General features: G+C 60.5%; 221 protein-coding genes, 2 tRNA genes, 1 pseudogene and 1 riboswitch (2 of these 225 running past the window's edge). Of the genes and pseudogenes, 88 read left to right on the forward strand and 136 right to left on the reverse strand.

From position 1 onward, the window contains the following. Window positions 1-825 carry the 5' end (the start) of a sensor histidine kinase gene (locus K3177_RS05790; RefSeq protein WP_221597537.1) on the reverse strand. It extends 1,521 nt beyond the left edge of the window, so only the first 825 of its 2,346 coding nucleotides appear in the window; the start codon lies at window positions 823-825; the stop codon falls past the left edge of the window. Window positions 826-908: 83 nt separating this feature from the next. Further along, window positions 909-2,315 carry an adenosylhomocysteinase gene (gene ahcY, locus K3177_RS05795; RefSeq protein ID WP_196846323.1) on the reverse strand — a complete coding sequence of 469 codons (1,407 nt, stop codon included), beginning with the start codon at window positions 2,313-2,315 and terminating at the stop codon, window positions 909-911. A gap of 203 nt (window positions 2,316-2,518) precedes the next feature. On the opposite strand from ahcY, the gene K3177_RS05800 reads away from it, so the two are divergent. Further along, the gene (locus K3177_RS05800; RefSeq protein WP_103023304.1) at window positions 2,519-2,998 is read left to right on the forward strand and encodes a peroxiredoxin; all 480 of its coding nucleotides are present in this window, start codon (window positions 2,519-2,521) and stop codon (window positions 2,996-2,998) included. A gap of 182 nt (window positions 2,999-3,180) precedes the next feature. On the opposite strand, the gene K3177_RS05805 is transcribed toward K3177_RS05800, so the two are convergent. Beyond that, on the reverse strand, window positions 3,181-3,519 hold the full coding sequence (locus tag K3177_RS05805; protein WP_221597538.1) for a hypothetical protein: 339 nt from the start codon (window positions 3,517-3,519) through the stop codon (window positions 3,181-3,183). A 135-nt stretch (window positions 3,520-3,654) separates the two neighbouring features. Here K3177_RS05805 and K3177_RS05810 point away from each other — a divergent pair, with 135 nt between their 5' ends. Continuing rightward, complete coding sequence (locus K3177_RS05810) at window positions 3,655-4,437, forward strand: class I SAM-dependent methyltransferase (protein WP_221597539.1); 783 nt, start codon at window positions 3,655-3,657, stop codon at window positions 4,435-4,437. A 77-nt stretch (window positions 4,438-4,514) separates the two neighbouring features. On the opposite strand, the gene folE is transcribed toward K3177_RS05810, so the two are convergent. Genes folE through K3177_RS05825 form a run of 3 tightly spaced genes read right to left on the reverse strand, consistent with a single transcriptional unit; the run spans window position 4,515 to window position 7,171 of the window. Further along, entirely contained in the window at window positions 4,515-5,126 is a 612-nt protein-coding gene (gene folE, locus K3177_RS05815) for a GTP cyclohydrolase I FolE (protein ID WP_103023301.1), read from the reverse strand. After that, window positions 5,123-6,664 (reverse strand): phospholipase D-like domain-containing protein, encoded by a 1,542-nt coding sequence (locus K3177_RS05820; RefSeq protein WP_345725359.1) that lies wholly within the window; start codon window positions 6,662-6,664, stop codon window positions 5,123-5,125. Before K3177_RS05820 ends, folE begins: the two co-directional genes overlap by 4 nt. A 15-nt stretch (window positions 6,665-6,679) precedes the next feature. Beyond that, window positions 6,680-7,171: a hemerythrin domain-containing protein gene (locus K3177_RS05825; protein ID WP_103023299.1), complete on the reverse strand. Its 492-nt coding sequence runs from the start codon at window positions 7,169-7,171 to the stop codon at window positions 6,680-6,682. 91 nt (window positions 7,172-7,262) lie between these two features. Here K3177_RS05825 and K3177_RS05830 point away from each other — a divergent pair, with 91 nt between their 5' ends. Continuing rightward, window positions 7,263-7,658, forward strand: a complete 396-nt coding sequence (locus tag K3177_RS05830) for a metallopeptidase family protein (RefSeq protein ID WP_221597540.1) — start codon at window positions 7,263-7,265, stop codon at window positions 7,656-7,658. A 48-nt stretch (window positions 7,659-7,706) separates the two neighbouring features. Here K3177_RS05830 and K3177_RS05835 read toward each other — a convergent pair. Continuing rightward, window positions 7,707-7,783: transfer RNA gene (locus tag K3177_RS05835), tRNA-Arg, on the reverse strand. Window positions 7,784-7,833: 50 nt separating this feature from the next. Beyond that, on the reverse strand, window positions 7,834-8,298 hold the full coding sequence (locus tag K3177_RS05840; RefSeq protein ID WP_345725360.1) for a (deoxy)nucleoside triphosphate pyrophosphohydrolase: 465 nt from the start codon (window positions 8,296-8,298) through the stop codon (window positions 7,834-7,836). Between the two features lie 42 nt (window positions 8,299-8,340). Here K3177_RS05840 and K3177_RS05845 point away from each other — a divergent pair, with 42 nt between their 5' ends. Both K3177_RS05845 and K3177_RS05850 read left to right on the forward strand, forming a co-directional pair. Beyond that, window positions 8,341-8,520 (forward strand): Flp family type IVb pilin, encoded by a 180-nt coding sequence (locus K3177_RS05845; RefSeq protein ID WP_103023297.1) that lies wholly within the window; start codon window positions 8,341-8,343, stop codon window positions 8,518-8,520. Between the two features lie 121 nt (window positions 8,521-8,641). Next, window positions 8,642-8,812: a Flp family type IVb pilin gene (locus K3177_RS05850; RefSeq protein ID WP_221597541.1), complete on the forward strand. Its 171-nt coding sequence runs from the start codon at window positions 8,642-8,644 to the stop codon at window positions 8,810-8,812. An 82-nt stretch (window positions 8,813-8,894) separates the two neighbouring features. Here K3177_RS05850 and K3177_RS05855 read toward each other — a convergent pair whose 3' ends face one another. The 5 genes from K3177_RS05855 to K3177_RS15440 form a co-directional block, all read right to left on the reverse strand. Continuing rightward, window positions 8,895-10,373, reverse strand: coding sequence for a M48 family metalloprotease (locus K3177_RS05855; RefSeq protein WP_221597542.1), 1,479 nt, complete (start codon window positions 10,371-10,373; stop codon window positions 8,895-8,897). Between the two features lie 122 nt (window positions 10,374-10,495). Then, the gene (locus K3177_RS05860) at window positions 10,496-11,440 is read right to left on the reverse strand and encodes an acetyl-CoA carboxylase carboxyltransferase subunit alpha (RefSeq protein ID WP_221597543.1); all 945 of its coding nucleotides are present in this window, start codon (window positions 11,438-11,440) and stop codon (window positions 10,496-10,498) included. A 9-nt stretch (window positions 11,441-11,449) separates the two neighbouring features. After that, complete coding sequence (locus K3177_RS05865) at window positions 11,450-12,328, reverse strand: tyrosine recombinase (protein ID WP_221597544.1); 879 nt, start codon at window positions 12,326-12,328, stop codon at window positions 11,450-11,452. A 1-nt stretch (window position 12,329) separates the two neighbouring features. Beyond that, window positions 12,330-14,177: a hypothetical protein gene (locus tag K3177_RS05870; RefSeq protein ID WP_247714313.1), complete on the reverse strand. Its 1,848-nt coding sequence runs from the start codon at window positions 14,175-14,177 to the stop codon at window positions 12,330-12,332. Continuing rightward, on the reverse strand, window positions 14,174-14,308 hold the full coding sequence (locus tag K3177_RS15440) for a hypothetical protein (protein ID WP_255407925.1): 135 nt from the start codon (window positions 14,306-14,308) through the stop codon (window positions 14,174-14,176). Before K3177_RS15440 ends, K3177_RS05870 begins: the two co-directional genes overlap by 4 nt. Window positions 14,309-14,383: 75 nt before the next feature. On the opposite strand from K3177_RS15440, the gene K3177_RS05875 reads away from it, so the two are divergent. The 3 genes from K3177_RS05875 (at window position 14,384) to K3177_RS05885 (ending at window position 17,585) form a co-directional block, all read left to right on the forward strand. Next, complete coding sequence (locus tag K3177_RS05875) at window positions 14,384-14,950, forward strand: shikimate kinase (protein ID WP_103023292.1); 567 nt, start codon at window positions 14,384-14,386, stop codon at window positions 14,948-14,950. Continuing rightward, complete coding sequence (gene aroB, locus K3177_RS05880) at window positions 14,941-16,050, forward strand: 3-dehydroquinate synthase (RefSeq protein ID WP_221597545.1); 1,110 nt, start codon at window positions 14,941-14,943, stop codon at window positions 16,048-16,050. Before K3177_RS05875 ends, aroB begins: the two co-directional genes overlap by 10 nt. 119 nt (window positions 16,051-16,169) lie before the next feature. After that, complete coding sequence (locus tag K3177_RS05885) at window positions 16,170-17,585, forward strand: peptide MFS transporter (protein ID WP_221597546.1); 1,416 nt, start codon at window positions 16,170-16,172, stop codon at window positions 17,583-17,585. A gap of 33 nt (window positions 17,586-17,618) precedes the next feature. Here the strand turns inward: K3177_RS05885 and K3177_RS05890 are convergent, their stop codons facing one another. From K3177_RS05890 to K3177_RS05935, 10 genes are all read right to left on the reverse strand, one after another. Beyond that, a complete protein-coding gene (locus tag K3177_RS05890) occupies window positions 17,619-17,876 on the reverse strand; it encodes a hypothetical protein (RefSeq protein ID WP_103023289.1) in 258 nt (85 codons plus the stop codon). Between the two features lie 179 nt (window positions 17,877-18,055). After that, a complete protein-coding gene (locus K3177_RS05895) occupies window positions 18,056-20,122 on the reverse strand; it encodes an acetyl-CoA carboxylase biotin carboxylase subunit (protein ID WP_221597547.1) in 2,067 nt (688 codons plus the stop codon). 1 nt (window position 20,123) lies between these two features. After that, window positions 20,124-20,543: a lysozyme inhibitor LprI family protein gene (locus tag K3177_RS05900; RefSeq protein ID WP_221597548.1), complete on the reverse strand. Its 420-nt coding sequence runs from the start codon at window positions 20,541-20,543 to the stop codon at window positions 20,124-20,126. Then, window positions 20,540-21,550 (reverse strand): biotin synthase BioB, encoded by a 1,011-nt coding sequence (gene bioB / locus K3177_RS05905; protein ID WP_221597549.1) that lies wholly within the window; start codon window positions 21,548-21,550, stop codon window positions 20,540-20,542. Before bioB ends, K3177_RS05900 begins: the two co-directional genes overlap by 4 nt. Window positions 21,551-21,895: 345 nt before the next feature. Beyond that, a complete protein-coding gene (gene scpA / locus K3177_RS05910) occupies window positions 21,896-24,052 on the reverse strand; it encodes a methylmalonyl-CoA mutase (RefSeq protein WP_221597550.1) in 2,157 nt (718 codons plus the stop codon). Between the two features lie 51 nt (window positions 24,053-24,103). After that, window positions 24,104-24,889 (reverse strand): enoyl-CoA hydratase-related protein, encoded by a 786-nt coding sequence (locus tag K3177_RS05915; RefSeq protein ID WP_221597551.1) that lies wholly within the window; start codon window positions 24,887-24,889, stop codon window positions 24,104-24,106. A gap of 85 nt (window positions 24,890-24,974) precedes the next feature. After that, entirely contained in the window at window positions 24,975-25,586 is a 612-nt protein-coding gene (locus K3177_RS05920; protein ID WP_221597552.1) for a glutathione S-transferase family protein, read from the reverse strand. Window positions 25,587-25,610: 24 nt separating this feature from the next. Beyond that, entirely contained in the window at window positions 25,611-26,060 is a 450-nt protein-coding gene (gene mce / locus K3177_RS05925) for a methylmalonyl-CoA epimerase (protein ID WP_221597553.1), read from the reverse strand. A 162-nt stretch (window positions 26,061-26,222) separates the two neighbouring features. Continuing rightward, a complete protein-coding gene (locus tag K3177_RS05930; protein WP_221597554.1) occupies window positions 26,223-27,755 on the reverse strand; it encodes an acyl-CoA carboxylase subunit beta in 1,533 nt (510 codons plus the stop codon). Between the two features lie 55 nt (window positions 27,756-27,810). Further along, the gene (locus K3177_RS05935; RefSeq protein ID WP_221597555.1) at window positions 27,811-28,548 is read right to left on the reverse strand and encodes a TlyA family RNA methyltransferase; all 738 of its coding nucleotides are present in this window, start codon (window positions 28,546-28,548) and stop codon (window positions 27,811-27,813) included. A gap of 34 nt (window positions 28,549-28,582) precedes the next feature. On the opposite strand from K3177_RS05935, the gene K3177_RS05940 reads away from it, so the two are divergent. Both K3177_RS05940 and K3177_RS05945 read left to right on the forward strand, forming a co-directional pair. Next, on the forward strand, window positions 28,583-29,131 hold the full coding sequence (locus K3177_RS05940) for a hypothetical protein (protein WP_221597556.1): 549 nt from the start codon (window positions 28,583-28,585) through the stop codon (window positions 29,129-29,131). A 440-nt stretch (window positions 29,132-29,571) separates the two neighbouring features. Continuing rightward, entirely contained in the window at window positions 29,572-30,654 is a 1,083-nt protein-coding gene (locus K3177_RS05945) for a branched-chain amino acid aminotransferase (RefSeq protein WP_221597557.1), read from the forward strand. Here K3177_RS05945 and K3177_RS05950 read toward each other — a convergent pair whose 3' ends face one another. The 4 genes from K3177_RS05950 to K3177_RS05965 form a co-directional block, all read right to left on the reverse strand. Next, the gene (locus tag K3177_RS05950; RefSeq protein WP_103023277.1) at window positions 30,655-31,542 is read right to left on the reverse strand and encodes a DMT family transporter; all 888 of its coding nucleotides are present in this window, start codon (window positions 31,540-31,542) and stop codon (window positions 30,655-30,657) included. A gap of 2 nt (window positions 31,543-31,544) precedes the next feature. Then, complete coding sequence (locus tag K3177_RS05955; RefSeq protein ID WP_221598086.1) at window positions 31,545-33,614, reverse strand: NAD(+) synthase; 2,070 nt, start codon at window positions 33,612-33,614, stop codon at window positions 31,545-31,547. 277 nt (window positions 33,615-33,891) lie between these two features. After that, window positions 33,892-34,908 (reverse strand): sensor histidine kinase, encoded by a 1,017-nt coding sequence (locus tag K3177_RS05960; protein WP_221597558.1) that lies wholly within the window; start codon window positions 34,906-34,908, stop codon window positions 33,892-33,894. A 138-nt stretch (window positions 34,909-35,046) separates the two neighbouring features. Beyond that, window positions 35,047-36,048, reverse strand: a complete 1,002-nt coding sequence (locus K3177_RS05965) for a DNA topoisomerase IB (RefSeq protein WP_221597559.1) — start codon at window positions 36,046-36,048, stop codon at window positions 35,047-35,049. A gap of 92 nt (window positions 36,049-36,140) precedes the next feature. On the opposite strand from K3177_RS05965, the gene yghU reads away from it, so the two are divergent. The 3 genes from yghU to K3177_RS05980 all read left to right on the forward strand — a co-directional run bounded on the left by yghU (window position 36,141) and on the right by K3177_RS05980 (window position 38,803). Then, window positions 36,141-36,992: a glutathione-dependent disulfide-bond oxidoreductase gene (gene yghU, locus K3177_RS05970; protein ID WP_221597560.1), complete on the forward strand. Its 852-nt coding sequence runs from the start codon at window positions 36,141-36,143 to the stop codon at window positions 36,990-36,992. A gap of 163 nt (window positions 36,993-37,155) precedes the next feature. Beyond that, a tRNA-Gln gene (locus tag K3177_RS05975) sits at window positions 37,156-37,230 on the forward strand. A gap of 67 nt (window positions 37,231-37,297) precedes the next feature. After that, window positions 37,298-38,803 carry an acetyl-CoA acetyltransferase gene (locus K3177_RS05980; protein ID WP_221597561.1) on the forward strand — a complete coding sequence of 502 codons (1,506 nt, stop codon included), beginning with the start codon at window positions 37,298-37,300 and terminating at the stop codon, window positions 38,801-38,803. Here K3177_RS05980 and moaC read toward each other — a convergent pair whose 3' ends face one another. From moaC to K3177_RS05995, 3 genes are all read right to left on the reverse strand, one after another. Further along, a complete protein-coding gene (gene moaC, locus K3177_RS05985) occupies window positions 38,804-39,280 on the reverse strand; it encodes a cyclic pyranopterin monophosphate synthase MoaC (protein WP_221597562.1) in 477 nt (158 codons plus the stop codon). Window positions 39,281-39,366: 86 nt separating this feature from the next. Beyond that, window positions 39,367-39,798: a MerC domain-containing protein gene (locus K3177_RS05990; protein WP_221597563.1), complete on the reverse strand. Its 432-nt coding sequence runs from the start codon at window positions 39,796-39,798 to the stop codon at window positions 39,367-39,369. Between the two features lie 57 nt (window positions 39,799-39,855). Next, window positions 39,856-42,051: a TonB-dependent receptor gene (locus K3177_RS05995; RefSeq protein WP_221597564.1), complete on the reverse strand. Its 2,196-nt coding sequence runs from the start codon at window positions 42,049-42,051 to the stop codon at window positions 39,856-39,858. Between the two features lie 652 nt (window positions 42,052-42,703). Here K3177_RS05995 and K3177_RS06000 point away from each other — a divergent pair. Next, window positions 42,704-44,014, forward strand: coding sequence for a UDP-glucose dehydrogenase family protein (locus K3177_RS06000; protein WP_221597565.1), 1,311 nt, complete (start codon window positions 42,704-42,706; stop codon window positions 44,012-44,014). A gap of 7 nt (window positions 44,015-44,021) precedes the next feature. Here K3177_RS06000 and K3177_RS06005 read toward each other — a convergent pair whose 3' ends face one another. From K3177_RS06005 to K3177_RS06020, 4 genes are all read right to left on the reverse strand, one after another. Further along, window positions 44,022-47,444: an error-prone DNA polymerase gene (locus K3177_RS06005; RefSeq protein WP_221597566.1), complete on the reverse strand. Its 3,423-nt coding sequence runs from the start codon at window positions 47,442-47,444 to the stop codon at window positions 44,022-44,024. Beyond that, window positions 47,444-48,991 carry a DUF6504 family protein gene (locus tag K3177_RS06010; protein ID WP_221597567.1) on the reverse strand — a complete coding sequence of 516 codons (1,548 nt, stop codon included), beginning with the start codon at window positions 48,989-48,991 and terminating at the stop codon, window positions 47,444-47,446. The genes K3177_RS06005 and K3177_RS06010 overlap by 1 nt, the downstream gene beginning before the upstream one ends. After that, window positions 48,912-49,625: an ImuA family protein gene (locus tag K3177_RS06015; RefSeq protein WP_221597568.1), complete on the reverse strand. Its 714-nt coding sequence runs from the start codon at window positions 49,623-49,625 to the stop codon at window positions 48,912-48,914. Before K3177_RS06015 ends, K3177_RS06010 begins: the two co-directional genes overlap by 80 nt. Window positions 49,626-49,967: 342 nt before the next feature. After that, window positions 49,968-50,996 (reverse strand): mannose-1-phosphate guanylyltransferase, encoded by a 1,029-nt coding sequence (locus tag K3177_RS06020; RefSeq protein WP_221597569.1) that lies wholly within the window; start codon window positions 50,994-50,996, stop codon window positions 49,968-49,970. 287 nt (window positions 50,997-51,283) lie between these two features. Here K3177_RS06020 and K3177_RS06025 point away from each other — a divergent pair, with 287 nt between their 5' ends. Then, window positions 51,284-52,504, forward strand: a complete 1,221-nt coding sequence (locus K3177_RS06025) for an NADP-dependent isocitrate dehydrogenase (RefSeq protein ID WP_221597570.1) — start codon at window positions 51,284-51,286, stop codon at window positions 52,502-52,504. A gap of 60 nt (window positions 52,505-52,564) precedes the next feature. On the opposite strand, the gene K3177_RS06030 is transcribed toward K3177_RS06025, so the two are convergent. Then, entirely contained in the window at window positions 52,565-53,815 is a 1,251-nt protein-coding gene (locus tag K3177_RS06030) for an FAD-dependent oxidoreductase (RefSeq protein WP_345725361.1), read from the reverse strand. Window positions 53,816-53,982: 167 nt separating this feature from the next. On the opposite strand from K3177_RS06030, the gene K3177_RS06035 reads away from it, so the two are divergent. From K3177_RS06035 to K3177_RS06045, 3 genes are all read left to right on the forward strand, one after another. Further along, complete coding sequence (locus K3177_RS06035) at window positions 53,983-55,638, forward strand: carbon-nitrogen hydrolase family protein (RefSeq protein WP_196846356.1); 1,656 nt, start codon at window positions 53,983-53,985, stop codon at window positions 55,636-55,638. A gap of 149 nt (window positions 55,639-55,787) precedes the next feature. Next, window positions 55,788-57,548 carry a cation:proton antiporter domain-containing protein gene (locus K3177_RS06040; protein ID WP_234003109.1) on the forward strand — a complete coding sequence of 587 codons (1,761 nt, stop codon included), beginning with the start codon at window positions 55,788-55,790 and terminating at the stop codon, window positions 57,546-57,548. 3 nt (window positions 57,549-57,551) lie between these two features. Beyond that, window positions 57,552-58,055 (forward strand): YkgJ family cysteine cluster protein, encoded by a 504-nt coding sequence (locus tag K3177_RS06045; protein WP_221597571.1) that lies wholly within the window; start codon window positions 57,552-57,554, stop codon window positions 58,053-58,055. Here the strand turns inward: K3177_RS06045 and alaS are convergent. From alaS to smpB, 7 genes are all read right to left on the reverse strand, one after another. Then, window positions 58,052-60,715, reverse strand: coding sequence for an alanine--tRNA ligase (gene alaS / locus K3177_RS06050; RefSeq protein WP_221597572.1), 2,664 nt, complete (start codon window positions 60,713-60,715; stop codon window positions 58,052-58,054). The genes K3177_RS06045 and alaS overlap by 4 nt on opposite strands. 237 nt (window positions 60,716-60,952) lie before the next feature. Beyond that, complete coding sequence (locus tag K3177_RS06055) at window positions 60,953-61,975, reverse strand: NAD-dependent epimerase/dehydratase family protein (protein WP_221597573.1); 1,023 nt, start codon at window positions 61,973-61,975, stop codon at window positions 60,953-60,955. Window positions 61,976-62,158: 183 nt separating this feature from the next. Next, window positions 62,159-62,785, reverse strand: coding sequence for a glutathione S-transferase family protein (locus K3177_RS15525; RefSeq protein WP_221597574.1), 627 nt, complete (start codon window positions 62,783-62,785; stop codon window positions 62,159-62,161). Between the two features lie 195 nt (window positions 62,786-62,980). Then, complete coding sequence (gene recA, locus K3177_RS06065; protein ID WP_103023260.1) at window positions 62,981-64,045, reverse strand: recombinase RecA; 1,065 nt, start codon at window positions 64,043-64,045, stop codon at window positions 62,981-62,983. Between the two features lie 140 nt (window positions 64,046-64,185). Then, a complete protein-coding gene (locus tag K3177_RS06070) occupies window positions 64,186-66,660 on the reverse strand; it encodes a hybrid sensor histidine kinase/response regulator (protein ID WP_221597575.1) in 2,475 nt (824 codons plus the stop codon). Then, window positions 66,657-67,265: a DUF2062 domain-containing protein gene (locus tag K3177_RS06075; RefSeq protein WP_221597576.1), complete on the reverse strand. Its 609-nt coding sequence runs from the start codon at window positions 67,263-67,265 to the stop codon at window positions 66,657-66,659. Before K3177_RS06075 ends, K3177_RS06070 begins: the two co-directional genes overlap by 4 nt. Window positions 67,266-67,394: 129 nt before the next feature. Then, complete coding sequence (smpB, locus tag K3177_RS06080; RefSeq protein ID WP_103023257.1) at window positions 67,395-67,877, reverse strand: SsrA-binding protein SmpB; 483 nt, start codon at window positions 67,875-67,877, stop codon at window positions 67,395-67,397. A 95-nt stretch (window positions 67,878-67,972) separates the two neighbouring features. Here smpB and K3177_RS06085 point away from each other — a divergent pair, with 95 nt between their 5' ends. Next, window positions 67,973-69,046, forward strand: a complete 1,074-nt coding sequence (locus tag K3177_RS06085; RefSeq protein WP_221597577.1) for a succinylglutamate desuccinylase/aspartoacylase family protein — start codon at window positions 67,973-67,975, stop codon at window positions 69,044-69,046. Here K3177_RS06085 and dapA read toward each other — a convergent pair. Beyond that, the gene (gene dapA / locus K3177_RS06090; protein ID WP_221597578.1) at window positions 69,043-69,924 is read right to left on the reverse strand and encodes a 4-hydroxy-tetrahydrodipicolinate synthase; all 882 of its coding nucleotides are present in this window, start codon (window positions 69,922-69,924) and stop codon (window positions 69,043-69,045) included. The genes K3177_RS06085 and dapA overlap by 4 nt on opposite strands. 104 nt (window positions 69,925-70,028) lie before the next feature. Here dapA and K3177_RS06095 point away from each other — a divergent pair, with 104 nt between their 5' ends. The 3 genes from K3177_RS06095 to K3177_RS06105 are packed head-to-tail and all read left to right on the forward strand — an operon-like array spanning window position 70,029 to window position 72,939. Beyond that, window positions 70,029-71,963 carry a lytic transglycosylase domain-containing protein gene (locus tag K3177_RS06095; RefSeq protein ID WP_103023456.1) on the forward strand — a complete coding sequence of 645 codons (1,935 nt, stop codon included), beginning with the start codon at window positions 70,029-70,031 and terminating at the stop codon, window positions 71,961-71,963. Between the two features lie 21 nt (window positions 71,964-71,984). Next, the gene (locus K3177_RS06100; RefSeq protein WP_221597579.1) at window positions 71,985-72,464 is read left to right on the forward strand and encodes a GreA/GreB family elongation factor; all 480 of its coding nucleotides are present in this window, start codon (window positions 71,985-71,987) and stop codon (window positions 72,462-72,464) included. Then, window positions 72,457-72,939, forward strand: coding sequence for an invasion associated locus B family protein (locus K3177_RS06105; protein ID WP_196846367.1), 483 nt, complete (start codon window positions 72,457-72,459; stop codon window positions 72,937-72,939). Before K3177_RS06100 ends, K3177_RS06105 begins: the two co-directional genes overlap by 8 nt. Window positions 72,940-72,996: 57 nt before the next feature. On the opposite strand, the gene K3177_RS06110 is transcribed toward K3177_RS06105, so the two are convergent. Next, window positions 72,997-73,662, reverse strand: coding sequence for an outer membrane protein (locus K3177_RS06110; protein ID WP_221597580.1), 666 nt, complete (start codon window positions 73,660-73,662; stop codon window positions 72,997-72,999). A 288-nt stretch (window positions 73,663-73,950) separates the two neighbouring features. On the opposite strand from K3177_RS06110, the gene rlmN reads away from it, so the two are divergent. The 11 genes from rlmN (at window position 73,951) to K3177_RS06165 (ending at window position 84,050) form a co-directional block, all read left to right on the forward strand. Further along, window positions 73,951-75,204 (forward strand): dual-specificity RNA methyltransferase RlmN, encoded by a 1,254-nt coding sequence (gene rlmN, locus K3177_RS06115; protein ID WP_221597581.1) that lies wholly within the window; start codon window positions 73,951-73,953, stop codon window positions 75,202-75,204. A 35-nt stretch (window positions 75,205-75,239) separates the two neighbouring features. Further along, window positions 75,240-75,863, forward strand: coding sequence for a class I SAM-dependent methyltransferase (locus tag K3177_RS06120; protein ID WP_247714314.1), 624 nt, complete (start codon window positions 75,240-75,242; stop codon window positions 75,861-75,863). A 198-nt stretch (window positions 75,864-76,061) separates the two neighbouring features. Beyond that, window positions 76,062-76,703: an MOSC domain-containing protein gene (locus K3177_RS06125; RefSeq protein ID WP_221597582.1), complete on the forward strand. Its 642-nt coding sequence runs from the start codon at window positions 76,062-76,064 to the stop codon at window positions 76,701-76,703. A 137-nt stretch (window positions 76,704-76,840) separates the two neighbouring features. Continuing rightward, window positions 76,841-77,284 (forward strand): glycine zipper 2TM domain-containing protein, encoded by a 444-nt coding sequence (locus K3177_RS06130; protein ID WP_103023250.1) that lies wholly within the window; start codon window positions 76,841-76,843, stop codon window positions 77,282-77,284. Window positions 77,285-77,387: 103 nt separating this feature from the next. After that, window positions 77,388-78,158, forward strand: a complete 771-nt coding sequence (locus tag K3177_RS06135; protein WP_221597583.1) for an SDR family oxidoreductase — start codon at window positions 77,388-77,390, stop codon at window positions 78,156-78,158. Next, entirely contained in the window at window positions 78,155-78,820 is a 666-nt protein-coding gene (locus K3177_RS06140) for a cytochrome b/b6 domain-containing protein (protein WP_221597584.1), read from the forward strand. Before K3177_RS06135 ends, K3177_RS06140 begins: the two co-directional genes overlap by 4 nt. Continuing rightward, window positions 78,817-79,557 (forward strand): molybdopterin-dependent oxidoreductase, encoded by a 741-nt coding sequence (locus K3177_RS06145; RefSeq protein ID WP_221597585.1) that lies wholly within the window; start codon window positions 78,817-78,819, stop codon window positions 79,555-79,557. The genes K3177_RS06140 and K3177_RS06145 overlap by 4 nt, the downstream gene beginning before the upstream one ends. A gap of 110 nt (window positions 79,558-79,667) precedes the next feature. Next, the gene (locus K3177_RS06150; RefSeq protein ID WP_221597586.1) at window positions 79,668-80,963 is read left to right on the forward strand and encodes an SAM-dependent methyltransferase; all 1,296 of its coding nucleotides are present in this window, start codon (window positions 79,668-79,670) and stop codon (window positions 80,961-80,963) included. A 68-nt stretch (window positions 80,964-81,031) separates the two neighbouring features. Beyond that, the gene (locus tag K3177_RS06155) at window positions 81,032-81,295 is read left to right on the forward strand and encodes a DksA/TraR family C4-type zinc finger protein (RefSeq protein WP_103023245.1); all 264 of its coding nucleotides are present in this window, start codon (window positions 81,032-81,034) and stop codon (window positions 81,293-81,295) included. Window positions 81,296-81,414: 119 nt separating this feature from the next. Next, window positions 81,415-82,629: an argininosuccinate synthase gene (locus K3177_RS06160; RefSeq protein ID WP_221597587.1), complete on the forward strand. Its 1,215-nt coding sequence runs from the start codon at window positions 81,415-81,417 to the stop codon at window positions 82,627-82,629. An 899-nt stretch (window positions 82,630-83,528) separates the two neighbouring features. Then, window positions 83,529-84,050, forward strand: coding sequence for a septal ring lytic transglycosylase RlpA family protein (locus tag K3177_RS06165; protein ID WP_221597588.1), 522 nt, complete (start codon window positions 83,529-83,531; stop codon window positions 84,048-84,050). A 22-nt stretch (window positions 84,051-84,072) separates the two neighbouring features. Here the strand turns inward: K3177_RS06165 and K3177_RS15530 are convergent, their stop codons facing one another. Beyond that, window positions 84,073-84,675 (reverse strand): helix-turn-helix domain-containing protein, encoded by a 603-nt coding sequence (locus K3177_RS15530; RefSeq protein ID WP_196846376.1) that lies wholly within the window; start codon window positions 84,673-84,675, stop codon window positions 84,073-84,075. A gap of 163 nt (window positions 84,676-84,838) precedes the next feature. Here K3177_RS15530 and K3177_RS06175 point away from each other — a divergent pair, with 163 nt between their 5' ends. Continuing rightward, on the forward strand, window positions 84,839-85,537 hold the full coding sequence (locus tag K3177_RS06175; RefSeq protein ID WP_221597589.1) for a helix-turn-helix transcriptional regulator: 699 nt from the start codon (window positions 84,839-84,841) through the stop codon (window positions 85,535-85,537). 246 nt (window positions 85,538-85,783) lie between these two features. On the opposite strand, the gene K3177_RS06180 is transcribed toward K3177_RS06175, so the two are convergent. Continuing rightward, the gene (locus tag K3177_RS06180; protein ID WP_221597590.1) at window positions 85,784-87,127 is read right to left on the reverse strand and encodes a hypothetical protein; all 1,344 of its coding nucleotides are present in this window, start codon (window positions 87,125-87,127) and stop codon (window positions 85,784-85,786) included. Between the two features lie 500 nt (window positions 87,128-87,627). Between K3177_RS06180 and K3177_RS06185 the strand changes: the two genes are divergently transcribed. Further along, window positions 87,628-88,896 carry an AAA family ATPase gene (locus tag K3177_RS06185; protein ID WP_221597591.1) on the forward strand — a complete coding sequence of 423 codons (1,269 nt, stop codon included), beginning with the start codon at window positions 87,628-87,630 and terminating at the stop codon, window positions 88,894-88,896. Between the two features lie 6 nt (window positions 88,897-88,902). Then, window positions 88,903-89,739, forward strand: coding sequence for a DUF4435 domain-containing protein (locus K3177_RS06190; protein ID WP_221597592.1), 837 nt, complete (start codon window positions 88,903-88,905; stop codon window positions 89,737-89,739). Between the two features lie 312 nt (window positions 89,740-90,051). On the opposite strand, the gene K3177_RS06195 is transcribed toward K3177_RS06190, so the two are convergent. Continuing rightward, window positions 90,052-90,351 (reverse strand): TM2 domain-containing protein, encoded by a 300-nt coding sequence (locus K3177_RS06195; RefSeq protein ID WP_221597593.1) that lies wholly within the window; start codon window positions 90,349-90,351, stop codon window positions 90,052-90,054. A gap of 177 nt (window positions 90,352-90,528) precedes the next feature. After that, entirely contained in the window at window positions 90,529-91,173 is a 645-nt protein-coding gene (locus tag K3177_RS06200; RefSeq protein ID WP_221597594.1) for a response regulator transcription factor, read from the reverse strand. 176 nt (window positions 91,174-91,349) lie between these two features. Between K3177_RS06200 and K3177_RS06205 the strand changes: the two genes are divergently transcribed. Continuing rightward, entirely contained in the window at window positions 91,350-92,054 is a 705-nt protein-coding gene (locus tag K3177_RS06205) for a helix-turn-helix transcriptional regulator (RefSeq protein ID WP_221597595.1), read from the forward strand. 27 nt (window positions 92,055-92,081) lie between these two features. Here K3177_RS06205 and uvrA read toward each other — a convergent pair whose 3' ends face one another. Beyond that, on the reverse strand, window positions 92,082-95,009 hold the full coding sequence (gene uvrA / locus K3177_RS06210; protein ID WP_221597596.1) for an excinuclease ABC subunit UvrA: 2,928 nt from the start codon (window positions 95,007-95,009) through the stop codon (window positions 92,082-92,084). 504 nt (window positions 95,010-95,513) lie between these two features. Between uvrA and K3177_RS06215 the strand changes: the two genes are divergently transcribed. From K3177_RS06215 to K3177_RS06245, 7 genes are all read left to right on the forward strand, one after another. Next, a complete protein-coding gene (locus tag K3177_RS06215) occupies window positions 95,514-97,697 on the forward strand; it encodes a YadA family autotransporter adhesin (RefSeq protein WP_221597597.1) in 2,184 nt (727 codons plus the stop codon). 223 nt (window positions 97,698-97,920) lie between these two features. After that, complete coding sequence (locus K3177_RS06220; RefSeq protein ID WP_196846384.1) at window positions 97,921-99,969, forward strand: M13 family metallopeptidase; 2,049 nt, start codon at window positions 97,921-97,923, stop codon at window positions 99,967-99,969. A gap of 92 nt (window positions 99,970-100,061) precedes the next feature. Next, entirely contained in the window at window positions 100,062-101,240 is a 1,179-nt protein-coding gene (locus K3177_RS06225) for a GGDEF domain-containing protein (RefSeq protein ID WP_221597598.1), read from the forward strand. A gap of 170 nt (window positions 101,241-101,410) precedes the next feature. Continuing rightward, window positions 101,411-102,334, forward strand: coding sequence for a lysozyme (locus K3177_RS06230; protein ID WP_247714315.1), 924 nt, complete (start codon window positions 101,411-101,413; stop codon window positions 102,332-102,334). A gap of 50 nt (window positions 102,335-102,384) precedes the next feature. Continuing rightward, the gene (thpR, locus tag K3177_RS06235; RefSeq protein ID WP_221597599.1) at window positions 102,385-102,930 is read left to right on the forward strand and encodes an RNA 2',3'-cyclic phosphodiesterase; all 546 of its coding nucleotides are present in this window, start codon (window positions 102,385-102,387) and stop codon (window positions 102,928-102,930) included. Further along, complete coding sequence (locus K3177_RS06240) at window positions 102,927-103,556, forward strand: hypothetical protein (protein WP_221597600.1); 630 nt, start codon at window positions 102,927-102,929, stop codon at window positions 103,554-103,556. The genes thpR and K3177_RS06240 overlap by 4 nt, the downstream gene beginning before the upstream one ends. A 212-nt stretch (window positions 103,557-103,768) precedes the next feature. Next, a complete protein-coding gene (locus K3177_RS06245) occupies window positions 103,769-105,928 on the forward strand; it encodes a M3 family metallopeptidase (protein ID WP_420493669.1) in 2,160 nt (719 codons plus the stop codon). Here the strand turns inward: K3177_RS06245 and K3177_RS06250 are convergent, their stop codons facing one another. Genes K3177_RS06250 through K3177_RS06265 form a run of 4 tightly spaced genes read right to left on the reverse strand, consistent with a single transcriptional unit; the run spans window position 105,929 to window position 110,332 of the window. Continuing rightward, a complete protein-coding gene (locus K3177_RS06250; RefSeq protein WP_345725365.1) occupies window positions 105,929-106,657 on the reverse strand; it encodes an ABC transporter ATP-binding protein in 729 nt (242 codons plus the stop codon). It abuts the gene before it with no gap. Further along, complete coding sequence (locus K3177_RS06255) at window positions 106,654-107,607, reverse strand: FecCD family ABC transporter permease (protein ID WP_221597602.1); 954 nt, start codon at window positions 107,605-107,607, stop codon at window positions 106,654-106,656. Before K3177_RS06255 ends, K3177_RS06250 begins: the two co-directional genes overlap by 4 nt. Continuing rightward, complete coding sequence (locus tag K3177_RS06260) at window positions 107,604-108,419, reverse strand: helical backbone metal receptor (RefSeq protein WP_345725366.1); 816 nt, start codon at window positions 108,417-108,419, stop codon at window positions 107,604-107,606. The genes K3177_RS06255 and K3177_RS06260 overlap by 4 nt, the downstream gene beginning before the upstream one ends. Continuing rightward, window positions 108,416-110,332 (reverse strand): TonB-dependent receptor plug domain-containing protein, encoded by a 1,917-nt coding sequence (locus K3177_RS06265; protein WP_345725367.1) that lies wholly within the window; start codon window positions 110,330-110,332, stop codon window positions 108,416-108,418. The genes K3177_RS06260 and K3177_RS06265 overlap by 4 nt, the downstream gene beginning before the upstream one ends. 91 nt (window positions 110,333-110,423) lie before the next feature. After that, a riboswitch (cobalamin riboswitch) is annotated at window positions 110,424-110,609 on the reverse strand. Between the two features lie 157 nt (window positions 110,610-110,766). Between K3177_RS06265 and K3177_RS06270 the strand changes: the two genes are divergently transcribed. The 10 genes from K3177_RS06270 (at window position 110,767) to K3177_RS06315 (ending at window position 124,678) form a co-directional block, all read left to right on the forward strand. Beyond that, window positions 110,767-111,846, forward strand: a complete 1,080-nt coding sequence (locus tag K3177_RS06270) for a cell wall hydrolase (RefSeq protein WP_247714316.1) — start codon at window positions 110,767-110,769, stop codon at window positions 111,844-111,846. Window positions 111,847-111,968: 122 nt separating this feature from the next. Then, window positions 111,969-112,322, forward strand: coding sequence for a hypothetical protein (locus K3177_RS06275; protein ID WP_221597605.1), 354 nt, complete (start codon window positions 111,969-111,971; stop codon window positions 112,320-112,322). Window positions 112,323-112,412: 90 nt separating this feature from the next. Further along, the gene (locus K3177_RS06280) at window positions 112,413-114,356 is read left to right on the forward strand and encodes a putative bifunctional diguanylate cyclase/phosphodiesterase (RefSeq protein WP_247714317.1); all 1,944 of its coding nucleotides are present in this window, start codon (window positions 112,413-112,415) and stop codon (window positions 114,354-114,356) included. A 266-nt stretch (window positions 114,357-114,622) separates the two neighbouring features. Then, window positions 114,623-115,585, forward strand: coding sequence for a malate dehydrogenase (gene mdh, locus K3177_RS06285; RefSeq protein ID WP_221597607.1), 963 nt, complete (start codon window positions 114,623-114,625; stop codon window positions 115,583-115,585). A 32-nt stretch (window positions 115,586-115,617) separates the two neighbouring features. Next, window positions 115,618-116,508: a succinate--CoA ligase subunit alpha gene (sucD, locus tag K3177_RS06290; RefSeq protein ID WP_103023228.1), complete on the forward strand. Its 891-nt coding sequence runs from the start codon at window positions 115,618-115,620 to the stop codon at window positions 116,506-116,508. Between the two features lie 97 nt (window positions 116,509-116,605). Further along, window positions 116,606-119,437, forward strand: a complete 2,832-nt coding sequence (locus tag K3177_RS06295; RefSeq protein ID WP_221597608.1) for a 2-oxoglutarate dehydrogenase E1 component — start codon at window positions 116,606-116,608, stop codon at window positions 119,435-119,437. Between the two features lie 17 nt (window positions 119,438-119,454). Then, a complete protein-coding gene (gene odhB, locus K3177_RS06300) occupies window positions 119,455-120,696 on the forward strand; it encodes a 2-oxoglutarate dehydrogenase complex dihydrolipoyllysine-residue succinyltransferase (RefSeq protein ID WP_221597609.1) in 1,242 nt (413 codons plus the stop codon). Between the two features lie 202 nt (window positions 120,697-120,898). Next, a complete protein-coding gene (gene lpdA, locus K3177_RS06305) occupies window positions 120,899-122,308 on the forward strand; it encodes a dihydrolipoyl dehydrogenase (RefSeq protein WP_221597610.1) in 1,410 nt (469 codons plus the stop codon). A 44-nt stretch (window positions 122,309-122,352) separates the two neighbouring features. After that, window positions 122,353-123,135, forward strand: a complete 783-nt coding sequence (locus K3177_RS06310) for a hypothetical protein (RefSeq protein ID WP_221597611.1) — start codon at window positions 122,353-122,355, stop codon at window positions 123,133-123,135. A gap of 67 nt (window positions 123,136-123,202) precedes the next feature. Next, on the forward strand, window positions 123,203-124,678 hold the full coding sequence (locus K3177_RS06315; RefSeq protein WP_221597612.1) for a DUF4403 family protein: 1,476 nt from the start codon (window positions 123,203-123,205) through the stop codon (window positions 124,676-124,678). Between the two features lie 7 nt (window positions 124,679-124,685). Here K3177_RS06315 and K3177_RS06320 read toward each other — a convergent pair whose 3' ends face one another. After that, complete coding sequence (locus tag K3177_RS06320; protein WP_221597613.1) at window positions 124,686-126,368, reverse strand: dipeptidyl-peptidase 3 family protein; 1,683 nt, start codon at window positions 126,366-126,368, stop codon at window positions 124,686-124,688. A 127-nt stretch (window positions 126,369-126,495) separates the two neighbouring features. Between K3177_RS06320 and K3177_RS06325 the strand changes: the two genes are divergently transcribed. From K3177_RS06325 to K3177_RS06335, 3 genes are read left to right on the forward strand one after another with little or no spacing between them, the layout of a single operon-like run. Then, window positions 126,496-127,830 carry an amidase family protein gene (locus K3177_RS06325; protein WP_221597614.1) on the forward strand — a complete coding sequence of 445 codons (1,335 nt, stop codon included), beginning with the start codon at window positions 126,496-126,498 and terminating at the stop codon, window positions 127,828-127,830. A 14-nt stretch (window positions 127,831-127,844) separates the two neighbouring features. After that, window positions 127,845-128,546, forward strand: coding sequence for a PepSY domain-containing protein (locus tag K3177_RS06330; RefSeq protein ID WP_221597615.1), 702 nt, complete (start codon window positions 127,845-127,847; stop codon window positions 128,544-128,546). Beyond that, a complete protein-coding gene (locus tag K3177_RS06335) occupies window positions 128,543-129,163 on the forward strand; it encodes a trimeric intracellular cation channel family protein (protein WP_221597616.1) in 621 nt (206 codons plus the stop codon). The genes K3177_RS06330 and K3177_RS06335 overlap by 4 nt, the downstream gene beginning before the upstream one ends. A 26-nt stretch (window positions 129,164-129,189) precedes the next feature. On the opposite strand, the gene K3177_RS06340 is transcribed toward K3177_RS06335, so the two are convergent. From K3177_RS06340 to K3177_RS06530, 39 genes are all read right to left on the reverse strand, one after another. Then, complete coding sequence (locus K3177_RS06340; protein ID WP_247714318.1) at window positions 129,190-129,906, reverse strand: hypothetical protein; 717 nt, start codon at window positions 129,904-129,906, stop codon at window positions 129,190-129,192. Window positions 129,907-130,018: 112 nt separating this feature from the next. Then, a complete protein-coding gene (locus tag K3177_RS06345; protein WP_221597617.1) occupies window positions 130,019-130,606 on the reverse strand; it encodes a hypothetical protein in 588 nt (195 codons plus the stop codon). A 132-nt stretch (window positions 130,607-130,738) separates the two neighbouring features. Continuing rightward, a complete protein-coding gene (locus tag K3177_RS06350) occupies window positions 130,739-132,103 on the reverse strand; it encodes a serine hydrolase domain-containing protein (protein WP_221597618.1) in 1,365 nt (454 codons plus the stop codon). Between the two features lie 94 nt (window positions 132,104-132,197). Beyond that, window positions 132,198-132,617: a 50S ribosomal protein L17 gene (gene rplQ / locus K3177_RS06355; RefSeq protein WP_103023216.1), complete on the reverse strand. Its 420-nt coding sequence runs from the start codon at window positions 132,615-132,617 to the stop codon at window positions 132,198-132,200. Window positions 132,618-132,707: 90 nt separating this feature from the next. Then, window positions 132,708-133,763, reverse strand: coding sequence for a DNA-directed RNA polymerase subunit alpha (locus tag K3177_RS06360; RefSeq protein ID WP_103023215.1), 1,056 nt, complete (start codon window positions 133,761-133,763; stop codon window positions 132,708-132,710). Between the two features lie 107 nt (window positions 133,764-133,870). Beyond that, window positions 133,871-134,260 (reverse strand): 30S ribosomal protein S11, encoded by a 390-nt coding sequence (rpsK, locus tag K3177_RS06365; protein ID WP_006831904.1) that lies wholly within the window; start codon window positions 134,258-134,260, stop codon window positions 133,871-133,873. A gap of 55 nt (window positions 134,261-134,315) precedes the next feature. Beyond that, a complete protein-coding gene (gene rpsM / locus K3177_RS06370; RefSeq protein ID WP_103023214.1) occupies window positions 134,316-134,684 on the reverse strand; it encodes a 30S ribosomal protein S13 in 369 nt (122 codons plus the stop codon). Window positions 134,685-134,964: 280 nt separating this feature from the next. Beyond that, window positions 134,965-136,329: an NADP-specific glutamate dehydrogenase gene (gene gdhA / locus K3177_RS06375; RefSeq protein ID WP_221597619.1), complete on the reverse strand. Its 1,365-nt coding sequence runs from the start codon at window positions 136,327-136,329 to the stop codon at window positions 134,965-134,967. Between the two features lie 269 nt (window positions 136,330-136,598). Then, complete coding sequence (locus K3177_RS06380; RefSeq protein WP_103023212.1) at window positions 136,599-137,246, reverse strand: adenylate kinase; 648 nt, start codon at window positions 137,244-137,246, stop codon at window positions 136,599-136,601. A gap of 31 nt (window positions 137,247-137,277) precedes the next feature. Then, window positions 137,278-138,642 carry a preprotein translocase subunit SecY gene (gene secY / locus K3177_RS06385; RefSeq protein ID WP_103023211.1) on the reverse strand — a complete coding sequence of 455 codons (1,365 nt, stop codon included), beginning with the start codon at window positions 138,640-138,642 and terminating at the stop codon, window positions 137,278-137,280. 106 nt (window positions 138,643-138,748) lie between these two features. Next, a complete protein-coding gene (gene rplO / locus K3177_RS06390) occupies window positions 138,749-139,273 on the reverse strand; it encodes a 50S ribosomal protein L15 (protein WP_103023210.1) in 525 nt (174 codons plus the stop codon). A 94-nt stretch (window positions 139,274-139,367) separates the two neighbouring features. After that, window positions 139,368-139,556, reverse strand: a complete 189-nt coding sequence (gene rpmD, locus K3177_RS06395; protein WP_103023209.1) for a 50S ribosomal protein L30 — start codon at window positions 139,554-139,556, stop codon at window positions 139,368-139,370. 5 nt (window positions 139,557-139,561) lie between these two features. After that, on the reverse strand, window positions 139,562-140,329 hold the full coding sequence (gene rpsE, locus K3177_RS06400; protein WP_375247061.1) for a 30S ribosomal protein S5: 768 nt from the start codon (window positions 140,327-140,329) through the stop codon (window positions 139,562-139,564). A gap of 2 nt (window positions 140,330-140,331) precedes the next feature. Next, window positions 140,332-140,676 carry a 50S ribosomal protein L18 gene (rplR, locus tag K3177_RS06405; RefSeq protein ID WP_103023207.1) on the reverse strand — a complete coding sequence of 115 codons (345 nt, stop codon included), beginning with the start codon at window positions 140,674-140,676 and terminating at the stop codon, window positions 140,332-140,334. A gap of 1 nt (window position 140,677) precedes the next feature. Beyond that, entirely contained in the window at window positions 140,678-141,211 is a 534-nt protein-coding gene (rplF, locus tag K3177_RS06410) for a 50S ribosomal protein L6 (RefSeq protein WP_103023206.1), read from the reverse strand. Further along, window positions 141,211-141,606, reverse strand: a complete 396-nt coding sequence (gene rpsH, locus K3177_RS06415; RefSeq protein ID WP_103023205.1) for a 30S ribosomal protein S8 — start codon at window positions 141,604-141,606, stop codon at window positions 141,211-141,213. Before rpsH ends, rplF begins: the two co-directional genes overlap by 1 nt. An 11-nt stretch (window positions 141,607-141,617) precedes the next feature. Beyond that, window positions 141,618-141,923 carry a 30S ribosomal protein S14 gene (gene rpsN, locus K3177_RS06420; protein ID WP_103023204.1) on the reverse strand — a complete coding sequence of 102 codons (306 nt, stop codon included), beginning with the start codon at window positions 141,921-141,923 and terminating at the stop codon, window positions 141,618-141,620. A 26-nt stretch (window positions 141,924-141,949) separates the two neighbouring features. Beyond that, a complete protein-coding gene (gene rplE, locus K3177_RS06425; protein ID WP_103023203.1) occupies window positions 141,950-142,528 on the reverse strand; it encodes a 50S ribosomal protein L5 in 579 nt (192 codons plus the stop codon). Next, complete coding sequence (rplX, locus tag K3177_RS06430; protein WP_103023202.1) at window positions 142,521-142,841, reverse strand: 50S ribosomal protein L24; 321 nt, start codon at window positions 142,839-142,841, stop codon at window positions 142,521-142,523. Before rplX ends, rplE begins: the two co-directional genes overlap by 8 nt. Then, window positions 142,841-143,209 carry a 50S ribosomal protein L14 gene (rplN, locus tag K3177_RS06435; protein WP_067464754.1) on the reverse strand — a complete coding sequence of 123 codons (369 nt, stop codon included), beginning with the start codon at window positions 143,207-143,209 and terminating at the stop codon, window positions 142,841-142,843. The genes rplX and rplN overlap by 1 nt, the downstream gene beginning before the upstream one ends. A 65-nt stretch (window positions 143,210-143,274) precedes the next feature. After that, window positions 143,275-143,565, reverse strand: a complete 291-nt coding sequence (gene rpsQ, locus K3177_RS06440) for a 30S ribosomal protein S17 (RefSeq protein WP_067690112.1) — start codon at window positions 143,563-143,565, stop codon at window positions 143,275-143,277. Window positions 143,566-143,575: 10 nt separating this feature from the next. Next, entirely contained in the window at window positions 143,576-143,785 is a 210-nt protein-coding gene (gene rpmC, locus K3177_RS06445; protein WP_067464826.1) for a 50S ribosomal protein L29, read from the reverse strand. Further along, window positions 143,785-144,219 carry a 50S ribosomal protein L16 gene (gene rplP, locus K3177_RS06450; protein WP_103023201.1) on the reverse strand — a complete coding sequence of 145 codons (435 nt, stop codon included), beginning with the start codon at window positions 144,217-144,219 and terminating at the stop codon, window positions 143,785-143,787. Before rplP ends, rpmC begins: the two co-directional genes overlap by 1 nt. A 21-nt stretch (window positions 144,220-144,240) precedes the next feature. After that, window positions 144,241-144,936 carry a 30S ribosomal protein S3 gene (gene rpsC, locus K3177_RS06455; RefSeq protein WP_103023200.1) on the reverse strand — a complete coding sequence of 232 codons (696 nt, stop codon included), beginning with the start codon at window positions 144,934-144,936 and terminating at the stop codon, window positions 144,241-144,243. A 1-nt stretch (window position 144,937) separates the two neighbouring features. Continuing rightward, complete coding sequence (gene rplV, locus K3177_RS06460; protein ID WP_103023199.1) at window positions 144,938-145,315, reverse strand: 50S ribosomal protein L22; 378 nt, start codon at window positions 145,313-145,315, stop codon at window positions 144,938-144,940. Continuing rightward, window positions 145,315-145,590, reverse strand: coding sequence for a 30S ribosomal protein S19 (rpsS, locus tag K3177_RS06465; protein ID WP_067464762.1), 276 nt, complete (start codon window positions 145,588-145,590; stop codon window positions 145,315-145,317). Before rpsS ends, rplV begins: the two co-directional genes overlap by 1 nt. Window positions 145,591-145,596: 6 nt before the next feature. Next, window positions 145,597-146,433 (reverse strand): 50S ribosomal protein L2, encoded by an 837-nt coding sequence (rplB, locus tag K3177_RS06470; RefSeq protein WP_196846409.1) that lies wholly within the window; start codon window positions 146,431-146,433, stop codon window positions 145,597-145,599. Window positions 146,434-146,446: 13 nt separating this feature from the next. Next, window positions 146,447-146,755: a 50S ribosomal protein L23 gene (locus K3177_RS06475; protein ID WP_103023197.1), complete on the reverse strand. Its 309-nt coding sequence runs from the start codon at window positions 146,753-146,755 to the stop codon at window positions 146,447-146,449. After that, the gene (gene rplD / locus K3177_RS06480; protein WP_103023196.1) at window positions 146,748-147,371 is read right to left on the reverse strand and encodes a 50S ribosomal protein L4; all 624 of its coding nucleotides are present in this window, start codon (window positions 147,369-147,371) and stop codon (window positions 146,748-146,750) included. Before rplD ends, K3177_RS06475 begins: the two co-directional genes overlap by 8 nt. Window positions 147,372-147,374: 3 nt before the next feature. Continuing rightward, window positions 147,375-148,241, reverse strand: a complete 867-nt coding sequence (rplC, locus tag K3177_RS06485; RefSeq protein ID WP_103023195.1) for a 50S ribosomal protein L3 — start codon at window positions 148,239-148,241, stop codon at window positions 147,375-147,377. 266 nt (window positions 148,242-148,507) lie between these two features. Next, a complete protein-coding gene (gene rpsJ / locus K3177_RS06490; RefSeq protein ID WP_006831877.1) occupies window positions 148,508-148,819 on the reverse strand; it encodes a 30S ribosomal protein S10 in 312 nt (103 codons plus the stop codon). A 312-nt stretch (window positions 148,820-149,131) separates the two neighbouring features. Further along, window positions 149,132-150,307 carry an elongation factor Tu gene (tuf, locus tag K3177_RS06495; protein WP_103023194.1) on the reverse strand — a complete coding sequence of 392 codons (1,176 nt, stop codon included), beginning with the start codon at window positions 150,305-150,307 and terminating at the stop codon, window positions 149,132-149,134. A 92-nt stretch (window positions 150,308-150,399) separates the two neighbouring features. Beyond that, complete coding sequence (gene fusA / locus K3177_RS06500) at window positions 150,400-152,493, reverse strand: elongation factor G (RefSeq protein ID WP_103023193.1); 2,094 nt, start codon at window positions 152,491-152,493, stop codon at window positions 150,400-150,402. A 118-nt stretch (window positions 152,494-152,611) separates the two neighbouring features. Next, window positions 152,612-153,082 carry a 30S ribosomal protein S7 gene (gene rpsG, locus K3177_RS06505; RefSeq protein ID WP_103023192.1) on the reverse strand — a complete coding sequence of 157 codons (471 nt, stop codon included), beginning with the start codon at window positions 153,080-153,082 and terminating at the stop codon, window positions 152,612-152,614. Window positions 153,083-153,214: 132 nt separating this feature from the next. Then, window positions 153,215-153,586: a 30S ribosomal protein S12 gene (gene rpsL / locus K3177_RS06510; protein WP_006831873.1), complete on the reverse strand. Its 372-nt coding sequence runs from the start codon at window positions 153,584-153,586 to the stop codon at window positions 153,215-153,217. 329 nt (window positions 153,587-153,915) lie between these two features. Beyond that, the gene (locus tag K3177_RS06515) at window positions 153,916-154,341 is read right to left on the reverse strand and encodes a hypothetical protein (protein WP_221597620.1); all 426 of its coding nucleotides are present in this window, start codon (window positions 154,339-154,341) and stop codon (window positions 153,916-153,918) included. A gap of 88 nt (window positions 154,342-154,429) precedes the next feature. Continuing rightward, entirely contained in the window at window positions 154,430-154,705 is a 276-nt protein-coding gene (locus K3177_RS06520; RefSeq protein ID WP_221597621.1) for a cold-shock protein, read from the reverse strand. Window positions 154,706-155,191: 486 nt separating this feature from the next. After that, window positions 155,192-155,563, reverse strand: a complete 372-nt coding sequence (locus K3177_RS06525; protein ID WP_221597622.1) for a hypothetical protein — start codon at window positions 155,561-155,563, stop codon at window positions 155,192-155,194. 209 nt (window positions 155,564-155,772) lie between these two features. Then, window positions 155,773-156,552, reverse strand: a complete 780-nt coding sequence (locus K3177_RS06530; protein ID WP_221597623.1) for an alpha/beta fold hydrolase — start codon at window positions 156,550-156,552, stop codon at window positions 155,773-155,775. A gap of 194 nt (window positions 156,553-156,746) precedes the next feature. Between K3177_RS06530 and K3177_RS06535 the strand changes: the two genes are divergently transcribed. The 4 genes from K3177_RS06535 to K3177_RS06550 all read left to right on the forward strand — a co-directional run bounded on the left by K3177_RS06535 (window position 156,747) and on the right by K3177_RS06550 (window position 158,492). Continuing rightward, window positions 156,747-156,908, forward strand: a complete 162-nt coding sequence (locus K3177_RS06535; RefSeq protein WP_221597624.1) for a hypothetical protein — start codon at window positions 156,747-156,749, stop codon at window positions 156,906-156,908. A 128-nt stretch (window positions 156,909-157,036) separates the two neighbouring features. After that, entirely contained in the window at window positions 157,037-157,309 is a 273-nt protein-coding gene (locus tag K3177_RS06540) for a hypothetical protein (RefSeq protein WP_221597625.1), read from the forward strand. A 59-nt stretch (window positions 157,310-157,368) separates the two neighbouring features. Further along, complete coding sequence (locus tag K3177_RS06545) at window positions 157,369-158,226, forward strand: hypothetical protein (RefSeq protein ID WP_221597626.1); 858 nt, start codon at window positions 157,369-157,371, stop codon at window positions 158,224-158,226. Beyond that, a complete protein-coding gene (locus tag K3177_RS06550) occupies window positions 158,223-158,492 on the forward strand; it encodes a hypothetical protein (protein ID WP_103023184.1) in 270 nt (89 codons plus the stop codon). The genes K3177_RS06545 and K3177_RS06550 overlap by 4 nt, the downstream gene beginning before the upstream one ends. Before the next feature lie 134 nt (window positions 158,493-158,626). On the opposite strand, the gene K3177_RS06555 is transcribed toward K3177_RS06550, so the two are convergent. Continuing rightward, window positions 158,627-158,812: a DUF1289 domain-containing protein gene (locus K3177_RS06555; RefSeq protein ID WP_196846424.1), complete on the reverse strand. Its 186-nt coding sequence runs from the start codon at window positions 158,810-158,812 to the stop codon at window positions 158,627-158,629. A 182-nt stretch (window positions 158,813-158,994) separates the two neighbouring features. Between K3177_RS06555 and K3177_RS06560 the strand changes: the two genes are divergently transcribed. The 4 genes from K3177_RS06560 (at window position 158,995) to K3177_RS06575 (ending at window position 162,579) form a co-directional block, all read left to right on the forward strand. Then, complete coding sequence (locus K3177_RS06560; protein WP_196846425.1) at window positions 158,995-159,261, forward strand: hypothetical protein; 267 nt, start codon at window positions 158,995-158,997, stop codon at window positions 159,259-159,261. A gap of 263 nt (window positions 159,262-159,524) precedes the next feature. Beyond that, window positions 159,525-160,904 carry a glycosyltransferase family 2 protein gene (locus K3177_RS06565; protein WP_221597627.1) on the forward strand — a complete coding sequence of 460 codons (1,380 nt, stop codon included), beginning with the start codon at window positions 159,525-159,527 and terminating at the stop codon, window positions 160,902-160,904. Then, complete coding sequence (locus K3177_RS06570; protein ID WP_221597628.1) at window positions 160,895-161,827, forward strand: hypothetical protein; 933 nt, start codon at window positions 160,895-160,897, stop codon at window positions 161,825-161,827. Before K3177_RS06565 ends, K3177_RS06570 begins: the two co-directional genes overlap by 10 nt. 110 nt (window positions 161,828-161,937) lie before the next feature. Then, complete coding sequence (locus K3177_RS06575; RefSeq protein ID WP_247714319.1) at window positions 161,938-162,579, forward strand: GNAT family N-acetyltransferase; 642 nt, start codon at window positions 161,938-161,940, stop codon at window positions 162,577-162,579. A 12-nt stretch (window positions 162,580-162,591) separates the two neighbouring features. On the opposite strand, the gene K3177_RS06580 is transcribed toward K3177_RS06575, so the two are convergent. The 5 genes and pseudogenes from K3177_RS06580 to K3177_RS06595 all read right to left on the reverse strand — a co-directional run bounded on the left by K3177_RS06580 (window position 162,592) and on the right by K3177_RS06595 (window position 166,494). Continuing rightward, entirely contained in the window at window positions 162,592-163,065 is a 474-nt protein-coding gene (locus K3177_RS06580; protein ID WP_345725383.1) for a pilus assembly protein, read from the reverse strand. Continuing rightward, window positions 163,066-163,227 (reverse strand): annotated as a pseudogene (locus K3177_RS15535) (TadE/TadG family type IV pilus assembly protein); the annotation flags it as partial. Then, the gene (locus tag K3177_RS06585; RefSeq protein WP_221597630.1) at window positions 163,220-163,843 is read right to left on the reverse strand and encodes a TadE/TadG family type IV pilus assembly protein; all 624 of its coding nucleotides are present in this window, start codon (window positions 163,841-163,843) and stop codon (window positions 163,220-163,222) included. The gene K3177_RS06585 and the pseudogene K3177_RS15535, both read right to left, overlap by 8 nt. Then, window positions 163,840-165,468: a TadE/TadG family type IV pilus assembly protein gene (locus tag K3177_RS06590; protein WP_221597631.1), complete on the reverse strand. Its 1,629-nt coding sequence runs from the start codon at window positions 165,466-165,468 to the stop codon at window positions 163,840-163,842. The genes K3177_RS06585 and K3177_RS06590 overlap by 4 nt, the downstream gene beginning before the upstream one ends. Window positions 165,469-165,696: 228 nt before the next feature. Next, window positions 165,697-166,494: a LysR family transcriptional regulator gene (locus K3177_RS06595; RefSeq protein ID WP_103023177.1), complete on the reverse strand. Its 798-nt coding sequence runs from the start codon at window positions 166,492-166,494 to the stop codon at window positions 165,697-165,699. Between the two features lie 132 nt (window positions 166,495-166,626). Between K3177_RS06595 and K3177_RS06600 the strand changes: the two genes are divergently transcribed. Further along, complete coding sequence (locus K3177_RS06600; protein WP_221597632.1) at window positions 166,627-168,792, forward strand: RNA degradosome polyphosphate kinase; 2,166 nt, start codon at window positions 166,627-166,629, stop codon at window positions 168,790-168,792. After that, window positions 168,789-170,315, forward strand: a complete 1,527-nt coding sequence (locus tag K3177_RS06605) for a Ppx/GppA family phosphatase (protein ID WP_221597633.1) — start codon at window positions 168,789-168,791, stop codon at window positions 170,313-170,315. Before K3177_RS06600 ends, K3177_RS06605 begins: the two co-directional genes overlap by 4 nt. Before the next feature lie 3 nt (window positions 170,316-170,318). On the opposite strand, the gene apaG is transcribed toward K3177_RS06605, so the two are convergent. Next, window positions 170,319-170,717, reverse strand: a complete 399-nt coding sequence (gene apaG, locus K3177_RS06610; RefSeq protein WP_103023442.1) for a Co2+/Mg2+ efflux protein ApaG — start codon at window positions 170,715-170,717, stop codon at window positions 170,319-170,321. Window positions 170,718-171,218: 501 nt separating this feature from the next. Here apaG and K3177_RS06615 point away from each other — a divergent pair. Next, entirely contained in the window at window positions 171,219-171,632 is a 414-nt protein-coding gene (locus tag K3177_RS06615; RefSeq protein WP_221597634.1) for a DUF6628 family protein, read from the forward strand. Here the strand turns inward: K3177_RS06615 and K3177_RS06620 are convergent. Both K3177_RS06620 and K3177_RS06625 read right to left on the reverse strand, forming a co-directional pair. Beyond that, window positions 171,629-172,834 carry a trans-sulfuration enzyme family protein gene (locus K3177_RS06620; RefSeq protein WP_221597635.1) on the reverse strand — a complete coding sequence of 402 codons (1,206 nt, stop codon included), beginning with the start codon at window positions 172,832-172,834 and terminating at the stop codon, window positions 171,629-171,631. The genes K3177_RS06615 and K3177_RS06620 overlap by 4 nt on opposite strands. 41 nt (window positions 172,835-172,875) lie before the next feature. Next, on the reverse strand, window positions 172,876-173,400 hold the full coding sequence (locus tag K3177_RS06625; RefSeq protein WP_221597636.1) for a TetR/AcrR family transcriptional regulator: 525 nt from the start codon (window positions 173,398-173,400) through the stop codon (window positions 172,876-172,878). 87 nt (window positions 173,401-173,487) lie between these two features. Between K3177_RS06625 and K3177_RS06630 the strand changes: the two genes are divergently transcribed. After that, window positions 173,488-173,874, forward strand: a complete 387-nt coding sequence (locus K3177_RS06630; protein ID WP_221597637.1) for a hypothetical protein — start codon at window positions 173,488-173,490, stop codon at window positions 173,872-173,874. 43 nt (window positions 173,875-173,917) lie between these two features. Beyond that, window positions 173,918-175,189 (forward strand): phospholipid carrier-dependent glycosyltransferase, encoded by a 1,272-nt coding sequence (locus tag K3177_RS06635; protein WP_221597638.1) that lies wholly within the window; start codon window positions 173,918-173,920, stop codon window positions 175,187-175,189. A 22-nt stretch (window positions 175,190-175,211) separates the two neighbouring features. Here K3177_RS06635 and K3177_RS06640 read toward each other — a convergent pair whose 3' ends face one another. From K3177_RS06640 to K3177_RS06670, 7 genes are all read right to left on the reverse strand, one after another. Then, on the reverse strand, window positions 175,212-176,348 hold the full coding sequence (locus tag K3177_RS06640) for a glycosyltransferase family 2 protein (protein ID WP_221597639.1): 1,137 nt from the start codon (window positions 176,346-176,348) through the stop codon (window positions 175,212-175,214). A 32-nt stretch (window positions 176,349-176,380) separates the two neighbouring features. Then, window positions 176,381-177,448 (reverse strand): 3-isopropylmalate dehydrogenase, encoded by a 1,068-nt coding sequence (leuB, locus tag K3177_RS06645; protein ID WP_221597640.1) that lies wholly within the window; start codon window positions 177,446-177,448, stop codon window positions 176,381-176,383. Then, window positions 177,445-178,044: a DNA repair protein RecO gene (gene recO / locus K3177_RS06650; RefSeq protein WP_221597641.1), complete on the reverse strand. Its 600-nt coding sequence runs from the start codon at window positions 178,042-178,044 to the stop codon at window positions 177,445-177,447. The genes leuB and recO overlap by 4 nt, the downstream gene beginning before the upstream one ends. Before the next feature lie 26 nt (window positions 178,045-178,070). Further along, a complete protein-coding gene (locus tag K3177_RS06655; protein WP_221597642.1) occupies window positions 178,071-178,319 on the reverse strand; it encodes a hypothetical protein in 249 nt (82 codons plus the stop codon). Between the two features lie 60 nt (window positions 178,320-178,379). Then, window positions 178,380-178,628 carry an accessory factor UbiK family protein gene (locus K3177_RS06660; protein WP_103023165.1) on the reverse strand — a complete coding sequence of 83 codons (249 nt, stop codon included), beginning with the start codon at window positions 178,626-178,628 and terminating at the stop codon, window positions 178,380-178,382. Window positions 178,629-178,659: 31 nt separating this feature from the next. Then, a complete protein-coding gene (locus tag K3177_RS06665) occupies window positions 178,660-179,214 on the reverse strand; it encodes a TspO/MBR family protein (RefSeq protein WP_196846438.1) in 555 nt (184 codons plus the stop codon). 109 nt (window positions 179,215-179,323) lie between these two features. Beyond that, window positions 179,324-180,343 carry an NAD-dependent epimerase/dehydratase family protein gene (locus K3177_RS06670; RefSeq protein WP_221597643.1) on the reverse strand — a complete coding sequence of 340 codons (1,020 nt, stop codon included), beginning with the start codon at window positions 180,341-180,343 and terminating at the stop codon, window positions 179,324-179,326. Between the two features lie 67 nt (window positions 180,344-180,410). On the opposite strand from K3177_RS06670, the gene K3177_RS06675 reads away from it, so the two are divergent. Then, complete coding sequence (locus K3177_RS06675) at window positions 180,411-181,508, forward strand: NAD(P)/FAD-dependent oxidoreductase (protein ID WP_221597644.1); 1,098 nt, start codon at window positions 180,411-180,413, stop codon at window positions 181,506-181,508. On the opposite strand, the gene gorA is transcribed toward K3177_RS06675, so the two are convergent. From gorA to pgi, 7 genes are all read right to left on the reverse strand, one after another. Continuing rightward, window positions 181,505-182,857, reverse strand: a complete 1,353-nt coding sequence (gene gorA, locus K3177_RS06680) for a glutathione-disulfide reductase (RefSeq protein WP_196846441.1) — start codon at window positions 182,855-182,857, stop codon at window positions 181,505-181,507. The two genes, K3177_RS06675 and gorA, sit on opposite strands and share 4 nt — an antisense overlap. A gap of 82 nt (window positions 182,858-182,939) precedes the next feature. Further along, on the reverse strand, window positions 182,940-183,626 hold the full coding sequence (locus K3177_RS06685; protein WP_221597645.1) for a CDP-alcohol phosphatidyltransferase family protein: 687 nt from the start codon (window positions 183,624-183,626) through the stop codon (window positions 182,940-182,942). A gap of 75 nt (window positions 183,627-183,701) precedes the next feature. Beyond that, on the reverse strand, window positions 183,702-185,066 hold the full coding sequence (locus K3177_RS06690) for a DEAD/DEAH box helicase (RefSeq protein WP_103023160.1): 1,365 nt from the start codon (window positions 185,064-185,066) through the stop codon (window positions 183,702-183,704). Window positions 185,067-185,297: 231 nt separating this feature from the next. After that, complete coding sequence (locus tag K3177_RS06695; RefSeq protein WP_103023159.1) at window positions 185,298-185,702, reverse strand: GtrA family protein; 405 nt, start codon at window positions 185,700-185,702, stop codon at window positions 185,298-185,300. Window positions 185,703-185,718: 16 nt separating this feature from the next. Next, a complete protein-coding gene (locus tag K3177_RS06700; RefSeq protein ID WP_103023158.1) occupies window positions 185,719-186,402 on the reverse strand; it encodes a hypothetical protein in 684 nt (227 codons plus the stop codon). A 55-nt stretch (window positions 186,403-186,457) separates the two neighbouring features. Further along, a complete protein-coding gene (locus K3177_RS06705; protein ID WP_221597646.1) occupies window positions 186,458-187,330 on the reverse strand; it encodes an SGNH/GDSL hydrolase family protein in 873 nt (290 codons plus the stop codon). Continuing rightward, window positions 187,327-188,880 carry a glucose-6-phosphate isomerase gene (gene pgi, locus K3177_RS06710; RefSeq protein WP_221597647.1) on the reverse strand — a complete coding sequence of 518 codons (1,554 nt, stop codon included), beginning with the start codon at window positions 188,878-188,880 and terminating at the stop codon, window positions 187,327-187,329. The genes K3177_RS06705 and pgi overlap by 4 nt, the downstream gene beginning before the upstream one ends. A 69-nt stretch (window positions 188,881-188,949) precedes the next feature. Here pgi and lepB point away from each other — a divergent pair, with 69 nt between their 5' ends. Genes lepB through era form a run of 3 tightly spaced genes read left to right on the forward strand, consistent with a single transcriptional unit; the run spans window position 188,950 to window position 191,413 of the window. Further along, a complete protein-coding gene (lepB, locus tag K3177_RS06715; RefSeq protein WP_221597648.1) occupies window positions 188,950-189,846 on the forward strand; it encodes a signal peptidase I in 897 nt (298 codons plus the stop codon). Continuing rightward, on the forward strand, window positions 189,843-190,514 hold the full coding sequence (rnc, locus tag K3177_RS06720) for a ribonuclease III (RefSeq protein WP_221597649.1): 672 nt from the start codon (window positions 189,843-189,845) through the stop codon (window positions 190,512-190,514). Before lepB ends, rnc begins: the two co-directional genes overlap by 4 nt. After that, window positions 190,511-191,413, forward strand: a complete 903-nt coding sequence (gene era / locus K3177_RS06725) for a GTPase Era (RefSeq protein WP_221597650.1) — start codon at window positions 190,511-190,513, stop codon at window positions 191,411-191,413. The genes rnc and era overlap by 4 nt, the downstream gene beginning before the upstream one ends. A gap of 22 nt (window positions 191,414-191,435) precedes the next feature. Here the strand turns inward: era and K3177_RS06730 are convergent, their stop codons facing one another. From K3177_RS06730 to plsY, 5 genes are all read right to left on the reverse strand, one after another. Next, the gene (locus K3177_RS06730) at window positions 191,436-192,887 is read right to left on the reverse strand and encodes an MFS transporter (RefSeq protein WP_221597651.1); all 1,452 of its coding nucleotides are present in this window, start codon (window positions 192,885-192,887) and stop codon (window positions 191,436-191,438) included. A 23-nt stretch (window positions 192,888-192,910) separates the two neighbouring features. Next, window positions 192,911-193,093 carry a hypothetical protein gene (locus K3177_RS06735; RefSeq protein WP_103023151.1) on the reverse strand — a complete coding sequence of 61 codons (183 nt, stop codon included), beginning with the start codon at window positions 193,091-193,093 and terminating at the stop codon, window positions 192,911-192,913. Beyond that, a complete protein-coding gene (gene topA, locus K3177_RS06740; protein ID WP_221597652.1) occupies window positions 193,093-195,672 on the reverse strand; it encodes a type I DNA topoisomerase in 2,580 nt (859 codons plus the stop codon). Before topA ends, K3177_RS06735 begins: the two co-directional genes overlap by 1 nt. A gap of 120 nt (window positions 195,673-195,792) precedes the next feature. After that, window positions 195,793-196,899, reverse strand: coding sequence for a DNA-processing protein DprA (gene dprA, locus K3177_RS06745; protein ID WP_221597653.1), 1,107 nt, complete (start codon window positions 196,897-196,899; stop codon window positions 195,793-195,795). After that, complete coding sequence (gene plsY / locus K3177_RS06750; protein ID WP_221597654.1) at window positions 196,896-197,483, reverse strand: glycerol-3-phosphate 1-O-acyltransferase PlsY; 588 nt, start codon at window positions 197,481-197,483, stop codon at window positions 196,896-196,898. The genes dprA and plsY overlap by 4 nt, the downstream gene beginning before the upstream one ends. A 133-nt stretch (window positions 197,484-197,616) precedes the next feature. Between plsY and murI the strand changes: the two genes are divergently transcribed. The 8 genes from murI (at window position 197,617) to K3177_RS06790 (ending at window position 204,080) form a co-directional block, all read left to right on the forward strand. Further along, window positions 197,617-198,411: a glutamate racemase gene (gene murI / locus K3177_RS06755; RefSeq protein WP_221597655.1), complete on the forward strand. Its 795-nt coding sequence runs from the start codon at window positions 197,617-197,619 to the stop codon at window positions 198,409-198,411. 143 nt (window positions 198,412-198,554) lie between these two features. Beyond that, a complete protein-coding gene (gene hemA, locus K3177_RS06760; RefSeq protein WP_103023146.1) occupies window positions 198,555-199,775 on the forward strand; it encodes a 5-aminolevulinate synthase in 1,221 nt (406 codons plus the stop codon). 6 nt (window positions 199,776-199,781) lie between these two features. Further along, window positions 199,782-200,060 (forward strand): YdeI/OmpD-associated family protein, encoded by a 279-nt coding sequence (locus tag K3177_RS06765; RefSeq protein ID WP_221597656.1) that lies wholly within the window; start codon window positions 199,782-199,784, stop codon window positions 200,058-200,060. A 56-nt stretch (window positions 200,061-200,116) separates the two neighbouring features. Continuing rightward, window positions 200,117-200,974 carry a TauD/TfdA dioxygenase family protein gene (locus K3177_RS06770; RefSeq protein WP_221597657.1) on the forward strand — a complete coding sequence of 286 codons (858 nt, stop codon included), beginning with the start codon at window positions 200,117-200,119 and terminating at the stop codon, window positions 200,972-200,974. A gap of 37 nt (window positions 200,975-201,011) precedes the next feature. Further along, a complete protein-coding gene (locus tag K3177_RS06775; protein ID WP_221597658.1) occupies window positions 201,012-202,202 on the forward strand; it encodes a cell wall hydrolase in 1,191 nt (396 codons plus the stop codon). Window positions 202,203-202,264: 62 nt separating this feature from the next. After that, complete coding sequence (locus K3177_RS06780; protein ID WP_221597659.1) at window positions 202,265-202,957, forward strand: nitroreductase; 693 nt, start codon at window positions 202,265-202,267, stop codon at window positions 202,955-202,957. Continuing rightward, the gene (locus K3177_RS06785) at window positions 202,954-203,727 is read left to right on the forward strand and encodes a hypothetical protein (RefSeq protein ID WP_221597660.1); all 774 of its coding nucleotides are present in this window, start codon (window positions 202,954-202,956) and stop codon (window positions 203,725-203,727) included. The genes K3177_RS06780 and K3177_RS06785 overlap by 4 nt, the downstream gene beginning before the upstream one ends. Before the next feature lie 62 nt (window positions 203,728-203,789). Next, window positions 203,790-204,080, forward strand: a complete 291-nt coding sequence (locus K3177_RS06790) for a hypothetical protein (RefSeq protein WP_221597661.1) — start codon at window positions 203,790-203,792, stop codon at window positions 204,078-204,080. Window positions 204,081-204,118: 38 nt separating this feature from the next. On the opposite strand, the gene K3177_RS06795 is transcribed toward K3177_RS06790, so the two are convergent. Continuing rightward, window positions 204,119-205,321 carry a type III PLP-dependent enzyme gene (locus K3177_RS06795; RefSeq protein WP_103023140.1) on the reverse strand — a complete coding sequence of 401 codons (1,203 nt, stop codon included), beginning with the start codon at window positions 205,319-205,321 and terminating at the stop codon, window positions 204,119-204,121. A gap of 258 nt (window positions 205,322-205,579) precedes the next feature. Here K3177_RS06795 and K3177_RS06800 point away from each other — a divergent pair, with 258 nt between their 5' ends. Further along, window positions 205,580-207,304, forward strand: coding sequence for a GGDEF domain-containing protein (locus tag K3177_RS06800; RefSeq protein ID WP_221597662.1), 1,725 nt, complete (start codon window positions 205,580-205,582; stop codon window positions 207,302-207,304). On the opposite strand, the gene K3177_RS06805 is transcribed toward K3177_RS06800, so the two are convergent. Genes K3177_RS06805 through K3177_RS06820 form a run of 4 tightly spaced genes read right to left on the reverse strand, consistent with a single transcriptional unit; the run spans window position 207,274 to window position 210,981 of the window. Further along, complete coding sequence (locus tag K3177_RS06805; RefSeq protein WP_221597663.1) at window positions 207,274-208,452, reverse strand: carboxynorspermidine decarboxylase; 1,179 nt, start codon at window positions 208,450-208,452, stop codon at window positions 207,274-207,276. The two genes, K3177_RS06800 and K3177_RS06805, sit on opposite strands and share 31 nt — an antisense overlap. Beyond that, entirely contained in the window at window positions 208,452-209,414 is a 963-nt protein-coding gene (locus K3177_RS06810; protein WP_221597664.1) for a peptidyl-alpha-hydroxyglycine alpha-amidating lyase family protein, read from the reverse strand. Before K3177_RS06810 ends, K3177_RS06805 begins: the two co-directional genes overlap by 1 nt. Further along, window positions 209,411-209,767, reverse strand: a complete 357-nt coding sequence (locus tag K3177_RS06815) for a DMT family protein (RefSeq protein WP_173829973.1) — start codon at window positions 209,765-209,767, stop codon at window positions 209,411-209,413. Before K3177_RS06815 ends, K3177_RS06810 begins: the two co-directional genes overlap by 4 nt. Window positions 209,768-209,769: 2 nt before the next feature. After that, window positions 209,770-210,981: a saccharopine dehydrogenase family protein gene (locus K3177_RS06820; protein ID WP_196846460.1), complete on the reverse strand. Its 1,212-nt coding sequence runs from the start codon at window positions 210,979-210,981 to the stop codon at window positions 209,770-209,772. A 233-nt stretch (window positions 210,982-211,214) separates the two neighbouring features. Here K3177_RS06820 and K3177_RS06825 point away from each other — a divergent pair, with 233 nt between their 5' ends. The 3 genes from K3177_RS06825 (at window position 211,215) to K3177_RS06835 (ending at window position 213,137) form a co-directional block, all read left to right on the forward strand. Further along, on the forward strand, window positions 211,215-212,168 hold the full coding sequence (locus K3177_RS06825; RefSeq protein WP_221597665.1) for a threonine ammonia-lyase: 954 nt from the start codon (window positions 211,215-211,217) through the stop codon (window positions 212,166-212,168). Window positions 212,169-212,235: 67 nt separating this feature from the next. Further along, window positions 212,236-212,688: an MAPEG family protein gene (locus K3177_RS06830; protein ID WP_196846462.1), complete on the forward strand. Its 453-nt coding sequence runs from the start codon at window positions 212,236-212,238 to the stop codon at window positions 212,686-212,688. 14 nt (window positions 212,689-212,702) lie between these two features. Continuing rightward, window positions 212,703-213,137 carry an MAPEG family protein gene (locus K3177_RS06835; protein WP_103023438.1) on the forward strand — a complete coding sequence of 145 codons (435 nt, stop codon included), beginning with the start codon at window positions 212,703-212,705 and terminating at the stop codon, window positions 213,135-213,137. A 15-nt stretch (window positions 213,138-213,152) separates the two neighbouring features. On the opposite strand, the gene trxB is transcribed toward K3177_RS06835, so the two are convergent. The 10 genes from trxB to K3177_RS06885 form a co-directional block, all read right to left on the reverse strand. Next, on the reverse strand, window positions 213,153-214,139 hold the full coding sequence (trxB, locus tag K3177_RS06840; protein ID WP_196846463.1) for a thioredoxin-disulfide reductase: 987 nt from the start codon (window positions 214,137-214,139) through the stop codon (window positions 213,153-213,155). A 61-nt stretch (window positions 214,140-214,200) separates the two neighbouring features. After that, complete coding sequence (locus tag K3177_RS06845; RefSeq protein ID WP_221597666.1) at window positions 214,201-214,980, reverse strand: tyrosine-protein phosphatase; 780 nt, start codon at window positions 214,978-214,980, stop codon at window positions 214,201-214,203. 51 nt (window positions 214,981-215,031) lie between these two features. Continuing rightward, a complete protein-coding gene (locus K3177_RS06850) occupies window positions 215,032-216,423 on the reverse strand; it encodes an alpha,alpha-trehalose-phosphate synthase (UDP-forming) (protein WP_221598094.1) in 1,392 nt (463 codons plus the stop codon). Next, window positions 216,420-218,204, reverse strand: a complete 1,785-nt coding sequence (locus K3177_RS06855; RefSeq protein WP_221597667.1) for a glycoside hydrolase family 15 protein — start codon at window positions 218,202-218,204, stop codon at window positions 216,420-216,422. The genes K3177_RS06850 and K3177_RS06855 overlap by 4 nt, the downstream gene beginning before the upstream one ends. Next, window positions 218,204-218,947, reverse strand: coding sequence for a trehalose-phosphatase (otsB, locus tag K3177_RS06860; protein WP_221597668.1), 744 nt, complete (start codon window positions 218,945-218,947; stop codon window positions 218,204-218,206). The genes K3177_RS06855 and otsB overlap by 1 nt, the downstream gene beginning before the upstream one ends. 46 nt (window positions 218,948-218,993) lie before the next feature. Further along, complete coding sequence (locus K3177_RS06865) at window positions 218,994-219,653, reverse strand: retropepsin-like aspartic protease family protein (RefSeq protein ID WP_103023130.1); 660 nt, start codon at window positions 219,651-219,653, stop codon at window positions 218,994-218,996. 52 nt (window positions 219,654-219,705) lie between these two features. Then, entirely contained in the window at window positions 219,706-220,704 is a 999-nt protein-coding gene (gene egtD, locus K3177_RS06870) for an L-histidine N(alpha)-methyltransferase (protein WP_221597669.1), read from the reverse strand. Continuing rightward, on the reverse strand, window positions 220,704-221,957 hold the full coding sequence (egtB, locus tag K3177_RS06875) for an ergothioneine biosynthesis protein EgtB (RefSeq protein ID WP_221597670.1): 1,254 nt from the start codon (window positions 221,955-221,957) through the stop codon (window positions 220,704-220,706). The genes egtD and egtB overlap by 1 nt, the downstream gene beginning before the upstream one ends. Window positions 221,958-222,153: 196 nt before the next feature. Beyond that, a complete protein-coding gene (locus tag K3177_RS06880) occupies window positions 222,154-223,527 on the reverse strand; it encodes a class II 3-deoxy-7-phosphoheptulonate synthase (protein WP_221597671.1) in 1,374 nt (457 codons plus the stop codon). A 123-nt stretch (window positions 223,528-223,650) separates the two neighbouring features. Beyond that, on the reverse strand, window positions 223,651-226,590 hold the full coding sequence (locus K3177_RS06885) for a M16 family metallopeptidase (RefSeq protein ID WP_221597672.1): 2,940 nt from the start codon (window positions 226,588-226,590) through the stop codon (window positions 223,651-223,653). A 101-nt stretch (window positions 226,591-226,691) separates the two neighbouring features. On the opposite strand from K3177_RS06885, the gene K3177_RS06890 reads away from it, so the two are divergent. Next, a complete protein-coding gene (locus K3177_RS06890) occupies window positions 226,692-227,273 on the forward strand; it encodes a NifU family protein (protein ID WP_103023126.1) in 582 nt (193 codons plus the stop codon). A 26-nt stretch (window positions 227,274-227,299) separates the two neighbouring features. Continuing rightward, window positions 227,300-227,424: the 5' portion of a malonic semialdehyde reductase gene (locus K3177_RS06895; protein ID WP_221597673.1), read on the forward strand. Its footprint extends 484 nt past the window's final position; 125 of the gene's 609 nt are visible here — the first part of the coding sequence; it begins with the start codon at window positions 227,300-227,302; its stop codon lies off the right edge, out of view.

The raw sequence follows: 227,424 nt of genomic DNA on the forward strand, positions 1-227,424 counted from the left end.
GCCTTCGCCGACGAGTGGAAGATCGGTGACGCGCATCGTGCGACGCGCCCTGTCGATCGTGGCGCTCACGATTCGTTCGATCGGTTGCCGCCGATCGGCTGCCTGCTGCGCGACTTGCGCTGCGGTACGCCCGTTGACCGTTTCAACGAGATCGATCTGGTCGGCGACGACCTGATCGGCGCTTTCCGCACCGACTGCAGCGACATAGGCCTTATTGACGAGCCGTAGATGCATGTCCGCACCGCGGAACCACATCGGCATGGGCGCGGCTTCGATCAGACCCACGAGTGCGCCGAAATCTTCGCGGGCACGCGCCGCTTCCTCGCGCAGCTGGGTCAGCTCGGCTTCGCTCTCGCTGAAATCGAATACCCAGATCAGGGCCGCGCCCCCGGGTGACACTGCCGAATCGGCCAGGGTGCCCTGCATTGCGAGCGACTTGCCCGACCCCGGCGATACGGTGATGGCCATCCGAAACGGCCGGGCCGTTTTCTGGGTACGGCGAACATAGCGGGTGAGTTCTTCGACCTGGTCTTCGCTCAACCCGCGGCCGTCGGCGCCTGCCAGTTCGCTGAGGTAGTCGGGCACCTTTTCGAGACCGATCCAGCGAGCCAGCCGGTCCGGCGCCTCGATCCGTCCATCGGCCCGCACCAGCATCGGGATGGCGGGGCCTTCCTCGATCATGCGGGAAAGGCGCTGCGCCGCCTTGCGGCTGGCAACGGATTTCTGTTCGCGCCCGGTCGCGCGCAACATCACCCAGACGGCGCCTGCGGTCCATAAGGCCAGCAGGAGGCCGATAATGGCCAACAGTGCGGGAGAAGTATCCATCACCCGCCAGCTATGCGGACGCGCGCGGGAGTGCAATGCCCCCGCGCGCGTTCATGCGACGGTATTTCCGCCAGTTGCGACAATCAGTAGCGGTAATGTTCCGGCTTGAACGGCCCTTCGACAGGGACGCCGATGTAATCCGCCTGCTTCTGGCTGAGCTGAGTAAGCTTCACACCGAGCTTGTCGAGGTGGAGCGCGGCGACCTTTTCGTCGAGATGCTTGGGCAGCACGTAGACGTCGTTCTTGTAGTCTTCGCCCTTGGTCCACAATTCGATCTGGGCCAGCGTCTGATTGGTGAAGCTGAAGCTCATCACGAAGCTCGGGTGGCCAGTCGCGCAAGCGAGGTTCACGAGGCGACCCTTGCCAAGGACGATGATTTCCTTGCCGTCGGGGAACTTCACGAGATCGGTGCCCGGCTTGAGTTCGTTCCACTCGTAATTGTCGAGCGCCGAAATCTGGATCTCGCTATCGAAGTGGCCGATGTTGCACACGATTGCCATGTTCTTCATCGCCTTCATGTGTTCGGCAGTGATCACATGCTCGTTGCCTGTCGCCGTGCAGAAGATGTCGGCGACCTTCACCGCTTCTTCCATCGTGACGACTTCGAAACCGTCCATCGCGGCCTGCAGTGCACAGATCGGATCGATTTCGGTAACGAGGACGCGCGCACCGCCATTGCGGAGGGACTGGGCCGAGCCCTTGCCGACATCGCCGAAGCCAGCAACGCAGGCAACCTTGCCTGAAAGCATGACGTCGGTGGCGCGGCGGATCGCATCAACCAGCGATTCGCGGCAGCCATAAAGGTTGTCGAACTTCGACTTGGTGACGCTGTCGTTCACATTGATGGCCGGGAATGGCAGTTTGCCTTGTTTGGCAAGGTGATAGAGACGGTGAACGCCCGTAGTCGTTTCTTCCGAAACGCCGACGATGTTCTTGACCGAATTGGTCAGGTAGCCAGGCTTGGCGGCAACGAAGGCTTTGAGCGCGCGCTGGAATTCGATTTCTTCGGCGTTCTGCGGCTCGGGAAGTTCCTCGCCTGCCTCGATGCGGGCACCCCACAGCGCGAACATTGTCGCATCGCCGCCATCGTCGAGGATGATGTTGGCAGTCTGATCCTGGTCTTCATCGGTGGACCAATCGAAGATCTTGCCGACATAGTCCCAGTAATCCGCCAGGCTTTCACCCTTGATCGCGAAAACCGGAATGTCCTGTGCGGCAATTGCCGCGGCAGCGTGATCCTGCGTCGAATAGATGTTGCAGGTCGCCCAGCGCACATCTGCGCCCAGCGCCACGAGCGTTTCGATCAGGACGGCCGTCTGGATGGTCATGTGCAGCGAGCCGGTGATGCGCGCGCCCTTGAGCGGCTTTTGCGCATATTCTTCGCGCAGGGCCATGAGGCCCGGCATTTCGGTTTCGGCAATGGCGATTTCGGCGCGGCCATATTCGGCCAGTGCAATGTCCTTGACGACGTAATCGGTAAAATCAGTCACGAAAAAATCCTCGGCTTTGGAATTGGCGACCGCAAAGAAAATCCCGGTCGTTCTATTGGCCCCGCCCCTAGCCACTTGCCGCCGCGAGGGCAATGCTGCGCCCCCCGTCGCAGCGCAGTCCCGATTTACTATACGGCAGAACTTGCGCCGCACGGGCCACGGTCCTACCTCGCGCCAAGGATGGGACAGACGGAGTTTCCAACATGACGATTTCAGTGGGCGACAAACTGCCCGATGTAACCTTGGTCAAAGCGACCGAGAACGGCCCTGAACAGGTCAATGCGGCTGAGTATTTCAAGGGCAAGAAAGTCGCCCTCTTCTCGGTCCCCGGAGCATTCACGCCAACTTGCTCGGCGCGCCATCTGCCGGGCTATGTCGAAAAGGCCGACGAGCTGAAGTCGAAGGGCGTCGATGAAATCGTTGCGACAGCGGTTAACGATGCCTTCGTCATGGGCGCATGGAACAATGCTTCCGGTTCGAACGACATCACCATGCTGGCCGACGGCAATGGCGATTTCGCCGAAGCGGTCGGACTGACCATGGACGGTTCCGGCTTCGGCCTGGGCAAACGCGGGCAGCGCTATTCGATGGTCGTCGACGACGGCGTCGTGACGCAGCTCAATGTCGAACAACCCGGCGACTTCTCGGTTTCGAGCGCCGAACATATGCTCGGCCAACTCTAGGTCCATCGACGGCATCCGGTTTACACCGACCGGGGCTGTTTTAAAAACTCGTGGAAGGGCGGGACCGGTGGTCTCGCCCTTTTGCGTATTGGCGCCCCCGCCGACCTCCGTATCAGTCGCAACGCCGCGGAAATGTCGGGTTTCCAGCGAATACCGACCATTGCTCCGCGATAGACGACCGGCTAGACCAGCCCCTCTTCCGCGCGGCGGATCAGCTCTTCATTTGTCACCTTTCGCCAATCCGGTTTCGGGCGGGCCATGTGCCCCGTGCCTGGCGGCGTGAGCACATGGTCCCAGGCAAAGGCGAACCCAGCGCCATCAGCACGATCGCGGAGCCGATAGGCAGAAACCCGTGTCATTCCGACGCGCTGTGCCGCAATGCCGACCGAACCAGCGACATATAGCTGCACCAGGAATTCGCATTGGCGCGAAACGCTCCAGCCGTCGGTGCGCGTCCTTGGCATGGCGGGATGGAAGAATGGCGGTCGACGGCGCGCTTTATGGGCAGGTCGTTTGGACATCTTCCAGTCTGGAGCAGATATCGATCCTATAGGAAAGTCGTTTGAAGCAAGGAAGCAACATCGGCGCTGCCACCTGCTGGCTTCATTAATTTCAGGAGAGCTTTTACAAGTCGCAGCGGAAGAACCGGAGAGGTCATGAGCCAGGCAAGACTATCAGATGGCAGTGCGGGCGATGTCGACTACGGAAGGATCGGGGGGACTTACAGTCACTACCGTCGGCCCGAACCCGCAATTGCATTGCAGATACGCCGTGCCCTTGGCGATGCGCAGACGGTATTGAATGTCGGCGCAGGCGCCGGTTCCTACGAGCCGACGGATTGCGATGTAACGGCAGTAGAACCGTCGGCAGCCATGAGGGCCCAGAGGCCGTCCCATCTGGCAGTTGCCATCGACGCGGTGGCAGAGAGCCTCCCGTTTGAAGACGACAGCTTCGATGCGTCAATGGCGTCCGTGACAGTGCATCAATGGTCCAATCTGGAGAAAGGTCTTGCGGAAATGCGCCGGGTCACTCGGGGTCCGGTCGTCCTTTTGGTGTGCGATCCTGCAATGATGATGGATTACTGGCTAAGCGACTACATCCCACAGGTCCGCGAGATCGAAGCACGCCGTTTCCCTCCGCTAGAGCGCATCGAGGCGGCTCTTGGCGGGACCGTTACGGTAGAGCCAGTACCTATCCCGCTGGAATGCGCCGACGGGTTCAACGAAGCTTATTACGGCCGACCGGAAGCTTTCCTAGAAGAAGGTGCCCGGCTCGCATGTTCGAGTTGGAGCCTCGTGCCACAATCCCTCGTCCAGCAGTTCGTCGACAGGTTGTCGCAAGATCTGGCGAATGGTCAGTGGGATAAGCAATACGGACACTGGCGAAGCCGACCCTTTTATGAGGGTCCCTTGCGTCTGGTCATCGCAGAAGCCGAATAGATCACCGGCGTCGACAGGATCTCCATGCGATCGGCAAGTTTAAAGACGCTTAGCGGTAAGGGGCTGCCTGCCAATCGCTACCCATACCCCATGAGCTTGAGCACTTCTTCGCGGCTGCGGTGGTCGTCGAGAAAGGTACCCATCATGCGGCTGGTCACCATTCCCACGCCTGGGGTACGGACCCCGCGAGCGGTCATGCAACTGTGCTGCGCGTCGATGACCACGGCGACGCCCTGAGGCTGAAGATTATCCCAGATGCAGTCCGCGACTTCGGCCGTGAGCCGTTCCTGCACCTGAAGCCGGCGCGCGAAACCGTGAAGGACACGCGCAAGCTTCGAAATGCCGACCACCCGATCGTTGGGCAGATACGCAATGGCGGCCTTGCCGATGATCGGGGCCATGTGATGTTCGCAGTGCGACTGAAACGGAATATCCTTGAGCAGGACGATTTCGTTGTAACCGCCCACTTCCTCGAACACGCGGCCTAGGTGCTGCGCCGGGTCTTCTTCGTAGCCGACGCAGTATTCTTTCCATGCCCTCGCCACACGCTTGGGTGTATCGAGCAGGCCTTCGCGAGAGGGATCGTCTCCGGTCCACTCGATAAGAGTGCGGATGGCATCCTGGACATGCTGGGGCACCGGCGGCTTTGCGCGCGGATCGTCCTCGTCGGGTCCAACTAGGCTACTCACTTTCCCCTGTACCTCCTGACCTTGTCGCGAAACCGCGAAAGCCTGCTCCCCTTGCGGAAAAGACCGCCCTTTGCAAATGGCTCGAACATGTCGTCGGGGTCCTCAGGATCGAGCAAGGCGCTGCGGGCCAGCGTTTCTTCGACATCGTTGAGGTCGGGCGGGCGATAACGCTCCAGAGTGCGCCCCTTGTTGCCTTGGGAATCCTCGATCAGGCCAATCATCGATCCGTGCCGGCTTAGCAGTTCGGGCATGTCGGCTTCTTCCAGACCGCAGTGCTCGGCCAAGAGAGAATAGCGCAGGGCGGCAATATTATCGGCGGCATGTTCGTTGCCGGGACGGGTTGAATCGATGAATACATCGCATTCGCTATCGAGCCCCATCGAGCGATTGTTGAGATTGGCCGATCCGATCCGCAGGATCTGGTCGTCGATGACCATCAGTTTTGCATGAACATAAATTGGCGTTTCGCCGCTAAAGGGTGACCAGAGCGAGAAACGGCCCTTGGTGTCAGCCTCCTCGATCGATCTGACAAGCTCGGCACGGGCATGGTCCATGGCCTGCTGTTCCAGCCAGCCATCGGCATGACGCGGATGGACGATCACGATTTCTGGCGGATCGTCTTCCTGCAGCCGCTCGATGATCGCTTCGGCGATCACGCGTGAAGCGAAATACTGGCTTTCGGCGTAGATGAACCGTTTGGCGCCCGCGATATGCTTGAGATAGAGCTGCGCGATCTCGTCGACCTTGTCCCAATCGCGATAGGCGGCGCGGGTTCGGGCGATGCCGATTTCCACATCTTCGAACTGCGCGGTCAGGGCATTTGGCCAGGGATTGCCCGGTCCATCCTCGACGTCCGGCAACTGATTGCCCCCGGCGCATATCCAGCGGTCACCGCCGAGATCGGCCAAAGCCTTGGCAACGTCGCCCTCCATCATCATGCTGACATCGTGCCACGGGCCGTAATCGGTTCCGCGAGGAGTCTTGCGCCGCGGATCGTGTTCCTTGTGGTCGCGCGTGTCCCAGCGCTTGTCGGTCATGTCGATACCGCCGCACACGGCGACCTTGTTGTCCAGAACCGCGATCTTCTGGTGATGGGTGCAGCCGATCGGATGCGCCGTATCGAACTTGAAGCTGATTTGCCGGTGGCGAACCCAGCGAGCGAGATCCCACCACATCGAGGCCCGACCGATCGTGGACAAGGCGCCGACGCTCCACTTCAGAAGCCGTATGTCGAGCTGTTTACGGTGCCGCGCGAGCCAGGCAATGAAACTGCCGAGCCTTGAAGGATAACCGCGCTTCCAGGTGCGCTGCCACCACCGGCGCCCGCGTTCGAGATGAATGCGGGTATCGAAATCCCATCCGATGAGAAGGATGCGACGGCGCGAGCCAAGCATGGCTTCCTGCATGAAAGCGAAATAATCCGCCGCATCGATGATGACGCTGGCGCGAGATGCCTTAGCGTAGCGCCAGACGCCCGGTTCGACCGAAGGATCGAGCCGCGAGATACGGCTCGGATCCGGCTCTTCGTTTTTGCTCACTACCCCCCGATCCCCCTATTCCTTGGCGTCTTCCTTCTTCTCAGGAGTCACCTCGGCTTCCGCCTTCTCTTCTTTCTTACGACGCTCGAAGACCCGTTCCATGTGCTCCATATCCTTATCGTCGAGATATTTCGCAAAATCCGGGAAATGATCTTCTTCCTCTTCATCGATGTGATGGCGATAGTCATGATCGAACGTTTTGAATTTCGTCAGCCAGCCGCCCGACGACATGTCGGTGGCTGCGAGATCGTTCAGCGCTTCCTCTATTTCGTGATGTTCGGCAACCGAGTGACGGGTTTCGTCCGTTGTCGGCGGCTTTCTGAGCATCGTCGAATACAAGGCTTGCTCTTCGGCGGCGGCATGAGATTTGAGTTCCTTGGTCAGCTCCTCGAACAGCGTTTCACGATCATCGCTGTCGCCGCTGGTCTCGAGCAGCTTGTCGAGAAGTTCCCTATGCTTGTCGTGATCCTGCTTCAGTCGTTCGAAAATTTCGGTGGCGGTAGCCATGAAATCAATCTCCTTCGAAACCTGAACAGGTTACACGCATTGCGGTTCCTGCCTTGAACCGATCCTGCGGCGCAATCATATCCATGTCACCATGCATGACCGACCGGCCCCTTCGAGAGAGCAGATGCAGATCATGGCGGAGGCGGCCTTTGCCGGCCTTCCCGCAGAGTTCCGCAGTCAACTGAGCGACGTCGTTCTCGAGGTCGAGGACTTTGCGACGCCCGAACAGCTTGAGTCCGTGAATCTCGACGATCGCTGGCAATTGTCCGGACTGTACCAAGGAGAGCCCCTGCCCGACCGATCGATCTGGGAAAGCGGAAGGATGCCGCCGCGCATCTGGCTCTTTCGCGAACCGTTGATCGCGGAATGGCGTGCAACGGGGGTGAGGATGGAAGACCTCGTTCGCCACGTAGTCGTGCACGAGGCGGGCCACCATTTCGGCTACAGCGACGAAGACATGCACCGGCTCGAAGACCAGGCCGACTAGCCGGGAATCGAAAAGCCCGCCTCGGCAAAGAGGCGGGCTTTTGGAAATTGGCGCGCCCGAAAGGATTCGAACCTCTGACCCCCAGATTCGTAGTCTGGTGCTCTATCCAGCTGAGCTACGGGCGCGCTTGGAGGGCGCCACATAGGCAGGCTCCAGAGTCTTGGCAATCCCTAAATCACCCTTTTTCGAACAACCTTCGAGATAGTTCGATATCGAGTGGGGGTTTTGGCAGCAAATCGATCGCGTGCGGCCTGAACCAGGCAATTTCGCCGCCTTCGAGGGCCCCGACCGGACTGCCGTCCCAAGCCGAACTGTAAAGCATTATGACAATCGGCTTCGCGCTCCCAGTTTCATTCTCTTCGGCGAATGCGACAGGCTGAACGGCGTGCGGCGCAAGCGACAGTCCTAGCTCTTCCTGTATTTCCCTGACGAGAGCCTCACGCGGGCGTTCACCAGGTTCCACCTTGCCGCCAGGAAACTCCCACAGGCCGCCATGATGTTTATGGAGAGGCCGACGATGCATGAGCCAGCGCCCTCTATCGTCCTGCAGCGCCAATGCGGCCACGCAGATCCATGTCGGGATTTTTTCCAAAGTCGGTGCTGCCCTCAACCCTTTTTTAACCTGACTAAAAGTAGTCACGAGCGGTCAGCTTGGACAAGTGACGGATGGGGGCATCTGGTAATGGTCGAATTCCTTAAAGATCTGGGACGCGACACGCGGGGTGCCACTGCAGTCGAATATGGGCTGATCCTCGCTCTCATCTTCCTCGCCATGGTCGGGGCAGTGCAGACTTTCGGGCAAGAAGTCATCGGAATGTGGAACTTGATCAGTGACACCATTCTCGCTTCGACTGGGGTTTGACGAGAGCAAAAAGATGCTCGTGCAGTTAGGATTTTTTCAACCACTGCCGTGCAAGAAGCAAGTTGCTCGCACCATGACATTGGAACGAGCCGGGTACGAAGACTGAACCAGGAGACGACACATGAAGTTTTTCCGCAAGCTGCGCCGCAATGAAGAAGGCGCAACCGCAATCGAATACGGCCTGATCGCTGCACTTATCGCAGTTGCTGCAATCACTGCCATGAGCAGCCTCGGCACGAACCTTAGCTCGACCTTCAATAAGGTTTCGACCTCGATGAGCGGTTCTGTGTAAGCAAATAGCTCATTTACCTTGAAAGCGGGCGGCCGGCTTCGGTCCGTCGCCCCTTTTATCTACGCGACTATGAAACTGGTATTCAACGCCCGCGAACCACGAGCTTGACCTTCTGCCCTGCGCTGATTCCTTCGTTTGAAGTCAGCCCGTTGAGAACACGGAACCGTTCTACCCGATTGTCGCTATAGGCCATCCGGCTAGCCAGCGAATTGATCGTATCTCCGCTGCCGACGGTTACCACGTCGATCACACGCGGGATCACATTGGCTGCTGCCTGCGCATCGATACGCCGCATTGATCCGAACATTTCGTTGAAGCTTGAAGTCCCGCCAGCCGGGGTGATGGCGAGGAAATGATAAGCCCGATCATTGGCAAATTGATAGGCGAACACCGTCACATCGACCTGTCCATTCCCTGAATTCACACGCGCGCTGCCGTAAGCCGCGGGAAGACCGTTGACGGTCGTTTTCTGAATCGACTGCGGTCGGATCTGTTGCTGCTGGCTGAGACGCGAAAAAACGCTTGTAACATAACTGTCGAGGTTGCCGCTGTACGGCGCCATCGTAAATTGCGCTTGCCCACTCTGACCATTGATCGTGACGGCGTCGGAGCCGTTCACCATAAGAAAGCCCTGTGGCGCAGTAAATGCGAGCCGCAGTTCGGGATGGATGAACTGGCGCCCTTCGACCACACCCTGCGACGGATCATCACCATAGGTAATGCCATCGATGCGCGTGAGGAAGGTATCGCGATTGGTGACCCCACCTGCCGCGCCAGAAGCCTGCGCTGTCGCAAGAGCACTCTGCACCCGGCTCGCCGGGTCCGGGTGGGTCGATGCCCATTCTGGGATGCTCGCGTTCCCGCGACCCTGGAACCTGGCGTCGAGCGCGTTCTGAAGCGCCAAGCTCTGCAGAACGCTGGCCATGGCACGTGGATCGTAGCCCGCCTGATTGAGATAGCGGATGCCGAGCCCGTCAGCCTCCAACTCCTGCGAGCGGGAGAACTTCAGCGTCAGCAATTGCGAGCCCTGGAGAATCCCCTGCGAGATCTGTTGTCCGACGCCGCTGTTACCGAGCAGGATACCCGAAAGGATTGCACCTGCCGCACCGAGTAGAGAATTCTGCTGGGCGGCCGCCTGGCGGCGCTGCGAGTGGCGGGCGGCCACATGGCCGACTTCATGCCCGAGAACACCGGCAAGTTCGGCTTCGTTGTTCATGAGAGCAACCAGTTGCCGGGTGGTATAAATATAACCGCCCGGAATGGCGAAGGCATTGTTCACCGGGCTGTTCAGCAGAGACACCGTGAACGATTCGCGCGCATTCCCCAAGCCGGAATGGACCGCGATGTTTTTTCCGACCTGTTCGACATATTGCGCTTGGCTGCCGGTCATTGCACCGCCGAATTCAGCGAGCAGTTGCGGATGTGCTTCGGCGCCCATTTGCGCTTCGCTCTGCGTGATGGGCGTCGATGCACTGGGAATGTTTCCGGCACCAACACAACCCGACAAGGCGAGTGCGAGAGCGCTGACGGATGACGCCGCGATAAATTTTTTGCGTAACATGAAGAATTCTCCCCGATTTACACGAACGCGCGGGACGGCATGATCCGCCCGCGCGCTGTTGTTCGTTGACGGTAGGAGAACCGGAACGGGCGGAATTTTGTTCCCGCCGCTCGGACTGCAAATCAGCCAGCTATTGCCAGGAAACGGTCTTCGCGCTGACGCTTGAGCTCATGCGGCGCGTAACCGCTCAACATGTCCAGTTCTTCAGCGATCGCGGCACCCAGAGATGTGGCAGCGACTACGGGATCGCGGTGCGCACCGCCCACCGGTTCGGGGACGATGCGGTCAATCACGCCGAGACCTTTTAGATCCTGAGCGGTGACCTTCATCGCTTCTGCCGCGTCGGGCGCCTTTTCTGCAGTACGCCAGAGAATCGATGCGCAGCCTTCGGGTGAGATCACCGAGTATACGGCATGTTCCATCATCAGGACACGTTCGGCGCTGGCCAGCGCGACAGCGCCGCCCGAACCGCCTTCGCCGACGATTGCCGCCACCATGGGGCCCGGCAAGGCGAGACACGCCTCCGTCGAGCGGGCAATAGCTTCCGCCTGCCCGCGTTCTTCCGCCTCGACCCCAGGAAACGCGCCCGACGTATCGACGAGCGTAACCACTGGCAGTCCGAAACGACCGGCCATTTCCATGAGGCGTATCGCCTTGCGATAGCCTTCCGGTTTACCCATCCCGAAATTGTGACGGATGCGGCTGGCCGTATCGTTGCCCTTTTCATGGCCGATCAGGATGATCTTGCGTCCATTGAGCTTGGCGAAGCCGCCGAGAATGGCTTCGTCGTCACCATAATTACGATCGCCCCCGAGCGGCACGAAATCCTCGAAAGCCTGTTCGACGTAATCACGGAAATGAGGGCGTGAGGGATGCCTGGCGACCTGCGTCTTTTGCCAGGGGCTGAGCGATTCGTACGTGCTCGCCAACAGATCGGCGCTCTTCTGCTCCAGACGGTGGAGCTCGGTAGAGATATCGACATCGTCGCCATCGGCTGCGCTGCGCAGTTCTGCGATGCGCTGTTCCAGTTCGGCGACGGGTTTCTCGAATTCGAGGTAGGAAATCATGGCCGTGCGCTAGTCCGAACGACGCCCGCGTGCAAGCGGGTGCCTTTCGTTGACAAGCCTGACGAGCCGCGCAGCATCGACATGCGTATAGATTTGGGTGGTCGAAATATCGGAGTGGCCCAGCAATGTCTGCAGTGCGCGAAGGTCCGCCCCGCCCTCAAGCAAATGCGTTGCAAAGGCATGGCGCAAGACGTGAGGACTCAGCTTTTCGGGGGGCAGATCGGCACGAACGGCCAAATCCTTCAGGATCTGGAACAGGCGCACTCGAGAAAGGTGGCCGGTGCGCGAGGGAAACAGCCATCTCGAACTGGAATCGCGCAAGGCAAGCCAGCGCTTGAGGGCCTTGTCCGCGCGGTGGCTGACGGGCACCATCCGCGCCTGCCCACCCTTGCCGATCACGGTAAGAAAAGGGGCATCGCGCGGTACCGCGGATACGGGTAGCGACACGAGCTCGGTAGCCCGCAAGCCCGATCCGTACAACATTTCCAGCAATGTCAGCAGACGCACGGCGGTGGGACTATCTGCCTTCGCAGCTTCTTCTGCCGCCGTGAAAAGCGATTCGACCTCTTCGTGAGACAGTATCTTCGGCAGAGGACGGCGGGTCGCGGGTCGCGGCAACGCATGGGTCGGATCGTCATCTCGCAACCCCTCATCCACCAGAAAGCCGAAAAACTGTCGCAAGGCCGAAACCTTCCGCGCCAGTGTCGAGGGGGCAAGGTCGGACCAGCCTGCTCCGAGTTTGGCGAGCTGGGCAGAACTCGCCGTGTCCAGGTTCGAACCGATCAGTTCCTCGGCCTGCTCCAGGTCACGGCCATAAGCGAGAATCGTATTGCGCGCCGCGCCCCGTTCGGCAGCAAGCATGGCGAGGAAATCGGGAATCGCGCTCACATCAGGCGCGCGCCACGGCCTCCGCGGCGATCATCCTGGCTTCGGCGCCCAGTCCCACGCGCCGCAAGGCGGATACGATGTGATAGAGATGGCGGGCCGTCATGCGATCCCAGCTTGCACCCTGCATTCCGAGGCCCGCAAGCATGGCGACAAGAGCGCGATTGTTCACTGCGGCAGCCTGATCAATCATGCGGGTCCAGCGACTTTCTGCCGTTATATTCACACCGAGGCGCCCATCATACTGATCCAGCGAGCCCTCGCCGATTTTATCCAACCCGGCCAGCCCGGCGACCAGCATGCGCGATTTGCGCTGCCCCGACGAGCTATCATCATCGATAAAGCTGTCGATATCGCCGCTGCTTACACCAGTGGAACTGTTGGGCGCAGCAAGGGCAAGCAATGCCCAAGCCTGACTTCCGCCATCGACTTCGCCGGACCAGCGAACCGCATCTCTGTCGAGCCCGGCAGCGAGCATGGACGCGATGAGCCCGCCGGCGTCTTCGCTGAAAACGCTGCTCGGAGGGATACGCGCGGCAGCGTAGGCGGTCAGAACCATGCGACCGTAAGAATAATCGCCACCACTTGACCATATGTCCCTGATCGCACCGATGCGCTGCACCGGGCTGGTGCCGACGTAGGCTTCGCGCAGGCTCGACGCGGTCTGCGCCGCGGGGCCCGCCACGCCGTCCTGCGCGTAAAGCTGGCTATACAGATCGACCATCGCTGCAGAAGATAGAATTCCGCTCGTTCCGGCAACGTCGGCAACGGCTGCGCGCTGTGCAGGCGTGAGTGCCGGGGTGATGGCGGCAATGCTCAGAAGCTGGGGACTGGCCCGGTCGAGCAAGTTATCCGGGATCGTCTCGCCAAGCGTATTTGCCATGGTGAACCGCCAAGGCGTCAGGGAATTGATGTCGTCCCATTCGATGGTAACGGCGCGACGACCGCGCCCAGCCGCACCTGCAAAGCGCTGCGCGAAAAGTACATCGATGCGATCGTCCTGAGTGCGATTCAGCAGGCGGCGAAGATCGTTCTGTGCCCGCGTTGTTTCGCCTGCATAGGCATTGCAGATCCCCGCAAGCATCTGCCATTCGGTATCGTCACGATTTGTCTGGACGAGTTGAACCGCGGGGCAGGCACCCACGACATCGGCACTTCCGATATACGCTTCCACCGCCGCATTGGTGAGTGCCGGCGAATAATTGCCTGTGTCGATATCCTGCACCAAAGCGCGAGCGACCACATATTCGCCCATCGCGTTAAGCACCTTGACCCGCAGAGTCGCGAATTCGACCGGATCCATCCCCTCGGGCGCAGCAAGTCTGCTGGCCAGCGCCCGCCGAAGCAGGATATGGCCCCAGCGCGAAACCATGGGCTGCGTAGTTCCGGCAAGCACCGCCCGGACCAGACCCGCCGGCTGCTTTTCGAGCGAGGCCGAAGGAAGACCGCCCTCGCCCGCACTCAGAACGCCTACACGCTCCATAGAGCGACGGGCCGCGGGCGGAATATCGAACTTGGGCTTGAGGCCGAGGAATTCGTCGAGCTCATCGGTCGACATGTCTTCAAGTTCCTGCAGCGTTGGCAGATCCGACAAGTCCAGATTCGCGCCCGATGGCGCCGCTTCCACTGGCAGGGGCTGGACGATCTCTCCAGATTGGGTTGCCGTCGGCTGCGGGGTACTGCCCTGGGTCGGTGCCGGTGCACGGCTCGGCTGCGGTGCCGGGGCAGGACTTGGGCTCGGCGCAGGATCATCGAAACCAGGCGGCAGCAAATCAACCGGCGCTTCCTGGGCCCAGACCATTGCAGACGTCAGCGCGAGCGCTGCGCCGCCAATCAACCATGCCGATTTCATCGTGCCGCCTCCGGCACATCGATCGTCTGTTCGATGGGGTGTAACGGTTCCTCGCCGCCGTCGATCAACGCTGCGATCAGCAACGCCACGAACAGCACAGCCAATACGCCGCCAACCTTCCTGCCGCTCATAGCCAAGTTTTTCGCGTCCCGCTCCAAGTGCTGATACCTTGCCCGCGCCCTAGCCCAGTTCTAGGCACGGCGGCAATGACCCATGCGATCAGCCTCACCCCTGCCGAGATCGGCGGCATTGCCCGGCGGATAGACCGGCCGGTCGTGCTAGTCGGCCTTATGGGTGTGGGCAAATCTACGGTCGGACGCCGACTCGCTGCCATTCTCGGCACAGATTTCATAGATGTCGACGAAGAGATAGAACGCGCCGCCAATCGCACCATCAGCGAGATTTTCGAAACACATGGGGAAGCCTATTTCCGCGATGGCGAGCGGCGCGTGATTGCACGGCTCATGGGCGAAGCCCACGGCGTAATCGCAACGGGTGGCGGCGCATTCGTCGATCCCGAAACGCGGGGAATAATTCTGGGGCAGGCTATTGCGGTGTGGCTGGATTGCGATGTCGACACGCTGGTCGAGCGAACCTCGCGGCGCAACGACCGCCCTCTGCTGCGGACGGGCGACCCTCGCGAGATACTCGCCAAATTGAAGGATCAGCGCAGCGCGGCCTATGCCGAAGCGCCGATCCATGTGCTGACCAATAACGGACCCCACGCCGAAACGGCGGAGCGCATTCTGGAGGCAATCGACGCATGGCTATAATCCCCGTCGAACTGGCAGGCCGGGAATATGAGGTTCGGGTGGGCCATGGCCTGCTTCAAAGCATCGCGACCGAAGCAGAGCCGTTTCTTCGCAAGCGCCACGTCTGCATTGTGGCTGATATCAATGCTCGTGCGAACTGGGGCGATGCGGTCTCGCGCTCGCTGGAGTTGGCAGGAATCGAACCGCGCTGGTTTGATGTCGCCCCCGGCGAAGCCTCGAAAAGCTGGGACAGCCTTGCCCGTCTTACAGACTGGCTCCTGGCGCAAAATGTCGAGCGCGGAGATCACGTCTTTGCACTGGGCGGCGGGGTCGTCGGTGACCTGACGGGCTTTGCGTGCGCCATTCTCAAACGCGGCTGCGGCTTCGTCCAGCTTCCGACCACACTGTTATCGCAGGTCGATAGTTCGGTTGGAGGGAAAACGGCGATCAATACACCTGCAGGAAAAAATCTGGTCGGAGCCTTTCACCAGCCATCCCTGGTGCTTGCCGACCTCGATACCCTCTCCACCCTCCCCCAGCGCGAGATGCGCGCCGGATATGCCGAAGTTCTCAAATACGGCGTCCTTGGCGATCGCGGTTTTTTCGATTGGCTGGAGGAGCATGGCGATGCGGTCTTGGGAATGGAGCAAGCGCCATTAGAGCACGCCGTGGCGAGAAGTGTTTCGGCCAAGGCGCGTATCGTTGCCGAGGATGAGCAGGAGACGAGCGGCGCACGAGCCCTGCTCAATCTGGGCCACACCTTCGGCCATGCCCTGGAAGCCGAGACGGGATTTTCCGACAAGCTTCTCCATGGAGAGGCGGTGGCGCTGGGCATGGTGCTGGCGGCGCGATATTCTGCGCGGTGCGGTCTGATGCGCAACCAGGACGCCGAACGCGTCACACATGCAGTCGATGCGGCGGGCCTGCCCGCGGAAATATCCGCGCTAGAACTGGCATGCAGCGGCGGCGATCTTGCCGATCACATGCAGCATGACAAGAAGATGGATGCAGGCATCCTGCCCTTCATCCTTTTGCGCGGCATCGGGTCTGCATTTCTTGATCGCGAGGTCCAACTGGAGGACGTGGCAGCCTTTCTCGACGAGCAGCTTCAAGCTCACTGAGCAGGCGCAATGCTGCGTGTCGAACGCGCAGCAATTTTCTACGAACGACTTTCAAAATCGCGCGACACAATTGGGGTGCGCCGCTATCCCGGCGGCCTCTTGCAGGTGAGGATGCGCGCATGACCGTCGCCGAAGCGACTCCCGAACTCCGACTGTACGACCCCGAGGATCGCAGTTTCCTCGGACATCCCAAAGGTCTTGGCTACCTCGCCTTCACAGAAGCGTGGGAGCGGTTTTCCTATTACGGCATGCAAACGCTGCTCGTGCTCTACATGGTCAATTTCCTTCTCAAACCGGGAGAGGTCGGCAGCGTTGCCGGGATCGAGCAGCTTCGCGCGCTGTATGGCGGAATCGACGGCCAACCCTTCGCCAGCGCCATCTTTGGCACATATGCCGCGAGCGTCTATCTCACGCCCATTTTCGGCGGCTGGATCGCCGATAGAATACTGGGAAAGAGGCGTACCGTGCTGCTTGGTGCGATCATCATGGCGCTGGGCCATTTCCTGATGGCATTCAACGTGACGTTCCTGCTGGCTTTGCTTTGCCTGATCGTTGGTTCGGGGCTGTTCAAGGGCAATATCGCAAGCCAGGTCGGCAGCCTTTACTCACCGGGCGACCTCAGGCGGGCCGATGCATTCCAGATCTTCTATCTCGGCATCAACGCCGGTGTGATCGCCTCCCCCTTCATCGTTGGAACACTGGGTGAAAAAGTTGGCTGGCACTGGGGGTTCGGCGCGGCGGGCATTGGCATGCTGATCGGCCTCGCAATCTATCTCGCGGGTCAGAAATATCTGCTCAAGGAGCATTTTGATGTTCCCGGCAAGGCTGCAGCGAAAACGGATAAGAAACCGCGCGAACCGATGACGCGGCAAGACTGGCTGGCGACATCAGCTCTTATTCTTCTCATCCCCGTCCTCGCGCTCGCCATCGTGCCGAATAATCAGATCTTCAATGCCTATCTGGTATGGGGGGATCAGCAGTTTGCCCTTTACTGGGGCGGCGAGAAGCTTCCTACCAGCTGGCTGGTGTCACTCGACGCGATCGTATCGGTCAGTTTCCTTGCCATCGTCGCGGGGTTCTATCGCTGGTGGAAAACCAAGTGGACGGAGCCGGACGAACTGACGAAGATCATCATCGGATCGTTATTCTCCATTGGCGGGATGGCCTGCCTCTATCTTGCCGCCGCCACCACACCGCCGGGCGAGAAGATCGGCCTTTTCTGGCCGGTCATGTTTCACATCGTGAACGCCATCGGCTTTGCGCACATGTTGCCGGTCAGCCTTGCACTGTTCGCCCGCCTTGCACCAAAGCAGATCAATGCGACCGTAATCGGCCTGTATTACCTGTCCTTCTTCGCCGGAAATTCCATTGTCGGTTACGTCGGGGGCTGGTTCGAGACGATGCCGATCACGCAGTTCTGGCTGATGCACATGGGCTTTGCCGCGACAGCGGGCGCTGTCTTCCTCCTGTTCAAGCTACTGCTCGCACCGCGCCTGATGCGCGACGCCGAACCGGAGAACGTCGCGCTCTCGTGACGCGAGCGCGGAGTTTTCGCAGGAGGAGCTTGGCTAGCCCGCCCGAGGCTCGAGCCGCATGATCCTGCCCGAAGCGATCGGCTGGTAATCAGCCATCATCGAATCGTGCTCGGCCAGCAATCGTTCGATTTCGCTACGCCGTTGAAGGATGGTGTGAGCAATGCCCGGAGCGAGGCTTTCACCATCGCCTATTTTCCCGAGAATCCCGGCTAGATCGCTCACCGTCGCTTCTTCGGGAGTCTTGAAATACTGCCCCTTGCGATCGAAAAACCCTGTGCCCCGCTGTGCCATTTGATGCTCCTGTAATTGCGTTCAGAAGCGACTCGAAGGAACATAGTATCGGTCAGTTGGGCGATTGCTGGAAGGCCGTTAACCTAAAAATCCATGCCGCTCGTAAAATGAGCAAGATCGATGCTTTGATAAGGGCGATCTGACCCGCGAAAGGCTTGAAGCCCTTCGCGGGCTAAGACCTATTCCAGTTCGAGTATGACTTCATCCACGGCGAGGCTATCACCTTCTTCGGCATTGATCTTGCCGATTGTAGCCTGCTTTTCAGCCCGCAGGATGTTCTCCATTTTCATCGCTTCCACTGTCGCAAGCGGCTGGCCGGGTTGGACTTCATCCCCCTCGCCAACATGCAGCTTCACCAGCAGGCCCGGCATGGGGCAGATCAACATCTTGGAAAGGTCCGGCGGAGTCTTCTCGATCATATGCGATGCGAGATGGGCGATACGTGTTTGCAGGATCCGCAAATGATGCGTGGCCCCGCGAGTTGTCACGGCATAACCGGTACGCGTCGGCTTCAACTGAAATGTGTAGCTTTGGATCGGCTCGGCATCTTCGCCCGCGCCGTTTTCAAACAGCGCCACATCCACCATTCGCTCGCCCGGCGTATACTGCATCTCGATCGTGACTTGCTCTCCATCGACCGTCAGCGCGTTTTCCTCCAGCCGTACGTCGTGACTCGTCGAACCCTCTTCGCGCTCGCCGATACGAATGGTCCAGTCACCCGGAGCATAGAGATCGTCCGACAACTGCCCTTCGATGCGCCGTGCCCGGTCGGCATCCGCCGTAGCGATCACCCCGCCCACGGCTGCGAGTACGCTCGTCAGACGATCATCGGCCGGAGCGCCTTCGAAACCATCGGGATATTCTTCCGCGATGAAGCCGGTGGTCAATTCGCCCGACCGGAAACGCGGATGCTGCATGATCGCGCTGAGGAAATCGACATTGTGGCCCAAGCCTTCGATCCTGAACGCATCTAGAGCGGCAATCTGGAGATCGGCAGCGTCGTCGCGCGTTTCGCCCCAGGTAACCAGCTTTGCAATCATGGGGTCGTAGAACATCGAAACCTCACCGCCTTCGAACACCCCATCGTCCACTCGAACGCCGTCGACGCCGCGGCGCCCGTTTTCCGAGCCATCGTCAGCCCAGGGCTCTACCGGTGGGTGATAGCGCACGAGGCGGCCGGTGGATGGCAGGAAGCCGCGGTACGGATCTTCTGCATAGACCCGGTTCTCTATCGCCCAACCGTCGATCTTCACGTCACCCTGCGTCAGTTCGAGCTTTTCGCCCGCGGCAACACGGATCATCTGCTCGACCAGGTCGACGCCCGTGATCGCCTCGGTAACGGGATGTTCCACCTGAAGGCGAGTGTTCATTTCGAGGAAGTAGAAGCTTTCGCCCGACTTGTCCGCGCCCGAAACAATGAGTTCTACCGTACCCGCACTGTAATAACCAACGGCCTTGGACAGCGCGACGCACTGTTCGCCCATGGCCTTGCGCATCTTCGGCGTGACGAAGGGCGACGGGGCTTCTTCGACCACCTTCTGATGGCGGCGCTGGATCGAACATTCCCGTTCGTTGAGGTAGATCACATTGCCGTGCTGATCGCCGAGGATCTGGATTTCGATGTGACGCGGGTCTTCGATAAATTTCTCGATGAAGACGCGGTCGTCGCCGAAGCTGTTCAGTCCTTCGCGCTGTGTCGCTTCGAAGCCATCCTTCACATCCTGATCGTTCCACGCGAGGCGCATGCCCTTGCCGCCGCCGCCAGCGCTGGCCTTCATCATTACCGGATAGCCGATCCGGTTCGCCCATTCGAGCGCCTCTGCCGTATCGGCAATGGCGCCGCCTGAACCGGGCACGGTGTTGACCCCCGCCTCTTGAGCGATTTTCTTGCTTTCGATTTTGTCGCCCATCGCGGCAATGGCTTCGGCAGGCGGGCCGATGAATGCGATGTTTTCTTTCGCCAAGGCTTCCACGAAACTCGCTCGTTCCGACAGGAAGCCATAACCCGGATGTACGGCCTCTGCGCCAGTCTGCTTACAGGCGGCGATGATCTTGTCCGCGACGAGATAGCTTTCGGAGGCTTGCGCGGGACCAATGTGCACCGCTTCATCCGCCATTTTCACGAAAGGTGAACGCGCATCTGCATCAGAATAAACGGCCACGGTTGCGATACCCATCCGGCGCGCGGTCTTGATGACCCGGCAAGCGATTTCACCGCGATTGGCGATTAGAATTTTCTTGAACACGCTAAGTCTCCGGTAAAGTCTTGGGCTCGCCCGAAACCTGATTGACGAGAAGTTCGCGCAGCTCAGCAGTGCGATTCTCTGTCAGTTCAGCCAGGCAGTTATTAATCAGGAGCGGTTGCATCGAGCCACCGCGCGCATCGAAGCTCACCAAACGGCAATGGGCATCGCGGTAGGTCAACCATGCTCGCTGGGCGGCGAGCAGGCTTTCTGCGTAGCCCGATTGCCCATCACCTCTGTCCAATTTCGCATCGGCGTTTTTCGCCCAGCCGCGTACCTTCTTCCACACAGCATTCAGTTCAGCGTCGGCACGGTCGAAATCCTGCTTGGCGCACGCATTCATCTCCCCTTGTGTAGTGGGGTCCGTACACTCCGCCACCGCGTCAGGCGCTTGAGCCAGCAAGAAAAGAGCGGCGAAGATCACTCAGCCGGTTCCATGACGGGGCGCGTCCGCATCGGCTCTTCCTGCAAAAGCGGGGTCAGACCAAGCTTGGCGAAGAGGGCGCCGTCGCTGTCGTCGCCGGCATTGGGCGCGGTCAGCAATTTGTCGCCGGTAAAAATAGAGTTCGCGCCCGCGAGGAAGCAAAGGGCTTGGGTGGCATCCGACATGGACTCGCGACCGGCGCTAAGACGTACCATGCTCATCGGCATACAGATGCGTGCCACGGCAACGGTGCGGACGAATTCGATATCGTCGATCTTGGCGAGTGGCGTGTCAGCCAGCATGTCACCCAGCACCGTACCCTTGACCGGCACCAGCGCATTGACCGGCACGCTTTCGGGATGGCGTTCGAGCGTAGCGAGCGTGTGGACGAAGCCGACGCGATCCTCGCGCGTTTCGCCCATGCCGACGATCCCACCGCTGCACACGTTGATCCCCGCATCGCGCACGTTCTGCAGGGTATCGAGACGGTCCTCATACTTGCGACTGGATATCACACGCTCGTAGTATTCCGGGCCCGTGTCGACATTATGATTGTAGTAGTCGAGGCCCGCTTCCTTGAGCATCTCCGCCTGTTTTGGCGTGAGCATACCGAGCGTCATGCAGGTTTCGAGACCCATATCGCGCACACCCTTCACGATCTCGACGATGGCAGGCATGTCGCGGTCCTTGGGATTGCGCCAGGCCGCACCCATGCAGAAGCGCTGGCTGCCCGCATCCTTCGCCTGCGCTGCCGATTGCAGCACGGCGCGCACGTCCATCAGCTTGGTCGCCTCGACCCCACTATCGGCCTTCACCGACTGGGAGCAATAGCCGCAGTCCTCCGGGCATCCGCCGGTCTTGATGGAGAGCAGCGTGCAGAGCTGAACTTGTTCGGGTGGGTGGTTCTCGCGGTGAACCGAAGCTGCGCGGAACAGCAGCTCGGTGAAAGGAAGGTCGAACAGGCCAGCGATTTCCTCGCGGGTCCAGTCGGTGCGGATTTGGGTCATACTTTGAGCTTCACTATCACGTTAATGGCAAAGGTTGTCGAAATCAGAAAGGATACAAACACAACGCCAATTGTCGGCCATTCCAAGTTCGGTCCAAGCGTCCTGTAGCTAATTGCAGGTAGGAAGAAGATGGCGTAGAAATGAATGATCGCGAGGATCATGACGGCGATAGAGCCGAGCGAGAGCTTGAGCGTTAGTCTCAGCCCAGCCCACAGTCTGCCACCGTCCCTCGTCATCGCGAGAAACCGCCCGCAGAGTCGAAGACGGCCCGGAGGGCCACCCCGCAATCCATAGACCAGCGCCCCAGATTGCTTCGCGTTACTCGCATTGACGAATTGAGGGTTATCACTCCGCCGCCTCGTCCAGATCCTCGCCCGCAGGCGGCATGTTGTGCCCCAGCAGGCGCAGCACATCCGCCGCGCATTCGACCACGTTGCTGCCAGGGCCGTAGATACCCTGCACTCCAGCATCGCGGAGGAATTCGTAATCTTTTTGCGGGATAACGCCGCCGGCGATCACCTTGATGTCGGCGCGGCCAGCTTCCTTCAGCAGGTCGATCAGTTCGGGAATGAGTGTCTTATGGCCTGCCGCAAGGCTGCTGGCGCCGATCGCATCGACTTCGTTTTCCAGTGCAAGATCCATTGCTTCCGCAGGCGTCTGGAATAGCGGGCCCGATACCACTTCGAAGCCCATGTCGGCAAAGGCGCTGGCAATGACGTTAGCACCGCGATCGTGACCATCCTGGCCCATCTTGGCAACCATCAGCTTTGGCGCACGGCCGAGGCGCCGTTCGACCGCCTTCACGCCTTCGACAACCTGCGCATAACGATCATCTTCAGCATAGGCCGCAGAATATACCCCGCGCACAGGCTTGGGCATGGTGTCATAGCGCCCATAGGCGTCTTCCATCGCAGCGGATATTTCGCCGAGCGTCGCATCGTGGCGGGCCGCTTCAACCGCCAGGCCAAGCAGATTGCCCTGTCGCTGCGCCGCCCCTCTGGCGAGCGCATCGAGCGCGGCCTTACACGCGAATTCATCCCGATCCGCGCGTACTTTCTCCAGCCGCGCAATCTGGCTGCGACGCACGGCATGGTTGTCGACATCGAGCGTATCGATCTCGTCTTCCTTGTCACGGCGGTATTTGTTTACACCGACGATGACGGTCTCGCCCCGGTCGACGGAGGCCTGCTTGGCCGCAGCCGCTTCCTCAATCTGCGCCTTTGGCTTACCGCTGGCGACATATTCGGTCATCCCACCCGCCGCTTCGACTTCCGTGAGCAACGTGCGCGCCTGCTCGAGCAGGGCGGCCGTGAGGCTTTCGACATAGTAGCTACCGCCCAGCGGATCCGCGACATTGGTAATGCCGCTTTCTTCCTGGATCACCAGCTGCGTGTTACGCGCGATACGGGCACTGAAATCAGTCGGCAGCGCAATCGCCTCGTCGAGCGCGTTCGTGTGCAGCGACTGCGTGCCGCCCAGAACCGCGGCCATCGCCTCGATCGTGGTGCGGATGACGTTGTTGTAAGGATCCTGCTCCTGCAAGCTTACGCCACTGGTCTGGCAGTGCGTGCGCAGCATTTTCGATTTTTCGGACTTCGCCCCCAACCCTTCCATTACTTCATGCCAAAGCGCGCGGCCGGCACGCATCTTGGCGACTTCCATGAAGAAGTTCATGCCGATGCCCCAGAAGAAGGACAGGCGTGGTGCGAAGGCGTCGATATCCAGCCCCGCTTCCATCGCACGCTTGGCGTATTCCTTGCCGTCAGCGATGGTGAAGGCGAGTTCCTGCACCGCCGTCGCGCCAGCCTCGTGCATGTGATAGCCCGAGATCGAAATGCTGTTGAATTTCGGCATATTGGCGGATGTATATGCGATGATATCCGAGACGATCCGCATGCTCGGTTCGGGCGGGTAGATGTAGGTGTTGCGGACCATGAACTCCTTGAGAATGTCGTTCTGGATGGTCCCCGAAAGCTTTTCCTGGCTGACGCCCTGACGCTCTGCCGCGACAATGTAGAACGCAAGAACCGGGATCACTGCGCCGTTCATCGTCATCGACACGCTCATCGTGTCGAGCGGGATCTGGTCGAACAGGATTTCCATGTCACGAACGGTGTCGATCGCGACGCCAGCCTTGCCGACATCGCCGACCACGCGGGGGTGATCGCTGTCGTACCCGCGATGCGTCGCGAGGTCGAAAGCAACGCTCAGCCCCTTCTGCCCCGCGGCAAGATTGCGGCGATAGAAGGCGTTCGATTCCTCCGCGGTGGAGAAGCCCGCATACTGCCGGATTGTCCAAGGACGCCCGGTGTACATCGAGGCGTAGGGGCCGCGCGTGAACGGCGCGATACCGGGCACCCCGGGGTCGAGATCGGCGGTGTCCTCACTTGTGTAAAGCGGCTTAACGGCGATGCCTTCGGGCGTATGCCAGGTCAGATCGCGCCCCTTTACTTCCTTGTCGGCGAGGGGCTTCCAGTCTTCATAAGTCGGCTTGTCGGTCATGCGGGGTCCCTAAACACAATCGTATGCACAGGGGAAGGACCGGCGGGCGAATTACTCGCCCTTGAATGCCGGTTTGCGCTTTTCCAGGAAGGCCATACCGCCCTCCATCGCATCCTTGCTGGCGCCCGCCAGACGTTGGCCTTCGGCTTCGGCCAGAAGGACTTCCGTGATGCTGCCATCGAGTGCGGTCGCAATATTACGCTTCATCGTTGCATAGGCAAGCGTGGGACCATTGGCGAGCTTCATGGCGAGCGCCCTCGCCTCTTCCATTAGAGCATCGTCTTCGCATGCCTTGTAGATCAGGCCCCAATCCTCTGCTTGATCAGCACCGATCTTTTCGCCCAGCATCATCATGCGGGTGGCACGTGCACGACCTATTGCGCGCGCAAGAAGCCAAGTCGATCCGCCATCCGGCACAAGGCCGATGTTGACGAAGGCCTGAAGGAAATAGGCACTTTTCCCGGCAAGTACGAAATCGCCAGCCAACGCGAGGCTGCATCCTACGCCGGCCGCAGGACCATTTACCGCACATATAACCGGAACCGGCGCGCGCAGGACCATGTTGATTGCCGGGTTGTAATGGTTCTGCAAAGCCCGGTGACTTCCGCCCTTGCTGTTCAAGGCACTACGCTCCCCCCGCGCTGCGAGGTCGGCACCAGAGCAAAAACCCTTGCCTGCCCCGGTGATCAGCACAGCACGGCTGTCGCCCAAGTCGTAGAGAGCCTCGCTAAGTTCGTCCGCCATCTGCGGTGCCATCGCATTCAGCCGATCAGGCCGATTTAGCGTGATGGTGGTAAGCGGCCCGTCCTTTTCGACGATGATGGTTTCGTAGGTCACGCGTCTCTCCCGAACGTTGCGTTTAGCAACCGGTCTTGGCTGCGAACGATATGGCGCGCAAGCCCTTTGCCGCGCCGTGCGGAACTCAGGCTGAAGCGCTTGGCCGGGCGGAGACGCGTTCGTGCCATCGGAGAAGATTTGCACATTCGCTCGGCATTTCGAGACCGATGAATTTTGCGAAATCGACAGTCGTCAGCAAGAGAATGTCGGCAGCAGAGAAAGCACTCCCAGCCAGATATTCGCGTCCCTCGAGCGATCCATCGAAAAAGCGCATACCTTCCGCAACCCGTGGTCGGTTGGACTCTCCCCATTCGGCGTTTCGGCCAGGAATCGTCGCGGTGAAAGGGTGCGTGTGAACCCAAACCGCAGCAATGGCTGGCATAAGGATCATCTCAACGCGGCGATTCCACATTTCTATTTCGGCAATTTCACGTGCCGTGGTTCCAAATAGCGGCGGATCGGGCTGTTCTGCTTCTAGGTACCGCATGATCGCTACGCTTTCGGCGATCACTGTTCCGTCGTCGAGCTCCAGAATTGGCGTTTGGCCTCTGGGGTTCTTGGCCACGTATTCTGGCGCTTTCTGTTCGCGCTTGGGGATCGACACTTCCTTCGATGAAAGATCAATACCCTTTTCGGCGGCGAAGATGCGCACGCGGCGCGGATTTGGCGCGGGATTCGGGCTGTCGTAGAAAAGCATGGTAATCCTCTCTCTACACGCCGGTCAGTTCGACCAGTGCGTGTCGTCCTTGGGCGCTTCCATGATTTCGGTCAGCTGACCCATCATGTCTTTGGGATGCAGAAAGAAGATTGGCGAGCCATGCGCACCTATGCGCGTAGGCCCGAGAATACGCTTGCCCAGCCCTTCGAACCAGCTGCGCGCTTCGTCGATGTCCTCGACTTCGTAGCACAGGTGATGCTGCCCGCCTGCCGGGTTCTTCGCGAGAAAACCATGGATGGGCGAGTCTTCGCCAAGCGGCTCGATCAATTCGATCTGCGTTCCGAAAGTCCCATTCTCGCCCGGTGTGTCGACGAAGCAGACCTTTACACCCTGCTCCTCCATCTCGAACGGATCGCGTATTCTTCCCGCACCCATGACATCACGATAATAGGAGATCGATTCCTCAATCGATGGCGTTGCGACGCCAATGTGGTTGAGACGGCCAAGTTTCATGAGAATACCATTCCATGTGTGGGGCAGAATATTTCGTGAAGTAACGCACCGAAGTCGTAAGTGACATTCGCCAAGAAGGCGAACGCTCCTGCGATCAGAAGTATCAGGAAAATTCGGCCCAAAGGCGAAGACAGCTGAGTCCAGATATCGCTCATGAGGCCCTCAAAGCGGGATGTTATCGTGCTTCTTCCACGGGTTCTCGAGTTGCTTTGTCCGTAACTTGCGCAGACCCAGTGCGATGCGCCGCCTTGTCGAGTGCGGGTAGATGACTTCGTCGATATAACCGCGGCTAGCAGCCACGAAAGGATTGGCGAAGCGGGCTTCGTATTCCTGGGTCTTGTCGGCAATCTTTTGCGGATCGTCACGGTCCTGTCGGAAAATGATTTCCACCGCACCCTTTGCGCCCATCACCGCGATTTCGGCCGTCGGCCATGCGTAGTTCAAATCTCCGCGCAGGTGCTTCGATGCCATCACGTCGTATGCGCCGCCATAAGCCTTGCGCGTGATCACGGTTATCTTGGGCACTGTCGCTTCGGCATAGGCGAACAACAACTTCGCCCCATGCTTGATGATGCCGTTGTGCTCCTGGCTGGTCCCGGGAAGAAAACCGGGCACATCGACGAAAGTCAGTATGGGGATTTCGAAAGCGTCGCAAAAACGAACGAAACGCGCAGCCTTCTTGGACGAATTGATGTCGAGCACGCCCGCCAGTACCATCGGCTGGTTCGCCACCACGCCCACCGTGCGTCCTTCCACCCGGCCGAAACCGCAGATGATATTGCCTGCATGGGCGGGCTGAATCTCGAAGAAATCGCCTTCGTCCAGCGTCTTTCTGATGACTTCGTGCATGTCATACGGCTGATTAGCGTTATCCGGGATCAGCGTATCGAGACTTTGCTCTTCGCGATCCCAGGCATCGCTGGTCGGCCGCTCAGGCACGTCCTCGCGGTTTGACAGCGGAAGGTAATCGAAGAAATTACGCGTTGCGAGCAGGGTCTCGATGTCGTTTTCGAAGCTGTTATCGGCGACAGAGGTCTTGGTCGTATGCGTTTTCGCGCCGCCAAGTTCCTCCTGCGTGACCACCTCGTTTGTCACCGTCTTCACCACATCCGGTCCGGTGACGAACATATAGCTGCTGTCTTCGACCATGAAGATGAAGTCAGTCATGGCGGGGCTGTAAACCGCACCGCCCGCGCACGGCCCCATGATGAGGCTGATTTGCGGTACCACGCCGCTTGCCAACACGTTGCGTTGGAACACCTCGGCGTAACCGCCGAGCGAAGCGACGCCTTCCTGAATGCGCGCCCCACCGGAATCGTTGAGACCGATAACAGGGGCGCCCACCTTCATCGCGGTGTCCATGACCTTGCAGATCTTTTCCGCATGGCGCTTGGAAAGAGAGCCACCAAAGACTGTGAAATCCTGGGAAAAAACATAGACGAGCCGGCCATTGATCGTGCCTGACCCGGTAACCACACCGTCGCCCGGGATCTTTTGATCCTGCATGCCGAAATCGACACAGTCATGCTCTACATAGGTATCGAGTTCTTCGAAGCTTCCCTCATCGAGCAGGATTTCGAGCCGCTCGCGCGCGGTCAGTTTGCCTTTGGCATGTTGCGCATCGATACGCTTTTGCCCCCCGCCCATATGTGCGGCGTCGCGGCGGCGTTCCATTTCGGCAATATTGGCGGACATGCTCTCTCCGTGAAATACGATTGCACGAGCGCCTAGGGCGAAGCATGCCTCAAGGTCAATTGCGAGAGGCGCTAATCAGGAACTCCACATTGCCTTCCGGGCCAGTGATGGGGCTTTCGACGATTCCCTGCACATGGAAATCAAGCCCTTCGACCCATTCGCGCACCTCCTCGCAAACGCGCAGATGGAGCGCAGGATCGCTGACCACGCCCTTCTTGCCGACTTCCTCACGCCCAACTTCGAATTGCGGTTTGATCAGCGCTACCAAACGGCAAGCCCGTTCGGCGAGTGCCAGCGGCCGTTCGAGCACCTTTGAAAGCCCTATGAAACTGGCGTCGCATACTACCCAGGTAGCCGGGCGATCGATCATCGCCGGCGTCAGAACGCGCGCGCTCGTCTGTTCCAGCACCGTTACGCGGGCATCCTGCCGCAGTTTCCAGGCGAGTTGGTTTGTGCCGCTATCGATAGCGAACACATGATCTGCGCCGCCCTGTAACAGCACATCGGTAAACCCGCCCGTTGAACTCCCGATATCCATGGCAGTGACCCCTGCAGGATCCAGGCCGAAGTGGTCGATCGCATGGGCGAGCTTGATCCCGCCTCTGCTGACCCACGGGTGATCCCGTCCGCGCACATCCAGGGGTGCATCTTCGGAAAGTTGCTGACCGGGCTTCGCCAGTTTCTGTTCTCCGGAGAAAACCAGACCGGCCATTACCAAGGCTTGGGCCCGCGTACGGCTCTCCACGAGCCCGCGGTCTACCAGCATCTGATCAAGGCGCATCTTTTTCGGCATTGGAAACATGGCGCTTAGCGAGCATTGTTGCTGCATGAAACCGATCTATGCCCATTTAGGTGGCGCGCTGGCGCTCACTTTCACCATCGCCGCCTGCGTTCCGGCACCCGATTCCACCCCGGCACCTGCGCCTGCACCCACGCCAGTGCAAACTACGCCCCCCGCACCTCCGCCTCCGGCGCCGCCGGTCGAGAACTGGATCGACCAGCCCCGTACTCCGGGGGACTGGAGTTATCGCGGCGATACGAATGGCGGGATGGCCTTATACGGCGAAAATGCGTCCGAAACTCGGTTTTCCATTCGCTGCGATCGGTCCGCAAATCAGATCATTCTGACCCGCGCTGGTCAGGTGCAGGGCCAGTCGGGGATGACCATTCGTACCGAAACAACGGATCGGACGCTGGCTGTCCGGCCGGGGGATGGCGGCCAGCCGACCACCGTGGCCACCGTCTCCGCGCGCGATCCGTTGCTCGACGCAATGGCGATCACCAGGGGGCGATTCGCTGTGGAAGTCCCCGGCTTATCCACAATCTACCTACCGCCATGGGCGGAAGTATCGCACGTGATCGAGGAATGCCGCTGAGGGGATTCGCTTCGCGATTATCGACGGCCGTGGATCGGAAGAGGAGCTGGAGGAAGGCTCGATGAATGTTCTGAGCCAGAAACGACAATTCTGACGTGGGAAAACTTTTTTTCAAGGGTTGTTTTAGGCCCGCGAAAGACTCAAATATATCCTCAAGATCAGCGGCGAAACGCGGTCTTGTTCCCCGGCAACGGGGTACTTTGGCTCTAAACAGCGCGAAAGGAGGTGATCCGATGTCTCATGGTTCAGCAGAGAGGTCGGCAAGTTTCCGCACGGAGCACTATCGGTAAGCAGATACCTTTAGAGGCTACGTGAGCGGCACTTCCCGCCGCTGACCATGCGAAGGGCAGTTCCACCTACGGGCGTGGAGCTGCCCTTCTCATTTTGATCCCGCAACCCGATCGCTTGCGAAATTTCGCAGCGCACATTACCCGCGGGCCATGGATTTCAAGCATCTTCCTCACTCCGCCCCAGTGCCCGGCGAAACGCGTCAGCAGGCATTGCAGGATCCCGGCTTCGGCAAACTGTTCACTGATCATATGGTCGTGATCGATTTCGATGCTGACAAAGGTGGATGGCACACGGCGACGCTCGGCCCGCGCGAACCGATCAGCCTCGATCCCGCAGCGGCGGTCCTGCATTATGCGCAGGAGATCTTCGAAGGCATGAAGGCTTACAAGCGAGAGGATGGCTCGCTTGCCCTTTTCCGACCGGAGCAAAATGGGCGCCGGTTCAATGAAAGTGCCCGGCGGATGGCGATGCCGGAATTGCCGGAAGAACTGTTTCTCGAATCGATCAGCCAGCTTGTCGCCAAAGATCGTGACTGGGTGCCCGGTGATCCCGATGGTTCGCTTTACCTTCGTCCGTTCATGTTCGCATCCGAGGCATTTCTCGGCGTGCGACCGGCGCGACAGTATAAATATGTCCTCATCGCTTCACCGGTCGGACCTTACTTCAAAGGCGGCGCCAAGCCGGTCAAAATCTGGGTGAGCCGCAATTACACCCGTGCGGCACCGGGCGGCACGGGCGCTGCGAAGACCGGCGGAAACTATGCCGCGTCCCTGGTTCCGCAAGCCGAAGGTATCGAAAATGGCTGCGATCAGGTGGTATTCCTCGACGCTGTCGAGAAGAAATGGATCGAGGAACTGGGTGGCATGAACCTGTTCTTCGTCTTCGACGACGGCAGTGTCATTACGCCGCCGCTAACTGGCACCATTCTGCCCGGCATCACGCGCGACAGCCTGATACAGCTCCTGCGCGAAGAAGGGCTTCAGGTTCGCGAAGAACCATACAGCATCGACCAATGGCGCGCAGATGCTACTGAGGGCCGCCTACTGGAAACCATGGCCTGCGGTACTGCCGCAGTCGTAACCCCGGTCGGCACTGTTCTGGGTCCGGATGGCGAATTCACTATAGGCAGCGGCGGCACGGGTCAGATGACCCACAAGATCCGTGAAAAACTGGTCGGCATCCAGAAAGGGACCGTGCCGGACACGTACGGCTGGACGCACAAACTCGATTGATCAGAACCTTGGCCTGACCAGAAAGCGCCGGGTGAATGTTTCGCTCGGCCGCAATACGATAATCGCCACACCTGCGAGTGCGATTGCCCCGCCTGTGATCAAACGCCCGCCAATGGCATCGCCCGTCAGCCAGGCGCCGAAAAGTATCGTCAGGATCGGCGTAAACAGCGTCAAAGGCACGACGAGATTGGCGTCGTGTTCCTGCAGCAGGCGATAATATGCGGTGTGTCCACATACCGATACGATGATGGCAGCGAAGAACAGGCAGGCAGCAAGTTTCCAAGGGGCTTGGGAAAGCGCCGCGATCTGATTGCTTTCCATCGCCACTGTAAAAGGAATCAACACTGCCACCGATGCGACAGCGGCCCACGCCTGCAGCCGGATTGAAGGCAGATCGAGCCGCTTCACGAAGACAGACCCCAATGCACCGATGACTGCGGAAATGAACACGAGCAGCAGGCCTGTGCTGGTTTCCATCTGATTGTCTCCCGCCATCGCGAACAGGACGCCGCCGAATGCCAGCCCGATACCGAGCCCACGACGCCACCGAATACGTTCGCCAAGAAATATGATGGCAAACAGGACCGTCATCGGCGCACCGGTCAAGCTTACCACACCCGCTGCAGACGGGCTGGCAGTGGCAAGACCCATGAACAGCAGCGCAAAGGACCCTCCACTGATAGCCAGACCGACCAGCAAGACGCGCCACAGTTTGTCGGGCAGCGGCCGCAGCAACGGGATGAGCACGACTGCAATAATGATCGATCGTAGCAGGGCATAGAATAGTGGCGGCGTGCCGAGGTCTGCGATCGCGACCTTGCTGACGACGACGTTGAGCGCCCAGACCACATTGCACAGCATCATTATGACCAAGGCTCGTACCGGCATGATCAGCCATCGTCCCTTGGAAGTGCAGCGTCCAATTCGGCCAGCCAAATGTCGGCAACGGCATCGCTGGGTGCCCGCCAATCACCTCGTGGGCTCAGTGAACCGCCCGCGGAAACCTTTGGCCCGTTCGGCAAGGCGCTTCGCTTAAACTGACTGAAACCGAAAAAGCGTTTCAGAAAATTTCGCAGCCATTTTGTAATGATGGCCAGTTCGTACTCGTTTTTCGCATCTTCGGGAAAACCTATGGGCCAAAGACCTTGCTCCGCGTCTTTCCAGGCATGCCACGCAAGAAAGGCAACGTGGCTGGGCTTCTGGCCCCAGCGAATGATGTGATGAAGGAAGAAGTCGTTAAGCTCGTAAGGCCCGATGATCGATTGCGTGCTTTGGATTTCGCCGTCTTCTCCTGCAGGAACGAGCTCCGGACTGATTTCGGTATCGAGGATATCGCCGAGCACCTGTTCGACCCCGTCGTCGAACTGCTTCGTTCGGGTCGTCCAGCCGATCAGGTACTGGATAAGGGTCTTGGGAACGCCCGAATTAACACCGTAATGGCTCATGTGATCGCCGACGCCATAGGTGCACCATCCCAGTGCAAGTTCACTCAAATCGCCGGTCCCGATCACCCAGCCGCCATGCTGACCGGCCAGGCGGAAGAGATAATCCGTTCGCAACCCCGCTTGCACGTTCTCGAAAGTCGTGTCGTAGACCGGGTGCCCGTCGGCAAACGCATGGCCGATGTTCTCGAGCATGGTCGTGGCGGTAGGACGGATGTCGATTTCCTCGGCCGCGATGCCGAACGCTTCCATGAGCCGCCAGGCGTTGGCCTTCGTACCATAAGAGGTAGCAAAGCCTGGCAGAGTATATCCGCGAATGTCTGTCCGTGGACGGCCAAGTCGGTCCATCGCCTTGGCTGCCACGATCAGGGCATGCGTGCTATCAAGCCCCCCCGAAATCCCGATCACGAGGCATTTGGGATCTGTGGCATCGATGCGGCGCATCAGCGCATCGACCTGAATGTTGAATGCCTCGTAACAATCTTCGTCCAGCTTGTCCGCACGATTGGGGACGAACGGAAAGCGCCGGATGGGGCGCTGAAGCCCTTTATCCCCTCCCCGCGGACGATGCTTGAAGGCAATACGTCGATACCAGTCCTCGGGCCGACCTGCGGCCTCGGCGGCATCGTTGAATGTCTGCATCCGCATGCGTTCGGACAGGATGCGCTGAGTATCCACATCCGTGATGCAGAGTTCGGGATCGAGATCGAAGCGAACACTTTCGACCAGCAGGTCACCGAGTTCGTAGATCATCCCCTGCCCGTCCCATGCGAGATCGGTCGTGCTTTCTCCGTGTCCGCTGGCCGAATAGGCGTAAGCGCACACCAGGCGGCTTGAACTGGCACGGCTCAGCAGATGGCGCTCGTCCGACTTGCCTATGGTTATGTTCGATGCGCTCGGATTGAGCAGAATAGTCGCGCCGGCGAGCGCCGCCATGATCCCGGGCGGGTTGGGCGCCCAGAAATCCTCGCAGATTTCGATACCAAAGATAAACCCCGGCAGATCGCTCGCGCCGAATGTAAGGTCGGTGCCGAACGGCACCTCATGATCACCGCACCGGATGGTCAGACCGATGCATTCGCGACCATGGGCGAACCACCGTTTTTCATAATATTCGCGATAATTCGGCAGGTAGCTCTTCGGCACCACGCCCAGCAGTTCACCGTGCCCAACCACAAGCGCACAGTTGTAGATACGCCCATTGCGGCGCAGCGGAGCGCCGAACACCAACACGGGCGACAAGGTTCGCGACGCATCTATGATCGCTTCAACCTGCGCTTCGACCGCGTCGAGAAGCGCCGACTGCAAGTGAAGGTCATCGAGAGCGTAAGACGATAGCGAAAGTTCGGGATAGAGGAGCAGATCGACGTTCTGCGCATCCGCCATGCGCGCCTGCTCCACGATACCCTGAGCATTATTCTCGACATCCGCCGTGCGCACCTTGGGCGTGCTGGTGGCAATTCTGACAAACCCATGCGTATGCAGGTCGAAGAAGGGGGGCGTTTCGGTACCGCTCATTGACGCGGGGCCTTTCTCGTCGGGATTATCGGAAGCCGGCTCAAGCCAGTCGGCGGGCTTGCAAATACCCAGTTCAGCGAGGCGTTTCTGGACCGACGCGCGGGCAATTTTACCCTTGGCCTCCCAGCCGTAGACGGTTCGACTGGGCCAAGGCGCTGGTTGCCCGTAACGCATACCGAATTCGTCCGCACTAAGCGGGGGGTGATGCGCCTCGCGCCACTGCCGAATTTTGCTACCGGCTAGATGCATGGCCGGTGCGGTATCCTTTTAGGCTACCCTACGCAACCTCGGTTTCAAGAACCTTTCGCATTTCACTGCGATAGCCATTGAGAACCGGCCCACCATGGTGGGTTGCGCTTGCTTGAGCGGCGAATGCCGTCAGGAGCTGGCTTCCCAGACCCCCACCTGGGTGGGATATCGCGGCATCACCGACACCATCGTCTTCGATCGTGAACCGCCACCCCCCGTCCCGCACATGGAAGAACACCGCTATCGTACCGCTTCGGTCGTTCGGGAAAGCATATTTGCAGGCATTCGAGACGGCTTCGTTCAAATAGAGACCTATGGCGACCGCCTCCTCCCGTAACAAAGTGGCTGCGTCGATTTCGCGGAACAGCTTGACCGCAGGTGGCAGACTGGACGCTTCGATCCGGTTGAGCAGATAGTCGAGATATGGCTTCATATCGACGCTGGGATCGTCCGATTGCTCGAGCGCCAGAGCGGAATAAGCGTCCGCAAAGGTTCGTACACGGCCCACTGCGTCATCGAGCGGCGCATGCAATTCCTGATGGGGAATGCGCCGTTTCTGCAATTCCAGCATGCTGGCAACCAACGCAAAATTGTTTTTTGTTCGGTGCTCGAGGTCTGCAAGGAGGGTCAAGCGGCGATCCGCCCGCAGACGAATTTCAGTCAGCGTGGCGTGCGCCGCCCTGCGGAACGCTTCGGCAAAAATCAGAACGACCAGCGCACTTGCTGCGTTCAGGAAGACACGAGCGGGATCGGTGGGGTCCGAGAAAAAAAACGAGGATTGCACCGGGAGGACGAAGAACCAGGCCCACGCAAACGTTACGCAAAAAGCAGCCAGTCCGGCGCGCCAGTGGCCATAGAGCGTCGATAGCAGCACTGTCGGATATATCAGAGCAAAGGGCCCCGAAGATGGCGCCCACATGTCGAACAATGTCCGAAGCCCGATCATCGCTGCACCGCACAGTGTACCGAACACGATCTGAGCCGTAATCTTGCCCTTACGGGTAAGAAACTGTCGGCTGACATCGAAATTTGCAAGGCGATGCATGGTGACAAGCTTCCGGCAGGCATGGCTGTCCGCAATACACCCCTGCGTATATGCGAACCGTCGACAGTTCCACACCATCGATGGCAGAGTACTAGCCCAACATACCGAAATTACGAAATGATTTCGAGATTTTCAGGCCTACGCGGCGAGCAGGGTGCTCGCACTGGGACTGTTCTGCAGAAGGTCGATCAGGCCGCGTTCTTCGCGTGTTAACCATTGTGTCGCGCGTGGCAGGCGAAGCTCGTCGCGCCATTCGATCTGATTTTCGAGAACTTCGAACACTGCCGGGTGAATATAACTTTTTCTTGTGACCGCGGGTGTATTGCCCAGATGGTCGGCGACGCATTCGAGCAGTTGCTTCATCGGCAGCTTGCCATCGCCCTCATAAACGCAGGTTAGCGCCCTGACGCTTGCGTGCCAGGTGCGAAAGTTCTTGGCCGTGAAATCCTGCCCCATGGTTTCGCGCAGATAGTCGTTTACGTCACTCGATCCGACCGTGTGCTGGTCGCCATCGTCATCGACATATTTGAACAGATGTTGGCCTGGCAGATCCTGCATTTTGCGCACCATTCGTGCCAGGCTGCCATCGGACAGGGTAACCTCCTGCAGCTTGCCGCCCTTCCCCTTGTAGCGAAGCCGCAAGGTCTTCCCGGTCAGTTCGGCGTGGCGATTACGCAGGGTGGTGGCACCGAAACTCTTGTTGGCCTTTGCATACCCTTCGTTCCCAACCCTGATCGCACCAAGGTCGAGCAATCTCACGACGCTCGCGATGGCGCGCTCTCTGGTGAGGTTATGCCCGCGCAGATCGCTTTCTACACGCTTTCGGACGAGAGGAAGCAGGCTGCCGAAGGTAACGCAGCTATCGAATTTTTCGCCTTCTCGCGCGGCGCGGAAATCCGGGTGATACCGATATTGTTTGCGGCCTTTGGCATCTATGCCGGTCGCGAGGATATGACCATTCGGCGCGGGGCAGAACCAGGCGTCGACATAAGCCGGCGGAAGGGCGATAGCATTGAGCCTGCGCTTTTCCTCTGTGTCGCCGATAAGCTTACCTTTGGGATCGTAATAGGCCCATCCCTTCCCCGCACCCTTGCGGGTGATTCCAGGCAGGTCGTCGTCGACATAGATGAGCTTCGTCATGGCGAAGGGAAGAACAGTGGGACGGGTAGTCCGGTTCCCCACCTTGCGGTGAACCGAAGGCTGGCTTAGCCATCGCATCACAGGAGAACACAATGGCTGATCCCACCTATACCCCGCCCGAAGTCTGGGCACCCGACACCGAGAATGGCGGGCGCTTCGCCAGCATCAATCGACCGACGGCGGGTGCCCGGGAAGACAAGGAACTTCCCGTCGGCGAACATGATTTCCAACTTTACTCGCTGGCGACGCCCAACGGCGTGAAAGCTGGCATCATGCTCGAGGAATTGTTGGAAGCGGGTCATTCCGGTGCGGAATACGACGCCTGGACGATAAGCATTTCGGATGGTGATCAGTTCGGATCAGGTTTTGTCGACCTCAACCCCAACTCCAAGATCCCCACGTTGCTTGATCGCAGCGGACCGGAACCGATCCGAGTTTTTGAGAGCGGCGCAATCCTGCTTCATCTCGCTGAGAAATTCGGCGCCTTCCTTCCGGCTGACACCACCCGTGCAGAAGTGCTGAGCTGGCTGTTCTGGCAGGTCGGCAGCGCCCCGTTCATCGGTGGCGGTTTCGGCCACTTCTACGCCTACGCACCCGAAAAGTTCGAATATCCGATCAACCGCTACGCTATGGAAACGAAACGCCTGTTCGATGTTGCCAACAAGCGGCTGTCCCAAAGCGAATATCTTGGCGGCAAGAACTACACGATCGCCGACATTTCAAGCTGGCCGTGGTTGTCCCCCTTCGTCACTGGCGGCATTTACGGCGAAGCGCGCAAATTCCTCTCGATCCATGAGTACACCCATGTCGAGCGGTGGGTAAAGCAGATCGCCGAAAGACCAGCCGTGCGCCGTGGGCGCATCGTCAACAAGACCTGGGGTGAAGAAAACGAACAGCTGAGCGAACGGCATTCGTCCAGCGATTTCGACGGCAAGAATATCTAGGCAGCGGCAAGCGTCGCCGCCTGAGGGCGCAAATGTCCTCTCCTCCAAGTAATCAAGGAGAGGGCATTTGCCCGATATCCAGCCGCGGCTCTGGCACCCTCATCATTTCCACATCCCACCCCTTCCCTTCCGCGCACGACACGCTATAGGGGCGCGCACCTGCTGGGGTGTAGCCAAGTGGTAAGGCATCGGTTTTTGGTACCGACATTCGCAGGTTCGATCCCTGCCACCCCAGCCAGCTCTCCCACCTTCCAGTTGCAGCCACCAGATTGCTTGCTAGGCATGGCAGCAGGTGGAGCGCTTTTATGACCGGACAGGACCCCGAAACTACGCCCGTAATTATCGGTGTTGGCCAGATCAATGATCGGCCCGAGACGCCGGCCGATGGTCTCGATCCAGTGGGTCTAATGACGCGCGCCCTGCGCCGCGCAGATGCAGATGCGGGCGGCGGCGTTTTGGTCGATTGCGATTCCCTTTCCGTGGTTGCCCAACTCGCTTGGCCTCAGCTCAATCCGGTCGACGCGAAGGTTGCGAAGGAACTCGGGATCGACCCGGCTCACCGGATGCAGACCGCACTGCCCAATGGCGACAGCCCCATCCTGCTCCTGCACGAGGCCGCAAATCGTATTGGTCGCGGAGAAGCGAAAATCTGTGCGATTGCTGGCGGAGAAGCGTTGCGAACAGCCGGCCATCTCGCCGCTTTGAAGAAGCCGGAGGGGGGCGAAAAACCCAACGCGCTTCGCGATGCGAGCCATCGGGTCCGGCATGGTTATCCGCAGAGCTACGGCCTTGTCGTACCCACGGATGTCTATCCGCTTTACGAAAACGCCGGGCGGGCGTCCTATTGCCAGAGCCTGGCAGAAGGGCAGGCAGAAACCGGTGCGATTTGGGCCGTTATGAGCGAGGTGGCTGCGGCGAGTGATGGGGCATGGATACGCAAGCCGGTAAAGGCTGAGGCTGTCGTTGAGCCCAGCGAGAATAATCGGCCCATCGCCTTTCCCTATACGAAGCTCCAGGTGGCCAATTCCTCGGTCAATCAGGGCGCAGCTTTTATTGTAACGTCTCTAGCGGAAGCGCGAAGGCGCGGCATTCCGGATGAGCGGCTCGTCCATATCGGCTATGGTGCGGCTGCACACGAAAGCGGTAACTTCCTTGCTCGCGACCGCTATGACTACTCACCCAGCCTGGCGACCTCGATCGAACGGGCGATGGCGTTGAACGAGATCGGCACGAACGACCTTGCTCATGTAGAACTTTACAGCTGCTTCCCCTGTGTTCCGAAGATGGCACGCAGGGTGCTGGATTGGCCGATCGAAAAACCAGTTACGGTGTTTGGCGGCCTGACGTTCGGTGGAGGACCGATTGGGAACTATATGAGCCATGCTGTGGTCGCCATGGCTGAAAAGCTACGCGGGACCGACGGTCGAGGTTTACTGTTCGCCAATGGTGGATATGCCACCCACAATCACACCATCATGCTGTCGGGCGAGCCGACGGGCGCCCTATTCCCGCAAGATTTCGATTATCAGACCGAAGCCGACGACAGACGCGGCGAAGTTCCGCCCATCGACGAAGATTATGCGGGCCCCGCCGTTATAGAGACTTACACGGTGAACTATGACCGCGCCGGCTCTCCAAAATCCGGCGTGATCGTGGCACTCACGCCGAATGGATCACGTACCTTGGCCAAGGTTCCTGCCGATGACGGCGAAACCATCGCGTTTCTCACCGATGGTCGATGCGAACCGGTAGGAGCGAGCGGCAATATCGAACGTCGTCGCGATGGTCTTGCACTCTGGCAGCGCAGTTGATCACGCGCGTTGCCAATCGCCGGACCTGCCGCCTTCTTTCGCAGTCACGCGGATTCCACCGATCGTCATATCCTTGTCGACCGCTTTCAGCATGTCGAACAATGTGAGGCACGCGACGGATACCGCCGTTAGCGCTTCCATTTCGGCACCGGTCCGTCCCTCTGTTCGCACCGTTGCCGCGACTGCGAAACCCGGCAATGTGTCGTCGGCAGTAATTGTAATATCGACCTGCGAAAGCGGTATCTGATGACACAGGGGGATGAGGTCGGCCGTTCGTTTGGCTGCCATGACACCTGCCAATTCGGCCGTGCCGATGACGTTTCCCTTGGGAACCTTGCTTTCTTTCAGCAAATCGAGCGTAAGCAACTGGCACGTCACAATCCCGGTTGCTGACGCCTTGCGGGCTGTAACCGGCTTGTCGCCAACATCGACCATTCGTGCGCGCCCATGTTTATCGATATGCGACAGATCGGCCATTCGTTCGCTTTCAGTAAGTGAATTATCGGAGGGCTTGCAGCAGCTAATTGCGTCCCTGTCGAGGCCTGCCTACATTGACTGCGAGCTTACTGGCGTAACTCCCCTTCGTGGCACGAACGCCTTCCACGCCAATTGAGGATATGCGCTGCCGCCAGCAGCGCGGCGCCGATACTCGTCACGAACGGTTCAAGGGGAGATCCCTCGATGAGAAGGGCGCTGGCCATAATGGCAAGTCCTGCCATCCCAAGAAGAAACGGCCCTTTTCTACCTTCGCAAAGAGCATGACGCCACAGGGCAAAGACCGACAGAGGCAATGCCGCAAGCAGTATCCAGAGATGCACGCTTTCCGGCCAGGACAACCAGTCCGAAAGCGCGGGCAGCCACGCGATGATAAGTGGCAAGGCGAGACAATGAATCAGGCAGAGCGCGGATCCGGCAATCGCTATTCCATCGAGCAGATTGCGATGTGGAGAATTGCTGAATTGCATCCGGTCTCTTCTTTTGAGGAATGTCTGCATGGAAAGGAAAGCCGACGCCCGTGATCTGGGCGTCGGCGTGCGCGGTTTCGCGCGGATTTACAGGCTCAAACGAGCGGTCAGTTTGAAATTCCGGCCGGGCAGAGGCACGAATTCCTTCGTGAAACTCGTATGGCGCCGACCTTCGACATCGAAGATATTGTCCACTTGCGCGAGGATGGTCAGGTTGTCCGCCCCCTCGAATGGATGCCACGCGACAGAGGCATTTACGAAGGTATACCCATCCGTCGGCGCTTCGTGTTCCGACACGCGGTCCTGCTTATCGAACCATTCGACCTCTGCGCGGACATCGACGTGTTCGAACTGACCTTCGAGCGCACCGGAAAGGCTCAGGGGCGGAATGCGGGGGACCGGAGAACCATCGGCCAGAGTGGCCCTGACATAGTCGCCGCGAACATCCGCAAGCAGCTTGAAGTCATTGGTTTCGAAAACGGGCATGCTCGCCTCGGCTTCTATGCCGAACTGATCCGCATTCTGCTGCAGAAACTGAAACACCTCCAGCCCGTCTTCTTCCGCACCCGTATCGGAAAGAAAAATGAAGTCGTTGAACCAGTTCCTGTAGACGCTCGCACTCAGAAGAGCTGGGCCAAGGTTACCGCGGACGTAGCCTTCCACGCCCCACGAGCGTTCAGTTCCTAGAGTAGGACTGCCAATTTCGAACTGTTGCGTTGCGACGTGTGGACCCTCGGCGAACAGTTCCTGCGCGGAAGGCGCACGTTCTGCCCGCGAGAGATTGACCCCTGCTCGCAGATCGCCCGCCGCGCCATCCGTAAGGGTATAGGATGCGCCGATTGCTCCGGAAAACGTATCGAAATCGCGGGATACACCGATCGAATCCGAAGCATCCACACCGGTGTGCTCATAGCGAGCACCGAGTTCCACTTCGAACCTGTCGAAATCGAGCTCCTGCACCGTGAACAAGGCAAAACTATCGGTCGTGTTGCTGGGCACGAAAGCTTCTTCGCCGATGGCGGAGAAATTGGTATGCGAGTATTGACCGCCGAGCGAACCCTGAAGATTTCCACGGCGCGATTGAACAAGCTCCACGCGGCCTTCGACGCCCTCGACATCGAACACGGTTCCTACCTCGTCTCCTTCAAACTCGGTGTGGGTATAATCGCTGTATCCCCACCGGGTCCGCAGTTCGTTGAAGAAGCCGTCGCCAAGATCCAGCACGCCTTTCAGATCGGCGCGGTACCGCTTCATGCCGATTGAAACGGGCCCTTCCTCGCCGTGCGCGTGATCATCATCCTCTTCTTCGTGATCGTGATCGTGATCATGATCACCTTCATGCACGTGTCCGACGCCTGGCAGGCCCGGTATGCCGTAATTCGTGTCATAGTAATCGAAAGATACGCCAAGGCTGCTGTTGCCCGAGAAATAGGCAAGCCCTGTTCCCAGAGTGTAGGTTTCCGTCCAGCTATTCGGCAAAGTTCCGCGTGCGTTCGCCCCCTCCCGTAGTTCCTCCGCCTCATCGAGATGACCTTCGGCCTCCTCTTCCGCAGCAGATTCCAGGAGTTGGGCGCGAAGGCGATCGGTTGCTACATATCCGGGAATCTCGAGATTATCGGTGTTGCGATACGATCCATCCACATGGAATGCGAGATTGTCGCCAACAGGCACGTCGACCGAAAGGCCGCCTTCGCGCCGGTTGCTGACAGTATCGAAGCCGGCCATTGCGTCGACATGTACGGGCTCATCCGGGACGCGTGGCGGAATTCGCTTTGTGATGACGTTTACAGCGCCGCCGATCGCTTGGCTTCCATATAGCAGCACTGCAGGCCCGCGAAGTACCTCGATGCGTTCGGCGATCAAGGGCTCCACGGTAACGGCGTGGTCATCAGATGTACTCGAAGCGTCGATGGCACCGATGCCGTCCGTCAGAACTCGGACGCGCTCACCGCCGAAACCTCTTAGTACGGGACGCGAAACACCAGGCGCAAAACCGCTCGCCGAAACACCTGGAAGCTTGGCCAGAACCTCACCTAATTGCCCGTTCTGGTTGCGCTGAAGCTCCATTCCATCGACGACGGAGGTGCCTGCCAGAACATCGAGGCGATCAAGCCCCGGTGCTGTAACTACGATCACGTTATGAAAATCGTCTCCACCCCTTTCGGTGGACGTCCTCGTCGCGGCTTCCGGCTCCTGCTGATCGGAAGATGAGGCTTCTTGAGCGACAGCCGCATAGGGGATGAGAGCGGCGGCTGCGGCGCAGGTCAGTAAAGTAAAACGCATTCAAATAACTCCGGTAAAGTTGGGGACCGACGAACGACGCGGCTGCAGCCAAAAGCAGGCGCGCGGTGCGAATAGCCGGTTATTTTACATGGAGTTACTGAGGTGGGGCACGCCCCAACCATCCGACAGGCGGCGTAGGTAAACGAAACTCGCCAATCGGCAGCCAGCGCGACCAATGCTCTTTCGTTTCCACTGCAGAGAACAGTATTGCAGGGGGCAGTAGATAGGTGCCCGACTGTCCCGTCTCCCGGCAAATCGCGCAGCTATCCTGGGCGGCGTATCGGCTGTCGTCGTCCCGTTCTTTCTGTATCGGCGCGACAATGGCACTTTGCATGCGCGCGGTGACTTCGACGGCTTCGTGGAAATGGGTTTGGACGATGAAACTCTGCGCTAATACGAAAAGCGCGAGCAACGCACACCAAAGGTGAGATGGCGAGCGGGGTCCACCGCGCGCTAAGCCTCGACCTTTAGCGTGACAATATATCATGCCGCGCTCTTAGCTGATCCGATTGCTTATGCAAAGGGCTTGTGAGCAAAGGAGTCTCGGCCTGTGATAAGGCTGTTGTGCTGTATATGTAAGCAGGGCATTGCGCGGGAAATTGGTCAGGATCTTGAAGGGCCGGCAGGTTACAGCTTCGAGCAAGGTGAGAATATGAAGATTGCAATGGTGGGCTCGGGTTATGTGGGCCTGGTTTCAGGAGCATGTTTTGCCGATTTCGGTCACGACGTGGTTTGCATCGACAAGGACCAGTCGAAGATCGATCGTCTGAATGACGGTGTCATGCCGATTTATGAGCCGGGTCTCGCCGATCTGGTAACGTCGAACGCGAAGGCCGGGCGCCTGACATTCACTGCAAGTCTGGCCGAAGGGATCAAGGGCGCCAACGCCATCTTCATCGCTGTCGGCACTCCTAGCCGGCGCGGCGATGGTCATGCGGACCTTTCCTTCGTTTACGCCGTGGCCGAGGAGATTGGCGAGCATCTGGCTGGCGACGCCGTGGTCGTGACCAAATCCACCGTACCCGTCGGCACTGGGGACGAGGTTGAGCGGATTCTCAAGAACAGCGGGACACCGCACCGCATCGCGGTAGTTTCCAATCCTGAGTTCCTGCGCGAGGGTGCGGCAATTGGCGATTTCAAACGCCCCGACCGTATTGTGATTGGTGCAGAAGACAATTTCGGGCGCGAAATCATGAGTGAAGTCTACCGCCCCTTGTTCCTCAATGAATCGCCGATCCTTTTCACGGGGCGCCGCACGAGCGAACTCATCAAATATGCGGCGAATGCATTCCTTGCCACCAAGATCACTTTCATCAACGAAATGGCCGATCTGTGCGAGAAAGTTGGCGCGAATGTGCAGGACGTGAGCCGTGGCATTGGAATGGATAATCGCATCGGTTCGAAATTCCTTCACGCTGGCCCCGGCTATGGCGGATCATGTTTCCCGAAAGATACGCTCGCGCTGCTCAAGACGGCGGAGGATTACGACAGCCCCACCCGGATCGTTGAGTCGGTGGTCAAGGCGAACGAGAGCCGCAAGCGCGCGATGGGCCGCAAGGTGCTCGACGCGATTGGCGGGTTGAACGACGCGCGTGGGAAAAAGGTCGCTCTCCTGGGCCTGACCTTCAAACCGAACACCGATGACATGCGGGATTCGCCAGCGATCGCGGTTGCGCAGACCCTCACCGACGCGGGCGTGCATGTGGCAGCATATGACCCGGAAGGCATGGAACAGGCCAAACCGCTGATGCCAGAGGTGGAAATGGTCACAGACCCGTATGCCGCTATTGCAGACGCCGATGCCATCGCAATCGTTACCGAATGGGATGCATTCCGCGCGCTCGATCTGAAGCGCGTCATGGATTTGGCGAAATCGCCGGTCATGGTCGACTTACGCAACATCTACAGGCCGGCTGATATGCGCGACATGGGATTTGCCTACACCAGCATCGGCCGCGGTTGATCACCGGCTAGTGAAAATCGCGGCTGTTGGGCAGGATGCGGACGTTGCGGGGATGCGACGGCCGCGGCGCACGCAACGCTCCTCTTGCTTGGTGAGATGCACTATCGGCATTCCCCGGACCGGGTGATATCTCGACCTTGCGCTTTGCCGCGCTCATGGTTCGCAAGGGCCGATTAACTTCGTCGGCTCGCGACATCTGGGGTGCGATCAGGTCATCACTCAATTCGGTTAATCGCCAGGTCGCATCGTCTATATGCGATACAATGACGTGGAGCACCTCGTCGTCCATCTCTACCCTGCCGGTAACCTCCATCAGTCGCGCACTCATTATGACCTTGCGATATCGCTCCATCACATCCGGCCACACCACGAGGTTCACAACCCCCGTCTCATCCTCCAAGGTGATGAAACACACCCCTTTGGCGCTGCCGGGGCGTTGGCGGATCAGCACGACACCGGCCACCTTCACCCGGCTACGGAAATTTTTCCGACGCAGATCGGCGTTTGCGGTAACCCCGCGATCATGCATCCCGTTGCGTAAAAATTGCATGGGATGCGCTTTCAGGCTCAATCGGGCGGTCTGGTAATCGGCTACGACATGTTCGGATAATGGCATCAGCGGCAACATATGATGCGCGATTTCCGCCCCTTCGTCGCGAACAGCGGTCGCAGTGAACAAAGGCAGATCGTCTACCGATTTGAGTGCGCGCGCATCCCACAACGCCTGTCGCCGATCGAGCCCCATGGAGCGAAACGCGTCCGCGGCAGCAAGCCTTTCGATAACGCCGGGCGAAAGCTTCGTACGCTCCCGCAGTTCGACAACACTATCGTACGGACCTCCTGCATCGCGTGCCGCAACCAGCCGCGCGGCCGATACCTCCGTCAGTCCGTCGATCTGGCGAAACCCCAACCGCATGGGTGGTTGAGATTTATCTTCCCACTGCTCGAGTGTGTTGTCCCAGTGGCTTTCGTTGACATCAACCGCATGTACTTCCACGCCATGCTCTTGCGCATCGCGTACGATTTGCGCAGGGGCATAAAAACCCATCGGCTGTGAATTGAGCAATGCACAGGCAAACGCAGCCGGATAATGGCATTTCATCCAGCTTGAAATGTAGACGAGATGGGCAAAACTGGCCGCATGGCTTTCCGGAAACCCATATTCTCCAAAACCGCGTATCTGGTTGAAGCAGCGCTCTGAAAAGTCCGGGTCATAGCCACGAGCGATCATCCGACCGACCATCTTGTCCTGTAATTCATCGACCATGCCGCGGCTGCGGAAGGTCGCCATCGCCTTGCGAAGCTGATTTGCCTCGGTGCTGGAAAATTTTGCGGCATCAAGCGCGATTTTCATCGCTTGCTCTTGGAAAATCGGCACGCCCAAAGTGCGATCGAGAATCGATGAGAGTTCATTCGGCGGGCCATGAAGGGGGGATGGCTTTGGGATGACCACGGCTTCGTCCTTCCGCCGCCGTTTGAGATAGGGATGTACCATATCCCCCTGGATCGGGCCGGGACGTACGATCGCCACCTGAATGACGAGATCGTAAAACTGGCGCGGCTTCAAGCGCGGCAACATGTTCATCTGCGCGCGGCTTTCCACCTGGAAGACGCCCAGGCTGTCCCCCTTCACCAGCATGTCGTAAACACGGGCATCTTCGCGCGGGACGGTCGCCAGCGTCAGATCACGATCATGATGATCGCGCAGCAGGTCGAAACCCTTTTGCAGACAGGTCAGCATCCCCAGCGCCAGAACGTCGATCTTCAGAATGCCCAGGGCGTCTATATCGTCTTTGTCCCATTCGATGAAACTGCGATCCGGCATGGCACCATTGCCGATTGGCACGGTTTCGACCAGCGGGCCCTGGGTGAGGATGAAACCGCCTACGTGCTGCGAAAGATGGCGCGGCATGCCAATCATCTGCTCAGTCAGCTTCAGAACACGGCGCAAGTGGGGATCACGCATATCAAGCCCGGCTTCTTGCGCATGCTTTTCTGCAATTTCTCGCCCATAGCTGCCCCAGACGGTCCGCGCGAGCACGCTCGTGGTATCTTCGGACAGTCCCATAACCTTACCGACTTCGCGAATGGCCATACGCGGACGGTAATGAATTACTGTTGCGCACAGCCCGGCGCGGTGACGACCGTAGCGATCATAAATATGCTGAATGACCTCCTCGCGCCGTTCGTGTTCGAAATCGACGTCTATGTCCGGTGGCTCCTTGCGCTCTTCGGAGATGAAGCGGTCGAACAGCAATTCGTGCTCGTCCGGGTCGACAGCCGTAATGCCAAGACAGTAGCAGACGGCGGAGTTTGCCGCGCTGCCGCGTCCCTGGCACAGGATCGGCGGATCCCGGGTCCGCGCAAAATCGACGATGTCCCTGATGGTCAGGAAGTAGCGTGCGATGCCGAGCCTACGGATCAAATTGAGCTCATAATCGATCAGGCGTGTTACCTTGGCCGGAACACCACGAGGGTAACGGGCCTGTGCGCCCTGCCGGGCCAGTTCGGCAAGATACGCATCCGGCGAACGGCCCTTGGGGATCGGCTCGTCCGGGTATTCATAACACAGTTCCTCAAGGTCGAATGTACTCGCATCGGCCACGTCACGTGCCGCGGCAATGGCATGGGGCCATTCGGCAAACAGGTGGACCATTTCTTCCGGCGGTTTGAGGTGACGTTCCGCATTTGCCTCAAGCAAAAGGCCCGCACCATCGATCGTCGTCTTTTCGCGGATGCAGGTCATCACATCCTGCAAGGGCCGCCGGTCGCGGGCGTGATAGTGCACGTCATTGGTGGCAAGGATGGTAAGGCCGGTGCTTCGCGCCAGCGTATCGAGCTGGTTGATACGCGCAATGTCGTCGCCAGAGTAGAGATAGGCGGCGGCAAGATGCCGGAGTGTCGGCAGCTGTACGGCAAGCTTGCGCAATTCAGCCATAAACCGCTCGTCGAGAACGTCCGGGGGGATAAGGATCAGCTGTATGCCTTCTGCGTGGTCGGCCAGCATTGCGAGATCGATATGCGTCTCGCCCTTGTCCTGCCATTTCCCTTCCAGAGTCTGCATCTTGCCCCTGGACAGCAGCGAGGTAAGCCGTCCGTAGGCGGCGCGGTCGGTCGGATAGGCGAGAAAATGCCAGCCCTCAACAGTCACGATCCGGCATCCGATAACCGGACGCATCCGGGCCGTCTTGGCTTCGGTATGGATGCGCACCACCCCCGCCAGCGTATTGCGATCGGCGATGCCGATGGCATCGTACCCTTGCGCGAATGCGGTCAGGACCAGATCCACCGCATCGGACGCGCCGCGTAGAAATGAGAAGCAGCTGGTGATCCCCAGCTCGACGAATTGCGCACGGGGGTTGCCGACGAATTCCTTGTCGGAAAAGCGAGCAAGCGTTCGGCGGTCAGGGGTGAGCGGCTGATCGGGCATCAGGCGAAAAATCCATGCAGATACCAGTCGGGCGGCCCACCTCGCCCGTCACCGATCAGGCCATTGCGATAGATCCAGTAACGGCGCCCGGCCTCGTCCTCGATCCGGTAATAATCACGCAATCGCGCATTCGCCCGCTGTCTCCACCACTCGGGTGCTATCCGCTCCGGCCCTTCCGCCTTTACAATAACGTGCAGCCCGCCGCGCCAGCGAAAGCGCCGGGGCAGACCTTCGGGAGTGGCATAGATGACACTGATCGGCTCGGCACGGGCCAGCAGCTTGAGCGGGCGCTGGTTGAAACCGAGATCATATTGCATTGCGGCGCTCGTTTCGCCGGGCGCTGCCACCCGCTGTGAGCGTTCAGGCCAATGGCTGCTACGCGGAACAAATTGTGCTACCCTGTCCCTGCCCAAGCGCGTAACCAGCCTGTCGATCAGAACCGGTAGCGCCGTGCCGCTGGTATCGGGCTTGTCGAGCGTATCCTGTGCGCCATCCAGCGGCTCGGTCCATATTGCAGTCAATCTGATCTGATCGATGCCGAACCCGGCTTCAACGTCGTCCAGCCGCTGTGCGAACAGACGAATGATATGATCGGGATCGCGTGACGGCGAAGCCAGCTCGAGCGTTCGGTACATATCTTCGCCATCCACCCGCCACAGACGCAGCGATAGTCTGCGCACGCCATGTTTGGCCTGTTCCAGGATACGCATGAGGTCATGCGTAATATCGCCCACGATATGCTGCAGCGGCTCAAGGTGAAGGATCGGCTCGGCAAGTCGGCGCTCTGCCCCGAATGGTGGGTGCTCGATAAGCGGGACGAGCGGCTCATGCTTACGCCCCAGCACCTGATCGAGCCTGACCAGGGGATTGGCTTCGGCGGAACGACGATTGCGGAAGCGCCGGACGAGACTTTCACGCGGAACTTCCATCAAGTCGCCAACGGTTTTCAGCCCGAGCCGGGCCAGCAACAGTCTGGTTTCCGAATTGAACCGCAGGGCAGCAACAGGCAGAGGCGCAAGCGCTTCAGGCAGATCGTCCGGCATGGTGATGGCCGAACGATTCTCGGCATAGTGGGAAAGCGCCCAGGCGGCTCCGCTATTGGGCGCACAGGCGATACGGCATTGATAACCTTGCCTCAGAAAAAACGTTTCAATCCTCGTCAGCATCGGACCGTCGCCACCAAACAGATGTGCACTGCCCGAACTATCGAGCAATATGCCATCGTAACCGTCCACCATGCTCCAGGGGCCCCAGCGCTGCGTTGCAAGCGCCAGCTTTCCCAACGTGCGCTGGTTGCCTTCGTGATCGAATGGAATGGCCACCAGTTCGGGTGCCAGCATTCGCGCATCGGCCAGGCGCATGCCGGACTGCGCACCAGCAGCCATGGCCATCCGGCTGACGGCATCGATGACGGGACCATGCGCCGTGTCGCTCACCAGCACGATGGGCTGTCGCAGATCGTCTTCCTCACCCTGTTGCGCGGTAATCCGGCTCCACCGGTCGATCGCGAAGGTCGGGAACCACAACGAGACTATGATCCGGTTCATGCGAGCCCACGCCATGTTCGAGCCAAAACTGCCCGGGCCTCAGGCCGCGTCCGCGAAACAATTCGGCGCGCACGCGCGGCACGCCGGGTGCCATACTGTTCCAGCGGTGCAATGCCGAAGGCGCAGCGGTAACCCGCCAGCGCAATCGGGCAGCCGAAAGATTCGCAAAGCCTTCCCGGCGCAACAGGTAAAGCATCACGCCATTGCGTTCCGCCGTCAGCACGAGCCGACGGATAGCCGTGAAATCGAGCACCTTGGGATCGCCCACGATCTCGCCGATGACGAAGGACAGCTCGCCGCATCTTACGCCTTCTTCCATTGCCCATAAGGCATCGGCCGCACCGCCTGCCTCGACATGAATGAAGCCGCTGCGCAACAGTGGCGGCAGGCCATGAAGAAACGGGCGCCCCGAAGATCGGGTGCTGCGAGCATCCTGAACCCACAGCCACCGCCAGCCTTCGCCGCCGGCAGCACAATGTTTCTGAGCGAAAGCAAGTGCCAGCGCGTCACCGGCGACATCGTCCATGCTGCCGAAGATTTCCCACATGGAATGCGGAAGCTGCAGATCAGGGGACCATTCGTCTGCGCCATTCCCCAGGGCAACGGGAAGTTCCGAAGCACGCAGAGCGTCCACTCTCCCAGCCAGAGGAGTGTTTTGAGGCGGTGAGATATTCTGAGCATGTGACATCAAGTGGATACGAATCGGCCTAACCAATGTTCCACTTATGTTCTCACCGATCCATCATTCGATCAAGAGCGATATTCCAGATGTGCGCTGTCGATTGCCTTGGCCCGACATCCCGAACAAGACGCCAACCACAGAGCTTATAAGCAGGATCTATCGATCATAAGGCATGGACCGTCGAGAAAAGACGGACCCAAGTGCCTCACCCAATTATACGCTCGTTATAAGTGGGATAGTCGGCGATCTTCAAAAAGATTCACGGGAAAAAATCCGCTCAATCGCAAGGGGGCATTACTGATTTTTTGCACCCGCCAGATTGCCCACTTTTTGCGCCCCAGCATCGCTCGTCACCAGTATTTCGCCGTTCGAAACGACAATAGTGACATTCTCCAGCCCAACGACCGATACGCGCGGGCCGTCGCTTTCAACCATCACATTGCGGCAATCGATCAATTCCGCCGAACTCGGCGCGACATTCCCATTGTCATCGCTGGCGCATGCTTCACGCAGCGCAACCCAGTTGCCGATGTCCGACCACCCCATATCAACCGGCACCACCGCGGCCCTGTCGGTATTCTCCATCACTGCATAGTCGATGCTTTCGCCGCTGACCTTGGAAAACGCCCCCGCATCCGGATGAAAGTGACCGCCTTCGTCGCGGCCACTGAGAACCGCCTGCTCGACCAAGGCGGCAATTTGCGGTCGATGCGACGCCAGTTCTTCGATAAATTTCCCTGCGACGAACGCGAACAAACCCCCATTCCAGCGGTAATCGCCTTGCGCGAGAAAAGACCTAGCTGTCGCGAGGTCCGGCTTTTCCACGAACCGTTCTACACGGTAGGAACGATCACCAAGCCGTGCGCCGCATTTGATATATCCAAATCCGGTTTCCGGCTTCCTCGCCTCGATACCGAAAGCGACGAGCCAGCCATCGCTCGCCAGCGACGCTGCGCTCGTGGCCGCATCGGTAAACGCCTGTAAATCGGCAATGTGATGATCGCTCGGGCAAACGAGCATTATGGCGTCTTTCGGCAGCCGATATGCCGCCAGCGCGATCGCTGCTGCAGTATTCTTCGCTTCCGGTTCGACGATGATTGCAGTGCCGGGGGCGGACTGCGCTTCGACATGTTCGACATGTTCTACACCTGTAACCACGATCGGGCGGGCAAACACCTCGGGATCGGCACAGCGATGAAGTGTCGCTTCGAAAAGCGTTCTCTCGCCAACAAGCGGCAGGAAGGGTTTCGGCATCGCCTTCCGGCTTCGCGGCCAGAGCCGAGTGCCGCTTCCGCCACATAGAATTACCGGAACAATAGTCATGCGTCGCCTAGTTAGATCTGATCATTCAGGTGATTGGAAGTGCCCGCAAACCCTATGCTGCGATGGTTACTATCGAGTTTAGAAACCGTCAGGGCAAGGCTCTGAGCATGCAGACAACGTCCAGCCAAAGCATTTTTATCGCCTGGTCCCACGCCAGATGGGTTGCACATGGAGCAAGCCCGGCCTTCTCCGCGCTAGCAACCGAAGTCTATCCTGCCCCCTCCCTTGCCCTCTCCCCGCGCTCTGCTATGGCGCGCGCAACCTCAATTCGAACGAACAGGATACCCATGGCCAAGATCAAGGTTGCGAACCCGATCGTCGAGCTCGACGGCGACGAAATGACGAAAATCATCTGGCAGTGGATCCGCGAACGGCTGATCCTGCCCTACCTCGACGTCGATCTGAAATATTACGATCTCTCCATCGAAAAGCGTGACGAGACGGAAGACCAGATCACGGTCGACGCCGCCCACGCCATCAAGGAACACGGCGTGGGCGTGAAATGCGCCACCATCACACCGGACGAGGCACGCGTCGAAGAATTCAGCCTCAAGAAAATGTGGGTCAGCCCGAACGGCACGATCCGCAACATTCTGGGCGGCGTGGTCTTCCGTGAACCCATCGTGATCGACAATGTTCCGCGCCTGGTGCCGGGCTGGACCGACCCGATCGTTGTCGGCCGTCACGCATTCGGCGACCAGTATCGCGCCAAGGATACGCTGATCCCCGGCGCCGGCAAACTGCGCCTGGTTTTCGAAGGCGAAAATGGCGAGAACATCGACCTCGACGTTTACGAATTCCAGAGTTCGGGCGTCGCCATGGCGATGTACAACCTCGACGACAGCATCCGCGACTTCGCGCGGGCCTGCATGAACTATGGACTTGATCGCAAATGGCCGGTGTACCTGTCGACCAAGAACACGATCCTCAAGAAATACGACGGCCGCTTCAAGGACCTGTTCCAGGAAGTGTTCGACAATGAATTCAAGGACAAGTTCGCTGAAGCGAAGATCACGTACGAGCACCGCCTGATCGACGACATGGTCGCATCGGCACTCAAGTGGAGCGGCAAGTTCGTCTGGGCCTGCAAGAACTACGACGGCGACGTGCAGTCGGACGTGGTCGCGCAGGGCTTCGGTTCGCTCGGCCTGATGACGTCGGTCCTGATGACGCCCGATGGCAAGACGGTGGAAGCGGAAGCTGCCCACGGCACCGTTACCCGTCACTATCGCCAGCACGAGCAGGGCAAGGCTACATCGACCAACCCGATCGCCAGCATCTTCGCCTGGACGCGCGGCCTTATCTATCGCGGTCGTTTCGACAATACGCCGGACGTCGTGAAGTTCGCGGAAACGCTGGAACGTGTCTGCATCAAGACTGTCGAAAGCGGCAAGATGACCAAGGATCTTGCGCTTCTTATCGGTCCGGACCAGAGCTGGATGACCACCGAACAGTTCTTCGAAGCGATTGTCGAGAACCTTGAGAAGGAAATGGCGAATTGGGGCTAAGTCCCCACCGCAACTGAGTATTTGAAGAGCCCTCGTCCTTCGGGACGGGGGTTTTTCGTATCAGCCTGCATGTTCCGCCGCGTATGGCGCTGTCAGGCGTTCACGCCGGAAACCATACCCGATGAGACGCGCAGGCAGACGTCGCAAGCGGCTGAACCGATCGGCAAGCCTTAGCGGCAAGGGCGCTTCGCGGGGCTTGCCGTCCTGACTTTTCAGGATTGGTTCGATTACCACCTCGTGCGCCAGTTTCTGCACGCCCTGAACGACGCGTACTGGCAGTTCGCGCCTCGCCTGGACCTTGCTCAGAAGGTGATCGATATCGCGATCCGCGGCTAGCGGTGCGGCCAGGACATTGGCCGCGCAGACGGCGTCTTGAATGGCCAGATTGATACCCACGCCGCCGACCGGGCTCATTGCGTGCGCCGCATCGCCAATTGCCAGCAACCCCGGCAGATACCACTTTTCCAGCCGATCGAGCGACACGCTGAGCAATTTGACCTGGTCCCAGTCCGACAGTGCGCGTTCCAGATCGGGCAGATCCGGCGCCGCGGCGGCGACCAGCGCGCGCACGCCCGCAATCGGCTGTGTCATCATGCGCGCCGCTTGCCCCTTGGCGATGACGAAGGCGCATTGCCAGTAATCGCCGCGTTCGAACAGAACGAGCATGTGTCCGCCCTTTATCTGTCCGCGTAGTCGGCTGCCGGAAACGCTCTTGGGCACCTTGAACCACAGGACATCGATCGGCGCGCCAAGATCATGCAGGGGCAGGAGACCCTTGCGACGAACCAGAGAGGATCGGCCGTCTGCCATGACGACAAGCCTTCGAGCATGAAATTCCTCGCCAGCTGCGGTAACGACACCGGTGACACGCCCGCCTTCCTGCGCAAGCTGGGTAACCTCCTCGCACATCGCGAGATGAAAGCCGGGAAAAGCTCGTGCTTTATCACGCAGGAAGTCGAGCAGGTCCCATTGCGGCATCATGGCGATGAAAGGAGCCGGCGTGCGTAGATGGGAGAAGTCGGCCAGACTGTAGGTCCGGTCTTCCCAAGTGAACTCGGCACTATCGACCCGGTTGTGCGGGAGACGCAAGAATTCATCCAGCCAGCCGAGCTGATCGAGGATCTCCATTGTTGCAGGATGTACCGTATCGCCCCTGAAATCGCGGAAGAAATCGGCATGCTTCTCCAGCACCAGAACGTCGACACCAGCCCGGGCCAGCAGGAGGCCCGCCATCATCCCCGCCGGCCCTCCCCCGACAACGACCACGTCATGTTTCACCATTCCGCCTGTCTCTCTTTCACAATCGCCCACGATCCGCATCCTTCCCGGACCCTAGGGCGGCCAGCGATGCTCGTGCGAGGACTGTTGCCGTAGCGCGCTGCGCGCCGTATCGCCAACCACGAAATCGGCACGAAACCGCGCTTCGCGAAACGCGTTCACACTGAACGTTGATGCCAGAAATCTGACACGGGGATACAATGGCCAAGCAGCCTACCAAAAAGCGCAGTGTGAAACGCAAGGGTCCGGAGAAATTCGGACAGAAGCGGCTCGATATCCGCAATGCCAAGATCAAGGACATTCCCGGCATCGCCAATCTGGTGCGCCGCGTTTACGAGGACATGCCTGCCTACACGCATGGCGAGATCCGCGGGCAGATCAACAATTTCCGCGAAGGGTGCTTCGTCGCCCTGCTTGATGATGAGGTCGTCGGCTATTGCGCGACGATGCAGCTGGCCGAGGCACTCGCCTTTCAGGACCACGACTGGGACGAGATCACCGGCAACGGTTACGGCAGCCGCCACGATCCGACCGGCGACTGGCTCTACGGGTATGAAATGTGCGTCGACCCCAAGGTGCGCGGCGTGCGTATTGGGCGGCGTCTTTATGAAGAGCGCCGGGCGCTGGCCGAAGATAAGGACCTGACAGGCATCGTCTTTGCCGGACGCATGCCCAATTATCGCCGCTTCCGCCGCCGCGTGGAAGGCCCGCAGGACTATCTCGACAAGGTGGTCGAGAAGAAGCTGCACGATCCCGTCCTGCGCTTTCAGATGGCAAACGGCTTCGAGCCCGAGCGCATCCTCGAAGGATATCTGCCCGAGGACAAGGCCTCGCAGAGCAATGCCGTGATGATGGTCTGGCGCAACCCTTACGTCGAACGGGATCAGCCGGTGAAGAAGCGCCTGCCCCGCGGCGTGGAAGCCGTGCGCGTGGCCACCTGCCAGCTCCAGGCGCGGCAGGTCGCTGACTATGATGAATTCATGCGCCACGTCCGATATTTCGTCGATGTGGCAAGCGATTACGAAGCCGACTTCATCGTCTTTCCCGAACTCTTCACGCTGATGCTGCTGAGTTTCGAGGAGAAGGAACTCTCGCCAGTCGAAGCGATCGAGCGCTTGTCGGAATATACGCCTCGGCTGCGTACGGACATTTCGGAAATGGCCATGCGCTACAACATCAATATCATCGCCGGATCGCATCCCACGCGCATGGACGATGGCGATATTCATAACGTCGCCTATGTCTGCCTGCGAGATGGTGCGGTGCATGCCCAGGAGAAGATCCATCCGACACCCAACGAACGGTACTGGTGGAACATCAAGGGCGGCGACAAGGTCGAGGTGATCCAGACCGATTGCGGTCCGATCGGCGTGCAGATCTGTTACGATAGCGAGTTTCCCGAACTCAGCCGCCGCCTCGCCGACGAAGGTGCGCGCATCATATTCGTGCCCTTCTGCACGGACAGCCGGCAGGGATATCTGCGGGTACGCTATTGCGGCCAGGCGCGCGCGATCGAAAACCAGTGCTTCGTGGTGCTCAGCGGGAATGTCGGAAATCTACCCAACGTAGGGAACATGGACATTCAGTATGCGCAAAGCTGTATCCTGACGCCGTGCGATTTCCCCTTCGCACGCGATGGTATCGCAGCCGAAGCGACCGAGAATGTCGAGACCCTGACCATCAGCGACATCAACCTTGCCGATCTGCAATGGGCGCGCGCCGAAGGGACGGTCCGCAATCTGGCCGACCGGCGTTTCGACCTCTACCGCATCGAATGGGACGAGGATGGCAAGCACCCGGGCAAGCCGCGTCCGCGCCGCGAACCGCTCGGTCCGTCCACCATCGGCGGAGGTTAGCCCGCGCGCCATTGCGGGGCTGACAGGTGGCTTGCGCATAGCTAAGCCCGTTACGGACGTCGCCTGACCCGGCAGGCGCCATCTCTATGTGATGCCAGCACAATCTCGCTAGTGCATTGCGTTCAACACGAAGGAAACATTCGCGCCTTATGAATGCCGAGACCGCGATCCCTCCGATGATGTCGGATGCACTGGTGATTTTGGGTGCCGTGGGGATCGTGATCCCGCTGTTTGCCCGGTTCAAGATCACGCCCATCATCGGCTTCATTCTGGTCGGCGTCGTGGTGGGGCCGTTCGGTCTGGGCCGGGCGACATCCGAATATGAATGGCTCACCTGGTTCACGATTACCGATCCGGAACGGCTCGAGCCGTTTGCCGAGCTCGGCATCGTGCTGCTGCTGTTCGCAATAGGGCTGGAGCTTTCGTACAAACGCCTGTGGCAATTGCGGCGATTGGTCTTCGGCCTTGGATCACTCGAATTGCTGGTCGGCGGATCGCTGATCGCGATTTTCCTGTCCATTCTGGGACAGTACTGGACCGGGGCCCTGGCGCTTGGCCTGGCTCTGGCCATGTCCTCGACCGCCGTAGTTCTGCCGATTTCAGGCACACGAACACCGGTTGGCAGAGCGGCGCTGTCAATGTTGCTGTTCGAAGGCATTGCGCTGGTTCCCATTATCTTCCTTCTTGGCACCCTCGCTCCTCATGCCGCGGCGGACGGATTCGAGGGGATGGTCGACACGCTGTGGAAGGGCGCGGTCGTCATCGTGCTGATGCTCGCAGCAGGACCCTTCGTTCTGCCGCGCCTCTTCGCTCAGGCAGCCCGTACCAAAAGCCCCGAGATATTTCTCGCCGCAAGCCTTCTGGTAGTGATCGGGGCGAGCCTCGCCACCTCGATGGTCGGCCTCTCGATGATCGTGGGCGCGCTCCTGGCGGGGCTGATGATCGCGGAAACGGATTATTCCCCGGAAGTAGCCAATATCCTCGAACCGTTTCGCGGCTTCGCACTGGGGATATTTCTGCTGACGGTGGGCATGACGATCAATGTCTACAGTATCTTCGAGAACATCGGCGCAATCGCCATCGCGGTCGTCTGCCTGCTTACGCTCAAGGCACTTATTACCACGACACTGCTGTATCTGATGGGCGCACGCCGCAGTACGGCAGTTGAGACGGGCATTCTCATGGCCAGCCCGTCCGAAGACACGCTGATCATCATTTCCGCTGCATCGGCGGCTTTGTTGATCCAGCCCGGTACGGCGCAGTTCTGGCAGATCGTCACGGCGATCGGCCTGACAGTGACGCCCTTGCTTGCGCATATCGGCAGGATCATCGGGCGGCGTATCGAGCCGATACCCGAACTGCCTGCAGAAGATATGGACAAGCCGCGCGTCATCATCGTCGGCGCGGGCCGTGTCGGCCAGCTGATCGCGCGGATGCTGGAAGCGCATGACAAGCCCTACATCGCAATCGACTCGAACGCCGACCTCATTGCCAACGCCAAGCGCGAGGGCATCCGCGCGGCTTTCGGAGATGCGTCTCGTGCCGACGCGCTCGACAAGCTCGGGATCGAGAATGCCCTCGCTCTGGTGCTCACCATGGACGAGCCGGTTCTGGCACAGCGCTTGGTGGCTAAACTGCGCAAGACATACCCTGACCTGCTGATCGTGGCCCGCGCTCGCGACAGTTCGCACGCTGCCGAACTCTATCGCGCAGGAGCCAGTCATGCCGTGCCGGAAACGCTGGAGAGTTCGCTCCAGCTTTCCGAGGCCGTGCTCATCGATATCGGGGTCGCGATGGGGCCGGTGATTGCATCCATTCATGAAAAGCGCGACGAATTCCGCGAACAGATCGAGCTTGAAGGGGCGTTGACCTACAAGCCCAAGCTACGCACCAGTACATCGGAACGCTGACCCATGCCTGCAGTGCTGGAAACGCGCTCGGACTGCGGTCGCTGTGCAGCGCTATGCTGCATCGCCTACCCTTCCGAAGACATGCCCGGATTCTCCGCCATCAAATCTGCTGGCGAACCATGCCCCAAGCTTGGCGGGAACGGTCTCTGCACCATTTACGAGCATCGGGCCGAGAAAGGTTTTGCAGGCTGTATCCGGTTCGAATGCTTTGGTGCGGGCCAGCACGTCGTCCAGTACCTGTTTGCCGGTAACGACTGGCGCAATGATCAGGCGCTGCTCGGCCCCATGGTCGACGCATTTCTCGCCATGCGGCCGCTCGCAGACCTGAACTTCCTTGCACAGCGGGCGCATGAGATGACAGACAAGGCTGAACTGCGCGACAAAGCCACTGTCTTGGCGGAGCGTCTGCAAAACGTTGCCCAGTCTCGATCGAGCCTGAATGATACGGCCGAAGTAGCGGCGATCGAGCGCGAACTACGCGCTCTATACCAGCATTTCGACCGTTAGGCTGAGACTTTGGCTAGTGCTTGGCGCACGGCGTCGAGTGCTGCATCGGCTTTCGAGCCATCCGGACCGCCACCTTGGGCCATGTCGGCGCGGCCACCGCCGCCCTTGCCACCCAGAGCCTCAACCCCAGCGCGCACCAGATCGACAGCGCTGAGGCGGTCGGTGAGGTCGTCCGTGACCGCCACCGCGAAGGCGCCCTTGCCATCGTTGACCGCGCAAATCGCCGCCACACCCGAACCCATTCGGTTCTTGGCCTGGTCGAGCAATGGGCGAAGCTCCTTCGGATCGAGGCCTGCAATGACCTGACCGGAGAACGTTACACCGCCAATGTCCTCATCGGCTGCTGCGACGTCTGCAGCACCGCCACCGCCAAGCGCCAGCGCGCGTTTCGCCTCGGCCAGATCCTTTTCCAGCCTTTTACGCTCTTCGATAAGTGCCATGACGCGTGTGCGGGCGTCGTCTGGCGACGTTTTCAACGCGCTTGCGATCGCGCGAACCGCTTCGTCGCGCGCTACCAGCCATTGGCGTGCAGCCTCGCCGGTCAGCGCTTCTATGCGACGCACGCCAGAGCTGACCGCACTTTCCGATACAACCTTGAAGATGCCGATATCGCCGGTCGCCTTCACATGCGTACCTCCGCATAGCTCCACGGAGTAATTGCGCCCTTCCCCGCCCTTGCGGCCCATGGAAAGTACGCGCACCTCGTCGCCATACTTTTCGCCGAACAGCGCAAGCGCCCCGGCCGCAACCGCATCGTCAGGCGTCATCAGACGTGTACCGACCTGTTCGTTGGCGCGAATTTCCTCATTCACCTCGGCTTCCACCGCAGCGATGTCTTCCTCGCTCAGTGGCTTGGGATGGGAAAAATCGAACCGGAACCGATCATCGGATACGAGCGAGCCCTTCTGTGTCACATGTCCACCAAGCCGGTTACGCAGCGCAGCGTGCAACAGATGGGTCGCCGAATGGTTCGCGCGGATACGATCGCGACGATCGCCATCCACCTCGAGATGGACGGCATCGCCGATCTTGACCGTTCCCTTGGTGATGGTGCCGGCGTGCGAGTGCAGACGACCGAGAGGTTTGTTCGTCGTCTCGACCGAAAATTCCAGGCCCTCGGGTGTCCAGATACGACCGGCATCGCCGGTCTGACCGCCGCTTTCGCCATAGAACGGAGTCTGATTGGTCAGGATGACGACTTCGTCACCTTCCCCAGCCGATTGTACCTCGGCGCCATCCTTGACGATGGCGACGACGGCGGCTTCCCCGGTCGTAGAGCTGTAACCGGTGAACTCTGTCGAGCCCTCACGTTCGGCAATATCGAACCAGACCTCTTCGTTCGCGGCCTGACCCGATCCTTTCCATGCTGCGCGTGCAGCAGCTTTCTGCTGCGCCATCGCGGCGTCGAAACCGTCCTTATTGACGCCTATACCGCGGCTGCGCAGCGCATCTTCGGTAAGATCATAGGGAAATCCGTAGGTGTCGTAGAGCTTGAACGCGGTTTCACCGTCGAGAGTGCCGCCTTCACCCATGTCTTCCGTTGCTTCATCCAGCAACTTGAGACCCTTGTCGAGCGTGCGGCGGAATTGCGTTTCTTCGCGCTCGAGGACCTCCTGAATCAGCGGCTGGCCGCGGACGAGTTCGGGATAGGCCTGGCCCATTTCCGTCACCAATGCAGGCACCAGTCGGTGCATCAACGGTTCGCTCGCCCCGAGAAGGTGGGCGTGACGCATGGCGCGGCGCATTATTCGGCGCAGGACGTAACCGCGCCCTTCGTTGGATGGCAGTACACCGTCGGCCATTAGGAAGCTTGTCGAACGCAAGTGATCGGCGATGACGCGGTGGCTGGCGGTCCGGTCCCCCTCGGCCTTTAGGCCTGTCAGGCTCTCGCTCGCAGCGATCAGGTTCCTGAATGTGTCTGTGTCGTAATTGTCATGCACGCCCTGCATCACGGCTGCGACACGTTCGATCCCCATGCCGGTGTCGATGCTGGGCTTTGGCAGGTCGGCGACGATCTCGTCGTTTTCCTGCGTGTACTGCATGAAAACGAGGTTCCAGATTTCCACGAACCGGTCGCCGTCTTCCTCGGGCGATCCCGGAGGGCCGCCCCAGATGTGATCGCCATGATCGTAAAATATCTCCGAGCACGGACCGCATGGTCCATCGGAACCCATGGCCCAGAAATTATCTTTGGTTGGAATGTGGATGATCTTTTCGTCCGCAAATCCGGTCCGTTTCTTCCACAGATCGAACGCTTCATCGTCGGTATGGTAAACGGTGACCAGAAGGCGTTCGGGGTCGAGGCCCCATTCTTTGGTGAGAAGGGTCCAGGCGTGATCGATCGCCTGTTCCTTGAAATAGTCCCCGAAACTGAAGTTTCCGAGCATCTCGAAGAAGGTATGATGGCGCGCCGTGTAGCCGACATTGTCGAGATCGTTGTGCTTGCCGCCTGCTCTAACGCATTTCTGGGCGCTGGTTGCGCGTTGCGCCGGCGGCGTTTCCAGACCGGTGAAGGCATTCTTGAACGGGACCATGCCCGCATTGACGAACATGAGCGTCGGATCGCTGAACGGGACAAGCGGGGCGCTGGCGACTTCCGCATGTTCGTGGGAGGCGAAATAGTCGAGAAAGCTGCGGCGGATGTCGTTGGTCGAAGTCATGGCGAGGCAAGTAAGCAATCGCGTGGCATGCGACAAGCGTGAAAGCCCAGCCAGACTGTGCGGTACTGGCGATCAGCAGTGGATGAGATGGGTGTGCACCGGCGGACGGTGTCGGATAGACCGGGGCCGGACGCTCGAAAGTCGCTATGTTCGCGGTGTATAGCTATGAAATAGAATGGCACCGTTCACCGCGAAGCGTGCAACCTTGCGGGGCGGCATATGCCCATGGCGGTGAATTCACGTTCGATAATAGTCACGATACCAGGTAACAAAGCGCGACACGCCTTCGCGAATATCGGTTTGGGGGACATACCCGGTAAGCGACTGCAACAATTCTGCATCCGCCCAGGTGGCAGGAACGTCGCCGGGCTGCATCGGCATGAGATTACGCTCCGCCTTTATCCCCAGCGCCTCCTCAATAGCCCCGATCATGTCGCCGAGTTGCACCGGTTGCGAATTGCCGATGTTGACTATCCGCCATGGCGCCACAGGGGAAAGACTGTCGTTTGCATCGACGTCCTGCGGGCGGTCTACCCGGATTGGGGGTGCATCGATAAGGCGACGAACAGCCTCGACCAGATCCTCAACATAGGTGAAGTCGCGCATCATCTCGCCATTATTGTAGACGTCGATCGCCTCGCCATTCAGCATTGCCTTGGTGAATTTGAACAAGGCCATGTCGGGCCGGCCCCACGGACCATAAACCGTGAAAAAACGAAACATCGTCACCGGCAAATCGTAGAGATGCGCATAACTGTGCGCCATCGCCTCGGTCGCTTTCTTGGTCGCGGCGTAGAAGGACATCTGGTGGTCCGCCTTCATCGTTTCGCGATACGGCATCTCCGTATTGGCGCCATAAGCGGAAGACGTTGACGCGAGCAGCATGTGCTGTGGCGGGTTCCACCGCGCGGCTTCGAGCAGTTCGAACGTCCCCACGAGATTGCTTTCAAGATAGCTGCGCGGGTTGTCGATCGAATAGCGAACGCCAGCCTGCGCCGCGAGATGGACCACGATATCCGGCGCGTGTCGTGCGAAGAGATCGGCGAGCAGTCCCGGCGTCTCGATCGGCTCATTCACCACGGAAAAGCTCTGGTGCTGAAGCAAACCTTGCTGCCGGCGTCGCTTCAGCTCGGGATCATAGTAATCGGAAAGCGAGTCTATACCGATGACACGGAAGCCATCCTTGAGGAGGCGGAGACAGGTGAAATAACCGATGAATCCGGCAGCCCCGGTCACCAATGCCGTACGTGTCTCAGTCATCGATCATTCCCGCAGCAATCTGATTATCCGGCTGCCTTATAGGGCTAAAGTGTTGCTGAAGAACCTGCCCAAACTCCCTGTCCGGGCTCATTCGGATTACCGTCATGGCGAATGCAACACCTTTCGTGACACTGGCAGAGCAAACGCGTTTGCTGGAAGGCAGGACGGACCGCGCCGTAACGCTCACCACATGAAGTATGCGCCGCCCCGTTCCCGGGCGCGCTGCCACGCCGGACGGGCATGGATAGCCTCGACGAAGCGGGCCAGCTTGGGCGCCTTGTCACCATATCCCTGCATGATCGCGATTTCGGCAGGAAAGCTCATCATTACATCGGCCGCCGTCCAGTCATTGCCGACGAAATGGAGATCGTCTGAAATGTTATCCTCCGCAAACTGGACATGCGCGGCAAGCTGCTCGTCGATGCGGGGGGCCAGGGCAGCCGCCGCGTCACCGAGCCGCCCGGTGTACAATTTGAGCATGACGGGCACGAAGAAGCTACTTTCGCCAAACTGCATCCATTCGAGATAGCGGACATGGTTTTCCGTATCAGCTTCCGGCAGCCAACTGCCTCCACCGTGACGCTCGCAAAGATACTGGATGATCGCACCACTTTCAGCCACTTGCAGACCATTATCTTCGATCAGCGGCGACTTGCCCAAGGGGTGGACCTGCTTGAGTTCGGGCGGGGCGAGGTTGGTTTCGGCATCGCGCTGATACGGCACGATGTCGTAATCCGTGTTAAGTTCCTCCAGCAACCACAAGATGCGCTGAGAACGGCTGTTGTTGAGATGGTGGATGGTGACTGTCACGCGGCTCTCCTGTCGTGCGATTCGCACCTACACTAGGTCCGGATCGAAGCGGATACCAATCCCATACGGAAAAGCCGGTGTGGCCATGAAGCGGCGCACACCGGCTTTCCGTTTTTTCGGGAACGCCGGGGGACAGTCCGGCTAGCGCGCTGATCCGGGGGATGCTGGATCGGCGTGTTCCCGCTTGAAGAGAATTCAGTCCTCGTCCGCGTCCGGGCCGGTCATCATCTCTTCGGCGACCTCGTCGGTTCGGCCACGAATTGCGGCTTCCAACTTGGTACACATCTCTGGATTTTCCTTCAGGAAGGTCTTGGCGTTCTCACGCCCCTGACCGATCCGGACACTGTCATAGCTGAACCAGCTGCCCGACTTTTCGACCACGCCTGCCTTTACGCCGAGATCGAGAATTTCGCCGATCTTGGAAATGCCTTCGCCATACATGATGTCGAATTCGACCTGCTTGAACGGCGGCGCCACCTTGTTCTTGACCACTTTCACGCGGGTCGCATTGCCGATGATATCGTCGCGATCCTTGATCTGGCCGGTGCGGCGGATGTCCAGGCGAACCGACGCATAGAATTTGAGCGCATTGCCGCCAGTGGTGGTTTCCGGATTGCCGTACATCACGCCGATCTTCATGCGCAGCTGGTTGATGAAGATCACCATGCACTTGGAGCGGTTGATCGAACCGGTCAGTTTCCGCAGCGACTGGCTCATCAGACGGGCCTGAAGGCCAACGTGGCTATCGCCCATCTCGCCTTCGATTTCGGCGCGCGGAACGAGCGCTGCGACGGAGTCGACGACCAGCACGTCGATCGCATTGGACCGAACCAGCGTGTCGGTGATCTCCAGCGCCTGCTCGCCCGTATCCGGCTGCGACACGATCAATTCGTCAATGTCCACGCCAAGCTTCTTGGCATAGACCGGATCGAGCGCATGTTCCGCATCGACGAAGGCAGCGGTGCCGCCCGCCTTCTGGGCTTCTGCGATTACGTGAAGCGCCAGCGTGGTCTTGCCCGAACTTTCCGGGCCATACACTTCGATTACGCGCCCCTTGGGCAGACCGCCCACGCCAAGGGCGATGTCCAGACCGAGCGATCCGGTGGAGATGGCCTCCACATTCATCGCTTCCTTCTGGCCCAGCTTCATCGCCGAACCCTTGCCGAATGCGCGGTCGATCTGCGCAAGCGCGGCATCCAATGCCTTCTGACGGTCTGCGTCCACTTTCTTGTCCTCTACGAGCTTCAGACTTGCCGCCATGACATTACCTCCTGCGCTTGGCCAGAGCCGGTATTGACTCTTCAACTGACGCGTGATGTATCGGCTTTGTTCCAAAAGAACAAGTGGAGAACGAAAGTTTTTTCCGTTGTCTTTCAATCGGCAGCGTAACGCTGCCTAGGCTACTTGCGCTGGGCGCTCAGCACTTCTGCCACTTTCGCGTTGATCTGCTGTACGCTGAAAGGTTTGGGTATGAAGTACATGTTCTCAATGTCGATTTCATTGCGCAGCTGTTCTTCCGCATAGCCCGACATGAACAGGATGGGCACGTGAGCGCGAACGTTTCGAATCGCGCGCGCCATGGCAGGGCCATCCATTGCCGGCATGACGACATCCGAAACGATCAGGTCGAATTGCGTATCGCCATTGGCCACGATACCCAGCCCCTCTTCGCCATCGGAAGCGGTGGTCACCGTATAGCCTGCGCGCACCAGCGCCCGTTCGGCGACGGCGCGCACCATGTCCTCATCCTCGACCAGCAGCAGCTTGCCGCCTGCAGACCATTCGGATGCCTTCTGCTCTTCCGGTTCGTCGGCGCGCATGATGGCGGGCAGTTCGCCCTTGTGGACCGGGAGGTAAACGGTGAAGCGGGCACCGATCGGGGTGCCATCTGGGCCCTGCACATTATCGGCGAAAATGAAGCCATTCGACTGCTTGACGATACCGTACACAGTGGAAAGCCCGAGCCCGGTCCCCTTCCCCTGCTCCTTGGTCGTGAAGAAAGGCTCGAATATCTTGTTGAGATGCTCGTCCGGGATCCCGCCGCCGGTGTCCTGGACGATCATGACCGTGTAATCGTCGGCCGGCATGATATCGATGCCCATCTTGCGCACGTCGCGGGCGGAAACCCGGCGTGTGGCCAGAGTCAGGCGGCCCTTCCAGTCCTGCTTGCCCCGCTTCGACGCATAGGCTTGCATCGCATCGCGGGCATTTACAGCCAGGTTGATGATAACCTGCTCCAACTGCTGGGGATCGGCGCGAACCGAACCGAGCTCTCGATCGTGGCGAACCGAGAACTCAATCTTCTCGCCCATTAGCCGCTTCAGAAGCTGGCTCACTTCACTGACCACGTCGGGCAATTGCAGAACTACGGGGCGCAGCGTCTGCTGGCGGCTGAAGGCGAGCAACTGCCGGGTGAGGCTGGCCGCCCGGTTCGAATTGGCCTTGATCTGCTGGATGTCGTCGTAATCGCTGTCGCCCGGCGTATGACGCAGCAGCATGAGATCGCAGTAACCGATAATGGCCGTCAGCACATTGTTGAAATCGTGTGCAACGCCGCCTGCAAGCTGGCCGACCGCCTGCATCTTGGTCGCCTGGGCCACCTGACGCCGCAACCGCTTTTCTTCCGAAGAGTCCGAAATGGATAGAAGCACCGCCGCATCGCCCAGCCCGCGCACCCCGGCCAGACCGATCGAGACCGGTTCGTCCTTGTTGTTGCCAAGCCGCACAGCCATGTCGCCGCTGGCCGTCGCCCCTTTTGCAAAGCGGCGGACGGTGTCAGCCATCGCAGCCTTGTCCTCGCGCACGACCAGATCGGATGGAAACTGCGGCAGGCCGGACGTCTCGCGTTCGACCGCACGCAGGAATGCCTTGTTAGCAAACAGAAAGCGTCCGTCGCGGTCGGTAAGCGCAAGGCCCAGAGGCAGCGCCGACAGAAGTGCTTCGAGTTGCGGTATCGCCGCCTTGCCCGTGCTTTCCCAGCCGCCGCCTATGCCCACGGTACTGTCCAGCAACAGCATGATGGACGGCGTTTCATCCGCATCGCTCATTTTCGAAGCGTTCGCGATGTCCAGCGGCACATGGATCAGCGTCTGGGGCGAACCCTGCTGCCCTTCCCTGGCGAAGAAAATCCGGTCGCGGTCGTCGGATCGGAGCAATTGCACGAACTCCAGCCCGCCGACTGCATTTTCGCGACTGCCGGTGGCCCGTTCTGCCAGACCCGGCGTGGTCGTCTGCACAATGCCGTCGGGTGCCACCAGCGCAACCTCCACGCCTGCGCGCGACAATACTTCGCCCAATGGACCGGCCAACCGTTCGGACAGGCCATCGTAACTGCGCTGCGTACGAATTTCGTCGAAGCGCCAGACCAGATAGGCCTCGCCCCGCCCACTGCGCTCGATACGCAGGCGATATTCCATGTCGCCGCTGGACAGCCGGACAACAGGAACCTCGGCCCGTCCGTCTCTCCACGCACTCCGCGCCGCCTCCGATGCAGCTTCGCGCGACGCCGGATCCATTGCCAGTTCGTACGGAGCGGAAATTCCGTCGAACCATCCTTCATATGTGGAATTGGCGCACACCAGCCGGTTGGCGCGATCGACAATCGCAATGGCGCGGTGCCGGGTTTCGATTGCTGCACTGGTGACGGACCAGTCGGGTTGCAGCATCTGCGTCTCGGCAGGGTCGGTCTTGAGACGAGCGGCCAGCAGCAGCATCAGCAAGATCGCAATCAGCGCGCCGCCATACGCCAGCGCCACCACCGATTGCTGGCCGACCAGCCACACCAATCCGATGGAAATGATGCAGGCCGCCACGACTCCCAACATCAGTGGAGCAGGTGGAAGGCGGGTTATCGGATTGTCGTCCTGCACTTTCATGCCTCGCCATCTTTGCTCTGGCGTTCTTCAAGGCGACGCTCCATTGCGCGCAGACGGCGCTTGCGCTTGCGGGCCACGATGATGCGCCACCCGATGCTCGCCAGCACATAGCCGATCGACGCGCCGACGATGGCGAGGACGACGAAGCCGAAAATGGTCACCAGAACCGTCACGCCCACCCCTTCGAACAGATTGACGAACCACGACCAGCGGCCGCTGGTCATCTCGTCCTGAGCAGCGCCGCCCGTCGCCGCCAGATCCACCTTGAGAATGAACACACCCAGCTTGTTCGCCACCACGGCCCAGAAGGGAAAGGTCAGCGGATTGGTGATGAAAGTGACCAGCGCCGACAACGGCACGTTCGCACGTGCGGGCAAGGACATGAAAGCGGCAAGGAATATCTGCCCCACCGGAATGATGAAGCCGGCAAAAATGCCGAGCGCCACGCCGCGCGGGACGCTGCGGCGCGTGAAGCGCCAGAGTTCCGGCGTCAGAAAGCGGTGAGCAATGGGCTGCAAATACTTGTTTTCAGCCATCTGTTCGCGCGTCGGCATATGCCGGCGGATCCAGTCCGTCAGAAAGGTCTTCGATCTGCGCTTGCTCATTGACACAGCGCCGCCATGCGCTGCCTCGAAGGCGAGTTCAAGGGGGTGCGCGAAGCGGACTGCGACGAATGCGGCATGGCTGGCGATGTGGTTACCGCGGGCGCATTTTTTAAGGGCCGAATGGCTCGGTCAGCCCCGCTCGCGCATGAGGCGGGCCTTGTCGCGCTGCCAGTCGCGATCCTTGATCGTGGCGCGCTTGTCATGCGCCTGCTTGCCCTTCGCCAGCGCAAGCTCGACCTTTGCCCGACCGGTCGCGTTGAAATAGATCGATAGCGGAACAAGCGTCATGCCCTTGCGCTCGACCGCACCGAAAAGCTTCTGTATCTCGCGCTCGTGCAGCAGCAGTTTGCGTGGGCGGCGCGGTTCGTGGTTCAGCCGGTTGCCATGCGAATATTCGGGAATATTGGCATTGACCAGCCAGACCTGCCCATCGCGCACTTCGGCATAGCTTTCCTTGATACTGGCCTCGCCCGCCCGCAGCGCCTTCACCTCGGTGCCCTGCAACGCAAGACCCGCCTCGAAGGTATCTTCGACATGATAGTCGAACCGCACACGCCGATTATCGGCGACTGTCTTCTGCTTATCGAAAGTGGCGGGTTTGGGACGAGCCATAAGGCGGGCGCATGTAGGCGAGCGTGAGCCGCTTGGAAAGGGCCAGACCACGCTTTTCGCTTGCCAAGGTGCTGGCCGTTGTGACGATTAGGCAGATGAACGCCGAAACTTCCGCAGAACCTTTCATCATTCACGAAAGCCGGATCGCGCCGGGGACGCAGGCGACCATTGCCATTCCCGTCAGTCAGCAGGTGACGGGCCTGAACTCCGCGCTTTCCCTTCGCGTGATGCACGGTGCGCGGCGCGGGCCCTGCGTCTTCGTCAGCGCTGCCATTCACGGTGACGAGATCATCGGCACAGCCGTGATCCAGCGATTGCTCGAACGCCTGTCGCCCGAAATGCTGGCAGGGACGATCATTTTTGCGCCTGCCGTCAACATTTACGGTTTTGCCGCGCACAGCCGTTATCTGCCCGACCGGCGCGATCTCAATCGAAGCTTCCCCGGCGCGGAGCATGGCAGTCTGGCCGCTCAACTGGCTCACTGCTTCCTCACTCATGTCATCGATCGCTGTTCGCTGGGCATCGATATCCATTCGGCGGCGGTCCATCGCTACAACTTGCCGCAGATACGCATTGCCTCTGGCAGTCCCTATCTGTCGGAACTCGCCATGGCATTCGGCGCGCCCATTATCATAGAAAGTCCCCTGCGGCCCGGTTCGATGCGCGCCCTTGCCCACGAACGCGAGACGCCGATGCTCCTGCTGGAAGCAGGCGAAGCGCTTCGCTTCGACCGTTTCGCGCTCAATGTCGGCGTGGCGGGCGTTCTGCGGGTGCTTGCCCATATCGGGATGATCGATGCGGAAGACGGCCTGAAAGATGTCCACGTACCGCTGCGTTCCAACCGTTCAAGCTGGGTCCGCGCCCCGCGCGGCGGGGTCAGTCGCCGCATCCACAAATCGGGCGACGCCGTGCGCAAGGGCGAACCGCTGGCATTCGTCGGCGGCCTCTTCGGAGAGGACCCGATCAAGCTTGTCAGCCCATCGGACGGCGTAATCATCGGACATGCGACGCTTCCGATCGTCAATCAGGGCGATGCGCTATTCCATATCGCTGAAGTCGATGCGCTCAATCACGCGGGCGAGCATTCCGACAGTATCGTCGAAGCACTGGCGGTCAGCGATCCGCCCTTCCCCGCCGCGCCATTGCTCGACGAAGACGAAGTGCTCTAGATCAGGCCTGCAATCTCGAGCGCCTCGTCCACCGCCTTGCGGCTCGCCTCGCTGGCATTGCACAGCGGCAGGCGGACATCGGGCGAAAACCAGTCGTGTACCCGGCTGAGCGCATATTTCGCCGGTGCCGGGCTGGCATCGGAGAACATCGCATAGTGCAAGGGGAACAGCCGGTCGTTGAGCTCCCGCGCCTTGACCAGCTCGTTCGCTGCGATGGCATCGTGGAATTCCGCGCACAGCGCCGGGGCGACATTGGCGGTTACCGAAATACATCCGGATCCGCCTGCGGCCGAATGCGGCAGCCACAATTCGTCATTGCCGGATAGCTGACAGAACTCGCGCCCGATCCCCATCCGGTGATCTGCGACGCGGGAAAGGTCGCCGCTCGCATCCTTGATGGCCACGATCCGATCTGGGTATTTGCGCACCAGTTCGACGACCGTTTCGTCCTCGATATCCGTCACCGTCCGCCCCGGGACATTGTAGAGAACGATCGGCAGGTCGCTGTTTTCTGCAAGAAAGCTGAAATGGGCGATAAGGCCCGCCTGGCTCGGCCGGTTGTAATAGGGCGCGACGCACAGCCCTGCCGCGGCCCCCGCCTTCTTCGAAAACTGCATGTGCAGCAGCGCATTGCGCGTGTCGTTGGAACCGCAGCCGGCAATGACCGGGACGCGCCCGGCCGCCTGTTCGATGCAGACTTCGATCACCCGGTGATGCTCTGCATTCGACAGGGTCGATGCCTCGCCGGTCGTGCCGCAGGGCACCAATCCCTTGCTCCCGTTATCGATCTGCCAGTCGACGAGCTTGCGAAAAGCGGCTTCGTCGAACGATCCGTCGCGAAAAGGAGTCGCCAGAGCCGGAATCGAGCCTGAAAACATTTACGTGAGTCCTGCGTTAGAGATATGAAACAAGGCAGTTTTTGGCGGCACGCGCCATAATTCATTCAGCGCCTGATAAGGAGGGGCCGGGCACTATGTCCAGCATGGGCAGTAAAACAGTTTTCACTCTCGCACTTGTGCTCGGCACTTCGCTGGCATTCCCTTCAATCTCTCAGGCACAGGACAATGCGCGCACCAGCCTTGTCGCGCAGCAGCCGGGCAGCCTCGATCAGGCGGTCGGCCAGTGGGAATATCTGACAAGTCAGGAAAACCTGCCCTTCTCTTCCTACGCGGGCTTCATCAACAGCTATCCCGATTTCCCCAAGCAGGACCTGCTCCAGCGGCGGGCGGAAGCTGCGCTCGATCGCGATGCGCCGTCTCCGCAGACGCTCGTCTCCTTCTTCGACCGGCACCCGCCCCTCACCAATAGCGGCAAGGCGCGTTACGCCCTGGCGCTGGCTTCGCTGGATCGTCCCGAAGCGCTGGAGGTGGCACGCGAAGCCTGGCGTGGCGGCACGATGAGCGGCCCGGCAGAACTGTACATGCAGGGCCTGTTCGGCGCGCGTTTTGCGCCCGAAGATCAGGACGCGCGGATGGATGCGCTCCTGTGGCAGGGCAATTACGAAGCCGCCTCGCGCCACATCGTGCGGGTATCGCCGGCCTATCGTCCGACCGCGCAGGCACGGCTCGCCATGCTTCAGGGCAGCACGCCGTCGCAGGCAGGCGTTCCGGTTCCCCCCAACGCGATGACCGACGCCGGTTACGTTTACAATCTTGCCCGCTACTATCGCAATTCGGGCCAGCCCTACGAAGCAGTCAACCTGCTCTCGACCCGCGCATCCTTTGCGGCGCCTGCCTTCGATGGCACGCAATTCGTCAGCGAAGCCCTGGCCGTGGCCAAGAGCGCGGGTTCCGCGCAGGCTGTCAGCATCGCGTCGAAAATCGACGATGTCTTCGCCCCCGGCACGGACATTTCGGACGGCTCCTTCACTCTGCGCGACAAATATACCGATCTCATGTGGCTCGGCGGTACGAAGGCATTGTGGTCGATGGGTGACGGCGCCCAGGCCGCGCCGCTGTTCTATCGCTACGGTACTGCGGCCAAGACGCCGCTGACCCGTTCGAAAGGGTTCTATTGGGCCGGCCGTGCCGCGTCCCGCGCCGGTGATCGTGCCGGTGCCCAGCGTTACTGGGAAATGGCCGCCGAATATCCGGACTGGTATTACGGACAGCTCGCCCTCAGCGAGCTTGGCCGTCCCATGCCCACATTCGCGAATGTCCCCGCTGCCAGTTCGGCCGAACGCGCTGCTTTCGAAGCCGATCCGCTGACCGGTGCGCTGCGGGCGATTTCCCGCAATCGGCGCGACTGGCGGACCGAACGTGCCTTCTTCGAAGCCATTGCCCAAAAGGCGGACACGCCTGGCGAAATGGCTCTCGTCGGTCAACTGGCTGAACAGACCGGTATGGACGAAATGGCCGTCGTCGCAGGCCTCGTGGCGGGCGAACACGGCTTCAAGGGCTTCGAACGCCTCGGCTACCCGACCGTGCAGACCCATTCGGGCGCAAACTGGACGATGGTTCATGCCATCGCCCGGCAGGAAAGCGAATTTGACCGCAACCGTGTGAGCCATGCCGGTGCGCGCGGGATGATGCAGCTGATGCCCGGAACCGCACGCGAAGAAGCAGGCAAGATCGGGGTCAGCTACATGTCGGCGGACCTTACCGCCAACCCGAGCTACAATATCCGTCTCGGCGATGCGCACTTCGCCCGCCTGATGGACCGTTACGGCGGCGCTTATCCCCTGGCCATCGCAGCGTATAATGCAGGCCCGGGGCGAGTGAACCAGTGGCTCGCGGCCAATGGCGATCCGCGCAATGGTTCGGTCGACTGGGTTACCTGGATCGAACAGATCCCGTCCAATTTCGAAACGCGCTATTACGTCATGCGCGTGATCGGAAACGCGGTCAGCTATGCCAACATGCATCCGGACAAATCGTCCAGCTATGAACGCGATATCGGGAATTACCTGCGCCGCTGATTTGCGCTAGGGCGCAAGCCCATGCAGCCCAAATCCAATCCCGTCACGCCCGCTGGCTATGCCGCGATGAAGGCCCGTTACGACCATCTTCTTGGCACCGAACGGCCTGAAATCGTCGAAATAGTCAGCTGGGCGGCGGGCAATGGCGACCGCAGCGAAAACGGCGATTATCTCTATGGCCGCAAGCGCATGCGCGAAATCGATCGCGAACTGTCGCACCTTGCACGCCGGATGAAGACCGCGCGGGTCATCGACCCCGTCGAACAGCCCGACAAGTCACGGGCTTTTTTCGGGGCCACCGTCACTCTGGCGGACGAGGATGATAACGAACGGCTCGTCACCCTTGTCGGTGACGATGAACAGGACGCCAGCTCCGGGCGCATCGGCTGGTCGTCTCCCCTCGCCCGGGCATTGAAAGGCGCGTCGGTCGGCGATCTGCGCAACGTCAATCTGCCCGGCGGCGCGAAGGAATGGGAAATCGTTGCGATCGCATATGCGTAAACTGATCGCGGTCGCCGCGCTCACCTTGGCTGCGCCTCTCGCAGCGAAGGACAGCCTCGGCGTGTTTTCCGACTGGGGGGCATTTCGCGATCCCTCGCTACCGCGGTGTTATGCCATCGCGATGCCGGAAGACAGCCGCGCGCGCCGCGATTTCGAACCCTTCGCCACCATCGGAACCTGGCCGCGCCAGAACATCCGCGGGCAGGTTCACTTCCGCCTCTCGCGCCAGCTCGCGCAGCGGCCCCGCATTACGCTTTCCATAGGCGCCAAGAGCTTCCAGCTGACCGGCGGCGGCGGCGATGCCTGGGCTGAAGACCGCACGATGGATGCCGCCATCGTTGCCGCGATGCGTTCGGCCAGCCGCATGACTGTCCGCGCTACCGGCACCAACGGCCGTCGCTTCTCCGACAGCTATTCCCTGTCCGGCGCGGCCACCGCGATGGATGCAGCAACGCTTTCCTGTTCGCGACGCTGACAAAAAAAGGGCCGGAGAGCACCAAGCTCCCCGGCCCCTTCTTAATGGCGCAATGGCTTAGAAGCGCATGCCGACGCCTGCCATGACCTGGTGGCGGTCAAGGTCGACATCGAAGTTGCGGCTGGTGCTGCCGTCGGCGAATTCGATGTTCGCGTCGCTGTAGTTCGAATAACGATATTCGAGGTTCACGTAGGTGTTCGGGTTGACGGCATATTCAACACCTGCACCTGCGCGCCAGCCGTCCAGCTTGAAGTCGCGATCGGTTTCGACCGTGCCATAGTCGCTGAGGATGTTCAGCTTGGCATTGGTGTAACCGCCCTTTGCGTACAGCAGGGCATCGGGTGCGATCCTGGCACCGACGCGCGCGCCGATGTAGAGATCGCGGCCAGCATCCACTTCACCCAGCCCAAAGCCTTCGAAATCGCCGTCGTCGAAGTTGGTGCTCGCCGTGGAGTCGGTGTATTCACCTTCCACACCGACGACCGCGCCGCCAAGGTCCACGTCGTAACCGAGGACCACGCCATAGGCGAGACCGTCGATCGACTGGTCGTTGTTGTTCGGCTCGTTGTCGATGTCGACGCTGCTACCGGCCTGTACGGCGTCGTAACCCGCGGTCACACCTGCACGAAAGCCGGTGAACTGGCCATCGGTGCTCTGCGCCATGGCTGGGGCCGACATGCCGGCGATGGTTCCTGCGACGAGAAGAGCTGTTGTCTTGTTCATTATATACTCCGTTTTTTAACCCGCGATTTTTGCATCGCGTGGACTAGGAAAACGGTGGTTCCGCTGGCGAGTTTCATTAACGTAACACAACAAGAATATGTTGCATTAGGGACACATTATTACGGACCGGGCGTATACCTCCCGGGATGAAACGCAGAAATTTGCGCACCGTTCTCCCGCTGCAGAGTGAAACCGTTCACCTGTCGGAACCCTGTTCGGTGTCCGTAATTTTCGCGCAATTCTTCAATGTGGCCAAATCGCCCTCCACGCCTTATATGGGGCGCTCCCATGACCCAGACGACACTGATGAGCATCCCCGGGCAGATCGACCCGGTTCCCGTCGCGCGTGACATCACGCCGCGCGAAGACGGCCGCGTGGACCTGATCGGTCTGCCCAAGGACCGTATCCGCGAACTTTTCGACGAAGCGGGCCTCGACGCCAAGCAGGCGAAACTGCGTGCCAAGCAGGTCTTCCACTGGCTCTACCATCGCGGCGTGACCGATTTCGAAGCGATGACCGATATCGCCAAGACCATGCGCCCGTGGCTTGCCGAACGCTTCTTCATTGGCCGGCCGGACGTGGTCGAAGCCCAGCATTCGACCGACGGCACGCGCAAGTGGCTGCTCAGGACCTCGGACGGCCATGAATTCGAAATGGTCTTCATCCCCGATGCCGACCGCGGCACGCTTTGCGTATCGAGCCAGGTGGGTTGCACTCTGAACTGCCGTTTCTGCCACACCGGGACGATGCGCCTCGTGCGTAATCTCACTCCGGGTGAAATCGTCGGTCAGGTCATGCTGGCACGCGACGCACTGGGCGAATGGCCCAAGGGTTCGATGGCGGGTCTCGAAGTGGAGGAAGACAGCGCCCAATACACCTCCGATGGCCGGCTGCTGACCAACATCGTGATGATGGGAATGGGTGAACCGCTATATAATTTCGACAATGTCAAAGGTGCCCTCAAGCTCGTCATGGATGGCGAAGGGCTGGCCCTGTCGAAACGGCGCATCACGCTCTCGACCAGCGGTGTCGTTCCGGCAATGGAACGCTGCGGGGAAGAGATCGGCGTGAACCTGGCGGTTTCGCTCCACGCGGTGACCAAGGAAATCCGTGACGAGATCGTGCCGCTCAACAAGAAATACGGCATCGACGAATTGCTCGAAGCCTGCGCCGCCTATCCGGGCGCATCGAACGCGCGACGCATTACCTTCGAGTATGTCATGCTCAAGGACAAGAACGACACCGACGAGCATGCGCACGAACTCGTTCGCCTGCTGAAGCATTACAAACTGCCGGCGAAGGTGAACCTCATCCCCTTCAATCCCTGGCCCGGCGCGCCCTACGAATGTTCGACGCCCGACCGGGTGAAGCGCTTCTCCGAAATCGTGTTCGAACACGGCATCAGCGCACCCGTTCGCACCCCACGCGGGCGCGACATCGACGCGGCCTGCGGCCAGCTCAAGACCGCCGCAGAAAAGAAAAGCCGCGCCCAGCGCGATCGCGAAGCGGCCGAAGCATTGGAATCAGCCGCGACGGCCTGAGATCAACTTGCTGGCCACTGCCGCGGGAGTGCGGTTTGGTCGTACTGAAGTTGGAGGTTGGGATTACCGCTGATCCGGCCACACTCGCGTTTTACCGTGCCAACGCACCGCAATACACGCGCGACTTCGCTCAGAAGCCGAGCCGACATCTGGACGCATTCCTCGATCGCCTGAAAGCTGGCGCAAAGGTTCTGGAACTCGGCTGCGGGGCCGGATGCGACGCTGCGCGGATGATGGAGCGCGGGTTCGATGTCGATGCGACAGACGGCACCCCTGAAATGGTCGCAAAGGCGAACGAGCACTATGACGTTGGTGCGCGGGTGATGCGTTTCGACGAGCTTATGGCAGATGACGATTATGACGCGGTATGGGCCAATGCTTGCCTGCTTCATGTCGCACGGTCCGATCTACCGACCCTGCTAACAGCAATCCGCCGGGCGCTGCGTCCCTGTGGGTGGCACTTCGCAAGTTACAAACTCGGGAATGGCGAAGGTCGCGATCTGCTCGGACGATTACATAACTTCCCCGACCCGCAATGGCTCGAAGACAGCTATTGCAACGCCGGCTTCGCCATAGAGGGTGTGGACATCTTCCCCGGACAAGGCGCAGACGGCACACCGCGCGACTGGATGGCCTTGACGACCCGGCGCCCGTCCTGATCCTCTATGGATCTACGCGCTTTCCTACACCCCTCTCCTGTGCTGAAACGGGCGGATGGCACTCCCGGACCCTCAGGAAAACTGCGCGTTCCCGGGCCTTTCGCAAGCTGACATTTTTGTGCCCTGGACAGTGGTCCATGTGGTCCATGTCTATTACCGTGCGGGTCTCGAACCATCGGGACGGATGAGGGATTGCGCATGACGATTGTGGTCGAAGCCTTGTGCACGGGCCTGCCCCGGCCCTTCAACGGCGCAGAACTGAGCGCGATCGACAAGCGGCCTGCGCAGGGTCCGGTCATGATCCGCAGCTTCGGGCTCGAAGGGGACATGGTTGCCGACACCAGGCATCATGGCGGCCCCGATATGGCCGTGCATCACTATCCTCTCGACCACTATTACGCATGGGCTGAATGGCTCGGCGGTCACGATCTGCTGTCAGGTCCCTCCGCCTTCGGGGAGAACATCGAGGCTACGGGCCTCGTCGAAACCGACGTGCGCATCGGTGACCGTTTTCGTCTTGGCGAAGCCCTGCTGGAGGTCAGCCAACCCCGAAAACCATGCTGGAAGATCGAACATCGCTTCGGCCGGAAAGGCATGGTTGCGCATATTGTAAAGACGCACATCAGCGGCTGGTATTACCGCGTCATCGAAGAAGGCATCGCGCAGGCAGGCGATCGTCTGACGAAGGTCGATGAAGGCAAGACGGACTGGACCGTGGCACGCCTTTTCGCGGCGCTTTACGATCCAGCCTGCAAGCCAGCGCCAGACCAGCTCGAGGAGATTTGCATGCTCGAAAAGCTGAGCGAAGAGGTACGCCTTTCCTTGTCCCGAAAGCTCTGAAAACTAGCGGCTGGTCCTGTGTTTTGGCTCGGCTCATCGCGTTTTTGGCAGGACAACAGATCGTTCATCGGACGTTGTGGAGCCTCTGGCGATTTCGAGCGTCATCCACACACAAATCACGAATGAGGAGATTTCAGATGAACAGGATCGCCCTTGGTATCGCCGCAGGTTCGCTGGCAGCAATCGCCGCTCCAGCCGCCGCTGTCGAAATTGCACCCGCCCCTTTCACTTCGGCAAGCGCCTTGGTTGAAACGTCTGCCCCGACCACGACCGTGGCGGCCCTGCACGACCGTGACCGTCGTTATCGTGGCGGCCGTGGCCGGGTCTATGACGATCGCGGCCGTTACTACGAACCCCGCCGCATCAGCCGCCGTGACCGCATGTGGCGCGGCAATGACGGTCGCTATTATTGCAAGCGCGATAACGGCACTACCGGCCTCGTTATCGGTGCAGGCGTCGGCGCCCTTGCCGGCCACGAAATTGCCGGCCGCGGTGATCGTACCCTCGGCGCGATCCTCGGTGGTGTCGTCGGCGGCGTTGTCGGTCGCGAAATCGACAGGGGCAGCCTGAGCTGCCGCTAATCGTTGGATGTGATCGGGAAACCGGTCTCGCGGCGCGCCGCTACCGAACCATCGGTGGCGGCGCGCCTTTTCTTTGCCGGGCGTGCCGCTATGGTCGGCGGCGATGAGTGATGCCAGACCAGCAGTTCTCGTAACGGGAGGCGCGAAACGTATCGGCGCGGCGATCGCACGCGCATTCGGCCATGCTGGATGGCATGTGGTGATCCATTACGGAACCTCGCGGGAAGACGCCGCAGCGTTGGCGGACAGTCTCTTCTCGGCCGAAACGGTGCAGTGCGATCTCGAAGATGACGCGGCCACTGCGCAGATGATAACCGATCTGAGCGCCCGCCTGTCCGATTGGGCGGCACTGGTCAATTGCGCTGCCATTTTCGAAGCCGACGATGTAACCTTTCTCGATCCTGGCACGAATGCACGCACGATGCAGATCAATGCCCGCACACCCGCCCTCATGGCGCAGGCCTATCTGCGCTCGGCACGTGCAGTCGCCGGACGCCGCGTGATCCAGATTACCGATCAGAAGATCGCCAATCCCAACCCGGATTTCTTCAGCTACACGATGAGCAAGCACGCGCTGGCATCGACGGTCCCGATGCTGGCCATGGGCGCCGCCAGACCGGACGACCGGGTTTATGCCCTCGCCCCCGGCGCGATTCTTGCCAGTCACGATCAGCGCGAAGAGGAAACCGAAATCTCCCACCGCATGAACCTGCTGAAGCGCAAGACGGGCCAGGACGAGGTGGCGCAGGCCGCCCTTTTCCTCGCGCAAGGCCATCTCGCCAGCGGACAGACGCTATATTGCGACAGCGGGCAGCACCTGCTCTCTCAGCCACGCGACGTAATCTACCTCGCCCGAGAGGAACGGCACGCATGAAAAGACACGCCCTCAGCACGCGGCTCTGGCATTGGCTCAATCTGCTGTGTGTGGTCGTCCTGTTCATGTCGGGACTGACGATCTCGAACGCGCATCGTCGGCTGTACTGGGGCGACTGGGGCTTCGAAGCCAGTCAGGCATGGCTTATGGTGCCGCGCTTTCCCGACTGGATGACGATACCGGGGTATTACAGCCTGGCCGTTGCGCGGGACTGGCACATTCTGATGGCATGGCCTTTCGCATTGGGGCTGCTGTTCATGTGGATCGCGATGATGGTCAATCGCCATTTCAAACGCGATATCGTGACGAGACGCAGGGAATGGCGACCTTCCGCAATCTGGCGCGATGTCGTCGAACATCTCAAGCTCAATTTCGATCATCACGAAGGGAAGTACAATTTCCTCCAGAAACTCGCCTATGGCCTCGTGCTGGGTGTGTTTCTGCCGATGATGATCTTCACCGGCATCTCCATCAGCCCCGGTATGGAGCCGACCTTTGGATGGCTGGTAGACCTTCTGGGTGGACGACAGTCGGCCCGCAGCCTGCACTTCATCTTCGCTTTCGCGATCGCCGGGTTTTTTATCGTGCACGTTCTGCTGGTCATTCTCTCCGGACCCATCGGCCAGATGCGAGACATGATTACGGGAGGGCGCACGGCATGAAGCGTCGCAATTTCCTCGTCGCTGCGGGCGCGGCTCTGGTCGCCGGTTGTAACCGGATAGCCGAAACGAATGCGGGCAAGGCGGTTCTGGACGCCGCCGACAGTTGGCACAAGAATGCCCAGCGCCTGCTGACGAGCCGCGATGCTCTCGCTCCGGAATATCCGGCCAGCGCCATCTCGCCCTTCTTTCGCGGCAATGGCTCGACAGATCCGCAAAACGGCGACTATCCCCGTCATGTCGAGGAAGGCTTTGCCAACTGGCGCCTCGAAGTGACCGGGCTGGTCGCAAATCCGCTCAGCCTGAGCCTTGAGAACATCCGCAAGCTTCCCCAGCGCACCCAGATCACCCGCCACGATTGCGTGGAGGGCTGGAGCGCGATCGGCCAGTGGACCGGGCCGCAACTTTCTGTGCTGCTCGACGCTGCCGAATTGCGCGACGATGCCAGGTTCGTGATCTTTCGCTGCGCCGATAATCTGAACGGCGGCGATTATTACGAAAGCGTCGATTTGATCGATGCCTACCACCCGCAAACCATCATTGCTCATTCGCTGAACGGTCAGGCCCTTCCGGTGCGCAACGGAGCCCCGCTCAGGATGAGGATCGAACGGCAGCTCGGTTACAAGCACGCGAAATATCTCACGGGGATCGAAGCCGTCGCCAGTCTCGATGATGTGGGCCTCGGCAAAGGCGGTTACTGGGAAGACCACGCCGGATACCAGTGGTATGCAGGCATCTGATCGACCTTGGCATTGCTGCCCCTTCCTGCTCCGCGATCCCGCTTCGATTGACTTGCCCTCCCCCGGTGCCCCACAGACGCCTTTAATTCAGACAAGGGAGATCGCCTCAGATGTGGCTGCTCGATAAATTTTTGAAAGCCGCGATCAAGCAGGGCCGGATGGTCGTAACCGATTACGATGGCGCGACCTATGAGTACGGTTCCGCTTCAAAAGGCGAGCCCCCCCTGCACATCCGCCTGACCGACAAGAAAGCAGCCAATCACATCGCCCGCTACCCGCAGGTCGGCGCGGGCGAAGCTTTCATGTGGGGATGGCTTCATGTCGAAGAGCCGCACGATATTCGCGACCTCGTCCTCTTCGTGACCAAGAATGCCAAAGGTGATGGCGAACGGGCGCTGAAACCGCAGGGACCGCTGCGCAAGGCTGCCCAGAAACTGCTCGCGACAGTCGACAGCCTCAATCCGCGCGACAAGGCGCGCAAGAACGCCGAACACACGTACAATCTCACTCGTGAGCTTTACGAGCGCTTCCTCGACGAGGACCGTCAGTACACCATGGCCTATTACCGTGGCGATCCGGCCACGACCTCGCTCGAGAAGGCACAGCTCGACAAGAAGGCGCATCTAGCCGCCAAGATGTACGTGCAGCCGGGCCAGCGAATTCTCGATATCGGGTGCGGCTGGGGTGGGTTCGCGCTCTACCTCGCACGCCATTACGATGTGGAAGTCACCGGCGTCGCTCTCGCGCCAGACCAGATCGCTTTCTGCCAGGAGCGGGCTGAGGAAGCTGGCCTGGCCGACCGTGTGCGTTTCGAATTGATGGATTATCGTGACGTTACCGGAAGCTTCGACCGGATCAGTTCGGTCGGCCTTCTCGAACATGTCGGCACGCCGCATTACCCGCAGTTCTTCGAACACACCGCACGTCTGCTGGCGCCCAAGGGCGTCATGATGAGCCACTGCTGTGGCCGCGCAGGCCCTCCCGGATTTACCGACAAATGGACGCGCAAGTACATCTTCCCCGGCGGTTACATTCCGGCCCTCTCCGAACTCGTGAGCCAGAGCGAGAAATTCGGCTGGGAGGTAACGGACGTCGAAGCGATGCGCTTCCATTACAGTCACACTCTGGAAGAATGGTACAACCGCACCGTCCTTCACGAAAAAGAGATCGTCGAACTGTACGACGAACGCTTCTATCGCATGTGGTTATTCTATTTGGCTGGGGCAGAGCAGAGCTTTCGGCACGGCAATATGGTCAATTGGCAAATCCAGTATGTGAAGGATCGCGAAGCCATTCCGATGACCCGCGAATATCTGGAAGCGGAAAGCGCACGGCTCCGGGCCGCCGACGAGGGCAATGTGCCACAATGGCATCTCGATCCGGCTTTGCGCGAAGCTGCCGAGTAATACGCCTGCCTCCCCTGATTTGATTATCTCGTTTTCTTTCCTACCTTTGTAAGAGAAGGAGAGCTTTCATGGCAGGCGGTTGGGCGCGCGATGGCGCCGTACAGGACCAGATCGACGACACCGTGTCCGACGCGGTGAGCGCAGCACGTGCACGTCTGCCGGTAGGCGAAAGCGAGCGGTGGTGCGTTGAATGTGGGGAGGAGATTCCCGAGAAACGCCGCGAAGCCCTACCCGGCGTCAAGCGGTGCGTTGCCTGCCAGTCTGGCCGTGATGCGAACGCGCGCAGTTCGGGCATCAACCGCCGGGGAAGCAAGGACAGTCAATTGCGCTGATGCTGGCGCACGCCCATGAAGCGTGTGAGCATTTCAGCTTTAGACGGGCAAAGCGTGAAACGATTGCCTAGCGCCCCCTCCCCCTGCTAGCGGCGCGCGCGTAACAGCAAGGTGCCCCCATGTCCGATATCAAACGCGTCGTCCTCGCCTACTCCGGTGGTCTGGATACTTCCGTCATCGCCAAATGGCTCGAGGTAGAGCGCGGACTGGAAGTGGTCACCTTTACTGCAGACCTTGGTCAGGGTGAGGAAATCGAGCCTGCGCGTGAAAAAGCACGCGCGATGGGTATTCCGGACCAGCATATTTTCATCGAAGATCTGCGTGAAGAGTTCGTGCGTGATTTCGTCTTTCCGATGATGCGGGCAAATGCCCGCTACGAAGGCGACTATCTGCTCGGTACGAGCATCGCCCGCCCGCTCATCTCGAAGCGCCTCGTTGAAATTGCTCATGAAACCGGCGCGGACGCAATCGCCCACGGGGCGACCGGCAAGGGCAACGACCAGGTCCGGTTCGAACTCTCGGCCTACGCGCTTGATCCTGACATCAAGGTCATCGCTCCTTGGCGCGAATGGGACCTCACGAGCCGGACCGCGCTGATCGCATGGGCGGAAGCGCACCAGATCGCCGTGCCCAAGGACAAGCGCGGTGAAAGCCCATTTTCGACCGACGCGAACCTTCTTCATACCTCGTCTGAAGGCAAAGTGCTCGAGGATCCGTGGGAGGAAACCCCGGATTATGTCTACTCGCGCACCGACCATCCGGAAGATGCGCCCGATACGCCCGAATACATCACTATAGACTTTGAAAAAGGCGATGGCACCGCCTTGAACGGCGAGGCGATGAGCCCTGCAACGCTGCTCGCAGCGCTCAACGATCTGGGCCGCAAACATGGCATCGGCCGCCTCGATCTGGTTGAGAACCGTTTTGTCGGGATGAAGAGCCGGGGAATGTACGAAACGCCCGGCGGAGAGATCTATGCCCGGGCCCACCGCGGCATCGAGCAGATCACGCTCGACCGGGGCGCCGCACATCTCAAGGACGAGCTGATGCCGCGCTATGCCGAACTGGTCTACAATGGCCTCTGGTTCAGCCCTGAGCGTGAAATGCTGCAGGCCGCAGTGGACCTCAGTCAGGAAAAGGTATCGGGCACCGTTCGCCTGAAGCTCTACAAGGGCAATGCGATGGTCGTCGGGCGCAAATCGGCCAACTCGCTTTATTCCGAAGCCCATGTGACCTTCGAAGATGACGCGGGCGCGTATGACCAGAAAGACGCCGAAGGCTTCATCAAGCTCAATGCTCTGCGTCTTCGCCTTCTCGCAAAACGCGATCGGTAATTACGCTAACAAGAGCTCAAGGCAGTGTAATATTACGCCGCCACACCCTCTGACATTATGATTTTGCGATAAAGCGATTGGTTATCCACCTTCCTCCACAAGCAAATCTGGGGAAAGTGGATAACTCGCGCCTTGCGCGCTGGACGAATCGCTACATCGGGAGCAGCTTCAGGTCATCGGAACGGCACGGACATTCGACGAAATTGAGAGCCTAACGGCTTGAAATTACGGAGAATATCCAAACCGGAAAGACATGGAAGAAGCTGTCCATGTGTTTCCAGAGACTGACGTGCTGAAGACTTCGGTCTGACGCAAGTGGGTCGATGACGGAGCGCAGAAAACTTCTTTTATGGATCGGGCCAACCGGTCGTCTGCTGATGAAGCATCTGAAGAAAAGGTCTTCGGACCGGATCCATGATGCTGATGAAAGCGAATGACCATTATGGGAAGCGCGATCTCGGTGCCGCCCATCGCTGGCCAGCCTGGGACAGAAGCGAGGGTCTTCGGATCTGGCGCACTCGACCGGGTAGGCCGCCGGACGGAACCGGATGCCGGTGCGAGCGCCGGTGACAGAACCGGACGAACATCTTCGGATGCTCAGAAGGGAAAACATCGGATGCCAAGTTCTCGTCTTCGGACATGACCACGCATCGGTGAGAGTGGGGTCGGCAGCAATGCCGGCCCCACTTGCTTTGCCGCGACCGGACAACGGAGCGGGAATCATAGAACCAGCTTTGGTATCCCGCGCCCCAATCAGCCACGAAATACGGTAGGAAAGCGCGTCGTCGTTCCCGATCTACGATGAACTGTGGCACGAATGGGGCAGTTGGCTGCCGTGTTAAGGACTCCTGCGAAAGGCTCCCGTATAGACGCCGGAACCGAACGGGAGGTCCAGAATTATGGCCAATCGCGCGCTTCGCAGCATAGTACTTCTTGCAGCCCTTGCGCTGCCCGCAACCGCGGCTCAGCCGCGTGAGAACGCCAACACCGCGACCGCGAGTGCCGCGTTCGACGCCAATCTGGTCGCGCGCACGGCGCTTCCGACTGCGCCGGCACCGGCGGCCAATGCCATCGACCTGTCGCATATCGATCCACCCGTCGATGCATCGCCTGTCGCTACGTCGATCGGGGGTGGGGTTGCTTCCTATTACGGCCGACGCTTCCATGGCCGGCCCACCGCCAGTGGCGAAAAGTTCGACATGAACGCGATGACGGCAGCGCATCGGACGCTTCCATTCGGCAGCCTGGTCGAAGTAACGAACCCGCGTAACGGGAAAACGGTGACGGTCCGCATCAACGACCGGGGGCCCTTCCATGGTGGCAGGGTCATCGATGTGAGCCGCGCTGCGGCGACGGAACTCGGGCTGATCGGCCCGGGAAGCGGAACCGTGGAACTCGCCGTTCTGGATTCAGCGGCGTAACAGCCCTTCCCCGCCCGGCGGATCAGCTGGGCGTCGACAATTCCGATTCAACCACAAGCCGGACCAGCCCCGCCATATTCCGCGCGTCGAGTTTGGCGAGGATATTGCCGCGGTGCACCTCGATGGTGCGCGGGCTGATGCCGAGCGGTTCGGCCATTTCCTTGGTCGACAGCCCCTGCGAGATGCCTTCCGCGATTTCGCGTTCGCGATCGGTGAGGACCGCGAGCATGCGCCGGGCGCGAGCGGCGACCTGCGCGGCTTCCGAGCGGAGCGGAATACGTTTTTCGAGCGCTTCGAAGCTGCGCCAGAATTCGATCCCGTCGGTGGGCCACTGGACATAGCCGACGCAGGGGCCGTTGGTGAGTTCTAGGACGCGGCTCATCTGCGGGGTCCGGCCGTAGGCCACCAGGGGAAAACTTTCGAGTTCACGGTCGAGCACATCGGCCGCGGCTTCGACCTGATCGCCATCGTCGCCGACGAAGACCCAGGCATCCTTGGGACGCTGCGTACCAAGCTCTTCCATGCGGTCGAGGGGGATTACGTAACCCTTGCGGGAGAGATTGTGAGCGAGCTGATTGCGACAAGAAAAGTCGCGGTCCACCACGATGAATTGTCTGTCTTGCACGTTTTCGACCCTGTTTTTTATGCCACCATGAACTTTCCGTTCATAATGATTAACTACGTGTAACTGATTAGGTGCCAAGATTGCGAGACATTGTGCAGTATGACATGATATTGGATGTCATTCGAATCAATGTCATCCGCTTGACGGACATAGGGGTCTGCGCGTGATCGAGCTGCTCAAACGGATCAAAGCGTGCGCCGACCGGGATTCGCTGCTCGACATGCTCGGGGCCCATTTCCGCGAACAGGGGTTCGAGGGGTTCGGGTACATGGTGCCGTCGACGGAGGAGCCGGGCGCCATGGTTTTCGAATTGCGCGGCCTGCCGGAGGCGTGGCGGAACATCTATCGCGACGAGGGGCTGAGCAAGTCCGACCCCTTCCCCCAGTATGTGGCGCGGCACCGGCACCCGATCCAGCTGAGCGACGTGTGGAAGAGCGGGACGCTGACGCCGGCGGAACGCGAGTTCGTGGGCCGCGCGCGCGCGGGCGGAATTACCGACGGCTTCCTGATCCCCACATTCGGATCGCACCAGCAGATGGGCATTTTCGCGCTGGGTCAGGTGACAAGCCCCGAAGTGCTGCAGCGCGCCGATATCGACGAATTGCAGGCGATCATGCAGGCGGCGCATACGCAGCTGGACCGGATCAACCAGCAGGGCGTGTTTCCCAGGCTGGCACCGCGCGAGGTGGAGATCCTGCACTGGATCGCGCACGGCAAGACCAATTCGGAGATCGCATCGATCCTCAACATCGGCCTGCCCACCGTATCGACCTATATCCAGCGGCTGTTCGCCAAGCTGGAGGTGAACGACCGCTCCGCCGCGGCGGTCAAGGGCGTGAAGTTCGGCATCATCTCGGTCTGAGCGAACCAGCGCACCGGCCCTGCCTGCCTGCTTACGCGATCATGAGGGGGAGTGGGAGGAGCCGGCCGCGGGGTTCGTGAGGGAGGGGAGGGATCATCTCGCCCCGCAGCCGGGTCCATCACCCACCCAATGCCCCGCCCGCCAGCGCTATCCCGCCCCTGCGACGAAACGTGCTGCGGTTGCGAGATGCGGAAGGGGTTCATCTGCGGGCAAGGCCGGAGCCGCCGCAAGCCCCTCGCCAGCGCCCTACCTCGGGCCTGATCCCCCGCCCGTGTGCTTCTCGTCCTGATCCTCGATAGGTGCCCAGTCGCCGAACTCGTTCTTCGCATAGGCGACGAAGTCCACGCCGTAGCGCCACCAGTCCTCGTCCCCCGCCTCGAAGGCGGCAATCTGGCATTCCTCGATCTGCGCAGGATCGCCGCCCAGCTCGTCCGGCTCGGGCGCATCGAGGGGGCGCTGGTCCTCCATCTCGTTGAGCAGCCGCGCGACGGGCGGGTAATGCGGGCAGGCGCGGCAGGAGGGCCAGCGCGGCTCGCCGCAACACGGCCCCTCCCCCTTCGCGCTCAGCACGGGTTCGAAGCCGTCCTTGCCCATGCGGTAATGCGGCCTGCCGCCATCGGTGCCATTGCGCGCGGCGATGCAGTCGCAGGGCGGTTCGTCGGGATGGCGTTCCTCGCGGGGTGGCGCGGCATCCTCCGCTGCAGACATGGACCGGGTGTTACACTGTCCAGGCGATAAAATTTCCGGGGTGCCGGGGGTGTGGTTTGCGCCATGCCCTGCGACCGGCTCGGGGCGAGCGGAGGGTTCAGGACCGGCGGCGGTGGGCTTGGCCCCCTCGCCCACATCAACGTCGATCGGCTCGCCTGCGCGCATACGGTGCAGCAGGCCGTCGAAGTCCTCCGCCAGCGCCTCTATCCGCGCGTCGGTGCGCATGCGGTCGAGGCGGCCGAGATGGGCGAGCAGCAGCCGGTCGCTGACGCGCCGCCGCGTGCCGACGATCTCGCCGTGATACCAGACCTCCTCCTCCACCCCGGACATGGCGTAATCGGCCAGCAGCGCCTCTGCCTGCCCGCGCGCGATCACCATGGCCGCATCCCAGGCGCGCCCGAAGGGGGCGCTGGAGCGGCGCGCGCGATAGACGCTCTGGTGCGAAATTTTCACCCGCCGCGCGGCGGAGCGCACGCTGCCGCTGACCGCCAGCGCTTCGAGAAAGGCGATGCGCAGGTCGAGCGTGAACTGCGTCTGCGGGGCGCGCGTCTCGTCGCCGGGCAGATCCTCGACCAGCGCGGGGAAACCGGCAGGCGAACGAAATGCGGCGGGCGCGGGACCGGGCGACGTCGCGGCGGCAGGGGTCAGGTCGGCAGGGGCAGGCGCGGGTTCTGCGCAGGGTTCGGGCGGAGCGCCCTGCCCTTCCCCCCGCCGGCGCAGCGCCGCGCCGATGCGGGCGCGCGGTTCGGCGGGGTCTTCCGGTGTGGGAGCGGCTGGCGGTTTGGCGGCTTTGGCACGCGTTTCGGCGCGCCTGGCGGTCTCGGCCTCCGCCAGTTCGGCGGCGGAGATGAAACGACCCTGACGGGCGGGCATGAAGGACATGGGTTCACCTTGCGAAAGTGGAAGGGAACCGGTCCAGCTATAGAGATAATCGCGTGTAGGACAGCGCCTTTTGCGCGCGCGGCGGCGCGCCTAGCTGCCGGAGCGACGGTGGCGGATAATCCACTCGCCCAGAAGCCACGCGCTGACGAACGCCGTCACGACGAGAAGGGGTATAAAGACTTGGGTGGGCATGCGACCGCTCCACTACGCTAGGCGGGAGCAATGCCGAAGCTTCTCTCAGTCACCGAAAGGCCCGTGATCGGTCCGGCGATGGAGGCTGTATAGCAGGTTTTGGCGTTGTGGCCATTAATGCGTGACTAGGGGATGTAGCGGGGGGTGATGCGGTGAATTTGTTCAAACAAAGATGAATATGTTCGATCACACCATCGCCATTAGTTCGATGCTCGACGCACACGTTCTTCGCGGACGGAACCGTTAGCGAGCAAGAATTTTCTTGCTCTTTTGCACTTTATAAACTCCTATCCGCGATCGGAGGGTTCATGGCAGAAACTGGTAATTCAATACGGGTAAAAGGGCCGAAGGTGGACCCAATCCATCTTCATTCTTTTGAAATTCAAGGGCTTTTTGGTTACTTGGATCACGGAATAAAATTCCCAAGAATTGACCCCGAAAATCGCCGACCCGAACTTTGTATCTTAGAAGGCCAGAATGGCACCGGTAAGACCACGATTATGCAAATAATCGCTTCGGCCCTTACGGATTTGACTTTCGACAAGCTTCGAGAGGTTCCTTTCAATTATGTGGCAATTAATTTTAGTGACGGCGACACCCTTGGAATTGAACATCGAGAAGATCCAAACTTTCCCCTGCAAGTAACTTTTGGCGAACACAGTGTTTCGCTGTATAAAAGTCGTGATAATCCTAACTATGATCGACAGCAGCGATTGGCAATTGATGAGTTCCGCCAATTTGCGATGCCAAAGTTGGAAACAATTAATTTTGAGCTTCTTACCATCGAGAGGACACTCGACTTATTGCGGCAGCGAGAAGAGCCAAAGTTGCAATACGGACAAGCCTTTCGAACACGTAAAGAACGCAAACCCTTGGCTTTTAGAGTAAAGGAATTTCTGAAAGACGCTCAAGTTGACTACCGAAGGTTTTTTCAAACAAGCCAATTCGATCTATTTCCGCACATTTTTAACCGATTTGCCAATCCTCAAACGGAAGTCACGATTTCCGAGATCCGTTCGCGGACGGAAAGGCTCCTAGAAGAGAATGAAAAGGTCGAGCGTTTTGGATTACAAACTGATCTTCACGAGATACGTGCACTACAATCAGTTCTGAATGATACTCGGCTTGAGGAAGACACTCATGCGTTTTCGCTTGTGGAAAGCTACGTTGAAATCCACGAGAATAGGCAGCGAAGCCGAGAGCTCATTCTAAGCCGCATAAATCAATTCGAACGACTAATGGATGATTTCTTGGTCGGCAAAATCGTTAGAGTGTCGACAGATTACGGTCTGGAAATCAGATCCGAGACCGGCATTCTCTCAGAGTATGACCTTTCGTCGGGTGAATATCATTTTCTTTATATGATGGTTTCAGCATTACTTTGCCAAAGAGAAGGCACCGTCTTAGCTATCGATGAACCCGAATTGTCGCTCCATGTGAGCTGGCAGCGCCGCCTAGTCGCTGCCTTATCTCATTGCGCTAGCGGTGCGTCACCTATGTTCTTTTTTAGTACCCACTCAACTGCCATCTCTGCTGAACACTCTTATGCTGTTCAGACTTTGTCGCCGATTGAGTAACTTTCGATGTCTAAATATACAGTCGCAGAATTCTTTTATCGTTTTCGTACGCAAGAACCAGATGTAAATGTTCTAATCGTCGAAGGTCCTGGAGACACGAAGTTTTGGTCCTTGCTCGCACCGTCGGAGGTTAGAAACAATTCCACCATAATGGCTGTAGATGCGGTTGAGGTGACAGGTCCAAACAACAATGGAAGTAAAGAGCGGGCCCTAGAGTTAGCCAGACTCTTGGTCGGAACAGACCTTTCGGATCGAGTAAAAATTTTCGTCGACGCCGACAATGATCACATTCTAGCGACTGAGCATTTTCAACATGTTCTGATCACAGATTACCGGGATATCGAGGGTTACGTTACCACGGCCGCTGATTTGCAGATTATCGTACAAGCGTCCGGTTGCTCAGACGAAAAGTTAGATGAAGTGATAAATGCTGCGCTATCATTTGGTAAAATCGTGGGATTATTTCGAGCGGCAAATGATGATTCCGGCGCTGGTCTGAGAATTACTAAGACTATCGAGAGAAATCCGCGACGGTACTTCCAATACAAGGATAACGCGCCATTTTTTGATCGAGACAGATTATTGGCATCACTGCTGGGAGGCGGTGCTGGTCAGGGAAGAGTCGATGCTTTCCGTGCGAAACTTCAACAATTAGAAGAGCACCACGTTGCTACTGATCCTCGTCTTTGCGTGCGCGGAAAAGATATTGGTATCATTACGGCCGCCCTTATTCGTGGCGATCGTGCTTCCGTGGACAGTTCGCTGAGGACCTGCCTTTTGTGCAACTGCACAACAAAGTTGGAAGAGGCCAATTTGAGAGAAGCTTATCAACACGTAGTATAATCTCGCACTACGCACGACCTCGCTAAATAGGGCGTCGCTTGTGCGCTTCCTTTTACCGTTTCAGCTTTGGCTTGAGGTTTTGCCCGGTAGTCGCGAGCACCTCGGGCGCGCCCTGCGCGAAACCCTCCCCGCCCCCACGCCGCAGATGCACGCTGACGGGCGTGTGCGAACGGGGGAAGCGGGACTGTATTAGAGAAGCGCTCCACATTCGGGCGACGAAGCTACGATTATATCAAGTAATCTTTGCTGCAGTCGCCCCATCTCGGTACCCTAACGGCCCGAGACTGATCACCTACATGGCAACGGAATGCCTCAGCGCGAAAACTTGTCCGCTAGAGACATGTTCTCATTTCTCGCCAAGCCGGGGATAAGAAATAGGTCAACAATGATCCAAATTCCCAAGGGAATCCATGCTATGAATAGCGTGGCCCAGCCCAGCAGCCATAGAACAAGCTGAACAGCGCCGGTGCCAGTGCGCCCCAGATAGAAACGGTGCGCTCCAAACCCACCAAGAAAAATGCAGAGTAGATAGGCTACGCCAGTCGACTTGCGGTTCGCATCGTACATCATGTGTGCGCGTGCGTTCGCCAAGGTATCGCTATCAGTTGTCATAGTCCCCCCAAATTCTACTCGTCAGAATGACGTTGGAAGTTCTTCTAAAAGAAGCAGAATTATGAAGATCTTGTGAAGAGGCTTATGGGAAGGTTGTGCCTATCGCAGAGGGTGCGTTGGACCAGAGGTCGATAATTCAATTGGCAGGCGGCATATATATGCCTCGCGCCTGCCCCATCACCCCTCCACGCCCGCAAGCCGCGCATACCGCAGGTCTTCCGCGTCGAGTTCCGGCAGCTTCTCCGCCAGTAACCGCACCGCCTCCACCGCGTTGCGCACGTCCAGCTTCGTGAAGATGTTCGCCCGGTAGGTTTCCACCGTGCGCGGGCTGAGTCCGAGATCGCGCGCGATCTCCTTGCCCGTGCAGCCGTTGAAGATGCCGGCCAACACCTCCTGTTCGCGCGGAGTCAGCACCTCCACCAGCGCGCGGCTGCGGGCGTAGGCCTGGTTGCGGCGAAAGATCTCCTCCGCCTTGTCCGCGCCGAGCGCCAGCGTGCGGCACAGCCGGTCGTGCGCGCAGGGCCAGTCGAGATAGCCGACGGCGCCGTAGCTGTGCAGCGCCTCCACCACCCGTTCGATCGACGGGGCGCTGCTGTAGGGGATCAGCGGAAAGCGCATGCCGCCGCGTTCCAGCCATGCGTGCAGTTCGCCAAGCCGGTCCCCTTCGTCATGCACGAAGATCTGGCAGCGGGCGGGCCATAGCTCTGCAATCTCGCGCGGGTCGGCAGCCGAATGTGACAGGCCCAGCCCGGCGAGCGCGCAGGCGAGATCGCGCTGGCGGGTGAAATCGGGGTCGACGATGATGAACTTGGGCTGCGCCACGATGCTGTCCGGTCCTTGCCGGAGGGGTGTGTTCCGGGGGGCCGCATGTGCGGAACAGGGAACGAACGCGCCAGTCACGTGATTGAGGGACATGGGATTGAAGGAACGCTGCAGTAAGCAGCGCAGCATGACTGTCGGTTCGCGAAACGAAATATCACCAAGGAGGTGGTTGCGTAATGCCCGGCAGTGAAATCTTTCGTCAGATCGACGAGGCCGCAACGCGCGACGAGGTGCTGGATGTGCTGGCCGAATTCTATCGCGCGCGGGGCTTCCGATCGTTCTGCTTCGTCATTCCCATGGTCACCAAGCCCGACCAGTTCCGCCTGTACGAGCGCGGCATGCCGCCCGAGTGGATGCGGCGCTATCTGGAGCGCGATTTCGACCTGATCGACCCTGTGTCCACCGCGGCGACGACCCGCAACGAGGTGGGTACGCTGGGCGAATTGCTGAAGCAGCTGACGGTGAACGACGTGGGGCGCCTGTTCGTGGAAGAAGCGACGCGGATGGGCCTGACCGACGGGCTGGCGATCCCGACATCGGGCCTGCGCCATGCGCGCGGGTTCTTCGGCGTGGACAATGTGGCGGCGGAGGACCTGGCGAAGGTCGACCGGTCGCTGATGTGCGCGGTGGCGCAGCACGCCCATCTGCGGATCGACCGGATCGAGGAGGAACACGGCGCCGGGATCGACGGGCTGTCCCCGCGCGAGGCGGAAATCCTCAACTGGGTGGCGGCGGGCAAGTCCAACCCGGAAACCGCGATGATCCTGGGCATCAGCGAGGCGACCGTGGGCACGCATCTGAAGCGCCTGTTCACCAAGCTGGGCGTGCACGACCGGGTTTCGGCCGTGCTGGCCGGGTTCAAGCTGGGGATGCTGCGCTGAAGCGGCAGCGGCGGGGCGCGAGGGCCCCTATGCCGCCGCTTCCTTCTGCCGTTCGAGCATGGGCGCGAGATAGGCGCCGGTGAAGGAGCCTTCGACCCGGGCGACGTCCTCGGGCGTGCCCTGCGCAACGACCTCCCCGCCCCGCACGCCGCCGCCGGGGCCGAGATCGAGGATGTGGTCGGCGGTCTTGATGACATCGAGATTGTGTTCGATCACCACGACCGAATTGCCCTGATCGACCAGCCGGTGCAGCACTTCGAGCAGCTTGCGCACGTCTTCGAAATGGAGGCCGGTGGTCGGCTCGTCGAGGATGTAGAGCGTCTGCCCGGTGCTGCGCTTGGCGAGTTCCTTGGCAAGTTTGACGCGCTGCGCCTCGCCCCCGGACAGCGTGGTCGCCTGCTGGCCGACCTTGACGTAGCCGAGGCCGACCTCGTTCAGCATCGCCATCTTGTCGCGGATGGGGGGGACGGCCTTGAAGAAGGTTTCCGCATCCTCGATCGTCATGTCGAGCACGTCGGCGATGGAGTGGCCCTTGAACTTCACCTCCAGCGTTTCGCGGTTGTAGCGCTTGCCGCCGCATTCCTCGCAGGTGACGTAGACGTCGGGGAGGAAGTGCATCTCGATCTTGATGAGGCCGTCGCCCTGGCATGCCTCGCAGCGGCCGCCCTTGACGTTGAAGCTGAAGCGGCCGGGCTTGTAGCCGCGAGCCTGGCTTTCGGGGAGGCCCGCGAACCAGTCGCGGATCTGGGTGAAGGCGCCGGTGTAGGTGGCGGGGTTGGAACGCGGGGTGCGGCCGATGGGCGACTGGTCGATCTCGATCACCTTGTCGCAATAATCGAGGCCGGTGACCTTGTCGTGCGCACCGGCGACCACGCGCGCGCCGTTGAGATGGCGCGCGGCAGACGCATAGAGCGTGTCGATGGTGAAGGACGACTTGCCCGAACCCGACACGCCGGTGACGCAGGTGAAGGTGCCGAGCGGCAGCGACGCGGTGACGTTGTTGAGGTTGTTCGCCCGCGCGCCGTGGACGGTGAGCTTGTGCCCGTTGCCCTTGCGCCGCTTGGCCGGGACGGCAATCTCGCGCCGGCCGGTGAGATAGGCGGCGGTGAGCGATTTCTTCGACTTGAGCACCTGTTTCAGCGTGCCTTCGGCCACCACCTCGCCCCCGTGGACGCCGGCGCCGGGGCCGAGATCGACCACGTAATCGGCGGCGCGGATCGCGTCCTCGTCATGTTCCACCACGATGACTGTGTTGCCGAGATCGCGCAGGCGCTTCAGCGTTTCCAGCAGCCGGTCGTTGTCGCGCTGGTGGAGGCCGATGGAGGGCTCGTCCAGCACGTAGAGCACGCCCGACAGGCCCGAGCCGATCTGCGATGCGAGGCGGATGCGCTGGCTTTCCCCGCCGCTCAACGTCCCGCTGGTCCGGTCGAGGTTGAGATAGTCGAGCCCGACATTGTCGAGGAAGCCCAGCCGCTCGTTGATTTCCTTGAGGATGGCATGCGCGATCTGCGCCTGCGTTTCGGAAAGCTGGCCAGGCAGCGCGAGGAACCAGCCCTTGGCATCGGCCACGCTCATCTTGGTGGGGGTGGCGATATCGGTCGGGCCGTCGGGGCCCGGGACCTTCACCGCCAGCGCCTTTTCATTGAGGCGCTTGCCGCCGCAGGTCTCGCACGGCTGCGCGGTCTGGAACTTGGCCAGCTCCTCGCGCATCCAGGCGCTTTCGGTCTGCAGCATGCGGCGATTGAGATTGCCGATCACGCCTTCGAAGGGCTTCTTGACCGTGTAGCTCTTGCGCCCGTCCTTGAAGGTGAGCGGGATGGCGCGGCCCTTGGTACCGTAAAGGATGATGTCGCGGATTTCCTTGTCGAACTCCTCCCACGGGGTGGTGAGATCGAATTCGAATTCCTTCGCGAGGCTGGCCAGCACCTGCATGTAATAGGGTGACGGCGGATTGCTCTTGGCCCAAGGCACGACCGCGCCCTTCTTGAGGCTGAGCGCTTCATTGGGCACGACCAGTTGCGGGTCGAACAGCTGCTTTTCGCCGATCCCGTCGCAGGTCGGACAGGCCCCCTGCGGCGCGTTGAACGAGAACAGGCGCGGTTCGACCTCCTCGATGGTGAAGCCGGATACCGGGCAGGAGAAGCGTTCGGAAAAGACGATGCGGTTGGCAGGCAGGCCCGCCCCCTTCATCGCCCCGCCCGCTTCGCCTTCATCCTCGCGCCCCGGCACGACACCATCGGCGAGATCGACATAGGCGAGGCCATCGGCAAGCTTGAGCGCCTGTTCGAAACTGTCGGCGAGCCGCGTCTCGATCCCTTCTTTCACGGCGAGGCGATCGACGACCACTTCGATGTCGTGCTTGAACTTCTTGTCGAGCGCGGGCGCTTCCTCGATCCCGTACATCTCGCCGTCGATCCGCACGCGGGTGAAGCCGGCCTTCTGCCATTCAGCCAGTTCCTTGCGGTATTCACCCTTGCGACCGCGCACGACGGGCGCGAGCAGGTAAAGCCGCGTGCCATCGGGCAGCGCCATCACGCGATCCACCATGTTGGACACGGTCTGCGCCTCGATCGGCAGGCCGGTCGTGGGCGAATAGGGCACACCGACGCGCGCCCACAGCAGACGCATGTAATCGTAGATCTCGGTCACGGTCGCCACGGTGGAGCGCGGGTTGCGGCTGGTGGTCTTCTGTTCGATCGAGATGGCTGGCGACAGCCCGTCGATATGTTCGACATCGGGCTTCTGCATCATTTCGAGGAACTGACGCGCATAGGCGGACAGGCTTTCGACATAGCGGCGCTGCCCTTCGGCATAGATCGTGTCGAAGGCCAGGCTCGACTTGCCCGACCCGGAAAGCCCGGTGATGACGATCAGGCTGTCGCGAGGCAGATCGATATCGACGCCCTTGAGATTGTGTTCACGCGCGCCGCGGACCGAGATTTTGGTGAGTGCCATGAAAAGGAGAGTGTTCCCGTTGTGTTCGAAATTACGTGGTATCCGTGAGGACGCGTTATCGCAACCTTTCCACGTTTGCCTGCCACATGGGAACGAACGATCGAAAACGCCAGTGGGCCCCTTCGACCCGAAAAACCATTGCCGCGACAAAGATTTGGCGCGGAGGCCGATAGAGACCCCCGTATTAGCCCCTAGTCCGGCGCATCGAGCAAAAAGTTCATTAACTGGTAATCATAAAGATAACCAATCGGTTAACCCGATCTGCGAACGCGTTCGATAAGGGATTGGTAAGGATACTTCCTAGGGTATCGGCGATTCGGTCCGAAGACCAAATTAAGATTATCAAACAGATGTTTACGCCCGTTCCTAAATGGGAGAACATCAATGGTTAGAAGCAAAATCGTTAACATGGCGACTGCAACTTCCTTAGCCGCCTTATCTTTCGTAGTCCCCCAAACACCGGTTTACGCGCAGACACAGCCTGTTGTGGATGTTTGTACGGGCTTGAGCCTGAACGAATCCGATCTGACAGCTCTGTTGGGAGAGGTGAACACCGGTATCGTTACGCCATTACAAACGAACTTGAATGGATTGTTAGGTCCACTGAGCACTTTGCTGCTGCCGGGTTTGCCAAGTCCCCTCAACATAAACGTTGGTGACATCGTCGGCAACGCCGTTGCCGGCAACCCGATCAGCGTCGATGTGCTGAACAGCAACAACACGATCGTCGGTCCGGGAGAATGCAATGTCACGGTCGATGGCCTTACCCTCAACAATCCCGCCGGTATCGGCATCGGCGGCAACCAGATCACCGGCCTTGGCGAAGGTGAGGTTGCCAGTGCGGGAACAGCGGATTCGATAGCATTCGGCAACGGTGCCACCACTGGCCTGACGGCGACCGGCGCGATTGCGCTGGGGACCGACGCCGAAGTGACTGCCGTCAATGGCATGGCTCTTGGTACCGGCTCGACCGTGAGCGCCACCAATTCGGTTGCCTTGGGTACAGGGTCGCTGGCGGATCGCATCAACAGCGTTTCCGTCGGCGCCTTGGGTGCGGAACGGCAGATCACAAACGTTCTGGATGGTACGGCCGACACCGATGCTGCCACCGTAGGCCAGGTCAATGCATCGATCGCCGCCGCAGTGGGCGACACGGTCACATACGATAGCGCTGCCCATACAGCGATTACACTCGATGGGGTCGGAGGAACCACCATAACCGGCCTGGCTGCCGGCACATTGGATGCGACATCCACCGATGCCGTAAACGGGTCGCAGCTTTTCGCAACGAACCAGAACGTCACGGCAAATGCCGATGATATCGATGCGATCGACACGCGCGTAACTGCAAACGAGGGCGACATTGCTGCCCTGCAGGATACGTCCGTGATGTACACCGACGCCACCCAGACCGAGATTGCACTGGGCGGTACCGGCGGAACGACCATTTCCAACGTGGCCGGGGGCGAGTTGAGCGGGACGTCCACAGAGGCGGTGAACGGTTCGCAATTGTTCGCCACCAATCAGGCCGTCGATGCACTGGACGGGAGGGTGACGCAGAACGAAACCGACATCGCCCAGAACCGGACCGACATCAACAACCTGCAGACGAGTGTCGGACAGATCCAAGTGACGGTGGACGGCTTCGACGACCGCATCACGCAGAACGAAACCGACATCGTCAATCTCGACAATCGCGTAACGACGAACGAAGGCGACATCGCCAATCTCGATGGTCGGGTTACCGTCAACGAGGGCGACATTGCCAATCTCGATGGCCGGGTTACCGTCAACGAGGGTGACATCGCCAATCTGGACACACGCGTTACTGTCAATGAAGGGGATATCGACAATCTCGACGACCGGGTCACGGTGAACGAGGGCGATATCGTCACTCTCGATACGCGAGTGACCGTCAATGAAACGGATATCGACCAGATCCAGGCGGACCTTGCCAATGTTCCGGTTGGCTATGTGGCGACGGCCGATACATCGACCCGCAGCAGCACGCCGACGAATACGGTTGCCTTCTTCGGTGCCGATGACGGTCCGGTGCAGGTCACCAATGTCGCCGCTGGGACGCTGTCCGCGACGTCGACCGATGCCGTGAACGGTTCGCAGCTCTTTGCCACGAACCAGAACGTTCAGCAGAACACGGACGATATCCAGACCATCAACAACAATCTGGCAGGCAGCACGATCGTGGCGGTTCAGTACTCGAACCCCGACAATCCGACGGCCAGCAACGGCGGGACCATCACCAACGATGTCACGCTGATCGGCAGGGATGCGTCTGCCCCGGTGGCGCTGCATAATGTCGCCGATGCGACTGCGGCAACCGATGCCGTCAATCTGCGCCAGATGGAGGCCGGACTTACCGGCGTGCTGACGGACTCCATGAACTACACCGACATGCGAGTGGCACAGATCGGCTTCGATCTGGCTGAACTGCGCGACGATGCTTTCTCCGGCACGGCTTCGGCCATGGCGATGGCTTCGATCCCGCAGGCCCTGGAACCCGGCAGGATGATGGTCGGCGGCGGTGTCGGCTACTATCGCGGCGAGGCTTCGTTCGGCTTTGGCCTGTCGTCTGCCTTCGCCGACGGCAAGGCCGTCCTGAAAGTCAGCGGCACCATGGGTGCCAATGGCAAGGGCGGTGTGGCTGCGGGAGCCGGTTTCTCCTTCTAAACTGTTCTCCCAGACGGGCTCTGCCCGTCAACCAAGAAGGCCGCGGGACAGTGTTCCGCGGCCTTCACCTGTGCCGAGACGTGCCCTTTGCCGAGGCGACCGGATCGCGAGGGCACGGGCGTGTCTTTCGCCGATGCGCGTCGGCCGCTTGCCGATTAGCCCGATGCCGGCAAAGCCACCGATCCTATATAAAGGCGTATTCGATCAACGGGGACTCAAAGCCATGTATCGCAAACTCCAAACTCTGTCCGCAGCCTCGGCACTGGCGATCGGCCTTGCCCTCGCCGCTCCTGCCTTTGCCGACGAAACCGCGTCCGACGAGAACACCATCGTCGTGACCGGCCAGGCCAAGATCGGCGATTACGGCATCGATCTGACAGCGCGCGATCTGACGGCCGACCCCGGCGACGATTTCGAACGCTATGCGTCCGGCGCGTGGATGGACCGAACGGAAATTCCCGCTGACCGCCCCTCTGTCGGATCGTTCTACAATCTGCGCGAAGATGTAACCGAAGAAGTGAACGGCCTCGTCACGGACGCACCGGCAGGTTCGCAATATGGCGCGCTCTATACCAGTTTCATGGATGAAAAGGCGATCGAAAAGGCAGGCATCGCCCCGCTGAAGCGCGAGCTGGCGCAGGTGGATGCGATTTCGAACAAGGCAGAATTCGCCCGTTACATGGGCTCGACCTATGGCAAGTTCGGCGGTTCGCTGTTCGGGGCGGGTCCCTATGCCGATCCCGACGATCCGACCATGAACACGCTGTGGCTGTCCTCCGGCGGGCTCGGCCTGCCGGAGAAAGAGTATTATTTCGACGAGAAGTTCGCGCCGCAGCGCGGGGCCTATCTCGATTACCTCGAGCGCACGTTCCGGAATATCGGCCAGCCCGACCCGCGCGAGGCGGCCAGCCGCGTGATGACGTTCGAGACCTATGTTGCCGAGCTCAACTGGGATGCGGAACAGAAGCGCCAGATCGAGAAGATCAACAATCCCATGTCGGGAACGCAGCTGGCCAGTTATGCACCCGGGGTGGACTGGAATGCATTCTTCCAGGGCAACAACATCCCGCCGCAGGATCGCATCATCGTAACCGATAACACGGCGGTGAAAGCCATTGCGGCGCTGTATGCCAGTACCGATCTGGACACCCTCAAGCTGTGGGAAAAAGCGCATATCGCCGATCAGGCATCGCCGTTCCTCAACAAGAAAATGGTCGACAGCCGATTCCAGTTCACGAGCGCGCTGAACGGGACGAGCGAACAGCGTGCCCGCTGGAAGCGCGCGGTGGACACCATCGACGGTTCGCTGGGCGAGCAGGTGGGCAAGGCTTACGTCGCCGAATATTTCCCCAAGATCGCCAAGACGCGCATGGACGAACTGGTCGCCAATCTGAAGCTGGCCATGGGCGATCGCATTCGCGGCAACGAATGGATGAGCCCCGACACCAAGCAGGCCGCGCTGGACAAGCTGGAGCGGATGGACGTGATGGTCGGCTATCCGGAGAAATTCCGCGACTATTCGCAGCTGCCGATGTCGCCTGACGATCTGTATGGAAACATGGTCGCCGCGACGAAATTCAATGCCGATTACGCGATGAGCGATCTTGGCAAACCGGTCGATCGCAAGAAGTGGGGCATGAACCCGCAGACCGTGAACGCCTATAATGGCGGGCTGGAAAACAAGATGGTGTTCCCCGCGGGGATCCTGCAGCCGCCGTTCTTCGATGCCTATGCCGACCCGGCCGTCAATTATGGCGCGATCGGGGTGGTGATCGGCCACGAAATCAGCCACGGTTTCGACGATCAGGGCCGCAAGATCGATGCCAGCGGGGCGATCAAGGACTGGTGGACCGCGGGCGATGCCAAGCGGTTCGAAGCGGAGGCCAAGAAGTTCGGCGACCAATACGCCAAGTTCGAAGTGGTCCCCGGCAGTTTCATCAATCCCGACCTGACGATGGGCGAAAACATCGCCGACCTTGCCGGCGTGCTGGTGGCCTACGATGCCTACAAGAAGGCTTTGAACGGCCAGGAAGCACCCGTGATCGACGGACTGACCGGCGATCAGCGCTTCTTCCTCGCCTATGCGCAGGTGTGGCGGGCCAAGGCGCGTGAGGATTCGCTGCGCAACCAGGTAGCGACCGACCCGCACAGCCCGTCGCGCTATCGCACCATCGCTCCGCTGCGTAACGTGGACGCCTGGTACGAAGCGTTCAACATCACGCCGGATGACGAGATGTATATCGCGCCGGAAGATCGCGCGCGCATCTGGTGATCCGGGATAAAGTGAATTTTGCGAGCAGGAACGTTAACGATTGGACGGTATTTTCCCAAGACCCGGCGTGAGAGGGTGTAGGGAAACAGCCATTGCGAAACGATCTGGACACTGACGGCAGAGGTGCCGGCGCCTTTACGCGCATCCCGATCGATTCCTACGAAGTCGATCGGGAAGCGGTTATCGCAATGCTCGATCGCGAGCGGCGTTCGCTTTCGTCCAGCCTGATCGGCCTGAGCATGCTGGCGCTGGGTGTCGCCGTGCTGCCCAACCCGGCCGCCATGGCGCTGTTGCTGGCATTGCGGCTGGCGTCGTTCCTGTTCACCCGCAATGCGACGGCGAGACTGGATGTGCGCGTTAGGGCGCGCCAGCCGATCAAGACCATGCAGCGCATCGTGTTCGGCGCCATGGCGTTGACCGGTGTCACGCTGGCGCTGATGTTATGGCCGCAACCGGCCGGGGCATCCATCGCGGCCGTGGCGCTGATACAGGTCGTGGTGGTTGTGACGATTACGTTGATCGCAGTCACGCTCGCCGCCCTGCCCGCAGCGCGCGACGGGATGCTCGTCAGTTTCTGGGCGACGGCGAGCGCGCTCATCCTGTTTCACCCCGCGAACAGCGACCCGGCGATGATCGGGGTGGTAACCCTGGCCGTCGTCGGCATCCGCCTCTACAGTTCGAGCGCGGGGCAGCATCTGCGCAGTTCCGCGCGCATGCTCGTCGAGAACCGGCGTTTGTCCGAAGACCTTGCCGCTGCGCTGTCCAGCGCCGAATTCCTCAGCTGGCGCGATCCGCTGACCGGACTGTTCAACCGCCGCAAGCTGTTCGAGGAAACGCATACCGAGGGCGGCGCGCATTCGCGCCATCTCCTGACGATCGACCTCGACCGTTTCAAGGCGATCAACGACACCTTCGGGCATGCCGTTGGTGACGAAGTGCTGATAGCCGCCGCGGATACGATCCGCGACTGGGCTGCCACTCTGGAGGGTAAGGGTGAGCACCTTGCATTCAGGCTTGGCGGCGAGGAATTTCTGGTCATCGCCCGCGGGGTTACCGATACGGCCATCGCCGAGGGGGCAGATGATCTGCGGATGATGATCGCCAAGCTGGAAGACCGGTTCAGCGAGCGTCCCGGCATCCGCATCTCCGCCTCGATCGGCCTGTCGCCCTGGCTGTTTGGCGAGAGCATCGATGATGCGCTCATGCGCGCCGACCTAGCGTGTTACGAAGCGAAGCGCACGGGCAGAAACAGGGTCCGCCGGGCTGCCTGATCGGCACGGCGCGGCCCGGACGGGGCTGCGCAGCGACGAACCGTGGACCGATTGGGCCCCATGAACCGTTCTAAAGACAAGACAGACAGCGCACGGCATTTCCCGCGCCCCTAACGGCGGCTCATGAGATGTCGTGCCAGAGCAGATAGAGACCGAAAGGTGCCCGCCTTATGGACAAGGACACCGCTCCACACCCGCAGGGAAGCGATAAACGATCAAGCAGTACGCGGCGCAATACCCAGACGAATGCCAGGCTCGAAGCCATCCTGACCGACTTCAACCGTCCGCTGGACGACATAGATTGGTCTCGCGCGCCATCGCGCTCAGGAAACAACGGAAAATCGAAAGGGATTTTCGAAAGACTGAACCGGCAGCGTCGGCATCGCCGCGATCTTCGCCGTGCGCGCCGCGCAGCCTATCAAGCTTTCCATATCAAACCCAAGCTTTCCGCACGCAGACGCGCCACCCTGATGCTCGGCGCGGGCGCGTTGGGGCTAACGGCGTTCACCGGCCCGCCCAAAGCGCGCAAGGCCTTCGGCATCGACGAAGACATGCAGCGAGTTGTTGATGACGTTGCGGGTGTACGCAAGCCAGCGGCGTTGATGAAAGCGAGCGGCACGTTCAAGCAGGCGTTGATCGAGGAAGAAGGCGTACGATACACCGTCTACCGTGACGTGGCCGGATATCCGACCGTAGGGGTCGGTCATCTGATCCTTCCCGAAGACGATCTGCAGGTCGGTGATCGCGTCGACGAGGCGCAGGTTTTGCAATTCTTGGAACACGATCTGGCGAAGGCAGAACAAGGCGTGCGTCTGCTGGTCGGCGACCTGCCGCTTCACCAGCATGAATTCGATGCCCTGCTCGATCTGGTGTACAATGTCGGCCTGGGGAATGTATCTGAAAACGAAAGCCCGCGGCTTAACACGGCAATCGAAAGCCGCGATTACGAGGCGATCGCTGCGGAACTGGACTATACGCACGCCGGCGGAAAATTCGCCCGCGGTCTGCAATTTCGCAGCGAGCGCCGGGCCAAGATTTTCATGAAGGGCCGCTATGGGGATCCGCGCCAGAACGACGCCCCCTATTCGACCTGACCAATCGTCCAGCGGTCCCAGATTTTACCGTCCAGTCACAGTTTTCTAGCATGTCTCACCGCCTCTTCGTCGGCATTCGTCCACCGCCAGAGATACGTGACGCCCTGATCGATCTGATGGAGGGCGTAGACGATGTGCGCTGGCAGGATGACGAGCAGCTTCATCTCACGCTACGCTATATCGGAGAGGTTGATACCCATCTGGCTGAGGACCTGGCCCGCCAGCTTCAGGCAATCGAGCTACCTACCCTCGACCTGACGATTTCAGGCACGGGAGTCTTTGTGCGCAAGGGCCGGGTTCACACCCTTTGGGCTGGCGTGGAGATTTCACCCGAACTGAAGCGCCTTCGCCAGAAAATCGATCGTATTTGCGTATCGGCCGGCGTGGAACCGGACCATCGCAAGTATCATCCGCACATCACGCTGGCGCGGGTCAATCGCTCTTCAGGTCCACCGGAACCGTTTCTCGAACGAAACGCCAGCTTGCGACTTGGCCCTTGGAGAGCCGATTCCTATACGCTCTTCGAAAGCACCCTGCACCGCCACGGTTCGATCTACGAACCGATCCTCATCTACGCCCTCAGAACGCCATCATGAACCGCCTCTATCTCTCCCCCCTGCTACTCGCCGTGACGACGGCATGGGCGTGCGTGCCCGATGGCGACGGTGATACGGAAACACCGGTCGACATCGTCGCCAAGGGTGAGGCTGCCCCCGGCGACTGCCTGTTGTTAGTATGGTCGAGCCAGAAAGAACGGAATCCCCAGTTCGATCGCGATCATGACTTTGTCGAAGGTGGCGCGATATCCTGCGCCACCGGCACCAGTGCCAGCCAGTTCGACGTGGCGATATCGACGCTGCGCGATGCCGCAAGAAGCGGCGATAAGGCACGCCTGCTGCGCGAAGTCGGCCTGCCGTTGCTCTATATCGATGGCGACGGAAAAAGACGGGAGATCAAGGATCGCACCGAAGTGGAGGCCGTGTTCGACGAGATATTCGACCCGGCCATGATCGAGGTGCTCCAGAAGCTCGATCTTTCGCGCATGAGTGTGGCAAAGGACCAGGGCGGTTTCTTCGAACTGGGTGCAATCTGGCTGGTCGTCGACCGTGACGGAGGCCGCCCGCGTCTCATGACCGTGAACCGCCAGGCACTGGACGAAGCACTGGATACCGCGCGGGAGCGCGCCGACAGGAACCAGGGCGAGCCCGTCCCGTTCGACTAACGTATGAGATGCGCCGACCGGCGACGTGTGCATGCTTGCGTGCGCGCTACAGGCAGGCCAATCGCGCATATCATTATCGCATTCCTGCGCCCGGGTTCCGCGTGGCGCACAATCATGAGGGGAACAACATGAAGGCCCACATCCTGGCCACCGTTGCAGCATCCGCACTTCTTGGCGCTTGCGCCACCACTCCGGGCGGAGAAATCGAAACTATGGCAAATGCCAACACCGCGGTCGCAAACATACCGCAGGGAACCGGATATTTCGCGTCCGACAGCACCCTGCCGTTCCACGCGCCCGATTTCAGCAAGATTTCCGAAGACGATTACATCCCCGCGTTCGAGCAGGGAATGGCGATCCACAAGGCTGAAATCGATGCCATCATCAACAACCCCGAAGCGCCGACATTCTCCAACACGATCGTTGCGCTCGAAAAGTCGGGCCGGATGCTGGGCCGCGTCGCCACCGTCTTCTTCGCCCTGACCGGATCGAACACGACCGACCGGCTGGACGAAATCAATACCGAGATCAGCCCCAAGCTGACCGCACATTCCGATTCCATCACGCTCAACCCCGAGCTCTTCGCCCGGGTGAAAGCCGTGTATGACAATCGCGCCGCAATGGCGATGACGCGCGAAGACGCCAAGCTGCTCGAAGATACCTATGAAGGCATGGTTCACGCCGGCGCTCTGCTGACCGACGCACAGCGTGCCCGCGTTAAGGAAATCAATTCCGAACTGTCCGAAATCACGACCGAATTCGGCCAGGAAGCACGCGCAGCCATGGCCGATCAGCCGGTCATCTTCGATACACGCGAAGAACTGGCCGGCCTTTCGGAATCCGACATCAAGTCGGCCGCCGATTTTGCCACCGAAAAGGGCCATCCCGGGAAATATGCGATTGCGCTGCAGAACACCACGCAGCAGCCGCTGTTGCCGAATATGACCAATCGCGCCGCGCGCGAGAAGCTGTTCATGGCTTCCTATCACCGTGCAGACGGCACCACCGACATCGATACCCGTCCGCTGGTGGCCAAGATTGCAGCGCTGCGCGCCGAAAAGGCATCGCTGTTCGGCGAACCCGACTGGGCAACCTATGCCATGTGGGATCGCATGGCCGAAAAGCCTGCCACGGCGCTTGGCTTCATGGAACGCATGGTTCCCGCCCTCGCCGCAACGCAGCGGCGCGAAGCAGCCATGCTGGATGAAGCGATCAAGGCCGATGGCGGCAATTTCGAAGTGAAGCCGTGGGACTGGTATCGCTACGCCAACAAAGTGAAGGCAGCTCGCTACGACCTCGATGAAGACGCGATGACCGAGTATTTCCAGCTCGACAAGGTGCTGGAAGACGGCGTGTTCTATGCCGCGAACAAGCTTTATGGCCTGTCCTTCGAACGCCGCACGGACCTGCCGGTTTATCACCCCGATGTGTGGACCTACACCGTGTTCGACCGCGATGGCAGCGAACTGGGCATCTTCTACTTCGACCCGTTCCAACGCCCGTCGAAGCGCGGCGGCGCCTGGATGAGCAACTTCGTCGACCAGAGCAAGCTGTGGAACACCAAGCCGGTGATCTACAACGTGCTGAACATTCCGAAGGCGCCAGCGGGCGAAGTCCAGCTGGTCAGCTTCGACAATGTGAACACCATGTTCCATGAATTCGGCCACGCTCTGCACGGCTTCTTCGCCAACCAGACCTATCCCAGCCTGTCCGGCACCGCCGTGGCGCGTGACTTCGTTGAATATCCGAGCCAGGTAAACGAGGTTTGGGCGACCTACCCCGAAGTGCTGTCCAACTATGCCAAGCACTATCGCACGGGCGAGCCGATCCCCTCCGAAATGATCACCAAGATCGAAGCGGCGGCGAAGTTCAACCAGGGTTACGACTTCGGTGAAACCGTGGAAGCGGCATTGCTCGACATGAAGTGGGCGGCCCTGTCGAAGGAACAGGCCGAAGCGATCAACACGCCAGCCAAGGTGACCGAATTCGAACGCAAGTCGCTCGAAGAACTCGGACTTGAAATCGACCTGGTTCCGCCCCGCTACCGTTCGACCTATTTCAACCACATCTTCAGCGGTCCGGCCGGCTATTCGGCAGGCTATTACAGCTATCTGTGGACGGAAATGCTCGACCGCGACAGCCGCAAGTGGTTCATGGAAAACGGCGGTCTTACCCGCGCGAATGGCGACCACTATCGCGAAACCGTGCTGAGCACTGGCGGCACGATGGATTACTTCGAAATGTTCCGGAACTTTGCCGGACGCGATCCGGACGTCACGCCGATGCTTGAAGCGCGGGGCCTTGTCCCGGGCGACGAAGCTGCGGACAGCGAAGTATCGGACGGCGCGCTGCCGGCAGATACAGCCGGATAATCAGCCGCTGATCAACGCCCGGTGGTTCGGTTCGCCGATCCACCGGACGGGAACTTTCCAGACGCGCTCGATCACTCGTGGGTCGAGCGCGTCTTCGCATCTGCCATCGGCGGCAAGTTCGCCGGCATCAAGCACGACCACCCGGTCGGCGTGGTTCATTGCGTGCGCCAGATCGTGCAGGACAAGAACGACACCCGCCCCCTTGTCGGCAGCATCACGAAGATGGCGCAGCAAGGTGAGTTGGTGGGCGATGTCGAGCGCAGCCAGCGGCTCGTCGGCAAGGATCCATTGCGGTTCGCCCGCCAGGACACGGGCCAGCAACACGCGGGCCGTTTCGCCGCCCGACAGCGATTGCGCCCGGCGATGCGAAAGCTGTGCGATGTCGAGCGCGTCCAGAGCAGCATCGACCGGCCCGGACAGGCGATCGCCATGCGGCATGCGCCCGAGTTCGACCAGGCTGCGCACTGGAACATCCCAGGCAATCTCATGCGCTTGGGGGAGATAGCCGATACACTTTGCTCGGTCCCGTGGTGGCTTTGTGGAAGCATCCACCCCGTCGAAGGCCACCATTCCACCATCGGGCACCAGCAAGCCTGCAAGCGCCTCGAGCAAGGTCGATTTACCCGCACCATTCGGCCCGCAGATCGCAGTGATCGATCCCGGCGCAAGTTCGAGCGAGATGCGGGACAGACGCTTGTCGACGGAGACTTCCCGTGCCGCAAGCATCATGCCAGCCCCCTGCGCATGCGCAGCAGCAACCAGAGAAAGAACGGAGCGCCAAGGAGGCTCAAGGCGATGCCCAGACGCAGTTCCGTCACCAGTGGCAATATGCGTACGACGCTATCCGCGACAAGCACCAGCAGGGACCCGGCCAATGCGCTCGGCACGATGAGCTGTGAAGGCCGGCTATCGGTGAAGGGCCGAACGAGATGGGGCACGATCAGGCCGACGAAGCCGATGATACCGGCCACCGCGACGCCTGCGCCGACCGTCAGCCCTATGCCCACGATCAGCAGCCAGAGCAGCCGTGCGGGTTCGACCCCAAGGGACCGGGCGACAGGTTCCCCCAGCGTGAGCGCATCCAGCGATTTCCCGCTCCGCCAGAGCAGAAGCACGCCCAGCGCCACGAGTGGGGTGGCCAGCCACACTTCGCGCCAGCTCCGGTCGGTCAGCGCGCCGTTCAGCCACATCACGATCTCGCTCATGGCGAAAGCATTGGGCGCCATGCTGATCGCAAGCGCCGTCAATGCGCCGGCGAGGCTCGCAACCATCAACCCGGCGAGCGTGAACAGCGCGATCCCGCCCGTGCGTCCGGCAATCGCCGCAAGCAACGCCATCGCCCCGCCCGCCCCGATCAAGGCGAATGCGGGAAGCAGCCACGGCGAAGCGGCATAGCCGAACCAAAGCGCGGCCACGGCACCCAGCGCCGCGCCCGGAGCGATCCCGAAAAGACCGGGGTCGGCCAGCGGATTGCGCAGATACCCCTGCATGGCTGCCCCGCCCGCTCCCAATCCCGCGCCGACGACCACGGCCAGCAGGGCGCGCGGCAGACGCAGCTCTGCAAGGATGAGCGCGGCGTTGGGCGTGCTGGCCGGATCGAGCCAGACCCGCCCGGCCAGCAGCGAAAGCGGAAGCGCAACGATGAGCAACCCGCCGAAGATCAAAGTCGCGCGGTTCACCATGCTGTGCTCCGTATCTCCGCCAGTCGACGAGCGGCACGGATGATCGTCGGACCGCCGCAGTAAAGCAGGCTGGTATCGAAGCGTTCGCGCCGCATATCCGGCAGCCGGTCCAGCACCGGATGCTGCTGGCCAAGGTCGCCGCCTGCAACTAGCAACACCTGCGGCGGCGCGGCTACCACATCCTCGAGCGCCACATAGTCGGCCTGGGACAGCCCGCGGGCCGGCGCACCGTTCGTGAAGCCGGTGCGGGCAAGCAAGTCGCTCACCAGCGATTGCTCGCCCGCGACAATTCCGCCGGGCTGCCACAGGAGAACGTCGACGGCGCGCCCGTCCGGCGCCTCCGCTTCGGTGAGCGCCGCTTCGATCCGTTCTATCAGGCGCTGCCCCGCTCGCGGATCGCCGGCCAGAGAAGCCAGTCTCCGGATCTGCTCCTCGCTCGAGGCGACATCACTGGCGATGCCGAACGTCACGACCTGCATGCCCAGATCTTCCAGCGCGGCGCGCGTTGCGGGTGCAATAAAGCTTCCCGCCACCACTACATCGGGATCGAGCGCGAGAACCTCCTCGACCGTGCCGCCGGTAGCCCGGTATCGCGACGCCTGCTCCGCCGGCATCGAGCTCGATCGCGGATCCTTGCTGTAATGGGATATCGCCAGCAATTGTCCCGGCGCCGTTACATCGGCAAGGATCGCATCGGTGCAGGGGTTCAGGCTGACGATGGTCGGCCGCGCCCCAGCCGTCGGCGCATCGGCCCCGCCCTGCGCACATGCGGCAAGGAGCAGAACCGATGCGGCGAGCAACGGTTTCACATCTTCGCCCTGATCCCGCCGAAGACGCTGCGGCCAGCCGTCCCATATCCCGCAACCGTCTGGTAATCGGTGTCGAACACGTTCTCGACGCGGCCGAACAGTTCCAGATGGTCGCCCAGGCCGAAGGATGCCCGCACATCGAGCAGCTCGTATCCTTCGAGGCGAACCGTGTTGGAGGCATTATCCCAGCTTGCACCGACAAGGCGCAGATCCGCCCCGAGGCCGAGACCGAAATCGCTGATCCAGTCGCCGTAAATGGTACCGAAATGCTTGGGTCGCCGCGCCAGGTCGAGATCGGTCGTACGATCTTCCGCATCGACATAGGAATATATGCCGGCAAGGCGAAGACCGGGTGCAAGATCGAAGCCTGCCTCCGCTTCGATGCCCTGCGCGCGGGCGCGGGCGGTGTTCAGGTACACGCCGGAAGGTCTTTCAGGCGTAACGCCGAACCCGATCAGATTGTCGCTGTCGCGGCGGAAGCCCGTCAGCGCGAGGTGCAGACCTGAGCCCCGCTGCCCTTTCTCGACGCCCAGATCGTAGCTGGTGCTTTCTTCGGGTTCGAGCTCCGTATTCCCGTAGAACGAGAGCAACTGGTACAGTGTCGGTGCCTTGAAACCTTCGCCCACGCTACCGCGCACGCGCCAGTCATCGCCAAAGCCGTAACTCACGTCGCCGCCGAAGCTTACATGCGTGCCGAACTGTTCGTGATCGTCCACGCGCGCACCGCCATGGACGGCCAGACGGCCCATCACCCAGCCAAGCTGCGCATAGGCGCCGCTGATTTCGGTTTCGGCGGCCGTGTCGAAGCTCGTTTCGAACTCGGTCCATTCATGATCGCCGCCGAAAGCCAGCGAGAGACCGCCCAGCAAACGGTATTCTCCGCGCAGCGAGATGCGATCGGAGCGGCCGTCGCTGGCGAAAGTCTCCGCCCCGGAACCATCGCGATTGGCGCGCTTGGTATCGGACAGGCTGTACGCAGCGCGCAGGGTCAGGTCGTTGCCGTAATAGGCAAGGCCGACATCGCCCCAGTAACGCGTAGTCTTTTGCGTATCGTCGGTATCGGCGAGGACGAAGTCGGGTGCGGGAAAGCCATCGATCTCGACGTCGCCTTCCGCAAAGTTACCATGCGCGAACAGCTCGAGGCTGGGGGTCAGATTGAGGAAGGCGCTGGAGCCGATAGCGAATTGCTTCGATCCATCGGCTTCCGTGCCCGATGCGGCTGCGGAAAATCCGTCGGTCTCGAACCATGACCCGGTCAGGCCGATAAAGGCGTTGTCATTGCCTGCTCCGGCGGCGGCGCTGGCAAACAGCGTGTCGCGCGAGCCGTACTCGACGCTGGCAGTCATGCCGCGCTCGGCCCGCGTCGAGATGTCGATCACCCCGCCCACGGCTTCCGATCCCCAGATCGTGCTGTTCGATCCGCGCAGAACATCGATCTTGCCGGCCGTGCCGAGCAGCAGATTGCCGAAATCGAAGCCGCCCGAAGGGCTCGCCTGGTCGGCCACGCGCACGCCGTCGACCAGTACCAGAAGCTGGTCGGGATTGGCGCCGCGCACGTTCACGCTGGTTACCGTACCGACACCCCCGCTACGCGACAGCGACAGACCGGGAACGCGCGCAAGTGCGCGTGCCGGATCGGCACCCTGAATGGTTTCGATCTCTTCCTGTCCGATGACGGTGACCGACTGGCCGGTATTGCGCAGATCGGTGCCGAGGCCGTTGGCCGTGACCGTGATGATCGCCTCGGCCGGGGCCGAGCTGCGATAGCTGCCCACAGTCGCTTGCTGATCGCCAGCCTCGTTTGCCTCGTCCTGGGCGGCGATGATTTCCTCGAGCGCCTGCTCGCTGGCAGTCTGCGCATACGCTGCACCAGGCACTGCCGAAGCGGAAATCAAAAGCAGATATTTATACACGTATCCTCCTGTCATGAACGAAATGCCGCCCATGACGGGAGGGAGCCGAAACGCTCCATCCACGTTTGCTACAGGTACACCCCGCCCTGCAGCCGAACGACGGTCATGGGCAGGTCTCCTGGCTCCCGGATCAGCGGCCCTGTTCCGCCTTCCCGCTTTCGCAGTGGCATATGGAGCGGACCTCCCCGGTCACAGTTGCGGGAGCAGCGAGGGGCTTGCACCCTCTTCCCTCTTCGGGCCTGCGCAAAACAGGCCAACCCGTGACTCGCGGCGCCGACTACTGCGCAATGTGTCGTTGCACAAGACGCAACTTCATTAAGTTTTGCTGTTATAGGGCGCCATCGAATCCCGTCCCGTTGCGGGATGGCGATCGCACACATCTGTCGGCCTTCCGGGGTATCGGCTATGGGCAGTTCCTGAAAGAAGGACGCAGTTTGAGCGGATTGGAAGCGTTGGCCGGGGACAAGGACCGTGCGCTGCACGTCGCCTCGCCGCGCGCCCAGCGCCGGGCCGCCAGACTGCAGGATCGCCGTAAACTGGCGACCCGCCTCGGTATTCTTGGCGCTGCCATCGCTCTTCCGACCGTGGCTGCGCAAGGCGAATGGTCCGATTTCAGAAGCGCGATTGGCCTGGGCGACGAACGCGTACCCTTGACGCCCATGCCGTTCGAAACGGCTGGCGAAAGCTTTCCTGGATCGGCCTTCTATTACCTCGAAGATGCCCCGCGCCTTGCCACAGATATCGCCGACCTTCGCAAGAGCGAAGGGACGCTTGAAACCGTCGAATTTGCACAAAGTCATGGCGCGGGTGCAGCGGCACAGGCATTTCGCCAGACGGGCAACGGTATCGACAAGGCGCGCGCATTGCAGTGCCTTTCCATGGCCGTGTACTACGAAGCCGCCAGCGAAAGCCTGTCGGGCCAACAAGCGGTGGCGCAAGTGGTCCTGAACCGGGTTGCACATCCCGCCTATCCCGCCAGCATCTGCGGTGTGGTGTTTCAGGGGTCGGAACGCAAGACGGGCTGCCAGTTCAGCTTCACCTGCGACGGATCACTGGCGCGCACCCCTTCCCGCCGGGGGTGGGCGGTGGCCCAATCCGTAGCGCTGGGTGCCTTGGCGGGCGAGGTTTACAAGCCCGTCGGCCTGGCCACACATTACCACACCAATTACGTGAACCCCTATTGGGCCGCCAGCCTCGACTATATCGGTGCCATCGGCGCGCATCGTTTCTATCGCTGGAAAGGCGGGGCCGGAACCGCCGGTGCCTTTACCGACGACTATGCCGGCGCGGAGCCGCTTGCCGCCCCCAACGTTCGGCGCGCGGAAGCGGACGTCCCCGGCCCTGTACAGCCTACCCCTCCGTCCAATGCCGCTATCGGTATCAGTGCCGAACCGGATGCGCCGGTTGGGGCGCCCGCCCCCGCACCTCCAGCCGACAAGCTCCCGCAATCCGGCAGGGTTCGCGAGGAGTATGCCAATTCAGGCAAATGGATCAACGAGCCCGGGAAGAAATAGGCTTGCGGGCCAACACGAAGGCAATCCTTTACGTCTCTACAACCATGCTGCGGAACCGAAGTTTAGCGTGCTTCGGCCATGAGGGGGGTCAACAGCCCAGCCCCCCCTGAGGAGACCATGGCATGCCGGTCCATTTCGCTGCCGCACGTTCCACCGCCCATTCGCCGATTGCCCGGGCACTGGCTCGCAAAGCGCACTCGCGCGCGGCGAACGACAATGCCGGAGCAGCGCAGATGGTCGCCACCGCTTCCCCTGTCGATGGCGTGATGCATGCAGCGCTGAAGCACTTTGCGAACCATGGCCTGAGCGCGGCGAAAGTTGCGGCGCAGCAGGCTGAACACGCCCATGCGGTCGACGACACCGAAAGTTACGACTGGTGGCTCGGCATCTGCCGAACGCTCGATCGCGGGCTGGCCAGACGCCTTGATGAGCAGCTTGCCATCAAGTCGTTGCTGGCGAGCATATCCCCCGTATAACTTCGGAAAATCCACGTATTACCGTTAACTGAAATATGATGGATTCGCCTTAAACGCTTTGCCATGGGTGAGCGAAGCGGGTCATTCGATTTGAAGCGGTACGTCGCCCACGCGTCGTCGACAGATCCGTTGAGCGAGAAAGCTCGCAACTCTCTCATTCGTTCTCTCTACGACCGGCGCACGGCTCTTGCAGTAGGCGCCCTGAACTGCACCATCTCGAGCACGGTCGTGGCTTATCTGTCCGGTAGCGCCCTCCTCTATTCTCTTGTCTTTCTGCTCAGCAGCATCGCCGTCCTGCGCATTGTCAACTCTCGTCACCTGGCGAAGCGCCCGGAAGAGATAAGTGCGGCCCAGCTTGAATTCGCTTACAAGTTCGGCGCGTTCGGCTTCAGCCTCATCCTCGGCACTGTGGCCGCGTCGGCCATCGCGCTCGACATCGATGCGATGGCGCAGGTCCTGATCATTTCGAATGCGCTGGGCTACGGCATAGGCATCTGCGCGCACAACGCCGCGCGTCCGGCCATAGCTCTGGGCCAGTTGACGCTGGTGTCGACACCTATCGTCATCGCGTCCATCGCCCATGGTTCGATCGCCGGGGCATGTCTTGCGATAACCATCGCTCTTCTCTTTCCCGCAATGTACTCGATCGTCACCTCCATCTTTCGCACCTTGCACGAATCCCTCGACGCAGCAGACCGCAGCGCAGCGCTGGCAGCGGAAATGGAAACCTTTGCCCTGACCGACACGGTAACCGGGCTTTCCAATCGTCTTGGGCTGGACCGCCTCTTGCCTGGCCTCATCTCGGCAGATGTTGACGGTCAGGCTGGTATTTTCTGGATCGACCTGGACAGGTTCAAGGAAGTCAACGACCTCAAAGGTCATCAAGCAGGTGATGAGGTTCTGCACACTATTGGCGCGCGGATCGCCGCGCTGGTCGGCGAAGACGGTATCGTCGCTCGCTTCGCCGGTGACGAGTTCGTCGTTGCCTGCCAGATAGCCGACCGCAACGCCGCGTCCGTCATGGCCAGCACGCTCCTGGGCGAGGTCATGCGCCCGCTGCAAGTCGATGGGGAACGCCTGGAAATGGGCGCATCGATCGGCATTGCCTTGATGCCGGACGATGGCGTGACACCAGATCAACTGATGCGCCATGCGGATATGGCGCTGTATGAAGCCAAAGTCGCCGGACGATCCCAAATTCGTTTCTTCACCCCTTCGATGACCAGGGACCTGACCCATCGCCGAAAGATCGAGACGGAACTTCGCCTTGCGCTCTCGCGGCATGAACTGTCCGTCTACTTTCAGCCGATCGTCGATCTGGATACGGGGCGCATTCGCTGTTTCGAAGCGCTGGCGCGCTGGTTCCACCCGACGAGGGGAGAAATTCCTCCCGATCAGTTCATCCCGGTTGCCGAAGAATGCGGCGCAATCGTAACTCTCGGCAACTGGCTCACTGGCGAAGCCGCGCGGGCGGCCGCAGCCTGGCCCGACGATATATCCGTCGCGGTCAATCTTTCGCCGATGCAGATCAAGGCTCCGGGCGCGGCTCTGGGTATTCTCAGCGCGATCAGAGATGCGGGCCTGTCGCCGGACCGTCTCGAGCTTGAAATTACTGAAAACGTGTTTCTGGAAGACAGCCCGAGCATCGGGATGTTCATCGAAGATCTTGCGCGTGCCGGAGTTCGGTTTGCGCTCGACGATTTCGGAACGGGTTACTCTTCGCTCAGCTATATAAATCAATGGCCGTTTTCGAAGATCAAGGTCGATCGCAGTTTCGTGTCGGGCGCACAGGCCGGTCGCAAGAGCGATGCAATCATCCGCGCAGTTTCGCAGATGGGCCGCACGCTCGGCATCGAAATCGTGGCCGAGGGCCTGGAAACCACCGAACAGGTCAAGGCTGTTCGGTTTGCGGGCTGTACACTTGGACAAGGGTATCACTTCAGCCGCGCCATTCCAGCGTATCAGGCGTCGCTGCTGCTGGCCGAAGACAGATCGTCACAAAACAACGATACGCGCAGTCGCGGAACGGCTTGACCAACTTCGCGAAAGAAGGGGATTATCGTTCTGAAATTAGCTTGCGCAACGAGCTGAGCCCACCAGCCTATTGCAATTGCGAACCATTTGCAAAGATAGTTTTCTGCGTGTGCCGTTTGCCGGTTGCATTCCCGTGTTGGCGCGCCTAGGTCGCTCTCGCAATCGACCGGTGCCATGCTTCCTTTGCGGGACACTTGATGCATGGCCCATTCATGGTCCGGGTAACATCGCTGTCCCGCATGGCAGGAACAAGGACGCTACCCCCAATGGCACGCAAGAAGATCGCCCTTATCGGCTCCGGCATGATCGGCGGCACGCTCGCCCACCTCGCCGCGAAGAAGGAAATGGGCGACATCGTCCTGTTCGACATCGCCGAAGGCATGCCGCAGGGCAAGGCGCTCGACCTGTCGCAGTGCGGCCCGATCGAGGGTTTCGACGCGAAGATCACCGGCACCAATGACTATGCCGACATCGCCGGTGCCGACGTGGTGATCGTCACCGCGGGCGTTCCGCGCAAGCCCGGCATGAGCCGCGACGACCTGCTCGGCATCAACCTCAAGGTGATGAAGTCGGTCGGCGAAGGCATCAAGAACAACTGCCCCGACGCCTTCGTGATCTGCATAACCAACCCGCTCGACGCGATGGTCTGGGCACTGCGCGAATTTTCCGGTCTGCCGCACAACAAGGTCGTCGGCATGGCCGGCGTGCTCGATAGCGCGCGCTTCGCCACCTTCCTGGCCTGGGAATTCGACGTTTCGGTGAAGGACGTGAACGCCTTCGTTCTGGGCGGCCACGGCGACACCATGGTGCCGGTCCTGTCCTATTCGACGATCAACGGCATTCCGGTGAAGGACATGGCCAAGATCAAGGGCGTGTCGGAAGACCGCCTGGACGAGATCGTCAAGCGCACCCGCGGCGGCGGCGGTGAAATCGTCGGCCTGCTCGGCAACGGCTCGGCCTATTACGCACCCGCAACCAGCGCGATCGCCATGGCCGAAGCCTATCTCGGCGACAGCAAGCGCATCCTGCCCTGCGCCAGCTACGTCGAAGGCAAGTACGGTCTCGACGGTCTTTACGTCGGCGTTCCCACCGTGATCGGTGCGGGCGGCACGGAAGACGTGATCGAAATCGAACTCGGCGATGAGGAAAAGAGCAACCTCAAGGTATCGACCGACGCGGTCGAAGAACTGCTGGAAGCCTGCAAAGGCCTGGACAGCTCGCTCGCCTGAACGGCGAAAAACACCGAACAGGAAAGACACACATGAGCATTCTCGTAGACAAGAACACCAAGGTCATCACCCAGGGGATGACCGGCGATACCGGCACTTTCCACACGCAGCAGGCGCTCGCCTATGGCACGCAGATGGTTGCGGGCGTGACCCCGGGTAAAGGTGGCACCACGCACATCGACCTGCCGGTCTTCAACAGCGTCGGCGAAGCCAAGGCCGCTACCGGCGCAACCGCATCCTGCATCTACGTGCCGCCGCCGTTTGCTGCGGACTCGATCCTCGAGGCAATCGATGCCGAGATGGAACTGATCGTCGCCATCACCGAAGGCATTCCCGTGCTCGACATGGTCCGCGTCAAGCGCGCTCTGCAGGGTTCGAAGTCGCGCCTGATCGGCCCGAACTGCCCCGGCGTCCTGACGCCCGGCGAATGCAAGATCGGCATCATGCCCGGCTCCATCTTCAAGAAGGGCAGCGTCGGCGTGGTCAGCCGCTCCGGCACGCTGACCTATGAAGCCGTCCACCAGACCACCATGGTCGGCCTCGGCCAGACCACTGCAGTCGGTATCGGCGGCGACCCGGTCAACGGCACCAACTTCATCGACGTGCTGGAACTCTTCCTCAAGGACGACGAGACCAAGTCGATCATCATGATCGGCGAAATCGGTGGCAGCGCCGAAGAAGAAGCCGCCGAATTCGTCGCGCACATGGCGAAGAAGGGCGTTGAAAAGCCCATGGTCGGCTTCATTGCCGGTCGCACGGCGCCTCCGGGCCGCCGCATGGGCCATGCCGGTGCCATCGTCTCGGGCGGCCAGGGCGGTGCGGAAGACAAGATCGCAGCGATGGAAAAGGCGGGCATCCGCGTTTCGCCCTCGCCCAGCGAACTCGGCACCACGCTCGACGCGCTGCTCAAGGAACTTGCCTGATACCCGGCGCGGGCCACCCTCCTCCCCGGGACCGTCCGCGCCGCTGAGGCATTGCCATTAGGAGCCGACATTTGGTCGGCGCAAGAAGGTGACCCGGATGGGTAACGAAAGCCATGATTTCCTGCCCGAGCTGGGCGACCAGGAAGGTCCCCAGCAGGGGCCCAGCTGGAGCAATCCTGCCTGGTTGACCGAAGTGGTCGACAGCAGCGCGGATCTTACCGCCGCGCTCGACCCCACGCAGATGCGCGTGGTGGTCGCCAAGGCTGCCGAAAAGGCCGGAAAACAGCTCGACGACAAGGCGCTCGAGAAAGCATCGGACGATTCCAATCGTGCAATGATGCTGGTGCGCACGTTCCGCGTCAGAGGCCATCTTGCCGCCAACCTCGATCCCCTCGGTCTGTCAAAGCGGGAAATTCCCGAAGACCTCACGCTCAAGGGCCACGGCTTCGAGGGTGAAGAGGATCTGGAAGTCTATGTCGGCGGCGTCTTCGGCTTCGGCTGGGTAACCATCGGCGAACTCTACGATGCGTTGCGGCATACCTATTGCGGCAATGTCGGCCTGGAATACATGCATATTTCGGACACCGTCGAGCGCCGCTTCCTGCAGGAACGGTTCGAGACGCCCGAAGAAACCATCCAGTTCACCGACGAGGGCAAGCGCGCCATCCTCGCGGCGGTTATCCGCGGCGAACAGTATGAATCGTTCCTCGGCAAGAAATACGTCGGGACCAAGCGCTTCGGCCTCGATGGCGGCGAATCCATGATCCCGGCGCTGGAAGCTGTCATCAAATATGGCGGCCAGCAGGGTGTGCGCGAAATCATCTACGGCATGGCCCACCGCGGCCGGCTCAACGTGCTCGCCAACGTCATGGGCAAACCCTACAAGGTTATCTTCCACGAATTTTCTGGCGGCAGCGCCAACCCGGAAGACGTCGGCGGCTCGGGCGATGTGAAGTACCATCTTGGTACAAGCACAGACCGCGAATTCGACGGGATCGATGTTCACATGAGCCTCGTTCCTAATCCCAGCCACCTCGAAGCGGTCGACCCGGTCGTGCTCGGCAAGGCCCGCGCGCAGCAGGCCATCCGCGACGATCTGAAGCAGCACGAACAGGTTCTGCCCGTTCTGCTTCATGGCGATGCTGCCTTCGCTGGCCAGGGTATCGTGTGGGAATGTCTCGGCTTCTCGGGTGTCCGCGGATACAATACCGGCGGCTGCCTGCACTTCGTGATCAATAACCAGATCGGTTTCACGACCAGCCCGCAATTCGCGCGGTCCTCCCCTTACCCCAGCGATGTGGCCAAGGGCGTTCAGGCACCGATCCTCCACGTCAACGGCGACGATCCCGAAGCGGTAACCTTCGCCTGCAAGCTGGCGATCGAATACCGCCAGACCTTCGGCCGCGACATCGTGATCGACATGTGGTGCTATCGCCGGTTCGGGCACAACGAGGGCGACGAGCCCAAGTTCACCCAGCCGCTGATGTATGACGAAATCCGTCAGCATCCCAAGGTCAGCGAACTCTACTCGAAGCGCCTCGAAGAAGAAGGCGTGATCGAAAAGGGCTATGCCGACGGGCTGTGCGCCGAGTTCACCGCGCACCTCGAAAAGGAATTTGCGGCGGCCAAGGACTACAAGCCCGATCAGGCAGACTGGTTCGGCGGTCGCTGGTCCGGCATGAACAAGCCTGCCGATCCGGAAAGTGCGCGTCGCAATGTCGAAACGGCGATCGACAAGAAGCTGTTTGACAGCCTTGGCCGTACACTCACCGGTATCCCCGGCGACCTGACGATCCACAAGACGCTTGGCCGCGTGCTCAAGGCCAAGGAGGAGATGTTCTCCAGCGGTGAAGGGTTCGATTGGGCCACCGCAGAGGCATTGGCGTTCGGCAGCCTCGTGACCGAAGGGTTCGGTGTGCGTCTGTCCGGGCAGGATTCGGGCCGCGGCACCTTCAGCCAGCGCCACGCCGTGTGGATCGACCAGAAGGACGAACACAAATACATCCCGCTGACCACGCTGCCGCACGGCAAGTTCGAGGTCTATGACAGCCCGCTGTCCGAATATGGCGTGCTCGGCTTCGAATACGGTTTCGCCATGGCGGATCCCAAAAGCCTGGTGATGTGGGAAGCGCAGTTCGGCGATTTTGCCAACGGCGCGCAGATCGTCATCGACCAGTTCATTGCCAGCGGCGAAGCAAAATGGCTCCGCGCCAATGGATTGGTGCTGCTACTTCCGCATGGATATGAAGGTCAGGGCCCCGAACACAGTTCGGCCCGCCTCGAACGTTTCCTGCAATTGTGCGCGAACGACAACATCCAGGTCTGCAACATCACCAGCCCGGCGAACTACTTCCACGTCCTTCGCCGGCAGATGCTCCGCAACTTCCGTAAACCACTGGTCATCATGACGCCGAAGAGCCTTCTGCGTCACCCGCTTGCCAAATCAGAAGCGAGCGAGTTCCAGGGCGACAATCACTTCATGCGGATCAAGTCCGACATGAAGGAGATTGACGACGAGAAGGTAAAGCGCCTCGTGCTGTGCAGCGGCAAGGTCGCTTACGACCTGATGCAGCGCCGCGACGAAGCGGAACTGGACGATGTTTCGATCGTGCGTATCGAACAGCTCTACCCCTTCCCGGGGGAACCGCTGGCCGTACGCCTCGAACGCATGAAGAACCTCGAACAGATCGTCTGGTGTCAGGAAGAACCGAAGAACAACGGTGCCTGGTTCTTTGTCGACCGTCTGATCGAAGAGGCTGCAGAGGCTGCGGGCAAGTCCGGCATGCGCCCCTGCTACGCCGGCCGTGAAGTGGCGGCTTCGCCAGCAACGGGTTACGCCAGCCGCCATCAGGTGCAGCAGGAAGCCCTCGTCAATATCGCGCTCGGCCTCAACGGTCAGGCGCCCAATGTCCGCAGCGACTGCAAGTAATTCGGGAAAGCAAGAATATGGCCACCGAAGTCAAAGTTCCTACGCTGGGTGAATCTGTCACCGAAGCGACCGTCGGCGAATTGCTGAAGAAAGTCGGCGATGCGGTCGCCGTCGATGAACCCATCATCAGCCTGGAAACCGACAAGGTCGCGGTGGAGGCTCCCTCCCCCGTTGCCGGCACGATCAAGGAATTCAAGGTCGACGTCGGCGACACGGTCGAAGTCAATGCAGTGATCGCGGTGATCGAAGAAGGCGACGCTCCGGCAAAATCTTCCGGCGATAGCGACGACGCACCCAAGGCGGACAAGTCCGAAGCGGACGTTGAAAAGGCTGCGCCCGCTCAGGCCAAGGAAGCGACCGACGGTGACAGTTCGCAAACGCTTTCGCCTGCCGTGCGCCGCGCAGTGCTCGAACACGGCGTCGATCCTTCCACGATCAAGGGCACCGGCAAGGACGGCCGCCTGACCAAGGAAGACGTGATCGCTGCGGCGGAAGCCAAGAAGTCGGGTGGCAGCAAGCCAGCTGAAAGCACATCCGCACCGGCATCGGCCGCGGGCGAGCGCCGTGAAGAGCGCGTCAAGATGACGCGCATGCGCCAGACCATCGCCAAGCGTCTCAAGGGTGCGCAGGACAATGCCGCGCTGCTGACGACGTTCAACGACGTCGACATGTCCGCCGTCATGGAAGCGCGCGGCAAGTACAAGGACATGTTCGCCAAGAAGCACGACATCCGTCTCGGCTTCATGGGCTTCTTCGCCAAGGCGGCCTGTCTTGCACTGAAGGACGTGCCAGCGGTCAACGCCTATATCGAAGGCGATGAAATCGTCTATCACGACTATGTCGATATCTCGGTTGCCGTGTCCGCTCCCAATGGTCTGGTCGTTCCGGTCATCCGCGATGCGCAGGACAAGGGCTTCGCGCAGATCGAAAAGGACATCGCCGATTTCGGCAAGCGCGCCAAGGACGGCACGCTGACGATGGACGACATGAAGGGCGGCACCTTCACCATCTCGAACGGCGGCGTCTTCGGTTCGCTGATGTCGACCCCGATCATCAATCCGCCGCAGAGCGCCGTCCTCGGCCTGCACCGTATCGAGGATCGCCCGGTCGTCGTGAATGGCGAAATCGTCATCCGCCCGATGATGTATATCGCGCTGTCCTACGATCACCGTCTGATCGACGGCCGGGAAGCGGTCACCGCCCTGAAGATCATCAAGGAAGCGATCGAAGATCCGACCCGGATGCTGATCGACCTGTAAGAGCAACGCCGATTGGAGTGCGTGTGTGCGAAAGGCTGTCCTACAGACTGGCAAAAGTGCCATGATGCCAGCCATGGCCCACTCGCTTGATCTTGTCGGCACCTGCGATTTGCGTCCGTTCACCCCGGACCGTTTTTACCCTTTGGACCGTGTAACACCCGGTCCATGTCTGCGACGCAACGAAAGTTAACAGAGACGAATCATGGCAGAATACGACTACGACGTCCTCGTCATCGGTGCTGGCCCGGGTGGCTATGTCGCCGCAATTCGTGCGGCCCAGCTCGGCCTGAAGACGGCGTGCGCCGAAAGCCGCGAGACGCTCGGCGGCACCTGCCTCAACGTCGGTTGCATTCCCTCCAAGGCCATGCTGCACGCCTCTGAATACTTCGACGCGGCCAGCAACGGCACGATGAAGGAAATGGGCATCGAGGTTACGCCCAAGCTCAATCTCGACGCCATGCATGCACAGCGCCGCGACGCGGTGAAAGGTCTGACCGGCGGGATCGAATTCCTGTTCAAGAAGAACAAGGTCGACTGGAAGAAAGGTCATGCCACTTTCCAGGATGCCCACACGGTCAAGGTCGGCGATGAAACGGTCACGGCCAAGAATGTGATCATCGCCACCGGTTCTTCCGTTACCCCCTTGCCGGGTGTCGAAGTCGACAACGAAAAGCAGGTGGTGGTCGATTCCACCGGTGCTCTCGAACTCAAGGCCGTGCCCAAGAAGATGGTCGTCATCGGTGGGGGCGTGATCGGCCTGGAACTCGGATCGGTCTGGCGTCGTCTTGGTGCCGAGGTCATCGTTGTCGAATATCTCGACAAGCTGCTGCCGGGGATGGATGACGATGTTCGCAAGGAAGCGGCCAAGATCTTCAAGAAGCAGGGCATGGAACTGCGACTGTCGACCAAGGTTACCGGATGCACCGTCGATGGTTCAAAAGCCACGCTGACGCTCGAACCGGCTGCCGGCGGCGACGAAGAAACGCTGGAAGCGGATTGCGTGCTGGTTTCGATCGGTCGCCGTCCGAACACAGAAGGCCTAGGCCTCGATGCGATCGGGCTTGAAGTGAACAAGCGCGGCCAGATCGAAACCGATCACGATTTCCGCACCAAGGTCGACGGTGTATGGGCCATCGGCGATGTCGTCCCCGGTCCCATGCTCGCCCATAAGGCGGAAGACGAAGGCATAGCCTGTGCCGAAAACATCGCCGGCCAGACCGGTATCGTGAACCACGATATCATCCCGGGTGTTGTTTACACATGGCCCGAATTCGCCGGTGTCGGTCTGACGCAGGAAGAAGCGGTCGAGAAGCTGGGCGACAAGGCCAAGGTCAAGGTCGGCAAGTTCCCGATGATGGCCAACAGCCGCGCCAAGACTAATCATGAACCCGATGGTTTCGTGAAGATCGTCGCGGATGCGGAAACCGATCGCGTTCTGGGCGTGTGGTGCATCGCAAGCGTCGCCGGCACCATGATCGCCCAGGCCGCACAGGCCATGGAATTCGGTGCGACCAGCGAAGATATCGCTTACACCTGCCATGCCCACCCGACGCATTCCGAAGCCATCAAGGAAGCGGCGATGGCGGTTCAGGGCAAGCCGATCCACATCTGATCGCTGTCGTGGCAGTCGGGGCGAGAATCTGAATGTCTGCGCGAGTGTCGACAATTCCGGCACTCGCCATACCCTCGCTCGTCGGGCTGACCTATCTGCTGCTTGCAGGTGCTCCAAGGAACTACCTGCTCGTGAATGCGACAGCTCTGCTGCTGTCGATAGCGCTGATGGCTTTCGGCAAGGCGCGCGTTAAACGCCAGCATCGGCTGCCGATCCTGGTTGTAGCCGTCGGGCTATTATTCGTCCCCCTGTTCAGCGGAGTGGCGGTCAATGGCATCGCGCGCTGGCTGCCGATCGGCCCGGTGCTGCTCCATGCCGGGCTGCTTGTCCTACCCGCCATCAGTGTTCTGGCCGCAGAAGGTAAGGGGCCCGGCAAGATAGCATTGATCGCGGCGTTGGTGGCGGTCTTCCTCCAGCCCGATGCCGGCACCGGTCTGGCCATAACAGGTGCCGCAATCGGGCTCTATGTGGCGCGGCCCCACTGGGCGACAGGCTGCATCGCGTTTGCAGCCTTCCTCGCCAGCCTGTCCATGCTGGTCCGCGGCGAACTCCCCGCCCAGCCGTACGTTGAACGTATTCTGGTCGACGCTGCTCAGGTCTCGCTGTGGCTGGCAGTCGGCATTCTGGTTGCCCTGCTGGGCACGGTCGCGCTGCTCGCCGGACTTCGCAGCGGAACGGTCAGCCAGCGCTTTGCCCTTGCCGGATCGTTTGCCGGCTTCTCCATCGCTGCTCTTGTATCGAACTATCCCTTCCCGCTCATCGGCTACGGTGCCTCGGCAATCCTCGGATATGGATTGGCATTGTTCCTCATAGGATCGTCCCGATAAACTTTCCGCTTGCCGATACCCCATCCATGCCGCAGATTTGCGCAACAGGGCATCGGGGCGATCGAGCATGAAAATCAGGCACTTGGCGATCGCCGCAAGCTGTAGCGCGATGGCGCTGGTCGGCTGCAGCCGGGAGCCGGATTTCGAGCCGCCTCCGCGCGCTACGGATGCGATCGACATCGAACCTCGAAGTTCGCTCGTCGCAGTACCCGTAACTGCCGATCTGACCGCGCTCGAAACGCAGATGTCGAAAGAGATACCGCGAACCTTGTGGACCATAGACCGCAAGGACCAGACCTGCGCCGCATCGAAAAAGGTCAAGGTGGCCTTCGTCAAGCTCAAGACGCCCACCATCAAATGCGACATCGTGGGCACTGTGACACGCGGACGCGTGACGATCGACGGTCGCGGACGCGACATCATCCTGACGATGCCGATCCATGCCGAAATCAAGGCGCAGGATATTGCCGGTATCCTCAAACAGGAAACCGCAACGGGAGATGCCAGGGTACGCGTCGTCGCTCGGCTTTCGATCGACAGTCAATGGAACCCGCAGGGCAAGGTCGACATCCAGTACGACTGGACCGACGAACCCCACGTCGACTTCCTTGGACAGCGTATCGAGTTCACCAGTGACGCGGACGCCAAACTGAAACCCCTGATCGCGCGCCTGGAACGCAATTTGCCGCAGGAACTGGCGAAGCTGGGTCTGCGGGAAGATATCGAACGCCTATGGGGCGAAGCCTTCACATCCCTCCAGCTTAACGAGACGAACCCGCCCGTCTGGATGCGGATCGTGCCCGAACAACTCTATTATGGCGGCTACACGCTGCGCGGCAAACGCATGGAGTTGCGACTGGGCATGAAGGCGGTGACCGAAACGTTCGTCGGCAAGCGTCAGCCAGACCCAAAGCGCAAACTCTTGCCGCCACTTGCAAAGCTCGAAGAGCAGCCTGGCAAGATGCAGTTCTTCATCCCCGTCATCGCAGATTACAAGCAACTCGAACCGGTGGTAGCGAAGGCTTTGGTCAGACGGTCCGCGCGGCCATTCGAAGTGCCCGGGATCGGGCCGGTGAACGCAAGGTTCGGACAGGTCGTTGCCTATGGCACTACCGGAAACCGCATTGCGCTGGGCCTGACTTTCAAGGCAGCCCGAGCCGACGAAAAGTTCGGCGATGCGACGGGCCAGGTTTGGCTGACCGCCCTCCCCGTCAACGGGCCGGGCTCTCGCAAAGTCAGTTTTTCCAACCTCGAAATTACCGGCGATACCGATCGCGACACCACCGATTTCCTGTTGCAGATCGCCAATTCGCCTGGGTTTTCACAAACCATTGCCACTGCTCTGACGCAGAATTTCGAAGAAGATTACGACGAATTGATGTCCAAGATCGCCAATGCCATCGATACCAAGCGCGAAGGTGATGTCGTTATTCGTGCGCAAATCGACGAGGTGAAGACCGGACGCCTGAAGGCGGCGGGACAGGGCCTGTATTTGCCAGTCTGGGGGACGGGCACCGCATCGGTGATCCTCGCCCCCCGTTGACGGCTATCTACACTTCGCTGGGGTAGATCGGCTGAATATCCACTGGAATATCGCTCATTGCGGCGAAACGTCCGCGCGCCCAATCGTCGAGCTTGGCATAACGAGCGAAGAACGCCTTGGTCCCTTCATAATCCCCATTCGCCTGCAGCATCAGCTGGTCATGCAAAAGGTCGCGCAGGCCAGCTTCCATTTTCGCATAGTCGACGATGTAGCGGTTGCCAGCCGCATCCCAGGTAAACGCACCCTTTTCCTTGAGATACCCGTATTGCAATGCTGCGCCCTTGCCGTGCGCCTCATCGATCCCGAAGCGCATCGCGCGGAAAATACCGGCGAAATAGCTGGCATAAAGTTGCTGCTTCTCGGCAGCGGGGATTTCGCCCTTCTCCATCATGAAGAGAATGTTCCAGACGCCCATGACGTCGGCCTTGCTCTCTTCCAGCGCCGAATACTGTTCCTTCAGTTCCTCGTTCACCGTCGTCTGGCGGCCATCCTTGGTAATCGTACCGGGCCCGAGGCTGTGGGACAGTTCATGGAACAGCGTTTCCAGTTCCATGTACTTCTTCGCGACCAGTGCGGCCTGATCCTGCTTCAGCACGACATCGCCGATCGGATCCAGAATGCGTTCGTATTTCGCGCCGAGTACGTTGGCGAGAATGACCTTCTTGGCACCTTTGGCTTCGCGCACCCGCTCGTCGTTGGGAAGGTTGAAAGCGATGGTTTGCACGCCTGGTACATTGTCGCCCCCACCGTGGATCTGATCGGCCACCGCGATGGGGCTTTCGAAGCCTCGCTGGAAATTCTTGTAGCGATCCTCGATCGGAAGGTTGCCTTCCATATCGCGCAGGTAATTCTTGTACTTCGCCAAAGCGGCGCTCTCTTCGGGATTGCGCAGCGTGACGAAGCTTTCGAAAGCGGTTTTCGTACCATACAGGCGGTCGGTATAGACTTCGTAGGGTCCAATCGCGACTTCGATCGGCGTGTCGGCCAAGTCCATCCACGCCATTTCGCTTTCGTAATAATCGTCGGACAGGAAGCTGGCGGCACGCAATGTCAGGAATTTCTTGAGGCTCGGGTTGCTCGTACGCTGGGCGGCCTGTTCCAAGAGTTTGGCAGCAGGTTCTAGCCACTCGCGATATTCCACCGAATAAGGGACAGCGACCAGCCCATCGCCCTCGCGCTTCACCACGGTGTACGGGGCCAGCAATTCGTCTTTCTGTGCAGGATGAGCCGTCAGATAAGCATCGAATTCTTCACGGGTCAGATCGGTGGGATAGAAGCCGGCCCCTTCGGGCAGCGGCTCTGTGCCCCAGAAGGGATGAAACTCGTCGAGATCGTCCCAAGCGCCGTAATACCGGTCGAACATGGTCAACAGCAGATCTCGATCGGCACGGCGGCTGCGCGAGATGGCTTGGCGAACCTGCGGGTTGGCGGCGAAGCGCTGGCGCAGATAAATCTCGTCCATATAGCCGCTGGCCTGGATCAGCAGATTGACGACGTCGCGTTCTTCCGCAGTCAGGTAAGACGTGTCCGGTGCCATCTCGATGACGGCCAACTTCGCGTACTGGGCCTGGAGATCGTAACCATCGGACGCGGCAGCGGGGGGTGCATCGGTAGACATTACCGGAGCATCATTGGCAACAGGGGCGCAGGCCGCACTGGCGAACAGTAGGGGAAGAATGGCGCGACGCATGATCGGTCCTCCAGAATTATCTTTATGACATCAGCGCAACGTCATGCGGCGGCCATGTGTCCCGCGCAAGTGGGCGATTGACCGCGGGGTCGGCTTATCCGACATTGCCGACCCAAGAGGAGACATCATGGCTTATCCGACGCTGACCGACAATCCCGGTGCTATCGAACTTGCAGAAGCGATGCGCCGGGGCGAGATGTCCCCGCTCGACGCCGTGGAGGCGGCCATCGCGCGGATCGAGCGTCTTGATGCGCACATCAACGCTGTAGTGGTGACAGATTTCGACCGGGCGCGGGATCGAGCCAAGGGGATGATGGATGATCGTTCGGCGCGTGAACGCCCCCTGTTCGGCGTTCCCATGACAATCAAGGAAAGCTTCGATATCGAAGGGCTTCCCACCAGTTGGGGCCATGAGGCGTATGCCGACAACATAGCATCTCGCGATTCCAGAGTGGTCAGCCAGTTGAAGGCTGCGGGCGCCATCTTCGTGGGTAAGACAAATGTGCCGCCCGATCTGGCCGACTGGCAATCGAATAACCCGGTCTATGGCCGTACAAACAACCCCCATGACCATGAGCGCTCGCCAGGTGGGTCCTCGGGTGGTTCGGCTGCGGCCGTCGCAAGCGGCATGGTCCCGTGTGAATACGGCACCGATATCGGCGGATCGGTGCGCGTTCCTGCCCATTTCTGCGGAGTTTGGGGTCACAAGACGAGCTGGGGTCTCATCCCAAAACAGGGACACGATCACCCTTCCATGAGCGGCGGTGATGCCCATGATGGTGCGCTGTCCATCGCTGGGCCGCTTGCCCGCAACGCCGCCGATCTTCGCCTGCTGTTGCAACTGACACAAACCGTTCCGCTGCGGAGGATGGAGAAAACGCTGCGAGACTGTCGGATCCTCCTCCTCACCGAACACCCGTCCTGCCCCACCGACATTTCGGTGCAGGCTCCGATCGAGGCGGCGGCGGCAACACTCGAACGAGCCGGGGTGACCATCGACCGCAAAAGCGAACTGCTCCCCGATCTGGCACGGCAACAGGCTGAGTATATGAGGATGCTCAATGTAGCCATGGCTCGCGGCATGCCTGGACCCAACGGTGAGCGGGCCAGCGCCACAGATTGGTTCGACATACTCGATGCGCAAACCCGCAACGAGAACGCCTGGCATACCCTTTTCGATAATTACGATTTCGTCCTTGCCCCGCCCGCACCTGTTCTCGCTGTCCCGCACCGCGATGGCCGCGTCTTCGATGGGACCATGACCATAAACGGAGCGGAACAGCCTGGGGGAGCGGCGCTGTGCTGGGCCGGGCTGGCGACTTATCCGAACCTTCCCGCCACCGTTCTTCCTGTGGGCGAAAGCGGGGGCCTACCTTGCGGACTGCAGGTCATATCGCGCAGGTGGGCCGACCTCGATTGCATCGCCGCGGCAGAAGCCATCGGCACAATCATCCACGGCTAGGGAGCCTTTGCAAGATGGGACAGCAGCGCGCGATGAAGCGCTTGGCCAAATTGCACATCTGGCTCGGATGGCTGGTGGGGGCGCCCATTCTGATGTGGACGATTACCGGCCTCGTCATGGTGGCGAAACCCATAGAGGAAGTCCGCGGCAACCATCTGCGCAAACATGTTCCAGAACGCGCCCTGCCCGCTGATACGCAAATTGCCGTGTCGCTGCCGGCTGAAAGTACACGTCCGGTACGATCGGTAACCACGCAGGTGGAACGCGGCGAAACCACCACCCGCATCACCTACATGGACGGCAAGACAGCCCGCTTCCGGCCCGACGGCAGTCCTATGGGTCCGTTGTCTGAAGTCGAGGCTCGCCTGATTGTGGCCGACGGCATCGACGGTGGTGACCAAGTTGCCAGCACGGCCCGTTTCGAAGCGGAAGCGGTGCCGCTCGATTTCCGTCGTGCCATGCCGGTTTGGCAAGTCGTCCTGGATGACGGGACACATGTTTACGTCGGAATGGAAACTGGGCAGATAGAAGCGGTTCGGACGAAATGGTGGCGTACCTTCGACTTCGTGTGGGGGTTGCACATCATGGACTTGCAAACGCGCGAGGACACGCATCATCCGATCCTGATACTCTTTGCCGTCCTGTCGGTAATCGGATCGCTGTTCGGCTGCGTGCTGCTGTTTCGTCGTCGAAAATCGCGTATGGCCGCATCGTGAATTCCGAAGTTCTTACCCCCCTGCTCGACTGGCTGGATCTTGCCGGTGTGGCCATCTTTGCTCTTACCGGCGCTTTGGTAGCGGCGAAGGAGAGACAAACCTTCGTTACGCTCGCCTTCTTTGCCCTGATCACCGGTGTTGGCGGCGGCACGGTCCGTGACCTTCTGATCGGGGCACCGGTATTCTGGATTCATGATGCTTGGGTTGCGGCCATCTGTCTGGCGATGGCGCTGTTCGCCTGGTTTACGCCTACCCGCTGGTGGGAGGGGCGCTTCCTCTCGGTTGCGGACGGACTTGGCCTGTCTGCCTATGCAGTTCTCGGGTCCGCCAAAGCACTCGAATATGGTTTACCGCCCACCCCTGCCATACTGATGGGAGTTATAACCGGCTGTGTGGGCGGCATCATTCGCGATGTCATAGCTGGCCGACCATCGATCCTCATGCGGCCGGAACTGTACGTCACGGCCGCCGCCCTTTCAGCCACCACCAATGTGCTTGGCGATCTGGTGGGCCTGGTGCGCGAGTGGGTCTGGGTGGGTGCGACGGCCGCCGGGTATGGCCTGCGGCTCGCTGCAATCAGATGGAACTTGGCCCTGCCTGCCTACGGACGGGATTAATTTCCCGCGCCCTGATAGCCGTCACCTCATTCGATATCGGCTGCTCCGTATGACTGGTCCTCTTCACCCGGCAACGGCCCACCGGGATAGGCAGGTACGGCGCTTTCAGTGCGTGCTCGTGCGGCGGCATAGTAATCATCGCTATACTGCCGATCGTCGATACCATTGTTTGCCTCGTAGCCATATCCGCCATCGGAATAGCCATTTCCGTAGGTAGCACCGCCGCGGCCGTAGTCGATCGCATCGATCCGCCCGTTTTCGCCGATCGAACAACTGAAGCTCTGCCCATCATACATTGAACCGGTTACGCTCCACCCACGCGCGTTGCGATTGACCGCATCGACGGTTTGAATACGCGCATTACGTTCGATCTCGTCCACACAGATACTCACCGCACGGTCCAGCCCGCGGGTGTCGTCATAACGATAATCGCCGCGCTGAGGATCAGGATAGCGTGGATTTCGATCACGCGAACTACTTGCGGCACTCGCCACTGCGGCAATTCCGCCGAGGATCAAAACGCCTGCAATCACATCGCCGGCGTCCACGCCGCGATGACGGCGGTGCCTGTAGCGCCGGTATTGATCGGCCGTGTCGTCGCCTGGTGCCCAAGCCGGGCTGATGGCCTGTGCAACGTGCACCGGTCCGACCTGCGGCAGTTCGGCTGCTTGGGCGGGCATGGCCGTCATTGATACGACGGCCAGAAGTGCTGGTACGACAGAAACGGATTTAATGGACGGCATGTCCGATACCCCTTCGGCGCGCCCCACCTAAACGCGCAATTGCTGATGATGCGTAGTTAGGCGGTGCAGGCTAAACGATGCCTGAACCGCCCATAGTGGTATATTTCGTGAATTACCGCAGCCTGCGGATGCCGCTGAAGTCGAGATCGGCAATGCGTCCGCGTTCTATCCGGCAGGTGAAATTGCCACTGTCACGGTCATTCCAGCGCTGATAGCGATTGTTCCGGTCACGATAGCCATAACGGTCGTAACGCCCACCGGCATAACTGCCATCGACGACCATCCGGCCCTTCACCTTCCAGCCATATCGAGTGTCATCGACATCGCGGATTTCCGTAACCTGGGCATGACGATAACCGTAGCGCCGGGCATCGTTCCTCGCAGCGTTGACACAGCGCTCTACGGCAGCACGCGGGTTGCCTCTGCTTGCATAAGTGTTGCGACGGTAGTCATTGCCGTTGTTGTAATATCGGCCGTCGCGATAATAGCGGTCGCCCCGATAATAGTCGCGGTCCCTGCTGGCGGCGCTGGCGACCGCTGCAATACCGCCGATGATGACGGCACCGGCAATCACTTCGCCGACGGAAATGCCATCGTCGTGGCCGCGAGCCTGCGCGGGGGTCGCCCCTGCGAGTGCCATGGCACCCACAGCTGCCGTTGCGATCCCACCCTTCGCGAACGTCTTTGCAAATGTTTTCATCTCGAGGTCCTCCTCATTGGGCCGCGGCGGGACTGCCTCGGCTGTAAAAGAGGTTCTAGACGATTCGCAGTGAGGTCCGGCTGAACTCTAGCGACAGTCGCCGTTCAGAAAATGTAGCACTTTGCTGAATAATCAATCCCGAAGAGAAACAAGGACATCGCGGGTGAAGGCCGCAATATCGAACCGCGCACCGGGCGGATCCTCGCCTCGTCTTACGATCACCGTGTTCATGCTTGGCACGATAACGACAAATTGCCCGCGATTGCCCATGGCAGCGAACGTATCGGCCGGAACGCCTTCGGAATTATTGAGCAACCAGAACCCTGCGCCATAACCAAAGGGACCATCGGGCTGCGGACCAGAGGGAGTAGATACGTAATCAATCCAGCCTTCGGGCAGGATGCGGGCGCCGTTGCGCATTCCATCGTCTAGATAGAACTGGCCAAAGCGGGCAAGGTCGGCGGAACTGGCCCAGACCTGGCTGGAAAGGATGTAGTCACCCTGCCAATCGGTCTCAGCCACGGTCGAGTGCATGCCGAGGGTTTCGAACAGTCCGGCCGGCGGATGCTTGTCGAACGTTTCCTCGATCGCCTTAACCGCGGCCAGCGTGTCGTTGTTGGCGTAACGATAGATCGTGCCCGGCGGATTGAGCAGCGGCCAATCGAGCGCCACTTCGCCCACCGTCGCGCCGCCGAAATAAAGCGGATCGGTGCGGTTGCCCGGCGTGTCCGAATAGCGGCCCGAGGCCATTCGGAGCAGATGGTCGATAGTTATCGCCCGCCGCGGGTCGCTATCGTCGAGCCCGAGCCCGGCAGAAGCTGCGACATCCGCTTCGCCGCGCTGGACCGCCGCACCGATCAGCGTGGCCGCGAGGCTCTTGGCGACCGACCAGGTGCGCTGCGGCAAATCCGCGTCGTATCCCTGGGCATAGGCTTCCCCACGGGTGCGATCGTCCTGCCGGACCATCACCGCCGTTGTCCGGGTCCCCTCGCCGTAGGTTTCTCTCAGAGCCGCCTCGGCCGCGCGCATGGTGGCGGGCGCGATAGCGTCGCGAAGCGGATAGACATTGGGAGCGCCGACCCTGTCGATTAGCGTCGAGCGGACAGCCTCGCTATCGGGTAGAGCGGCACCGATCGGAAGCAGCGCACAGCCTTTTCCCTGGCGATAAGCAGCGACGCGCGGCGACATGTCGTCGGCCCATGGCACCGCTACATAATCGAGCCCGCCATCGCTCCCGCGCGCGATGCTATGCGTAAGTTCCGGCACGATCGCATCGAGCGGCTCCTGAATGCCGGACAGTTCGTAATCGTTCACCGAAGATTCGCTCCGGCGCAGATGCGCCGCATGACCACTCAGCGCGCTACACAGGAACAGTGCCTTGTACCCGGCGGCCAGCGCACGATCATAGCGAGCGTCGAGTTCGTCCTGCGTCGTTGATTGCGCGGCAAGAGGGGTGGCGGCGAGCAGCGCCGTTGCTGCAAGGGCATGTCTGATCATCCCCGCCTTGTGGCACGGCTGAAGGCCCGTGCAAAACAAAAGGGCCGGGAAGTTTCCCTCCCGGCCCCGCTTGTCTCGTATTTCGAAGTGCGGTTTACGCGTCTTCGAATTCTTCTTCGCTTTCAACCGGACCCGAATCCTGGCCCTTTGCGTCTTCGTCGCGCTCGACGAATTCGATCACAGCCATCTGGGCGGCGTCGCTGCCGCGATAGCCAGCCTTGATGATGCGGGTGTAACCGCCTTCACGATCCGAATAGCGTTCCGCCAGAACGTCGAACAGCTTCTTGAGCTGCGTTTCGTCCTGCAGACGGCTCATCGCAAGACGGCGGTTCGAAAGGCCGCCACGCTTTGCCAGCGTGATCAGCTTCTCGATGTAGGGACGCATTTCCTTCGCCTTGGGCAGCGTGGTCATGATCTGCTCGTGCTTGATCAGAGCGGCCGCCATGTTGCGGAACATCGCATTACGGTGGCCAGTCTTGCGCTGGAGCTTGCGGCCGGAAATCTTGTGACGCATTTCAGTTCTTCCTTCGTTCGTAGGGGGCCCGTTCTAGGTAGCCCGATACGGGCCGGATTGAGGGGTCCGGCCCATGCCCCATGCGAGGTGTCAGCCCAGCAGCTCTTGCTCGAGCTTCTTGGCCATTTCCTCGATGTTTTCTGGCGGCCAGCCAGGGATGTCCATGCCGAGGCGCAGACCCATCGACGAGAGCACTTCCTTGATCTCGTTGAGCGACTTGCGGCCGAAGTTTGGCGTACGGAGCATCTCGGCTTCGGTTTTCTGAACCAGGTCGCCGATGTAGATGATGTTGTCGTTCTTGAGGCAGTTTGCCGAACGGACCGACAGTTCCAGCTCGTCGACCTTCTTGAGAAGGTAACGATTAAGCTGGTTGGTGTCGCTTTCCTGAGGTTCGGCTGCCTGTCCGATCATCGCCGAAGTCGGCTGCGGGATACCGTCTTCGAAGTGGACGAACAGCGTCAACTGGTCCTGAAGGATGCGCGCGGCATACGCCACTGCATCTTCCGGAGTGACTGTGCCATCGGTTTCGATCGTCAGCGAAAGCTTGTCGTAATCAAGTTCCTGCCCGACGCGGGCGTTCTCGACCTTGTAGCTCACCTGGCGAACCGGCGAATACAGGCTGTCGACAGGGATCAGACCGATCGGCGCGTCCACGGGACGGTTCATCACGGCAGGGCGGTAGCCCTTGCCGGTGTCCGCCGTCAGTTCCATGTTGAGCGTCGCACCTTCGTCGAGGTGACAGATCACGAGATCCTTGTTCATCACTTCGATATCGCCGGAAACAGCGATGTCGCCGGCTTTGACTTCGCCGGGGCCGGTTGCGGAAAGCTGCAGGCGCTTCATGCCCTCGCCTTCCATTTTCAGCGCGATCTGCTTCACGTTGAGGACGATGTCGGTAACGTCTTCGCGCACGCCAGCGAGCGAGCTGAATTCGTGAAGGACGTTCTCGATCTTGATCGAGGTGATCGCAGCGCCTTGAAGCGAGCTGAGAAGCACGCGGCGCAGCGCATTGCCGAGCGTTAGGCCGAAGCCACGTTCGAGCGGTTCGGCCACGAAGGTAACCTTACGGGCCTTGTCGCCGGTATCCTTGATGTCAAGGACGCTGGGTTTCTTGAGTTCCTGCCAGTTCTTAATATTGACGGACATGAAAATCCCCTGGTTCGGATGCGGGCAGGACCGGCGCTCTTCGATAGAGCGTCCGGTCCGTGAGGGTGTGTCGGCGGCCCGCTAGCGAGCCGCCAGGCAGGTACGGATCAGACGCGACGACGCTTGGACGGGCGAACCCCGTTATGCGGGATCGGCGTCACGTCGCGGATCGACGTGATGGTGAAACCGACTGCAGCGAGACCGCGCAGCGCACTTTCACGGCCCGAACCCGGGCCCTTCACTTCGACTTCCAGCGTGCGCACACCATGCTCGGCAGCCTTGCGGCCCGCATCGTCGGCGGCGACCTGGGCAGCATAGGGAGTCGACTTGCGGCTACCCTTGAAGCCCATCATGCCTGCGCTGGACCAGCTAATCGCATTGCCCTGCGCATCGGTGATGGTGATCATGGTGTTGTTGAAGCTGGCGTTGATATGCGCAACGCCGCTCGAAATGTTCTTTTTGTCGCGGCGCCTAACGCGGCCGGGTTCGCGTGCCATGGTTATTCTTCCTTACATTCTCTCAAGAAGGGAAAAGCGCTGGGATACCCCAGGCTTACTTCTTCTTGCCGGCGATCGGCTTGGCCTTGCCCTTACGGGTACGGGCGTTGGTGTGAGTGCGCTGGCCACGAACGGGCAGACCGGCACGGTGACGCAAGCCACGGAAGGACTTGAGGTCCATGAGCCGCTTGATGTTCATCGCGGTTTCACGACGCAGGTCGCCTTCGACAGTGAAGTCCGCATCGATCGTTTCACGAACGCGAAGAACTTCCTCGTCGGAAAGATCCTGAACCCGGCGCGAGTGATCAATGCCAAGCTTGTCGGCGATTTCGACGGCCTTTGAACGGCCGATACCGTGAATATAGGTGAGCGCGATAATAACGCGCTTGTTGGTGGGGATATTTACCCCGGCAATACGAGCCACTTACTTCTCCATGCTCCACAGGGACGGCTCATGCCGCAGCCCCATCTCATCGCTAAACACACCGACATCCACGGGTCTTGCCTGAAACAAAAGTCCGGATGGCGCACGAATAGCTACCGCCTGCCGGACACACCGCAATGTCGAATGAAACGCGCGCTTAGGAGGATTCGCCAACAGCGTCAAGCACCCTGCGCGCACGTCACGACAAGGCCGCCGATATGGGCGGCCCGCCTGATAGTTCAACCCTGTTAGCTAATCCCATCGGCACGGTCAAAGTTTCTTACACCACTCCGAACGCGAGCATGGCGTCTGCGACCTTCTTGAAGCCGGCGATATTCGCCCCGCGGACATAATCGACATATCCGCCCGCTTCACCGAATTCGACGCATTTTTCGTGAATGCCGTCCATCAGTTCGGCCAGTTCTTCGCCCAGACGCTCGTGGTTCCAGCTGACCCGTTCGGAGTTCTGGCTCATCTCGAGGCCGGAGACCGCGACACCACCAGCGTTTGCAGCCTTACCAGGACCGTACATGATCTTCGCGTCGTGAAATGCCTTCACACCTTCCAGCGTGGTCGGCATATTGGCTCCCTCGGAAACGGCGATACATCCGTTCTTCAACAGCAGCTTTGCAGCGCCTTCATCCAGCTCGTTCTGGGTGGCGCACGGCAGGGCCACGTCGCATTCGACGCTCCATGGCTGTTCATCCTCATGATAGGTCGCTTCGGGATATTCGTCCGCATATTCGCTGATACGTCCGCGCCTCTCGTTCTTAAGGCGCTTAACCCAATCGATTTTTTCCTGATCAAGGCCGTCGGGATCGTAGATAAAGCCGCCGCTATCCGATAACGTCAGGACCTTCCCGCCCAGTTGAACGAGCTTTTCCGCGGCGTGGATTGCGACATTCCCCGCGCCGGAAATGACCGCCGTCTTTCCCTCGATCTCCTGATCAGCATGGGAAAGCATATTGCGCAGGAAATATACCGCGCCATACCCGGTCGCCTCCGGCCGCATTTGCGAACCGCCATACTCGGTGGCCTTGCCGGTCAGCACGCCCTCCCACCGATTGGTGATCCGCTTGTATTGGCCGAACATGTAACCGATCTCGCGCGAACCGACGCCGATATCACCCGCCGGCACATCGACATCAGGGCCGATGTGGCGATGCAACTCGGTCATGAAACTCTGGCAAAAGCGCATGACCTCATGATCGCTTTTCCCTTTCGGATTGAAATTCGATCCGCCCTTACCCCCGCCCAGAGGCAGGCCGGTGAGAGAATTCTTGAAGGTCTGCTCGAAAGCCAGAAACTTGAGCACGCTTTCATTTACGCTGGAATGAAAGCGGATCCCACCCTTGTATGGTCCGATGGCGTTGTTGTTCTGCACTCGCCAGCCACGCTCGACGCGGACATTCTGATCGTCATCCTCCCAGCAGACCCTGAAGCTTACGATGCGATCGGGTTCCGCGATCCTGCGCAGGATCTGCGCCTCGTGATACTCTTCCTTGTCTTCGATGAAACTGTAGACGTCCTGCGCGACCTCCTGGACGGCCTGAACGAACTCTTCCTGCCCTGGATTGCGCTTTTTCACGCCTTCCATGAACGTATCCAGATCTACATGCCGGTCGTAAACGGACGCCAATTGCATCTCCCATCTTGCGCAAACAAGATCACGTGAACTCGTGATCCCGAACACACTCAACGGGTACACTCAGTTAGGTTTCCCCGCTCCCCGGGCCATGCAGAGCTGAAAGCCTCCCCCCGGAAACGGGATTGCGATATATTCGAAGATCATGCGGTACGGGTTGATTTTGCACCCCGCGCAAGCAGCGAGCTACACACGGCGCCCACCATAGCTCGTTCGCCATTTCAGGCGAGAAGCTGCGTAATAATGTGAAGTGAGGTCCGCCCCGCGGATTAGCGGGACAAAATCGAGTCTATGGCGTGCGTGACGTCTTCAATCGAAGCCATCCCATCGACACGGCTAACAATCCCACGAGCTTCATATCCGGGCAGGATCGGTGCTGTCTTGCCACGGTATTCCTGCATTCGCGTGCGTACGGTCTCTTCATTGTCATCCGGGCGACGCTTGAACTCCGTGGAGCCACATTTGTCGCAAACACCTTCCTTCGCGGGAAGATGGAAGACGTCGTGATAGCCAGCGCCGCAATTGGCACAGGTGTAACGCCCGGTGATCCGCTCCACGAGAGCGTCTTCATTGACCTCCAACTCGATCACATGATCGAGCTGACGATTATGCTTCGCGAGAATGTCATCCAGTTGTTCGGCCTGCGCTGCCGTGCGCGGGTAACCATCGAAAATGGCACCCATCTCCGGGCCCATCTCGCCAAGTTTGGCGTCGATCATTGCGGATACGATCTCATCCGATACCAGTCCGCCGGAATCCATGATGTCGGACACCTTGCGACCAAGTTCGCTATCGGCCTTGCGGGTTTCGCGGAGCATGTCCCCAGTCGACAGCTGGCGCATTCCATGATGCTCCACCAATCGCTGCGCCTGTGTTCCCTTACCCGCGCCCGGGGGCCCAAGGAGGATGATATCCATTGCGTAAAGTCCCCTTCGCGCCTGACGTGCCTTAGCGCAGGCGTCCCTTCAACTTCGCTTTCTTGATCAGATCGCCATACTGGTGAGCCAGCAGATGCGACTGGATCTGGCTGATCGTATCGACCGTCACGTTCACGACAATCAGCAGACTGGTACCGCCGAGGAACAGCGGAACGCCGGTCTGTGCGATCATGTATTCCGGCAGGACACAGACGATCGTCAGGTAGATCGCGCCAATGACCGTGATACGCGTCAGAACGTAATCGAGATATTCTTCAGTCCGCTTGCCGGGACGAATGCCAGGGATGAACCCGCCGTTCTTCTTCAGATTGTCAGCCGTCTCTTCCGGATTGAACACAATCGCGGTGTAGAAGAAGCAGAAGAAGATGATCCCGAGCGCATACAGCGTCATATAAAGTGGCTGGCCGTGCTGCAGATACTGCAACACCGACTGCAGAAAGCCGCCAGCTGCACTGTCGGTATCGACCGAATTACCGGCAAACTGGGTAATCGTCAGCGGCAGCAGCAAAAGCGAACTGGCAAAGATCGGAGGAATGACGCCCGCGGTGTTGAGCTTGAGCGGCAGATGCGAACGATCAGCCTGCATCATGCCGCGCTGCGTTGCACGCTTCGGATACTGGATGAGCAGACGGCGCTGCGCACGCTCCATAAAGCAAATCCCGAGGATCAGGATTACAACCATGGCGATCAGACCGACGATGATGCCCGTAGCGATCGAGCCCTCGGAATACCCCGAACCAAGGTTGGATACAAAGGTCGGGAACTGCGCCACGATCCCTGCCATAATGATCAGCGATACGCCGTTACCGATGCCGCGACTGGTAATCTGTTCGCCCAGCCACAGCAGGAACATCGTCCCGCCGACCAAGCTGATGACCGCACCGATACGGAACATCACGCCCGGATCGACCACTGCCTGCATGCCGCTCTGCGCACCGAAGCTTTCCAGACCGGAAGCTAGAAACCAGCCCTGGATGGCACAAAGAAACACAGTTCCGTACCGAGTGTACTGGTTGAGCTTCTGCCGACCTACGGTGCCCTCCTTCTTGAGGGCCGCAAGCGATGGATGCAATGCAGCAGCGAGCTGCACGACGATCGACGCCGTAATATAGGGCATGACGCCAAGCGCGATGAGGCTCATGCGCTCAAGGCTGCCACCCGAAAATGTATTGAAGAGGTCGAGAATCCCGCCGCGCGTCTGATCGTAGAGATCGCTCAGGATCAGCGGGTTCACGCCAGGCAGCGGAACAAAGCTGAGGAAGCGGAAGACGATCAAAGCACCGATCGTGAACCAGATACGATTCTTGAGTTCGGTGGCCTTGGAAAAATTGGCGAGGCTCATATTGCTCGCGATATTGTCGGCGCGTGATGCCATGGGAATCTGTTCAATCCTGAATTGGCGCCGGTCCCTCCCGGCACAGGAAGGCTAGATAGGGAACGGGGGGCGGAATGTCGAACCCCGCCCCCCGAATTTTTCCCGCTTACTTTGCCTTCTTCGCCTTGTTGGCTTCGGCGCGAGCAGCCTTCTTTTCATGTTCGGGCTTGTCTGCCGCGATCACTTCGACCTTGCCGCCAGCCTTTTCGACTGCCTCGATTGCACCCTTGGATGCACCGGCAACCTTGAAGCTGACCTTGGCCTTGAGCTCACCCTTACCAAGGAGACGAACGCCATCCTTGCCGCCGCGAGCTAGGCCGGCCGCGCGAAGCGTCTCATGGTCGAGCACGGCCTTCTCGTCGAGCTTCTTCGCGTCGATGAACTTCTGGACCATGCCGATGTTCACTTCTGCGTAGTCCTTGCCGAACGGGTTGTTGAACCCGCGCTTCGGCAGGCGCATGTGAAGCGGCATCTGGCCGCCTTCGAAGCCCTTGATGGCAACACCCGAACGGGCTTTCTGGCCCTTCTGGCCACGGCCACCGGTCTTGCCTTTACCCGAACCGATACCACGGCCCACACGGATGCGGACCTTGCGTGCGCCGGAATTGTCACGGATCTCATTAAGTTTCATAGTGCACTCGCTTTCGCTTTTGTTCGCGCTGTAAAAATGGAAACGGCCCGCTATCGCAGCAGGCCGCTCCCGTCAAATTGTTAAACCTGGTCGATCAGTCGACCACGGTCACCAGATGCGGGATCTTTGCAATTGCGCCACGCACCTCGGGGGTGTCCTGGCGTTCCACGATCTTGTGCATCTTGTTCAGCCCGAGACCGATGAGGATCTTGCGCTGGCTTTCAGGACGGCGGATCGGCGAACCGACCTGCTTGATCTTGATGGTGTTCTTCTTGTCAGCCATCGAACTTACTCCGCGATAGCGGCGGCATCGGCTTCAGCCTCTGCCTCCGAAGCGCCACCACGGCCGAGAAGGTCTGCAACCTTCTTGCCGCGACGCTGCGCGACCGACTTCGGCGAAGTCTGGTCCTGCAAGGCGTCGAAAGTGGCGCGGATCATGTTATAGGGGTTCGAGGTGCCGACCGACTTGGTCACCACGTCGGCAACGCCGAGGCTTTCGAACACGGCGCGCATCGGACCACCGGCGATGATACCGGTACCTGCAGGTGCCGTACGCACGGTGACCTTGCCGGCGCCGAAGTGACCCTTGCCGTCGTGATGAAGGGTCCGACCCTCCTTCAGAGCGACACGGATCATCTTCTTGCGGGCAGCGGCAGTCGCCTTGCTGATCGCTTCGGGTACTTCGCGAGCCTTGCCCTTGCCGAAGCCGACGCGGCCCTGGCCATCACCCACAACGACGAGTGCAGCGAAACCGAAGCGCTTACCGCCCTTCACCGTCTTGCTGACGCGGTTGATGTGGACGAGCTTCTCGATGATGCCGTCGTCTTCTTCCTCGCGCTGGCGGCGATCGTCGCGACGACCACGACCACGGCCCCGGCCGCCTTCGCGATTGCCACCACGGCCGCGGCCCTGGCGAGGCTGACCTTCGTCGCCCTGAGCGGCAGACTGATTGTCTGCGGCTTCGGACGGCGTATCGGCAACAGCCGGCTGCTCGTTGGTTACCGCGTTCTGCGTTTCCGCGGTCACGGTTTCTTCGTTCTTGTTTTCGTCAGCCATCATCAGAACTCCAGCCCGCCTTCACGGGCGGCGTCGGCCAGCGCCTTGACGCGGCCATGGAACAGGAAGCCGCCGCGATCGAACACGACAGTGGTCACGCCAGCCTTTTTGGCCGCAGCGGCAATGTCGCTACCGACCTTCTTGGCGGCGTCGACATTTGCACCCGAGCCCTTCACGCCGAGCGTCGAAGCAGCGGCAACGGTCTTGCCGGCAGCATCGTCGATGATCTGCGCGTAAATGTGCTGGCCGGTGCGGTGCACCGACAGGCGGGGCTTGCCACCCGACACGTTGCGAAGCGCGGTGCGGACGCGACGGCGGCGGCGTTCAAAGAGAGAGAGCTTTGCCATCTTACTTCTTCTTCCCTTCCTTGCGGAAGATATACTCGCCGCGATACTTGATACCCTTGCCCTTGTAAGGTTCGGGCTTGCGCCAGCGGCGGACCTCGGCGGCAAACTGGCCAACGGCCTGCTTGTCGATACCGGAAATCTCCACGGTGGTCTGGTCCGGCGTTTTCACCTCGAGACCTTCGGGCACATCGAGATCGACATCGTGCGAATAGCCGAGCTGAAGCTTCAGCTTCTTGCCCTGCGCCTGTGCACGATAACCGACACCGGTAATTTCCAACACCTTAGTGAAACCTTCGGTCACGCCTTCGACCAGGTTAGAAACCAGCGTACGCTGCATTCCCCAATGGTTACGGGCGGCGCGCGTATCGTTGGCAGGCTTGACCGAAATCTCGCCATCTTCCAGCTTGTACTCGATCAGGTCGGACAGTCCCAATGCCAAGGTGCCCTTTGGCCCCTTCACATTAAGCGTGTCACCGTCGATATTGGCAGTGACCCCGCTTGGGATCGCTACCGGCCTTTTACCGATGCGGCTCATCAGAAGACCTCCGCCAGCACTTCGCCACCGACGTTTTCGGTGCGCGCTTCGGCGTCCGAAAGCACGCCCTTCGGCGTCGAGACGATGGTGATGCCAAGACCGTTACGTACAATCGGGAGTTCTTTCGAACCCGAATAGACGCGACGGCCAGGCTTGGAAACACGAGCGACATGCTTGATTGCAGGTTCGCCTTCGAAATACTTCAGTTCGATCCGCAGCGCGGGGTGCTTGCCCGAAGAGTCTTCGCTGTAGCCACGGATGTAGCCTTCGCGCTGAAGCACTTCGAGAACGTTTGCACGCAGCTTGCTGGCGGGCGAAAGGACGCTGTCCTTCTTCGCACGCTGGCCGTTGCGGATGCGGGTGAGCATATCACCCAGGGGATCGGTCATAGCCATCTGTCTTTACCTCACCAGCTCGACTTGGTCAGGCCCGGAATCAGGCCCTTGTTGCCGAGGTCACGCAGTTCGATGCGGTTGAGGCCGAACTTGCGGTAATAGCCGCGCGGGCGGCCGGTGGTGGAGCAGCGGTTACGCACCCGGGTCGGGTTAGCGTTGCGCGGCAGTTCAGCCATCTTGAGGCGTGCGATAAGACGCTCGCCTTCATCGAGGCTTTCATCGTTCGCGATAGCTTTCAGCTTCGCGTACTTGTCCGCATACTGCTTGACGAGCTTCTTACGACGCTCGTTCTTGTTGATCGAACTCAGTTTCGCCATTGGACTTAAGTTCCTCTACTAGCGGCTCACGCCGCCTCCTTCTCTTCCGACTTTTCAGTCGGGAACGGGAAGCCGAAAAGCTTCAGAAGCTCGCGAGCTTCGTCGTCGGTTTTCGCCGTTGTGGTTACAATGATGTCCATCCCCCGGACCTTGTCGATCTGGTCGTAGCTGATCTCGGGAAAGATGATCTGTTCTTTCAGGCCCATGGCGTAGTTGCCACGGCCGTCGAACGACTTGGTGTTGAGGCCACGGAAGTCTCGGATACGTGGCATGGCCACGGTCACGAGACGATCCATGAACTCGTACATGCGTTCGCGACGCAAGGTAACCTTGCACCCGATCGGCATGCCTTCACGCAGTTTGAACTGCGCGATGGATTTCTTGGCCTTCGTGATTACCGGCTTCTGCCCAGCAATCAGAGCCATTTCTTCAGCTGCAGTCTGAACCTTCTTCTTGTCCTGGCTGGCTTCGCCCACACCCATGTTGAGTGTGATCTTTTCCAGCTTGGGAACTTCAAGGCGGTTCTTGTAGCCAAACTTCTCAGTCATCGCCTTGACGATTTCGTCGTCGTAGCGCTGCTTCATGCGAGGCGTGTAATCAGCCATCGATGGTCTCCCCGGATTTCACGGCAACGCGCACCTTCTTGCCGTCCTTCTCTTCGAAACGGACGCGGGTGGGCTTGCCATCCTTCGGATCGGCCAGCGCAACCTTGCTGAGAGCCATCGGCGCTTCAAAGCGATCGATGCCACCCTGCGGGTTCTGCTGGGTCGGCTTGCGGTGACGCGCTGCGACGTTGACGCCTTCTACGACGACCTTGCCATCCTTGGGCATGACCTTCGCGACGGTTCCGGTCTTGCCCTTGTCCTTGCCGGACAGAACAACGACGCTGTCACCCTTCTTGATCTTAGCGGCAGCCATTACAGCACCTCCGGAGCAAGCGAGATGATCTTCATGAACCCGCGACCGCGAAGTTCGCGAACCACCGGCCCAAAGATACGGGTACCGATCGGCTCTTCGCTCTTGTTCACGAGCACCGCGGCATTGCTGTCGAAGCGGATCACACTGCCATCGGGGCGGCGTACGTCCTTCTTCGTGCGCACGATGACAGCGCGATGGACATCGCCCTTCTTCACCTTGGTGCGCGGTTGAGCTTCCTTCACGGAAACCACGATCACGTCGCCAACGGAGGCAGTCCGGCGCTTAGAGCCACCCAGCACCTTGATGCACTGGACGCGCTTTGCGCCGCTGTTGTCCGCGACGTCGAGATTGGATTGCATCTGGATCATCGATCCGTTTCCTTCTCAATGGCTTGCCGGGACGAGTGCCCGGCAGTTCCTACGTCAAACTTGCTTCAGTTACCTGCGGCTTCGACTTCGAGGTCAGCCTCGACAGCCTGCGTGCCGCCTGCGGTAACGCGATCGATCACCTGCCAGGTCTTGGTCTTGGAGATCGGCTTGGTTTCTTCGATGCGCACGACGTCGCCGAGCGTGAACTCGTTCTTCTCGTCATGAGCATGGTACTTCTTCGAGCGGCGAATGATCTTCCCGTAGAGGGGATGCTTCACCTTGCGCTCGACGAGCACGGTAACGGTCTTGTCGGTCTTGTCGGAGGTGACGGTCCCGATAAGGATACGCTTGGGCATGGTCTACTCCTTAAGCCTTCGCTTCAGCCGAGCGCGAACGCTCGCTCTGCAGCGTCTTGATCTTGGCGATCGTGCGGCGAACCTCGCGGATGCGGGCCGGAGCCTCGAGCTGGTTCGTTGCCGCCTGGAAGCGGAGGTTGAACTGCTCGCGCTTCAGCGTGGTCAGCTCTTCGGCCAGCTGGTCGTCCGACTTCTGGCGCAGGTCTTCAGTCTTGGCCATCATTCGCCTCCGAGGTGCGATGCGTCACCCAGACGGGCAACAACCTTGGTCTTGATCGGCAGCTTCATAGCTGCGCGCTCGAACGCTTCAGCGGCCAGCGGACCGGCAACGCCGTCCAGTTCGAACAGGATACGGCCCGGCTTCACGCGAGCGGCCCAGTATTCGATCGAACCCTTGCCCTTACCCTGACGGACTTCGGCAGGCTTCTTGGACACCGGCACATCGGGGAAGACGCGGATCCAGAGACGGCCCTGACGCTTGATGTGGCGGGTGATCGCACGACGCGCAGCTTCGATCTGACGCGCGGTGATCCGTTCCGGTTCCATCGCCTTCAGGCCATAGGACCCGAAGTTCAGCGTGGTGCCGCCCTTGGCGTTGCCATGGATCTTGCCCTTGAACGCCTTGCGGTATTTGGTTTTCTTCGGTTGCAGCATGGTTCTTTCCTAATCCTGCAATCAGCGAGCCGGACGGACGCCAGAGGTCTGGGCTTCCATCATGAGGCGATCCTGAGCGGTCGGGTCATGCGCCATGATCTCACCCTTGAAGATCCAGCACTTGATGCCGATGATCCCGTAGGCGGTCAGCGCTTCAGCTTCCGCATAGTCGATGTTGGCGCGCAAGGTGTGAAGCGGCACACGGCCTTCACGATACCATTCGATACGCGCGATTTCAGCGCCGCCGAGACGGCCGCCGCAGGTGATCTTGATCCCTTCGGCGCCCAGACGCAGTGCCGACTGAACGGCACGCTTCATTGCACGGCGGAAAGCCACGCGGCGGATAAGCTGGTCGGCGATGCCCTGGGCGACGAGCTTGGCGTCGATTTCCGGCTTGCGGATTTCAACGATGTTAAGCTTCACTTCGCTTGCGGTCATCTTCGACAGCTTGGCACGCAGCTTCTCGATGTCCGCGCCCTTCTTGCCGATGATGACACCGGGACGAGCAGCGTAGATCGAAATGCGGCACAGCTTGGCTGGACGTTCGATCACGACCTTCGAGATGGCTGCCTGCGGCAGGCTCTTCACGATGTACTTGCGGATCTCTACATCTTCGCTGAGCAGCTTGGCATAGTCGCGCCCTTCGGCGTACCAGCGGCTGTCCCAGGTGCGGTTGATCTGCAGGCGCAGACCGATCGGGTTGCTTTTATGGCCCATCTTACGCCTCTTCCTGCTCGCGGACGACGATGCGAAGGCGGCTGAACGGCTTCAGAATGCGCGTCGACTTGCCGCGACCACGGGTGTGGAAACGCTTCATCGTGATCGACTTGCCTACCGAAGCCTCGGCAACGACCAGCGCGTCGACATCGAGGTTGTGGTTGTTTTCCGCATTGGCGATCGCCGAAGCGAGCACCTTGCTGGCGTCACGCGCCATCGCCTTCTTGGAGAAAGCGAGGATGTTCATGGCCTCTTCGGCCTTCTTGCCGCGGATCAGACCGGCAACGAGGTTGAGCTTCTGCGCCGAACCACGAATGGTGGTTCCGACGGCCAGCGCCTCGTTTTCGGCAACGCGACGGGGTGCCTTCTGCTTGCTCATCAGCGCTTACCCTTCTTGTCGGCAGCATGACCCGGGAACGTGCGCGTGGGTGCGAACTCGCCGAGTTTGTGGCCGACCATCTCTTCCGAAACGGAGACCGGGATGAACTTGTGACCGTTGTAGACGTTGAACGTCAGACCAACGAACTGCGGCAGGATGGTGGAACGGCGCGACCAAGTCTTGATCGGCTTGGCGCCACCGGCGTCCTGGGCGGTCTCTGCCTTCTTTAGAAGGCTGAGCTCGACGAACGGACCTTTCCAGACGGAACGAGCCATGTCGGATTACCTCTTCTTCTTCGCGTGGCGCGAACGGATGATCATCTTGTCCGTCTGCTTGTTCTTGCGGGTACGGGCGCCCTTGGTCGGCTTGCCCCACGGAGTGACCGGATGACGGCCACCGCTCGTGCGGCCTTCACCACCACCGTGCGGGTGATCGACCGGGTTCTTGGCGACACCACGGGTCAGCGGCTTGATGCCCATCCAGCGACGACGTCCGGCCTTGCCCAGGTTCTGGTTCTGGTTGTCCGGGTTCGAAACGGCACCGACGGTCCCCATGCAGTCGGCGCGCAGATAACGCTGCTCGCCGCTGTTGAGACGCACGATGACCATGCCGCGATCGCGACCGACCAGCTGGACATACGAACCAGCAGCACGAGCGATCTGACCGCCCTTGCCAGGCTTCATTTCCACATTGTGGCAGATCGTGCCGACCGGCATCTGACCGAGCAGCATGGCGTTACCAGGCTTCGTGTCGCACTTTTCGCCAGCCACGACCTTGTCGCCGACAGCAAGACGCTGCGGAGCAAGGATGTAAGCCAGTTCACCGTCGGTGTACTTGACCAGGGCAATGAACGCGGTGCGGTTCGGGTCATACTCGAGCCGCTCGACGGTGCCTTCGACGTCCCACTTGCGACGCTTGAAGTCAACGTAACGGTACTTCTGCTTGTGACCGCCAGCCATGCCGCGCGAGGTGACGTGACCCTTGTTGTTGCGGCCACCGGTCTTGCGCTTGCCTTCGACGAGCGACTTGACCGGCTTGCCCTTGTAAAGGCCCGACTTGTCGACGAGGATCAGGCCACGACGGCCCGGGCTCGTAGGTTTATAGTTCTTGAGTGCCATGTCTTATCTGCCCTCAGATACCGCTGGTGACGTCGATTGAATCGCCGTCCTTCAGGGTGACCACAGCCTTCTTCTGGTCGACACGCTTGTAAGCCTTGCCCTTCCAGCGCTTGGTCTTGCCCTTCATGTTGATGGTGTTCACGCCCATCACGCTAACACCGAAGATCGCTTCGACCGCTTCCTTGATCTGCGGCTTCGTGGCGGTGTTGGCGACCTTGAAGACGACCGCGTTATGCTCGGAAGCAAGCGTAGCCTTCTCGGTGATGTGCGGTGCGAGCACGACGTCGTAGTGACGTGCTTCAACTTCCTGCTTCTTAGCCATTGAAACGGGCCTCCAGCTTTTCGACCGCGTCCTTGGTGAGGACCAGCGTGTCGTGCTTCAGGATGTCGTAGACGTTGGCACCCATCGCCGGCATCACATTGACGCCCGGGATGTTGCGAGCAGCCTTGCTGAAACCGTCGTTGACGCTTTCGCCGTCGATCACGAGGACCTTGCCGCTCCAGCCATTCTGGCCGAACGTAGCAACAAGCGCCTTGGTCTTGGCATCTTTCAGCTCGAGGCTGTCGACGATCACGAGACCGTCCTTGGCCTTCGTCGACAGAGCCATCTTGAGACCGAGTGCACGAACCTTCTTGTTCAGCGACTGCTCGAAGTCACGCTTGCGCGCACCGTGAGCCTTACCGCCACCGATGAAGATCGGAGCGCCGCGATCGCCATGACGAGCCGTGCCGCCGCCCTTCTGGCGGCCCCACTTCTTGCCGGTGCGGGCAACGTCCGAGCGTTCGCGGGTCGGGCGAGCCGTACCACGGCGATTTTCGAGCTGCCAGGTGACAACGCGATGCAGGATGTCTGCGCGCGGCTCGACACCGAACACGTCATCGTTCAGCTCGATGTCGCCCGACGCCTTGCCGTCGATTTTCTGGACCTTCACCTTCACGGATCAGCCCTCCTTGTTTTCGTCCGAGCCGGCATCGGCTTCGGGCGTATCGGTGGTGGTTTCGGTGTCGACACCAGCTTCCTGCTCTTTCAGCAGCTTTTCCTGCTGTTCGGCGGAAACTTCTGTGCTGACTTCATGCTCTGCAGCGTTCTCGACGAGACCGGCATCAGCTTCCTGATGTTCGAATTCGTCACGGTTGCGATACATCACACCCGGGAACGGCAGTTCTGCATGATCGATCTTGACCGCGTCCTTGACCAGCAACCATCCATTCTTCGCACCCGGGACCGAGCCCTTGACGAAGAGAAGGCCGCGATCAGCGTCGGTACGAACGATTTCGAGGTTCTGCTGAGTGCGTTGACGGTCGCCCATATGGCCGGCCATCTTCTTGCCCTTGAACACGCGGCCCGGATCCTGGCGGTTACCCGTCGAACCGTGCGAACGGTGCGAGAGCGACACACCATGGGTGGCGCGCAGACCCCCGAAGCCCCAACGCTTCATGGCACCTGCAAAACCCTTACCCTGGGTATGACCGGTGATGTCGACCTTCTGGCCCGCAATGAAGTGCTCGGCCGAAATGCGGGCACCGACGGGAAGCAGCGCCTCTTCGGTGTCGACGCGAAATTCGGCGACCTTCATCTTCAGCGGAACCTGAGCCTTGGCGAAAGCTTCGCGCTGCGGCTTGTTCACATTCTTTTGCTTGGCCTCGCCCGAACCGACCTGGACCGCGAAGTAACCATCGCGATCGGCAGTGCGGTGAGCAGTGACCTGGCAGTTTTCCAGCGCAAGAACGGTAACCGGCACATGCCGACCGTCCTCCTGGAAGAGGCGGGTCATCCCGACTTTCTTTGCGATAACGCCAGTGCGCATCGTAAAACTCCTAAACAGAGGCACCGCGGCCCATCCGAGGTGCTTGCCAGCCCGTTTCATGATACGTCGCCCCGTCCGGGCTGAGTGCCACCGCAGCATATTGCCTAGGTAGCGAGACGGAGGACGCAGACCCGATCTAATTCCTTCTGGAACAGACCGGCGGTATCCCGATGTCTTGCCGGACCTTCCGGACCGGCGGGGCTATCGAGCGCCCCTGAACTTCCCTACCCATTTAACGTCCGGGAGGGGGACGGAAATCAGTCGGCTCAGGCCAGCTTGATTTCGACGTTCACGCCGGCAGCAAGGTCGAGCTTCATCAGCGCGTCGACGGTCTGGGCGTTGGGCTGCACAATGTCGAGCAGCCGCTTGTAGGTGCGCACCTCGAACTGCTCGCGCGACTTTTTGTCGATGTGCGGGCCGCGGTTCACGGTGAACTTCTCGATACGCGTCGGCATGGGAATGGGGCCGCGAATAAGCGCGCCAGTACGACGTGCGGTATCTGCGATTTCGCCAGTTGCCTGGTCGAGAACACGATGGTCGAACGCCTTGAGGCGAATGCGGATATTCTGAGCTTCCATTACCTACACCGATGCGAAAGAGCCAATGGACCGTTTCCGATCCACAAAAAAGAAAGGCCAGCCCCGCTGGTGCCGGTTTCCCGGAACGGGCGACCTTTCATGAATTCGTTGTGTTCAGGGGACGAATCCCCGTCTCTTGGCGCGCATATACGGGTGAGACTCGCACATGGCAACCCCTCAATTCCGTCGAATTTGTGAAGACGGAATATTGGTTGGAGAGGAAGGTACGATCGCAACCTTCTCCCTCTTAAAACGAAGGCCCGCCCCTCTTGAAGAGGAGCGGGCCCGCGATTTAACTTGATCCGACGAAGACTACTTCGTGATCGAGCTCACAACGCCCGAGCCGACGGTGCGGCCGCCTTCGCGGATTGCGAAGCGCAGACCTTCGTCCATGGCGATCGGTGCGATCAACTTGACACTGATCGTCACGTTGTCGCCAGGCATCACCATTTCCGTGCCTTCGGGAAGGATCACTTCGCCGGTGACGTCGGTGGTGCGGAAGTAGAACTGCGGACGGTAGTTCGCGAAGAACGGCGTATGACGGCCGCCTTCGTCCTTCGAAAGGACGTACACTTCTGCGCTGAACTCGGTGTGCGGATTGACCGAACCGGGCTTGGCCAGAACCTGGCCACGCTCGACGTCTTCACGGGCAACGCCGCGGATCAGGGCACCGATGTTGTCGCCAGCTTCACCGCGATCAAGCAGCTTGCGGAACATTTCAACGCCGGTCACGGTCGTCTTCGCAGTGTCCTTGATACCGACGATTTCAACTTCGTCGCCAACGTTCACAACGCCGGTTTCGACGCGGCCGGTCACAACGGTACCGCGACCCGAGATCGAGAACACGTCTTCGATCGGCATCAGGAACGGCTTGTCGACCGGACGGTCCGGAGTCGGGATGTGCTCGTCGACGGCAGCCATCAGTTCCTTGATCGAGTTTTCGCCGATTTCAGGATCGCGACCTTCGAGAGCGGCCAGAGCCGAACCCTTGACGATCGGAATATTGTCGCCGTCGAAGTCGTACGAGCTGAGCAGTTCGCGAACTTCCAGTTCGACGAGCTCGAGGATTTCCTCGTCGTCGACCTGATCGACCTTGTTCATGTAAACGACCAGAGCCGGAACGCCGACCTGACGGGCAAGCAGGATGTGCTCGCGGGTCTGGGGCATCGGGCCGTCGGCTGCGTTCACGACCAGGATAGCGCCGTCCATCTGGGCAGCACCGGTGATCATGTTCTTGACGTAGTCGGCGTGGCCCGGGCAGTCGACGTGGGCATAGTGACGTGCGTCGGTTTCGTATTCGACGTGAGCGGTCGAAATGGTGATACCGCGCTCACGCTCTTCGGGAGCCTTGTCGATGTTTGCGAAATCGACAGCCGAACCCTGGACCTTGGTGATTGCCGCGGTCAGCGTGGTCTTGCCGTGGTCAACGTGACCGATGGTGCCGACGTTGACGTGCGGCTTGTTACGCTCGAACTTTTCCTTCGCCATTTTCAAATAACCTCTGTCTTAAAAATTTAATTTCTGCGGGGAGGAAACGGCGCCCGCGGAATCAGGCGCCGCCCCTAGACCTCAAAGCTAGCTTACGCAAGCTTCTCCTTGACTTCCTGCGCGACGTTGGCCGGCACTTCGTCGTAGTGGCTGAACTGCATCGAGTACTGGGCGCGGCCTTGAGTAAACGAGCGCAGTTCGTTGACGTAACCGAACATGTTGGCAAGCGGCACGTTGGCTTCCACGGCCTGCGCGTTGCCGCGCGTGTCGGTGCCCTGGATCTGGCCACGACGGCTGTTGAGATCGCCGATCACGTCGCCGAGATAATCCTCGGGAGTGACGACCTCGACCTTCATGATCGGCTCGAGCAGCTTGATGCCCGAACGGTCCGCCACTTCACGCATGGCACCGCGGCCGGCGATTTCGAACGCGATCGCGCTCGAGTCGACGTCGTGGTACGCACCGTCATAAAGCGTCACGGTGAAGTCGATGATCGGGAAGCCGACAAGGTGGCCGCTTTCGGCCTGCTCGCGGAAACCCTTTTCGATCGCAGGGATGTATTCCTTCGGAATGTTACCGCCCTTGATCTCGTCTTCGAACACGAAGCCCTGGCCGCGCTCACCTGGGGTGACCTTGACCTTGACGCGGCCGAACTGACCCGAACCACCCGACTGCTTCTTGTGGGTGTAGTCCACATCCACCGGCTTGCCGAGATATTCGCGGTAAGCCACCTGGGGCGCACCGACGTTGGCTTCGACCTTGAACTCGCGCTTCATGCGATCGACGAGGATGTCGAGGTGAAGCTCGCCCATGCCCTTGATGATCGTCTGACCGCTTTCGTGGTCGGTCGTCACGCGGAAGCTGGGATCCTCGGCAGCCAGGCGGTTGAGCGCGACGCCCATCTTTTCCTGGTCGGCCTTGGTCTTCGGTTCCACCGACAGTTCGATGACCGGCTCGGGGAATTCCATGCGTTCCAGAATGATCGGAGCGCTCGACGCACACAGGGTGTCGCCGGTGGTGGTTTCCTTGAGACCTGCGATCGCGACGATATCGCCGGCGAATGCTTCATCGATGTCTTCGCGGTTGTTGGAATGCATCAGCAGCATGCGGCCGATCTTTTCCTTCTTCTCCTTGACCGAGTTCAGAACCGAACCCTTGGAGAGCTGACCCGAATAGATACGGGTGAAGGTGAGCGTCCCGACGAACGGATCGTTCATAATCTTGAAGGCCAGCGCCGAGAAGGGTGCCTCGTCCGACGACGGACGGGTGTCTTCTTCGTCGCTGTCGGGCTTCACGCCCTTGATGGCCGGTACGTCGAGCGGGCTCGGCATGTAGTCGACGACAGCGTCGAGCAGGGGCTGCACGCCCTTGTTCTTGAACGCCGAGCCGCAGACGACAGGCACGAAGTCGCGCGCCATGGTGCCCTTGCGGATCAGCTTCTTGAGCGTCGCCGCGTCAGGCTCGTTGCCTTCGAGGTACTGTTCCATGACATCGTCGTCCTGCTCGACGGCAGTTTCGACCAGCTTTTCACGGTATTCGGCTGCCTTATCGGCGAGGTCCGCGGGGATGTCGACATAGTTGAACGTCGCGCCGAGGCCGTCGTCTTCCCAGACGATGCCGCGCATGTTCACGAGGTCGACGACGCCCTTGAGGTCGCTTTCCGCGCCGATCGGGAGATAGAGGACCAGCGGGGTCGCGCCGAGGCGGTCGATGATCGACTGGACGCAGTAGTAGAAGTCGGCGCCGGTGCGGTCGAGCTTGTTGATGAAGCACATGCGGGGGACGCCGTACTTGTCGGCCTGACGCCACACGGTTTCGGATTGGGGTTCCACCCCGGCAACTCCATCAAACACGGCCACGGCGCCGTCGAGGACGCGCAGCGAGCGTTCGACTTCGATGGTGAAGTCGACGTGTCCGGGGGTGTCGATGATGTTGATGCGGTGCTTGGGACCCTGACCGTCTTCGGCCGACCAGAAGGTGGTCGTGGCAGCAGACGTAATCGTGATGCCGCGTTCCTGCTCCTGCTCCATCCAGTCCATGGTGGCGGCGCCGTCGTGGACTTCGCCGATCTTGTAGGACTTGCCGGTGTAGTAGAGGATACGCTCGGTCGTGGTGGTCTTGCCGGCATCGATGTGGGCCATGATGCCGATATTGCGGTACCGCTCCAGCGGATATTCGCGAGCCATGTGGTTTTCCTCGAATTCGGGGTTAGCGCAGGTGCGCGCCCCATATGGGTATCAATGTGACCACTTGAAGACCGGGAGAGTAGGAATCCCCCTCCCCCGGTCCTTCAAGCAGGGCGCCCTACCAGCGGTAGTGCGAGAAGGCGCGGTTCGCGTCCGCCATGCGGTGCGTGTCTTCGCGCTTCTTGACGGCATTGCCGCGATTGTTGGCCGCATCCATGAGTTCGCCCGAAAGGCGAGCCGACATGGTGGTTTCCGGACGACCGCGCGCAGCGGTGATCAGCCAGCGGATGGCCAGGGCCTGGGCACGCTCGGGGCGAACTTCGACCGGGACCTGATACGTCGCACCGCCGACGCGGCGCGAACGCACTTCGACCTGCGGCTTGATGTTGTCGAGCGCTGCGTGGAACAGCTCGACCGGATTGGCCTTGGCCTTCGTTTCCACCACGTCGAGCGCGGTGTAGACGATACCTTCGGCAACGGCTTTCTTGCCGTCATACATGAGGTTGTTCATGAACTTCGACAGGACCTGATCACCGAACTTGGGATCAGGCAGGATTTCCCGCTTCTCGGGACGACGACGACGTGACATTTCAATGTCTCCAAAATCTGATCGGTCAGCCCGGACCTGTTCCGGGCCAGTGCCTCTTCTTCAAAGCGACGTGCGCGTGAGAAGGAAGCACCGCCCCGGAACAAGTCCGGGGTGACGGAAAAAGGGAAAGCCTTACTTCGGACGCTTGGCGCCGTATTTCGAACGGCTCTGCTTGCGGTCCTTGACACCCTGCGTATCGAGCACGCCGCGAAGGACGTGGTAGCGAACGCCGGGAAGGTCGCGAACACGGCCGCCGCGGATCAGGACGACGCTGTGTTCCTGCAGGTTGTGGCCTTCGCCCGGGATGTAGGAGATGACTTCGCGCTGGTTGGTCAGGCGGACCTTGGCAACCTTGCGCAGAGCCGAGTTCGGCTTTTTCGGGGTCGTCGTATAGACGCGGGTGCAGACGCCGCGCTTCTGCGGGTTCTGCTCCATCGCAGGGACCTTGCTCTTGGCCTTCTGCGGGACGCGGCCCTTGCGGACCAGCTGGTTGATTGTCGGCATGATTACTCACTTCACCGTTGGTTGGCGGCGACTAGAGGGTTGATGGGGCGGTACGCCGGGTTCGTGCCTGCAGCGCGCGCGGCGCGGGTAAGCACCGGGGCGGCATGATCGCACGAGCCTGAAACGCTCCACCCATCGGCCCACACGGCCACCGGGTTACTTTGACGGCTGCCCCCAGCTTTCGCTGCAATAGAAAAGGGCCCGCCAAATGGGAGCCCCGGGACATGACCGGCAATGTTCAGCTCTATCTGCCCGATGGGAATCGCAAGGCGGTTCCTACACCGGATGGGCGCGCACATAGTGAAACGGGCGCACAGGGTCAAGTTCCCTCAGTCGTCCGCATCGTTCGACAGCTGTCGCAGGTGTTCGGCCACCGCGAGGTTGAGGTCCTGATAGACATGGGGGCCCACGTGATAGTTGCGCACGACCGACGTCGTGACGCCAGCCGGCAGCGCCGGTTCGGGCGTGTCGAGCGCCCCGCCCTCGTCTTCCCAGGAATCGACCGCCGGGGTCGCGGCGGGCTGCTGGTCTTCCGGAGCGGTGTAGGTGCCGTAGATGATCGTCTCGCCCTCGATGGTCTGCCCCGCGATCTGCGCCGGGCGATCGCGCGCCGCATAGCCTTCGCGCATCTGCCGCACCCGCTCCGCATATTCCGTCACCCTGGCGAAATGTCCGTCGCGGCTCCGGTCGTCGCCGGCCGCGCTGGCGCGCATCACTGCGACCTGGTGTGCGTGGAGCAGTTCGTTGAGATCCATGACGGTTTCCTTTCGCGGTTGGCGGGAGAAATGCGCAGGCAGAGGTATGGCCGGACGCGCCCTGCGGCGCATCCGGACGGGTGCAGGATCAGCCCTGTTGCTGCTCGGCCTGCTCGCGGTGGCGGTCGTTGTCGTTCTTGCCCTGCTTTTCGCCCTGCTCCTGCTGGTGCAGGTTGGTCGCGTGGGTTTTGCCGCCATCGGCCTGCCTGGTGTCGTAGCCGAACCGCTGGCCCTGTTTGGGTTCAGAGGCCTGCTGCTGCAGGTCGTTCTTGCCGAAATCGAGCGCGTCGCCGCCCTCTTCGGGGGTGATGGTGCCGCTGCCCTTGTTGGCGTCGTAGGCGTTGATCTTGCTGAAACTGGTCATGCGAAAGGTCCTTCGATTTCGCGCAGGCGCCCATCAGCGACCGCTTGTGCGCGGGGCTAGGAGGCGAAACGGAAAGAAAGGAGGGCAACTGGCTCTCGGGACCGTCGATCACGACTGGTAGCTGAGCTTAAGATGGGGAGGATCGCGCGGATCTACAAGGAGGGCGCGGAGGGGGTGCGGGGTGCCGCCGGAATGGGATGGGACCGCCAGATGGGAGGCCGGGAAACGACCGGCAATGCTCAGTTCTATCTGCCCGATTGGGGGAACCGCGAAGAGGTTCCCACAGCGGATGGCCGCGCACATCATGGGATGGGTCAAGGGTCGGACCGATATGTCAGCTTTGCGCCCTCATCTCGGTCGTTAGCCTAACCGCTAAGAGCTCCCGAAAGCGGTCATAGCTGCGCGTCCAAAATGATAGCCGCTTTCGGGACTGTCCGAGCGGCTCCTGAATGTCGGAGGTTGGGGTGGAAAGAGGACATAGGCCGGTTACTGACTGTGACGGTCCATGAAATAACGCCGCGCAGATTTTTGATAATCTGGATCGCCCGTATCAAATTCAATAGCTTCGAAGGGGATAGGGGCTTTCCGCCAACGCTTGGTCCAGCGTACGAACCGCACCTCCTGCTCTGGCGAGGTGAAGATGAGGCCCATCAGCACTCCCCAGCTAATGGGAACGAGAATGGCTAAAATTCCGACGAAAACAACATACTCGCCCCCGTTTCTAGAGAGCGGAAGATGACGAACTAGGCCGTCTGTTGGCTTGGGATAGATTAGAGCGAGCGCCAGAAGGACACTCAGCACCGAGGTAATCACAGTGAGCCGAACAATCGCTTGAAGCTTCTGATCTTGATACTTCAACGCCTAGCCACCCGTGCTTTCCTCGGACAAGTATAAGACGGGTCGCGTGATGTCCGCAATGGGGTCGTTAGCCGCACGGCAGCTTTTCGCTTCGCGTCGACCCGAAGCGGACTGACCGCTAGCGGCCTAACAAAGGACTTTGCAATGGGGCCAGCCCCTGCATAGGCCCTCATTTTGCTAATTACCCAGTGGCAATTTTATTTCGATTCCTAGATGCTCGTTGCATCCAGTATCACGCGAACAGTCTCCTCTGGCCGATCCCACATCGGGAAGTGTCCGCTACGCTCGAACCAGTGCAGCGTCGCTCCAGGGAAAGCCTTGATCGCGCGATCCGCCTGCTGCGGTAGACACAGCCGATCCTTTCGTCCCCAGCCGATGACAACAGGCGCAGCCGTTTTCGCAGGACCCTCCTGCATCGCGCCGTTGGCGAGATCCTTCACAAGCGAATTGACGGTGCGCGTGTCAGCCAACGACTTCAATTCGCGCGCGACGAATGCCCCGTCGAGCGCCCACGGCGTTGCAGAGAGCTGGGCCAAAAGCGCGGTCCGGCCTGCGACATTTCCGGTGATGGCAGAAAGCGCCGGTCGCAGTGCGCGAACCAGAGCAACCGATGGCATCAAGGTGGCTTTGAAGAAGGTGCGCTCCCACCCTTGCCAGAAGCCGCCCGGATCCAGTGCGACAACCGCGCCCGCTCGGCCGCGCCGCGCCATCTCGAGCACCAGGCGAGCCCCCAGCGAGCTGCCAACCATATCAATACCTGTGAAATTCTCCGCGCCGAGCCATTCGTCGAGACTGCGCGCAAGTCCGTCAAACGTGCCGCTGTCGGCCTCTTCGGGTGTTTGCCCATGGCCGGGCAGGTCTATGGCAATTACCTCCCTGACTTGAGAAAGCGCAGGCGAGATCGTGTCCCACGAGCCGCAGGTCGCCCCCAGTCCGTGGACAAGGAGGAGGGGTTTTCCGCGCCCCGTGCGCGTGTAGTGTATGGTCATGTAACGGCAACGTCTCGCACCGACTTATGGGCCCGTAGATGTCCATATTGCCGAATCTGAGGCCAAGAGCGGACGGTCCGCTTCCGGCGCAAATTCAGACACCGAGACGATGCGGGAGTTTCGATAACAGAATACTCAACTGTCCCCGGAACCTCCCCCCGACCCTCACCCGTTGGTTGGGCGAGGAGAGCATCATGCCCACACCATCGAACCGCAAGGACGAACCCATCCATTATGATGCCGACAAGGCGCGCGGGGCGGAGATCATTCTGACAAAGCGGCGCAACCGGGTGATCTTCATCGCCGGGCTGGTCGGCTTCGTGGTGCTGGCGTTGATATTGAACTGGTTCGCCTGACCGTCTCTCACATCAGCTTGGACGCGAAGCCGCACTTGCAGTCCGCGGCGCGCAGACCGGACCACCCCCACGCAGAGGCGTCGCGCAGGCTCCCCCGAACTTTCGCGGCTGCGCTGCATTGAGGCTGTATGGCCGACGAACCCACGCTCTATCTGATCTGGCACGATCCCGCCGCCGTGCCTGCGGAGCCGATCGATCTGCATGGTGACGGGCATCCACTGGCGGACGGGTTGTGGCTGGTGCGCTCCGCCCTCACCCGCTCCAAACTCTATCACCGGATCAAGTGGCAATTGCCCGACGGCACGGCGCTGCTCTGCGCGCCGCTGGGGGACGATCCCGACGGCTGGCCCAAGTTCAAGGGGATGGATGCGGGCGCGCTGGCGTGGCTGCGCAGGGATTAACGAGCGCCGGTAAAAAACCATTTTCCTACACGGAAATAATCTGCATTCTATGCGTGGTCATGAGCAAGATCGACCGACCCACCAAGCCATTCGCCCTGCCCCCGCCCGCTGCGGCTGGAGGTCCCCCGACCCAAGCTGCAAAGAAGGCCAAGCCCAAACGCAAGATCGCGCGGCAGGCGACCTCTGCCGTGGCGCGGATCGGCCTGCCGCCGCAGCCGGGCGATCCGCTGCTGGCCTTCACCCCCGTGCCCCACAAGGCCGCGCGCCGCAATTCCATCACTGCCGAGCGCCAGCGCGCCTTCATCGCGCATCTGGCGGCGACGGGCATCGTCACCCAGGCGGCGATGCATATCGGGGCGAGCATGGAGGCGCTGTACAAGCTGCGCAACCGGCCCGGCACCGGAGAGTTTTCCGCCGCGTGGGATGCCGCGGTGGAGCGCGGCGTGCAGCGGCTGGAGGATTGCGCGCTCGCCCGCGCGATCGACGGCGTGCCCGAATGGAAGACCGACCGCGATGGCGGGCTGATCACCTATGGCGTGAAGCACAACGAGGCGCTGGTGATGTTCTTCCTGCGCAACCGCCGCCCCGAACGCTATAGCGAACATATCCGCCCCGGGCACCCGGTGTACGAGCGCATCCGGCGCGAAGTGGAGGCCGGTCTGCCCGCTGCGGCTGCGCAGGACCGGGAGGCGGCTTGCGAGGGCGAGAACGATACGCGCGAATGTGCGCTGTCGCGACATTTCGCCGACCGGCTGGCGCAGGGCGGACCTGACGGAACAGGGGCGGTTGCGGAGGACAGGGAGGCGCCGGCGCAACTTTTTTTGGATAAAGCGGGCACCAAAGCGGATCTCGTTCGTAGCAGGGGCCGAGGGGCGAATTCTCGCTCTCGAGATTCACGACAAGGGGAAACCAAGTGAAATTCAAGACAACCGCAATCGTCGCATCTGCATTCGCCATGACCGCGCTGGGCGCATGCTCGGAAAGCGAGCAGGAAGCCAAGGAAGATCTGGCCGAGCAGAAGTACGAATCGCAGGAAGACGTCCTTGAAGAGCAGGCCGACCTTGCCGAAGCACAGGGCGACGAAGCCAAGGAAGAAGCGCTCGACGCACAGGCCGACGCTGCTGGCGAAATGAGCGACCGCGCGGAAGACGCCGTGGAAGACGGTACCGCGACCACGAACTGATAAGCCTAGCCGGCGGCTCCTTACCGCCGGTCAGCATCAAGGCGGCAGTTGTCCCATGGGCGGCTGCCGCCTTTTCCATGGGCGAAGGGGATGTGGGGCCTTGAGGAGGATCGGGGGCGGGATCGGCCGCCCGGTCAGCCCTGCGCGGTGCTGCCGTCGGCTAGGCGGCGCGCGGCGCGCTCGACAATGGCGCGCTTCTCCGCATCGTCGGCAGACTGCCAGCCGGCGATCTCCTCCATCGAACGGCCGCAGCCGACGCACAGCTCCCCCGCGACATCGAGACGGCACAGGTCGATACAGGGGGATGAAACCGATTGCATGCGGCGCCCCCTGCCCGCCTGGACACGCTTTGGCCACCCCCAAGAGGTTAACCAACATGGTTAACATGAGATAAAACGTGGTGAGTGGCCGGTGAGTTGTTGCATCCGCTGACGCGGCTCATCCGTATCTATACCTAAGTGAGGAAACGCTCGCGAACGATAGAACGATAATGGGTCGCTCGATGAAAAATGCCAAAGCCGGAGACGGCACTTACGATTACGGCCGGACACGGGCGGGAGGCGTCTTTGCCCTGGCTGGCCTCGCCGCCGGCGCCGCCCTGCTGCTGGTATGGGGCGCCTGGTCCACACTCGAAGGAGCCACGCAGGACCAGCGCATAGCGCCGCCGCCCGATCTCAAATCCGTGGTCGAAAGCGTGGAAGCCAAGGGCGAACAGATCGCCGAACGCGCGCTGCACGAAGGCCGCGCCGAAGCGCAGGTTCCGCAATGATCGCAGTGTCAGATGGCGAGAAGTGCGATGGCAGCCTTGCCCGCGAAGATGGCGAGCACGATCGCGCCGTCGATCAAGCGGTCGCCGAGCGTGTCGAACATGGAACATCCCCTGTGGCTGCCATGTCTTCCTGCGCCCGCAACCTTAGCGAAGGGTTCGCAGGCGCGGTTATCGCACCGTTAACCACAAACTCTTGAATCCACGACGGAACCTGTGCGCACAGCGCGCCAGGTGACATCGTCTGCCACCATCGGAGGGACATCATGGCGGACAGCACAGCGCGGCTTTCGCACGGCTGGCAACCCGACCGGATCCGGGAAGAGGCTCACCGGCGAGACCGCTGGGCCGCAGGGCGCTTCGGCCTGTCGATGATCCTGGCGCTGGGGTGGGTCGTATTCAGCATCTGGCTGTCGCTACCTTGGCTGAGCGATCTGGGCGGGCTTACGCACCCGCTGGCAGCGTTGTTCGTGCTGGCTTTCGTCGCCTATGTGCCGGGCTTCATGAACGCGTTTCTCATGGCCAGCCTGGTGCTGCGGCCCCATGCCCTGCGCCGCACGCCCGAGCAATGGCCCGCGCTGAGCATCCTCATCGCCGCCTATAACGAGGAAGCGCTGATCGGCGAGACACTGCGCAGCATCGCCGCGCTGGATTATCCCGGCGCGCTGCAGATCATGGTGCTGGACGACGGCTCGACCGACGGGACGGCCACGGCCGTGCGGGATGCCGAGGCACTGTTCGCGGGGTCGAGCGGGCGCGACCTGCTGCTCGTCAGTGAAAAGCAGAACCGGGGCAAGGCACGCGTGCTGAACGACGGACTGGCCCTCGCCGCGCACGATCTGGTGGTGACGATCGATGCCGATACGCTGCTTGAGAAAGGCTGCCTTGTCGCGCTTGTCGAGCATCTGCACGCCAGTTCGCCCGAGACTGCGGCCGTAGCGGGTGCGGTGCTCGTCGGAAACCAGAACGATAGCTGGATCACGCGAGCGCAGCAGTGGGATTATTTCCACGGCATCGCAGCGGTAAAGCGCATGCAGGGCATGTATAACGGTACGCTGGTCGCGCAGGGGGCGTTCTCGATCTACCGGAAGGCTGCGTTGGTCGAAGCGGGCGGATGGCCCGACACGGTGGGCGAGGACATCGTGCTGACCTGGTCGCTACTTCGCATGGGTTACAAAACGGGCCATGCGGAGGACGCGGTCGCCTGGACGCACGCACCCGATACGTTGAGGGGCCTGTCGAACCAGCGCAAACGATGGGCTCGAGGCATGATCGAGGCGCTGGCGATCCACAAACGCCTGCTGGTCGCTCCACGGCTGCGCACCATGTTCATCTGGTGGAACCTGCTGTTCGTCAGCATTGATCTGACTTTCACCTTCGCCTTCATTCCAGGCCTGATCCTGGCCTTTCTCGGAATATTCTGGCTGGCCGGGCCGATCACCCTTCTGGTGCTGCCGCTGGCGGCGCTTTGGAATGTGGTCATTTACCGCATCCAGACCAGAATGCTGAAACGCAACAATATCGACATGGAGAAGAGCCTGCGCGGCTTCCTTCTCTACGCTTTCATCTATCCGCTGCTGATGCAGCCCGTTTCGGTGTGGGGCTACCTCGCCGAACTGACAGGAGGCCGCAAACAATGGAACTGACGCCCACATATAAGACGATCGCCGCGCTCGTCCTGAGCGCCGCCCTCCCCGGTGTCGCATGCGCACAGGACATCGAGCCTTCCCGCGCGCTGGGGGGCGAGGTATTCGCATCCACCGATAGCGACGACACCGACATTCTTCGTACGGCAATCGATTTCGATCTGCGCAATGCAGGCGATGACGACCGTATCGGCATACGAGTGGAAAAGGCCTGGTACGATCCATCCGGCACCGGCACGCGAAGCCGCGAACGTGTGTTCGGACGCTATGCCGGTGGCAGCGGGAACTGGAACTGGTCCATCCTGGCGGGGACCGATGGTCATACGGTCATCGGGTCGGCATCGATCCATGACAAAAGCCCCTTCCGCAAGGAGCTGTTCATCGAACGCGACGTGGTGGAAACGCCCCGCGGGCTTGATGAAAACATCTATTCCACCTTTGTAGGGGCCGCCATCGATTTGCCCGTCGATGACCGGAACATCGTGACAGTGCTGGGAGGAATACAGGATTTCACCGGAGAGAACCTGCGCCTTCACGCGCGAGCGAATTACGTGCATGTGGTGAAACCGGAATGGGGGCTCAGCCTGCAATTGCGAGGCCGATATTTCCACGACAGCGAGCCACGTGAATTCGATTATTATTCGCCGCGCTGGTACGCACAGGTTCTTCCTGTAGTGCAGCTTCGCCGGTTCGTGGGCGGATGGGAACTGCTCGGCGCGGGGGGCATCGGCGCGCAGCGCGACGCAGCCACCGACTGGCGCCGGTCGAACTTCGCCCAATTCCGTTTCCAAAGCCCCGACACGGATCGCAACTGGTCGACATTCGGCGAAATTATCTACACCGACACGCCTTCGAACAACGGTTCCGTCGGGACGGGATACAGCTATGTCCAAGGCCGTTTAGGCGTCATGCGGCGTTTCTGATCGGGTTGTCGCGGATATAAAGGGTTCGAAACGGCAAAGCGCGCGCTACAGGGTGGGTGGGCCGGGTTCTGTTGCGTAACAAGCAATGCAGAGCCGTGATGGAGATGAAGATGGTCGGTACCGGCGACGATTACACCGGGATTCCCATATCTAAAGGCTGCGGCGATGCTGCGATCCAGACAAGTCTCGTAGATGGGCGTCCTGTCTGCATTCGTATCGTCACCCCAGCCGACGAGATCCGGCTGCGGGAGGGAATCGCGCGGATGAGCCCCCGTTCGCGCTATCTGCGTTTCTTCACTGGAGGGGCAAGCCCGCCCGATTGGATAATCGAGCGGCTTTTGGGTGCGGACGGAGTGCGCCATCTTGCCTGGGGCGCGCTGGACCTGACCGATCCTTCACAGCCGGTAATGGGCGTCGTGCGCGCCATCCGGCCGGGCACCGCCGATCCGATCGCTGAATTCTCGATCGCAGTTGTCGATGCTTATCACGGCCTTGGCGTCGGACGCTTACTGGCCGCGACGCTTCTGCTTGATGCCTTCGCCGGCGGGCTGACCGCGTTTTCGGCAAATGTGCTGAGCGAGAACGAGGCCGCGCGCAGTTTCATCCGGCGCCTGGGAGCACACCATGTCTCCCAGGACGGGCCGGAGGCCGAATACAGGCTGGACGTCGCATCGGCTTTGGAACAGATGCGCGAAGAACGCGATCCCCCCGGATTGGCCGCCGTATTTGCGTATTTCGATGGCAAACGCTGAGATCGTCGGTACTCAGCAAGTCATTTCATCGAGATCTTGCGTGTTACTAATGACGTTGTTCTGACGCCCACGCACATTGAAGGCGCTTTCATATCGTATTGTCGGCGTGGTGAAAAAACCGGTCGTTACCAAAGGCTGGTATTGATACGTGGCTTCTACGAACATCACTGCGGTGTCTCTGAGCGCGGTGATTTTATTACCACCAGAGCCTAGACCTGCTTCCAGATCATCGTTGTCCCTGCCATGACCTTCCCTGCCATATTGGGGTCGAACCGATTTGTCATCGCCCCAACACCGTTGCCAGACGATCGTCTGCCCCTCATCGTTGCCGGAAAGATTATTGTGCTGCAGGCTGGAAAGCACCATGCGCCCGTGCTCTTTAAAGTCGAGGCCGCTACCTGCGTACTCCGCGCCTGTAAAAACCTCATAGATATTGGCTTCGTCGATTCCTCCTGTGACGCGCCCCGCATTGTCAGCCACGGTCATTGCCATCTGACTGACCCTCAGATGCGCGAGTGCAAGGTTCGAAAGCTCCAAGCCCGACATGACGAGAGTGAGAAATATCGGCGCAGCGAACGCAAATTCGGTTAGCGCCACGCCGCGCGTGTCGCGCCGCAGAATACGGAAGATTTGCAGCTTTCTAACCACAGATCACCGCGGCAGTCGCTTGCTGATCGAATGGCTGGTTTCTGACGGCAGTCGTAAGAGTGTATTCGATTGTCGGTCCGATGCTTGGTACGAACCCGTGTAGCGGCAGCAGCCGCGGCGCGCTGATCTGAGAGGTATAGAGTACCACGTCATCGGCGCCACCATTCCCTGTTTTGCCGGCATCCTTGTCGAACGTTCCGTTGCCGTTCGCATCCTCGAAGCAGTCGCCGTCATGCGGGTCGAATCTGCCGTTCTTATTGTTGTCGACCATAAGTTTTTCCGGATTTCCAATGTCGGAAAAGTCGAAATAACTTTGCTGGGTGACTTCGACACCAGCGTTCGGCGCTACATGCGCTACTTGAGCTTTGATCAAATTTTCGACCTGCTCTTCGATTGTGTCTCCATCAACATCGATGATCGGGAATTCGACAGCCGCCGTGCGAGCCGCGTCGTTTAATGCGCCCTGCATTATGGACCGGACATAACTGTTATATCCGAGTTCGAGTCCGCCCATCAGTAAGAGGACCATCGGTCCGCTGATCAATGCGAATTCGACAATCGTGCCACCACGCTGGTCGCCACCGAGGCGCCGCCTTGTATGCTTCACCGAGATCACCGCGTAAGCCTCAGATTGCCGATCCCACGACCGATCGTCTCGAAAACGCTCTCAAGGTCGGAGCCATCCGACGTGTAGAAATGCGCGTCGCTAGTAGCGCAATCGTCAATCTCGTCTGTGTCAGTTTCATCGAGAGCGATCACCCAGATCGTCGTTCCGGTCGATTTCACCTGATCGCAGATAGAGTGGAAACGATTGATATGCTTCCGATCCTGGCTTCCAGACCCCTGAATTCGATTGTGGAACCTGTCGATACCATAAGCAGAGTAAAGCATGTTGCCGGTGTCGAGCCGGCCGTCGGTCATGAATACTATGTGTCGATTGACAGGTACGATGCCGTGCTTGGTGGGGTTCTCCGAGGCGAACATCCCAGTAGGCGACAGGAAGCGAGCGCCCCAGAGCATGCCAATGTCATGGTACGTACCACCAGTTACATTGGCAGTGGCATCGTTGATTGCATCATTGAATGCACTTTCGCTGGCGTAAGTTTCAAGCTTTTGCGATTCCGATGGGCAACCGTCTTGCGATTCACCTTGCTGGACCACTGGATCATAACGACCCCACTGGAAATCTGTATCATTTCCGTTTGCTGCGACAGCGTCGATATCTTGCTGACTGACGGTCTGGAGAATCTTGAAAGGGCTGGTCGTTTGCCCGACACTAGAACGCTCCTCGATGCAGCCAATACCGCTTGTTCGGAAATCTCGAATATTCTGATTGCTGTTATTTGCTGGTTTTGCCCATTGAGTATCATCGATATGAACGATCTCATCGCCTTTGTAATCAAAGGTTGGACTGTAGGTTACGATTCTGTTGTTACTATCGATGTAAACAGTGCCCGTCGACGCTGCATCAGTGTCCCTGTCGTAAGTTTTGGTAGTGCATCCATCATTCTGCCAAGACCACCACACCTTTTTTTGTTTGCAGACCCGCTGTTCCCATTCGCCGCCCGCATACAACTGCTCTTTTAAAATGTCGCGATTCTTAAGGCTCCGCGCCACATTGACGGTGTGGGAATAGGAAACAATGCCGAACCGTGTAATTGCCCCATTCGCGGTGTCGTCCAACGCTCGGAAGAGTCCCGAAGCACCAAGGCGCAATCGTGAAATTTTGGACGCACCGCCGATCGAAGGCGCGTCATTCATTGAGCCTGTGGTATCGAGCACCAACATGACATCGTTATGTCCAAGATCGCGTTTGGCATCGCAATTTGCTTCGATGGGAATAGTGTTGAAGCCAAATATATGCATCATCGCGGTTGGGATTTCCGCACTGGCTTCGCCGATGATCTGGGCACTATCCGATGGGTCTTTGCTAACACGAAAATTCACGTCTCGAGCGCCAAGAATGCCCGACGGAAAATTGAAGTCGAAGAATTTGTGTGCCTCGACCTCGTCCTTATTCACTCCGTCATCGTCTTTCTTCCAGACGTTGCCGTTCATGGACTGGCGCCCAGCCAGCACTGCAGCGTCGCACGCATTCTGAAGTTTGGCCCGGGCCATATAGGCAAAGCTCAGGTCCAACCCGCTACCGATCATCGCCACGAGCGGCACCAGGGCCGCGGCGAAAATCGCCAGCGTATTACCCTTGGTATCGGTCAGTACATTGCGCAAAGTGCGGATCATTAGGCTAGCCCCCTGTGGCTGTGGGGTAGCCATTGCCGCGTTAAGCCCGGCTTGGAATTCGTGGTTAATTCTGGCTTAAAATTCGAAACAATGACGAATAGTCAAAAGAGAAATAAATATCTTTTGAATATCGTGACGTGGGAAAAGAGTTCAAAGTCCAGCCAAGAAAAAATATGATTTTTTCATGCGCACACGCAAGAAAATCTATTCAAAATTGGGAACCCTTTTCTATTCCGAAAGGAACGAAACCAGCGATCTGACCTTTTTAGTACGCCATTGCGGGGTCGGCGCAACTAACCAGTACGCGCGCGTACCGGTATGGGGGCCGTCCAGCACCTCCAGCCTGCCGGCATCGATCGATTCCTTTGCCAGCAATTCCGGCAGGATCGCCTTGCCCAACCCGGCCAAGGCCGACGACAGCGCCTGTCCGGCATTGGAGACGGTGACGTGTGCAGCGACACCGTCCTGCAGCGGCAGGCCCCAGTCGATCCATTTGTCGGGCGCTCCGCCGTGTTCGGCCGGACGCGCAACGGTAACGCGGCGAGCCTCGTCCAGTTCGATCCCCTGCAGGTCGCCCGGCCCGTCGACCAGCCGGATGGCGCAATCGAGATTGGCTTCGGTGAAATCGGCATTCTCGTCCGCCACGAAGGTGAAGCGGATATCGGCATCCCCCTCTCCGAACTTTGCCAGCCGCGGTGCGAGCCACTGCGCATAGAATTCGCGCGGGCAAGCTATCGTGTAACTGTCCGAAGCCTGGCCGGCCTGCATGGCGGACACGCTTTCTTCGAACTTCAGAAACCCTTCGCGAAGCGCGTCCAGACCGGCCGCGCCTTCCTGTGTCAGTTCCAGCCCCTTGCTGGTGCGACGAAACAACACGGTGCCCAAGTGATCCTCTAGCGCGCGGATCTGCTGGCCGACCGCGGCCGGGGTGACCGCCAGTTCGTCGGCAGCGCGTGTGAACGACAGGTGCCGCGCCGCGGCATCGTAAACGCGCAGGGCGTTCAGGGGCAGATGGGTGCGCTTCATGGTGCGTTGCGCCTTAAATGCGACCGGCGCAGGAAACAAGATGCAGAGAAAGGGCCTTTTCTTTCCCTGCCATCAGGGCACAGTGTAATTCAACCGTCATATTGGAAGCCCATGCCCCCGCCTCGTAGCCCGATGAGTACGGAATTCCCTTCCCGCGTAGCGGCCAATGACGCCGAAGCGCTTGCGCAGCTTGCGCCCGAGGATCGCTATACCAATCGCGAACTGAGCTGGCTGTCCTTCAATCGCCGTGTCCTGGCCGAAAGCGAGAACGAGCGGTATCCGCTGCTGGAGCGGCTGCGCTTCCTGTCCATCTCGGCGAGCAATCTCGACGAGTTTACGATGGTCCGGATCGCCGGGCTGGAGGGGCAGGTGCAGCGCGGCATCGAAACGCTGGGCATAGACGGGTCGAGTCCGCGCCAGCAACTTGCCGCGATCCGCGAACAATTGCTCGCGCTGGAAGATCGCCAGCAGGCAAGTCTGGAAACCCTGCGCGATCTGCTTTCGCTGGAAGGCATCCTGCTGGCATCGATCGACGATCTGTCGAAAGACTGCAAGAATTGGCTGGCGCGCTATTTCGAAAGCGACATCCTGCCGCTGATCACCCCGCAGGCGATCGATCCCAGCCACCCGTTTCCCTTCGTGGCGAACAGAGGCATCGGGGTGATCTTCCGTCTTAAGCGCGGGAAGCGGCAGGCCGATCTGATCGAGATGGTGCTGATCCCCAGCGGCGCACCGCGCTTCGTTCGTGTCCCGGGCGATGAAGCGATCTACGTGGGCATCGAACAGCTGGTTACGCGTTTTGCCGACCAGCTTTTCCCCGGTTTCAAGGTGCTGGGCGACGGCATTTTCCGTGTCCTGCGCGACAGCGACATCGAGGTCGAAGAAGAAGCCGAAGACCTTGTCCGCTATTTCCGCACCGCCATCCAGCGACGGCGGCGAGGCCGGACGGTTCTGCTGGAACTGGACGACGATTGCGACGAGGTGTCCGAGGCGCTGCTGCGCGATCAGCTCGATGTCGAAGAGGCGATGATCGTCAAGACGAACGGGATGCTTGGCCTGGCCGATCTTGCCACCATCTGCGGCGAGCCGCGCCCGGATCTGAAGTTCGAACCCTTCAGTCCGCGCTATCCCGAACGCATTCTCGAACATGACGGCGATTGCTTCGCCGCCATCCGCGAGAAGGACATCGTCATCCACCATCCCTTCGAAAGCTTCGATGTGGTGGTTGATTTCCTGCATCAGGCTGCGGTCGATCCCGCCGTGGTTTCCATAAAGCAGACGCTGTATCGCGCGGGCGACCAGTCCCCGGTCATCGCGGCGCTCATCGAAGCTGCCCAGAACGGCAAGGCAGTGACGGCCGTGGTCGAACTCAAGGCCCGGTTCGATGAAGAGCGCAACATTCACTGGGCTAGCGAGCTCGAGCGGGCCGGCGTGCAGGTGATCTACGGATTTACCGACTGGAAAACGCACGCCAAAGTCAGCCTCGTCGTCAGGCGGGAAGAAGATGGCTATCGCACCTATTGCCACTTCGGCACCGGCAATTATCACCCGGTGAACGCGAAGATCTATACCGATCTCAGCTTCTTCACGGCCGATGCGACGCTCGGGCGCGACGCGGCGAAGATGTTCAATTTCATCACTGGCTATATCGAGCCCGACCAGCTGGAACGCATATCGCTGTCGCCGATCGGCCTTCAGGAACATCTTTACGAACTGATCGATGCCGAGATTGCCAACGCCAAGGCGGGCAAGCCTGCGGGCATCTGGGTGAAGCTCAATTCGATTACCAACCGCGCGATTATCGACAAGCTCTACGAGGCCAGCCGCGCCGGAGTGGAAATCCGCATGGTGGTTCGCGGCATTTGCTCACTGAGGGCCGGCCTGCCCGGCATTTCCGAGAATATCAGCGTGAAGTCGGTCATCGGCCGCTTCCTCGAACATTCGCGCGTATGGGCGTTTGCCAATGGCAAGACGCTGCCCAGCCGCCAGGCGAAAGTCTATCTCACCAGTGCCGACGCGATGAGCCGCAATCTGGAACATCGCGTGGAAGTGATGGTCCCGATCACCAACAAGACCGTCCACGACCAGGTGCTCGGGCAGGTCATGCTGGCGAATATCCTCGATACCGAACAAAGCTGGAGGCTGGACCCGGATGGCCAGTACCGGCGCATGCGGACCGATGATGGCGGGTTCAACTGCCATCAGTACTTCATGTCCAATCCGTCGCTGTCGGGCCGCGGGGCAGCCCTGACCGATCACGAAGTCCCTCGCCTGACCCTCGGAGGGGCAGAGACATGAACAAATCCCGTTCGGCCAAATGGCAACGCCGCCTGATCCAGCCGCCGCGCGCAGTGATCGATATCGGTTCGAATACGGTGCGCATGGTCATCTACGAAGGGACCGGGCGTGCGCCCGAGGTGGTCTGGAACGAGAAGGTCGCTGCGCGCCTCGGCCGCGACCTTTCCAATACGGGACGGATCCCCAAGGAAGCATGGGACGAAGCGCTCGCTGCGCTCGCGCGCTATTCGCTCATCATTTCCGATCTCGGCGTGGAAGACGTGCAGACCGTTGCAACCGCAGCGGCCCGCGATGCGGAAAATGGCGGGGAATTCCTGCAAGCCGTCGCGAAACTCGGGCTTACACCACGCCTTCTGTCGGGCGAGGAAGAAGCATGTGCTTCGGCCATGGGCGCTCTGGGGGCCTTTCCCGGTGCGCAGGGTGTCGTCGCCGATCTCGGCGGGGGCAGCCTCGAACTGGTTTCGATCGCCGACAATGACTGTCGCGAAGCGTCTAGCCTGAGGCTGGGCACCCTTCGCCTGCCCGCGCTTCGCGCAGAAGGCCCGGAAGCATTCGAAAGCGCGGTGCACGAACAGCTCGCATCGGTCGGCTGGGCCGCTGCCCACACCGGCCCGATGTATATGGTCGGCGGCACATGGCGTGCGCTTGCGGCTTACGCCATGCGATACATCGATTACCCGCTGACCGATCCGCACGGCTTTTCACTGCTGCCAGACGATGCCCGCAGGCTGGCGAAGGAACTCGTTGCGGCCGATCCGGAAAAGCTGATCGACATCTCCGGCATCAGCCCCATGCGCGCCAATTATCTGCCCGATGCCGCGGCCCTGCTCTGCCCGTTGCTGGACGAGATCGGTCCGGACGAACTGGTGTTCTCTTCCTGGGGCCTGCGCGAAGGCCTGCTCTATTCACGGCTCGAACCCGGGCAGATGCAGGCCGACCCGCTTCTGGCGGGTGTGACAGCCTATGCCGCTCCTCGCGATGCATCGATCACCGAAGCGACTTTACTTGCGGCCTGGACAGTCGATCTCGCTGACGGTGACGGAACGCTGAACGAACGTCTGCGCCTGGCCGCAGCGCAATTGTCCGGCGCACTCCAGCGGGTGGAACCCAATCTGCGCGACAGCCATGCGATCGAATGGTCGCTGGGCAAGCGCTGGATCGATCTGGATGCAAGGGGCCGCGCAATGATCTGCGCCGCGCTGTTCGGCAGCATGGGCCGCACCGAGTTGCCCGAAAGGCTGCGCGTCCTCGCCAGTGACGACGACTTGCGCGAGGGTGTAACCTGGGGGCTGGGTTTCCGCCTCGCACGCCGATTGGGGGGTGGCAGCAGGATGTCGCTCACCACCAGCGCTCTGAAACGCAAGAAGAAGAGCCTGGTCCTGCGTCTGGACGAAAGCCGCGCAGCTCTCGCAATCTATCCCGCGACGCGCGATTTCGAAATCCTGGCCGAATGGCTGGACCTCAAGCCGAAGATAAAAATTGGAAGCTTCGCGGTTTCCGACCTGAGCGAAGAGGAAGAATGAGCTTCAGTTTGCGGTGGCAGGCGCCGCGAGCGGAAAGAACGGGATGCGCACTTCCATCGGCGACCCGTCTTCCGCGTGGAATGTATAGAACCCTTCCATCGAGCCATGCGGCGTATCCAGTGGGCAACCCGATACATAATCGTGGCTCTGACCAGGCATGAGAACGGGCTTTTCACCGACCACGCCTTCCCCGTCGACATGGCTGACCATGCCCGCCCCATCGGTTATCCGCCAGTGACGGGTGATTAGCTGGACTCGCTCGTGCGAACCGTTTTCGATACGGATGTGATAGACCCAGAACCATTTCCCGGCCTCTGGGCGGGATTGTTCGGGCAGGAAGTTCACCGCGACCCGAACGGTTATCCCGTCGGTCATTGCGGCATGCTGGAAAAGCTCCTTGATCACATGGCCAACCTAATGCCCTGATCCCCTTGTGCAAGTATGTGCGCAGGAATTTCCCCGATACACGCGGCCCCGAGGGCCTTTGAAAGGTTAATTCCGCTTTACCGTGACTCGTGACAGTCTCCTAAGAGGCGGGCTCTAGACATGCCCCCGACAGCGGTTTCGGGCGAGCCCGGACTGCGGCAATCGGGGGATTGAACATGATCATCGCATTCTTCGGGCAACTGGCCCGCGACCACTGCGGAGATTCGTTCGTCAATCTGGCGCTCATCGCGCCGATTGCGGGAATGGCCCTGCTGGTACTCTGACCGGCTTTCCTTTATTATCTCTCGGCAGCGATTCAATTCCCATGGGTCATGCCGCGGACGGTGATCCCAGCGCCAACTTTCAAAGCTTCTATTCCCTTCAACGCCCTTTCAGGACCGCCTGAACAGGAAAACCTCGAACTCGTCACTTGCGAATGATTATCATTTGCATACTATGGGCCGCGAAGGAGATCGCATGGCCCATCCGCATGATTCGACCGCTCTCGAGCTTCCCTTCCCCGCACGACGGCATCAGACCTTGGGGCTCGTGATACTGCGAAGAATGGCAGGTCACGGTCTGCATGACGCACGGGCGACCATGCTAGCCCTCGACGCCGGCGGCACCGATTTCCGCAAGCTTCTGGTGCTGGCACGGGCGCTGATTGTCGATCTGGCCCGGACTTCGCAGCGCCGCATCCTCCTTGCCCCCTGCTGTGCAGCGGGGATGACGCGCGACGAAGGGCTGCTGATGGCACTCGTCAGCGGCGCCGGACTGGACGTCCATGGCGTGCTCACCGACGATTCCTCCTGTCCGGTCGCCATGACGACTGCCCATGCTCTGGGCGAGGAACTGGAGCGGATCGCCACCCGCAATCGCTGGCGACGCTAGAGCCCCGCTGTCGCCAGGGCGCGGTCGAGATCTTCCTTGATGTCCTCGACATCTTCCAGCCCTACATTGATGCGCAGCAGTCCTTCGGTCACGCCCATCTCGTCGCGTGCTTCCTGGCTCATGCCGGCGTGGGTGGTGCTCGCGGGATGGCACATGAGGCTGCGCGCATCCCCGATATTGTTCGAAATATCGACCAGTTCCAGCGCGTCGAGCAGGGCGAAGGCTGTGGCCCGATCGCCCACGTCCAGCGCGAAGATGGGCCCGGTGGCGACCATCTGCGCCTGCGCCAGTTCATGGCGTGGGTGGCTTGGCAGCCCCGGGTGCAGGATCTTGGGTACGCGGCTTTCCACGAACTTGCCCAGTTCCACTGCATTCTCGCTCTGCCTGCGCGCGCGCAGGTCGAGCGTTTCCAGCCCCTTGTGCACGACCCAGGCATTGAAGGGTGAAATGTTCGGGCCGGTATTTCGCTGGAACGGCAGCAGCACCTCGTCGATCCACTCCTGCGATCCGCATACGGCACCCGCCAGCACCCTGCCCTGGCCATCCATCAGCTTTGTCGCGCTATAGGCAACCACATCCGCGCCGAACTCCATCGGTTTCTGAAGTGCGCTGGTGGCAAAGGCATTGTCTACGACGGTAGTAATGCCATGCGCGCGCGCAACTCCGCAGACATGCGCCAGATCGACCACGTCGAGCGTCGGGTTCGCCGGCGTTTCGAAGAAGAACACCTTCGTGTTCGGCCGGATCGCAGCTTCCCATGCATCATCGTCCGCACTGTCGACGACGGTTGTCTCGATCCCGAAGCGCGGCAGCAGGTGATCGAGCAGCCAGCGGCACGAACCGAAGGCGGCCCGCGCGCCGACCACGTGGTCGCCAGCGGAAACCTGGCACAAGAGCGCAGTCGTCATCGCGGCCATGCCGCTCGCCTGCGCACGGCAGGCCTCGGCCCCTTCCATCAGCGCGATACGCTCCTCCAGCATCGCGACGGTCGGGTTCTGGAGGCGTGAATAGGTCATTCCAGCCGCTTCGCCGGCAAAGCGATCGGCGACGGTCTGCGCATCGTCATAGGTATAGCCGCTGGTGAGGAACAGCGCCTCGCTGGTCTCGCCCTGCTCGCTACGCCACGTGCCGCCGCGCACGGCCTGCGTCGCGGGGCGCCATTTGGAGGTGACGGAACGGTCCATGCCAGTAGTCTTTTTCATAGCGCGGCGAGATAGCACGGAGGCCCCGCCCCGCAAGCAGATTAGGATTCCAGCGCGGCAAGCCCCGCTTCACCGATATCGCCGCGCCCAATGGTCCGCAGCATCATGGCCCCTTCGATTACCGCGAGCACGGCTCGTGCACCGGCAACGGGGTTGGGGTCGTCGGTCGGCAAATGCGCCTCGATCCATTCCAGCAGCCTGTCGCCCATCGCTCCGGCGCTGGCGAGATAGTGGGCATTGCCGTCCGCGCATCCTGCAACGATGTCCCACCACACCCGCATGAACGGGGCAAAGTCCGGTTGCGCCGTGGTCCTAAGAACCGCCTCGGCGAGCGAGCGCCGCGATGTCGCTGCACCATCGGGAAAAGCCGCGTCGAGCGTAGCGGCATACATGCTGGCCAGATACTCCAGCAACCCGGCTACCAGTTCCTCCTTGCTGCCGAAATGATAGAGCAGCATCCGGTCGCTCGTTCCCGCCGCCTTCGCCAGCGGGCGAAGCGAGACATCGGCAAGGCCGTTCTCCAGCACATATCCTGTCATCATGGGCAGAAGGGTTTCACGGGACATACGGTTGGGCGCCATTCCCGACTTGTAGCGAGCGCTACGAATCGCTACAAGTGTAGCACTCGCTACATACCTTCGGGAGATGCTGCCATGACGTCCTATGAACTCCTCGCTGCAGGCGGCGCGGTCGCCATCCTGCTCGTCATCGCCCATGTGCTGACCAATCGCGAAGCGACGGGCAGCGCCCTGCTGGCCGCAGTGCTGTCCGCTGCCTTCTTCGGCTACACCGCGATCACCATCTTCAAGGAAGGCGTGGTGCTCGTCTGGACCAATCACACCACCAACCTGTGGGGCGTACAGGTGTGGTGGGACCTGCTGTTCGCGACCGGGACCGCGCTGTTCTTCATCGTTCCCCGCGCCCGCGCAGCAGGAATGAACATCGTGCCATGGGTGATCTTCACCGCCCTTACCGCCAGCATCGGCCTTCTAGCCATGGTCGCGCGCCTGTTCTGGCTGGAGAAGCGCACAACCCGCTGATCCCGCTTGATGCGCGCGCGCGGCTTTTCTAAGCCAGCAGGCGATGAGCCGCGCGCCAGAGCAACCCAAGGACCCGATCCGCTGGTGCGCCGCCCTGGCGCTCGCCTTCTTGCTGGGCTGCCTGCCGTTCCTGACCGTCGTCACCCATCCCTATTTCGACGAGGTCCATTATCTGCCCGCCGCGCGCGAGTTTCTGACGCTGGGCACATTCATCAACCGCGAACATCCACTGGTCGGCAAGGAACTGATCGCGCTCGGCATCGCCCTGTTCGGCGACAATCCCTGGGGCTGGCGCCTGCTGCCGACCCTGTTCGGAACGCTGGCCCTGTTCGCCGCCATGCGCGCGCTATGGTTCGGCACGCAAAGCCGTTTCGCAACGCTCTCCTACGGCGTTCTGGTGGCAACCGGTTTCCACCTCTTCATCCATGCCCGCATCGCGATGCTGGACATTTTCTACCTGACCTTCCTGTGCGTCGCCGCATGGCAGTTCGCCGGGGCGATCCGCCAGCCGGAACAGGGGCGCTGGCGGCTGGCGCTGACGGGCATCGCGCTTGGGCTTGCCATGGGAGCCAAATGGAATGCGATCACGGTGGCCATGTTGCCGGGTCTGGTGTTCTTCTTTGCCCGCGCAGCAGCGGGACGTCGCCGCCTCTTCCTCAGCCGCCGCGGCGCGCCCGTTCCCGGCACGACGCTGGTCGAAGCCGCGCTATGGCTCGGCGTCGTTCCGCTGGTCGTTTACGCCGCCAGCTTCCTGCCGGCCTTCTTCTTTCGTGAAAATCCCATCACCGAAGGGTTGATCTTCCACCACCAGTTCATGCTCATGCAGCAGGAAAACGTGCTCAAGCCGCATCCCTACCAGTCGACCTGGGAACAATGGGTGCTGAATGCCCGCGCGATCTGGTATCTCTACGAACCGGTCGACGGGGTGCAGCGCGGCATCATGCTGATCGGCAATCCGCTGACCATGATTCTCGGCCTCCCGGCCCTCGCATGGTGTGCCTGGCATGGCGTGGTGCGCCGCTACTGGGCAGCTCTCGGCGCGGTGGTCGTCTACATCGTCAGCCTGGCTTTCTGGATCTTCGCCAACAAGCCGGTGCAGTTCTATTACCACTACAGCCTGCCCAGCATGGCCCTGCTCGCCGCACTGGCGCTGGCCTGCGATGCGCTATGGCGCAATGGCTGGCGCAAATCCGCGCTTGCGCCCGTAATCGGCAGCGTGCTGATGTTCGCCTGGTTCTACCCGATCATCAGCGCCGCACCGCTCGCCGGGCCAGACAGTTTCAAGGTCTGGACCTGGCTCGCAAGCTGGCGCTAGCGCGTCTTTCAGCTTCCGCGGGTCAGTACCGCCCCCAGACGAAGCGGCTGGACAGGGCATAATTCCAGACCGAACCGATGCCGATGCCGACCAGCGCGGCCACGACGGTCGGCAACCCGCGATCGTGCAGCGTCGTTGCCACGGCCACATTGGCGAAGGCGCCGATGGAACAGGCGGCGATGAAGCTGACCCAGCCCCAGAATACCTTGTTCGCTTCTTTCAGGCGCCGGTCGCGATAGGTGAGGAAGTTGTTGAGCCAGAAATTGAACGTCATCGCGCCGAAGGTCGCGACCGCCTGGCTCCAGCTGAAATTCGCGCCGCCCACCAGCATGAAGGCGTAGAGGATCGCCATGTGGACACCCACGCCGATGACCCCGACCGTGCCGAACAGCGCAAAGCGCGTCGGAATGACCCGGCCGAAGCTCTTGTCGTAAAGACCGGCCAGGAAATCGAGGGCGATCGCTCGGTCGAGCTTGCTTTCGCCGGAACGGCGGGCGGAGAAATTCATCGGGAAGTCCTTCACCTTGAGCGGTGTTTCGGAAGTGGCGAGCAGGTCGAGCAGGATCTTGAAACCGATCCCCGAAAGGCCGGGCACCAGCTCGCGCGCCGTGGCGCTGCGCAGCAGGAAAAATCCGCTCATCGGGTCGGACAAATCGACCCCGGTCAATTTGCGGGCAAGCGTGTTGGCAACGCTCGAAAGCTTTTCGCGGTCGGGCCGGTTCCATTCGGCCATGCTCGCGCCTTCGGCAAAGCGGCTGGCCACGGCGACATCGGCCTCGCCCGACTTCACGGCTGCCAGCATCTCGACCAGCAATTTGGGATCGTGCTGATGGTCGGCGTCCATCACCGTCACATAGGGCGCAGCGGTGGCGCAGAAACCTTCGATCGCGGCGCTCGACAGACCGCGGCGACCGATCCGCTGGATGACCCGCACGCGCGGATCGGACAGGGAAAGGCGGCGCGCCTCGTCACTGGTCCCGTCGGCAGAATTGTCGTCCACGATCAGGACTTCCCAGCCGGACCGGCCCAGCGCGCCTTCGATCCGCTCTACCAGCGGGGCAAGATTGTCCCGCTCGTTGAGAGTGGGGAGAATTATCGCCAGCTCGAGAGCGCTGGCTGCGGAGGTGGAGGCCATGGAAGGCTGCGTTTCCGGGTTCATGTCCATTGCTTCACCCGCTTATGCCGCAATCCTCAAGATATGGTTAGCAGCTTGCTAACAATGGCATCGCCAATTTCGCCGGTTGTGGCATTGCCGCCCAGATCTCCGCCGAATACTCCATCGGCAAGGATACCCTCCACCGCGCGCTCCACGCGTACCGCTTCTTCCTCCCGGCCAAGCGAATGGCGCAGCAGCATGGCAAGGCTCAGCACGGCAGCAACCGGATTGGCCTTGCCCTGCCCCGCAATATCGGGCGCGCTGCCGTGGATCGGCTCGTAAAGGCCGAACGTGCCATATCCGGTCTGGCGTTCGCCCAGGCTGGCGCTTGCCAGCAGTCCGATCGATCCGACACAGGCGCTGGCCTGATCGGAAAGAATATCGCCGAACAGATTGCCGGTGACGATCGTGTCGAACTGCCCGGGGGCCTTCACCATCTGCATGGCAGCATTGTCGACATACATGTGATCCAGCGTGACCTCGGAATAATCCTTGGCGACGTCGATCACCGTTTCGCGCCAGATGCGGCTGGTTTCGAGCACATTGGCCTTGTCCACGCTGGTCAGTTTCTTGCCCCGTCCCATCGCTGCGCGGAAGGCGGTGTGCGCGATGCGGCGCACTTCGGCTTCGTTATAGGACATGGCGTCCCACCCTTCGCGGCCGCCGGCGCTCGCCCGCTCGCCCTTGTCGCCGAAATACACGTCACCGTTCAGTTCGCGCACCACCAGCACGTCGATACTGCGCGCAATCTCGGGCTTGAGCGACGACAGGTGCTCCAGCCCCGGAAAACCGGCTGCCGGGCGCAGATTGGCAAATAGACCCAGCTCGCTGCGCAGACCCAGAATGGCTTGCTCCGGGCGCAGGTGGCGCGGCAGATCGTCGCACGAAAAATCGCCGACGGCTCCGAACATAACGGCATCGGCCGCCCGCGCCATCTCCAGCGTTTCGTCCGGCAGGGGCTGGCCGTGGCGGCGATAGGCGACGGCACCCACATCGCCTTCGAACAGGGTCAGCCCGGGAAGGGAAAGTTCGTCCAGCACGCGCAGCGCCTGTGCCGTTACTTCAGGCCCGATCCCGTCACCTGCAAATACCGCAATTTTCATTCTACCATCCGTGCCAGTCGCTGCCGCAAGAGTTGCCGTGCAGCTAGGACGTCGGTGCGGGTATCGGCAAGCAGGTAGCGTGCGATAAGGGGCTCCTGCCGGTCGAGAATTTCCAAGGCCTGCCCAAGGTCCGCTATCGCCGGACGTTCTCCGCCATAGCCGAGTTCGCGCAGCATCAGCGCTTCGTACACGGCCAGCGCCTCGACCCACTGCCGCGCCGCCTGCGCCGAACAGATCGCATCGAGCAATCCGCCCAGCGCATCGTATAGCGCGGGATAGGCATTGCGTTCGGGCAGCACGCTGGCCGTCAGCGCGGTGACCCAGGCGATGGCGGCGGCGGGCAGCGGCTCACTCAGCCATGGCCCACGGCTCGTTACCAGTTCCAGCCGGGCGAACGGCAACTGGCTGTCCGACTTGGCACGAATATCGGCCTGCACCAGATTGCCCGGGATAACGACGGGGCGCAATTGCCGCCCCCGTCCTCCTGCGACATAGGCGGCAACCAGGCCGCTCTCTTCGGTCAGCATCCGTGCGATCACCGCCGTTTCCCCATGCGGGCGGGCTGCGACCAGAATGGCGGGTGCGGTGAGGTGCATGGCCCCCGCCTTAAGCTAACGGATGCTCAAGTCGAGCCTTGCTGGCGCAGCGCTTCCTTCGATGCAGCCACGGCCAGTCCTTTGCTGCGCCCCATGCTCCAGTTGGCCTGCATGCGAATTTCCGGATTGGGAGCGCACCAGATCTCGCCCGTATCGTCGATGGCGGTGACCCAGATCAGATTATGCTCCTGGCCGTAATCGATCACGGCCAGAGCGTAGCCGTCACCTTTCCCTAGAACGTGCAGGGGTATCGGGGGATTGAGCTGGGTAAACATGTGCAGCCCCTTTCAGGAACTGCAACACCCTGAATTGGCAGCGGGTTCCCGCGGCCCTCGTCAGCTTCCGATACGGGCTTCGAGCGCGGTTACGCGGGCCTTCAGATCCTCGGCTTCTTCGCGTGCCTTGCTGGCCATGGTCTTGACCGCGTCGAATTCCTCGCGGCTGACGAAGTCCATGCCGCCGAAGGTTTCCTTGGCGCGTTCGCGCGCAGCGTCGCGCGCTTCGCGGCCCATGCCGGCAAGGGTTCCGGCCGCCGAATTGGCGAGTTTGACGAAATCGGCGATCATCGGGTTCTGGCTTTGCATGGCTGCTATCTAGGCGCAGACCCCGCGCGTATCAATTGCCGATGCGCACGCGTTCGACCGCGCCATTGGCATCGCCGCCATCGGCTTCGGGATTGAGCTGGAGGAACTGATAGTTCAGCACGCTCGCGAACAGGACCCAGGCGAGGTACGGCAGCAGCAGGGCCCCCGCCAGCTTGCGCACGCGCCAGAACAGCGCGATCACCGCCAGCAGGGTCAGCACGATCAGCGCCAGGACGATCAGCCCGCCGGTGATCTGCTGCGCGCCGAAAAAGACGTAGCTCCACGACAGGTTGAGCAGGAAATGGATGGCGAAAACCCACAGCGCGGTGCTGCGTCCCCGGGCACCCCAGGCCGATGCGACTACCGCCACGGCGAGCCCGATCATGATGTAGAGAATAGTCCACACGATGCCGAACCACTTGGGTTCGGGGAAAATGCCGGGCTTCTCCAGAGCAGCGAACCATGCCGTGTCCGGGCTGCCCAAACGGCCCGCCAGAAATCCAAGCAACACGCAAAGTGGCACGGTGAAGAGCGCCCACCGAATGAAACTTGCGCGCAGCTGCCCGCGCGACGCCAGCATGTTCATCCATTTACCCCGTCAACGATTCGTTTCATGCGCTTTCTGGCGAGACACCGCGCAGGTGGCAATGCAGCATGGCAATTCCGTCCCATGCCGGTGCGGGCCGATCACGGGGTCAAACCTTGACTATTCCCTTGGCGACCAGGCTGCGGATGGTGGCTTCCAGCGTTTCTTCCGCCGGTATGAAACGCATGCCCAGCACGTCCTCGGTATGCTTGCCGGATACATCGCGCACATTGCCCAGTTCGCTCTTGATCTGCTTCATTTCGTCCAGAAACAGCGCCAGCACGCGCACCAGCCAGTTCGGCATCGGGCGGCTTGGTACCTTGCCCGCATGCTCGGGCACGCGCTGGCGGATGATGTCGGCCATCTCGCTTATCCAGAGGAACTTCTCGCTCGTCGGAAAGCGCTCGCCGCGGACCTTTTCCGCAGGCGCCGCGATTGCGCGGACATGCGCTTCCGCCACATCGCGCACGTCGGTCACGCAGATACCCATGTTTGGGATCAGCGGGATCGACCCGTCGATCAGCTTCTTCACGATTTCCACGCTGGTCGACATGTCATCGTCGTGGACCGGGCCGAAAACGGCGACCGGATTGATCGAGCAGAAAATCAGGTCCGGCGCATGGATGGCCACCCAGTCGCGCGCCGCGCGTTCAGCCACCGTCTTGCTCTCGATATAGGGCGGGACCCCTGCGGTAAGATCCGTCCAGTCGAGATGGGTGAAATGATCCTTGTCCGGCTGCCCATAGGCGATCGCCGCTGCACTGCTGGTCTGCACGAACCTTTCGGCACCTGCCGAAGTGGCGAATTCGAGTGCGCGGAGCGTGCCCTCGCGAGCGGGAATGATCAGCTCGTCCTTGTTCTTCGGTACACGCAGGGGAAACGGCGAGGCGACATGGGCAACCGCGCTGCAACCCGCATTCGCCTCCGCCCAGCCCTCATCGCTCAGCAGGTCGGCCTGAAACACTTTCAGGCGCTCGCCAGCGCCAGTCCACCGGCTGCGCAATTTCGGTTCGCTCTTCGCCTTGTTCCTGACCGTCGTGTGGACGGTGTAGTCCCTCGCCAGCAACCGATCGATCACTTCTCCGCCGATATAGCCTGTGCCGCCCGTCACAAGTACCGTAGCTGTCATCTGCGTCCCCCGTCGTTATGCACGCAAGAAGGCTAGGCGGATTGGTTTCGAGGAGCAACGAGGCACCATGCTGCAGATCGATTATCTCGTCATCGGCGCCGGGATTGCCGGCCTGTCGGTTGCATCCCGGCTGGCAAGGCACGGCAGAACCGTCGTGTGCGAAGCGGAAGCGGCTCCGGGCGTCCATGCTTCTGGACGTAGCGCCGCCTTCGCCCATTTCGACATGGACAGCGCCCTGGTCCGGGCCCTGACGGCGGCCAGCATCCCCTTGCTCGAAGAACCGAACGCTCGGCGCCATTCGGCACTGTTCGTCGCTCTCGAACAGCAGGATCATACGCTTGATCGACTTGCATATCACTATAGTGAATGGTCCTCGCACGCGCGGCGCCTCTCCGTATCCGAGGCGCGCGAACTGGTCCCGGTTCTGCGCGAAGACCGCATCTGCGGCGCTCTGCTCGACGAAAACGGCCGCAAACTCGATGCACACTCCATGCTCGAAACGCACCGTAAAGCCTTGATTCACGACGGGGGTTCGATCGCATGCGACGCTCCGGTCACCGCCATGCGGCACAATGGCACACGCTGGATCGTCGATACGCCGGGCACAAGCTACGCTGCAAAAACGGTCGTCAACGCCGCCGGGGCCTGGGTCGACGAGATTGCCGGACTAGCGCAGGTCAAACCCATCAGCATCCGCCCGCTACGCCGTACGGTCATCACGTTCGACGTCCCGATAGATGTCTCCGCATGGCCCTTCACCAAGACGGTCGGCCCGGGCTTCTATATCGAACCCGAAGGCGCCGGACGCCTCCTAGCCTGCCCCATGGACGAAGGGACAAGCGCCCCCTGCGATGCCCAGCCCGAGGATGAAGACGTCGCCCGCGCCGCCTGGGCAGTCGAGCAGGCGACCACCCTTGCGATCCCGCGCTTGGCGAGCAAATGGGCCGGTCTGCGCAGCTTTACGCCCGACCGTTTGCCCATAGCCAGCTTCGACAGCCACGCACCGGATTTCTTCTGGCTCGCCGGCCAGGGCGGCTTCGGATTGCAGACTTCCCCCGCCATGGCCCTGGCTGCAGAGGCACTGGTCACCGGCAGCGCATGGCCCGGCGAATTGCGCGCCGTGAACGTCAGGCCCGAAGACCTGTCGCTCATGCGGCTGCACTAGCGCATCAGGACCAGTTCTTCCGCCATCGTCGGATGGATCGCGGTCGTGGCATCGAAATCCGCCTTGGTCAGACCGGCCTTCACCGCAATCGCAGCCGCCTGCATCATTTCCGGGGCTTCGGGTGCGATCATGTGAATTCCCACGATCTTGCCGCTGTCGCCGTCGCAGATCATCTTCATCAGGCTACGCTCGTTACGTCCAGCGAGGACGTTCTTCATCGGTCGGAAGTCGGACAGATAGACTTTCACGCTGCCGAGTTTGTTCTTCGCCTCGCCTTCGGTCATGCCGACTGCGGCGATAGGCGGATGGCTGAAAACCGCGCTCGGGATGCAGCCGTGGTCCACGGCAACCGGGTCCCCCTTCCCGAAAACGCTGTCGGCAAAAGCCTGGCCTTCGCGAATGGCGACAGGTGTCAGTTGCACGCGATCCGTCACGTCGCCCACCGCGTAGATGTGATCCACATTGGTCTTGCTGAACCGGTCGACTTTGACCTCGCCCTTGTCGCCAAGCTCCACGCCGGCAGTTTCAAGACCGAGCCCTTCGGTATTCGGAATGCGGCCGACTGCAAACATGACGAGATCGGCCTTCTCCTCGTCGCAATCGGACATCTTCACGAAATACCCGCCGTCGTCGCACGGCTTGATATATTCGAAAGTGGTGTTGAAGCGGAACTTGATGCCCTTCATCGTCGAAATCTGCAGAAGCCGGTCGCGAACCGCTTCGTCATAGCTACGCAGCAGCTTGTCGCCGCGATTGACGATGTGAACATCGCAGCCGAACTCGTTAAAGATACCGGCAAATTCATTCGCGATGTACCCGCCGCCTGCAATGATGATCTTCTTCGGCAGTTCGTCGAGATGGAACGCCTCGTTCGAACTGATCGCGTGTTCCGCACCCTGGCACTCCGGCATCCGCGGGCGGGCACCCGTAGCGATGAGGATGTGCTTGGCGGTGACCTTGGTCCCGCTGGCCAGCGTGATTTCGTGAGGTCCGGTTATCTCGGCACGCTCGTGATAGATGGAGACGTCGTTATTCTCCAGCGTCTCGGTATAGGCGCCTTCGAGGCGGTCGACGTCGTTCAAGACGTTGTCGCGCAAGGTTACCCAGTCGAACTTGGCATTTTCGGTAGACCAGCCGAAATTGCGCGCGTCTTTCAGATCTTCGGCGAAATGTGCGCCGTAGATCAGCATTTTCTTGGGAACACAGCCGCGGATGACGCAGGTGCCGCCGACCCGATGTTCTTCAGCGATTGCGACCTTCGCTCCGTGGGCAGCCGCGACCCGGCTGGCGCGTACGCCCCCAGACCCCGCGCCGATTGTGAAAAGATCGAAATCGTACTTGTCGGACATGCGGGGCTCCTCGTTGCGCAGGCCCGCGATATCGCGACGCATCGGGCGTTTGCCAAGGTCGGACAAGGGAAAGTATTTTCAGCTAGTTGAGCGGAGGCTCTTCAACCGCCAGCCGCCGCGCGACCTGAATTGTCTGCGTCACGAACAGCGTCACCAGCAGAATGCCTATCCCGCCCACAAAAATATCGAACGGATTGAGCTGCCACAGAACGGGAGCTTCGCGCCCGGCGATGTACATTGCCAGGGTCAGGGCAATCAGGATCAGCCGCATCTCCGTAGGTCCGGCATTGAGGTAGGAAAGGCGCAGTTCGCCGAGCACGCGAACCGACAGAAAAGCATGGATCGACATGAGCAGATACCCTGCCAGCGCCACCAAGGATACTTCGAGCAATACGAACGGACTGAGGCCGATCCCGACCACCAGCAGCGTGGTCGCAAAACCATCGCAGCTATGGTCGAGAAAATAGCCGTAACGCGGGCGTTCGATCTTGCGAAAGCGCGCGAGGCTGCCATCGAGGGAGTCCCCCAGCCAGTGAACGACATATCCGCCGATCGAGAGCCACAGCCAGTTAGGATCCAGATTGCTGCCGAGATAGCCCGTGAAGACCAGCAGCGCGCCAAACATCCCGAATGCCGTCAACATATCGGGAGATACGCGCCGCGGCATTCTGGCGCAGAGCCAGTTCAGCGCACGCCGCTCCACCCGGGCAACCAGGTTTTCCTGAATGCGATCGATCGGAGTGATCTTCGGCTTGAAAGCAGGTTCCATGCGGTTGCGCTCGATAATGACAAGGCGGATGAGATCATGTGGACAGGGGCATGCCCCTGTTCACATGCTGATGGGCTAGCCAGGCTGGCGAGCGCCTGAACGACGGCGGCGATTGCCGCTTCTGCTCTTGCCTCCAGCCGGCGCACCTTCCCGCTTCGGTGCACCAGCGCGGTTGGGATGCTTGACCTTCGGCTTGCGCTTCTTGGCCGCATCGCCCGTGGGGCGAACTTTCGGCCTCGCCAGGCGGGGCTTCTGTTCGCGCTTCGTGGGTCCGACGCCTTCGACCACTGCACGGAAATTGTCCGGAAGCGGAAGGCGCTCGAATTCGGCGTCGGTCTTCTTGCGGATATCCTTCAGATAATCGCGCTCGTCTTCGGCACAAAAGGCAATGGCGATGCCGTCCTTGCCCGCACGCGCCGTCCGGCCAATGCGGTGGACATATTGTTCCGGCACATTGGGCAATTCGTAATTTAGGACGTGGCTGACGCCTGGAATATCGATCCCGCGAGCCGCAACGTCTGTCGCGACGAGAATAGGGGTCTTGGCGCGCTTGAACTCATCGAGCGCGCGTTCGCGCTGCGGCTGGCTCTTGTTGCCGTGGATAGCGTTGGCCGGGATGCCGACCTGCGACAGCTTCTTCACGATCCGGTCGCAACCATGCTTGGTGCGGGCAAAGATCAGCACGCGCTCGAACTTGCCGGGTACCGAATGGCGTTCGGACAGGATCATTTCGAGCAGCGTCTGCTTCTCGTCCTGCTGAACCATGAAGAGATACTGGTCGATGCGTTCTGCGGTCGTGCTTTCCGGCGTGACCGAGACCTTGACCGGGTTGCGGCAATATTTGCCGACCAGTTCCTGGATCTGCTTCGGCATGGTTGCCGAAAAGAACAGCGTCTGGCGATCTTCCGGCACGAGCTGGCTGATCCGGCGCAGCGCATGAATGAAGCCCAGATCGAGCATCTGGTCGGCTTCATCGAGGACAAGCACTTCGACCTTGTCGAGCGTGAAGGCCTTCTGATCGATCAGGTCGAGCAGTCGACCGGGCGTCGCCACGAGAATATCGGTGCCGCGATGCAGCTTGTTACGGTCCTTGTTGACCGATGTACCGCCGACGATGCTCTGCACCTTGAGGCCGGCAAGTGCGCCGTAATCCTTGGCGCTTTGGGCAATCTGCCCAGCCAGTTCGCGCGTCGGCGCGAGCACCAGCATACGACAGGATTTGAACGGCGTCTGCCGGTCGGCATCGCGCAGGCGGTCGATGCTGGGCAGCATGAAGGCGGCCGTCTTGCCGGTCCCCGTCTGCGCGATGCCCATGAGGTCGCGCCCTTCGAGGACGGCCGGGATCGCCTGTGCCTGAATTGGAGTGGGTTCGTTGTAACCCTTCAGGTCGAGGGCCTGAAGAACGGGCTGCGACAGCCCGAGATCTGAAAACTGAGTCATGTTTACTCGCATTCGATATGCGGCGCGCAGCCGAAATCGGCGCGCGGTCGCGGGGTTGAATAACCACCCGCGTGAAAAGGGAAGTCTGGAAATATGGACCGAGGCGCGGCCGGGGCGATGAACTTTTAGGCATCGCCGCTTCACGCTGGCTAGCGCGCTTCGATGCAGTCATCTGGATGCTGCAGTGCAAAAAGTCAATTCAATTCGCGCGGATGAGCATTTGTAATGGCGTCAGACCTGACGGAAATTGATCGAAGCGTTGAGGCCGAAAACCGCCAAGCCAGCGAAAACCGACACGATTACGCGCGCCACCAGATAATTCATCGGGGTGAGTTCTGTCAGCACCCAGAACAGTCCGACCGTCACTGCCAGACCGATCATGGCATTCATGAGGAATATCGCATAGCCGGTAGAAAGCTTGCGATCCGATCCGGCGAAAATCCACGTTCGGCCGAAAATATAGTGGATGCTATTGGCAACGAGGAAGCTCAGCCCGGTCGCCAGTACTGCATTCATTCCCGCCTTTTCGACCAGAACCCAGAGTACCGCTAGACCGAGCAGGAAGACGCCCGTGCTGACCACGGTGTTACGCAACAGCATGCGACCGGCAGGGCGCGTGAAGAAACGAGCGAACATGCGGGCTTGTAAACTCTCAGGCGGTGGCCAGCGAGCGTGGTGTCGGGCGCGGATTACTTTCCCCCGCGTCTCGCCATTCCGTCAGTCGGGGAGCACGGAACCACAGGAACAGGAGCGGCAATTTTATGAAAAGCAATTCGGAATGGATCAGGCGATCGATCCCGCGTTCCCACGCATTGGGCATGCGCCGCGCATTTTCGGCAAGCCATTTGTCGTAGGGCAGGAAATGGTCGGGTTCATCCACATGGACGATCTCGAATATGCGGTGCAGAGCCTTGTCCTGTTTCACCATCGGATGATCGAGCAGGATTTCGACCTGTTTGAGGCCGCGCTTTTCCGTCAGTGAAACGACCCGGCAAAGCCGTTCGAACAGATCGTCGCTGGCGATAATGGCCTGGGTGTCGAGGCTGTCGATGGTGCAGCCGAAAGTAATTTCGATGAACCGATCGATATGGCCAAACATCCGGTCCAGGGCGATGGGCATTGTCCCCCGCAGTTCGAACCACCGCTTGAACATGGTATAATGTTTACGTTCGTCGGCACGGTGTTTCTCGACCGCCGCGATAAGCTCTGTAGCCTCAGGATGCTTTGCCCGAACTGCTTCGAGAACCCGGTCGAGTGCGGTATATCCGCGATGCTCGTTATAAATGTATATCGATCCTAACAGATCGAGATAGCGCCGTGCGAACCATGCCTTCATTCCAGACGTCTAACACGTCCGGAGATAGCCGTCATCTTAATCCCGCAGCGCTGTTTCAGCGGGCAGCTTCAAGTTCCACCTGTTCCATCGCGAGGGACTGAAGGCCCGCAGCCACCTTCGGTTCGATGCCCAGTTCGTGGGCTGCGTGTTCGTTCGCACCGAACTCGCGCACGTCGAAACCAGTAATGGTTGCGAAGACGACGAGAGCTTCGAGGTACGAGCCTTCGGCGCTCGCGTGGTAGTGATCGTAGCTCCATAGATCGACCTTCCCGTAGTCGCGCCCATCATATGGGTTGTCGTCGGCAATGCCTGCGGCAATTGCACGGTTCCACGCCTCGCCTACCGGGATGACACCGTCGATCTGTTCAGCCTGGTTGTCGATCCGATCCATGGCGCCACGCAGATCGATGGCCATCTGCCCTACGGTTTGTCCGTACCAGTGACCTTCCGGCTTGTAGGTCTGGTCCGCCCTGCTCCATGTCGACATGAGATAGACGCGCGCTTTCGGATTGGCGGTTTCGAACATTTTCGCAAGCGCGCTGGCGTCCCTGCCGGTATCGGTCGCATCCCCCGGATCCTCGGGGTTGAGGACGGAATATTCCTGCATCACCACCATGTCCCAAGCGTGATCGATCAGTTTGCGCCTCTCGCGCAAATGAAAGCCCAGCGTAGTTCCGCCCTGCAGTTCGTGGCTGACTTCCCAATCGAGATCCGCTTGCTCGGCGAATTTGGCGAATAGCGCCGGAATGCCGCCGACGCCCTCTCCGTTGAGATCGTTCACGCTGTCGGGACGATATCTCAGCACGGCAGAGTTGGCACCCTGGGTGAAGCTGTTGCCGATGAAAAGGATTCGGTGCTCTTCCTGCGCAGCTAAAGGCGTGGAAACAAGGGCGACGGCAGTCAGCAGGAAGCGAACGACCCCGATCATTGCGAAAGGCCCGCTGCCTGCAAAAGCGCTTCGGTGCTGGCATCGAAGCGTTCGCCACCCTGTTCGATCGCCTTTGCCATCTGTTTGCCCAGTTCCACTCCGAACTGGTCGAAGGGATTGATTCCCAACAGGACGGCATTGGCGAATGTGCGGTGTTCGTGAAACGCGATGAGTGCACCGAGCGTAGCAGCGTCGAGGTCATCGCACAGGATCGTCGCGCTTGGACGGTCACCGGGATAATTGCGCGCAGGATCATCGCCCTTCTTGCCTGCCATCAATGCCGCGCCTTGAGCGAAGCAGTTCATCAGCAGGATACGGTGATGTGCAGGATCGAGATCGTCCCCCGGCGCAATGCTGGCGATGAAGTCGACCGGCACCAGATGCGTGCCCTGATGGAGCAACTGGAATACCGCGTGCTGCGCATCCGTGCCTACCCCTCCCCAGGTGATCGGTGCAGTCGGGCCGTCGACCGGCTGCATGTCTACAGTGACGCGCTTGCCATTCGATTCCATTTCGAGCTGCTGGAGATAGTCGGGAAACAGGCCCAGCCGTTCGTCATAGGCGAATACGGCGCGGGTCTGGCAGCCGCGAACCCGGGCATAGTAAAGATCGGCAAAGGCCGCCCGCATCACCAGATTATCGGCAATATCGGTATCCCGGAAATGCGCGTCCACAGCCTTTGCGCCGGCAAGAAAGGCGCGAAAATCGTCCATCCCCACAGCCATCGCGATCGGAAATCCGATGCTCGACCAGATCGAATATCGCCCGCCGACGCTTTCCTGGAAGGGAAGGATCCGTGTTTCGTCCACGCCCCATTCTACGGCGCCTTCCGGATTGGCCGTCAGCGCAATGACGCGTCCCCCGGGGTCCGACACCCCGTTGTCACTCAGCCATTTGAGCGCGCTTTCGGCGTTGGTCATCGTTTCGATGGTCGTGAACGTCTTGCTGGCGACAGCAATCAGGGTCTTGGCCGGATCGCATTTGGCGAAAGCTTCTTCGAGCGCGACGCCATCGATGTTGGATACGACGTGCACATCGCAATAGGACAGATCGCGAGAGAGCGCGTCGACCCCGAGCGCGGGGCCCAAGGCACTTCCGCCAATGCCGATGTGAATGAGATGCTCGATTTCACCGAGTGCGCCCTGGTGGATCGCTTCGACCAGCATGCCCATGCGGTCGATCAGCGCCATCGCTTCTTCGACCTTGGCCTCGTCGCCCGTTCCCCGCAAAGTGCCATGATCGGCAGCGCGGCCTTCCGTCGGATTGACGATCTCCCCCGCGAAAAGCTTCTTGCGCATTCCGGTGAAGTCCATCGTTTCTGCCAGATCCTGGAATGCGGAGATCACGGCACTGTCGAGATGGGTCTTCGACCAGTCGAACAATATTCCGCCTTCGTCGAGTTCGATCCGGCCAGAAAGATTCGCGACGCGCTCGTCATTGCCCGGTTCGCTACCGCCCTCACCCCCGTCGCGTTGCGTGCTGAACAATTCGCCAAGTGTAGGGCGAGGCAGATTGTCGAGGCGGGCCCAGAGCTCGGCGGCGGTCGTCATGGCGGGCAAAAATCCTTTAATGGCTGCGCTCCTGCGACTAGGGACTTCGGCGATGATTGAGAACCCCGCATGACAGACCCGACGCTGGATACGAATGCATCCTTGGATGCCTCCACCAAGCCGCAACAAAAGGAATCGCTCGGCAGTTTCCTGTGGTTTGTCGCCAAGCTGGTGATCGCAGTGCTGATCTTCCGCAGCTTCATATTCTCGCCCTTCACCATTCCCTCCGAATCGATGCTGCCCGGATTGCGCAACGGGGATTATCTGGTGGCCGCCAAATGGCCGTACGGATATTCCCGCTATTCTCTTCCGGCTGACCTGCCGCTTTTCGAAGGCAGGATTTTCGCGAAACTGCCCGAACGCGGCGATGTCGCCATTTTCAAACACCCGGTGTCCGGCGTCGATTACGTCAAGCGCGTGATCGGCCTGCCGGGAGACACGGTGGTGGTCCGGGACGGTGTCGTAATCCTCAACGGGGAAGCTTTGCCCAAAGAAGAAGCGGGTTATGCCGATATCCCGATGAGCGAAAACACCGGTTGCCGCAGTGATGGCGGCGTAGTCGTCGATGGCACGTTCTGTCGTTACCGCCAGTTTCGCGAGACGTTGCCTTCGGGCAAAAGCTATCTTACCATCGACTTCGGCGATGTCGGCCCACGTTTCTTGACGGACGGCACAGGTGCTCTGTCTATGGATGGCAATGGCGAGCCTATCCGGATCGATCCCGATAATACCGAACCCGTAATCGTGCCCGAAGGCCACCTGTTCATGATGGGCGACAATCGGGACAATTCCCTCGACAGCCGCTTTCCTGCCGTTCCCGATGGGGGCGTCGGATTTGTCGATGCCAATCTGCTGGTCGGTCGGGCGAGCCGGGTACTTTGGTCCACGGACGGAAGCGCCGAATGGCTGCTACCGTGGACATGGTTTACGGCTGCCCGCTGGAATCGCATCGGGAGCGACATATGAACGCGCTCAAGCCCGAAACCCGCAGCTGGCTTGCAGAGACTGGCTTCACCGTGAAGGACGAGGCCCTGTGGTTTGCCGCGCTGACCCATGGCAGCATGGGCGAGAAGCAGGATTACGAACGGCTGGAATTCCTTGGCGACCGCGTTCTTGGCCTGTCGATTGCGGACTGGCTCTATGCCCAGAGCGACGCGCCCGAAGGCAAGCTTGCCCAGCGGCTCAACGCTATCGTCAGCCGCGAAATGTGCGCCACCATCGCGCGCGGCATTGGGCTTGCCCCGCATATCCGGATTTCCAAACAGGCCAGCAGCGACGGCGGCCGTGACAGCGACAATATCCTGGGCGATGTGATGGAAGCGCTTCTCGGCGCCGAATTCATCGACAACGGCTTCGTCCAGGCACGCGGCATGGTTCACCTACTCTGGCGCCCGGCGCTCGAAAGCGGGGCTGGCAAAGCCAAACATCCCAAGAGCGCGCTGCAGGAGTGGGCAGCGGGCAATCAGCGGCGGCCGCCGGAATATGAACTGGTAGACCGATCGGGGCCCGATCATGCCGCCAAATTCACCGTGCGCGTCAAGGTTCACAGGGTGGGTGAAGCGGTAGCCACCGCAGGAAGCAAACAGGAAGCCGAAAAGCAGGCGGCAAGAGAATTCATGGAGAAGTTCGGGTGAGCGACAAACAAACCAGATGCGGTGTGGTCGCCGTCCTAGGCGCGCCCAACGCGGGCAAGAGCACGCTGGTCAACCAGTTGGTGGGCCAGAAGGTCGCAATTACGAGCGCAAAGGCTCAGACCACGCGCGCGCGCATGATGGGCATCGCGCTGGACGGCGATACGCAGATGATCCTCGTCGATACGCCCGGTATCTTCGCGCCCAAGCGCCGGCTCGACCGCGCGATGGTCAGTGCGGCCTGGGAAGGCGCCGAGGCAGCCGACGCCGTGCTGCTGCTGGTCGATCCGATCAAGCAGCGCCGCCACGAACTGGAGCCGCTGATCGAACAGATCGCCTCGCGGCCCGAACGCAAGATCCTCGTCCTCAACAAGGTCGACGCGGCAAAGAAGGAACCTCTTCTGGCGCTGGCCCAGGAACTGGGCGGCAAGGTCGATTTTGCCGACATCTATTTCGTTTCGGCGCTGACCGGCGACGGGGTGCCGGAAATGAAGGCCGCACTTGCCGCGATGATGCCCGAAGGTCCGTGGATGTATCCCGAAGACCAGGTGTCGGACGCCAGCGAACGCCTGCTCGCCACCGAGATCACCCGCGAACAGCTCTACCAGCAGTTGCACGAGGAACTGCCCTACGATTCCGCCGTGCGCCCGGAAAAGTACATTCAACGCAAGGATGGCAGCGTCGAGATCCACCAGCAGATCGTGGTCATGCGCGACAACCAGCGTGCCATCGTGCTCGGCAAGGGCGGCAGCCGGATCAAGGCCATCGGCGAGGCGGCGCGCAAAGAACTCACCGAACTGCTGGGCCAGAAGGTCCACCTGTTCCTGCACGTCAAGACCGACGAACGCTGGAGCGAAGACAAGGAAATGTTCGAGGAAATGGGCCTCGAATGGAAGAGCTAGTGCGCGAGTTTAGCTGAGACCATCAGCGAACGATATCGGCGTGCTGGGGCGTGCGTCTCAGTGTAGCCCCCGTCGCCTTGTAGCGGTACGCGCTACAGGCCATCGCAAGGACGCAGAACGCCAACGCGATGCTAAAGGGCGCGGCCCCCAGCCCCAACCCGATCGCCAGCACCAGACCGACGACCGCCGCTCCGGTCGATTGGCCGAACAGACGTGCTGTCGACAGCATTCCACCCGCGGCCGCTGCGCGGTCCTTGGGCGCGCTGCCGATCATCAGCCGTGAATTGGGCGCGAGGAAAAGGCCAAAGCCCAAAGCGCAAAGCGAAAGGCGCCAGGCGATACCCGCCGCCCCCAGATGGTCGGGCATGAAGGTGAGGCAGAGCAATCCCGTGATAGCGATCCCCATACCGACCACGCCCATGACCGAAGGCGAGATGCGGTCCGACAGCCAGCCCGCCGCAGGCGCGACCACCAGCATGGTCAGGGGGAAGGGTGCGATCAGCAGACCGACCTCGTCCGGCGCATAGCCCATGCCCTGTTCGAACCGGAAAGGCAGCGCCACGATCAGCATGGCGGAGGCCACGAAGGCGCATACCGCCGCCAACACGGACAGACCGATCACGGGCCGCCGCATGAGGTCCACGGGCAGAATGGGGCGTTCCTTGCCGTTTTCCCGGCGGGTCAGCAGAAAGGCTGAGATTACCCCTGCCACGATCGCGGCAAGACCGGGGACGATCGTATCGTGTGTCGCGAGCGTCAGTCCGCCGATCAGCAAGAGCGCGGTCAAGGCGCTCCACAGGCCGCTTATCGTATCGACGCGGCCAGAGCGCGGTTCAGGTTCGGGCAGAAACCGCCCGATCGCCAGCGAGATCAGTGCCAGAGGCGCGGCGGCTACGAAAACCCACCGCCAGTCGAGATGTTCGACGATGAAGCCCCCCAAAGTAGGTGCCACGGCATAGGCAGTCGCAACGATCACGCTGTTGATCCCCAACCCGCTGCCCAGGCTCTTGGCCGGATAGATGGTCCTCAACATGGCCGCCGACACGGACAACGCGATCCCCGCGCCGAAGCTCTGCAGTACCCGCACCGCAATCAGATGCCAGAAGCTGTCGATCAGCAACGCAGCCGTGGATGCGAGGAAGAAGATGACCTGGCCGATTTGATACAAACGCCGGTGCCCGATCCGATCACCAATCGTGGCGAAGGGCAATAGCACCATCACCATCACGAGTTGATACACTGTGACGACGCTCGTTACCGCGCCATTGCTTACCGAAAGGTCGCGCGCGATTGTCGGCAGGGCGACATTGGCGATGGCGCCGTCCACGACGAACAGGGCCGTTCCGAAACTGATTGCGCAGATCGCCCAGATGCGGCGCGGCATCGGCAAACCATCCATCTCAAGCGGGCCGGGCGCAGTATTGTCCTGATCGATCCGGTCATGGCCTGGCCCGGTCGTTTGCTTCGACGCCATCGTGGGCGGCCTTTCCCTTTATCTTACCGCTTCTTCGCGATGTCGATCTTGTTCTTCTTGGCGAAGTCTTTGGTCGATTCCTCGCTGCGATTGAGCGCCTTGGCGATTTCCTTCAGCCCCTTCCCCTTGGCGGCAAGGGTGCGCAACTGACCTGCCTCCTCGCCGTTCCATGGCTGCTTGTGGCGTTCGAAACGTTCCTTGGCCATCAGTCAGCCTTCACTTTCTTGGCCGCCGGTTTCTTTTTCGCAGCAGCTTTCTTGGGTGCAGCCTTCTTCTTGGCCGGGGCCTTCTTTTTCGGAGCGGCCTTTTTCTTTTTCGCCGGCCCCTTGGCGACCCGCGCGTCGATCAGCTCGATCGCCTGTGCATCGGTCAGGTCTTCGGGTTTCATGTCCTTCGGGATGGTCGCGTTCGTCGTGCCATCGGTCACATAGGGGCCATAGCGTCCCGGCATGACCTTCATTTCGCCGCCGCTGGTCGGATGTTCGCTCAGCGTCTTGATAGGTTCGGCCTTGCCGCGACCGCCGCCTTTCCGATCGGCCGCCTGGGCGAGGATATCGACCGCGCGGTTCATGCCGACATCGAAGACTTCCTGCGTCGACGACAGCTTGCCATACTTGCCATCATGGCGAAGATACGGGCCGTAACGTCCTATCGCGGCTTCGATTTCCTTGCCGGTTTCGGGATGCGCTCCGACGATGCGCGGCAGGCTCAACAGCTTGAGCGCCCATTCGAGATCGAAATCGTCGAGGTCCTTGGGGATGCTCGCGCGTTTCGCTTCCTTGCCCTCGCCCAGCTGGACATAGGGGCCGAAGCGGCCGCTCTTGCGCTCCACCGGCAGGCCGGTTTCGGGGTCTTCGCCCATCACGCCGTCGTCAGCACCGTCATCGCCATCCGCGCCGCCGGGCTTGGCGAACTGGCGCGTGTACTTGCATTCCGGATAGTTGGCACAGGCGACGAATGCGCCGTAGCGACCGCCGCGCAGCGCCAGCCGTCCGCCTTCGCGGCCTTCGCTTTCGCACATCGGGCAATGGCGTGGATCCTTGCCGTCGGCGCGTTCGGGGAAAAGATAATCGGCGAGGAAACCGTCGAGCACTTCGGTCACTTCCGAAGGCTTCTTGTCCATCACCTCTTCGGTCTTGGGCTTGAAATCGCGCCAGAAGGCTTCGAGCAGTTTTTTCCAGTCTTCCTTGCCGTCGGAAACGACGTCGAGCTCGTCTTCCAAGCCCGCGGTGTAATCGAAGGCCACATATTGCTCGAAAAACCGCTCAAGAAACGCCGTCAGCAGCCGGCCCGATTCCTCTGCGAAGAAACGGTTTTTTTCCATCCGCACATAGTTGCGATCGCGCAGCGTCTGGATCGTGCTGGCGTAAGTCGACGGGCGACCGATGCCAAGTTCCTCCAGCCGCTTGACCAGGCTGGCTTCGGAAAAGCGCGGCGGTGGCTGCGTGAAGTGCTGGTTCGCCTCGACCCCGCGTTTCAGCGGCGCATCGCCCTTGGATATAGTCGGAAGCAGGCCGTCCTCATCATCGTCCGCATCGTCGCGGCCTTCCTGGTAGACCGCAAGGAAGCCGGGATATTTCACAACCTGTCCGGTGGCGCGCAATTCGTGCTGGCCGGTGGGGTCGCGCATTGTCACGGTCGTGCGTTCCAGACTGGCGGCGGCCATCTGGCTGGCCGTCGCACGCTTGAAAATAAGATCGTACAGCTTGCCCTCGTCACCCGACCCGGCGCGGTCGCGGTCGAAATCGGTCGGGCGGATGGCTTCGTGCGCTTCCTGGGCGTTCTTCGCCTTGGTCTTGTACATGCGCGGGCTGTCGGGCAGCGCGTGTCCGCCAAAGCGGTCGGCAATCGCCTTGCGGCAAGCGGAAATGGCGCTGCCATCCATGCTGACCCCGTCGGTACGCATGTAGGTGATCGCCCCGGCTTCATAGAGCGACTGGGCGAGGCGCATGGTGTGGCTGGCGGAAAAACCGAGCTTGCGCGCGGCTTCCTGCTGCAGGGTAGACGTGGTGAATGGGGGGGCCGGGTTGCGCTTGAACGGCTTGGTCTCGACCTCTTCGACCGTAAAGTTCGCCCCTTCGACCGCCTGCTTGGCGGCCATGGCGCTGCCTTCATTGCCCAGCGTCAGCTTTTCGAGCTTCTTGCCATCGAACTTGACCAGGCGCGCGGCGAATTCCGTGCCGTCGTGCTGCAGCTTGGCGATGACGGACCAGTATTCGTCGGCCCGGAACTGTTCGATTTCGATCTCGCGATCGACGATCAGCCGCAGGGCGACTGATTGCACGCGGCCCGCGCTTTTTGCACCCGGCAGGCGGCGCCACAGGACGGGCGAAAGCGTGAAGCCGTACAGATAGTCGAGCGCGCGGCGCGCTAGGTAGGCGTCGATCAGATCCTGATCGAGTTCGCGCGGCGCCTTCATGGCGTCGGTCACCGCCTGCTTGGTAATGGCGTTGAAGGTGACGCGTTCGACATCCTTGGGCAGCGCCTTGCGCTTCTGCAGCAGCTCGCGCACGTGCCATGAGATCGCCTCGCCCTCGCGGTCAGGGTCGGTGGCGAGGATCAGGCGATCGGCCTTCTTGGCGTTATCGGCGATTTCCTTGAAGCGGCTCTGCTTGTCCCGGTAAAGTTCCCAGTCCATCTCGAAGCCTTCGTCCGGACGCACGCTGCCGTCCTTGGGCGGCAGGTCGCGGACGTGACCGTAGGAAGCGAGAACCTTGAAGTCCTTGCCGAGGTATTTCTCGATGGTTTTCGCCTTGGCGGGCGATTCGACGATGACCAGTTGCATGGTGAAGAAGGCAGTCCTTACGTGTGCATGTGCGTATACGCGCGAAAATGGGGACCGCTCCCAAGAGCCGTCAAGCAGGATTGTAGTGAAGCCTGATCGTTCGGAGCTAACTACCTGACGTCATTTGAGCGAGACCCGCCCTGCGGCATGGCGCTCCAGTCTGCCGGCGATCTCCAGTTCCAGTAGCGCCAACTGCACTGCTGCTGCAGATGTTTCAGATTGCCTGATAAGTTCATCGACCCCGATCGGAGCCGTCGTCAGCAGTTGCTCGATATCCGCGGGATGAGTGTCGGCGAGGTCATCATGCGTGTAATGGAACGCCTGCGCCGGCTCGCGAAAAGTCGAGCGCGGCTCGCCCTCGAAAGTCCTGAGCAGTTCCGTTACATCTTCCGGAGATTGCACCAGGACTGCGCCTTCGCGGATCAGATGGTTGCAACCGTGGCTGCGGGCTTCCAGCGGGCTGCCGGGTATTGCCATGACCTCGCGCCCGGCCTCTCCCGCCAATCGAGCTGTAATGAGGCTACCCGATTTTACCGCCGCTTCCACCACGAGCGTCCCGCTCGCCAGCCCGGCAATGATGCGGTTGCGGCTGGGGAAGTGGCTTCCACGCGGTTCGGTGCCCGGAGGTTGTTCTGCAAGCAACAGACCTTCGGTAGCGATCCGATCCTGCAACTCCGCATGCTGTGGGGGATAGGCAATGTCGATGCCGCTGGCGATTACGCCAATTGTGTGAGGAAAAGCACCCTCATGCGCAGCGCCGTCGATGCCGCGGGCAAGACCCGAAACGACTGTGAGGCCCGCTTCCGCCAGCCCTTTTGCAAATTCGCGTGCCAGCTTGACCGCCGCCGCACTGGCGTTGCGGGCACCGACAATGGCCACGCATGGTCTGGCGGCAAGAGATAGGTCCCCCCGCCATGTCAGGATCGGCGGCGCGCCTTCGATTTCACGGAGCAATGCGGGATAGCCGGGCTGATCGTGGAAAAGGTATTTGGCGCCCGCTTTGCGCACGCTTTCCACCTCGCGTTCGACCTTTTCAGCCGGTATCGCGCGGTACTGTCTCCCGCCACGTTTTCCCAGATCGGGCAGCGCTTCCAATGCCTGCGTCGCGGCGCCGAAACGCTGCAGCAGCATGGCATAGCTGACCGGGCCAATATTGGGAGAACGCAGCAAGCGTATTCGGGCGAACGCTTCCTCCTGCGATAGCGCCGGATGCGCGGGTGCGTTCATTCCTTGCTGCCGCCGACCTTCGGTTCATCTCCCTTCGTCAGGCGCGTGATATTGGCGCGGTGAAGGTAGATGATTACCACCGCGATTGCGGCGAGAACCGGAAAGAACTGCGGGTATCCGAACAAAGGTGCGGCGGCGGCGGCGGCGACCACCGCAGCCATACCGGCAAGCGAAGATACCCTGAAAATTGCCAGCACGCTGAGCCATACGAAAGCATAGGCGAGCCCTATCGGCCAGGCGAGGCCGAATGAAACGCCGGCGTTGGTGGCGACGCCCTTGCCGCCTTTGAACCCTAGCCAGACCGGGAAACAGTGTCCCAGCACCGCAGCACCCGCAGCGAATGCCATTGCGATTTCGCCCCAGAGCTGCCCCGCGATGACGACCGGAGCGAGCCCCTTGGCTAGATCGAGGACGAGCGTGGCTACCGCCAATCCCTTGTTGCCCGTTCTCAGTACGTTGGTCGCGCCAATATTGCCGGAGCCGATACTGCGCACGTCCCCCATGCCGGCGGCTTTGGTGAGCAAAAGGCCGAACGGAATGGATCCGATCAGGTAGCCGAGCAGCGCTGCGTATAATGCTTCCACGGGAAACTCCGCTTATGGACGAACCGGGAACGGTCGCGCCCTTTCTCTATGAACTCGCTCTAAAAGTAAGTACGGGCCTTGGGCAATGCCCGACTGACGTCACCTTCACACCCGCATCGTAAGAAAATCCGCTTTGGACGCATCATCCCCCATCCTGTTGTTCGATTCCGGTGTCGGCGGGCTCACCGTGCTGGCAGAATTGCGCGCACTGCTGCCGCAAGCGCCGATCATCTATGCAGCCGACATGGCTGGGCTGCCCTACGGCGCGAAAAGCGAAGCGGAAATCGCCGCCCGCGTGGCGGGGCTGCTGGGCCGCATGGCTGAACGCTACCAGCCGCGCCTGATCTGTATCGCCTGCAACACGGCCAGCACGATCGCGCTCGGCATGGTTCGCGACGTGCTGGAAACTCCGATCGTGGGCACCGTTCCCGCGATCAAGCCAGCTGCCGCCATGACACAGACGGGCGTGTTCGGCCTACTCGGTACCGAGGCGACGATACGCCAGAAATATGTCGACGATCTCGAACGCGAATTCGCCGGCGGCAAGAAATTGCTGCGTTACGGCGCCAACGACCTCGTCACCCTGGCGGAAGCCAAACTGCGCGGAGAGAAGGTGGACGTCGACGCCGTGGCGGAGGCTGCCCGTGGGCTGGTCCTGCAGGCTCGCGGCAACGAAATCGATACGGTGGTGCTGGCCTGCACCCACTTCCCCCTGCTCGAGCAGGAGCTCGGCGAAGCATTTGGACCGGGCGTCCGATTCGTACATGGCGCGCACGGCATCGCGCGGCGGGTCGCTCAACTAGTCGAAGGGCAACCGATGACGCGCACCGTTCCGGACCGGGCCGTTACAACCGGCTCTCTCGAAAACTTCGAGAAGGTACGCGGTCCCCTGTCGCAAATGGGCCTCGATCGCCTCGAAGTTCTTTAGCCAGCCGGGTTTCGGCCAGCAGAGCTTGTTTCGACAGGTGAGAATCGTTCGCAAAGATCGCAGTGGCGATTTGCAACGCATTCGATTAGGGCGAGCCGCATAGTCAGCCGCGGAAGGGCGGCGCAGATACGAGCGACTACGCCGTGAACTACGACCAGATCTTCGACGAAGCGATTGCCCGACTCCATGAGGAAGGCCGCTATCGTGTCTTTATCGACATCCTGCGCAACAAGGGCGCCTTCCCTAACGCGCGGTGTTTTGCTGGTCACAACGGTCCAAAGCCGGTCACCGTGTGGTGCTCGAACGACTATCTCGCCATGGGGCAACATCCCAAGGTCATCGAGGCCATGGAAGAAGCGCTGCACGATGTGGGCGCCGGTTCGGGTGGAACGCGCAATATCGGTGGCAACACCCATTATCACGTCCAGCTCGAAGCCGAACTGTCGGATCTACACGGCAAGGACGCGGCCCTGTTGTTCACCAGCGGCTATGTTTCCAATGACGCTACGCTGTCGACCGTGGCGAAGCTGCTGCCGGGCTGCGTGATCTTTTCCGACGAATTGAACCACGCCAGCATGATTGCGGGCATCCGTAATTCGGGCTGCGAAAAGCGCGTCTTCCGCCATAACGATCTCGAACACCTCGAACAGTTGCTGGCTGCCGAAGATGCGGACACGCCCAAGCTGATCGCCTTCGAAAGCGTTTATTCGATGGATGGCGACGTCGCACCGATCCATGCGATCTGCGACCTTGCGGAAAAATACAACGCGCTGACCTATATCGACGAAGTGCACGCCGTCGGCATGTACGGCCCGCGCGGCGGCGGCATTTCGGAACGCGACGAAGCGGCACATCGTATCGACATCATCGAAGGCACGCTGGGCAAGGCGTTTGGCGTGATGGGCGGCTATATCGCGGCCGACCGGAAGATCGTCGACTGCATCCGGTCCTATGCGCCCGGCTTCATTTTCACCACATCGCTCAGCCCTGCTCTGGTGGCTGGTGTGCTGGCATCGGTCCGCCATCTCAAGGCGTCGAGCGAGGAACGCGAAGGTCAGCAGGCTGCCGCCGAACTGCTCAAGCAGAAGATGCGCGATGCGGGCCTTCCGGTCATGGACAGCGTAACGCATATCGTCCCGCTGATGGTGGGAGATCCGGTTCACGCCAAGAAGATCAGCGACATCCTGCTTGCCGAATACGGCGTCTACGTACAGCCGATCAATTTCCCGACCGTACCGCGCGGCACGGAACGGCTTCGCTTCACGCCCGGCCCGGCGCACACTCCCGCCATGATGGACGACCTCGTGTCTGCCCTGGTGGAGATCTGGGACCGGATGGATATGGAACTGGCCAAAGCGGCCTGAAGCGGCGTGGCGAAGGCAGCCGACCCCGACTTTCGCCACCAGCTCACCCCAGAACTTAAAGCTATGCTTGATGGCGATGCTTCGCTGTCGGCGAAATGGGAAGCGCTGACCCCGCTCGCCAGAAATGAATGGATCTGCTGGACCCTGTCCGCCAAGCAGGAGGCTACGCGCGAAAAGCGTCGCGAGCGGCTGCACGAGGAAATCCTCGCCGGGAAAAAGCGCCCATGCTGCTGGCCCGGCTGCCCGCACCGGCGCGAAAGCGCGCGCAAGTTCGTCGACGCATGACCCTCTAGCCAGTTCTCCTCCCCTTGTGGCATGCTACGCCTAGAGGAGAGAGATAAATGGCAACTACCTTCGACCGCACGAAGCTCGATACCGGCACGCTCGACATCAGGCCGATAACGCCTGCCATTGGGGCCGAAATTCTGGGCATCGACCTGGGGTCGACGGATATCGGTGATCGGATACCGCAGATCCGGGCAGCCCTTCTCAAACATGGTGTCATCTTCTTCCGCGATCAGGATCTCACCACGGCGCAGCATATCGCATTCGCGCGCCACTTTGGAAAACTCGAAATCCACCCGGCGACGCCTAAGGACCAGCCCGATCCCGAAGTGCTGCGGATCGAACACGGACCCAAGAGCCGCGGTCAGGAAAATGCCTGGCATTCCGATGTCACCTGGCGCGAAGAACCATCGCTCGGATCGATCCTGCTTGCGCGCGAGGTGCCGGAATGTGGCGGCGACACGCTCTTCGCGAACATGCATATGGCGTACGAACGGCTCTCCGATCAGATGAAGCGTTTCTGCGAAAGTCTCACCGCCGTTCACGACATTGCTCGCGTTTTTGCCCGTCGGCTCGGCAAGCGACCGGAAGAACTGCACGATCAATATCCACCCACGCGCCACCCTGTCATCCGCACGCATCCCGAGACAGGCGAACGGGCGATTTACGTCAACACCGCCTTCACATCGCACATCGATGGGCTGGACGAGGCCGAAAGTCGGTGGCTACTCGATCACCTGTTCGCCACGGCGCGCGATGCGGAAATTCAATGCCGCTTTCGCTGGCGTGCTGGTTCGATCGCTTTCTGGGATAACCGCGCCTGCCAGCATTTTGCCGCCAGCGATTATTTCCCTGCGCGGCGGGTGATGGAACGCGTGACGATCGCAGGCGACAGACCCTATTTCGAAGCCTGACGCTGGAAGCGGGAAAAAACCGGCTTAAATAGCCCTGATGAATGGCAACGGCCCTGGCACGCGATCGAAACGCGATTTTGCTCCGGCGCTGGCGTTGGTCGGCCTTCTGCTGCTGCCCTTCCTGTTCCTTGGCCTTTTCCACCAGACGCCCCACTCTCCCGTTCATGATCGGGAGGCCGCGGTGGAGCAGGTCCTTCCCCTTCCTGCCGTACCGGATCTTCCCGCCACGGGCGAAGACACGGTGATCCTCTCCCAGCTTGCCGCAGACGATGCACAGGCCCGTAATGCGGCAGTCGGGTTCGCAGCGGCGGGACCGGGCAAGGCCACTCCGTTTTCGTTTCGCGGAAGCAGCGCGGATCGGGCGCGTGCACGCGACTGTCTGGCTCTCGCCGGAATGGCCGAAGCAGGCGGCGGCGACGGTGATCAACGCGCGGTGATGCAGGTCATACTCAATCGCGTTCGCCATCCTGCATTCGCCAAAACAGTCTGCGGGGTGGTCTTCGAAGGCTCGCAGCGACCGACCGGTTGCCAGTTCAGCTTTACCTGTGATGGGTCGCTGGCGCGTCGCTATTCCGATGCTGCCTGGCGGGCAGCCCGGGCACGGGCCGACGAAATGCTCGCCGGCGCTATCGATGCGACTGTCGGCAACGCCACCCACTTTCACGCGAATTACGTCTATCCATGGTGGAGCGACAAGCTCGACAAGGTAGCGCAGGTCGGCCCCCATATCTTCTTCCGCTGGCGCGGTTTCTGGGGCACGCGCAATGCACTCTCCGCTCGTTATGGCGGAGGAGAACCGGATCCGCTTCGCTTGCAGGAAACGGCACTGACCGTGGCAACGGCCAACCCGCTCCCCACCCTCATGCAGGGCGGCGAAGCGGTGCGTAGCATCACGACCGAGATGGTAAACCAAACCACCGAAGGGGGCGACGCAACACCGTCTTCGCCAGGCGCGGGAATACATTTCGTGCTCGTATCATCGTCTGACGCACCAGCGGCGCTGGTCGACAAGGCACGTTCGCTGTGTGGGAGCGAAGGGTATTGCCGCGTGCAGGGATGGAGCGATGCGAGCAACATTCCGGCCAAACTACCACTGACTGAAGAAGCCCGCCGAAGCGTGCGCTTCAGCTTTGTTTCGGCAAGCGCGAACGCGGCAGAAGCAATCTTCTTCGACTGCCGCACCTTCCCTGCGCCCGACGTTGGCACCTGCCTGCCCACCAGGCCGTAGCGGATTTTGCGCCTTCGATTCGCAGCGCTAGTCCTGCTACGAACACACTTGGGAGAAGATGGATGAGCGGCAATCCGGATATGACGTACGAAGAGGTGGTGATGAGCCGCCGTTCGATCCGGGGTTACCTCGACAAACCGGTGCCTCGGGCGATAATCGAAGAGGTGCTGACCCTCGCCATGCGTTCACCGACATCCATGAATACGCAGCCGTGGCATTTCCATGTCATCACCGGCGAACCTCTCGACCGCATTCGTAAAGGCAATACGGAACGGATTCTCGCCGGAGAGCCCGACAGCCGCGAATTCCGGCGCGGAGAGCCTTTTGCAGGCATTCATCGCGAACGCCAGATCGGGGTTGCCAAGCAATTGTTCGGAGCGATGGGCATCGAACGGGACGATAAGGAAAAACGGCAGGATTGGGTGTTGCGCGGTTTTCGCCAGTTCGATGCGCCGGTCTGCGTAATCGTGGCCTATGATCGCGAACTGTCGGGAAGCGATGACACGCCCTTCGATTGCGGAGCCGTAACGACCGCACTGGTCAACGCGGCATGGAGCCGCGGCCTCGGCTGCGTAATCAATTCGCAGGGCATCATGCAAAGCCCGGTGGTTCGCGAACATGCGGGCATTCCAGAGGAGCAGGTGATCATGAAAGCAGTGGCGCTGGGTTGGCCCGACGAGAGTTTTCCAGCCAATGCGGTCGTCAGCGAGCGCAAGCCGGTCAACGAAGCGGCACGCTTCGTGGGGTTTCCATGAGTAGCGCCTTCATCGATCTGGGTAACGGTTTCTGGTCCGTTCGCGGCAGTTTTCGGGTCGGGGGCTTTTTCGACGTGGGAACGCAATGCTCGCTGGTGCGACTCGCCAACGGCAATTTTGTGTTTCTCGACAGTTATACCCTCCCCGATGCCGTCCATTCCGACATCCTCAAACTGACCGATGGCGGTGCCAGGGTGGAGGCGGTGCTCAACCTGCATCCCTTTCACACGCTCCATTGCGAATGGATGCATGAAGCGTTTCCAAACGCGCAGCTCCATGGCACTGCCCGACATCACGAACATTTGCCCCACTTGCCCTGGTCGGACACTCGCTGCGAACAGGACGAACTTGCACAGCAGTACAGTGACGACTTCTCGTTTTCGGTACCGAGCGGGGTTCCCCTCGTCTGTTCCGACGATAGCGTGCATTTTTCGTCAGTGCTCGCGTTTCACCGGGCAAGCGGGACCATCCATGTCGATGATACCTTCGTATATCTGCGCAAGGGCTTTCCGCTTTCGCTTATGCCTTTCACAGGCCGGCTTGGCTTTCATCCCACATTGGCGAAGGCGCTCGAACCGCACGCGGGTGCGGCCGACGCTTTTCGTGACTGGGCGTTCGACATCGGAACGCAATGGGCCGGGGCGAAGCGCATAGCAGCAGCACACAATGCCGTGCTGGAACTGGAACGTGACGCATTTCCCGAATTGGTCGGCGAAGCGTTGGGCAGGATCAGGCCGACGCTGGACGCCCATCGCGAAAAGTACGGTTAGCAAACAGCCTCATTTTGGCCGTATTGTAGTTCACTTCATCCGTCGCCCGTTCATGGTGTGCGATGGGCCGACAACCGTTCATCCAACAGAAAGGCTGGCAAAGCGACCGGCACTGCCAACTGTTCACGATGACGATTGCAAGAAATGAAAAAGAACATTCTTCTGGTGCCGACAGGCTCTTTCACGGGATTGCTGGAAGCGAAAAAGCAGCGGCCCGGTGCGCCGCAGCAGCACCGGGAAACATCGAAAGCCCCGCGTTCCGGGCGTGCAGACGCGTAATCCAGTCCGCGTCGTCAGGCTGGATCACGGAACCCGATCGTGTCGCACTGAATGAAAAGGCCGCCCTGCTGTAAGCATGGGCGGCCCGTTTTCTTCGCTAGCTAGGCCTGCGTCAGCGCAAGCTTACGACGTTATCCGCCGCCGGACGCTGGCGGCTACCATCGTAGAGGCTCGCCATCGGCTCGTCCTGCACTACAATCCGCTCGGCAGCGCCGAAGCCGTTGAAGTCCGTCTTCATCGCCGCACCGTACGCACCAAGCATACCGATCTCGATATAATCGCCTGCCTGAATATCTTCGGGCAGGACGAATGGGCCCTGCATGTAATCCGCATCGTCGCAGGTCGGACCGTAGAAGGCGAAATCCATCTCGGGCTTGATCAGATCGTCTTCGAGCGCGCGCACGGGGAACTTCCAATCCACATGAGCCGCATCGAACAGCGCGCCGTAGGCGCCATCGTTGATGTACAGTTCGTCGCCGCGCCGCTTCTCCACCTTGACGATGAGCGAGCTGTATTCGGCGCACAGCGCACGGCCCGGCTCGCACCACAATTCGGCGTTGTAAGCGATCGGCAGATTGTAGAAGTTCTGGTGGATGATCTGGAAGTAGTCTTCCAGCGGCGGAGGCTCCATCCCCGGATAGACCGAGGGAAAACCGCCGCCGACGTCGATCATGTCGATGACCACCGATGCCTCGCCGATGGCGATGCGCACGCGTTCCAGCGCCTGTACATAGGCGAAAGGCGTCATCGCCTGGCTGCCCACGTGGAAACACAGGCCCAGCCAGTCGGCATGCTGGCGTGCTTCCTGCAGCAGCGCGGGCGCCTCGGTCAGGTCGCACCCGAATTTCGACGCAAGGCTGAGCTCTGAATACTCGCTTGATACGCGCAGACGGATGCACAGGCGCAGGTCCTGCGCCGGTTCGCCGGCATCGTCCCGGCATGCATCGACGATCTTCTCCAGTTCCTCGACGGAATCGAGGCTGAAGGTTTTCACCCCGTGCTGGCGATAGGCTTCGCGAATGGCGCTGGGCGCCTTCACCGGATGCATGAAGCAAAGCGTCGCGTCGGGCAGCGTCGCACGCACCAGCCGCACTTCGGCGATCGAAGCCACGTCGTAATGCGTCACGCCGTTGTCCCACAGGATCTGGACCAGATCCGGCGACGGGTTGGCCTTCACCGCATAGAGCGACTTACCCGGAAACTTCTCGACGAAGAAACGGGCAGCGCGCGCCGCGGCGTGCGGGCGGTTCAGAATGATGGGTTCGTCGGGCGCGAGCGCGCGAACTACGGACCGGGCGTCAGGGAAATGCGGCAACTCAAGGGACCCCCTAAACAGTCCTTGCGGACCATGAAACGACAAGCTGCCTTGCGGTTAGGAAGTCCCCTTGGGGCAGCGGGAGCGGCGCATATAAATGGTGGGTCATTAATCGCAAGTGAAATGTAGGAATAGGAATGCAAGCGCAGCCGGGTCGCGGCGAGGCTGAGTTGCGATAGGGCGACCGGTAAAAACCGTTTTTTATCAAAAGGCGAAAGATTAACCCACATACAAACATGTGATGCTAGCGCCGCCTTTATGAGACGCGCCGTCCACTATTTGCTGATGATGCTCGCCGCAACCTTCCTTTCCGGGTTGGCTGTGGATGCGCGCGCAGCAAGCGGCGCGGCGAATTGCATCCTTGCGACGGACGACCTGCTCGATTCGGCAGAGGCAGCTGCTTCTTCAAACTGGGTCTGCGATGCGGCCAAGCTCGATGCGGTCGGGGATCACAGCTGGGTTCGCATCCCGGCAGAGGCGCTGCATGTCGAGGAGCCGGTTCTTATCGGTGATGCCATGGCATCCAGCGGCTTGATCATTGCGCGGGCAAAGTCCGATGGTCGCATGGCAAGCCGGGCCATGAGTTCCGCCGCGCTTGCAAAGAACTGGACGACCGGCACCCGCTTTGCCCTCCCCTTGCACAGCCTCGGCGGCGAAGGCCCCTTGTTCGTGCGCGTCGATCGTCCGCTTGGGCCCGATCTCGCCCATGGGCTCAAGGTCGTGTCAACCGAAGCGGCAGAGCGCGACCGTACCGGATCGCTTGTGCTGCTCGGCGTGGTCCTCGGCATGCTCATTCTTACCGCGATTGTCAGCGGTTTCATGGCGATCGCGCTGCGCCGCTGGTTCGCCGCGGTGCATTTCGCTTTTTCGGCCCTGCTGGTCATTTACGTCACCACTGCGGGCTCCCTCATATTTCTGATTGCGCCGGGCATCTCGCTCTGGACGCGTTCGGTGATTTCCTACGCCACTCTCGCCTGGGCGATCGCCCTGCTCGCCCCCTTCGCGCTGACCTTCTTTGAACGCGACGCAATCACGCCTGCCATGCGGCGGGTGGCAATCGCGTGCGGCCTGCTGGTATTTGCAGGCGGCTTTCTGCTTCCGCTTGGCGCCCTGCTGGGTATGAGCATGCGCGCCGCTTACAACCTCTGCTTCATCCCCGGTTCCATCGCCACACTGGTGATCACCACCTCGGCGTGGCGCAAGGGGAGCGAGGCCGCGCGTGTATTCGTCATGGCGTGGAGCGTACCCTTCGTATTTTCCATCGAACGGCTGGTCCGTAACCTCGGCCTCTACTCGCTCCCGCCGATCGCCGACTTCGGCTTCTATCTGTCTCTGGCGTTCGAAGCGGCTGCGCTGATGGCGGCCGTGGGCTGGCGCGTCAAAGCCCTGCGGGAGGAACGCGACGCCGCTCTTGCCGTCAGCGACGATCTGGCGCGCGAGGCACGCCATGATGCGCTGACGGGCTTGGGGAATCGACGCGATTACGATGCGCGCGTCTGGCAGGCGGGAGACATGCTCGGCCTGATCGACATCGATCGCTTCAAATCGGTCAACGACACCTATGGCCACGCCACGGGCGACCGCGTGCTCGAATGGCTGGGCGACATGCTGAGACGTGAGATCGCAACCGGCTCCTTCGTCGGCGCTTGGCGGCTGGGGGGCGAGGAATTCGCCGTGGTCGTCCGCGCCGCGTCGGTCGAACTGGCCGCGCTCGAACTCGACCGGGTGCGCCGCGGAATCCCCCTCGCGATCGATAACGAGGTGCCCGGTCTGGACGAGCCGATCACGGCCAGCGCCGGCCTCGCCAAGGTCGATCCCGCAGATCCGAAGGCAAGCTATCGCGAAGCCGACTTGCTGCTTTACAATGCCAAGCGAAGCGGCCGCGACCAGCTATGTTTCGACCGCCGCGACCCTTTGCGCGAAACGAGGGACGCTGCGCCCCTGCTTGGTCCTCAGCTCAACCTGTCGCGGAAGGTGTCGTAGCCGAACTCTTTCACCAGCTCGAGGTGGTCGGTTTCGCTGTCCCAAAGATAGATGCTGGGAAGCTGGACCCCGTTGAACGTATTGGTTTTCACCATCGAATAATGGGCTTGGTCGAGGAACGCGAAACGCTTGCCCACCTCTGCGCCGCCTTGAATGCGGTAATCGCCGATCACGTCTCCGGCGAGGCATGACGGCCCGCCGATCCGCACCTCTGTCACGGTCTGGTCCGCGCTTTCGCCAAGCATGGCCGGGCGATAGGGCGCCTCGATCACGTCCGGCATGTGGCAGGTGGCCGAAATGTCGGCCACGGCGACGGGCAGTTCGTTGAAACCGGTGTCCAGTATCGTCCCGACGAGGATACCCGCGTCCAGCGCCACCGCCTCACCCGGTTCGAGATAGATGTCCGCGCCCGTATCCTCTTTCGCATCGCGCAGGAATTCGATCAGCTCCTCGCGCTGGTAATCGGCGCGGGTGATATGGTGGCCCCCGCCCATGTTGATCCACTTGAGCTGGCCGAACCACGGTTCGATCGCATCGAACACCTTGTCCCATGTGGCGTGGAGCGGTTCGAAATCCTGTTCGCACAGATTGTGGAAATGGATACCATCGACCTGCGCCATGATTTCCGGCGTTAACTGGTCGATCGGGAAACCCAGCCGGCTGCCCGGGCTGGACGGATCGTAGCGCGGCACTTCGCCCGTTGCATGCTTGGGGTTGATGCGCAGCCCGACGTCGAAATCCTGACCCGCCGCGCGCGCATTTTCCAGGATCAACGCGGCCCGCTCCAGCTGGCCGGGCGAATTGAAGATCACATGGTCGGACAGCCGGCACACCTCTTCCAGCTCGTCGGGTTTGTAAGCTGCAGAATAGGTCGCGATCTCGCCGTCGTAGAATTCGCTGGCCAGTCGCGCTTCCCACAGCCCGGACGTACACACACCGTCCAGATATTCGCCGATAATCGGCGCCGTCGACCACATCGAAAAGGCCTTGAGCGCAGCCAGTACCTTGATGTCGGCCTCGTCGCGGATGTTTGCCAGCACCTGGCAGTTGGCGCGCAGCTTTGCCGCATCCACGACAAAGGCCGGGCTGCTGACCCGGTCCAGATCGAATTGGGCGAATGCGCCCGGATCGCCGGCTTTTGTTTCCATCACTCGTCTTCCGTCGTCTGGGCCAGTTCGAAGGTCAGCACACGCTTGCCCTCCGGATCGGCCAGATAGATTGTTCCGTCACCGCCGATCGCAAGGTCGTGCCCCTTTGTCGGCCCTTCCCCGCTCGCGTCGAGAATGCGCTCGATCGTACCATCCGGCCGCCAGACGCGCACGATGGCACCTTCACGATCGCTGGCATCGCGCCCTTCAACTGACACGAAATACCCCTGCCCCAACGGTTTGACCGCATAGGGATAGCCGGGCGTATTGTACGTTTCCAGCAAACGCCCGCCTTCACTGAATATCTTGATGCGCCGGTTCTCTCGGTCGGCGACATAGACCTTGCCGTCCTTCACCGCGACCGAATGCGGAACGGCAAGCCCGCCAGCGCCCGAACCTTCATGGCCCCATTGGCTCAGGAAATTACCCTGCCGGTCGAATACCGCGATCCGCGAATTCGCATATCCGTCGGCTACGAATACCGTGTCCCTGCCGAAAGCAACGTCCGTCGGTCTGCCGAAATGATCCGGCACATCGTCCGATCTGCCTCGCGCGCCCATCGTCATTTCCAGCGTGCCATCGTGGGAAAAGCGCAGCACTTGCTCGCGTTGCACATCCGTGATCCAGATATTGTCTGTATCATCGATAGACAGGCCGTGCGGCATTACCGTCTCGCCAGCGCCCCAGCGACCCAGCAACTTACCATTGCGCGCGAACATGAAAACCACCGGATCATCGATCGGATTGGACGGAAACGGCTCTTTCCAATCGCGTCCGGCACGCTGGAGCACGAAGATATGCCCGTGGCTGTCGGTATCGACGGCGCTGACTTCGCCCCAGGCGACGCCTTCCGGGATTTCCGCCCAATTGCCATCCACTTCGGCGCGCGGCGCGTCTTCCGGCTTTGTCTGGCCCGAACATGCCGCCAGGGCCAGTGCAGCAAGAACCGCTATCCGCTTCATGACGGAAAAGGTCCGCGAAACACGAACACCGCCCCCGCGGCGATCAGCATGAAGCCGATCGCCTGGTTTAGTCCGGGACGAATTCCGAACAATGCCCAGGCGACGATAACGAAACCGATCAAGGAGCAGATCTCGGCAATGGTCTTGAGCTCAGCCAGTGAATAGGTCTGAGCGCCGATACGGTTCGCCGGCACGGCCAGCATGTATTCGAAGAACGCAACTCCCCAACTCAACAGCACCGCCACCCACAACGCGCGATGCGGAGCCTTGAGATGGCCGTACCACGCCAGATTCATCAGCAGACTGGATAGGGCGAGGAGCACGATCGGCGCGAACACAGCCGCGCGGGTCACGATCAGAAATCCACCGGCCCGTCCAGTTCCTTCACCTGCCACGGCAGGCCATGTTCGTTGAGCATGTCCATGAAAGGATCGGGATCCATTTCTTCCATGTTGAACACGCCGTCGCCGGTCCACTTGCCGGTGACCATCATGGCCGAACCGATCATCGCGGGCACACCGGTGGTATAGGAAACCGCCTGGTTGCCGGTTTCCTCATACGCCGCTTCGTGGCTGCAGATATTGTTGATGTAAAACGTCTTCTCGCCGCTGCCATCCAGCGCTTCACCCGTCGCGATCACGCCGATATTGGTGTTGCCCTTGGTGGTTTCGCCCAGCGTTTCAGGCTTGGGCAGGACCGCCGCGAGGAATTGGAGCGGGATGATGTCCTTGCCCTGATACCGGACGGGATCGATCCGGGTCATGCCCACGTTCTGCAGGACGGTCAGGTGCTTGATGTACTCATCGCCGAACGTCATCCAGAAGCGCGCCCGTTCCATCTCCGGATTGAACTTGGCGAGGCTTTCCAGCTCTTCGTGGTACATCATGTACATGTTCTTCGGGCCGACCGCCTCGAAGTCGAATTCGACCTTCTTGCCCATGGCCGGGGTTTCGACGAATTCACCGTTTTCCCAGTGGCGCGCAGGTGCGGTCACTTCGCGAATGTTAATTTCGGGATTGAAATTGGTGGCGAAGGCCTGGCCATGGTCGCCGCCGTTGCAGTCGAGAATATCGAGCTGGCGAATGGTCTTCAGCTTGTGCTTCTTGAGCCACATGGTGAAGACGCTGGTTACGCCGGGGTCGAAACCCGATCCCAGCAGCGCCATCAATCCTGCACTTTTGAAGCGGTCCTGATAGGCCCACTGCCAGTGATATTCGAACTTGGCCTCGTCCTTCGGTTCGTAATTGGCCGTGTCCAGATAATCGACGCCCGCTTCCAGGCAGGCGTCCATGATCGGCAGATCCTGATATGGCAGGGCCAGGTTGACCACGAGTTCGGGACCGATCTTCTTGATGAGATTGACCATCGCCGGAACTTCCTCGGCGTCGATCTCATAGGTGCTCACATCCACCCCCGTACGCTCTTTCACGGAAGCGGCGATCGTATCGCACTTGCTCTTGGTGCGGCTGGCCAGGTGGATATTGGTGAAGATATCGGGGTTCATCGCCATCTTGTGGACGCAGACCGAGCTGACGCCGCCGGCACCGATCACGAGGACTGTCGACATGAAAATATTCTCCGGGTTCGAATCTTGGGCGCTCCCTAGCGAAATGCACCGGCAGCGCCAAACGATCCGCCATCCCCGTTTCCTACTTTGCGTAATTTCGGCATAGCCGGGTACATGACCAAATATATCCCCTGCCCCCTCTCCGCCCGTTTGCAGCGCCAAACCGGGCCGGATTTTTTTGCCCTTGGACGGTGTAACATGCGGTCCATGTGTTCTGCCCGAGCGACGAACTGATGAGCGATATCCGCGCACCGAATCGCGACGGCGTGCTTGCCGCAGCGCGCTCTGTCGCCGCTATCTTGCCCCCCACCCCGCTTTTGCCGGTCGAGATCGGCGGGGTTCGCTGCCATGTGAAAGCGGAAAGCCTGCAGCCCGTCGGCGCGTTCAAGATCCGCGGGGGCTGGTGGCGGCTTTCGAACCTTGATGACACGGAACGGGCGCGCGGCGTGATCGCCGTTTCCTCGGGCAACCATGCGCAAGGCGTCGCCTGGGCGGCTCGTCGTCTCGGGATTGCCGCCGCGATTGTGATGCCGCGCAACGCTCCACAGGTGAAGCTGCAAGCGACCCGTGCTCTGGGCGCGGAAATCGTTCTGTATGACCGCCCTGGCCAAAACCGGGACGACGTGGCGGCAAAGCTGGTGGAAGAACGCGGTGCAGTCCTCGTTCACGCCTTTGGCGATCCCTGGGTCATCGAAGGCCAGGGAAGCGCCGGTATAGAGATCGAGGCGCAGCTTGGCCGTGCACCGTCGCGCCTGCTGGTCTGCTGCGGCGGCGGCGGCCTGGCGGCCGGTCTCGCTCTCGCCTGTCCCGAAAGTGCTATTCATATCGTCGAGCCGCACGGGTGGGACATGGTCGGTCGGGCGATTGCGGCTGGCCAGGTGGTCCATGTCGGCGAGAACCCGCCTTCCACCATCTGCGACGCCCTGCAGCCCGATACTACCAAGCCGATCAACCTGTCGGTCCTTCAGGGACGCGCCGAACCCGGTGTCACCGTCACCGACGAGGAAGTCCGGGCAGCACAGCGCTTCGCCTTCGGCCATCTCAACCTCGTGGTCGAACCCGGTGGCGCTGCCGCCCTTGCCGCAGCGCTTGCGGGCAAAGTCGCGGTGGACGAGGATACGGTGATCATGGTCACCGGCGGCAACACCGACGCAGCAAGCTTCGCTGCGACCATCACTGATCGATAGTTGCGTTTGACAATCGATCCGCGCCGCCGCACGTTCGTCGGCAAGGGTCAAAGGGGAGAAATCGACAATGCTAGCCCAGATGCTCGCACCCGCGGCGGTACTGATCGCGTGGTCGCTGATAATGCTCGTCTGGATGGCTGCAACGCGCCTGCCAGCGATGGGCAAGGCCGGTGGCGGCCTGGGAAATGCCCGTCCGGGCGGTCGCGGCCAGGATCTCGAAGGGGTTCTGCCGGACAAGATCAACTGGAAAGCGCATAATTACGCTCACCTCATGGAACAGCCGACGCTGTTCTACGCCGTCACGATCATCATCGCGCTGCTCGGCGCCAGTGCTTTCGACGTCGTTGCCGCATGGATCTATGTCGCTCTTCGTATCGTGCATTCGGTCTGGCAGGCCACGGTAAACGTCGTAAAGATCCGCTTCCTGCTCTTCTTCCTGTCGAGCGCGGCGCTGATGTATCTCGCCTATCGCGCCATTGCCCTAACCATGTTCCATGACCCGAGCCTGGCGCCGGCATGACAGGGACCGCTTCGATGATTGATTCGCAAATTCTCCAGCCTGTCGTCGTGCTGATGGCGTGGACCATGATCATGTGGCTCTGGATGTACGCCACCCGCATTCCAGCCATGTCGAAGGCGAAGATCCAGCCCGACGACGCGCGCAAGACCGGCACTCTCGACGAACGTCTTCCCGAGCAGGTGCAATGGAAGGCACATAACTACAACCACCTGCACGAACAGCCGACGGTGTTCTACGCGGTGGCGCTTCTGCTCGCCCTGATTGGCTGGGGTGACGGCATGAACGCGCTGATCGCCTGGATTTATGTAGGTCTCAGGATCACCCACTCGCTGGTACAGGCGACCGCCAATGTGGTGATGGTCCGCTTCGTTCTATTTGCGCTGTCCAGCATCGCTTTGATTGCGTTGATCTTCCACGCCGCCATCGCCGTGTTCGATCTTCACATCTGACGGGGACCGGGCCGCTTACTCTGCAGCCTCCTTGGCTGCATGCGCGTGACCGTCCATGTCGATCTCGAGGTTGGCAAGAAAGCGTTCTGCATCGAGCGCGGCCATGCAGCCCATCCCGGCGGCCGTAACCGCCTGGCGATAAACGTGGTCGGTGACGTCGCCCGCTGCGAATACGCCCGGAACTTCCGTCTTGGGTGAACCCGGCTCGGTCAGCAGGTAACCACCGTCGTCCATCGGCAGCTTGCCTTTGAACAGTTCGGTGGCAGGGGCGTGGCCAATGGCGACGAAGCCGCCGTCGACGTCGAAGGTACTCGCATCGCCAGTCACCGTGTCGCGCAAGTTGAGATGGGCCAGTGCTCCCGACGGACCGGCCTCGAAACTCTCGACAGTCTTGTTCCACAGAACGCTGATCTTGGGATGATTGAGCAGGCGCTCCTGCAGGATCTTCTCCGCGCGCAATTCGTCGCGGCGATGGATCAGCGTCACATCGTCAGAATGGTTGGTCAGGTATAGGGCTTCTTCGACTGCCGTGTTGCCGCCGCCGATCACTGCTACCTTCTTGCCGCGATAGAAGAAGCCATCGCACGTGGCACAGGCTGAAACGCCCTTGCCGCCCAGCTCATGCTCGCCCGGAACGCCGAGCCACTTGGCCTGGGCCCCTGTGGCGATCACCAGAACGTCTGCGATGTATTCGTCGCCGCTGTCTCCGATCGCCTTGAAAGGCGATCCGCCAGCGATGTCCACATCGACGATCGTGTCCCACATCATGCGCGTACCGACATGCTCGGCCTGCTTCTGCATCTGCTCCATCAGCCAGGGGCCCTGGATAACGTCTGCGAAGCCGGGATAGTTTTCGACATCGGTCGTGATGGTCAACTGGCCGCCGGGCTGCAGCCCCTGCACCACGATGGGCTCCATCATGGCTCGCGCTGCGTAAATGGCGGCAGAATAGCCTGCCGGTCCCGAGCCGATGATGAGCATCTTGGTGCGATGGGTAGCCATGTCGTCAATTCCGTAAGTCTGAATGGGTTTTGCGGCTATATGGGAACCGCAGGACTGAGAGTCACGTCACGAAGCGTGTGATCAGGGCTTCACGAAGCGCTTCATCCACACCTATCGCCTGCTCCAGATAGCCATCGAAGCTCCCGTGGCGATCGCTCGCGATCTCGAGAAAGCGGTCGAGATACTCTTCGCGCACACCGAGCAGGTCCTTTGCCGCACTGTCATCCAGCTTGCGCCCGAGCCGCGCTTCGATGCCGGGGAGTGACTGGCGCGCGAGAACTTCGAACGTAGGGCTGTCATTGGTTCGCAAAAATTCACGTCGCTGGTTCTCTTCGGATACCCCGAGAATATGCAGCAGCATGGTCGCCGCAACGCCCGTCCGGTCCTTCCCGGCATAACAATGGACCAGGCTAGCTCCATCCCTGTTAGCAAGAATGTTGAGATAGCGGCCGAACATGTCGATCATCGCCGGATTGTCGGGCATACGAGTATAGACTGCCAACATGCGCTGACGCGCGAAATCGCCCGCACTCATCTCGGGATCGATATCCATATGAGGGGGACTGCTTGTCGTTTCCCCTTCGTAGAACAGAACTTCGCCATCAAAACCCTCGACCCGCCGGCAGGGGTTGGCGCTGCGCTCGCTCTCACCGCGCAGATCGATGACGGTATGGATGTCCAGCGGAGCGATGGCTGCAAGGTCTGCGTCAGTCGCGCCGACGTGATGGCCGGAGCGAAAGAGCAGTCCCGTACGAACGGCACCCCCGCCTTTCGTGGCCCAGCCGCCATAGTCGCGAAAGTTGTGGATGCCCTGCGTTTTGAGAAAAGGATCACGAATCATGGCGGAGACGGTGGCAGTCGCTCATCGCATACGCAATCGCGCAGGTCTTGATCAGGCCTCGGAAAGATCGCGCAGGAAGTCCCTGGTCCAGTTCTGGACATTGTCATCGCGCACCGTTGCGATCATCTTTTCGTAGCGCCGCTTCCGCTCGTCCAGCGGCATATCGAGAGCAATGCGAATAGCGTGGGCGATGTCGTCGGGGCTGTGTGGGTTGACCAGAACTGCATCCTTCAGTTGAGCGGCAGCGCCGGCAAAACGCGAAAGGATGAGAACCCCGGGATCTTCCGGATCCTGCGCGGCAACATATTCTTTCGCCACAAGGTTCATGCCATCGCGAAGTGGCGTAACCAGTCCGATCTTGGCGCCGCGAAAGAACCCGAAAAGTTCAGCGTGGCTATATCCCCGGTTCACATACCGGATGGGCACCATGTCGACTTCGCTTCGCGCACCATTGATCTGGCCACATTTCTGTTCAAGGGCAGCACGGATTTCCTGATAACTGCCAACGTCTTCCCGGCTCGGCGGAGCGATCTGAATGAAGACGAGATCGCGAATGCTCTCCGGGTTTTTATCGAAGAAACGTCCGATGCCATCTATGCGCTCCGGAATTCCCTTAGAATAGTCGAGCCTGTCCACACCGATCATCGCGATGCGTCGACGCGTCGAACTGATCAGCCGCTGTTGCGCCTGCCGCGCCTCACCATTCTCACCAAGCTTCGAGAAATGTTCCCAGTCGATGCCGATGGGGTAAGCTCTTGCGATGGTGGTGCGGCCTTCGAAGGTGACCGTGCCACTGGCCTTATCGACTTCCGCGCGCAGTTCGTTTTCGCAATAATGCAGAAAGCTTTCGAGCCATTCCTGCGTTTGAAAACCAACGACGTCGTAGAACAGCAGCGTTCGGACAAGCCGTTCGTGATACGGCAGAGAGACGAACATCCTGGTGGCCGGCCAAGGGATGTGAAGAAAAAACCCTATGCGGTTCTTGAGCCCGCGTGAACGCAGCCGTTCGCCGAGCGGGATCAAATGGTAATCATGAACCCAAACGATATCTTCTGCGTCAATCAGAGGGGCGCCGAGTTCGGCAAAGCGCTCGTTTACACGCTCGTATCCCTTGGCCGTTTCACGTTCGTACTCTGCCAGATCAAGTCGATCGTGAAATAGCGGCCATAAGGTCGAATTGGCATAGCCATTGTAATATTCGTCGATATCGCGCTGAGAGAGATCGAGCGTGGCTGTTGTTACCCCGTCGGACGTTTGCGTATCGATGTGACCCGTGCGGCCGCTCTCGCTTTCCTCGCCGGACCATCCAAACCATAAGCCCTTGCGATCTTTCAACGCTGCATGCAGCGCGCCTGCTAAGCCACCCTGGGCTCCGGCCGCTCCACGGGCTTTGGGTACCGCAACGCGGTTGGAAATGACGACGAGGCGTGGATCTCCGGTCAGCGGACTTCGCTCCAGGGTTTGCTCAAAAGGCCAGCGCAGTTGATTATACCAACTAGCGAGTAGGTCTGCGGGAAGTTCCCCCAAAGCTCGCCCGTTTCATAATCGAGGTCTTCGCTAAGCAGGCCGGAATGGGTCGTATGACTGAGCATATCGCCAAAAATACCGCGAGCCTCATCGCGGCGCCCAACAAGCGCCAACGCTTCGATCAGCCAGAAGGTGCAGACGTTGAACGCAGTCTCGGGCGCACCGAAATCGTCTTCCGCTGCATAGCGAAGCATGTGATTGCCGCGGCGCAGGTCGCGCTCGATAGCGGCGAAGGTCTTCAGGAAGCGCGCGTCATCCGGCTTGAGATAACGCAGCTCAACCATCTGGAGCAGACTTGCGTCGAGATAGTCGCTCTGGAAGCTGGCGCGGTAGTGATCGCCTTCGTCCGCCCACGCCATCTCTTCTATCTTTGCGCGTATGGCGGACGCCCTTTCCTGCCAGTAAATTACGCGGTCGCCTTTGCCCAGACGAGCAGCGACGTTCGCGAGACGGTCGCAGGCTGCCCAGCACATGACTGCGGAATAAGTGTGCACTTCCTGCCGGGTACGAAACTCCCACAACCCGGCGTCTGGCTTGTCATGCTTGGCCCACGCGGCTTCGCCAACTTCTTCGAGATGCTCGAAATCGCGGTCGTCGGCCATGCGCAGCAGACGGGTGTCGAAGAAGGCCTGCGCAGTCGGCATGACGATCTGGCCGTAGCAATCATACTGAACCTGTTTGTAGGCGGCATTACCCACACGTACCGGCCCCATGCCGCGATAACCCGCGAGCTTCTCGGCTTCGAATTCGTGGAGTTCGGTTTCCCCCATGACCGAATACAGCGGCTGGATTTGCCCGCCGCGGGCCTGGTCCACGATGTTGCGTAGATAGGCGAGATATTTCTCCAGCACATCGAGCGCGCCGAGGCGGTTAAGCGCCTGCACGGTGTAATAGCTGTCGCGGATCCAACAGTAACGGTAGTCCCAGTTGCGCTGGCTGTTCGGTGCTTCCGGAATAGACGTGGTAAGTGCAGCGACGATCGCACCGGTTTCTTCATGCTGGCACAACTTGAGCGCGATTGCCGCCCGGATGACCTCTTCCTGCCATTCGAGGGGTATATGCAGGCCGCGCACCCAATGCTGCCAGTAGCGGGCTGTTGCCGCTTCCGAACGGCGGACTTCGCTGCGGATGTTGCCGACGAAGGGTTCATCGGGGCCGAGAAAGAAGTGCTGATCACTCTCGACCCGGTAACTGCGGCCTTCAAGCACATACCCGACTGGCGCATCAGTCGTCAGGCGCAATGCCTGCGGACCGATTAGATAGCGAACATGGTTGGTGCCGTTGGTGGTTTCGGCAAGCTTGGCTCCATACTCCATCATCGGTGCCAGCACTACACGCATGCGCGGCGCACCAGCCACCGGCCTGACGATGCGGGCATAGGCTACGGGACGATACATCCGACCCGAACGTTCAAAGCGCGGCGCGAAATCGTGGATCTCCACTGCGCTTCCGTCTTCGCTTTCCAAGCGCGTGATGAGAATGGCGGTATTGCGTTCATAACGCTGCGTAGCGCTGGTCTGGCCTTCCAGTTCGAAGCGCCAGATACCACGATCCCGCGCATCGCCGTTCAATAGAGAACAGAAGACCGGGTCGCCGTCCACGCGGGGAACACAGCCCCAGACGATGGCGCCCTCACGATCAATCAGGGCGCTGACCTGACAATTACCGATAGGGGAAAGCTCGAGATCGGGCTTCATTACATCTCCAACCAATGGTGCACTGCAGCAACGCTGCCGAGAGCGTATCGTGCCCGCTCACTCGGACGTTCTCCGACGGCGATGCCGAATCCGCCGAATTTTATCGCGCCAGCGAACCCGTCCTCGTCGGTCACATCGTCGCCAATGAACACGGGAGTGGCGCCCGCAAAGGGAGCTATTTGCATGAAAGCTTCGACCGCTGCAGCTTTGGTTGCGCCCGGCCGGACGAGTTCGATCACGCCTTTCCCCCTGGTGACACAGAGATCGCGCGATCCGGCGAAATCCGCTGCAAAAGCGAGCGTCGCGTCCTTTTTGCCCGGTTGATCACGAAAATGCAGGGCACCACCGTGCGCTTTCTCTTCGTAGAACAGCCCATTGTCTTCGGCATAGGATTTGAGTTCGGCAATCGAGCTATTTGCCAGTCCGCGCGGCTCTTCGCCCAAGCGGGTGCCATCGGCGAGATAGCGCGATGCACCATGCGAACCCGCGCGGCATACGGCCAGTTCACCCAGGTGGCCTGCCAGATCATCCAGTGCGCGGCCGCTGACCAAGGCCAATCTGCCGTCCAGCCGACTGCTCAAGGTCTGAAGGTCGCCTGCCAGCGCATCCGGCACGTAAATTTCACCGGGACGAGCAGCAATTTCCACCAGCGTACCGTCAAAATCGAGGAAAAGCGCGACCGGTCCCTGCACGAGGAGTTCACCGAGCACCGGCGGGGCGGGAAGCGTGGTCGAACCGTCCATAATGCAAGCCACTAGCGGCTCCGGCAGCGCGGTCAAACGCCAGAGTTCATGAAATCGTATCTTCTGCTCGAGGGACAAGGATCAGGGTGTTGTCTTCAACCCGCCAGGAGCCGAGGCGCGCAAGCACATTCATCCCGATGACGTTGAAGTCGCCGAAGTTCTCCGCAATCGCAGCATCGGTGCCGCTGGCACTGACATTGCCGAAGGTAAGGCTATCGACCGTTGCCACGTGTGCCTGTACCGTCCCATTCGCCGTGCCGAGCATGATGGGAATGCCGCCGCGCCTTGGTTCGAGCCCCGCCCGTTCCGCCAGCCCAGCTGAAATCGCCGTCAGCGTCGCGCCGGTATCGATCATGAAATTTCCCGGCACACCGTTTACATCGGCACGAACCCAGAAATGCCCGTCGGCGGATAGCGGAATGCGCGTCTCGCCGCCTTCGACGACCTGTTCGGGCAGGCCGATTTGCGGGACGGCCATGTCGAAGCGGGGATCGAAACGCGAGAGCTGCAGAACAACAGTAAGGAGGATGAGACCAAGCGCAAGTGAACTCGCCATGCGTAGCACCCCGCCGAGCATCGAGCGTTTGGCGATCATTGCGCCGAACCACCCTACAAGCATGGCGACGACCGCCGCCATCAGCAGCTCCGACCGGGGAATGGCACGCAGTGTATCCGCAGCGGCGCTAAAAACGGGCTCGAGTTCCATTATTTACATATAGGAACGTGCCGGTGACACGTCCATGAATAGCCGCGGTCGCTCAGGGCGCTTCGCGTTGCTCGGTTGCGCGAGCTAGTACCACCGAAAACCTTTCATCTGCGTCGACCCACCGCTTGATCGGCGTCCAACCGCCGGCAAGAAGCAACAGGTTCGCACTACGAGGCGTGAATTTGTGGCTGTTTTCGGTATGTATCGTTTCACCGGAACGCATCGAAAAGCTTTCACCCGATACGGTGAAGTCGATGTCCCGATTGGCGACCAGGTGCATTTCGACCCGTGCGAGATCGTCGTTCCATACAGCGCGGTGGTCGAGAGCATCCGCGGGAATGGTCCCTGAAAGTTCACGGTTGATGCGCGTGACGAGATTCATGTTGAAGGCGGCCGTCACACCGTCGGAATCGTCATAGGCCGCTTCGAGTTTCTGCTGTTCCTTGACGAGATCCATCCCAATCAGGAGCAGCGGGCTTTCACCTTCATCCGCTCCGAGCGTGGCCCGCATCGAGCGAAGCAGATCGACCGCCGTGCGCGGAACCATATTGCCGATGGTCGAACCTGGGAAGAAGCCGAGTTTCTTGAGGGGCCCGACACCGTCGGGCAGGCTCACGCGGCGCATGAAGTCGGCCTCTACCGGATGAACCGGAAGATCGGGAAATTTTTGCGACAAGGCGACAGCGCTTTCGCGCAGGAAATCGCCCGAGATATCGAGAGGGACATAGGCTGCCGGATCGATCGCCTCGAGCAGAAGCGGCGTCTTGACCGAACTGCCAGATCCAAATTCGACCACAGCCCTGCCCTGCCCGACGAGTTGGGCGAATTCATTGCTGCGCGTCTTGAGAATTTCGGTTTCCGCGCGGGTGGGATAATATTCGTCCAGCTGCGTGATGCGTTCGAACAGCCGTGAGCCTTCCTGATCGTAAAACCAGCGCGCCGGTATGGCCTTCGGCAGCTGATTTAGTCCCTTGAGTACGTCCGCACGAAAAGCGCGATCGACCCCCTCCTCGTCTAGATCGACAAGTGCAATGCCAGTATCGGTTTTCATCAGATGTCCTTTGCCAGCCTGACGCCGGTGAATTGCCACCGTTGGTGTGGGTAGAAGAAGTTGCGATAGCTTGCTCGCGAATGACCGCGAGCGGTGGCGCAGCTCGCACCCTTCAAGACGAACTGCCCGCTCATGAACTTGCCGTTGTATTCGCCCACGGCACCTTCGGCAGGTTGAAAACGTGGGTAGGGAAGATATCCGGACCGGGTGAATTGCCAACAATCGCCGAACAATTCGGCGCCACCACGCGGCAGTGCGGGTGTCGCGTCGTCGAGTTGATTACCGCCTTGGGGGTCATGCGCAGGTAATTCGCCTTCCTGCCCACGGGCGATGGCTTCCCATTCGAATTCGGTTGGCAGGCGGCGGCCAGCCCAACTGGCGAAAGCATCAGCCTCGAAGTAAGAGATGTGCGTTACCGGGGCATCGGGATCGCGCGCCTGCCAGCCGGCGTGAGTAAACTGTTCGTCATCGCGCCAATAAAGCGGCGCACGAATGGTGTTCTCCCGTACCCAGCCCCATCCGTCCGAAAGCCACAAGGTCGCCGTGTCGTATCCGCCATCGGCGATGAATTCATCCCATTCGCCATTCGTGACAAGTCGCGAGGACAGAGCGAAAGGTTCGAGGAGAACGCGGTGAGCAGGCCCCTCGTTGTCGAAGGCGAACCCGTCTGTTTGGTGACCTATCCGCGCGATACCACCGGGATGTGAATGCCAATCGTTCGGGCTGGAATTCGCTTTTGCCGGAGATACATCCCACATCTTCACGCCAAGAGGGTTCTGAAACAGGGCGTGTTTGATATCGGTCAGCAGCAATTCCTGGTGCTGCTGTTCATGGCTGAGACCAAGCTCGATCAGTGGCGCCAGTTCTTCGCGCCCTAACAGGCCATCCATCGCCGCATCGACATGTTTGCGCCATTCCACGATATCGGACAGCGTCGGACGCGAAAGCATTCCACGCGAAAACCTGGCAATGCGCTCACCCTCTGTCTCGTAATAGGAATTGAACACGAAGGGCCAATTCTCGTCGTAGAGCGCGTAGCCTTCGGCATGATCGCGCAGCAGAAAGGTTTCCCAGAACCAGGTTGTATGAGCTAGATGCCATTTCGCAGGACTTGCATCTTCCATTGACTGAATGGTAGCGTCGGCATCGGACAGCGGCGCGGCCAGAGCCTGGCTCAACGCGCGGACAGCGGCGTAGCGTGCCGGAAGATCTTCCCCTAACGTCAGGACCGATCGCGGCTGGGCATGGGGCATCGTCTATCCCCCCCTTTATATTTCGGCAGCCGGGACATGGCTGGCCTGTCCCATTATGACGCGATTCACCCAGCGTTTAAAGGGTTGAGGTGAAAAAGCCCGCCCGAACAATGAAGTGAACTGCATTCTCCGAATAATGCAGCGGAGGTCGCGGGGTTCCGCGCCCTCGTGAGGCCGACGACGCCGGAAGGAAGAATCAGGCTGCGTCAGCGCGGCGAACGGCCTGTTCTTCGTTCAGCATCTCGGCGATCAGGAAGGCGAGCTCGAGAGACTGAGCGGCGTTGAGGCGGGGATCGCAATGCGTGTGATAGCGATCTTTCAACGCTTCATCGGTGATCGCCACCGCTCCGCCCACACATTCGGTCACGTCCTGCCCGGTCATTTCGACATGGATACCTCCCGGGTGCGTCCCTTCGGCACGATGGACGGCGAAGAAGCCCTTCACCTCGGTCAGGATACGATCAAAGGGCCGCGTCTTGTAACCGCTTTCCGATTTAACGACGTTGCCGTGCATCGGGTCGCAACTCCACACCACAGGGTGGCCTTCCGCCTTTACCGCCCGAACGAGGCGGGGCAGGCCTTCTTCCACCTTGTCGTGGCCGAAGCGACTGATCAGCGTGATGCGGCCCGGTTCGCGCGCAGGGTTGAGCGTATCGAGCAGGCGCAGCATAGCGTCCGTTTCGAGGCTGGGGCCACATTTCATTCCCAACGGATTGCCGATCCCGCGGCAGAATTCGACATGCGCACTATCATCGAACCGAGTACGGTCGCCGATCCAGACCATGTGCGCGCTGGTATCGTACCAATCGCCCGTCAGGCTGTCCCGCCGGGTCATGGCCTGTTCGTACGGGAGCAGCAGCGCTTCGTGGCTCGTATAAAAACTGGTGCGCTGCAATTGTGGTAGCACCTGCGGATCGACCCCGCACGCTTCCATGAAATCGAGGGCTTCACCGATGCGATCAGCGATGTCCGAAAATTTGTCGGCCCACGGACTGCGGCCCATGAAATCCAGCGTCCACTGATGAACCTGACGGAGATTGGCGTAGCCTCCGGTGGCGAAGGCACGCAGCAGGTTGAGCGTGGCCGCGGCCTGCGAATAGGCGCGCACCATGCGCTGCGGATCGGCTGCGCGGGTGGCTTCGTCGAATTCGATGCCATTGATGTTGTCGCCGAAATAGCTCGGTAGCGTGACCGATCCTTGCGTTTCGGTGTCGGAACTGCGCGGCTTGGCGAACTGGCCTGCCATGCGCCCGACCTTGATCACTGGTTTTTTGCTGGCGAAGGTCATGACGACGGCCATCTGCAACAGCACGCGAAATGTATCGCGGATATTGTTCGGATGAAATTCCGCGAAGCTTTCCGCGCAATCCCCACCCTGGAGCAGAAATGCGTGGCCTTGCGCGACCTCCGCCAGATCCGCCTTGAGCGCGCGCGCCTCGCCTGCGAAAACCAGCGGAGGATGCGTCTCGAGCGTCGTCGTTGCGGCATCGAGAGCAGCCGCGTCGGGATATGTCGGCAAATGCTTCGCCGTGAATCCCTGCCAGCTGTCGGGTGCCCAATTCGTTGCCATTATATTTTCCATTTACGGCGCTGAAAGTCGCGCCTGACTGTTCGCCCCTTAGCAGACGAACAGGTACCATGTCGCAAGCAGCATTTGCTTGGCCAGCTTAAAAAGCCGATTGCAGTGACCGGCTCAGCGGCTGGCCGCAGCGGCTCCGACGTTGGCCGCAGTTGCAAGTTCTTGCCCTTGTGGGATGATCGCCAAGTGCCAGCCTGCGCGAGACCCGAAATACTTCTGCGCCAGCGCCTGCAATTGAGCAGGTGGAACTTCGGTGTAATCGGCCAGCAGATAGCGCAGCATGTCTACCCGGCGAGCATCGACGGTCGAGCCTTCGAGCTGGTAAAGCCAAAAGAGGTTACCGGTTGAGGCTCGGCTGACGTACTGGCGGAGCGGTTCGACGACGCGGTCATATTCGTCCTGACTGACCGGTTCGCTCGCCAGTTCCTTCGCAATACGTTCGGCTTCGGCGAAGAAGACCGGCACGTCTTCGGGTCGCAATTGGGCGAGTGCCGCGATCCGGCCGCCACTTTTAACGTCGCTCGGCCATTCAGACCGGACAACCGGCGAATAGCTCGCGCCGGCATGTTCACGCATGGCGTCCATCAGGCGGTTGTTGAAGACCGACGTGAGTACCTCGAGGTGACGCGATTCGCGCAGATTGTCGACGCCCGCCCCACTCGGCCAGGCGACGACGGCGGCCGCCTGATTGGCATCGCCGCGGTGATGGCGAACAACCGTCTCGCCGGCTTTGGGAAAGTCGACCCCGCGGTTCAGGACAGCAGCGCTAGGCTCTTCACGCGCAGGCAACGCGCCGAACGTCTTGCGCAGCGTTTCGATCGTAGCCGCTTTGTCGAATTCACCAAAGACGAGTACTTCGACCGGTCCCTGCTTGAGCAGCGGCTCCCATACTTCGCGGAACTTCTCTGGCGTTGCAGCATCGAACATTTCTGGCGTGGGCGTCTGGAAACGCGGATCGCTGTCGCGCAGCAGATTTTCCAGATCGCGCTGCAGGATACCGCCGGGGCTGGCAGCATAACTTTCGTAAGCGAGTTTGCCCGCCGCCTTTGCACGAATGACCGGATTGGGATCCCAGCCCGGCATCGCCAGCTTGGCAGCGAAAAGATAGAGCTGTTCGTCGAGATCAGCTTCGCGCGTTTGCGCATAAAAGGTAAATGCGCCGTCACCGGTTTCAAAATCGAAACCGAACTTGCGGCCTGTAGCGAGACGATCGAGTTCTTCCTGGCCTAGCTCGCCGATACCCGAACCGATCAGGGCAGAACTGCCGAGATTTGCATAGACGGCATCTTCCGCGTCGAGTGCGCGATAGCCGGCGCCGAAGCGAACCTTGACCGCTACCCGTCCAGGTTCGGCATCGTTAGACCACAGGATGGCCTTCACACCATTGGCGAATTCAACCTTTTCAATATCGAGAACGCCGATCGGTCCCTGAGCAGTTACCTGACCCGGTTCACCGACTGCCGGCAAATCTTCGAAAGACACGGCGCGACCCGTCAGCCGCGAACCTGTATCGGCTGCGACCGTCTCCTTGAGTGCAGATCGTATCGCCTCCTCATCCGCCTCACCCGTTGCCGGGGTGACATAGGCCGCACGGATAACATCGCCTGTAAACAACGCCCGCGTATGTTCGAGCACGAGTTCCGGCGTCAAAGTCTGCTTCATCGAATTGAAAACGGTAAGGACCGTTTCGGGAGCAGCGACCGCTTCGCGAATATCGACAGCGTTCACAATATCGTCGGCCAGCTGCGGCCCGGGCAGGACGCGCCGCTGTTCGACTTGGCTTTTGAAAACAATTTCGAATTCCGCAAGTTCTCGATCGATTTCTTCCTGCGTCGGCGGAGTGGCCAGCGCATCGGCGACTACGCCGCGAATATCATCAAGCGCCGCTTTCCAGTCGCTGGTCAAAGGAGCGAAGGTGACGAAGGTCATGTCCGACGACCGGCTAACATCATCCTGCGACACCTGTGCATAAAGATAGCTGCCTCCCGAACGCGCGCGGGATTCAAGTCGCCTATTGATGAGAGCCTGAGCCAAAGCGTCGCGAAGCAGACCTTCGTTATAGGCTACCGTGTCCTGAACGGGACGCCAGGGGCGCATGATCGTGTACGTGAACGAACGGGGCAGATCGGGCTCGACGATGACGCCGATCTCGCCGACCGGGTTGGCCGGATCGGCCCCGGCGGGTGCCACCGGATCGCCGAAGTCGGGCGCCGCGACTGCAGGACCATCACCCTGCCAGTCGCCGAACCACTTTTCGATTTCCGCAGCAAGCACCATCGGGTCGATATCGCCTGCAGCAACGACGACCACGTTTTCAGGGCGATACCAACGTTTGTAGAAGGCGCTGACGCTATCGCCGGTTGCAGCCCGCAGGGTTTCTTCGGTCCCGATCGGGATGCGGTTCGCCAGTCGCTGTCCGGCAAAAAGCACTTCTCGGCTGGCATTGCCAGCCCGCTCGGATGCTCCGCCACGTTCACGCTTTTCAGCAAGTACGATCGGTACTTCTGCCTTAACGTTCGTATCGGATAGGACTGGGCTGCGCACCATGCCGGAAAGAAGCTTCATGCTTTCTGCCAGCTTGGCCGCATTGGTATTGGGCAGATCCAGCTTGAAGACGGTTTCCGTCGGGCTGGTATGCGCATTCGTATCGCTGCCGAAGGTCGCACCGAGCCGCTGCCATGTCGGAATGGCCGCTCCGACCTTCAGATACTGGCTTTCGCGGAAAAGCAGATGCTCCAGAAGGTGGGCATAGCCGCGTTCTGAATCCTCTTCATGCAAGGACCCAGCGTCGATGCGAACGCGAACGGAAACCTGATCGGGCGGCACGCCGTTCTTGCGAACAGCATAGCGCAGACCATTGGGCAATTCACCGAAGGTCCATTCCTCGTCGCGCGGAACGTCGCTGCCCTCATAAATCCACGGAGTTTCACCGGCCGGAGTTATATATTGCGGTGCCGGAACGGCCGGTTCCTGCGCGAGGATGGGCTGCGGTACGAGCAGCGCAGCGGGAAGGAAAAGCGCGAGACGCCGGACGGCGCGCGAAAAATTGGTCATGCAAGGCATATAGGCGGGACAACCGTGAAGGCTAGTTGAATGTTCACGTGCCAAGCGTTCCGTCCTTGTCCCCGGTTCCCGAGCTTCCTACATCGTCAGGTATGTTCATAGAGACCGAAACCACGCCCAACCCGTCGAGCCTCAAGTTCCTTCCCGGCCAGCAGGTCATGGGACAGGGAACGCGCGAATTTGCCACGCCGGAGGCGGCAGAGGCCAGCCCGCTGGCACAGGCAATCTTCGATACCGGAGAGGTGGTGAATGTGTTCTTCGGCGGTGATTTTGTCACCGTCACTGCTGCACCAGGAGTAAACTGGACCGATCTCAAGCCGCAGGTGCTGGCGATTCTGCTCGACCATTTCGTTGCGCAGGCACCGCTCTTCACACCGGGCAGCGCGGGCGGCATTTCGGTTCCCCCGGAAGATCAAGGTATGCTGGTCGACGAGCGTGATGAAGATGCAGACATCATTTCTCAGATCAACGAATTGCTGGAAACGAGGGTCCGACCGGCCGTCGCGGGCGACGGAGGCGATATTCAGTATCGCGGGTACCGTGACGGCATAGTTCATCTGCAAATGCAGGGTGCGTGTTCCGGGTGTCCATCATCCACGGCGACGCTCAAGCATGGCATTGAAGGTCTATTGAAACATTATGTCCCGGAGGTCGTTGAAGTTCGGGCAGCCTGATCTTCCAGTTCCAACCGGGATAATTCATGACCACTCAGTTTCACGACACCGCCCTATCCGGCGAAGCGCTCGACCAGATTTTCCGCGAAGCGCGCAGTTACAACGGCTGGCTTGATAAACCAGTCAGCGACGAGCAAATTCACGCGATCTA

This window comes from Qipengyuania pacifica (assembly GCF_019711555.1).
Taxonomy (GTDB): Bacteria; Pseudomonadota; Alphaproteobacteria; order Sphingomonadales; family Sphingomonadaceae; genus Qipengyuania; species Qipengyuania pacifica.

What these genes read in the sequence shown, in the direction of transcription:
- K3177_RS06830 (WP_196846462.1), top strand. Translation starts at nt 212,236, where the DNA reads ATGCTAGCCCAGATGCTCGCACCCGCGGCGGTACTGATCGCGTGGTCG.
- K3177_RS06675 (WP_221597644.1), top strand. Translation starts at nt 180,411, where the DNA reads ATGCTGCAGATCGATTATCTCGTCATCGGCGCCGGGATTGCCGGCCTG.
- K3177_RS06800 (WP_221597662.1), top strand. Translation starts at nt 205,580, where the DNA reads ATGAGACGCGCCGTCCACTATTTGCTGATGATGCTCGCCGCAACCTTC.
- rlmN (WP_221597581.1), top strand. Translation starts at nt 73,951, where the DNA reads ATGACCCAGACGACACTGATGAGCATCCCCGGGCAGATCGACCCGGTT.
- K3177_RS05995 (WP_221597564.1), bottom strand. Translation starts at nt 42,051, where the DNA reads ATGCGTTTTACTTTACTGACCTGCGCCGCAGCCGCCGCTCTCATCCCC.
- gorA (WP_196846441.1), bottom strand. Translation starts at nt 182,857, where the DNA reads ATGTCCGACAAGTACGATTTCGATCTTTTCACAATCGGCGCGGGGTCT.
- moaC (WP_221597562.1), bottom strand. Translation starts at nt 39,280, where the DNA reads ATGGCCGATCTGTCGCATATCGATAAACATGGGCGCGCACGAATGGTC.
- mce (WP_221597553.1), bottom strand. Translation starts at nt 26,060, where the DNA reads ATGAAACTTGGCCGTCTCAACCACATTGGCGTCGCAACGCCATCGATT.
- gdhA (WP_221597619.1), bottom strand. Translation starts at nt 136,329, where the DNA reads ATGCAATTGGCGTCCGTTTACGACCGGCATGTAGATCTGGATACGTTC.
- aroB (WP_221597545.1), top strand. Translation starts at nt 14,941, where the DNA reads ATGGCTATAATCCCCGTCGAACTGGCAGGCCGGGAATATGAGGTTCGG.
- rplV (WP_103023199.1), bottom strand. Translation starts at nt 145,315, where the DNA reads ATGAGCAAGCAGAAGGCACCCCGTCGCGTTGCCGAAAACGAGGCGCTG.
- pgi (WP_221597647.1), bottom strand. Translation starts at nt 188,880, where the DNA reads ATGACGACCGCCGCCGAGCTCTGGGCCCGCCTCGACAATCTGCCTCGC.
- rpsQ (WP_067690112.1), bottom strand. Translation starts at nt 143,565, where the DNA reads ATGCCCAAGCGTATCCTTATCGGGACCGTCACCTCCGACAAGACCGAC.
- K3177_RS06615 (WP_221597634.1), top strand. Translation starts at nt 171,219, where the DNA reads ATGGCCCATCCGCATGATTCGACCGCTCTCGAGCTTCCCTTCCCCGCA.
- K3177_RS06145 (WP_221597585.1), top strand. Translation starts at nt 78,817, where the DNA reads ATGAAGCGTCGCAATTTCCTCGTCGCTGCGGGCGCGGCTCTGGTCGCC.
- K3177_RS06055 (WP_221597573.1), bottom strand. Translation starts at nt 61,975, where the DNA reads ATGACTGAGACACGTACGGCATTGGTGACCGGGGCTGCCGGATTCATC.
- K3177_RS06165 (WP_221597588.1), top strand. Translation starts at nt 83,529, where the DNA reads ATGGCCAATCGCGCGCTTCGCAGCATAGTACTTCTTGCAGCCCTTGCG.
- K3177_RS06805 (WP_221597663.1), bottom strand. Translation starts at nt 208,452, where the DNA reads ATGGAAACAAAAGCCGGCGATCCGGGCGCATTCGCCCAATTCGATCTG.
- K3177_RS05965 (WP_221597559.1), bottom strand. Translation starts at nt 36,048, where the DNA reads ATGACGAAGCTCATCTATGTCGACGACGACCTGCCTGGAATCACCCGC.
- rpsK (WP_006831904.1), bottom strand. Translation starts at nt 134,260, where the DNA reads ATGGCACGCGAACCCGGCCGCGTTAGGCGCCGCGACAAAAAGAACATT.
- K3177_RS06660 (WP_103023165.1), bottom strand. Translation starts at nt 178,628, where the DNA reads ATGCAAAGCCAGAACCCGATGATCGCCGATTTCGTCAAACTCGCCAAT.
- K3177_RS06295 (WP_221597608.1), top strand. Translation starts at nt 116,606, where the DNA reads ATGGGTAACGAAAGCCATGATTTCCTGCCCGAGCTGGGCGACCAGGAA.
- K3177_RS05945 (WP_221597557.1), top strand. Translation starts at nt 29,572, where the DNA reads ATGGATTTCAAGCATCTTCCTCACTCCGCCCCAGTGCCCGGCGAAACG.
- rnc (WP_221597649.1), top strand. Translation starts at nt 189,843, where the DNA reads ATGAACGCGCTCAAGCCCGAAACCCGCAGCTGGCTTGCAGAGACTGGC.
- K3177_RS06220 (WP_196846384.1), top strand. Translation starts at nt 97,921, where the DNA reads ATGTATCGCAAACTCCAAACTCTGTCCGCAGCCTCGGCACTGGCGATC.
- K3177_RS06045 (WP_221597571.1), top strand. Translation starts at nt 57,552, where the DNA reads ATGCCTGCAGTGCTGGAAACGCGCTCGGACTGCGGTCGCTGTGCAGCG.
- sucD (WP_103023228.1), top strand. Translation starts at nt 115,618, where the DNA reads ATGAGCATTCTCGTAGACAAGAACACCAAGGTCATCACCCAGGGGATG.
- K3177_RS06565 (WP_221597627.1), top strand. Translation starts at nt 159,525, where the DNA reads ATGGCGGACAGCACAGCGCGGCTTTCGCACGGCTGGCAACCCGACCGG.
- K3177_RS06075 (WP_221597576.1), bottom strand. Translation starts at nt 67,265, where the DNA reads ATGAGCAAGCGCAGATCGAAGACCTTTCTGACGGACTGGATCCGCCGG.
- rplQ (WP_103023216.1), bottom strand. Translation starts at nt 132,617, where the DNA reads ATGCGTCACAAGATTTCCGGCCGCAAGCTCCAGCGCAAGACTGGCCAC.
- egtB (WP_221597670.1), bottom strand. Translation starts at nt 221,957, where the DNA reads ATGCCCCATGCCCAGCCGCGATCGGTCCTGACGTTAGGGGAAGATCTT.
- rplX (WP_103023202.1), bottom strand. Translation starts at nt 142,841, where the DNA reads ATGGCTGCCGCTAAGATCAAGAAGGGTGACAGCGTCGTTGTTCTGTCC.
- K3177_RS05885 (WP_221597546.1), top strand. Translation starts at nt 16,170, where the DNA reads ATGACCGTCGCCGAAGCGACTCCCGAACTCCGACTGTACGACCCCGAG.
- rplO (WP_103023210.1), bottom strand. Translation starts at nt 139,273, where the DNA reads ATGAAACTTAATGAGATCCGTGACAATTCCGGCGCACGCAAGGTCCGC.
- K3177_RS06100 (WP_221597579.1), top strand. Translation starts at nt 71,985, where the DNA reads ATGCAGCCCAAATCCAATCCCGTCACGCCCGCTGGCTATGCCGCGATG.
- K3177_RS06855 (WP_221597667.1), bottom strand. Translation starts at nt 218,204, where the DNA reads ATGAAGCCCGATCTCGAGCTTTCCCCTATCGGTAATTGTCAGGTCAGC.
- K3177_RS06240 (WP_221597600.1), top strand. Translation starts at nt 102,927, where the DNA reads ATGAACCGCCTCTATCTCTCCCCCCTGCTACTCGCCGTGACGACGGCA.
- alaS (WP_221597572.1), bottom strand. Translation starts at nt 60,715, where the DNA reads ATGACTTCGACCAACGACATCCGCCGCAGCTTTCTCGACTATTTCGCC.
- K3177_RS05990 (WP_221597563.1), bottom strand. Translation starts at nt 39,798, where the DNA reads ATGCAGACATTCCTCAAAAGAAGAGACCGGATGCAATTCAGCAATTCT.
- K3177_RS06040 (WP_234003109.1), top strand. Translation starts at nt 55,788, where the DNA reads ATGAATGCCGAGACCGCGATCCCTCCGATGATGTCGGATGCACTGGTG.
- rplN (WP_067464754.1), bottom strand. Translation starts at nt 143,209, where the DNA reads ATGATCCAGATGCAATCCAATCTCGACGTCGCGGACAACAGCGGCGCA.
- lepB (WP_221597648.1), top strand. Translation starts at nt 188,950, where the DNA reads ATGACAGACCCGACGCTGGATACGAATGCATCCTTGGATGCCTCCACC.
- K3177_RS06130 (WP_103023250.1), top strand. Translation starts at nt 76,841, where the DNA reads ATGAACAGGATCGCCCTTGGTATCGCCGCAGGTTCGCTGGCAGCAATC.
- K3177_RS06770 (WP_221597657.1), top strand. Translation starts at nt 200,117, where the DNA reads ATGGCAACTACCTTCGACCGCACGAAGCTCGATACCGGCACGCTCGAC.
- K3177_RS06655 (WP_221597642.1), bottom strand. Translation starts at nt 178,319, where the DNA reads ATGTTTACCCAGCTCAATCCCCCGATACCCCTGCACGTTCTAGGGAAA.
- K3177_RS06245 (WP_420493669.1), top strand. Translation starts at nt 103,769, where the DNA reads ATGGCAAATGCCAACACCGCGGTCGCAAACATACCGCAGGGAACCGGA.
- bioB (WP_221597549.1), bottom strand. Translation starts at nt 21,550, where the DNA reads ATGACCCAAATCCGCACCGACTGGACCCGCGAGGAAATCGCTGGCCTG.
- secY (WP_103023211.1), bottom strand. Translation starts at nt 138,642, where the DNA reads ATGGCATCACGCGCCGACAATATCGCGAGCAATATGAGCCTCGCCAAT.
- K3177_RS06775 (WP_221597658.1), top strand. Translation starts at nt 201,012, where the DNA reads ATGAATGGCAACGGCCCTGGCACGCGATCGAAACGCGATTTTGCTCCG.
- K3177_RS06890 (WP_103023126.1), top strand. Translation starts at nt 226,692, where the DNA reads ATGTTCATAGAGACCGAAACCACGCCCAACCCGTCGAGCCTCAAGTTC.
- fusA (WP_103023193.1), bottom strand. Translation starts at nt 152,493, where the DNA reads ATGGCTCGCGAATATCCGCTGGAGCGGTACCGCAATATCGGCATCATG.
- K3177_RS06625 (WP_221597636.1), bottom strand. Translation starts at nt 173,400, where the DNA reads ATGTCCCGTGAAACCCTTCTGCCCATGATGACAGGATATGTGCTGGAG.
- dapA (WP_221597578.1), bottom strand. Translation starts at nt 69,924, where the DNA reads ATGTTTTCAGGCTCGATTCCGGCTCTGGCGACTCCTTTTCGCGACGGA.
- K3177_RS06275 (WP_221597605.1), top strand. Translation starts at nt 111,969, where the DNA reads ATGCCGGTCCATTTCGCTGCCGCACGTTCCACCGCCCATTCGCCGATT.
- scpA (WP_221597550.1), bottom strand. Translation starts at nt 24,052, where the DNA reads ATGACCGACAAGCCGACTTATGAAGACTGGAAGCCCCTCGCCGACAAG.
- K3177_RS06340 (WP_247714318.1), bottom strand. Translation starts at nt 129,906, where the DNA reads ATGCCGTCCATTAAATCCGTTTCTGTCGTACCAGCACTTCTGGCCGTC.
- K3177_RS05920 (WP_221597552.1), bottom strand. Translation starts at nt 25,586, where the DNA reads ATGCTTTTCTACGACAGCCCGAATCCCGCGCCAAATCCGCGCCGCGTG.
- K3177_RS06320 (WP_221597613.1), bottom strand. Translation starts at nt 126,368, where the DNA reads ATGCGTCGCGCCATTCTTCCCCTACTGTTCGCCAGTGCGGCCTGCGCC.
- K3177_RS06820 (WP_196846460.1), bottom strand. Translation starts at nt 210,981, where the DNA reads ATGTCGACAGTCCTCGTGATCGGTGCCGGCGGCGTCAGCTCGGTCTGC.
- rplP (WP_103023201.1), bottom strand. Translation starts at nt 144,219, where the DNA reads ATGCTGCAACCGAAGAAAACCAAATACCGCAAGGCGTTCAAGGGCAAG.
- K3177_RS05870 (WP_247714313.1), bottom strand. Translation starts at nt 14,177, where the DNA reads ATGAAATCGGCATGGTTGATTGGCGGCGCAGCGCTCGCGCTGACGTCT.
- yghU (WP_221597560.1), top strand. Translation starts at nt 36,141, where the DNA reads ATGGCTGATCCCACCTATACCCCGCCCGAAGTCTGGGCACCCGACACC.
- egtD (WP_221597669.1), bottom strand. Translation starts at nt 220,704, where the DNA reads ATGAAAACCGATACTGGCATTGCACTTGTCGATCTAGACGAGGAGGGG.
- rplF (WP_103023206.1), bottom strand. Translation starts at nt 141,211, where the DNA reads ATGAGCCGCATCGGTAAAAGGCCGGTAGCGATCCCAAGCGGGGTCACT.
- rpsL (WP_006831873.1), bottom strand. Translation starts at nt 153,586, where the DNA reads ATGCCGACAATCAACCAGCTGGTCCGCAAGGGCCGCGTCCCGCAGAAG.
- K3177_RS06735 (WP_103023151.1), bottom strand. Translation starts at nt 193,093, where the DNA reads ATGGCCAAGGAACGTTTCGAACGCCACAAGCAGCCATGGAACGGCGAG.
- K3177_RS06345 (WP_221597617.1), bottom strand. Translation starts at nt 130,606, where the DNA reads ATGAAAACATTTGCAAAGACGTTCGCGAAGGGTGGGATCGCAACGGCA.
- K3177_RS05875 (WP_103023292.1), top strand. Translation starts at nt 14,384, where the DNA reads ATGACCCATGCGATCAGCCTCACCCCTGCCGAGATCGGCGGCATTGCC.
- K3177_RS06545 (WP_221597626.1), top strand. Translation starts at nt 157,369, where the DNA reads ATGAGCAAGATCGACCGACCCACCAAGCCATTCGCCCTGCCCCCGCCC.
- K3177_RS05930 (WP_221597554.1), bottom strand. Translation starts at nt 27,755, where the DNA reads ATGTCCGCCAATATTGCCGAAATGGAACGCCGCCGCGACGCCGCACAT.
- K3177_RS06125 (WP_221597582.1), top strand. Translation starts at nt 76,062, where the DNA reads ATGACGATTGTGGTCGAAGCCTTGTGCACGGGCCTGCCCCGGCCCTTC.
- K3177_RS06110 (WP_221597580.1), bottom strand. Translation starts at nt 73,662, where the DNA reads ATGAACAAGACAACAGCTCTTCTCGTCGCAGGAACCATCGCCGGCATG.
- K3177_RS06630 (WP_221597637.1), top strand. Translation starts at nt 173,488, where the DNA reads ATGACGTCCTATGAACTCCTCGCTGCAGGCGGCGCGGTCGCCATCCTG.
- uvrA (WP_221597596.1), bottom strand. Translation starts at nt 95,009, where the DNA reads ATGGCACTCACCAAAATCTCGGTCCGCGGCGCGCGTGAACACAATCTC.
- K3177_RS05855 (WP_221597542.1), bottom strand. Translation starts at nt 10,373, where the DNA reads ATGTTACGCAAAAAATTTATCGCGGCGTCATCCGTCAGCGCTCTCGCA.
- K3177_RS06180 (WP_221597590.1), bottom strand. Translation starts at nt 87,127, where the DNA reads ATGTCCTTCATGCCCGCCCGTCAGGGTCGTTTCATCTCCGCCGCCGAA.
- K3177_RS05800 (WP_103023304.1), top strand. Translation starts at nt 2,519, where the DNA reads ATGACGATTTCAGTGGGCGACAAACTGCCCGATGTAACCTTGGTCAAA.
- K3177_RS06555 (WP_196846424.1), bottom strand. Translation starts at nt 158,812, where the DNA reads ATGCAATCGGTTTCATCCCCCTGTATCGACCTGTGCCGTCTCGATGTC.
- K3177_RS06085 (WP_221597577.1), top strand. Translation starts at nt 67,973, where the DNA reads ATGAACGCCGAAACTTCCGCAGAACCTTTCATCATTCACGAAAGCCGG.
- rplC (WP_103023195.1), bottom strand. Translation starts at nt 148,241, where the DNA reads ATGCGCACTGGCGTTATCGCAAAGAAAGTCGGGATGACCCGCCTCTTC.
- trxB (WP_196846463.1), bottom strand. Translation starts at nt 214,139, where the DNA reads ATGGCTACCCATCGCACCAAGATGCTCATCATCGGCTCGGGACCGGCA.
- lpdA (WP_221597610.1), top strand. Translation starts at nt 120,899, where the DNA reads ATGGCAGAATACGACTACGACGTCCTCGTCATCGGTGCTGGCCCGGGT.
- K3177_RS06325 (WP_221597614.1), top strand. Translation starts at nt 126,496, where the DNA reads ATGGCTTATCCGACGCTGACCGACAATCCCGGTGCTATCGAACTTGCA.
- recA (WP_103023260.1), bottom strand. Translation starts at nt 64,045, where the DNA reads ATGGCGGCAAGTCTGAAGCTCGTAGAGGACAAGAAAGTGGACGCAGAC.
- K3177_RS15440 (WP_255407925.1), bottom strand. Translation starts at nt 14,308, where the DNA reads ATGAGCGGCAGGAAGGTTGGCGGCGTATTGGCTGTGCTGTTCGTGGCG.
- K3177_RS06160 (WP_221597587.1), top strand. Translation starts at nt 81,415, where the DNA reads ATGTCCGATATCAAACGCGTCGTCCTCGCCTACTCCGGTGGTCTGGAT.
- K3177_RS06520 (WP_221597621.1), bottom strand. Translation starts at nt 154,705, where the DNA reads ATGACCAGTTTCAGCAAGATCAACGCCTACGACGCCAACAAGGGCAGC.
- K3177_RS06790 (WP_221597661.1), top strand. Translation starts at nt 203,790, where the DNA reads ATGGGCCGACAACCGTTCATCCAACAGAAAGGCTGGCAAAGCGACCGG.
- K3177_RS06845 (WP_221597666.1), bottom strand. Translation starts at nt 214,980, where the DNA reads ATGATTCGTGATCCTTTTCTCAAAACGCAGGGCATCCACAACTTTCGC.
- K3177_RS06005 (WP_221597566.1), bottom strand. Translation starts at nt 47,444, where the DNA reads ATGCCCGATCAGCCGCTCACCCCTGACCGCCGAACGCTTGCTCGCTTT.
- smpB (WP_103023257.1), bottom strand. Translation starts at nt 67,877, where the DNA reads ATGGCTCGTCCCAAACCCGCCACTTTCGATAAGCAGAAGACAGTCGCC.
- K3177_RS06250 (WP_345725365.1), bottom strand. Translation starts at nt 106,657, where the DNA reads ATGATGCTTGCGGCACGGGAAGTCTCCGTCGACAAGCGTCTGTCCCGC.
- K3177_RS06135 (WP_221597583.1), top strand. Translation starts at nt 77,388, where the DNA reads ATGAGTGATGCCAGACCAGCAGTTCTCGTAACGGGAGGCGCGAAACGT.
- K3177_RS05980 (WP_221597561.1), top strand. Translation starts at nt 37,298, where the DNA reads ATGACCGGACAGGACCCCGAAACTACGCCCGTAATTATCGGTGTTGGC.
- K3177_RS06695 (WP_103023159.1), bottom strand. Translation starts at nt 185,702, where the DNA reads ATGTTCGCTCGTTTCTTCACGCGCCCTGCCGGTCGCATGCTGTTGCGT.
- K3177_RS06155 (WP_103023245.1), top strand. Translation starts at nt 81,032, where the DNA reads ATGGCAGGCGGTTGGGCGCGCGATGGCGCCGTACAGGACCAGATCGAC.
- rpsN (WP_103023204.1), bottom strand. Translation starts at nt 141,923, where the DNA reads ATGGCGAAACTGAGTTCGATCAACAAGAACGAGCGTCGTAAGAAGCTC.
- K3177_RS06105 (WP_196846367.1), top strand. Translation starts at nt 72,457, where the DNA reads ATGCGTAAACTGATCGCGGTCGCCGCGCTCACCTTGGCTGCGCCTCTC.
- otsB (WP_221597668.1), bottom strand. Translation starts at nt 218,947, where the DNA reads ATGGACGGTTCGACCACGCTTCCCGCCCCGCCGGTGCTCGGTGAACTC.
- K3177_RS06530 (WP_221597623.1), bottom strand. Translation starts at nt 156,552, where the DNA reads ATGACCATACACTACACGCGCACGGGGCGCGGAAAACCCCTCCTCCTT.
- K3177_RS06515 (WP_221597620.1), bottom strand. Translation starts at nt 154,341, where the DNA reads ATGGATCTCAACGAACTGCTCCACGCACACCAGGTCGCAGTGATGCGC.
- K3177_RS06025 (WP_221597570.1), top strand. Translation starts at nt 51,284, where the DNA reads ATGGCCAAGATCAAGGTTGCGAACCCGATCGTCGAGCTCGACGGCGAC.
- mdh (WP_221597607.1), top strand. Translation starts at nt 114,623, where the DNA reads ATGGCACGCAAGAAGATCGCCCTTATCGGCTCCGGCATGATCGGCGGC.
- rpmC (WP_067464826.1), bottom strand. Translation starts at nt 143,785, where the DNA reads ATGGCCAAGACTGAAGACCTGCGCCAGAAGTCGGACGACCAGCTGGCC.
- rpsJ (WP_006831877.1), bottom strand. Translation starts at nt 148,819, where the DNA reads ATGGAAGCTCAGAATATCCGCATTCGCCTCAAGGCGTTCGACCATCGT.
- thpR (WP_221597599.1), top strand. Translation starts at nt 102,385, where the DNA reads ATGTCTCACCGCCTCTTCGTCGGCATTCGTCCACCGCCAGAGATACGT.
- K3177_RS06150 (WP_221597586.1), top strand. Translation starts at nt 79,668, where the DNA reads ATGTGGCTGCTCGATAAATTTTTGAAAGCCGCGATCAAGCAGGGCCGG.
- K3177_RS06095 (WP_103023456.1), top strand. Translation starts at nt 70,029, where the DNA reads ATGGGCAGTAAAACAGTTTTCACTCTCGCACTTGTGCTCGGCACTTCG.
- K3177_RS06575 (WP_247714319.1), top strand. Translation starts at nt 161,938, where the DNA reads ATGGTCGGTACCGGCGACGATTACACCGGGATTCCCATATCTAAAGGC.
- K3177_RS05955 (WP_221598086.1), bottom strand. Translation starts at nt 33,614, where the DNA reads ATGAGCGGTACCGAAACGCCCCCCTTCTTCGACCTGCATACGCATGGG.
- K3177_RS05825 (WP_103023299.1), bottom strand. Translation starts at nt 7,171, where the DNA reads ATGGCTACCGCCACCGAAATTTTCGAACGACTGAAGCAGGATCACGAC.
- K3177_RS06665 (WP_196846438.1), bottom strand. Translation starts at nt 179,214, where the DNA reads ATGAACATGCTGGCGTCGCGCGGGCAGCTGCGCGCAAGTTTCATTCGG.
- K3177_RS05860 (WP_221597543.1), bottom strand. Translation starts at nt 11,440, where the DNA reads ATGATTTCCTACCTCGAATTCGAGAAACCCGTCGCCGAACTGGAACAG.
- K3177_RS06570 (WP_221597628.1), top strand. Translation starts at nt 160,895, where the DNA reads ATGGAACTGACGCCCACATATAAGACGATCGCCGCGCTCGTCCTGAGC.
- odhB (WP_221597609.1), top strand. Translation starts at nt 119,455, where the DNA reads ATGGCCACCGAAGTCAAAGTTCCTACGCTGGGTGAATCTGTCACCGAA.
- K3177_RS06780 (WP_221597659.1), top strand. Translation starts at nt 202,265, where the DNA reads ATGAGCGGCAATCCGGATATGACGTACGAAGAGGTGGTGATGAGCCGC.
- rpmD (WP_103023209.1), bottom strand. Translation starts at nt 139,556, where the DNA reads ATGGCTGACAAGAAGAACACCATCAAGATCAAGCAGGTCGGTTCGCCG.
- K3177_RS06685 (WP_221597645.1), bottom strand. Translation starts at nt 183,626, where the DNA reads ATGGAACCTGCTTTCAAGCCGAAGATCACTCCGATCGATCGCATTCAG.
- K3177_RS06730 (WP_221597651.1), bottom strand. Translation starts at nt 192,887, where the DNA reads ATGGCGTCGAAGCAAACGACCGGGCCAGGCCATGACCGGATCGATCAG.
- K3177_RS06350 (WP_221597618.1), bottom strand. Translation starts at nt 132,103, where the DNA reads ATGATCAGACATGCCCTTGCAGCAACGGCGCTGCTCGCCGCCACCCCT.
- rplE (WP_103023203.1), bottom strand. Translation starts at nt 142,528, where the DNA reads ATGGCTGATTACACGCCTCGCATGAAGCAGCGCTACGACGACGAAATC.
- K3177_RS06865 (WP_103023130.1), bottom strand. Translation starts at nt 219,653, where the DNA reads ATGGAACTCGAGCCCGTTTTTAGCGCCGCTGCGGATACACTGCGTGCC.
- K3177_RS06315 (WP_221597612.1), top strand. Translation starts at nt 123,203, where the DNA reads ATGAAAATCAGGCACTTGGCGATCGCCGCAAGCTGTAGCGCGATGGCG.
- rpsH (WP_103023205.1), bottom strand. Translation starts at nt 141,606, where the DNA reads ATGGCTATGACCGATCCCCTGGGTGATATGCTCACCCGCATCCGCAAC.
- K3177_RS06580 (WP_345725383.1), bottom strand. Translation starts at nt 163,065, where the DNA reads ATGACCGTGGCTGACAATGCGGGGCGCGTCACAGGAGGAATCGACGAA.
- K3177_RS06380 (WP_103023212.1), bottom strand. Translation starts at nt 137,246, where the DNA reads ATGGATATCATCCTCCTTGGGCCCCCGGGCGCGGGTAAGGGAACACAG.
- K3177_RS06620 (WP_221597635.1), bottom strand. Translation starts at nt 172,834, where the DNA reads ATGAAAAAGACTACTGGCATGGACCGTTCCGTCACCTCCAAATGGCGC.
- K3177_RS06835 (WP_103023438.1), top strand. Translation starts at nt 212,703, where the DNA reads ATGATTGATTCGCAAATTCTCCAGCCTGTCGTCGTGCTGATGGCGTGG.
- K3177_RS06810 (WP_221597664.1), bottom strand. Translation starts at nt 209,414, where the DNA reads ATGAAGCGGATAGCGGTTCTTGCTGCACTGGCCCTGGCGGCATGTTCG.
- K3177_RS06010 (WP_221597567.1), bottom strand. Translation starts at nt 48,991, where the DNA reads ATGAACCGGATCATAGTCTCGTTGTGGTTCCCGACCTTCGCGATCGAC.
- K3177_RS05810 (WP_221597539.1), top strand. Translation starts at nt 3,655, where the DNA reads ATGAGCCAGGCAAGACTATCAGATGGCAGTGCGGGCGATGTCGACTAC.
- K3177_RS05935 (WP_221597555.1), bottom strand. Translation starts at nt 28,548, where the DNA reads ATGCCGAAAAAGATGCGCCTTGATCAGATGCTGGTAGACCGCGGGCTC.
- K3177_RS06690 (WP_103023160.1), bottom strand. Translation starts at nt 185,066, where the DNA reads ATGACTCAGTTTTCAGATCTCGGGCTGTCGCAGCCCGTTCTTCAGGCC.
- K3177_RS05845 (WP_103023297.1), top strand. Translation starts at nt 8,341, where the DNA reads ATGGTCGAATTCCTTAAAGATCTGGGACGCGACACGCGGGGTGCCACT.
- K3177_RS06535 (WP_221597624.1), top strand. Translation starts at nt 156,747, where the DNA reads ATGCCCACACCATCGAACCGCAAGGACGAACCCATCCATTATGATGCC.
- K3177_RS06540 (WP_221597625.1), top strand. Translation starts at nt 157,037, where the DNA reads ATGGCCGACGAACCCACGCTCTATCTGATCTGGCACGATCCCGCCGCC.
- rpsE (WP_375247061.1), bottom strand. Translation starts at nt 140,329, where the DNA reads ATGGCTGACGAAAACAAGAACGAAGAAACCGTGACCGCGGAAACGCAG.
- K3177_RS05960 (WP_221597558.1), bottom strand. Translation starts at nt 34,908, where the DNA reads ATGCATCGCCTTGCAAATTTCGATGTCAGCCGACAGTTTCTTACCCGT.
- K3177_RS06880 (WP_221597671.1), bottom strand. Translation starts at nt 223,527, where the DNA reads ATGGCAACGAATTGGGCACCCGACAGCTGGCAGGGATTCACGGCGAAG.
- K3177_RS05890 (WP_103023289.1), bottom strand. Translation starts at nt 17,876, where the DNA reads ATGGCACAGCGGGGCACAGGGTTTTTCGATCGCAAGGGGCAGTATTTC.
- K3177_RS06600 (WP_221597632.1), top strand. Translation starts at nt 166,627, where the DNA reads ATGAGTACGGAATTCCCTTCCCGCGTAGCGGCCAATGACGCCGAAGCG.
- K3177_RS05805 (WP_221597538.1), bottom strand. Translation starts at nt 3,519, where the DNA reads ATGTCCAAACGACCTGCCCATAAAGCGCGCCGTCGACCGCCATTCTTC.
- K3177_RS06035 (WP_196846356.1), top strand. Translation starts at nt 53,983, where the DNA reads ATGGCCAAGCAGCCTACCAAAAAGCGCAGTGTGAAACGCAAGGGTCCG.
- K3177_RS06185 (WP_221597591.1), top strand. Translation starts at nt 87,628, where the DNA reads ATGGCAGAAACTGGTAATTCAATACGGGTAAAAGGGCCGAAGGTGGAC.
- K3177_RS06635 (WP_221597638.1), top strand. Translation starts at nt 173,918, where the DNA reads ATGAGCCGCGCGCCAGAGCAACCCAAGGACCCGATCCGCTGGTGCGCC.
- rplR (WP_103023207.1), bottom strand. Translation starts at nt 140,676, where the DNA reads ATGGCAAAGCTCTCTCTCTTTGAACGCCGCCGCCGTCGCGTCCGCACC.
- topA (WP_221597652.1), bottom strand. Translation starts at nt 195,672, where the DNA reads ATGCAACTGGTCATCGTCGAATCGCCCGCCAAGGCGAAAACCATCGAG.
- K3177_RS05850 (WP_221597541.1), top strand. Translation starts at nt 8,642, where the DNA reads ATGAAGTTTTTCCGCAAGCTGCGCCGCAATGAAGAAGGCGCAACCGCA.
- K3177_RS05950 (WP_103023277.1), bottom strand. Translation starts at nt 31,542, where the DNA reads ATGCCGGTACGAGCCTTGGTCATAATGATGCTGTGCAATGTGGTCTGG.
- rplB (WP_196846409.1), bottom strand. Translation starts at nt 146,433, where the DNA reads ATGGCACTCAAGAACTATAAACCTACGAGCCCGGGCCGTCGTGGCCTG.
- rpsC (WP_103023200.1), bottom strand. Translation starts at nt 144,936, where the DNA reads ATGGGCCATAAAAGCAACCCGATCGGTCTGCGCCTGCAGATCAACCGC.
- K3177_RS06020 (WP_221597569.1), bottom strand. Translation starts at nt 50,996, where the DNA reads ATGACTATTGTTCCGGTAATTCTATGTGGCGGAAGCGGCACTCGGCTC.
- dprA (WP_221597653.1), bottom strand. Translation starts at nt 196,899, where the DNA reads ATGAACGCACCCGCGCATCCGGCGCTATCGCAGGAGGAAGCGTTCGCC.
- K3177_RS06140 (WP_221597584.1), top strand. Translation starts at nt 78,155, where the DNA reads ATGAAAAGACACGCCCTCAGCACGCGGCTCTGGCATTGGCTCAATCTG.
- recO (WP_221597641.1), bottom strand. Translation starts at nt 178,044, where the DNA reads ATGCACCTCACCGCACCCGCCATTCTGGTCGCAGCCCGCCCGCATGGG.
- K3177_RS06205 (WP_221597595.1), top strand. Translation starts at nt 91,350, where the DNA reads ATGCCCGGCAGTGAAATCTTTCGTCAGATCGACGAGGCCGCAACGCGC.
- K3177_RS06595 (WP_103023177.1), bottom strand. Translation starts at nt 166,494, where the DNA reads ATGAAGCGCACCCATCTGCCCCTGAACGCCCTGCGCGTTTACGATGCC.
- leuB (WP_221597640.1), bottom strand. Translation starts at nt 177,448, where the DNA reads ATGAAAATTGCGGTATTTGCAGGTGACGGGATCGGGCCTGAAGTAACG.
- K3177_RS06885 (WP_221597672.1), bottom strand. Translation starts at nt 226,590, where the DNA reads ATGACCAATTTTTCGCGCGCCGTCCGGCGTCTCGCGCTTTTCCTTCCC.
- rpsS (WP_067464762.1), bottom strand. Translation starts at nt 145,590, where the DNA reads ATGGCTCGTTCCGTCTGGAAAGGTCCGTTCGTCGAGCTCAGCCTTCTA.
- K3177_RS06330 (WP_221597615.1), top strand. Translation starts at nt 127,845, where the DNA reads ATGGGACAGCAGCGCGCGATGAAGCGCTTGGCCAAATTGCACATCTGG.
- K3177_RS06070 (WP_221597575.1), bottom strand. Translation starts at nt 66,660, where the DNA reads ATGAAAGTGCAGGACGACAATCCGATAACCCGCCTTCCACCTGCTCCA.
- K3177_RS06640 (WP_221597639.1), bottom strand. Translation starts at nt 176,348, where the DNA reads ATGAACCCGGAAACGCAGCCTTCCATGGCCTCCACCTCCGCAGCCAGC.
- rpsG (WP_103023192.1), bottom strand. Translation starts at nt 153,082, where the DNA reads ATGTCACGTCGTCGTCGTCCCGAGAAGCGGGAAATCCTGCCTGATCCC.
- K3177_RS06230 (WP_247714315.1), top strand. Translation starts at nt 101,411, where the DNA reads ATGGACAAGGACACCGCTCCACACCCGCAGGGAAGCGATAAACGATCA.
- K3177_RS05940 (WP_221597556.1), top strand. Translation starts at nt 28,583, where the DNA reads ATGAAACCGATCTATGCCCATTTAGGTGGCGCGCTGGCGCTCACTTTC.
- K3177_RS06670 (WP_221597643.1), bottom strand. Translation starts at nt 180,343, where the DNA reads ATGACAGCTACGGTACTTGTGACGGGCGGCACAGGCTATATCGGCGGA.
- K3177_RS06190 (WP_221597592.1), top strand. Translation starts at nt 88,903, where the DNA reads ATGTCTAAATATACAGTCGCAGAATTCTTTTATCGTTTTCGTACGCAA.
- K3177_RS06360 (WP_103023215.1), bottom strand. Translation starts at nt 133,763, where the DNA reads ATGTCCGTCAATATTAAGAACTGGCAGGAACTCAAGAAACCCAGCGTC.
- K3177_RS06705 (WP_221597646.1), bottom strand. Translation starts at nt 187,330, where the DNA reads ATGATCGGGGTCGTTCGCTTCCTGCTGACTGCCGTCGCCCTTGTTTCC.
- K3177_RS06195 (WP_221597593.1), bottom strand. Translation starts at nt 90,351, where the DNA reads ATGACAACTGATAGCGATACCTTGGCGAACGCACGCGCACACATGATG.
- K3177_RS06560 (WP_196846425.1), top strand. Translation starts at nt 158,995, where the DNA reads ATGAAAAATGCCAAAGCCGGAGACGGCACTTACGATTACGGCCGGACA.
- K3177_RS06475 (WP_103023197.1), bottom strand. Translation starts at nt 146,755, where the DNA reads ATGGCTAAGAAGCAGGAAGTTGAAGCACGTCACTACGACGTCGTGCTC.
- K3177_RS06825 (WP_221597665.1), top strand. Translation starts at nt 211,215, where the DNA reads ATGAGCGATATCCGCGCACCGAATCGCGACGGCGTGCTTGCCGCAGCG.
- K3177_RS06605 (WP_221597633.1), top strand. Translation starts at nt 168,789, where the DNA reads ATGAACAAATCCCGTTCGGCCAAATGGCAACGCCGCCTGATCCAGCCG.
- K3177_RS06590 (WP_221597631.1), bottom strand. Translation starts at nt 165,468, where the DNA reads ATGATCCGCACTTTGCGCAATGTACTGACCGATACCAAGGGTAATACG.
- tuf (WP_103023194.1), bottom strand. Translation starts at nt 150,307, where the DNA reads ATGGCGAAGGAAAAGTTCGAGCGTAACAAGCCGCACGTCAACGTCGGC.
- K3177_RS06700 (WP_103023158.1), bottom strand. Translation starts at nt 186,402, where the DNA reads ATGAAGGCATGGTTCGCACGGCGCTATCTCGATCTGTTAGGATCGATA.
- K3177_RS06785 (WP_221597660.1), top strand. Translation starts at nt 202,954, where the DNA reads ATGAGTAGCGCCTTCATCGATCTGGGTAACGGTTTCTGGTCCGTTCGC.
- K3177_RS05830 (WP_221597540.1), top strand. Translation starts at nt 7,263, where the DNA reads ATGCATGACCGACCGGCCCCTTCGAGAGAGCAGATGCAGATCATGGCG.
- K3177_RS06000 (WP_221597565.1), top strand. Translation starts at nt 42,704, where the DNA reads ATGAAGATTGCAATGGTGGGCTCGGGTTATGTGGGCCTGGTTTCAGGA.